At 59.5% G+C, this 230,686-nt stretch carries 212 protein-coding genes, 3 tRNA genes and 1 pseudogene (2 of these 216 only partly in view); 104 read left to right on the top strand and 112 right to left on the bottom strand.

The window, feature by feature from the left end; all coding sequences use genetic code 11:
- The 15 genes from ndhC to KF814_09405 all read left to right on the top strand — a co-directional run.
- On the top strand, positions 1-143 hold the end of the coding sequence (ndhC, locus tag KF814_09475; protein MBX3236371.1) for an NADH-quinone oxidoreductase subunit A. Its footprint begins 229 nt before the window's first position; only the last 143 of its 372 coding nucleotides appear in the window; its start codon lies beyond the left edge, outside the window; the stop codon is at positions 141-143.
- 104 nt (positions 144-247) lie between these two features.
- A complete protein-coding gene (locus KF814_09470) occupies positions 248-727 on the top strand; it encodes an NADH-quinone oxidoreductase subunit B (GenBank protein MBX3236370.1) in 480 nt (159 codons plus the stop codon).
- A 33-nt stretch (positions 728-760) separates the two neighbouring features.
- The gene (gene nuoD, locus KF814_09465) at positions 761-2,512 is read left to right on the top strand and encodes an NADH dehydrogenase (quinone) subunit D (protein ID MBX3236369.1); all 1,752 of its coding nucleotides are present in this window, start codon (positions 761-763) and stop codon (positions 2,510-2,512) included.
- A gap of 26 nt (positions 2,513-2,538) precedes the next feature.
- A complete protein-coding gene (gene nuoE / locus KF814_09460; GenBank protein ID MBX3236368.1) occupies positions 2,539-3,069 on the top strand; it encodes an NADH-quinone oxidoreductase subunit NuoE in 531 nt (176 codons plus the stop codon).
- A gap of 91 nt (positions 3,070-3,160) precedes the next feature.
- Complete coding sequence (gene nuoF, locus KF814_09455) at positions 3,161-4,468, top strand: NADH-quinone oxidoreductase subunit NuoF (GenBank protein MBX3236367.1); 1,308 nt, start codon at positions 3,161-3,163, stop codon at positions 4,466-4,468.
- Positions 4,469-4,561: 93 nt separating this feature from the next.
- A complete protein-coding gene (nuoG, locus tag KF814_09450; protein MBX3236366.1) occupies positions 4,562-7,228 on the top strand; it encodes an NADH-quinone oxidoreductase subunit NuoG in 2,667 nt (888 codons plus the stop codon).
- 24 nt (positions 7,229-7,252) lie between these two features.
- Positions 7,253-8,320: an NADH-quinone oxidoreductase subunit NuoH gene (gene nuoH / locus KF814_09445; GenBank protein ID MBX3236365.1), complete on the top strand. Its 1,068-nt coding sequence runs from the start codon at positions 7,253-7,255 to the stop codon at positions 8,318-8,320.
- Between the two features lie 9 nt (positions 8,321-8,329).
- Positions 8,330-8,905 (top strand): NADH-quinone oxidoreductase subunit NuoI, encoded by a 576-nt coding sequence (nuoI, locus tag KF814_09440; GenBank protein ID MBX3236364.1) that lies wholly within the window; start codon positions 8,330-8,332, stop codon positions 8,903-8,905.
- A 134-nt stretch (positions 8,906-9,039) separates the two neighbouring features.
- Positions 9,040-9,513 carry an NADH-quinone oxidoreductase subunit J gene (locus KF814_09435; GenBank protein MBX3236363.1) on the top strand — a complete coding sequence of 158 codons (474 nt, stop codon included), beginning with the start codon at positions 9,040-9,042 and terminating at the stop codon, positions 9,511-9,513.
- Between the two features lie 25 nt (positions 9,514-9,538).
- Positions 9,539-9,844 carry an NADH-quinone oxidoreductase subunit NuoK gene (gene nuoK / locus KF814_09430; GenBank protein ID MBX3236362.1) on the top strand — a complete coding sequence of 102 codons (306 nt, stop codon included), beginning with the start codon at positions 9,539-9,541 and terminating at the stop codon, positions 9,842-9,844.
- 93 nt (positions 9,845-9,937) lie between these two features.
- Complete coding sequence (gene nuoL / locus KF814_09425) at positions 9,938-11,836, top strand: NADH-quinone oxidoreductase subunit L (GenBank protein ID MBX3236361.1); 1,899 nt, start codon at positions 9,938-9,940, stop codon at positions 11,834-11,836.
- Between the two features lie 35 nt (positions 11,837-11,871).
- Positions 11,872-13,431, top strand: a complete 1,560-nt coding sequence (locus KF814_09420) for an NADH-quinone oxidoreductase subunit M (GenBank protein ID MBX3236360.1) — start codon at positions 11,872-11,874, stop codon at positions 13,429-13,431.
- Positions 13,428-14,903 carry an NADH-quinone oxidoreductase subunit N gene (locus KF814_09415; GenBank protein ID MBX3236359.1) on the top strand — a complete coding sequence of 492 codons (1,476 nt, stop codon included), beginning with the start codon at positions 13,428-13,430 and terminating at the stop codon, positions 14,901-14,903. Before KF814_09420 ends, KF814_09415 begins: the two co-directional genes overlap by 4 nt.
- Before the next feature lie 97 nt (positions 14,904-15,000).
- A complete protein-coding gene (locus KF814_09410; GenBank protein MBX3236358.1) occupies positions 15,001-15,852 on the top strand; it encodes a YihY/virulence factor BrkB family protein in 852 nt (283 codons plus the stop codon).
- Positions 15,853-15,976: 124 nt separating this feature from the next.
- A complete protein-coding gene (locus KF814_09405; protein ID MBX3236357.1) occupies positions 15,977-17,335 on the top strand; it encodes a hypothetical protein in 1,359 nt (452 codons plus the stop codon).
- A 102-nt stretch (positions 17,336-17,437) separates the two neighbouring features.
- Here the strand turns inward: KF814_09405 and KF814_09400 are convergent, their stop codons facing one another.
- Positions 17,438-18,595 carry a site-2 protease family protein gene (locus tag KF814_09400; protein ID MBX3236356.1) on the bottom strand — a complete coding sequence of 386 codons (1,158 nt, stop codon included), beginning with the start codon at positions 18,593-18,595 and terminating at the stop codon, positions 17,438-17,440.
- Between the two features lie 72 nt (positions 18,596-18,667).
- On the opposite strand from KF814_09400, the gene KF814_09395 reads away from it, so the two are divergent.
- The 16 genes from KF814_09395 to KF814_09320 all read left to right on the top strand — a co-directional run bounded on the left by KF814_09395 (position 18,668) and on the right by KF814_09320 (position 35,081).
- A complete protein-coding gene (locus KF814_09395) occupies positions 18,668-19,384 on the top strand; it encodes a polysaccharide deacetylase family protein (protein MBX3236355.1) in 717 nt (238 codons plus the stop codon).
- Positions 19,357-19,875, top strand: a complete 519-nt coding sequence (locus KF814_09390) for a GNAT family N-acetyltransferase (GenBank protein MBX3236354.1) — start codon at positions 19,357-19,359, stop codon at positions 19,873-19,875. The genes KF814_09395 and KF814_09390 overlap by 28 nt, the downstream gene beginning before the upstream one ends.
- A 36-nt stretch (positions 19,876-19,911) precedes the next feature.
- Positions 19,912-20,310 carry a VOC family protein gene (locus KF814_09385; GenBank protein MBX3236353.1) on the top strand — a complete coding sequence of 133 codons (399 nt, stop codon included), beginning with the start codon at positions 19,912-19,914 and terminating at the stop codon, positions 20,308-20,310.
- Positions 20,311-20,488: 178 nt separating this feature from the next.
- The gene (locus tag KF814_09380; GenBank protein MBX3236352.1) at positions 20,489-21,358 is read left to right on the top strand and encodes a diaminopimelate epimerase; all 870 of its coding nucleotides are present in this window, start codon (positions 20,489-20,491) and stop codon (positions 21,356-21,358) included.
- Between the two features lie 83 nt (positions 21,359-21,441).
- Entirely contained in the window at positions 21,442-23,271 is a 1,830-nt protein-coding gene (gene uvrC / locus KF814_09375; protein ID MBX3236351.1) for an excinuclease ABC subunit UvrC, read from the top strand.
- 111 nt (positions 23,272-23,382) lie between these two features.
- On the top strand, positions 23,383-25,407 hold the full coding sequence (locus tag KF814_09370; GenBank protein ID MBX3236350.1) for a PAS domain S-box protein: 2,025 nt from the start codon (positions 23,383-23,385) through the stop codon (positions 25,405-25,407).
- A 1-nt stretch (position 25,408) separates the two neighbouring features.
- Positions 25,409-26,119 (top strand): response regulator transcription factor, encoded by a 711-nt coding sequence (locus tag KF814_09365; GenBank protein MBX3236349.1) that lies wholly within the window; start codon positions 25,409-25,411, stop codon positions 26,117-26,119.
- Between the two features lie 221 nt (positions 26,120-26,340).
- Positions 26,341-26,970: a hypothetical protein gene (locus tag KF814_09360; GenBank protein MBX3236348.1), complete on the top strand. Its 630-nt coding sequence runs from the start codon at positions 26,341-26,343 to the stop codon at positions 26,968-26,970.
- Between the two features lie 8 nt (positions 26,971-26,978).
- Positions 26,979-27,713: a hypothetical protein gene (locus tag KF814_09355; protein MBX3236347.1), complete on the top strand. Its 735-nt coding sequence runs from the start codon at positions 26,979-26,981 to the stop codon at positions 27,711-27,713.
- Positions 27,714-27,724: 11 nt separating this feature from the next.
- Positions 27,725-28,246 carry a hypothetical protein gene (locus tag KF814_09350; GenBank protein ID MBX3236346.1) on the top strand — a complete coding sequence of 174 codons (522 nt, stop codon included), beginning with the start codon at positions 27,725-27,727 and terminating at the stop codon, positions 28,244-28,246.
- Between the two features lie 11 nt (positions 28,247-28,257).
- Entirely contained in the window at positions 28,258-29,034 is a 777-nt protein-coding gene (locus KF814_09345; protein ID MBX3236345.1) for a hypothetical protein, read from the top strand.
- 11 nt (positions 29,035-29,045) lie between these two features.
- On the top strand, positions 29,046-30,023 hold the full coding sequence (locus KF814_09340; protein ID MBX3236344.1) for a hypothetical protein: 978 nt from the start codon (positions 29,046-29,048) through the stop codon (positions 30,021-30,023).
- Positions 30,024-30,122: 99 nt separating this feature from the next.
- Positions 30,123-31,073: an autoinducer binding domain-containing protein gene (locus KF814_09335; protein ID MBX3236343.1), complete on the top strand. Its 951-nt coding sequence runs from the start codon at positions 30,123-30,125 to the stop codon at positions 31,071-31,073.
- Between the two features lie 308 nt (positions 31,074-31,381).
- Complete coding sequence (locus KF814_09330) at positions 31,382-32,653, top strand: hypothetical protein (GenBank protein ID MBX3236342.1); 1,272 nt, start codon at positions 31,382-31,384, stop codon at positions 32,651-32,653.
- Between the two features lie 39 nt (positions 32,654-32,692).
- Positions 32,693-34,021 (top strand): beta-ketoacyl-[acyl-carrier-protein] synthase family protein, encoded by a 1,329-nt coding sequence (locus tag KF814_09325; GenBank protein MBX3236341.1) that lies wholly within the window; start codon positions 32,693-32,695, stop codon positions 34,019-34,021.
- A 178-nt stretch (positions 34,022-34,199) separates the two neighbouring features.
- Positions 34,200-35,081 carry an autoinducer binding domain-containing protein gene (locus KF814_09320; protein MBX3236340.1) on the top strand — a complete coding sequence of 294 codons (882 nt, stop codon included), beginning with the start codon at positions 34,200-34,202 and terminating at the stop codon, positions 35,079-35,081.
- Between the two features lie 23 nt (positions 35,082-35,104).
- Here the strand turns inward: KF814_09320 and KF814_09315 are convergent, their stop codons facing one another.
- Complete coding sequence (locus KF814_09315) at positions 35,105-35,863, bottom strand: GNAT family N-acetyltransferase (protein ID MBX3236339.1); 759 nt, start codon at positions 35,861-35,863, stop codon at positions 35,105-35,107.
- 209 nt (positions 35,864-36,072) lie between these two features.
- Here KF814_09315 and KF814_09310 point away from each other — a divergent pair, with 209 nt between their 5' ends.
- The 5 genes from KF814_09310 (at position 36,073) to KF814_09290 (ending at position 46,136) form a co-directional block, all read left to right on the top strand.
- Positions 36,073-36,891, top strand: a complete 819-nt coding sequence (locus KF814_09310) for a hypothetical protein (GenBank protein MBX3236338.1) — start codon at positions 36,073-36,075, stop codon at positions 36,889-36,891.
- Between the two features lie 94 nt (positions 36,892-36,985).
- Positions 36,986-37,642 (top strand): response regulator transcription factor, encoded by a 657-nt coding sequence (locus KF814_09305; protein ID MBX3236337.1) that lies wholly within the window; start codon positions 36,986-36,988, stop codon positions 37,640-37,642.
- Between the two features lie 102 nt (positions 37,643-37,744).
- Positions 37,745-42,658, top strand: coding sequence for a PAS domain S-box protein (locus KF814_09300; GenBank protein ID MBX3236336.1), 4,914 nt, complete (start codon positions 37,745-37,747; stop codon positions 42,656-42,658).
- 15 nt (positions 42,659-42,673) lie between these two features.
- Entirely contained in the window at positions 42,674-45,517 is a 2,844-nt protein-coding gene (locus KF814_09295; protein ID MBX3236335.1) for a PAS domain S-box protein, read from the top strand.
- A 55-nt stretch (positions 45,518-45,572) separates the two neighbouring features.
- Positions 45,573-46,136, top strand: a complete 564-nt coding sequence (locus tag KF814_09290) for a TIGR00645 family protein (GenBank protein MBX3236334.1) — start codon at positions 45,573-45,575, stop codon at positions 46,134-46,136.
- Here the strand turns inward: KF814_09290 and KF814_09285 are convergent.
- From KF814_09285 to KF814_09265, 5 genes are all read right to left on the bottom strand, one after another.
- Positions 46,133-46,909 carry a response regulator transcription factor gene (locus tag KF814_09285; protein ID MBX3236333.1) on the bottom strand — a complete coding sequence of 259 codons (777 nt, stop codon included), beginning with the start codon at positions 46,907-46,909 and terminating at the stop codon, positions 46,133-46,135. The genes KF814_09290 and KF814_09285 overlap by 4 nt on opposite strands.
- A 196-nt stretch (positions 46,910-47,105) precedes the next feature.
- The gene (locus tag KF814_09280; GenBank protein ID MBX3236332.1) at positions 47,106-47,744 is read right to left on the bottom strand and encodes a response regulator transcription factor; all 639 of its coding nucleotides are present in this window, start codon (positions 47,742-47,744) and stop codon (positions 47,106-47,108) included.
- A complete protein-coding gene (locus KF814_09275; GenBank protein MBX3236331.1) occupies positions 47,737-51,999 on the bottom strand; it encodes a PAS domain S-box protein in 4,263 nt (1,420 codons plus the stop codon). Before KF814_09275 ends, KF814_09280 begins: the two co-directional genes overlap by 8 nt.
- Entirely contained in the window at positions 51,981-53,291 is a 1,311-nt protein-coding gene (locus tag KF814_09270; GenBank protein MBX3236330.1) for a PAS domain S-box protein, read from the bottom strand. The genes KF814_09275 and KF814_09270 overlap by 19 nt, the downstream gene beginning before the upstream one ends.
- Positions 53,292-53,476: 185 nt before the next feature.
- Positions 53,477-55,969, bottom strand: coding sequence for an ATP-binding protein (locus KF814_09265; protein MBX3236329.1), 2,493 nt, complete (start codon positions 55,967-55,969; stop codon positions 53,477-53,479).
- Between the two features lie 207 nt (positions 55,970-56,176).
- On the opposite strand from KF814_09265, the gene KF814_09260 reads away from it, so the two are divergent.
- Positions 56,177-57,103 (top strand): hypothetical protein, encoded by a 927-nt coding sequence (locus KF814_09260; GenBank protein MBX3236328.1) that lies wholly within the window; start codon positions 56,177-56,179, stop codon positions 57,101-57,103.
- A 1-nt stretch (position 57,104) separates the two neighbouring features.
- Here the strand turns inward: KF814_09260 and KF814_09255 are convergent, their stop codons facing one another.
- Both KF814_09255 and uvrA read right to left on the bottom strand, forming a co-directional pair.
- The gene (locus tag KF814_09255) at positions 57,105-57,434 is read right to left on the bottom strand and encodes a DMT family protein (GenBank protein MBX3236327.1); all 330 of its coding nucleotides are present in this window, start codon (positions 57,432-57,434) and stop codon (positions 57,105-57,107) included.
- A gap of 441 nt (positions 57,435-57,875) precedes the next feature.
- The gene (gene uvrA, locus KF814_09250) at positions 57,876-60,383 is read right to left on the bottom strand and encodes an excinuclease ABC subunit UvrA (GenBank protein MBX3236326.1); all 2,508 of its coding nucleotides are present in this window, start codon (positions 60,381-60,383) and stop codon (positions 57,876-57,878) included.
- 170 nt (positions 60,384-60,553) lie between these two features.
- Here uvrA and KF814_09245 point away from each other — a divergent pair, with 170 nt between their 5' ends.
- The 19 genes from KF814_09245 to KF814_09155 all read left to right on the top strand — a co-directional run bounded on the left by KF814_09245 (position 60,554) and on the right by KF814_09155 (position 90,441).
- Positions 60,554-61,345: a hypothetical protein gene (locus KF814_09245; GenBank protein ID MBX3236325.1), complete on the top strand. Its 792-nt coding sequence runs from the start codon at positions 60,554-60,556 to the stop codon at positions 61,343-61,345.
- Complete coding sequence (locus tag KF814_09240; protein MBX3236324.1) at positions 61,335-62,114, top strand: MBL fold metallo-hydrolase; 780 nt, start codon at positions 61,335-61,337, stop codon at positions 62,112-62,114. The genes KF814_09245 and KF814_09240 overlap by 11 nt, the downstream gene beginning before the upstream one ends.
- A 78-nt stretch (positions 62,115-62,192) precedes the next feature.
- Complete coding sequence (locus KF814_09235) at positions 62,193-62,969, top strand: class I SAM-dependent methyltransferase (GenBank protein MBX3236323.1); 777 nt, start codon at positions 62,193-62,195, stop codon at positions 62,967-62,969.
- A gap of 92 nt (positions 62,970-63,061) precedes the next feature.
- Positions 63,062-64,708, top strand: a complete 1,647-nt coding sequence (locus KF814_09230; GenBank protein MBX3236322.1) for a radical SAM protein — start codon at positions 63,062-63,064, stop codon at positions 64,706-64,708.
- 169 nt (positions 64,709-64,877) lie between these two features.
- On the top strand, positions 64,878-66,980 hold the full coding sequence (locus KF814_09225; protein MBX3236321.1) for a universal stress protein: 2,103 nt from the start codon (positions 64,878-64,880) through the stop codon (positions 66,978-66,980).
- Entirely contained in the window at positions 66,980-68,365 is a 1,386-nt protein-coding gene (locus tag KF814_09220; protein MBX3236320.1) for a radical SAM protein, read from the top strand. The genes KF814_09225 and KF814_09220 overlap by 1 nt, the downstream gene beginning before the upstream one ends.
- A gap of 85 nt (positions 68,366-68,450) precedes the next feature.
- Positions 68,451-68,969 (top strand): hypothetical protein, encoded by a 519-nt coding sequence (locus tag KF814_09215; GenBank protein MBX3236319.1) that lies wholly within the window; start codon positions 68,451-68,453, stop codon positions 68,967-68,969.
- A gap of 316 nt (positions 68,970-69,285) precedes the next feature.
- Positions 69,286-70,344 carry a hypothetical protein gene (locus tag KF814_09210; protein MBX3236318.1) on the top strand — a complete coding sequence of 353 codons (1,059 nt, stop codon included), beginning with the start codon at positions 69,286-69,288 and terminating at the stop codon, positions 70,342-70,344.
- Positions 70,345-70,411: 67 nt separating this feature from the next.
- A complete protein-coding gene (locus tag KF814_09205; GenBank protein MBX3236317.1) occupies positions 70,412-72,298 on the top strand; it encodes a hypothetical protein in 1,887 nt (628 codons plus the stop codon).
- Between the two features lie 117 nt (positions 72,299-72,415).
- Positions 72,416-75,106 (top strand): response regulator, encoded by a 2,691-nt coding sequence (locus KF814_09200; protein ID MBX3236316.1) that lies wholly within the window; start codon positions 72,416-72,418, stop codon positions 75,104-75,106.
- A gap of 42 nt (positions 75,107-75,148) precedes the next feature.
- The gene (locus KF814_09195; GenBank protein ID MBX3236315.1) at positions 75,149-76,537 is read left to right on the top strand and encodes an outer membrane protein transport protein; all 1,389 of its coding nucleotides are present in this window, start codon (positions 75,149-75,151) and stop codon (positions 76,535-76,537) included.
- 586 nt (positions 76,538-77,123) lie between these two features.
- Positions 77,124-77,417 carry a hypothetical protein gene (locus tag KF814_09190; protein ID MBX3236314.1) on the top strand — a complete coding sequence of 98 codons (294 nt, stop codon included), beginning with the start codon at positions 77,124-77,126 and terminating at the stop codon, positions 77,415-77,417.
- Positions 77,418-77,656: 239 nt separating this feature from the next.
- Positions 77,657-79,654, top strand: coding sequence for a TonB-dependent receptor (locus tag KF814_09185; protein ID MBX3236313.1), 1,998 nt, complete (start codon positions 77,657-77,659; stop codon positions 79,652-79,654).
- Positions 79,655-79,679: 25 nt separating this feature from the next.
- Positions 79,680-81,701, top strand: a complete 2,022-nt coding sequence (locus KF814_09180) for a TonB-dependent receptor (protein ID MBX3236312.1) — start codon at positions 79,680-79,682, stop codon at positions 81,699-81,701.
- Positions 81,702-81,733: 32 nt separating this feature from the next.
- Entirely contained in the window at positions 81,734-83,692 is a 1,959-nt protein-coding gene (locus tag KF814_09175) for a PAS domain S-box protein (GenBank protein MBX3236311.1), read from the top strand.
- A 59-nt stretch (positions 83,693-83,751) separates the two neighbouring features.
- Positions 83,752-84,720 (top strand): ABC transporter substrate-binding protein, encoded by a 969-nt coding sequence (locus KF814_09170; protein ID MBX3236310.1) that lies wholly within the window; start codon positions 83,752-83,754, stop codon positions 84,718-84,720.
- The gene (locus tag KF814_09165) at positions 84,707-87,037 is read left to right on the top strand and encodes a GAF domain-containing protein (GenBank protein MBX3236309.1); all 2,331 of its coding nucleotides are present in this window, start codon (positions 84,707-84,709) and stop codon (positions 87,035-87,037) included. Before KF814_09170 ends, KF814_09165 begins: the two co-directional genes overlap by 14 nt.
- A 219-nt stretch (positions 87,038-87,256) precedes the next feature.
- Entirely contained in the window at positions 87,257-90,007 is a 2,751-nt protein-coding gene (locus KF814_09160; GenBank protein ID MBX3236308.1) for a PAS domain S-box protein, read from the top strand.
- Entirely contained in the window at positions 90,004-90,441 is a 438-nt protein-coding gene (locus KF814_09155; protein ID MBX3236307.1) for a response regulator, read from the top strand. Before KF814_09160 ends, KF814_09155 begins: the two co-directional genes overlap by 4 nt.
- 15 nt (positions 90,442-90,456) lie before the next feature.
- Here the strand turns inward: KF814_09155 and KF814_09150 are convergent, their stop codons facing one another.
- The 10 genes from KF814_09150 to KF814_09105 all read right to left on the bottom strand — a co-directional run bounded on the left by KF814_09150 (position 90,457) and on the right by KF814_09105 (position 100,107).
- Positions 90,457-91,218: a 2OG-Fe(II) oxygenase gene (locus KF814_09150; GenBank protein ID MBX3236306.1), complete on the bottom strand. Its 762-nt coding sequence runs from the start codon at positions 91,216-91,218 to the stop codon at positions 90,457-90,459.
- 66 nt (positions 91,219-91,284) lie between these two features.
- Positions 91,285-91,992 carry an outer membrane lipoprotein carrier protein LolA gene (locus tag KF814_09145; protein MBX3236305.1) on the bottom strand — a complete coding sequence of 236 codons (708 nt, stop codon included), beginning with the start codon at positions 91,990-91,992 and terminating at the stop codon, positions 91,285-91,287.
- A gap of 8 nt (positions 91,993-92,000) precedes the next feature.
- Positions 92,001-94,436 (bottom strand): DNA translocase FtsK, encoded by a 2,436-nt coding sequence (locus tag KF814_09140; GenBank protein MBX3236304.1) that lies wholly within the window; start codon positions 94,434-94,436, stop codon positions 92,001-92,003.
- Between the two features lie 142 nt (positions 94,437-94,578).
- The gene (locus KF814_09135; GenBank protein MBX3236303.1) at positions 94,579-95,556 is read right to left on the bottom strand and encodes a hypothetical protein; all 978 of its coding nucleotides are present in this window, start codon (positions 95,554-95,556) and stop codon (positions 94,579-94,581) included.
- 58 nt (positions 95,557-95,614) lie between these two features.
- Positions 95,615-95,968: a PilZ domain-containing protein gene (locus KF814_09130; GenBank protein ID MBX3236302.1), complete on the bottom strand. Its 354-nt coding sequence runs from the start codon at positions 95,966-95,968 to the stop codon at positions 95,615-95,617.
- Positions 95,969-96,060: 92 nt separating this feature from the next.
- Positions 96,061-96,525 carry a DUF420 domain-containing protein gene (locus KF814_09125; protein MBX3236301.1) on the bottom strand — a complete coding sequence of 155 codons (465 nt, stop codon included), beginning with the start codon at positions 96,523-96,525 and terminating at the stop codon, positions 96,061-96,063.
- A gap of 33 nt (positions 96,526-96,558) precedes the next feature.
- Complete coding sequence (locus tag KF814_09120) at positions 96,559-98,106, bottom strand: metallophosphoesterase (GenBank protein MBX3236300.1); 1,548 nt, start codon at positions 98,104-98,106, stop codon at positions 96,559-96,561.
- 134 nt (positions 98,107-98,240) lie between these two features.
- Positions 98,241-98,648 carry a hypothetical protein gene (locus tag KF814_09115; protein MBX3236299.1) on the bottom strand — a complete coding sequence of 136 codons (408 nt, stop codon included), beginning with the start codon at positions 98,646-98,648 and terminating at the stop codon, positions 98,241-98,243.
- Between the two features lie 90 nt (positions 98,649-98,738).
- The gene (locus KF814_09110; protein MBX3236298.1) at positions 98,739-99,128 is read right to left on the bottom strand and encodes a roadblock/LC7 domain-containing protein; all 390 of its coding nucleotides are present in this window, start codon (positions 99,126-99,128) and stop codon (positions 98,739-98,741) included.
- Between the two features lie 7 nt (positions 99,129-99,135).
- Positions 99,136-100,107 (bottom strand): hypothetical protein, encoded by a 972-nt coding sequence (locus KF814_09105; GenBank protein MBX3236297.1) that lies wholly within the window; start codon positions 100,105-100,107, stop codon positions 99,136-99,138.
- Positions 100,108-100,868: 761 nt separating this feature from the next.
- Between KF814_09105 and KF814_09100 the strand changes: the two genes are divergently transcribed.
- Complete coding sequence (locus KF814_09100) at positions 100,869-101,468, top strand: Crp/Fnr family transcriptional regulator (protein ID MBX3236296.1); 600 nt, start codon at positions 100,869-100,871, stop codon at positions 101,466-101,468.
- Between the two features lie 19 nt (positions 101,469-101,487).
- On the opposite strand, the gene rsmA is transcribed toward KF814_09100, so the two are convergent.
- The 5 genes from rsmA to larC all read right to left on the bottom strand — a co-directional run bounded on the left by rsmA (position 101,488) and on the right by larC (position 106,067).
- The gene (gene rsmA, locus KF814_09095) at positions 101,488-102,321 is read right to left on the bottom strand and encodes a ribosomal RNA small subunit methyltransferase A (GenBank protein ID MBX3236295.1); all 834 of its coding nucleotides are present in this window, start codon (positions 102,319-102,321) and stop codon (positions 101,488-101,490) included.
- 6 nt (positions 102,322-102,327) lie between these two features.
- Complete coding sequence (locus KF814_09090; protein ID MBX3236294.1) at positions 102,328-102,639, bottom strand: hypothetical protein; 312 nt, start codon at positions 102,637-102,639, stop codon at positions 102,328-102,330.
- Positions 102,640-102,660: 21 nt separating this feature from the next.
- On the bottom strand, positions 102,661-103,761 hold the full coding sequence (gene pdxA / locus KF814_09085; protein ID MBX3236293.1) for a 4-hydroxythreonine-4-phosphate dehydrogenase PdxA: 1,101 nt from the start codon (positions 103,759-103,761) through the stop codon (positions 102,661-102,663).
- Positions 103,751-104,773, bottom strand: coding sequence for a sodium:calcium antiporter (locus KF814_09080; GenBank protein MBX3236292.1), 1,023 nt, complete (start codon positions 104,771-104,773; stop codon positions 103,751-103,753). The genes pdxA and KF814_09080 overlap by 11 nt, the downstream gene beginning before the upstream one ends.
- 88 nt (positions 104,774-104,861) lie before the next feature.
- Entirely contained in the window at positions 104,862-106,067 is a 1,206-nt protein-coding gene (larC, locus tag KF814_09075) for a nickel pincer cofactor biosynthesis protein LarC (GenBank protein MBX3236291.1), read from the bottom strand.
- 176 nt (positions 106,068-106,243) lie between these two features.
- Here larC and KF814_09070 point away from each other — a divergent pair, with 176 nt between their 5' ends.
- Positions 106,244-106,813 carry a hypothetical protein gene (locus KF814_09070; protein ID MBX3236290.1) on the top strand — a complete coding sequence of 190 codons (570 nt, stop codon included), beginning with the start codon at positions 106,244-106,246 and terminating at the stop codon, positions 106,811-106,813.
- Between the two features lie 46 nt (positions 106,814-106,859).
- Here KF814_09070 and larB read toward each other — a convergent pair whose 3' ends face one another.
- Together larB and KF814_09060 are read right to left on the bottom strand one after the other, a co-directional pair.
- Entirely contained in the window at positions 106,860-107,702 is an 843-nt protein-coding gene (gene larB / locus KF814_09065; GenBank protein ID MBX3236289.1) for a nickel pincer cofactor biosynthesis protein LarB, read from the bottom strand.
- Positions 107,699-108,709: an NAD(P)-dependent glycerol-3-phosphate dehydrogenase gene (locus KF814_09060; protein ID MBX3236288.1), complete on the bottom strand. Its 1,011-nt coding sequence runs from the start codon at positions 108,707-108,709 to the stop codon at positions 107,699-107,701. The genes larB and KF814_09060 overlap by 4 nt, the downstream gene beginning before the upstream one ends.
- A 186-nt stretch (positions 108,710-108,895) precedes the next feature.
- Between KF814_09060 and KF814_09055 the strand changes: the two genes are divergently transcribed.
- Positions 108,896-109,255 (top strand): zinc-ribbon domain-containing protein, encoded by a 360-nt coding sequence (locus tag KF814_09055; protein ID MBX3236287.1) that lies wholly within the window; start codon positions 108,896-108,898, stop codon positions 109,253-109,255.
- 141 nt (positions 109,256-109,396) lie between these two features.
- Here the strand turns inward: KF814_09055 and KF814_09050 are convergent, their stop codons facing one another.
- The 3 genes from KF814_09050 to KF814_09040 form a co-directional block, all read right to left on the bottom strand.
- Entirely contained in the window at positions 109,397-110,197 is an 801-nt protein-coding gene (locus tag KF814_09050) for a hypothetical protein (GenBank protein ID MBX3236286.1), read from the bottom strand.
- On the bottom strand, positions 110,194-111,438 hold the full coding sequence (locus tag KF814_09045) for a TIGR00300 family protein (GenBank protein ID MBX3236285.1): 1,245 nt from the start codon (positions 111,436-111,438) through the stop codon (positions 110,194-110,196). The genes KF814_09050 and KF814_09045 overlap by 4 nt, the downstream gene beginning before the upstream one ends.
- Positions 111,439-111,510: 72 nt before the next feature.
- A complete protein-coding gene (locus KF814_09040) occupies positions 111,511-112,563 on the bottom strand; it encodes a tRNA pseudouridine(13) synthase TruD (GenBank protein ID MBX3236284.1) in 1,053 nt (350 codons plus the stop codon).
- Positions 112,564-112,684: 121 nt separating this feature from the next.
- Between KF814_09040 and KF814_09035 the strand changes: the two genes are divergently transcribed.
- Both KF814_09035 and KF814_09030 read left to right on the top strand, forming a co-directional pair.
- Positions 112,685-113,347, top strand: a complete 663-nt coding sequence (locus KF814_09035; GenBank protein ID MBX3236283.1) for a hypothetical protein — start codon at positions 112,685-112,687, stop codon at positions 113,345-113,347.
- Positions 113,344-114,177, top strand: a complete 834-nt coding sequence (locus KF814_09030) for a metallophosphoesterase (protein ID MBX3236282.1) — start codon at positions 113,344-113,346, stop codon at positions 114,175-114,177. Before KF814_09035 ends, KF814_09030 begins: the two co-directional genes overlap by 4 nt.
- 6 nt (positions 114,178-114,183) lie before the next feature.
- Here the strand turns inward: KF814_09030 and KF814_09025 are convergent, their stop codons facing one another.
- Entirely contained in the window at positions 114,184-114,828 is a 645-nt protein-coding gene (locus KF814_09025; GenBank protein ID MBX3236281.1) for a HEAT repeat domain-containing protein, read from the bottom strand.
- 81 nt (positions 114,829-114,909) lie between these two features.
- Between KF814_09025 and KF814_09020 the strand changes: the two genes are divergently transcribed.
- Positions 114,910-115,368 carry a MarR family transcriptional regulator gene (locus tag KF814_09020; protein ID MBX3236280.1) on the top strand — a complete coding sequence of 153 codons (459 nt, stop codon included), beginning with the start codon at positions 114,910-114,912 and terminating at the stop codon, positions 115,366-115,368.
- Positions 115,365-116,123 (top strand): MBL fold metallo-hydrolase, encoded by a 759-nt coding sequence (locus KF814_09015; protein ID MBX3236279.1) that lies wholly within the window; start codon positions 115,365-115,367, stop codon positions 116,121-116,123. Before KF814_09020 ends, KF814_09015 begins: the two co-directional genes overlap by 4 nt.
- A gap of 3 nt (positions 116,124-116,126) precedes the next feature.
- On the opposite strand, the gene KF814_09010 is transcribed toward KF814_09015, so the two are convergent.
- The 4 genes from KF814_09010 to KF814_08995 all read right to left on the bottom strand — a co-directional run bounded on the left by KF814_09010 (position 116,127) and on the right by KF814_08995 (position 119,497).
- Positions 116,127-116,987, bottom strand: coding sequence for a transglutaminase family protein (locus tag KF814_09010; GenBank protein ID MBX3236278.1), 861 nt, complete (start codon positions 116,985-116,987; stop codon positions 116,127-116,129).
- A 70-nt stretch (positions 116,988-117,057) separates the two neighbouring features.
- Positions 117,058-117,837, bottom strand: coding sequence for an ABC transporter permease (locus KF814_09005; GenBank protein MBX3236277.1), 780 nt, complete (start codon positions 117,835-117,837; stop codon positions 117,058-117,060).
- Positions 117,834-118,811 (bottom strand): ATP-binding cassette domain-containing protein, encoded by a 978-nt coding sequence (locus KF814_09000; GenBank protein ID MBX3236276.1) that lies wholly within the window; start codon positions 118,809-118,811, stop codon positions 117,834-117,836. Before KF814_09000 ends, KF814_09005 begins: the two co-directional genes overlap by 4 nt.
- Positions 118,808-119,497 carry an LON peptidase substrate-binding domain-containing protein gene (locus KF814_08995; protein ID MBX3236275.1) on the bottom strand — a complete coding sequence of 230 codons (690 nt, stop codon included), beginning with the start codon at positions 119,495-119,497 and terminating at the stop codon, positions 118,808-118,810. The genes KF814_09000 and KF814_08995 overlap by 4 nt, the downstream gene beginning before the upstream one ends.
- Positions 119,498-119,578: 81 nt before the next feature.
- Between KF814_08995 and KF814_08990 the strand changes: the two genes are divergently transcribed.
- The 3 genes from KF814_08990 to KF814_08980 are packed head-to-tail and all read left to right on the top strand — an operon-like array spanning position 119,579 to position 122,486.
- On the top strand, positions 119,579-120,739 hold the full coding sequence (locus KF814_08990; protein MBX3236274.1) for a carotenoid 1,2-hydratase: 1,161 nt from the start codon (positions 119,579-119,581) through the stop codon (positions 120,737-120,739).
- 28 nt (positions 120,740-120,767) lie between these two features.
- The gene (locus KF814_08985) at positions 120,768-121,841 is read left to right on the top strand and encodes a hypothetical protein (protein ID MBX3236273.1); all 1,074 of its coding nucleotides are present in this window, start codon (positions 120,768-120,770) and stop codon (positions 121,839-121,841) included.
- A gap of 21 nt (positions 121,842-121,862) precedes the next feature.
- A complete protein-coding gene (locus tag KF814_08980) occupies positions 121,863-122,486 on the top strand; it encodes a histidine phosphatase family protein (GenBank protein ID MBX3236272.1) in 624 nt (207 codons plus the stop codon).
- Positions 122,487-122,489: 3 nt separating this feature from the next.
- On the opposite strand, the gene KF814_08975 is transcribed toward KF814_08980, so the two are convergent.
- Positions 122,490-122,972 (bottom strand): hypothetical protein, encoded by a 483-nt coding sequence (locus tag KF814_08975; GenBank protein MBX3236271.1) that lies wholly within the window; start codon positions 122,970-122,972, stop codon positions 122,490-122,492.
- Positions 122,973-123,103: 131 nt separating this feature from the next.
- Here KF814_08975 and KF814_08970 point away from each other — a divergent pair, with 131 nt between their 5' ends.
- Positions 123,104-123,460 carry a hypothetical protein gene (locus KF814_08970; protein ID MBX3236270.1) on the top strand — a complete coding sequence of 119 codons (357 nt, stop codon included), beginning with the start codon at positions 123,104-123,106 and terminating at the stop codon, positions 123,458-123,460.
- Positions 123,461-123,475: 15 nt separating this feature from the next.
- On the opposite strand, the gene KF814_08965 is transcribed toward KF814_08970, so the two are convergent.
- On the bottom strand, positions 123,476-124,132 hold the full coding sequence (locus tag KF814_08965; GenBank protein MBX3236269.1) for a hypothetical protein: 657 nt from the start codon (positions 124,130-124,132) through the stop codon (positions 123,476-123,478).
- 254 nt (positions 124,133-124,386) lie between these two features.
- Between KF814_08965 and KF814_08960 the strand changes: the two genes are divergently transcribed.
- Entirely contained in the window at positions 124,387-125,067 is a 681-nt protein-coding gene (locus KF814_08960; protein ID MBX3236268.1) for a methyltransferase domain-containing protein, read from the top strand.
- 25 nt (positions 125,068-125,092) lie between these two features.
- On the opposite strand, the gene KF814_08955 is transcribed toward KF814_08960, so the two are convergent.
- The 5 genes from KF814_08955 to KF814_08935 form a co-directional block, all read right to left on the bottom strand.
- The gene (locus tag KF814_08955; GenBank protein MBX3236267.1) at positions 125,093-125,902 is read right to left on the bottom strand and encodes a hypothetical protein; all 810 of its coding nucleotides are present in this window, start codon (positions 125,900-125,902) and stop codon (positions 125,093-125,095) included.
- Between the two features lie 63 nt (positions 125,903-125,965).
- Entirely contained in the window at positions 125,966-126,169 is a 204-nt protein-coding gene (locus tag KF814_08950; GenBank protein MBX3236266.1) for a hypothetical protein, read from the bottom strand.
- 244 nt (positions 126,170-126,413) lie between these two features.
- A complete protein-coding gene (locus KF814_08945) occupies positions 126,414-127,676 on the bottom strand; it encodes an ABC transporter ATP-binding protein (GenBank protein MBX3236265.1) in 1,263 nt (420 codons plus the stop codon).
- Between the two features lie 9 nt (positions 127,677-127,685).
- Positions 127,686-128,504 carry an ABC transporter permease gene (locus tag KF814_08940; GenBank protein MBX3236264.1) on the bottom strand — a complete coding sequence of 273 codons (819 nt, stop codon included), beginning with the start codon at positions 128,502-128,504 and terminating at the stop codon, positions 127,686-127,688.
- A gap of 567 nt (positions 128,505-129,071) precedes the next feature.
- Positions 129,072-129,593, bottom strand: a complete 522-nt coding sequence (locus KF814_08935; GenBank protein ID MBX3236263.1) for a hypothetical protein — start codon at positions 129,591-129,593, stop codon at positions 129,072-129,074.
- A 318-nt stretch (positions 129,594-129,911) separates the two neighbouring features.
- On the opposite strand from KF814_08935, the gene KF814_08930 reads away from it, so the two are divergent.
- From KF814_08930 to panC, 4 genes are all read left to right on the top strand, one after another.
- A complete protein-coding gene (locus KF814_08930) occupies positions 129,912-130,595 on the top strand; it encodes a type 1 glutamine amidotransferase (GenBank protein MBX3236262.1) in 684 nt (227 codons plus the stop codon).
- A gap of 158 nt (positions 130,596-130,753) precedes the next feature.
- Positions 130,754-131,914 (top strand): LL-diaminopimelate aminotransferase, encoded by a 1,161-nt coding sequence (locus KF814_08925; protein MBX3236261.1) that lies wholly within the window; start codon positions 130,754-130,756, stop codon positions 131,912-131,914.
- A 106-nt stretch (positions 131,915-132,020) separates the two neighbouring features.
- The gene (gene folK / locus KF814_08920) at positions 132,021-132,584 is read left to right on the top strand and encodes a 2-amino-4-hydroxy-6-hydroxymethyldihydropteridine diphosphokinase (GenBank protein MBX3236260.1); all 564 of its coding nucleotides are present in this window, start codon (positions 132,021-132,023) and stop codon (positions 132,582-132,584) included.
- On the top strand, positions 132,581-133,441 hold the full coding sequence (panC, locus tag KF814_08915) for a pantoate--beta-alanine ligase (GenBank protein MBX3236259.1): 861 nt from the start codon (positions 132,581-132,583) through the stop codon (positions 133,439-133,441). Before folK ends, panC begins: the two co-directional genes overlap by 4 nt.
- Positions 133,442-133,487: 46 nt before the next feature.
- Here panC and KF814_08910 read toward each other — a convergent pair whose 3' ends face one another.
- The 6 genes from KF814_08910 to KF814_08885 form a co-directional block, all read right to left on the bottom strand.
- Positions 133,488-133,997, bottom strand: a complete 510-nt coding sequence (locus tag KF814_08910) for a PilZ domain-containing protein (GenBank protein ID MBX3236258.1) — start codon at positions 133,995-133,997, stop codon at positions 133,488-133,490.
- Positions 133,994-134,416 carry a hypothetical protein gene (locus KF814_08905; protein MBX3236257.1) on the bottom strand — a complete coding sequence of 141 codons (423 nt, stop codon included), beginning with the start codon at positions 134,414-134,416 and terminating at the stop codon, positions 133,994-133,996. Before KF814_08905 ends, KF814_08910 begins: the two co-directional genes overlap by 4 nt.
- Complete coding sequence (rmuC, locus tag KF814_08900) at positions 134,416-135,828, bottom strand: DNA recombination protein RmuC (GenBank protein ID MBX3236256.1); 1,413 nt, start codon at positions 135,826-135,828, stop codon at positions 134,416-134,418. Before rmuC ends, KF814_08905 begins: the two co-directional genes overlap by 1 nt.
- A 66-nt stretch (positions 135,829-135,894) precedes the next feature.
- The gene (locus KF814_08895) at positions 135,895-138,531 is read right to left on the bottom strand and encodes a hypothetical protein (GenBank protein ID MBX3236255.1); all 2,637 of its coding nucleotides are present in this window, start codon (positions 138,529-138,531) and stop codon (positions 135,895-135,897) included.
- 27 nt (positions 138,532-138,558) lie between these two features.
- A complete protein-coding gene (locus KF814_08890; GenBank protein MBX3236254.1) occupies positions 138,559-139,896 on the bottom strand; it encodes a glycerate kinase in 1,338 nt (445 codons plus the stop codon).
- A gap of 8 nt (positions 139,897-139,904) precedes the next feature.
- Complete coding sequence (locus KF814_08885; protein MBX3236253.1) at positions 139,905-140,984, bottom strand: lytic transglycosylase domain-containing protein; 1,080 nt, start codon at positions 140,982-140,984, stop codon at positions 139,905-139,907.
- A gap of 95 nt (positions 140,985-141,079) precedes the next feature.
- Here KF814_08885 and KF814_08880 point away from each other — a divergent pair, with 95 nt between their 5' ends.
- Positions 141,080-141,769 (top strand): uracil-DNA glycosylase, encoded by a 690-nt coding sequence (locus tag KF814_08880; GenBank protein ID MBX3236252.1) that lies wholly within the window; start codon positions 141,080-141,082, stop codon positions 141,767-141,769.
- A 27-nt stretch (positions 141,770-141,796) separates the two neighbouring features.
- Here the strand turns inward: KF814_08880 and fsa are convergent, their stop codons facing one another.
- The gene (gene fsa / locus KF814_08875) at positions 141,797-142,444 is read right to left on the bottom strand and encodes a fructose-6-phosphate aldolase (protein MBX3236251.1); all 648 of its coding nucleotides are present in this window, start codon (positions 142,442-142,444) and stop codon (positions 141,797-141,799) included.
- 210 nt (positions 142,445-142,654) lie between these two features.
- On the opposite strand from fsa, the gene KF814_08870 reads away from it, so the two are divergent.
- Positions 142,655-142,957 carry a hypothetical protein gene (locus tag KF814_08870; GenBank protein ID MBX3236250.1) on the top strand — a complete coding sequence of 101 codons (303 nt, stop codon included), beginning with the start codon at positions 142,655-142,657 and terminating at the stop codon, positions 142,955-142,957.
- Here KF814_08870 and KF814_08865 read toward each other — a convergent pair.
- The 10 genes from KF814_08865 to KF814_08820 form a co-directional block, all read right to left on the bottom strand.
- Complete coding sequence (locus KF814_08865; protein MBX3236249.1) at positions 142,954-143,214, bottom strand: YHS domain-containing protein; 261 nt, start codon at positions 143,212-143,214, stop codon at positions 142,954-142,956. The two genes, KF814_08870 and KF814_08865, sit on opposite strands and share 4 nt — an antisense overlap.
- Before the next feature lie 705 nt (positions 143,215-143,919).
- Positions 143,920-144,723: a 4-hydroxy-tetrahydrodipicolinate reductase gene (gene dapB / locus KF814_08860; protein MBX3236248.1), complete on the bottom strand. Its 804-nt coding sequence runs from the start codon at positions 144,721-144,723 to the stop codon at positions 143,920-143,922.
- A 27-nt stretch (positions 144,724-144,750) separates the two neighbouring features.
- Positions 144,751-145,623, bottom strand: coding sequence for a 4-hydroxy-tetrahydrodipicolinate synthase (gene dapA, locus KF814_08855; GenBank protein MBX3236247.1), 873 nt, complete (start codon positions 145,621-145,623; stop codon positions 144,751-144,753).
- Positions 145,624-145,660: 37 nt separating this feature from the next.
- Positions 145,661-146,923, bottom strand: coding sequence for a diaminopimelate decarboxylase (lysA, locus tag KF814_08850; protein MBX3236246.1), 1,263 nt, complete (start codon positions 146,921-146,923; stop codon positions 145,661-145,663).
- On the bottom strand, positions 146,916-148,826 hold the full coding sequence (locus KF814_08845) for a cobalamin-dependent protein (protein ID MBX3236245.1): 1,911 nt from the start codon (positions 148,824-148,826) through the stop codon (positions 146,916-146,918). The genes lysA and KF814_08845 overlap by 8 nt, the downstream gene beginning before the upstream one ends.
- Positions 148,827-148,918: 92 nt before the next feature.
- Positions 148,919-149,230, bottom strand: coding sequence for a hypothetical protein (locus tag KF814_08840; GenBank protein ID MBX3236244.1), 312 nt, complete (start codon positions 149,228-149,230; stop codon positions 148,919-148,921).
- Positions 149,227-150,678, bottom strand: a complete 1,452-nt coding sequence (gene argH / locus KF814_08835; protein ID MBX3236243.1) for an argininosuccinate lyase — start codon at positions 150,676-150,678, stop codon at positions 149,227-149,229. Before argH ends, KF814_08840 begins: the two co-directional genes overlap by 4 nt.
- A gap of 3 nt (positions 150,679-150,681) precedes the next feature.
- Entirely contained in the window at positions 150,682-151,899 is a 1,218-nt protein-coding gene (locus KF814_08830; GenBank protein MBX3236242.1) for an argininosuccinate synthase, read from the bottom strand.
- A gap of 4 nt (positions 151,900-151,903) precedes the next feature.
- Positions 151,904-152,896: an ornithine carbamoyltransferase gene (argF, locus tag KF814_08825; protein MBX3236241.1), complete on the bottom strand. Its 993-nt coding sequence runs from the start codon at positions 152,894-152,896 to the stop codon at positions 151,904-151,906.
- A gap of 17 nt (positions 152,897-152,913) precedes the next feature.
- On the bottom strand, positions 152,914-154,122 hold the full coding sequence (locus tag KF814_08820; protein MBX3236240.1) for an acetylornithine transaminase: 1,209 nt from the start codon (positions 154,120-154,122) through the stop codon (positions 152,914-152,916).
- A gap of 162 nt (positions 154,123-154,284) precedes the next feature.
- Between KF814_08820 and KF814_08815 the strand changes: the two genes are divergently transcribed.
- Positions 154,285-154,929 carry a DUF2628 domain-containing protein gene (locus KF814_08815; protein MBX3236239.1) on the top strand — a complete coding sequence of 215 codons (645 nt, stop codon included), beginning with the start codon at positions 154,285-154,287 and terminating at the stop codon, positions 154,927-154,929.
- Between the two features lie 93 nt (positions 154,930-155,022).
- On the opposite strand, the gene KF814_08810 is transcribed toward KF814_08815, so the two are convergent.
- Complete coding sequence (locus tag KF814_08810; protein MBX3236238.1) at positions 155,023-155,844, bottom strand: hypothetical protein; 822 nt, start codon at positions 155,842-155,844, stop codon at positions 155,023-155,025.
- 182 nt (positions 155,845-156,026) lie between these two features.
- On the opposite strand from KF814_08810, the gene KF814_08805 reads away from it, so the two are divergent.
- Entirely contained in the window at positions 156,027-156,632 is a 606-nt protein-coding gene (locus KF814_08805) for a 2,3-bisphosphoglycerate-dependent phosphoglycerate mutase (GenBank protein ID MBX3236237.1), read from the top strand.
- Positions 156,633-156,735: 103 nt separating this feature from the next.
- Here the strand turns inward: KF814_08805 and KF814_08800 are convergent, their stop codons facing one another.
- On the bottom strand, positions 156,736-157,230 hold the full coding sequence (locus KF814_08800; protein ID MBX3236236.1) for a hypothetical protein: 495 nt from the start codon (positions 157,228-157,230) through the stop codon (positions 156,736-156,738).
- A 141-nt stretch (positions 157,231-157,371) separates the two neighbouring features.
- On the opposite strand from KF814_08800, the gene KF814_08795 reads away from it, so the two are divergent.
- Positions 157,372-157,923: a hypothetical protein gene (locus tag KF814_08795; protein ID MBX3236235.1), complete on the top strand. Its 552-nt coding sequence runs from the start codon at positions 157,372-157,374 to the stop codon at positions 157,921-157,923.
- 127 nt (positions 157,924-158,050) lie between these two features.
- The gene (locus KF814_08790; protein MBX3236234.1) at positions 158,051-158,413 is read left to right on the top strand and encodes a hypothetical protein; all 363 of its coding nucleotides are present in this window, start codon (positions 158,051-158,053) and stop codon (positions 158,411-158,413) included.
- Between the two features lie 203 nt (positions 158,414-158,616).
- Here the strand turns inward: KF814_08790 and KF814_08785 are convergent, their stop codons facing one another.
- From KF814_08785 to KF814_08775, 3 genes are all read right to left on the bottom strand, one after another.
- Positions 158,617-159,639: an ATP-grasp domain-containing protein gene (locus KF814_08785; protein MBX3236233.1), complete on the bottom strand. Its 1,023-nt coding sequence runs from the start codon at positions 159,637-159,639 to the stop codon at positions 158,617-158,619.
- Entirely contained in the window at positions 159,636-160,697 is a 1,062-nt protein-coding gene (locus tag KF814_08780) for a putative zinc-binding metallopeptidase (GenBank protein MBX3236232.1), read from the bottom strand. Before KF814_08780 ends, KF814_08785 begins: the two co-directional genes overlap by 4 nt.
- A gap of 184 nt (positions 160,698-160,881) precedes the next feature.
- Positions 160,882-161,349 carry a hypothetical protein gene (locus KF814_08775; GenBank protein ID MBX3236231.1) on the bottom strand — a complete coding sequence of 156 codons (468 nt, stop codon included), beginning with the start codon at positions 161,347-161,349 and terminating at the stop codon, positions 160,882-160,884.
- 101 nt (positions 161,350-161,450) lie between these two features.
- On the opposite strand from KF814_08775, the gene ttcA reads away from it, so the two are divergent.
- The 3 genes from ttcA to KF814_08760 all read left to right on the top strand — a co-directional run bounded on the left by ttcA (position 161,451) and on the right by KF814_08760 (position 164,112).
- Complete coding sequence (gene ttcA, locus KF814_08770) at positions 161,451-162,311, top strand: tRNA 2-thiocytidine(32) synthetase TtcA (protein MBX3236230.1); 861 nt, start codon at positions 161,451-161,453, stop codon at positions 162,309-162,311.
- A gap of 4 nt (positions 162,312-162,315) precedes the next feature.
- Complete coding sequence (locus tag KF814_08765; GenBank protein ID MBX3236229.1) at positions 162,316-163,047, top strand: hypothetical protein; 732 nt, start codon at positions 162,316-162,318, stop codon at positions 163,045-163,047.
- A 633-nt stretch (positions 163,048-163,680) separates the two neighbouring features.
- Positions 163,681-164,112 (top strand): hypothetical protein, encoded by a 432-nt coding sequence (locus tag KF814_08760; protein MBX3236228.1) that lies wholly within the window; start codon positions 163,681-163,683, stop codon positions 164,110-164,112.
- 93 nt (positions 164,113-164,205) lie between these two features.
- Here KF814_08760 and msrA read toward each other — a convergent pair whose 3' ends face one another.
- Together msrA and KF814_08750 are read right to left on the bottom strand one after the other, a co-directional pair.
- Positions 164,206-164,751, bottom strand: coding sequence for a peptide-methionine (S)-S-oxide reductase MsrA (gene msrA / locus KF814_08755; GenBank protein ID MBX3236227.1), 546 nt, complete (start codon positions 164,749-164,751; stop codon positions 164,206-164,208).
- Between the two features lie 76 nt (positions 164,752-164,827).
- The gene (locus tag KF814_08750; GenBank protein ID MBX3236226.1) at positions 164,828-166,357 is read right to left on the bottom strand and encodes a glucose-6-phosphate dehydrogenase; all 1,530 of its coding nucleotides are present in this window, start codon (positions 166,355-166,357) and stop codon (positions 164,828-164,830) included.
- Between the two features lie 165 nt (positions 166,358-166,522).
- Between KF814_08750 and KF814_08745 the strand changes: the two genes are divergently transcribed.
- Positions 166,523-167,455: a cell envelope integrity protein TolA gene (locus tag KF814_08745; protein ID MBX3236225.1), complete on the top strand. Its 933-nt coding sequence runs from the start codon at positions 166,523-166,525 to the stop codon at positions 167,453-167,455.
- Between the two features lie 14 nt (positions 167,456-167,469).
- Here the strand turns inward: KF814_08745 and KF814_08740 are convergent, their stop codons facing one another.
- Complete coding sequence (locus tag KF814_08740; protein MBX3236224.1) at positions 167,470-167,790, bottom strand: PilZ domain-containing protein; 321 nt, start codon at positions 167,788-167,790, stop codon at positions 167,470-167,472.
- Positions 167,791-168,535: 745 nt separating this feature from the next.
- On the opposite strand from KF814_08740, the gene KF814_08735 reads away from it, so the two are divergent.
- Complete coding sequence (locus KF814_08735; GenBank protein MBX3236223.1) at positions 168,536-168,889, top strand: PilZ domain-containing protein; 354 nt, start codon at positions 168,536-168,538, stop codon at positions 168,887-168,889.
- A gap of 102 nt (positions 168,890-168,991) precedes the next feature.
- Here the strand turns inward: KF814_08735 and KF814_08730 are convergent, their stop codons facing one another.
- The 9 genes from KF814_08730 to KF814_08690 form a co-directional block, all read right to left on the bottom strand.
- A complete protein-coding gene (locus tag KF814_08730) occupies positions 168,992-170,383 on the bottom strand; it encodes a DUF3422 family protein (GenBank protein ID MBX3236222.1) in 1,392 nt (463 codons plus the stop codon).
- A 74-nt stretch (positions 170,384-170,457) separates the two neighbouring features.
- Positions 170,458-170,625, bottom strand: a complete 168-nt coding sequence (locus KF814_08725) for a hypothetical protein (GenBank protein ID MBX3236221.1) — start codon at positions 170,623-170,625, stop codon at positions 170,458-170,460.
- A 276-nt stretch (positions 170,626-170,901) separates the two neighbouring features.
- The gene (locus KF814_08720) at positions 170,902-171,642 is read right to left on the bottom strand and encodes an OmpA family protein (GenBank protein MBX3236220.1); all 741 of its coding nucleotides are present in this window, start codon (positions 171,640-171,642) and stop codon (positions 170,902-170,904) included.
- Between the two features lie 328 nt (positions 171,643-171,970).
- A tRNA-Arg gene (locus KF814_08715) sits at positions 171,971-172,047 on the bottom strand.
- Between the two features lie 52 nt (positions 172,048-172,099).
- A complete protein-coding gene (locus KF814_08710) occupies positions 172,100-172,423 on the bottom strand; it encodes an RNA-binding protein (protein MBX3236219.1) in 324 nt (107 codons plus the stop codon).
- Between the two features lie 217 nt (positions 172,424-172,640).
- Positions 172,641-173,171: a shikimate kinase gene (locus tag KF814_08705; GenBank protein MBX3236218.1), complete on the bottom strand. Its 531-nt coding sequence runs from the start codon at positions 173,169-173,171 to the stop codon at positions 172,641-172,643.
- Positions 173,172-173,193: 22 nt separating this feature from the next.
- Positions 173,194-174,048 carry a shikimate dehydrogenase gene (locus tag KF814_08700; GenBank protein ID MBX3236217.1) on the bottom strand — a complete coding sequence of 285 codons (855 nt, stop codon included), beginning with the start codon at positions 174,046-174,048 and terminating at the stop codon, positions 173,194-173,196.
- Positions 174,049-174,088: 40 nt separating this feature from the next.
- On the bottom strand, positions 174,089-174,850 hold the full coding sequence (locus tag KF814_08695) for an SDR family oxidoreductase (GenBank protein ID MBX3236216.1): 762 nt from the start codon (positions 174,848-174,850) through the stop codon (positions 174,089-174,091).
- Positions 174,847-175,728, bottom strand: coding sequence for a tRNA (adenine-N1)-methyltransferase (locus KF814_08690; GenBank protein ID MBX3236215.1), 882 nt, complete (start codon positions 175,726-175,728; stop codon positions 174,847-174,849). The genes KF814_08695 and KF814_08690 overlap by 4 nt, the downstream gene beginning before the upstream one ends.
- 168 nt (positions 175,729-175,896) lie before the next feature.
- Between KF814_08690 and KF814_08685 the strand changes: the two genes are divergently transcribed.
- The 8 genes from KF814_08685 to KF814_08650 all read left to right on the top strand — a co-directional run bounded on the left by KF814_08685 (position 175,897) and on the right by KF814_08650 (position 183,452).
- Positions 175,897-177,237: a nodulation protein NfeD gene (locus tag KF814_08685; protein ID MBX3236214.1), complete on the top strand. Its 1,341-nt coding sequence runs from the start codon at positions 175,897-175,899 to the stop codon at positions 177,235-177,237.
- Positions 177,234-178,007, top strand: a complete 774-nt coding sequence (locus KF814_08680; protein MBX3236213.1) for a slipin family protein — start codon at positions 177,234-177,236, stop codon at positions 178,005-178,007. The genes KF814_08685 and KF814_08680 overlap by 4 nt, the downstream gene beginning before the upstream one ends.
- A 269-nt stretch (positions 178,008-178,276) precedes the next feature.
- Complete coding sequence (locus KF814_08675) at positions 178,277-179,530, top strand: sigma-70 family RNA polymerase sigma factor (GenBank protein MBX3236212.1); 1,254 nt, start codon at positions 178,277-178,279, stop codon at positions 179,528-179,530.
- Between the two features lie 112 nt (positions 179,531-179,642).
- Positions 179,643-180,695: a trypsin-like peptidase domain-containing protein gene (locus KF814_08670; GenBank protein MBX3236211.1), complete on the top strand. Its 1,053-nt coding sequence runs from the start codon at positions 179,643-179,645 to the stop codon at positions 180,693-180,695.
- 3 nt (positions 180,696-180,698) lie between these two features.
- The gene (lipB, locus tag KF814_08665) at positions 180,699-181,478 is read left to right on the top strand and encodes a lipoyl(octanoyl) transferase LipB (protein MBX3236210.1); all 780 of its coding nucleotides are present in this window, start codon (positions 180,699-180,701) and stop codon (positions 181,476-181,478) included.
- Positions 181,471-182,727, top strand: coding sequence for a Glu/Leu/Phe/Val dehydrogenase (locus KF814_08660; protein MBX3236209.1), 1,257 nt, complete (start codon positions 181,471-181,473; stop codon positions 182,725-182,727). Before lipB ends, KF814_08660 begins: the two co-directional genes overlap by 8 nt.
- Positions 182,728-182,763: 36 nt before the next feature.
- Positions 182,764-183,162: a hypothetical protein gene (locus KF814_08655; GenBank protein MBX3236208.1), complete on the top strand. Its 399-nt coding sequence runs from the start codon at positions 182,764-182,766 to the stop codon at positions 183,160-183,162.
- Positions 183,159-183,452, top strand: coding sequence for a hypothetical protein (locus KF814_08650; GenBank protein MBX3236207.1), 294 nt, complete (start codon positions 183,159-183,161; stop codon positions 183,450-183,452). The genes KF814_08655 and KF814_08650 overlap by 4 nt, the downstream gene beginning before the upstream one ends.
- A gap of 140 nt (positions 183,453-183,592) precedes the next feature.
- Here KF814_08650 and KF814_08645 read toward each other — a convergent pair whose 3' ends face one another.
- On the bottom strand, positions 183,593-184,060 hold the full coding sequence (locus KF814_08645; protein ID MBX3236206.1) for a group 1 truncated hemoglobin: 468 nt from the start codon (positions 184,058-184,060) through the stop codon (positions 183,593-183,595).
- Positions 184,061-184,221: 161 nt separating this feature from the next.
- Between KF814_08645 and KF814_08640 the strand changes: the two genes are divergently transcribed.
- Both KF814_08640 and KF814_08635 read left to right on the top strand, forming a co-directional pair.
- Complete coding sequence (locus tag KF814_08640; GenBank protein ID MBX3236205.1) at positions 184,222-185,157, top strand: LysR family transcriptional regulator; 936 nt, start codon at positions 184,222-184,224, stop codon at positions 185,155-185,157.
- Positions 185,158-185,321: 164 nt separating this feature from the next.
- On the top strand, positions 185,322-185,852 hold the full coding sequence (locus KF814_08635) for a hypothetical protein (GenBank protein MBX3236204.1): 531 nt from the start codon (positions 185,322-185,324) through the stop codon (positions 185,850-185,852).
- A gap of 118 nt (positions 185,853-185,970) precedes the next feature.
- Here KF814_08635 and KF814_08630 read toward each other — a convergent pair whose 3' ends face one another.
- From KF814_08630 to KF814_08615, 4 genes are all read right to left on the bottom strand, one after another.
- A complete protein-coding gene (locus tag KF814_08630; protein MBX3236203.1) occupies positions 185,971-186,900 on the bottom strand; it encodes a D-alanyl-D-alanine carboxypeptidase in 930 nt (309 codons plus the stop codon).
- Between the two features lie 37 nt (positions 186,901-186,937).
- Positions 186,938-187,126 (bottom strand): hypothetical protein, encoded by a 189-nt coding sequence (locus KF814_08625; protein MBX3236202.1) that lies wholly within the window; start codon positions 187,124-187,126, stop codon positions 186,938-186,940.
- Between the two features lie 88 nt (positions 187,127-187,214).
- Positions 187,215-187,379, bottom strand: a complete 165-nt coding sequence (locus KF814_08620) for a hypothetical protein (GenBank protein ID MBX3236201.1) — start codon at positions 187,377-187,379, stop codon at positions 187,215-187,217.
- Positions 187,380-187,560: 181 nt separating this feature from the next.
- A complete protein-coding gene (locus KF814_08615; GenBank protein MBX3236200.1) occupies positions 187,561-188,757 on the bottom strand; it encodes a VCBS repeat-containing protein in 1,197 nt (398 codons plus the stop codon).
- Between the two features lie 239 nt (positions 188,758-188,996).
- Between KF814_08615 and KF814_08610 the strand changes: the two genes are divergently transcribed.
- Positions 188,997-189,320: a hypothetical protein gene (locus KF814_08610; protein ID MBX3236199.1), complete on the top strand. Its 324-nt coding sequence runs from the start codon at positions 188,997-188,999 to the stop codon at positions 189,318-189,320.
- A gap of 865 nt (positions 189,321-190,185) precedes the next feature.
- On the opposite strand, the gene KF814_08605 is transcribed toward KF814_08610, so the two are convergent.
- From KF814_08605 to KF814_08490, 24 genes are all read right to left on the bottom strand, one after another.
- The gene (locus tag KF814_08605) at positions 190,186-191,181 is read right to left on the bottom strand and encodes a PCP reductase family protein (protein MBX3236198.1); all 996 of its coding nucleotides are present in this window, start codon (positions 191,179-191,181) and stop codon (positions 190,186-190,188) included.
- 13 nt (positions 191,182-191,194) lie between these two features.
- Positions 191,195-191,530, bottom strand: a complete 336-nt coding sequence (locus KF814_08600) for an integration host factor subunit beta (protein ID MBX3236197.1) — start codon at positions 191,528-191,530, stop codon at positions 191,195-191,197.
- A gap of 17 nt (positions 191,531-191,547) precedes the next feature.
- Positions 191,548-192,447: a signal peptide peptidase SppA gene (sppA, locus tag KF814_08595; protein ID MBX3236196.1), complete on the bottom strand. Its 900-nt coding sequence runs from the start codon at positions 192,445-192,447 to the stop codon at positions 191,548-191,550.
- 13 nt (positions 192,448-192,460) lie between these two features.
- The gene (locus KF814_08590; GenBank protein MBX3236195.1) at positions 192,461-194,176 is read right to left on the bottom strand and encodes a 30S ribosomal protein S1; all 1,716 of its coding nucleotides are present in this window, start codon (positions 194,174-194,176) and stop codon (positions 192,461-192,463) included.
- A gap of 57 nt (positions 194,177-194,233) precedes the next feature.
- Positions 194,234-194,932: a 1-acyl-sn-glycerol-3-phosphate acyltransferase gene (locus KF814_08585; GenBank protein ID MBX3236194.1), complete on the bottom strand. Its 699-nt coding sequence runs from the start codon at positions 194,930-194,932 to the stop codon at positions 194,234-194,236.
- Positions 194,929-195,606, bottom strand: a complete 678-nt coding sequence (gene cmk / locus KF814_08580) for a (d)CMP kinase (protein MBX3236193.1) — start codon at positions 195,604-195,606, stop codon at positions 194,929-194,931. Before cmk ends, KF814_08585 begins: the two co-directional genes overlap by 4 nt.
- A gap of 33 nt (positions 195,607-195,639) precedes the next feature.
- The gene (aroA, locus tag KF814_08575; GenBank protein ID MBX3236192.1) at positions 195,640-196,971 is read right to left on the bottom strand and encodes a 3-phosphoshikimate 1-carboxyvinyltransferase; all 1,332 of its coding nucleotides are present in this window, start codon (positions 196,969-196,971) and stop codon (positions 195,640-195,642) included.
- 2 nt (positions 196,972-196,973) lie between these two features.
- Complete coding sequence (locus tag KF814_08570; protein ID MBX3236191.1) at positions 196,974-197,867, bottom strand: prephenate dehydrogenase/arogenate dehydrogenase family protein; 894 nt, start codon at positions 197,865-197,867, stop codon at positions 196,974-196,976.
- 19 nt (positions 197,868-197,886) lie between these two features.
- Entirely contained in the window at positions 197,887-198,900 is a 1,014-nt protein-coding gene (gene aroF / locus KF814_08565) for a 3-deoxy-7-phosphoheptulonate synthase (GenBank protein ID MBX3236190.1), read from the bottom strand.
- Positions 198,901-198,921: 21 nt separating this feature from the next.
- A complete protein-coding gene (locus KF814_08560) occupies positions 198,922-200,004 on the bottom strand; it encodes a histidinol-phosphate transaminase (protein MBX3236189.1) in 1,083 nt (360 codons plus the stop codon).
- A gap of 109 nt (positions 200,005-200,113) precedes the next feature.
- Entirely contained in the window at positions 200,114-201,190 is a 1,077-nt protein-coding gene (gene pheA / locus KF814_08555) for a prephenate dehydratase (GenBank protein MBX3236188.1), read from the bottom strand.
- A 162-nt stretch (positions 201,191-201,352) separates the two neighbouring features.
- Positions 201,353-202,366, bottom strand: coding sequence for a Holliday junction branch migration DNA helicase RuvB (gene ruvB, locus KF814_08550; protein ID MBX3236187.1), 1,014 nt, complete (start codon positions 202,364-202,366; stop codon positions 201,353-201,355).
- Between the two features lie 29 nt (positions 202,367-202,395).
- Positions 202,396-202,875, bottom strand: coding sequence for a hypothetical protein (locus tag KF814_08545; protein ID MBX3236186.1), 480 nt, complete (start codon positions 202,873-202,875; stop codon positions 202,396-202,398).
- A gap of 14 nt (positions 202,876-202,889) precedes the next feature.
- On the bottom strand, positions 202,890-203,498 hold the full coding sequence (ruvA, locus tag KF814_08540) for a Holliday junction branch migration protein RuvA (GenBank protein MBX3236185.1): 609 nt from the start codon (positions 203,496-203,498) through the stop codon (positions 202,890-202,892).
- 72 nt (positions 203,499-203,570) lie between these two features.
- The gene (locus tag KF814_08535) at positions 203,571-204,326 is read right to left on the bottom strand and encodes a YebC/PmpR family DNA-binding transcriptional regulator (GenBank protein ID MBX3236184.1); all 756 of its coding nucleotides are present in this window, start codon (positions 204,324-204,326) and stop codon (positions 203,571-203,573) included.
- Positions 204,327-204,515: 189 nt separating this feature from the next.
- Positions 204,516-205,349: a hypothetical protein gene (locus KF814_08530; GenBank protein ID MBX3236183.1), complete on the bottom strand. Its 834-nt coding sequence runs from the start codon at positions 205,347-205,349 to the stop codon at positions 204,516-204,518.
- Positions 205,350-205,374: 25 nt separating this feature from the next.
- Entirely contained in the window at positions 205,375-206,124 is a 750-nt protein-coding gene (locus tag KF814_08525; GenBank protein ID MBX3236182.1) for a PCP reductase family protein, read from the bottom strand.
- A gap of 27 nt (positions 206,125-206,151) precedes the next feature.
- A complete protein-coding gene (locus KF814_08520) occupies positions 206,152-207,078 on the bottom strand; it encodes an Mrp/NBP35 family ATP-binding protein (protein ID MBX3236181.1) in 927 nt (308 codons plus the stop codon).
- A 100-nt stretch (positions 207,079-207,178) separates the two neighbouring features.
- A complete protein-coding gene (locus KF814_08515; GenBank protein ID MBX3236180.1) occupies positions 207,179-209,044 on the bottom strand; it encodes an adenylyl-sulfate kinase in 1,866 nt (621 codons plus the stop codon).
- The gene (locus KF814_08510; protein MBX3236179.1) at positions 209,044-209,841 is read right to left on the bottom strand and encodes a sulfate adenylyltransferase subunit 2; all 798 of its coding nucleotides are present in this window, start codon (positions 209,839-209,841) and stop codon (positions 209,044-209,046) included. The genes KF814_08515 and KF814_08510 overlap by 1 nt, the downstream gene beginning before the upstream one ends.
- A 20-nt stretch (positions 209,842-209,861) precedes the next feature.
- Positions 209,862-210,929 (bottom strand): anthranilate phosphoribosyltransferase, encoded by a 1,068-nt coding sequence (trpD, locus tag KF814_08505; protein MBX3236178.1) that lies wholly within the window; start codon positions 210,927-210,929, stop codon positions 209,862-209,864.
- A gap of 36 nt (positions 210,930-210,965) precedes the next feature.
- On the bottom strand, positions 210,966-211,685 hold the full coding sequence (locus tag KF814_08500; GenBank protein ID MBX3236177.1) for a phosphoadenylyl-sulfate reductase: 720 nt from the start codon (positions 211,683-211,685) through the stop codon (positions 210,966-210,968).
- A 27-nt stretch (positions 211,686-211,712) separates the two neighbouring features.
- Positions 211,713-214,220, bottom strand: coding sequence for a sulfurtransferase TusA family protein (locus KF814_08495; protein ID MBX3236176.1), 2,508 nt, complete (start codon positions 214,218-214,220; stop codon positions 211,713-211,715).
- A 56-nt stretch (positions 214,221-214,276) separates the two neighbouring features.
- Positions 214,277-214,720 carry an Rrf2 family transcriptional regulator gene (locus KF814_08490; GenBank protein MBX3236175.1) on the bottom strand — a complete coding sequence of 148 codons (444 nt, stop codon included), beginning with the start codon at positions 214,718-214,720 and terminating at the stop codon, positions 214,277-214,279.
- 171 nt (positions 214,721-214,891) lie between these two features.
- On the opposite strand from KF814_08490, the gene KF814_08485 reads away from it, so the two are divergent.
- The 7 genes from KF814_08485 (at position 214,892) to rplT (ending at position 219,386) form a co-directional block, all read left to right on the top strand.
- Positions 214,892-215,599 (top strand): hypothetical protein, encoded by a 708-nt coding sequence (locus KF814_08485; protein ID MBX3236174.1) that lies wholly within the window; start codon positions 214,892-214,894, stop codon positions 215,597-215,599.
- 106 nt (positions 215,600-215,705) lie between these two features.
- Positions 215,706-215,978 (top strand): HU family DNA-binding protein, encoded by a 273-nt coding sequence (locus KF814_08480; protein ID MBX3236173.1) that lies wholly within the window; start codon positions 215,706-215,708, stop codon positions 215,976-215,978.
- A 127-nt stretch (positions 215,979-216,105) separates the two neighbouring features.
- Positions 216,106-216,180 (top strand) — tRNA-Val (locus KF814_08475).
- Positions 216,181-216,265: 85 nt separating this feature from the next.
- Positions 216,266-218,200, top strand: coding sequence for a threonine--tRNA ligase (gene thrS, locus KF814_08470; protein MBX3236172.1), 1,935 nt, complete (start codon positions 216,266-216,268; stop codon positions 218,198-218,200).
- 23 nt (positions 218,201-218,223) lie between these two features.
- Positions 218,224-218,730: a translation initiation factor IF-3 gene (gene infC / locus KF814_08465; GenBank protein MBX3236171.1), complete on the top strand. Its 507-nt coding sequence runs from the start codon at positions 218,224-218,226 to the stop codon at positions 218,728-218,730.
- 40 nt (positions 218,731-218,770) lie between these two features.
- On the top strand, positions 218,771-218,959 hold the full coding sequence (rpmI, locus tag KF814_08460) for a 50S ribosomal protein L35 (protein ID MBX3236170.1): 189 nt from the start codon (positions 218,771-218,773) through the stop codon (positions 218,957-218,959).
- Between the two features lie 61 nt (positions 218,960-219,020).
- Positions 219,021-219,386, top strand: a complete 366-nt coding sequence (gene rplT, locus KF814_08455) for a 50S ribosomal protein L20 (GenBank protein MBX3236169.1) — start codon at positions 219,021-219,023, stop codon at positions 219,384-219,386.
- Positions 219,387-219,467: 81 nt separating this feature from the next.
- On the opposite strand, the gene pheT is transcribed toward rplT, so the two are convergent.
- The 5 genes from pheT to fmt all read right to left on the bottom strand — a co-directional run bounded on the left by pheT (position 219,468) and on the right by fmt (position 226,021).
- Positions 219,468-221,186 carry a phenylalanine--tRNA ligase subunit beta gene (gene pheT / locus KF814_08450; GenBank protein ID MBX3236168.1) on the bottom strand — a complete coding sequence of 573 codons (1,719 nt, stop codon included), beginning with the start codon at positions 221,184-221,186 and terminating at the stop codon, positions 219,468-219,470.
- 129 nt (positions 221,187-221,315) lie between these two features.
- Positions 221,316-222,860, bottom strand: a complete 1,545-nt coding sequence (locus tag KF814_08445; protein MBX3236167.1) for a phenylalanine--tRNA ligase subunit alpha — start codon at positions 222,858-222,860, stop codon at positions 221,316-221,318.
- 27 nt (positions 222,861-222,887) lie between these two features.
- The gene (locus KF814_08440) at positions 222,888-223,592 is read right to left on the bottom strand and encodes a ribulose-phosphate 3-epimerase (protein MBX3236166.1); all 705 of its coding nucleotides are present in this window, start codon (positions 223,590-223,592) and stop codon (positions 222,888-222,890) included.
- On the bottom strand, positions 223,592-225,001 hold the full coding sequence (gene rsmB, locus KF814_08435; protein ID MBX3236165.1) for a 16S rRNA (cytosine(967)-C(5))-methyltransferase RsmB: 1,410 nt from the start codon (positions 224,999-225,001) through the stop codon (positions 223,592-223,594). The genes KF814_08440 and rsmB overlap by 1 nt, the downstream gene beginning before the upstream one ends.
- A gap of 69 nt (positions 225,002-225,070) precedes the next feature.
- A complete protein-coding gene (gene fmt, locus KF814_08430) occupies positions 225,071-226,021 on the bottom strand; it encodes a methionyl-tRNA formyltransferase (GenBank protein MBX3236164.1) in 951 nt (316 codons plus the stop codon).
- Positions 226,022-226,107: 86 nt separating this feature from the next.
- Here fmt and KF814_08425 point away from each other — a divergent pair.
- Positions 226,108-226,184 (top strand) — tRNA-Met (locus tag KF814_08425).
- 413 nt (positions 226,185-226,597) lie between these two features.
- Here KF814_08425 and KF814_08420 read toward each other — a convergent pair.
- A pseudogene (locus KF814_08420) lies at positions 226,598-226,906 on the bottom strand (MEDS domain-containing protein).
- Between the two features lie 451 nt (positions 226,907-227,357).
- A complete protein-coding gene (locus tag KF814_08415) occupies positions 227,358-228,140 on the bottom strand; it encodes a lytic transglycosylase domain-containing protein (protein MBX3236163.1) in 783 nt (260 codons plus the stop codon).
- A gap of 397 nt (positions 228,141-228,537) precedes the next feature.
- On the opposite strand from KF814_08415, the gene KF814_08410 reads away from it, so the two are divergent.
- Together KF814_08410 and KF814_08405 are read left to right on the top strand one after the other, a co-directional pair.
- Positions 228,538-228,738, top strand: a complete 201-nt coding sequence (locus KF814_08410) for a hypothetical protein (GenBank protein ID MBX3236162.1) — start codon at positions 228,538-228,540, stop codon at positions 228,736-228,738.
- A gap of 154 nt (positions 228,739-228,892) precedes the next feature.
- Entirely contained in the window at positions 228,893-229,822 is a 930-nt protein-coding gene (locus KF814_08405) for a GGDEF domain-containing response regulator (GenBank protein MBX3236161.1), read from the top strand.
- 289 nt (positions 229,823-230,111) lie between these two features.
- Here KF814_08405 and KF814_08400 read toward each other — a convergent pair whose 3' ends face one another.
- Positions 230,112-230,686, bottom strand: partial view of a right-handed parallel beta-helix repeat-containing protein gene (locus KF814_08400; GenBank protein MBX3236160.1) — the 3' portion only. The gene runs 259 nt beyond the window's last position; the window shows 575 of its 834 coding nt (coding positions 260-834); its start codon lies off the right edge, out of view — the gene reads right to left on this strand; its stop codon occupies positions 230,112-230,114.

Raw genomic sequence — 230,686 nt, 5'->3', positions numbered from 1 at the left:
TCGAGATCGTATTCATGTTTCCCTGGGCCGTTGCCTTCAAGAAACTGGGGTTAGTGGGCTTGGTTGAGATGGCCCTGTTCATCGCCATTTTGGTGGTGGGATTCTGGTACGCATGGAAAAAGGGAGCGTTGGAATGGGATTGACCAACAATCCACCAGTGTCTCCTGTGGCACCTGAAAGATAAGAAACGTGGAGGTCTACCCCCGCTTGTAGCGGACGATACTTCACGAACGACGAGATATGCCCTATGAGCTTTTTGGAAAGACAGCTTGACGCGAATGTGTTGACGACGAACTTGGATGCGTTCGTCTGCTGGGCTCGCAAATCGTCCTTGTGGCCGATGACGTTCGGACTCGCCTGCTGCGCCATCGAAATGATCGCCAGCGTGTCGTCCCGGTACGACATCGACCGCTTCGGCGCCGGCGTGTTTCGCGCCTCACCCCGGCAATCCGATTTGATGATCGTCGCCGGCACCGTGACCCGCAAGATGGCGCCGGTCATCCGTCGCATTTACGACCAGATGGCGGAGCCGCGCTACGTGATTTCGATGGGATCCTGCGCGACCTCCGGCAACCACTACAACAGTTATGCGGTGGTCCAGGGCGTCGATCAGATCGTGCCGGTAGATGTGTACATCCCCGGTTGTCCGCCGCGGCCGGAGGCTCTGCTGGACGGGCTGTTGAAGTTGCAGGAAAAGATCCAGCGCGAAAAGGTTTTCGTCCGGTAACACCGTGACGGGTCACGAGATTCACCGCTGACAATGAAGTCCCTGATCGAACGATTGATGACCACCTTCCCCGACGCGATTCGAGACGCCGAGGTGGATGCGGCGCGCAACGAGGTATCGGTGCGTGTTGCGGCCCCACGGATCGTCGAGATTGCGCGGTGGCTGCACGATACGCCGGAGGCGGCCTTCGATCACATCACGGACATCTGCTCGGTCGACTACCCGGATCATCCGGAACGGTTTGAAGTGGTCTATCAACTTCTGTCACTTCCTCACCGCCGGCGGATCCGCCTGAAGGCCCGCGTCACCGAGGATGCCCCCGCAATCGCCTCAGTCACCGGCATCTGGAAGGGCGCCGAGTTCATGGAGCGCGAGGTTTACGACCTCATGGGCATCACCTTCACCGGCCACCCGGACCTCCGCCGGATTCTGTTGCCGGAAGACTACGAAGAGGGCCATCCGCTCCGGAAGGACTTTCCCACCGAAGGTCGAGGCTGGCGAAGTACATTCCCCTTCATTCCCCGGCTGGACGAGCCGCCGGCCGAGCACGCGGAAGAAGGCGAGATCTCCGACAAGGACAAGCAGGCATTCTTAGCCCCCACGACCGGCGAAAACCGTCGGCGGGAAGAATTGCTGCTGAACATGGGGCCGCAACATCCGAGCACGCACGGCGTCTTGCGCGTGGTCCTCGAACTGGACGGCGAACGGATCGTGAAGGCGACGCCTGACCTGGGCTATCTGCATCGCGGCGTCGAAAAGCTCGCCGAAGGCCTCCACTACATGCAGGTCATCCCCCACACCGACCGGCTCGACTACGTCTGCGCGATGGCCAACAACTACGCCTATGTGCGGGCGGTCGAAAAGCTGCTCGATATCAAGGTCCCGGAGCGGGCGGAGTACGTGAGAACGATCGTCGCCGAGATGCAGCGCATCATCGGACACCTGTTCTGGCTGGGCACCCAGGCGCTCGATATCGGCGCCATGACGGTCTTCTTCTGGACCTTCCGCGAACGGGAGATCTTGCTCGACATGTTCGAGAAACTCTGCGGCGCCCGCCTCACCCTGAACTATTACCGCATCGGCGGCGTCGACAGCGATTTCACGCCCGACTTAGTTGCGCGCCTGAAAGCGTTTCTCCAGACGTTCCCGGACAAGGTATGCGAGTACGACCAGTTGCTCATGTCCAACCGCATCTGGGTGGGACGCACCAAAGACGTAGCGGTGATCTCCGCCGAAGACGCCATCAACTTCGGCTTGACCGGCCCAACTCTGCGCGGTTCGGGTGTGGACTACGACGTTCGCAAGTACGAACCCTACGGTGTCTATGACAAGGTGGACTGGGAAGTCCCGGTCGGCAAGCGCGGCGACACCTATGACCGGTACTGGGTGCGGATGGAGGAAATGCGGCAGAGCGCCCGTATTATCCGCCAGTGTCTGGATCAGCTTCCCGAAGGTCCGATCATGGCCGACGTCCCGCAAGTGATCCCGCCCCCGAAGGCGAAGGTTATGCGTGACATGGAGAGCTTGATCCACCACTTCATCATCTTCACCCAGGGATTCAAGCCGCCGAAAGCCGAGACCTACTGTGGCACGGAGGCGCCGAAAGGAGAGTTGGGATTTTTTCTGGTCAGCGACGGCAGTCCAAGACCTTATCGCTTGAAAATCCGTGCCCCGTCGTTCATTCATATGGGCGCCTTCGATCACATGGCGCGAGGCTACCTGATTTCGGATATCATCACGATCTTCGGAACCTATGACATCGTGATGGGAGAGTGTGATAGGTGAGTCGCTGAAAGGGCGGAGTTGAAGAGATGTTGAGGGAACAGCATCGGGCTGAAATCGACGAGATTCTGAGCCGCTATCCGGTGAAGCGGTCGGCGCTGCTGCCGCTCCTCTACCTGGCGCAGCGCGAGGAAGGATACATAACGGAAGCGGCCATGCGAGAAATCGCCGGCATCCTGCGCCTGACCCCGCCGCAGGTGTACGAGACGGTCACGTTCTATACGATGCTGAACCTGAAGCCGGTGGGGAAATTCCACATTCAGGTCTGCAAGTCGCTCATGTGCGCACTGGTGGGCTCGGATACCCTGATCGGCTGGTTGGGGCAAAAATTGGGGATCAAGCCAGGTGAGACCACTGCGGACAGGCTCTTTACGTTGAGTGCCGTGGAATGTTTGGCCGCCTGCGGCACCGGGCCGATGATGCAGATCAACGACGATTACTACGAGCAACTGACGGAAGAAAAAGTCGATCGGATTCTGGCGGACTTGAGACAAACGGGCACGTCCTCGCTCAAGACCGGCCCATTTATGTGGCCTGAACCCAACAGAGCCAATGGCTAATGGCTTATAGCCTATGGCCGGAGAGCCGACTTCTGCTTGAGCTCATACCATAAGCGATACGTTATCAGCCATGCGCCGTTAGAAGAATACTATGCCTAATTACGAACCAGTTCTGTTGAAGAACATGCTGCAGCCAGGGTATGGCGGCTCGCTCGCCGACTATGAACAGGCCGGCGGTTACCAAGCGATCCGCAAAGCCCTGGGGAAAATCTCCCCGGCCGACGTGACGGCCACCGTGATGAAGTCGGGCCTCCGCGGACGCGGCGGGGCGGGATTCCCAACCGGCGTGAAGTGGGGCTTCTTGCCCAAGGACTATCAGGGGCCCAAGTATCTCTGCTGCAATGCCGACGAGAGCGAACCGGGCACCTTCAAAGATCGTCAGTTGATCGAACGCGATCCGCATCAGTTGATCGAAGGCATCTTGATCGCCTGTTACGCGATCGGCGCAGCCAGCTCCTACATTTATATTCGAGGTGAGTTCACGCTCGGAGCGAAGGTTCTGGAGAAGGCCATTGCCGAGGCACGAGCCGCCGGCTATGTGGGCAAAAACATTTTCGGGACCGGCACGACGATCGATGTCTGGGTTCACCGCGGGGCCGGCGCATACATCTGCGGAGAAGAAACCGCGTTGCTCGAGTCGCTCGAAGGCAAACGCGGCCTGCCGCGCGTGAAGCCGCCGTTCCCGGCGACCCACGGCCTGTACAACAAGCCGACGGTCGTCAACAACGTCGAAACGCTGGCCAACCTGCCGCATATCATGACGCGCGGACCTGAATGGTTTGCGTCAATCGGCTCCCCGCCCAAAAGCACCGGAACCCGAGTCTTCTGCGTCAGCGGCCATGTCCAGCGACCGGGCAACTATGAAGTCCCCATGGGTATTACCTTCCGCGAGCTCATCTACGAACACGCGGGGGGCATGCGAGGCAATAAAAAGCTGAAGGCTTTCATTCCCGGCGGCGCATCGGCGCCGTTCCTGACCGCCGACTCTCTTGACGTGAAAATGGACTTTGAATCGGTGGCCCAGGCGGGATCGATGTTGGGGTCGGGCGGCGTGACGGTGATGGAAGAAGGCACCAATATGGTATGGGCCGCCTTGCGGCTGATGGAATTTTTTTACCACGAGTCCTGCGGCAAGTGCAGTCCCTGCCGAGAGGGCAGTTCGTGGCTGGTCCAAACGCTCCGACGGATCATGAACAACCGCGGCCAGATGTCGGACCTCGATAACCTGACCGACCTTTGCAAGAACATCGCGGGGCGCACGGTCTGCGCGTTCGGCGACGCCGAAGTGTCGCCGATCATGAGCACGTTGAAGCATTGGCGGCACGAGTACGAGGAATTGATCCGCGCCGCCGAATCGGCGAATCTCCTGCGGCCGGAACCGGTAGGCGGAAGAAAGTAGGATCTGGCGAGTTGGTGAGTTGATGAATTTGGCAGCCCCCCTGACGGCGGTCTGTTCATTCACCAAATCACAAAATCACCAGATGGTTAAATAATGCCTGATTCGACACAAAACGTACGCCTGACCATCGACGGAGTGCCGGTAACGGTTCCGAAGGGAACGCTCGTCATCGAGGCGGCCCGCCGCGTCGGCGTCATGATTCCGCATTTCTGCTACCACCCCAAGCTGAAGCCGGACGCCAACTGCCGGATGTGCTTGGTGGAAGTGGAGAAGATGCCGAAACTCCAGACCGCCTGCAGCACCCCCGTGGCGGAAGGCATGGCCGTGCGCACCGCGACGACCGTCGTCAACGATGCCCACAAGTCGGTCTTGGAATTCATTCTGGCAAACCATCCGCTCGATTGTCCGGTCTGCGACCAAGGCGGCCGCTGCGACCTGCAGGATTTCTCCCACGAGTACACGCCGACCACCAGTCGCTTTATCGAGACCAAGCGCATCTTCCAGAAGGAATACTTCAGTCCGCTGATCGAAACGCAGATGAACCGCTGCGTCCAATGCCTGCGCTGCGTGCGCTATTGCGACGAGGTCATGGACGTGAAGGCCCTGGCCCCAGTCGGGCGAGGCACCATGACCGAGATCAAACATTTCGGTCCTCACGAATTGGACTGCGAGTTCTGCGGCGGTTGCGTGCAGATTTGCCCGGTCGGGGCGATCACCAGCCGGTTGTCGATGTATGAATTCCGCCCCTGGATGCTCAAGCGGGCCGATACGATTTGTACCTTCTGCGGGGACGGGTGTCGGATCACGGTCCAGACCAAGAACAACCAACTGATCGAGGTGAACTCCTCGCACGGAGCCGGCCGTAACAACGGCGATCTTTGCGCCCGCGGCTTTTTCGGCTTCCATGCCACGAGTCACGCCGATCGCCTGACCCAACCCCTTATCAGACGCGACGGTGCCCTGGTCCCGGCCACCTGGGAAGACGCCCTGGAATATGTCGCGGAACAGACGATCCGCCTCAAACAGGCCCACGGCCCGGACGCCTTCGGTGGTCTCATTTCATCCCGCTGCACCAACGAAGACCTCTATGTCTTTCAGAAGTTTATGCGTCAGGTGTTGGGCAGCAATCGCCTCGACAGCAGCGCCCGTTATGGGCATCTCAACGGCGTGCAGGCACTTCGACGGGTTCAGGGTACGCACCGCTGGACGATCGCCTTCGAGGACATCGTCGCAGCCAATGCCGTCCTGCTGGTCGGCACGAACCTCAACGAGACCAGCCCGATTACCGGGTTGAAGGTGAAAGAGGCCGTGAAGAAGAAGCAGGCGGAGTTGGTGACCATCGAGACGCTTCAGCCGGCGATCGATAAGCAGAGCAATATCACCAATCTGGCCGCGCACCACTTTACGACCCATCCCAACGGATTCGTTCACGCGATTGTTGCCCTGCTCAAGGCTGTGATGGACGCCAACCTCGTGGATCAGGACGTGGCTCAGCAGTCTGCCGCCTACGTGACGGCCATCACGACCGCTTTGCAGGCTCAGCCATGGGAACGATTGGAAGCTGCCACAGGCCGGACGAAGGCAGACTGGACGGCGGCAGCCCAAGCCCTTGCCCGCGCCCCCCGGCTCGTCGTCCTGGCAGGCCCCGGGGTGCTGCGTCACGCAGGCGGCAGCGGCATGATCGCCAGTTTATTGGACCTGCTCATTCTTCTCGGCAAGCTGAACAAGCCGGGCTGCGGAGTGGGACCGTTGGCGGAAGAAAACAACGATCAAGGCGCAGTCGAGATGGGTGCGGTAGCGGAGTTCCTCCCAGGCCCGGCCCCGCTCAACGATCAGGCCGCGCGTGAACGGATCGCTGGAGTCTGGCGTGAAGAGTTGCCGCGTCATGCAGGCGCGTCACTCACCGAACTGCTGGCTGCAGCGGGCAAGGGGCAACTGAAGGCCCTGTTCGTAGTCGGCGAGAATCCGGTCGGCACGCTGCCGGCGCAGGCCCAAGCGCGCGAAGCCTTGGCCAAGCTCGATTTGCTCGTCTGTCAGGAATTGTTCCTCACGGACACCGCGGCCATGGCCCATGTAGTGTTGCCGGCCGCCGCGTATGTGGAAAAGGACGGCACGTTCACGAATTCCGAGGGGCACGTTCAGGCGGTGCGCCAGGCCGTCAACCCGGTCGGCGACAGCCGCCCGGATTGGGAAATCCTCTCGGCCCTCTCGGTACTGATGGGCGCCCCGATCGAGTACGGCGATGCGCGGGAGATTCTCAAGGAAATCCGCAGCCTGATTCCCGGCTATGGCCTGCTTGGCCCGACACCGATGCCGCCGAAGATCGACCAGACAGTCCTCGGCCAGTATCTGAAGGAAGGGTTTGCCGAAGATCTATCCGAACGGTACAACCCGGCCCCGCCTGCGCCCGCGGCGTCCGGCACCCTCACGATGTACTTCGGACAGACCCTCTTCCACTCCGGCAAACTGTCCACGCGCTCGAAGGGGCTGCTGCAGATGCAACAGGACTCGTTTGTGACCCTCAACTCGGCCGACGCAACCCGCCTTGGTCTAGCCGAGTCGGACCGGGTCAAGATTTCCAACAGCCGCGGCGCCGTGACCACCGTGGTCAAGATCCGCGACCGGGTTCCCCAGGGGGTGGTCTGGTTCCCGGAGCATTTCGACGGGGAAGCCAAACAATTGGCGGAATGGGCGATTGATCCCCGGACTCAAATCCCCTATTTTAAGCTCGCGCAGGTGACCCTCGCGAAGGTCTCGTAGGACGAGACGAGGAGTATTGTCGTCATGGAAATCGGATTGCGACTGGCCGTCTCACTGGCTCAAATCGCTGCGGTCATGGGCGTGGTGATGTTGACCGTCATGCTCCTGACCCTAGCCGAACGGAAAGTGCTCGGCTGGATGCAAGATCGCATGGGCCCGATGGAAGTCGGCCCCTACGGGGTGCTGCAGCCGATCGCCGACGGCCTGAAGCTCTTCTTCAAAGAAGACATCGTTCCTGCCGGCGCCAATAAATTCCTGTTCACGCTGGCGCCGATCCTGGCGCTCGTCCCGGCCATGATCGGATTCGCGGTCATCCCCTTCGGACCGAGCGAAACGATCGAACTGTTCGGGATGCAGATCAAGCCCTTCGTGATCAGCGATATCAACATCGGCATCCTCTATATCCTGGCGTTCGCCTCGATCGGCGCCTACGGCATCATCTTGGGCGGTTGGGCTTCCAACAGCAAATACTCGCTGCTCGGTGGCCTGAGATCGGCGGCCCAGGTCATCAGCTACGAACTGTGCGTGGGATTGGCCATCGTCGGCGTCCTACTCCTGTCCGGCTCGCTGAGCCTGGTGAAAATCACGGAGGCGCAAGCCGGAGGATTTTGGAACTGGTACGCGCTGGCCTTGCCGTTCCCGCAAATTTTCGCCTTCGTCGTCTATGTGATTTCGTCCGTCGCGGAAACGAATCGCGTGCCTTTCGACTTGCCGGAAGCGGAAAGCGAACTGGTGGCCGGCTTCTTTACCGAGTACAGCGGCATGCGCTTCGCATTCTTCTTCATCGCGGAATACGCGAACATGATCCTGGTCTCCTGCGTCGCCGCGGCGCTGTTTCTTGGGGGCTGGAACGCGCCCTACCCCGGGACGTTGCTGGGTATGGTCGGTTTGGGGAGTGTGGCCTGGGTCGAGAACGTCTTCTGGTTCGCCGCCAAGGTCTACTTCTTCCTATTCTTGTTCTTCTGGCTGCGTGCCACGCTGCCCCGGTTGCGGTACGACCAATTGATGCGGTTCGGATGGAAAGTGATGCTCCCGATCGCGTTGGGCAACATCGTGTTGACCTCGATCGCCGCCTATCTCTTTCCGCGGTAACGAAACGGTATGAGCACGGCCGTCGCCACACCAGCCAAGCGGAAAATGTCGTTCAGCGAGTGGCTGAAGACGCTGACCTTCTACGAGCTCCTCGTGGGCATGAAGGCCACGCTGAAACACTTGCTTAACTACAAGCCGATCACGCTGCAGTATCCGCATGAAAAGCGCACGCTGCCCGACAATTACCGCGGCATGCTCGCCTTGCTGCGCTACGACGACGGTACGGAAAAGTGCGTCGGCTGCGACCTGTGCGAAGCCGCCTGCCCGTCCCGCGTGATTCGAGTATTCAGCGCCGAAGTTCCGGGAGAACCCACCAAGCGGTACTCCAAAGAATATTACATGGACATGACCCGCTGTCTGTTCTGCGGGCTCTGCGTGGACGCCTGCCCCGTCGATGCCCTTGCCATGACTCGAGAGTTCGAGTGGTCCGTGTACGACAAGCGCCAGCTCCATCTCAACAAGCAGCAGCTGCTCGCCATCGGCGACCGGTCGTTTCCCGTCCGGGAAAAGCGGCTTGAGCTCCAACACCCGAACGTGGCCTTTTTCAACGTCACGTTCAAGCATCTCCCGCAAAAGGAGAGCTAGGTCGGCGGCTGCAGGACGGCCGACCTGATTCCCGGGCCACCGAAACGCCCGGACCTGCGACGTGTAGCAACTGAGGGTACAAAGAGGGCATCACCGTGTCGCAACTGTTTTTCGGATATTTCGCCATCGTCATCATGGCCACGTCCGTCCTGGTCGTGGCCCTGCGCAATCCGGTCTACAGCGCCCTTTCCCTGCTCATCATGTTCTTTCACGTCGCCGGCCTCTACGTGACCTTGCACGCCGAGTTCCTGGCGGCAGTCCAAGTCATCGTCTATGCGGGCGCCATTCTGGTGCTGTATTTGTTCGTGGTCATGTTGCTCAATGTGAAGCGCGAAGAGCGCTATCATTCCCAGCTGCCCGTGGCCGGATTGCTCGGCGTCACCCTCGTGACCGAGATGATTCTCCTCGCCATTCGGCAGCACACGGTTGAAGCCCCGTCCGCAGCAACCGCCGATGCCGCGGCCGCTACGGGCAACACCGAGCTCTTGGGCGAAGTGCTCTACTCGATCTATCTGTTTCCGTTCGAGGTGGCCTCGCTGATCCTCCTGGTGGCGATGATCGGCGCGATCATTCTCGCAAAGAAGGACATTCTAGAGGAGCAGAATTAGCCGTGCAGGGAGACTTGGCGAGATCATGAGCGTTCCCTTGTCCTACTATTTGATCCTGAGCGGGTTTGTATTTCTCACCGGCGTGGTGGGGGTACTGATCCGCCGCAACATCATCATTATTTTGCTGTCGGTCGAGCTGATGCTGAATGCCACCAACATCAACTTCGTGGCCTTCTCCGAGTATTACCACCACGTCGCGGGTCAGGTGTTCGTGTTCTTTGCGCTGACGGTGGCGGCGGCGGAGGTCGCGGTGGGGTTGGCCATTATCATCGCGCTCCATCGATCGAGGTCCACGATCAACGTGGACGAGTTCAGTCTGTTGAAATGGTAGAGGATCGGCACATGGCGCATAGAGTAGGGCACGGAAGACCGGCCGACCCCGTGTTCTCTGCCGTCAGCCGCCTGCTGTACGCTCGTTGACTTTATGATTTATTCCCTCATCCCATTTCTCCCGCTTCTGGCATTCCTGATCGTCGGCATCGGCGAACAGTGGATCAAGGATCGGGCACACCTCATCGCGGTCCCGGCCGTGATCGGTTCCTTCGTGTTGTCGCTCATGGCCCTCACGGAAGTGGCCTCGGGCCAGCCCATCTCCATCGTGCTCTATACGTGGCTGACCTCGGGACAGCTCGACATCCACATCGGCATCTCCATCGATCGTCTGACCGCGGTCATGCTGGTGCTGGTAACGACCGTCAGTTCCCTGGTTCACATCTATACGATCGGCTACATGCATGGGGAACCCGGCTACGCGCGGTTCTTCTCCTATATCGCCCTGTTCACCTTCTCCATGCTCATGCTCGTCCTCTCGGACAACCTCCTGCAGCTTTTCGTCTTCTGGGAGGCGGTCGGCCTGTGCTCCTATCTGCTGATCAGCCACTGGTATGAACGGCCCAGCGCCTGCAACGCGGCGACGAAAGCCTTCATCGTCAACCGAGTCGGCGACTTCGGCTTCATCCTCGGCCTGTTCATGGTCTGGTACTACTTCGGTTCGCTCGACTTCGCGCTGATCTTCCCGAAAGTCGCAGACGTAGCCCAGGAAACGATGAACGTGCTCGGCCCATTCGGCGGGACCTGGAATGTCTCCGTGATGACGCTGCTGTGCCTGCTCCTGTTCACCGGCGCCGTCGGAAAATCGGCGCAGGTGCCGTTGCATGTCTGGCTGCCCGACGCGATGGAAGGTCCGACCCCGATTTCCGCCCTCATCCATGCGGCCACGATGGTCACGGCCGGCGTTTTCATGGTTGCGCGGCTGGCTCCTCTTTATAACGCCAGTCCCACAGCCATGACGGTGGTCGCGCTGGTCGGTGGCATCACCATGATGATGGGCGCCACGATCGCCTTGACCCAAACGGACATTAAACGAGTCGTCGCCTACTCCACCATGAGCCAGCTGGGCTACATGGTCATGGCCTGCGGCCTCGGGGCCTATACGGCCGGCATGTACCATCTGTTGACCCACGGCGCCTTCAAAGCCCTGCTCTTCCTCGGTTGCGGCTCCGTGATCGTGGCCCTTCACCACGAACAGGATATGCGCCGGATGGGTGGACTCAAAAACAAGCTGCCGATCACCTATTGGACCTTCGTCATCGGCTCTCTGGCCCTGGCAGGCTTTCCGCTGACGGCGGGCTTCTTCAGCAAAGACGACCTCCTCGTGTCCGCCTGGTCCTCGGGTCCGCTTGGACAGGTGCTCACGATCTGCGGCCTGATCACCGCGGGTCTCACAGCCTTCTATAGCTTCCGGCTGGTGTTCGTGACTTTTTGGGGCCCTTCCCGCATCGACCCGCACCATGCGGGACACATTCACGAGCCATCCGCCACGATCACGACGCCGCTGCTCGTGCTGGCAGTGCTCAGCATTCTTTCCGGGTACATCGGCATCCCCGGTTTCCTCGAACCGGTGTTCCACGGCGAAGGGAGCGGAGGACACCACGAAGGGGGCTCCGCCTATGTCATCATGACCGCCGCAACCCTTGTGGGGCTGTTGGGCATCGGAGCCGCCTACTATGTGTACGTCTTGAACCCAGGGTTGCCCGACCGGTTGGCCCAACGGTGGCGAGCGGCCTACGAGTTGTCGCTGAACAAATGGTACGTGGACGAGGCCTACGATCGTTCGTTTGTCCAGCCCACAATGTCTGCAGCACACGGCCTCTGGAGACATGTCGACGTGAAGGTCATCGATGGCGCCGTCAATGGGATCGCACGGGCGATTGCCTGGGGCGGTTGGTTCATGCGGCTGACCCAGAGCGGTGAAACTCAGCACTATGCCATGGGCATGGCCTTGGGCGCGGTGGTCATCTTAACCGTATATCTGCTGCTGTGAGTAAGAAGCAGCAGTAAAGGGCGGAGCATAGCAACGTGAGTTCGTTTCCCTGGCTGACATTCGTGATCTTTCTCCCGCTCGTCGGAGCGGCCCTCTGCTTCGCGGTGAAGGAGCAGTCCGCCCGCTGGGTGGCGTTGGGAGTCACGGTCGCTGATTTCTTGCTCTCATTGCCGCTTTGGTGGCTGTTTGATTCGAGCAACGGGCAGATGCAGTTCGTAGAGCGCGCGACCTGGATCGTTTCTCCGCCGATTTACTACAGCCTCGGCTTAGACGGAATCAGCCTCCCGTTGGTCATCATGACCACGTTCCTGATGCCGCTCTGCGTCACCGTCTCCTGGACCGCCGTCGACAAACGAGTGCAGACCTTCATGGCGATGTTGTTGGTCATGGAAACGGCCATGTTGGGTGTCTTTGCCGCCTTGGATTTCGTCCTGTTTTACGTGTTCTGGGAAGCAATGCTGATCCCGATGTACTTGCTCATCGGGGTGTGGGGCGGACCCAACCGGCTGTATGCAGCCATCAAGTTCTTCCTCTATACCCTGGCCGGCAGCGTGCTGCTGCTGGTCGCGATCCTCGTCCTGTACTTCCAGGGCGGACAGACGTTCGACATCCTGGCGCTCGCCAAGGCGACCTACAGCCCCACGCTTCAGATGTGGCTGTTCCTGGCGTTCTTCGCGGCCTTCGCCGTCAAGGTCCCGATGTTCCCATTCCACACCTGGTTACCGGACGCTCACGTGGAAGCCCCGACGGCAGGCAGCGTCATCCTGGCCAGCGTCTTGTTGAAAATGGGGACCTACGGCTTTCTGAGATTTTCCCTGCCGATGCTTCCCGACGCGTCGGTCGCCTTTACCAAACCCATGATCGCGCTGTCCGTGATTGCGATCATCTATGGGGCCTATATGGCCCTGGCGCAGTCCGACATCAAGAAACTGATCGCCTATTCGAGCGTCAGCCATATGGGATTCGTGACGCTGGGAATCTTCGTGCTCAATGTCCAGGGCATCGAAGGGGCCATCATGCAGATGGTCAACCACGGAATCACGACGGGAGGCCTGTTCCTCTGCGTCGGCATCATCTACGAACGGACACATAGCCGGCAGATCGCCGACAACACGGGCCTGGCCGGTCCCATGCCCCGCTACGCCACATTCTTGATGATCTTTGCCCTGTCCTCATTGGGTCTGCCCGGCACCAACAGCTTCGTCGGAGAATTTCTCGTTCTGGCCGGAACGTTCCTGTGGAGCAAGGTCGCAACGGCCTTGGCGGCGCTCGGCGTGATTTTGGCCGCGGCCTATATCCTTTGGCTCATGCAACGGGTGGCCTTCGGCAAGCCGGCCGAGGCACATCGGTCTCACTTGCTCGATCTCAATCCTCGCGAATACGCGACCCTCATTCCCTTGTTGGTGCTCGTCTTCGCGATCGGCATATTCCCGAATCCGTTGTTGACCCGCATGCATGCCAGCGTGGCATATCTTCTTGAAACACCCGCGGCAAAGGCATCGGCCACGACGCACGACAAGAAGCCGGCGGCACAGGCCGCAGCGCATCCTGACCAAGCCCCTGCACCGTTGATGGCGGAGCGCTCAAACCCATGACGATTCCACTGAACGATTTGCTGGCCATCCTTCCTGAATTGGTCGTCATTACGGCGGCCTGTATCGTATTGGCCCTCGACCCGGTCCTCTCGGCGGCCAAGAAGGAATTGTTGGGGTGGCTGACGCTGGGATCTCTGGCCATTTGCCTGGGCCTGACCGCATCGCACATGACTGATCGAATCACGGCCTTTAGCGGGTTGGTCGTCATCGATCCTTACGCTTCATTCTGGAAGCTGCTCTTGTATCTGGTAACGGGGCTGACGGTCTTGCTCTCGTTGGCCTATCTCAAGGCGGAACGGCTCAACTACGGAGAATATTACGGCTTCGTGCTGCTGGCCTTGGCCGGCATGATGGTGATGGTCTCGGGCGCCGATCTCCTGACCATTTATCTGGGGACGGAACTGATGTCCCTGTCACTCTACGTCATGGCAGGTTTGAAACGGACCGAGCCTCGATCTCTCGAAGCCTCAGCCAAATACTTCGTCTTGGGGGCCTTCTCCTCAGGCATCCTCCTGTACGGCATTTCGTTGCTCTATGGATTAGCCGGGAGCACCAAACTCTCGGTCATCGCCGGCGCGGTCGCCGCCCAGGGATCGGGCAACCTTCTTCTGAGCGTGGCGGTCGTCCTGCTGGCCGTGGGATTCGGCTTCAAACTGGCCGCAGTCCCGTTCCATATGTGGACGCCGGATGTCTATCAAGGAGCCCCAACCTCCGTGACTGCCTTCATGGCGGTGGCCTCCAAGGCCGCAAGCTTCGGTGCATTTCTCCGGGTCTTCGTCGAAGGCCTCGGCGGCACCGCGGCCAATTGGTCGATGCTGTTTCTGATCATTTGTATCGTCACCCTTGCGCTCGGCAATCTGGTGGCCATCGTCCAAACCAATATCAAGCGCATGCTCGCCTACTCCAGCATCGCCCACGCGGGATACGCCTTGATCGGCGTCGTCGTGGCGGGGCAGCAGGGCGGAACAGCCGGGAACTCCGGCCTGGCCAGCGTGCTGCTTTACATCGCCATCTATGCGTTCATGACTATCGGGGCCTTCGCCCTGGTCGGCATGCTGCGGAAGAGCGGCCAGGAAAGCGACAACATCGAAGACTTCGCGGGGCTTGCCAAACGGGAGCCGCTCGCTGCGTTCTTCATGCTCGTCTTTCTCGTGTCCCTGGCGGGCATTCCGCCGACGGCGGGATTCATCGGCAAGTTTTACGTCTTCATGGCGGCAGTTAAGGCCGGCATGGCCTGGCTGGCCGTCATTGCAGTCATCTTTGCCGCGATCTCGGCGTTCTACTACCTGCGCGTGGTGATGGTGATGTACATGCGGGATGCCGAGGGACCGGCCGAGGACGCCGCGCATTTGGAAACCTCGCCGGCACTGTCGTTCGTGCTGGCCTGTGCCCTCGCGGGCGTCGTGCTGCTGGGCCTGTTCCCCAACTCGCTCGTCTCGTTGGCCACGCAGGCGATCCCGCTGTTGAAGTAACGAGCCTCTTCTCCCTCCCGTTCAGCCGAAAATGAGCTTGACGCAGGGCTGCCGATCAGGCAGGGTCGGAATGGGCCGCGTTGGGAGCCGGTGGTGCATGAGCGCCTGGTATTTTCTCTCAAAGGTCCTTCATACCTTCAGGCAGCGCGGCTGCCCCAGTCTCGCCGCATCGCTCGCGTTTTATTCCCTCCTGTCCCTGTTCCCGATGGTTTTTCTGCTTCTGTACGGCGTGAGTTTCATCGTCAGCCAAGACGTGCTCGGCTATCAGTTTCTGCTCGGCTTCCTGAAAGGTTTTTTGCCCAGCATGGGCGAGCGACTAGCCGTGGACATTCGGCGGGTTGCGGAATTGGACGAAGTCCGTTGGATCGTGTGGATGAGCTTCGGCTGGTTTGGGGCCCTGGTCTTCTATGAACTCGACTACGCCATGAATGCCGTGTTTGGGACCACCGCGCATCGGCATCCGCTGATCTCCACCCTGGTCGCGGTCGCCTTGCTATGGCTGACCGGACTGCTCCTGATCGTTTCCTTCGTGGCGACCCAGGCCATCGAGTTGGTCACGAAAAGCATGCCGCGACTTTGGGGGAGGGACCTGCTGGCCATAGCCGCACATGATTTTCTTTTGACCTTTACGCTCCCCTTGATCCTTGCCTTCATTGCCGTCACCTGCCTCTACCGCTACCTGCCGCATCGCCGGCCAACTTGGCGTGAGGCCACCATCGGAGGAGCCGTCTTCAGCATTCTGTGGGTGGCAGCGAAGGCGGTCTTCGTTACCTATCTGGAAGACGCCGCCGTCTATAGCCGGCTTTACGGCTCCCTGCTGGAAGTGGTGCTCCTTCTGCTCTGGGTTTATTACTCCTCGACGCTATTTTTGATCGGAGCCGTGGTGACACACGAGGTGCATGAGTTCCAGAGCCAATCGGTGGCTGAGCCGGAACCAGAGCCGGTCTAGGCACACCTTCGGATCGCTCGCGGCCCCCTGAGCCGAGCTTGCCCGTTTTCCGCCTTTTCCTCGCCCCACTGGCCCTTCCCGGATACAATCGTGGAATCCCAAAGCCTCAAACCACGGACCTGCCATGTCCGACGGATCAGAAAAAGACCTGCTCATGCTGGGCGGCACCATTGCGGGCTTCCTGGCCGCCATTCTCTCGATCCTTGAGAAGGTACTCGACCTCCACAAGCGGCTGGTGCCGGACAAGGACCGTAAACAGGCCGCGGTCGAGGAGCGGACCGTATCCGCAAGCCCCCGCAGCACCGACCTCTTCGACACGAAAGTCTTTCAAAAGACCTCATATCTCCTGCTGTATGAGACCGGCGTGATCGTAGCGGCCGGCCTTCTACTGAACTACCTGGGCCTGACCCTGAGCCGACACCTTCAGAGCATCCTCTTTCTCGATATGACCGGAACTGCCCTCGCCGCCTTCCTCCTCGGTCCTTGGTGGGGAGCCATCGTAGCCCTGCTTTCCAACTCCGTGGTGAACTGGCTGCTGTATCCGGAAACCGGTGCGGACGTCGTGATTTTTCCCTGGTCGTTGGTCAACATTACCGGCGGATTCTTCTGGGGCCTGATGGCGCGACGCAGCGGCTTTCGCAAATACCTTCGCAGCGGCCGAAACTCCCTCTTCACCCACGCCTGGTTCCTCTTCTCATTCGGCGTCCTCGGCGCCGTCGTCATGAGCGTGCCCGGCACGGTGGTGCAGGCGGCCCTGGGGGAGAAATCGGTGCTGGCGTTGAATCCGGAAGTGGCGGCGACGCTACGAATGACCGTCGGCCAGTGGGAAGATGCAGTCCGGCTGTACCTCGAGTCGATCGTGGGTCTCACATGGAGCGAAAATCTGGGATGGAGTCTCGTCAATTGGTTCCAGAACTGCATTCGTTATATTCCGGATAAAACTTTCAGTGCCGCGATCGCGCTCGTGGTGCTGAAATACGCCTATCCGCTCTTTGAGCGCGAACTGATCCACGGTGGTCCGGATGGAGAATTCCCGCGTGATGAGCGCGTAGTGCCGTTGGTGTTGGGGCTGCTCTATGCGCCGTCGTTCGGCACGCTGGTCTTCTCGGAACAATATGCGGGAAGCTCATACTGGCCGCTGTGGGCCGCTCCGTGGATCGCGATTGTCCTGGGCTATTTCGCCCTGCATCGATGGGGAGCCGGCGCGTCGATCCTCCAGGAACTCCGTGCCCATCGCGCCGCGCGTTATGCCAAGGCCTTGAAGATTGCCGGGCGGGAACCGTCGTACGAGTTTTGCCGGAGACTGACGTTTGTGACGCTGATTGCGAGCTTGATCTTCGCCCTCTCCCTACCCATCATCCTGGCAGACTTCTACCGGGTCGCCTTCAATTTCTTCTGCGTCGTCTATGGGTTCCTGCTCGCCGTGCACCTCGTGCGCATCGCGATCCTTCAAAACCTCTCCGTCGCCAGGGCGGACGACTAGCCGAGCAAGCCGCTCGCGTATCTCGTGGTTCGTGATGCGCTGTTCGCAAGGGGTCGAGTGTGATTTTGTCGAAATCGAGGACGCTTCACGACGACGCGTCAATCACCGCCCCGATTGATGGAGTTCGATGAATTGCCCGATGGAGGCGCGGGTTAAGAGTCCGAGCACGAGCCCGTCCTGGACGACCACCAATCGTTCCGCTCCCTGCAGAACCATTTGTTCCATCGCCTGCATGGCCGACGCGTCCGGAGACACGATCAGGTTATCCACCCCGCGCTGCATGACGTCGGCCACTCGATGGGAGAACCACTGGATGTTGGGCACGGACTGAACCTCCCGCACCGTCACAATCCCCACGAGCCGCCCATCCTCCACGACCGGAAACCCGCCATAGCCATAGGGCAGAAAAAATTGGTTCACCGCCTCGTCGAGGGTCAGTGCGGGTGACAGAGCGATGACGTTCTTCGCCATCAGGTCCCGCACAGGGACGACGGCGAGGGACGCCCGCAGCGCGGCCTGCTTCCGGCTGCCCCGCGCTGCCGCAAAGAGAAAGGCCCCGAGCAACACGATCCAACCGCCGCTTCCGGCGACAGAACTGGGCACGGTTCCCGACAGGGCGCCGACCAGCAGCAGGGCGCCGAAGAGCCCGAAGCTGAGACCGAAGAGGAGACCGATGAGCGCCGCGTGGCTCGTGGCCCGATAGAAGTCCTTCGTCCAGGCCCAGAGGCCCGCCCGCAAGGCGCGGCCGCCATCCAGCGGAAAACCCGGAATCAAGTTGAAGAGGCCCAGTTGCGTATTGACCATGCCGAGCAAGGCGCCCAATGCCGCCAGTCCGCGAAACACGCCTCCGGATGGATAGGCCTCCACCAGCGCCACGAATCCCAAGCAGAAGCCGGCCAGCACAAAGCTGACGACCGGGCCCGCGATCGCGATCAAAAACTCCGCCCGAGGGCTGGGAGGTTCCCTGCGCATCTGCGCCACACCACCGAAGATGAACAGCGTGATCTGGCCGATCGGAATCCGATATTGCAACGCCACGTAAGAATGACCGAGCTCATGGAGTAGGACCGAAGCAAATAAAAGGATGGCGGCAACGCCGCCCATGGCCCAATAGCGGGGTTGGGAAAGACCCGGCAGCATGTCTGGAAGATACCCGGTCGCCAAGGACCAGGTCACGAATGTGAAGACCAGAAGCCAGGAGGCATGGACACGAATCGGGATCCCAAAGACCTTGCCGATTTCCCAGTCTGGGCCTTGCATGATTCCACCGTAGCAGGCGATCCGCGGAAGCGTCAACTATCGCCGCCCGCGCCCATCGGGTATACTGCCTGCATGCCCGTTCGTCCGTTGCTCGTCAGACTGCTCTTGCTCTCGGTGATCGTCCTTGCCGTCGACACCATTCCCCTTCGTGCGCAAGTCATCAAGACCGGTTCCCCCGGTTGTCCCGCGGTCGCCCTCACTTATGATCTTTGCCCGGTGCGAACGGCCTCGGGATTCGACGTCGAGTTGATCGACTTCCTCATCGAACACAAAATCCCGGCGACCTTCTTCATGTCGGGCCGGTGGATGGCCAAACATGAAGCCGAAGTCCGCAAACTCCTGGCCGTGCCTTTTTTCGAAATCGGCACGCATGGCGACGTGCATGCCCACCTGCCGATGCATGAGGCTGAGGAACAGCGGCAGGAAATCCTCGGTCCGGTCCGAATACTGAAAGGCACGTACCGCCATGAGGCCACCCTGTTTCGACCGCCTTATGGGGAATTCAATGACGTCACAGTGGACGTCGTGAACCAGTTGGGGCTTCGGTTCATCCTATGGAACATCGAGTCCGGCGATCCGGACCCTACCCTCAGCGCGGAGGCCATCCTCGGGCGAGTCCAGAAGCGGCTCAAGCCGGCGAGCGTGATCGTGCTTCACGCCAATGGAAAGGGCAAACACACCCGCGAAGTCACGGAGGCCTTGGTCACCACCATCATGCCGGCGAAGGGGCTTCGGCCCGCGACCGTGTCGGAGCTCCTCTCATGCAATCTCACCCCGGCGACACCCTAATCCGCCCTATGCAGTCGGACGACCGCGACGCCGTCATCGGTCTGCTCGCCGGATCGGAACCCTGGACCACGTTGGGATTTTCCTCCTCGGATTGGGAGAAAATCTTCGCGCCGATTCCCCAAAGCCGCGATTGTTTCGTCGTGACCTGCCGTGGACGAATCGCGGGCGTGGGGATCGTACGGCCGAAGTTTCTGTTCGGAGACTACCTGGAACTACTCGGCATTGCGCCGGACCGGAAGGGGCAAGGACTGGGGCGGCAACTCCTGGCCCATATCGAACAGGTCGCCTTCGCACGGGGGAAAAACCTCTTCGCCTGTGTGACCGACTTCAATCAAGCAGCCCGCGTGTTCTATGCCAAGCATGGCTTTCTGGAGGTTGGCCGTCTGGACAATCTGCTCATAGGCGGCTCGGCGGAGATTCTCTTGCGCAAGACGATCGGTCCGGCCCGGGCAGGTGACATCTCACAAACCCATAGAGCCAAGCAAGATTGAGCGTCATCGTCGGAAGCCAATACAGGTGAGTGCATCATGCGCGTAACCAAACTACTCCATACCCGCATGCGGGTCAGCAACATGGATGAGACCGTCCGATTCTACACCCAGGTCCTCGGCCTCGAAGTGCTCGAGCGCAAGGTCTCTCCGAGGGGATCCCACCTGGCATTCCTCAAGGTTCCAAACAGCGAAGAGTTGATCGAGCTCGCCAGCTTTCCCCCGAGCGGTCCAGTGAAAGTCCAGGAAGACCTCGTGCACCTGGCCTTCGAAGTCGAGAATCTTGACCAAACCCTGCAGGCCTTGGCCGCCAAGGGGGTCAAGGTGACGGATGGCCCCACCCAAACCTCGTCCGGAAGCCGCTTCATTTTTATCGACGCCCCGGACGGCTATGAAATCGAACTGATCGAACGGCCTCCGGGAACGGCGCTGGTCTAGGGGCGTCATTCGTCTCTTGTGAGGCATCCGACGTCTGCAGTCCCTGCCTGCCCTGCACCGCACCTCGCCCCGCTGCGACCCGGCGGCTCCGGCGCATATTGACGGCTCCGCGTGAATCCAAGTATTGTTCCGGCGCTTCACGCGTTACGAACGACGAGCGACGAAAGGAAACGACAGGATGAAGAACGGCTTCTTTCGCGGGCATGGACTGGGCAACGATTATCTCGTCATGGATCCGAAGGAGCTGAGCTTCAAACTCACGCCCAAAGCCATTCGGGCCATCTGCGACCGAAACTGGGGCGTGGGCAGCGATGGGATTCTGGCCTTGGTCCCCTCCAAGAAAGCCGACTTCGGCTTGCGCATCTACAATCCGGACGGAAGCGAGGCGGAGAAGTCCGGCAACGGGCTTCGCATCTTCGCCCGCTATCTGCACGCGACCGGAAAAACCAAGAAAAAGCAATTCACGGTCGATACGAAAGGCGGCTTGGTGTCGATTTCGCTGCAGGTCGATCGCCACGGCGACGCCGCCGCGGCCACGGTCGAAATGGGGCGGGCCACCTTCCAGCCGGCGGCGCTTCCTTGCACGTTGGCCGTAGAGGAGTTGATCGAGCAACCGATTCAGGTCGCCGGGCAGGAACTGCGGTTCACCGGCGTGAGCGTCGGGAATCCCCACTGCGTCGTCTTTAAGCCCAAAGGCTCGGGCTGGAGTAAGGAAGAGCTCCGCCTCCTCGGCCCGGAGTTGGAAAATCATCCACTGTTCCCCAAACGCACCAACGTGCAACTCGCCGTCCCTACCGGCCCCAAAGAGATTTATATTCTGATTTGGGAGCGGGGCGCGGGCGAAACGCAGGCCTCCGGCTCATCCTCCTGCGCGGCAGCGAGCGCCGCCGTACGGCTCGGCCTGGTCACCAGCCCTGTCACGGTCAAGATGCCGGGCGGGACGTTGACGATCAAGGTCGCCGACGACTTCGCCCTTACGATGAAAGGGCCCGTGGCGGAAGTGGCCCGTGGCACCTTGAGCCCTCCGTTCCTGCGTTCGATCAAATAACTCGCTCCGTCCCGGCGAAGGTCTCGCGTGGAGAAACGGGAATGCCGTTCTTGGTATCCTGTGTCTCGATTCTCGTGTGACCCATGACGAACGACACACTCCAGTCCAAACTCGAGCACCTCCCGGCTCAACCGGGCGTCTACCTATTCAAAGACGGGGACCATCACATCCTGTACGTCGGCAAGGCCGCGTCGCTGTCGGACCGCGTCCGCTCCTATTTTCAACGGGGCGCCGACCACAGTCCGAAGACGGCATTGCTCGTTACCCACATCCATGACCTCGAAACCATCGTCACCCGCTCCGAACTGGAAGCCCTGATTCTCGAAAGCAACCTGATCAAACGTCATCGCCCGCGATTCAACGTCGTGCTGCGGGACGACAAGCAATATCCCTATCTCCGGTTGCCCATCAAAGAAAACTTTCCCCGGCTCTCCATCGTCCGCCGCGTACAAAAGGATGGAGCCCTGTATTACGGTCCCTATACGCCGGCCGGCGCGTTGCGTGACACGCTGAAGGTCATCCGCAAAGTGTTTCCGCTGGCGACCTGCGAAATCGACATCGACGGCACCGCCGATCGAGCTTGCCTGGAATTCGAAATCAAGCGCTGCATGGCCCCCTGCATCGGGAACCAAAGCCGCGAGGAATACCATCAGATCGTCAAACAGGTCCGCCAATTCCTGGAAGGGCGGGACAACGAACTAGTGGACAGCCTCAGGAGCGAGATGGAGGCGGCGGCGGAACGGGAAGAATATGAAGAAGCGGCGCGCCTACGAGATCGGCTCTTCAACATCGAGCGCACGCTGGAAAAACAACGGATCACCCAGGTCAGCCATTGCGACCAAGACGTGATCGGGCTCGCCCGCCAAGGCAGCGCCGTCGACCTTCAGCTGCTGTTTGTCCGCGGCGGTCTGCTGATCGGGCGAAAGGACTATTTCTGGCCGGAATCAGCAGATTCGTCCGACGAGGAATTGGTCCGGGCCGCCGTCGAGCAGTTTTATAACAAGGAGGGGCAACCTCCCAAGGAGTTGCTGGTACCGACGCCTTTAAGCGACGCGACGGTGATGGAGCAATGGCTGTCCGAGAAAAAGGGGGAGGCGGTCCGGATCGTCGCTCCCGAACGGGGAGCCAAACACCAGCTAGTCCTGCTGGCTGAGGAAAACGCCGGGGCCGCGGCCGCGGAACATTTGCGAAACGAAGCACTGGACCGCCAAGCCGGTGCGGAACTCAAACGATTGCTGCGACTCGACTCGGCGCCGAACCGCATCGAAGGATTCGACATTTCCAACATTCAGGGCAATCAATCGGTAGCCTCGATGGTAGTGTGGGAAGATGGCCAGGCCAAGAAATCAGACTATCGCAAATTCCGCATCCAAACCGTTGAGGGTGCGAATGATTTCGCCAGCATGAAAGAGGCGGTCATCCGGCGGTACGGTCACGTGGAGAATCTGCCTCGGCCTGATCTGATTCTGATCGACGGCGGCCTCGGTCAACTGAGCGCCGCGATGGAAGGCCTGAAAGAGGTGGGAGCGGATCGTATCCCGATCATCGGTCTAGCCAAAGCACGCGGCGAGAAGGAGGAACGCATCTTCCTGCCGGGACGCAAGAACCCGATACCGTTGCGAGCCAATGCGCCGGCCACCCATTTGGTTCAACGGGTCAGGGACGAAGCCCATCGTTTTGCCCTCACCTACCATCGGAAACTCCGAGGCAAAGCGCTTCTGTCGTCTGAACTGGACCGCATTGCGGGGGTCGGCCCCCTCAGGCGCAAGCGACTGCTCAAGCGCTTCGGAAGCCTCGAAGCCATCGCTGCGGCCACAGACGAACAACTTCGAGAGGCCGGCCTGGATGGATCCACGGTCTCAGCGCTCCGGCAGGCCTTGGCTGGGCCACAAGTAGATCCGGTGATGCCTTAGTCCGCAGTCCCCGCACTGGACTTTTCTCTTCTATGTATGGGAAAGTTTATCGTCTCGTCGAGGGCAGCTTCGCAGTAGCTGCACGTACATCGCGTGGAAGGTCTCACGCCTATGTCTCCCAGCACGGAATCCCCTCCTCCGCCTACCCGCGAAGAATTGCTTCACTACGTGGCGGAGCTTGAGCGTCGCCTCGGAGTAAACCGCAACGAATTCACTCACCCTCTGCCGCCGTCGTTTCCCGCACACCCGGCCATCGAGGACCGCTATCGCCGTCTCTACGACGAAAGCCCTACGATGTATTTCACGTTGAATGCCGACGGCACGGTCGTTTCCGTGAATCCCTATGGGGCCGCCTTTCTAGGTTACTCGGTGGAGGACTTGGTCGGGCGGCCGGTGTTCCTCGTCATCCATGAGGAAGATCGTGCCGCTTTCCGGGCACAGCTGGAATCCTGTGTGAGCGCGCCGGATACCATCGGCCATTGGGAATTGCGGAAAAGGAGAAAGGACGGGGGAATCCTCTGGGTCAAAGAAAACACCCGCGTCCTCCGGTGGGAGAACGAGCCACCGCTGCTGCTCGTGGTGTGCGAAGATATCAGCACGCAGAAGCGAACCGAAGACGCGCTCAGGCAAAGCGAAGAGCGATACCAGCTCAGCTTCCTCAATACACAACTCGGGATTTGCTACGTCGACCCGCAGGGATATTTCATGCGGGTCAATCCCCGATTCTCCGAAATCCTGGGCTATGAGGAGTCGGAACTCCTTCGCCTGAACATCCGCGACGTGACCCACCCCGACGATCTCGGCACCAATCTGCGCCTGCTCAAGGAAGCGATCGGCGGGTCACGCATGACCTATTCCTTCGAAAAGCGATACATTCGCAAGAACGGCGGCATCGCCTGGGTTCAACTCAATGCCACGCTTCTCCATGACGGAGACGGTCGTCCGGAATCCTTCTTTGCCGTCATCGATGACATCACGGAACAGAAGGCCGCGCAGGAAGCCCTCGCAGCAAGCGAACAGGCCATTCGCGCCCTTTATGAGATCACGTCGGTGCCGAACCAAGCGTTCGAGGACCAGCTCCACGCCTTGCTCGATCTGGGTCGACGCCGGTTCGGCTTACCCGTCGGCATGCTCACCAGCGTACGGAGCGACAAACTGGAAATCACGGCCGTCCGCAACCCGGAAGGCGCCGTTCCGGCCCTCCGCATGATTCCGCTCAAGGACAGCCTGTGCGCCGTCACCCTGTTGCGGCAGGGTCCGCTGAACCTGCCGAATCTCGGACTGTCTCCGTTCGACCGGCATCCGGCCAGACAACAGCTCGGGATCGAGGCCTATCTCGGGACGACGATCTCCGTAGACCACCAACCGGTCGGGACACTTTGCTTCATCGACACCCAACCGCGGGCGGATGCGTTTAGTCCGGCCGATCAGGACTTTCTGCTTCTCATGGCGCGTTGGGTTGCCCGTGAGATCGAGCGGCGACAGGCAGAAGATGCGCTTCGCCAGAGTGAGCACCGGTTACGGCAAGCCTTCGACGACCGAACCAGAATTTCCCAGGATCTGCACGACAGCCTGTTGCAGTCGCTCTACGCCGTCGGAATGGAATTCGAGGCCACAAAACTGCTGTTGCCGAAAACCGCCAAGCGCGCCGGCGGGCAGCTCAGTCGCGGCATCGACCGACTGAACGAGTGCATGCACGAGGTGCGGGGCTTCATCCAATCACTCAATAGCCATCTGGGCTCCAGCAAAACGCTCAGGGAGGCGCTGCAGGATCTCATCGGCTCCTTTACTGCAGGCCGCCCGAACCTCTTTCACCTGGAATGCGACGCGGACGCGCTTGAGCAGATTCCGGTCGCGTTCCACAGCGACGTGTTGAATATTCTCCGTGAGGGAGTCAGCAATAGCGTGCGGCATGCCCGCGCGACGGAAGCGTCGATCACCGTGAAGCGCGACATCGACGGGATCCGCATCGATATCGCCGACAACGGCATCGGATTTGATCCGGAGGTGCTCCGCAAAGGGTGTGGGCTCGGCAATATGGAGGCGAGAGCAGCCAAATTGGGAGCCCGTTACGCCTTGCGTAGCGCTCCGGGTAAGGGAACGGTCATTTCACTGCAGGTACCGAGGGAGGACTGATATGTCGGCTACAGTAGGACATTTTCCTTCGACCATAGACTTATACCTAGTCGACGACCACGAGGTCGTCCGCGTCGGTTTACAGCGGGTCTTTTCCCTGACCAAGGGAATCCGCGTGGTCGGCGAAGCCGCGACCATCGCCGCAGCCTTGGCCGGTATCCAGCGGCTGCAACCGGACATCGTGCTCATGGATATCCGGATGCCCGATGGCAACGGAGTAGATGCGGCCCGGCAGGTCTCGGAACTGTCCCCACGAACCCAGGTGCTGTTTCTGACCAGCTACCTGGAACACAATACGGTGCTCGACGCCGTCGTATCAGGCGCACGCGGCTATGTGTTGAAAGATATCGGCTCAGACGCATTGGTCAATGCCATCCGCACCGTCGCAGCCGGGGAGCCGCTGTTGGATCCCCGTGTCACCCAGCACACCCTGCGGTGGATCAAGCATCTCTCCGAACATTCCCGTCCACGGAACCACGATCTGCTCTCAGCCCAAGAACAGCGGATGCTCCCGCTGCTTGCAAGAGGGCATACCAACAAAGAGATTGCCCAGGCGTTGGGACTCAGTGAAAAGACCGTCAAGAACTACCTGGCAAACATCTACTCCAAATTAGGCATCACCCGCCGCTCCCAAGCCGCCGCTTATTACGCCAGCGTCAATCCGCTCTCGGGCGCAGGCGCCGGACCAGAAAACTTTATCGACCAAGACTGACCCGCTCGATCCGACTGTATTGCTCCGGATACAGCCGTATCGAATTGGGTACGGCTCGTTCGTTCCCTACGCGCTGTTGCATCCTGATACAGCACAACCTTCCATTCATCTGATCTGAATTCGACAAACGATTCTCCATTCCGTCCTCCGACCCATCATCAGGTACGCCGCTTGCCTTGAGTCTGGAGCAGGAACTCTGCTGAAGACGAGGAGGCTTCCTCATGAAGTGCGTTCACATCGTACTCCTGCTCGTTCTGCTCTCGCCCGGTTGTGCCACCCCGCCCGAGGTCAAGCAGGCCTTAGCCGCCAAGGACCAAGCCTATACGGAAAACGAGCGATTGATGCAGCAATACAGGGACCTGGTCTCCAACGTCACGGCCCGGCATCGACTCTGGTATCGATATGTCCAAACACGCCTCACCTTGAACCTCGCCCTCCAATGGGCCACGACCGATCCCAAGCTGACCGACGTTGCGGATGGGGATATCGCCCGCGACGACGCTGAACTACTCGGCCCCGATGTCATGGCGGTGGTGAACGACATCCGGCTCAAGAACCTTCCTGATCGAAAGGGACCAGACGGAAAAACCCTGTTCGAGGCCGGCACAGGAGATATGAGCAACCTCCTGCAGAAGCTCCCGGGGTTGATAGCACGCATTGAGCAGCAGATCGCATCGAAGCCGAGCAGCGCCTCTCCGCTCGACCTGACTGCATTCGATCAATATCGAAACAATGTCGAAGCCCTCCGCCGCATCAACAGCGTGGTGCAACAATACCTGAACGTGGATGTCACGGTGCCTCGCAGCGACATTCAGGACCTGGCCGACGCCCTCCGGGCGGTGCGCCGATGAGGAGACTCATGAAGACCGCCAAGGAGATGTGGCCGCTTGCGCGAACTGCGCAGACCCTCCTACTGAGCATCTGCCTGCTCACCCTGGTGGGGTGCCATTCGATCCACAGCAGCGCGGTTCGCGATTTGATTCAGCTCGAGGGCACCAAGATCGACGCCGCGCAAACGAACATCGATCTCTTCCAAAAGGAAACGGAAGCGCGGATCGCCTTCCTGGAAAAGGCCCGCGCCGAACTCCACGAGAGCCTCAAATCGCTTCAGATGATCGAGGCGAAACATCAGTTCGTGCTGTCCTCTTTCCGAAACATCGCCACCAAGAAGGGCGACTCCGCTTACGCGGCAGCCTATCTCGTCGGCCAAATCTACATGGCGGACTACCAAGGGCTCGAGAAGACGGTGTGGAACCAGTTCGATGAGGATTTCTGCGGCCTTCGTGACACCGCGAGCGCATTGAATCAGTCGTGGAAACAGACCGCGACTCTGCATGCTCAGCTGAAAACTTTCGCCAATAAGACGGCGCTGGCTTCCGTGGACCCTGATTTCGTCGCTGCGCTATTGGCTCAGGCGCCGAGGCAGTCCGAGCGAATGTTGGAGCTTCTCAACAACTCGCGCACCGTGAACGATGCCCTCGAAGAAGTCTCCGGAGCCCGCATCCTGCGTTCACAGGCAGTCGGCCGTGCCCATCTTTTCACGGCCGACTTGGTTGATCTCTTGGATCGGCTCAAGAAGGAAGACGGACCATAAGGGAGGCTCTGATGGATACGAGCATCGAAGGGGTCGTCACCTACCTGGAAGACAACGACACCCTCATCAAACAGCTCATGGAGACCGCCGAAACCGCAACCGACGACATCTCGCAGTTGGCCAACCAGGTCGACCTGGCCAGAGATGAGGCGACGACCCTCATCGATCAGCTCGGAACGGTCCAATTTTCCATTGCCAAACAGGACGAGACGAGGGTGCGGCAAAAGGCACTGCTCGAAGCCGTAGCGGCCCTGCGCAAGAAGTTCGAAACCTACAAGAACGATCCGCTCCGCCGCGGAATCTACTCGGCGGAGATTTCCAATCTCTACGTGCAGATCTCAAACACCTTCAACAACGACACCGTGGCGCAGGTGGTTCCATTCGATCCGGATGAGCTGTCCGGCTACAAGGACCTGCTCAAGAACGCGATCCTCGACACCGCGTCGCGGAAGAAACGCGCGGCCGTCATCAAGGCGGCCGCGCAACTGTCCCGACTGGCCATCGGCGTGGCCGGAAAGTTGGCTCTGGTATGAGTTCGATCGGCATGCGGCCAAGCCCCGTCGCTCTGCTGGCCTTAGTGACAATCTGGACGGGGTGCAGCCTGGACGCCACATCACGCGGCCCCTTCGGCCCGAATGATCCTGAAACCGCCCTTACCAAAGCTACGCTGCCGCCAACGGTCCCGACGCCGCACCGCCTCGAATTCGTGTCGGACGATGCAGCCGGTCACGTCAAACCCAACATGGCCGGAACCGTCGCGGCGGGACTTCCTGTACGAACACCGAACACCGGCGTAGTGCTCAGCACGCAGCAGATTCAATCCCTGCGCCGGGCAGCGGAATCCGATCCGCGTGTGGCCGCGTTGCTCGGCCCGCGCTGGGGATTTGTCGAGGCGTACCGCGTGCCGCCGGACGGGAAAGTTTCCTTCGGCTGCTGTCGGAAGGAAGCCTCGGTGACTCGACTGCTCTACTACAGCTATAGCCACAATACCGCCGTGGACGTCCGCATGACGGAGAGCGGCGTTCTTAGCGTCGAGCGGGCGGACGGCTATCTTCCACCGGAAGGCCCGCAAGACATCCAACGCGGGATTGAGTTGGCACGAACCGATTCACGCTTGGCGGGTAAGGTGCAGCAACTTGAAGGGCACGGGCTGCTGATGCAGCCGGACCGCGGGTTTTTCCGGAACGATCCCGGCTTTGCCCACCGCGTGATCTGGATCACATTTTCCCAGGGCCAGGACGGCGACCCAAAATACTGGGCCGTCGTCGACCTCACCGAAGACCGGGTCCTGGACGCAGGCGAAGAACCGGCGCGCTCATGAACGGAGGTCTCATGTATCGCTTGGCACGTACCGCCATTCTCCTCCTCCTGCTCTTCTATGGACAGCCTGCACTGGCTGATACGCAATCCGAGCACATCGACTGGGGACGATGGAGTTTCGATTGGGAGGTCCGAGACAATACCGGTCTGGCGTTGCGGGATGTGCGCTACGCCGGCGAACTCGTCCTGTCCAAAGCCAGTTTGCCGGTCATTCGCGTGAAGTATGTGAAGGAACGGGTCTGGTGGAACCCGTTCACCTGGTTCGGCTCTCGCGCTGAAAGCGGCCGTTGTGGGCCTTTCCAGGACCGCTTGCGATGGCAGGACCTCGTCCCAATCGTCAACTGCGGGAATCAGAAGATTTGCATTGAGACTACCGAACAAGGCGGCGTCAAATGGTTGGAGTTGGGTGTCTATGCACGCATCGGCGAATACCATCTCTATCAATCCTGGCACCTCTCCGACGATGGGGAGATTCGGCCGGTGCTGCAAAGTCGGGGGCTCTCCTGCAATACCAACCACCATCACCATCCCTATTGGCGTATTGATTTCGATATCGACGGCAACGGCATGGATCAGGTGTTCCTCCATGACGACGGCGGCCCGGATGAGGGCTGGGGGCCTGGCTGGCGCAAGTACACGAACGAGCGAAACGACGTAAAGAACCCCTCCACGCACCGTGTGTGGTTCGTACGTGACCATCCGACCGGACACGGAGTCTGGATATTCCCGGGATCCGGCTACCCACCCCTGGCCGGGGACGGAGAGCGTGACCGTTTTGCCGATCACGATATCGCCGTCCGGCGGGCCACCGCCGCAGAGGACGGCCCTTGGATCTTCGGCGCGCGCGGTCAACTCGGCTACGACGAAGACAATCAGAGCGTTCAGGAGCAGGACATAGTCCTCTGGTACGTCGGTCACCTGCCCCACATGGCAGCCCTGGGTCCCACCAAGTGGCTGACGCTCGGACCGATCCTTCGCATTCAACGGTAACGATCGGCAGAGTATTGCGGTGGGCCTGCATGAGCCGCTCTGCCACGACCGCTACTAGGGACTAATGGCTCTAGATGCAGAAGTTTTGCGGAGGCTACAATGACAGCGCTGGAGATCGGCCATGTGTCGCCCGAGAGGACAGGCCGCCGTACACGACCGGCCTTCTCCTCCATCCGATTTACGCTCACAGACGATCGAGCACAGGCGTCTCCGTTCGCCAACGCCACCCAAGTACCTCGAGGGATCGGCATGAATCGGCCCGAGTTCTCCTCCAAAGAGTTCCAGCGACTCGGGGAGATCATGTACGAAGCGCGCGCACTGGCTAGACCGGATGGCGTGTGGCAACTGGTTTCAGCGGTACAACGGGTCGTCCCGTATGAATTCTCCGGCTGCGGTGCCGTCAACCTGGTCCGCGGTGTCGATCCCTCAATTGGACATTCCACATACCCACAGGAATTCTGCCAACTGTACATGGGCCAAGGTCTGGCCAGCGACCCGGCGGTCCACCGGCTCCTGACATCCGGACAGACCGTAACGTCCAGCGCCGATGTGCCGCAGCATTACGAGCCCAAGGAAGTGACCTCCCTCAAGCTCGATTTCAACATCAAGACCTGTCTATCTGCCGGAGTCCGCGGCGCCAACGGCAGCTGCTCCTATTTCGCCTTCAGCAATTTCGACCCAAAGCAAACCCAAAAGCTGCGCTTGCTCCTAGATATCCTGACGCCCCATTTTCACCTCAGTTATCTGCGCTGCAACACAGTACGGCAACCGCAGCAACCGCCGGGGCCCTCATTGCTGCTGAGCAAACGTGAGGAAGAAATCCTCCGCTGGGTCGCCGCGGGCAAAACGAACTGGGAAATTTCCGTCATCCTGAAGGTCAGCCTCAACACGATCAAGTTTCACCTCAAGAACATCTTCCAAAAGATTGGAGTCGAAAACCGCTGGAGCGCGATTGCCTACTGGCAAAATGGGGAGCAGCATCGACTGATTCCCTCATCGCCACCCAGCGATGACCGTTCGCCGCGCCCTCCGCACGACCAGTCCAAGTAATCTCGGCGTCAGGGGCTTCCGTGACGCCGGCTCACCATGAGCCGCAGCGGCACGCGTCCAAGCCCGCAGACCATCACACTCATCCCTTGGCAAGACGGTTGAGGAGCGATTCCTTCGCTGCCGTAGCACAACGCATTCCCCCCTTCTACCTAATGAAATACGCAGCGTCACCTACCCCGGTGGGTAGGTGACGCTACCACCACGCTCCCGTAGAGTCTCCTCACGCTGTTTCCGTAACACCCGTACCATCACAGCACGGCAAGCCCGGGCCGGCCGCGAGGACCGACGAACCCCGGAAGGAGGACCCCATGAAACAGACTGCCGCTCATCCCGCGACAATGGAGGCCACGTTCACCCTACTGGACCTGTTGCAACAACGGAAGACGCGTCGCTTCGGCCGTGGCATGACGCTGCCCACCGGACCCTTGACCTATGAAAGCCGACACGAGCCGGTCCCGCTGAGCCGCGAGGAAGAACGCTACTTGATCTATGCCGCCGTCGGCCAATCGGGGCGCAACCTCGGCGACATGCAGTTTGTCAGCCACCCCGGCCACAGCGACGGCCAAGGCCAAGCCCTCATGAATTTCCAGAGCCGGACTGTCCCGAGTCCTTGCGCAGCCCACACCACGCATCTCTTCTATACGAACGATGACGGCGTCTTCTTCGTCCGCGGTGCGGCAGGGCCGGAACACCCGTGGGACCTTCAGGTCGTCCAACTGCAGAACTTGCGCATGGAGATCCCGCGTGAAGCCCCGTTCATGCTGCCGTTCAACCAATGGTACACAAACCGCCCCGGCACGACCCTGTTCATTCCTGTCACCAACATCGCCCAGCTGTATCTGAATCTTCTGCTGATGCTGTTCAGCGAGGAGACCGGCTACTTCGTCGTCGACACCGACAACGGCAACGCCGGCTGCGGCCTGGACGCATTCCGCAAGAGCCGCGGCGGGCATCTCCATGACGACCTCGCAAAACGGCGCATGTTCAGCCTGCGGGAGCTGGATGCCGGCATTTGCGAAACCGCCATCCAAGAGCAAGGCATCATCTGCGAACACATCGCCCTCATGCAGCAAGCACTCGGCCTCGGCGGCGGTATCCAGAGCGTCGGCAGCGGCCGTCACCTGCTCGGCATGGAACCGCACATCTATCCCGGGCTGGGTTTCCATTTCGTCGTGCCGCCGGGCAAGCCGCTGCGCGCCAACCCGGTCGGACTCCCGCAGGTCTGGGAAGGGCCGACTCCGCCCTTTGTGCCTTCCATGCGGGCTGCGGTGGAGGGTCTGGTCGCGAGCAAATTCGGCTCCGAGGGCGTCTATCGTAAGCATGGAAGTGCCACCTGGGGGCGGGCGGCATCGGAGACTCAGGTTCCCCGGCATTCCGAACGCGCCGTTGAGGCGACCATCGCCTTTGCTGAGTACATCCTCGCCACCTATGGACGATTCCCGGCTCATGCGGATGCCTGTAAGTCGATCGTCGCCTGTCAAACTCACCATGTGGACGAGGACTTCTACGCGACGTTCTATCCCGAGTCGGCCCTTACGGACGCCCATCGGGACCATATGCACACGTGGCATGGCCATTGACGGTAATTTTTCACAATGCCTCAGAAACAGGAGGGCACTATGGCACAGCACACAGCACGTCGAGTCGTCATTACCGGTATGGGAGTCATCTCCCCCTTAGGCAGCACGGTCGATTTGTTTTGGCATCTCCTCAGCCGGGGCGAATCCGCCGTGAAGCCGCTCCGATCCTTTGATACCACGCCGTTTCAAGCCTGTCTGGCGGCCGAAGTGGAAGACTTCGATCCCGAAGATTTCCTGCATCGCAAGCAAGTGCGCCGCATGGGACGCGCCACCCAGTTCGCTGTCGCCTCGGCCATGATGGCCTCGCGCGATGCCGGCCTCGACCTCGAACAGGAGGATCGGGCTTGCATCGGCGTCTCGTTCGGCACGTCAATCGGAGGGATGAAGGAAGCGTTCGAATACCACGACGCCGCGACACGCACGGCCTACGAGCGGGTCAACCCATTCACGATGAGCATGACCTTTCCCAATGCCATTTCCTCTGAAGTCGCGATCGTGCTGGGCATCCACGGTCCCTGCGAAACCTACTCCATCGGCTGCTCCTCCACGGCCAACGCCGTCGGTCGCGCCTATGAATGGATCAAGTCCGGCCAGTCCTCCATTGTCGTAGCGGGAGGCAGCGAAGCACCTCTGCACCCGAGCGTGTATGCGGCGATGAACGCCGGCCGCGCACTCGCACCGGATGAACGGGGCTCCATCCGCAATCTCCCCAGACCGTTCGACAAAACACGATGCGGCATGGTGTTGGGTGAGGGCGCCGGCAGCTTCATTCTGGAAGACTACGAACACGCGCGGGCGCGCGGGGCCAAGATGTATGCGGAATTGGAAGGTTGGGGGTTCACATGCGATGCGCATTCGATGGTGAAACCCGCCGTTACCGGATCGGATCAGCAACGTGCGGCGCAATTGGCGCTGAGCCACGCGCACTGGTTCCCGGAAGAAGTCGATTACGTCAACGCCTGCGGGCTCGGCACCGTCGAGTTGGACGCGATGGAGACCCAGACGATCAAGTCCGTTCTCGGTCGCCACGCCTACCAGATTCCGGTCAGTTCCTTCAAAGCGGCCTTGGGCCACGCCTTTGCCGCCAGCGGCGCATTCCAGATCATCGGCACGGCCAAGGCGATGGAACACCAATTCATTCCACCGACATTGAACTTGAGCACACCGGATCCGGCCTGCGATCTGGACTACGTCGCCGGTGAAGGCCGTCCGGCGCATCTGCGTCGCGCGCTCGTGAACAGTTTCGGATTCGGCGGGAAGAACATCGTGTTGGCCTTATCCCGCGTCGACACCGCCGTCGCAACCCACGACCGCTGCGAGCACCGGTATGGTGACGCTCGGTCCGGTGAGCTGACTGGTGTGTCGTAACCATGCACCTGTACCCACGGGCCTTGTTTCTCCCGGCGCCGGTTGCGTACGCCGCGGCCGGTGCCGGCCGAAATCGGGCCCGCAGAGCGATTCGGAGAACGGTTCTGCGTCGAACTCGCATTCCAGTCACACATGTCGCTGCCTCGAACGCGCACGACGCCGAGGCGGGAGGGTAATCATGCGAAAAGGGTCGCCCACACCCACATCATCGAGCTCCTCACCAAACGCACCCCGACTTCCGCAGGCCAACTCCGCCTGGACGGAGCCGCAGAACGAAACAGATGCGCCCCGGTTTCCCCTGCAGGCCTTCACCGACTTTTCCAAGACGGAGCTTCTGAATTTCATGGAGGTCTTTCACTACGCCTTCCATGCGAAGACGGAATCTGAAGTCACCACGCTGCTGCAACTCACTCAGCGCCATATACCCTGCAGAGCAATGATCGCTGGAATCCTGACGGTCGATCCCGCCATGCCATCGCCTGGATTCCATAAGATCGTCAATGTGAGCTATCCCACCGACTGGATCATGCTATACCTGAAAAACCGCTATGCCGGCGTGGATCCGGTGTTACGCCAGCATATCCGTTCAGGCGGGAAAACCCAGGCCTGGACCAATACGTACCAACGCAACCCCTCGCTCAAAGGCCAAGAATTCGTCGAGGAAGCACGGGCGTTCGGCCTATCCACGGGCGTGACCATCGGAGAGGCCGACTCCGCACAGGGCCTTACCAGTTTCGTTTCCTTCGCGGACGACAAGGAACCCGTACCGACTCGGTATCACGCCGCCCTGTCCTATTTGTCGAGATATCTCCACGGAGCCATCATGCGGATCACGCCGCCCGTGATCGCGCCAGCCGGCTCAGATCTTTCCCCGCGTGAACAGACAGTCCTCGACTGGATGCGCCACGGAAAGACCAATTGGGAAATCTCCCGCATCCTCGGGGTGAGCGAACGCACGATTCGGTTTCACGCGGAAAGCATTTTTCACAAGCTTGACGTCAGTTCGAGGACGCAGGCCGTCGCCTATGCGGTGGAGAAGGGCCTCCTGGCGAGACGCTGATCCGCCGGAGTGCCGATGACCAGCTATCCGATTGGGCCGCCTAACGCTGATACCACCAACTCCGCCGATGTCGCCTGACAGGCGACATGAAGGGCCTGTCGCCCCGCCCCGGACCGCACGTTGAGCGGCCTCGCGATCGGCGCAGCCCCTTCAGACATCCACTCGAGGAACCACGGCCGCAGCCGCGCATTTTGCTCTCGAAACTCGTTCCAGTCCAAGACCGCCGCAACCGTCAATGCATGGGCAGGGGGAAAGGCGATCGCCGGCCCCAGCGGCCGACCGGGGAATCCCATGGTTCGCAGCATGCGAAGCACTCGTTTCTCCACCACCATGTATGAATAGCGTACGGACTGTTCCGTCAACCAGCGATACATTCCCCGAAGCAACGCGAGCAAGATTTTCGACTTCTCGCCTTGACGCCGCTCGCCGGGATCAATCGCCAGCCTCGTGATCTCGTTCGCGATCGGTTCCCGGATCAAGTTGTAGCTTCCCTCGAACAGCCCGGCGAATTCATGTTCGATCATCATGGGGCCATAGGACGGCAGCAGGCGCACGACACCCAGCAACCGATCTTCCTCCCCGAAGACTCCGAGCGACGTCGCCCATCCGTCGTATTGATCAATTTCCCGCCCATCGGGCGAAGCCGGCACCCAGCCCAATGAGTCAACGTAGATCCGATGGCGCAGGCGGAAAGAAGCATCGAGTTCTTCCGCAGAAGACAAGACAGTCACGCGGTAACGTTCTCCGGACGGCAGCGGCACATCAGCATCGATCCCATACATGACAGACCTCCTTGAATACGTGGGCCTACCGTATGGTTCTCCCTACACAGGGTCAATTTCACCTGGCGGCTACGCCAGGTGCGCGACGACACCGGAACCGGAGACAATCACCTTAGGTGCTACTGCTAGGGCATGAATCGAGATGGACTGCCGCAAGGTGCCGTAGGACGAGTGAGCGAGATGCCAGACCACCGTTATGAAGGGTTCTGATGAAGCCTCGTGAACCACGGGAGAAACTCGCCGCAGTTGTTCGGCTGCCGAGCCTTCCTCAACGCCACAAACCTGTGCCGGCCTCCGAGCTTGCGCAGGATCAGCATCGGCTGCTCACCGAGGCATTGCGTGCCAAGGATGCCCGGCTTCAGGAACTGCTTCAGGATCGAGACCGATTCACCCATGTACTGCAAAATGAGGTGCTTGAGCCCTTGTACCAACTGGAAGCGACCTTCTCCCCGGGAAAGACCAGGGATCGGCAGGCGGCCGGCCACCCCGGCAAGCAGATGCGCAGAATCATTCAGGGCGTCCGGGAACGCATTCTTTCGCTGGAAGCGGACGTGATCACGGGATTCGAATTTGAATCGGAACTCCACCAGTTGGCGGCCGCAGCACGGCACTTCGGTAATCTCGGAGTCACCATCTCGGTCGACCCCCGCAGTGTAGCGCTCCTCACACAAGAGGAAAGCCGGCGGTTGCTGTGCGTCGCGCGCTCCTTGCTGGCCAGCACGTTGCGCTGTTCGGGCATGCGCAACTTGGACATGATGTTGATTTCAGCCAAGCAACATATCCGCTTCGTCTTGCTCGAAGACGGCACCCACAGGACAACCGCCGGGCCTCGCATCAACATCGACGAAATCGACGCTCATGTGGCAGGGATCGGCGGACGCGTGATGCTCAGACGGCGGCCCCGGTTTGAGTTGACCGTCGTCTTGAGTACGGCGACCCCGGTTCACCTCCATGGGACTCAGGACACAGACATGCAACCAGAGGCATCCCCCACGCATCCTCAACCGGGAATACCACGCCATGCATGATCGATCGCCAAGGGAAGGTCTTACCGACCCCGACGGTGAGCGCGGGCGGATCATACGACTGAACCGGGAAGACTCTCGAGAGCGGAATTCATCCATGAGCCATACGTCAAAGAAGCAGTCAGAGGTCTACATTCTCAATCCGGAGGAACTCGTACGCGTGGGCTTGCGTACGCTGCTCGAGCCCGAACCAGACTTTGTGGTTGTCGGAGAAGCGACCGCCAAGTCCGAGGCGCTCTCGGGCATTGCGCGGCTGCGTCCCGATATCGTCATTCTCGACCTCCGATTGGAGGACGGCAGCGGCATCGAGGCCGCCAGGGAGATCATGGAGCAATGCCCCAAGTCCCGGCTCCTCTTCCTCTCGGACAGGCTTGACGATGAGACGCTCCTGTCGGCCGTGGCCACTGGCGCGCACGGCTACGTGCTCCGCGATGCAGGCGCGGAGACTTTACTCCAAGCGTTGCGGACCATCATGCGAGGCCAGTCGTTTCTCGACCCCCGTGTCACACACCATACCTTCGCCTACCTGCGACGCCTGGCAACTAGACCGCCGGAACGCACGAACCTCCCCCTCTCGCCTCAGGAGCAGCGGCTCCTCCCCCTGGTTGCTCAGGGAAAAACCAATAAGGAAATCGCCGCAGAACTGGGGTTGAGCGACAAGACGGTCAAGAATTACCTCGCGAGCGTGTACACAAAATTGCACATCAGCAGGCGATCACAAGCGGCGGCCTTCTACTCCAAGCACTTCTCCTGACCTCCATTCCAGGATGGTCGGTACGCCTTAAGTTTTCACCGCAATCACCCGAAACAACATCCGGCAGGTTCCCCCCTTCACCTCTGCAGGTGTGTCTACGCCATGTATCGACTGACCTCGTTCTCGCTCCGGGACATGACCGCCTGTGGTGCCGCGCTTCGCCGACTCGGTGCGGGGGCCACAGGAATCGAACAAGTCGCTCAACGGCTCGTTCAATATTTATTCAATTCCCTCATCCGGGATGAGGGCCGAGACCCAGCCTGCGCGCTGGTGCGGCTATTCAAGACCCATCCCCACAGTCATCTCTCGTCTGAGTTGCAGTCCCTGGTCGCCAAACGTCTGGGAAAGGCGCCGGACCGCCCCGACACGAAATGCCTCACATTGCTGGGCAGCGCCGGCATCGTGTCGGGATGGAATGAACCGGCCTTGTCCAGCCGGTTTCGGGTGATCCCGCTTGAGAACCCCGAGGCCGTCGACAAGCTGCCCATGTTCAGCCGCCTCTTCAGACAATTCGGCCTGTCGGTTCCGGAAATCACGATGGGCGATGCGGGCGTCCTGCTGGATTCCAGCGAGCACGCATATAGCGTGTTCCATGTGCTGAAAGCCGAGGGCAGTCCCTTCGTACCTGCTCAGGACGAATTCGTCCGTCGCTACGGAATCAAATCAGTCCTTGGGTTCGGAGCCCCGCTCCCGAGCGGCGAGATGTTCGCGGTGATCTTGTTCAGCCGAGATGCCGTGACCAGCCAAACCGCCGAACTCTTCAGAACCCTGGCCCTCTGCGCCAAAATTGCCCTGCTCCCGTTCGATCACCCGGAACAGATACTCCCGGCCTCGGCAAACCTCCAGACAGGGTCGCAAGGTCTCGAGCCGCGCAATACCGCCGCGACGCTCATGAACCAGATCGCCTTGCTCGAGAAGCTTCTGACCGTGCAGGAGCAGACGGCAGAATCACAGGCCGACCGCCTTCAGATCGCCCTGACCGGTGGAGGATTGGGAACCTGGGATTGGGACATTCCGTCGGGAAAAGTCTCCTTCAACCAACGATGGGCTGAAATGCTCGGCTATCGGGTCGAGGAGATCGAACCCCATGTGCGAGCATGGGAGCTCCTTGTACACCCCGATGACAAAAACCGGGTCATGGCCGCCCTCACTGCTCACCTCGAAGGCCACACGACATCCTATTCCACGGAACACCGGCTCAGAACGAAACAGGGAGAATGGAAATGGGTGCTCGACACCGGTCGGGTACTGGTTCGTGATGAGTCCGGCACGCCCGTGCGCGCGGCCGGTATCCACATGGACATCAGCGTGCGGAAGCGTCTCGAAGAGGCGCAAGCCAGAACCGAAGACGAGCTCCGGCGGCAACGGCAGGCACTGGAGGACGCCCAGGGTCTGGCCCATGTGGGATCATGGGAATGGGACATCGATACCGGAGCCCTGCGATGGTCGGAAGAACAGTTCCGAATCTTTGGCCTCTCATCTGAATCGGTAACGCCCACCTACGACTTGTTCATCAGCGCGCTCCACGAAGACGACAAGGACCGGGTGCTGAAGGCGATCGAGCAGGCATTCGACGGCACCGCCCCCTACGACGTCGAGTGCCGAATCATCCGCCCCACCGGGGAAGTGCGGCAGGTGCACTGCCGAGGGATCGTGCATCGGAACGACGGCGGCGCCCCCGTCGGGGTGACCGGGACCATCCAAGACGTCACCGAACACAGGACGACCCAAGCGGCGCTGAAAGAAACCTCGGAATCCCTCCGCGCCAACGAGGATTTCCTCCGGCAACAGATCGTCGAACTTCCCCTCGGGCACATACTCTGGGATCGTGATTTCAGAGTTCGTTCCTGGAACCCAGCCGCAGAACGAATCTTCGGATACACCGCGGCGGAGATCATGGGGCGCTCCGCCGCCTGTCTCATCCCTGCTGATGTCCGGCCTCCTGTCGATGCAATCTGGGCCCGGCTACTGGCGGGCGACAGGACCGCTCACAGCACCAATGAGAATGTCACGAAGTCCGGAAAACGCATCATCTGCGAATGGTCGAATACTCCACTGCGTGATGCCGCGGGAAACGTCGTCAACGTACTCTCGATGGTCAGCGACGTGAGCGATCGCCAGGGGATGACAGAAGAGGTTCTCCAGAGCGAGGAACGATTCCGGCAACTTGCCGAGCATATCGATGCCGCCTTTTGGCTCGTACCGGCGGACAAGAAGAAATTGATCTACCTCAGTCCCGCCTTCGAATCCATCTGGGGTCGCAACCGCACTGAGCTCTATGCCAACCCTGGGCTCTGGCTCCAATACGTACATCCGGATGACCGTGAGCGGGTCGAAATTGCCGCCGCCTGTCAAGCGGAACTGCCCTACGACGAGGAATATCGAATCGTGCGCCCCGATGGAGACGTCCGATGGATCCGCGACCGCTGCTTTCCCATCAAGGATGAGCACGGCCAGGCCTACCGTCTCGCAGGCATTGCTCAGGATATCACCGCCGCGAAACAGATGGAGGAAGCGGTGCGGGCCAGCGAGACGCGTTATCGCTCGCTCGTTGAGCAGTCTCCCAACGCCGTGCTGGTCACCTGCGACGGCCGCATCGTGTACGCCAACCGCGCCTGTCTCCATCTCGTCGGCGCTGCGACCCAATCCCAACTGCTGAAACGGGACTTTTTTTCTCTTATCCCGCCGGAATCCCGCGAGCGCTTTCAGGCTCGCATCGAGGAAATCGCCATCACCGGGAAGGCGCTTTCACCGATGGAGGATCGCTTCATCCGGCTCGATGGGACCACGATCGACATCGAGATCTCGGCCGCCCCGATCACCTTCGAAGGCCGGCCCGCCATTCAACGCATCGTCACGGACGTCACGACGAGAAAACGGCTGGAGCGTGCGCTGGTGTCGGCCAACCTTCAACTGCAGGGCATTTTGGATGCCGCCGCCCACATTGCCATCATCGCCACGGACACCTCCGGGCGAATCACCACCTTCAACCGCGGTGCGGTCAACCTTCTCGGGTATTCCGCGGAAGAAATGGTCGGGAAACAAACGCCGCTCATACTCCACGACATGGCTGAGATCGATCGGCGGGCCAACGAACTGACGGTCCAATTCGGGCGCCAGATCAAAGGCTTCGACGTCTTTGTAGAAAATGCTCGTCAGGGCGGCTACGACGAAAGGGAATGGACGTACATCCGTAAGGATGGCCGGCGGCTCATCGTGCTGCTCACCATCACCGCGCTCCGGAATCCGGCCGGCGTCATCACCGGAATCTTGGCCGTCGCCAAAGACATCACCCAGCGAAAAGAGTCGGAAGCGGCGCTGGCTCAAGCGTCCCAGGACCTTGAATTCAAGAATACCGAATTGGCCCACGCGCGAGATGAAGCCCTGGCGGCGGCGAAACTCAAGGCCGACTTCCTGGCTACAATGAGCCACGAAATCCGCACCCCGATGAACGCCATCATCGGCATGACCGGCCTCTTGCTCGAAACCGCGCTGAGCGATGAGCAGCGGGACTTTGCGGATACGGTGCGACGCTCGAGCGATGCGCTGCTCACGCTCGTCAATGACATCCTGGACTTCTCCAAGATCGAGTCGGGAAAGTTGGCCTTCGAGAACATTGCCTTCGACCTGCGGTCTACGATCGACGACACCCTCGAACTACTGGCCGAGCAGGCTCAGGGCAAGGGACTGGAACTGGTCGGTCTGGTCGACGCCTCCTTGCCCCACGCGGTGTTTGGCGATCCGGGACGCCTGCGACAGGTGCTCGTAAACCTGGTCGGCAACAGTATCAAATTCACATCGGCCGGAGAAGTTTTCGTCCAAGTCCTCCGCGTGCCGGGCGAGGGCCCCCTGAAGCTACGGTTTTCGGTCACGGACACGGGGATCGGCATTGCCCCGGACGTTCAAAAGCGATTGTTCCAAGCCTTCACCCAGGCGGACAGTTCCACCACGCGACGCTTCGGCGGAACAGGGCTGGGGCTGGCTATCTGCAAACGACTCGTCGCCCAGATGCAGGGCGAAATCGGTGTGGAGAGCGCACCCGGCACAGGCAGCACATTTTGGTTTACCGCACAACTGCCGGAGGCCTCACTTCCGAACTCGGTCCAGCCGCTCTCATGGCAGCAATTGAGGGGACGGCGGGTCTTGCTGGTTGACCCCAACCAGTCCGCCCGTCGAGCCGTCGAACAACTCCTTCGGACCAACGGCATTTATAGTTTCAGCGCCGGCACCGAGCAAGAGGCCCTCGCGATGGCTCGTGCCGCAGCAGAGAAGGAACCCTTCGACGCCGCCTTGATCGAATTGCATTTGCTCGATAGAGACGGCTTTGAACTCGCAAAGATCTTGAAGTCCGACCCGGCGACCGCAACGATTCGGACCGTCATCCTCACCACGGTTGGTCGACGTGGGGACGGAATCATCGCCCAGGAATTCGGTATCGCGGCCTACTTGACCAAACCCCTGCGCCAAGGCCAACTCCTGGATTGCCTCAGCCTGATTCTCTCCGATCGCGCCGCGCAGTCGAAATCCACCGATAGCACTGCCGCTCCGCTCATTACCAAACATAGCCTCTCCGAGTCCCAGGGTCCTTGCCACGTCCGGCTGTTGCTCGTGGAGGATAACCCCATCAACCAAAAGGTAGCGACCAAGATGCTGGAGAAGTTTGGGTATCGGGCCGATGTGGCGGCGAATGGTCAAGAAGCCGTAGCCGCCTATCAACGATCCCGTTATCCGCTCATTCTGATGGACTGTCAGATGCCCGAAATGGATGGCTTCGAAGCCACGCGTCTGATCAGGCAGCGGGAATCTGAAAGCTTGTCGCAACACGACCCTGCGCCCGGTCGGAATCGCGTCCCCATTGTTGCCATGACCGCTAATGCCATGAAAGGAGATCGGGAACGGTGCCTCGAGGCCGGAATGGATGACTACATTGCCAAACCGATCCGCGCCAAGGATCTCCAGGCCATAATCGAGAATTGGCTGGGAAATCAACCGGCAAAAACCGGCACGACGGGCTAATCAAGGACGCATTGTATGTCACTCCCATCTCGGCATCCCGAATCGTCCCGCGACCTCCTATCGGGGACCTCCGCCCATGTCGCCCTTCTTGACTCGGACGGCACCATCGTCTCGATCAACAAGGCCTGGGCGCGACTCGCCACAGTCGACGGGTTTGCAGGCGCCCACATCGGACTGAACTATCTGCAGATCTGCGATGCGGCCAAGAACCAAATGAACGGTCGACGTCTCGCGGACGGGGTCCGAAAGGTTCTTGCCGGAACGCAGCAGATCTTCTCGCACGAATATGCCTCTTCCGGTACGGCACATTCCCAACAGCGGTATCGCATCGTGGTCACGGCGCTTCAGGGGGCACCGAAGGCGCGCGCTATCGTCTTGCATCTCGACGTGTCCGACATCAAACGGGCGGAGGCCGCCTTTCGACGAAGCGAAGCCGAGTTGAAGGCCATCGTGTACACAGCAGTGGACGGCATCGTCGTCATCGACGAACGGGGCACCATTGAATCGGTGAATCCCTCGGTCACGCGATTGTTCGGATACGAGCCCGTGGAGTTGATCGGCAAGAATGTGAAGATGCTCATGCCTTCCCCGTACGATTCGGAACACGACCAATATCTTCGGAACTACCTGACCACCGGGGAAAGGAAAGTCATCGGTATCGGACGTGAGGTGGTGGGGAAACGCCGCGACGGGTTCACGTTTCCGATCAGCCTGGGCGTCAGCGAAATGATAGTCGAGGGGGTCCGGAAATTCACCGGCATCATCCACGATCTTTCTTCGCGCAAACAGGCGGAGGCTTTGTTTCGGCAGGTCGTCGAATCCGCCCCCAACGGCATGTTGATGATCAACCCGCTCGGCGTGATCACCCTCGTCAACAAGCAAATCGAACTGATGTTCGGCTACAGCCGCGAGGAGATGATCGGCCAATCGGTAGAGCTCCTCATTCCCGAACGATTCCGCGCCGGGCACCCGGCCCACCGTATCGCCTACTTCGCCGCCCCCTCGTCCCGCGCCATGGGCGCCGGCCGCGAACTCTACGGCTTACGCAAGGACGGCAGTGAGTTTCCCGCCGAGCTGGGCCTGAATCCCATCGACACCGCCGCCGGGCCCCTCGCCCTCGCCTCGGTCGTCGACATCACCCCCCGCCGGCAGGCGGAAGCGGCCCTCGCCAAGGCCACCCATGACTTGGAAGCCAAGAACCGAGAGCTTCTGGATGCCCGCGACCAGGCTATCCGGGCCGGACAGGCCAAATCCGACTTCCTGGCTACCATGAGTCACGAAATCCGTACCCCGATGAACGGGGTGATCGGCATGACCAACCTGCTGCTCGATACGCAATTGACTTCGGAGCAGAAGGAGTTTTTGCATACGCTCAAGCACTCGGGCGAGTCCTTGCTGCGGATCATCAACGACATTTTGGACTTTTCGAAGATCGAAGCGGGCAAGTTTGCGATCGAAGCCATCCCGTTCGATCTGCGGCTCACGATCGAGGATACGCTGGATCTTCTTGCCCCCACCGCGCAGGGACGGCAGCTGGAACTGGTCGGTCTCATCGATGCGCAGACTCCGCGGACGGTGGTCGGCGATCCCGGGCGTGTCCGTCAGATCCTGACCAACCTGGTCGGCAACGCCGTCAAATTCACCGAGAAGGGGGAAGTGCTGATCCAGGTATTGCAGATCGAGGAAAGTTCGAGTTCCATCTTGCTCCGTTTTGAGGTGATCGACACGGGAATCGGGCTGACGCCCGAAGCACAGGAAAAGATGTTCCAGGCCTTCACCCAAGCCGATAGCTCAACGGCCCGCAAGTATGGGGGAACCGGGCTGGGCCTGACGATCTGCAAACGGCTGGTCGAGTTGATGGGTGGGCAGATCGGGCTTCACTCGATATCGGGCTTGGGAACCTGTATCTGGTTCACCATTCGATTCGGCACCCAGAGTGCTCCGGTTTCCACCGCCCAGCCTCCGGTACTGCTCAAAGACTTGAGCGGACTTCGAGTGTGCTTGATTGACGACAACGCCACGAATCGGAGTCTGCTGCAGTACCACGTTTCGGCGTGGAAGATGGAACACCAAAGCGCAGTCGACGGTCCCTCGGCCCTTTCGCTCCTCCGAAACGCAGCTAAGGATGGCACGCCCTTCGACTTGGCCATCATCGACGTGCACATGCCTGAAATGGACGGGTTACAGCTTTGCCGCTTGATCAAGCAGGACCCCGCCATCCAGCATACCCAGCTGATTTTGCTGACGGCCTGCGGCCAGCGCGGCGACAGTGCCGCGGCGAAGGAAGTCGGAGCCGCCGCCTATTTGACCAAACCAATCCGTGAACGCCATCTCGCAGACTGTATCCGTTTGATCTTCGGCCGCGAACCTGGCGAGCACCAGGCTCCCCCGCTCATTACTCGGCACTCCATGTCGGAGGTTCAGAATCGTCCCGTGCATAGGGTCTTGGTCGTGGACGACAACCCTGTCAATCAACGAGTGGCGGTCAAGATGCTGGAAAAGTTGGGATGCCGGGTGGATGTGGCGAGTAATGGGATGGAAGCACTGGCTGCCATCTGTCGGCATGAGTACCCTCTCGTCTTCATGGATTGTCAGATGCCGGAGCTCGACGGCTTTGAAACCACACGGCTGATCCGCTCACAGGAATTGTCCGGGCACCATCTGCCGATCGTCGCGATGACCGCCAATGCGATGGAAGGGGACCGCAACGCTTGCTTGAAATCAGGCATGGACGACTTCATCAGCAAGCCGATCATGCCCGCGCAGCTTAAGGCAGTCGTGAATCGCTGGCTTTCTCAACCAAACAAGGACGGCACCGACTCCCCAGAAACGGATTCATCATCAGGATTGGAACGTTGACAGAAGCCCGCGCGCCGACTAGGATACGACCGTTGCAAGGAGGTTCGACGTTCGCGTGAGTCACCCGTCCCCGTCCGATTCCCCACAACCAGCCGTTTCACCCGAATCGATCAATCGCGTCGAGCAGGTTTTCGAAACGATCGTCTTTGCGAGCCGGTGGATCCAGGCCCCCCTCTATGGCGGGCTGATCATCGCCGAGCTCCTCTACGCGTACAAGTTTTTGGTCGAACTGTGGGAGATGATCTACCATATTCAGGACCACAGCGAGACTATCTTCATGCTCGGGGTCCTCTCGTTGATCGACATCACCATGGTGGCGAATCTGTTGACCATGGTCATCATCGGCGGCTACGCCACCTTCGTCAGCAAACTGGATCTGGAGGGCCACCGCGACCGACCGGACTGGTTGACCCACGTCGATCCCGGCACGATTAAGATCAAGTTGGCGGCGTCCTTGATCGGCATCTCGAGCATCCACTTGCTCAAGGCCTTCGTCAACATCGCCAACGTCCAGCCTGAACATATGAAATGGCAGATCTACATTCACATGACCTTCCTGGGATCCGCCATTCTCCTGGCCTACACCGACAAGCTGATGCAGCGCGAGCGCAAGCACTAACCCCCGATCACGCTCGAGTCCCATCCCCGTGTCTCGCCCACCGTCACGGCACCCTGCACATACAGCGCAGCGACTTGGGAGCGTCGTCTGACACCGAGTTTGCTAAATACGTTCGCCAAATAATTCTTCACCGTCTTGTCGGATAAGCCGAGCGTTCTGGCGATTTCCTTGTTGGTCTTGCCTTCAGCCACCATGGGGAGCATCCGCTTCTCCTGGTGAGACAACCGCTGCACATGCTCCACGGTCCCTTCCGACCAGGTCGCTGAATCCCATGCCCGACGTGCCCCGCCGCTCGCTGGCGAGGGCAGAGGCTGGCCGGTCTTGTAGACCACCGAACGAACGGCCTCCAGGAGTTGCCCACGCCCAAGCGTCTTCGAGATCCACCCAGGGGCGCCCACAGCCGCCGCCTTCGTCCGATCGAGTTCGCTGCCCGATTGCGTCAACAGAAAAATACGGACTTCCGGAACCGCATCCAGGAGTTTTCGGCAGGCCTCGCCCCCCAGGTCGCCGGCCAATCGACCATCGAGCAGGATCACGTCCGGCTTTAGCCGACCAGCCTCCCCTAGGGTCTCGTCGATCGTCGTCGTCTCACCGACCACTCGCAAGTCTCGCTCACCCCTCAGGAAGGTTCGCAAACCGATTCGCACCACTTCTTGCGCATCGGCGATCAATACACGAATGGCTCGCTCCTCACCGCTTCCATCTCGCAGCTCACGCCAGATCGCCGGCTCCCGTAGACGCCCTGTCCCGGTGCCAGTGCAATGTGATCCCATACCACTGCCTCCCTTCAATGTTGCGACCAAGCCGCCGGTCATCGCGGCAGATGCGCACCAGTAGGGTACCGCATCCAGTACGGCAGTACCTATCAGTGGGAACCTATTTCTATGATCGGATGAAGTCCTACAGTGGCCGGCGTGGAAGCGAGTCGGCAACCGATCGCGGCGTGCCCAGCGGGCACGGCAGATGCGGTCAGACCGACAGTTGGTGATCGATGGCGTACTTCACGAGCTCGCCGGTGGAGCGCAATTCCAGTTTCTCCAATAGCCGCGAACGGTAGGTACTGACCGTCTTCACGCTCAACGACATGTGGGCCGCAATCGCGGAGATGGATTGCCCCTTTCCCAACAATCGCAAAACCTGCATTTCCCGGTCAGACAGACGCTCGTGTAGCTGCCCGGACTCCCCGGTCTCCAGAATCGATGCAATTTGGTCGGCGAGCGCGTCCGTAATGTACCGGCCGCCCTGGAGGATGCGCCTCACCGCCGCCATGAGCTCAGACGGAGCCCGATCTTTGGTCAGATACCCGGACGCCCCCGCCTTGAATGCCCGCCAGGCAAATTCCCGTTCCGGGTAGAGGCTCAGCATCAGCACGGGCAATTTCGGCTGAAGCAACTTGGCTTCCTTGAGCACATCCAATCCGTGTTTATCCGGCAGCGCGATATCGAGAATCATGAGGTCCCAGGGCCGGCGCCGAACCGCTTCCAACGCCTCCTCTCCGGTCTTGGCTTCGCAGATCTCGGAACAGAGCTCCTCATCTTCCAGCAAGTCGCGCACCCCCCGTCGGACAACGGGATGATCGTCAGCAATGAGACAACGATACTTAGTCATGGGCTTGGCTCCTCCGTCGGCGACGCGGTGTCGTCGCCCCTGTCACGCGCTTTTCACTTGGTCGTGAGGGCAACGGGGCCGGGATCCGCACCTGAACGGTGGTCCCGGCGCCGGGAGCGGAGAGAATGTCCACCTGTCCGGCCAGGATCTCAACCCGCTCCCTGATTCCACGCAATCCGAACCCTCCGGTAGGGGACAGCGCCGCGACATCAAATCCGATCCCATCATCCTTCACCGTCAGCCTCCACTCTCGGCGACTTTCATGAACCACCACGGCAACCTGCGTGGCTTGCGCATGGCGGATCACATTAGTCAGCAACTCCTGAACAACCCGATAGATGGCCGTCTCGACCGTCGGGGACCGAGCCGCACGACGTTCGCGCCGTTCAAATTCCAGCGAGCAGCGCAATCCCGTCCTCGCTTGGACATCCGCAATCAAGGCTTCTAGGCCGGCCTTCAATCCCAATTCTTCCAGCACCGGCGGCCGCAGAGCCCGTACGATTTGGCGGAGCCGGGTGAACAAAAGATCCGTCGTCTCAAGCGCACGCGCCAGCCGCTCGTAGCTGGCCCCCCCGGCGGACTTGAGTCGCCCCGCGAGGCTCCGCTTGACCGAGGTGAGGTCGAACTTGAGGGAGGCAAGCAATTGCCCAACCTCATCGTGCAATTCACGAGAGAGCCGGCGACGCTCGTTGGACTCGACTGTCTGCAATTCCTGCGACATAGCTTGCAGGCGCTGATAGGCAGCCTCCAAGGAGGCATAGGCTCGCTTCGATCCGGTGACGTCGATCATGGCCCCGATCAGACGGACCGCAACCCCTGCCTCGTTCCGCACGATGTGGGCACGGTCCAAAAAATGGCCGTACGTGCCGTCGGCAAGGCGAAATCGGTATTCGGCGGAAAATGATCGCAGGTCTGATTGGACGGCGCTCTCCGCAAGGGTCAGGATCCGTTCCTTGTCATCGGGATGCAGTCGGCTGATCCAAGCCTCGACGCTCGGCTCATTCTGCGGGTCATAGGCGAACCGCTCGCACGCGTTGGGGCTCCACCAGTGGTCGTTTGTGGTCAAATCCCAATCCCACAAAATATCATTGGTGGCCTCCGCAACCAGCCTGAATCGCTCCTCACTGTCCCGAAGCGACCGCTCCGTCCGATACCGCTCGATGGCAATGCCTCCAAGATGCCCTCCGGTCTGTACCAACTTCAGCTCTCTCTCCGACGGCCGGTGCGGCTCACGGCTATAGACGGCGAACGTCCCCAATACGGCCCCATCGCGGCCACAAATCGGGGTCGACCAACAGGCTCGTAACCCATACTGCAAGGCGAGGTCACGGTATCCATCCCAACGCGGTTCGGTCGAGATATCGTCCGTCACGACGGTTTCACCGGTAAACGCTGCCGTGCCGCAGGAACCAGCCGTCGGGCCGATCCTGATGTCGCCGATGGAGGCATGGTACTCGGACGGCAGGCTGGGACCCGCAGCAAACCGGAGTCGGTCGCCATCCCGGAGAAGAATGGTACAGAAGAGACCATCCGCCTGGCCTTCGATCACACGACACAGCATTGTCAACGTATCGGACAATGCCGAGCCTTTTTCGATCGATTCCAGAATGGCTCGTTGCCCTTCGCCCAATCGTTCGATACGCTTGCGCTCGGTGATATCGACCACCGAAGCCAAGACCGCCATGCCCTGGATGGTATCTATCGGCGACAGGCCGATTTCGACAAAGACCATTCTTCCGTCCTTGCATCGGCCTCTCAGATCGCGGCCTGCCCCCATCGTCCGCGCCGCCGGATTCCTAAAAAACGAGCGGACTGCCTCCCCATGGTTTCGGCGTACATCGTCGGGCAGTAACAGGTCGACCGTTTTGCCGAGAAGTTCTTCCCGGCTATACCCGAAAATCTTCTCCAGCGCGGCGTTCACGAGGATGATGCGTTCCTCTGAATCCAGCACGATCATCCCGGCGGGGGCCATTTCAACCACGTTGCGGAATCGCGCTTCGCTCTGTTGCAGCGCCTGCTCCGCCTGTATCCTATCCGTGATTACTTCAGAAAAGATGATCAGGCCCTTGACGGTTCCCGTCGCAGGCCAAGGACGGACTTCCCATCGGATCCATTCGATCCGCCCATCCGCACGTTTCCATTCGTCGGCATCGCAACCTTCAATCGCCCCCGCAAGCCCACGCCGATGGGCCTCTTTCCACCGTTCAGGGAGGTCCGGCAGCAGATCGTAATGACTCCGTCCCAAGAGTCCCTCTTTGCTAACCCCGAACCCATTACACCAACGATTGCTGGCAGCGAGATAGCGCATCTCTCGATCGAACATTGCGATTGCAGCCGGTGCATGCTCGACGAAAAGGCTTAGCTTCTGTTCACTTTCTCGAAGCGCCTCCTCAAATCCTTTTCGTTCCGTTACATCCTCTGCGATGCCGGCGATTCGATAGATACGCCCGGTCTTGTCCCGCACGGGAAACGCTCGATCGAAGATCCACCGCACGGACCCGTCCGGCCGGACAATGCGGTATTCCTCCCGATACTCGCCCGTCACCTGTTTGGTGAGGGCCGCCTCGAGAACGCGACTTCGATCATCGGGGTGTACCGTATACAACCAGGAGCGGGGATCGACTTCCAGGCTTTCGCATTTCCGTCGCCAGATTTCCTCGTAGCTCGGGCTGACGTAGATGACGCGATCCTTATCGACGGTCGTCAACCAGAACACTTCCTTGATATTCTCCGCCAATTGCCGAAACCGCTCCTGACTCTCGTGAAGCTCCGCTTCAGCTACGATCCGCTCCGTGACGTCGAATGCCAGTACCAAGTCGGCCCGCCGCCCGTCGAATTGAAGCCTGTGCGAGGTGATCTCGACATCGATTGGAGTGCCGTTCTTTTTCAGGTGACGCGAGATTCCCGTCCGCTCCACGCCCGATTCGACGTCTTCCGCCGGCTGAATGTCTTTAATGGTCCTCTGCAAAAATTCGTCGCGACTGTACCCGTAGTGAGCCACCGCTGCATCATTCACCGCCAGGAAGGCCAGCGTCTCAAGGTCATACACCCACATGGGATGGGGGCTCGCCATGAACAAATGTCGGTAGCGTTCTTCACTCGCCAGCAAGGCCCGTTCAGCCAGCTTGCGTTCGGTGATATCGAGCAGCACGCCGAGCGCCCGCTCAAGTTCCCCTGCCTGGTCATAAACCCCGCGCCCCTTCGCGAAGATCCATTTGACCTCTCCGTTCGGCAACTCCACCCGATATTCCGCCTGGTACTCGGTCTTTTCGCGCATACATTGAGCGAACCACTCGCTGACCCTCGGCCGATCGTCATGGTGGACACGGGAGATGCAATCGTCGTAGGTAGCTCGATCCTGCGGCCCAAAACCGAACATCGCCAAGGCCTTCTCCGAAAAGATCGTGCGGTCCTCTCGGACATTGTAGTCGAACGTACCTTCCTCGGCCGCCTCGAGCGCCATCCGCAACTCCGCCTCGCGATCGATCAGCGCCCGTTCGGCACGCTTCCCCTCCGTGATATCCTTGGCGTAGGCCACCCGCGAGATCGGTTGTCCCCGTTCGTCCCGAATCACCGTGACTTCAATCCAGACCGGAAAGATTGTTCCATCCTTGCGCTGGTAAATGCTTTCGTAAGACAGATGGCCGCCTCGGTCGGCCGCCTCAAGCCGCCCCTTGATCAACGCGCGGGCTTCTGGCGCATAGATGTTGAGAATCGGCTGGCCGACCAACTCGTCGATTCGATATCCTAGTTGCCTGGCAAATGCTTGATTGACCGATAAAATGGTATTGGTCCGAACATCACCATAGGCCAACCCAAATTCGGCCTGCTCGAACACCTGCTTCCATCGCTGCGCATCGAGTTCCAGGATTTTTCGTTCGGTGATATCCGAAATCGTCCCGACCATCCGATAGACTTCCCCGGCTTCGTTTCGCAGGGCCTTTGCACGGCTGCGTACCCAACGATAACTCCCGTCCCTATGAAGCAGACGACATTCCACATCGTAGGGCACCCCATGCCCAAGGTGCTCCCTTACCGCAAGACCCACCGCCTGGGCATCGTCCGGATGGATTCTCGAGAAAAAGGCGGACTCGTTATTCGGCAATTCGCTTTCGGCAAAACCGAGGAGTTCCTTCCATCGGCGTGACAGATAAAGTTCCCCGGTGATCGGGTTCCAATCCCAAATTCCGTCCGAGGTGCCCTCCAACGCCAACGCGTACCGTTCTTCGCTGTCTCTCAGCCGCTGCTGTGCCATCTCGCGGGCAAGCTCACTCCCCGCTCGGCCCGCAGCAGTGATTCCGCCCACACTGCGTCGCGCAGCGGCGCTCGTCCGAGCAGGGCGATCCAGCCGATCGGCTCGCCGGTCTTGGAGGGGACAATCAGGGCCATGTAGGAAGTGATGGCGAGACGGCGCAGCATATGGTCCTGCGGAAAGGCAACCTGGACATCGGTGGGATAGTGACAGAAGGCCCGATGCACCACGGTCTCGCATGGTGTCCCGGCCAAATCGTACTCGAACGACTTCATCGGGCCGTCAGGTCCGCAGCCGGCCAACGCCTGCGCTCGATGCAAACCCGGCAGCTGCCGCGAACAGAATGCATATTCCACCCCGGTCGCCCGTGCGAGTGTTTCGACGAGTTCCTGCAAAAACGCCATGCCGGTCGACTGTCTCGTTCCGGCAATCAGCCGCAGGACTTCCTCCTTCCGCTTCTGGAGCGTGATGTCCCTGACCGTCAGGAAGTGGCCCACACACTGCTCACCTTGAGACAAGGGCCCAATGGTCCAGCTGACATGAGCGATCGAGCCGTCTTTTTTGACAAATCTATCGTCACTACACCGTCGGGCCAAATCTCCGGCACAGGCGTCCTTGAGTTCACAGGAGGAATCCGAACGGCGACGATCATCCACCTCGTGACGGTGCACGGCTTCGTGCAGGGATTGTCCCACGAGTTCCGATGCGGCGATGCCCAGAAGTCGCTCCGCCTCCTGATTCATGTAGGAGACCTGTCCGTCCCGCGTGGTCACAATGACCGCGTCCACCATCTGGTCGGCGATGTTCCGAACGGCTGCGCCAGCGACGGCGGTCGGGTCCCGCCGCAATCGGCGCAGCTCCAACTGTGCGGCCACTTGCCCCGCCAATCGTCCCAGGGCCAGGACTGCTTCCTGCAGAAGCGTGCGAGGGACCCGATCCATGACAGCGATAGCTCCTATCGCATAGCCATCCTCCGTCACCACCGGCACGCCGCAATAAAACCGCACGTGAGGGTCCCCTACCACGAGTTCATGCGAAGAAAAACGGGGATCGGCCTGGGCATCCGGAACGAGGAAGGGAGCTCGAGTCGTAACGGCGTGGGAGGAGAATCCGGCAGAGCGGCTTGTCCCGCCGGTGGTCAGTCCAACCGTGGCCTTGAACCATTCGCGCTCACGGTCGACAAACGCGATGACGGAAAAGGGAGTATTGCAGAGAGACGCCGCCAACTGCGCAAGGTCGTCGAAGGCGGCCTCGGGAGAGGTATCAAGAATCCCGAAGCGTGCGAGAGCGCTCACGCGAGCGGTCTCATGAGATGGCAGGGTGTGCGTCACCATTCAGCACTCCCAAGCGGCGAACTCGATGAAGCTTACGTACGTATAGGAATCTCGTTTTGTACCATACCTCCCCAGGCAGCGACCAGGGCCGAACGGGATTGGCATAGGACCGTTTGGCCCCCGTTCAGACACTTAGCCGGCTGAGGCTAGGACCAAGCCGCGACGAGCGTCCCGTCGCCGCCACGCCAATGAGGCGTCCATGCCAAGGCAACAAGTGTTACCGCGATATTCGATTTGGTGGGCTTGATGGTGACCGATTCGAGTTTTTCGGCCAACGGATCGGTGGCCGCAGCCAAGGCATCGCTCTCGGCCCTGAATTGGGATTCGAGTTCGGCCAACTGCTGTTGGATCGCCGCCGCATTTTCTTCGGCGTGGCCGACGTCCTGCGATTCCTTCAACACCCTGCCCGCGCTTCGAATGGCGGTGGTGGCGCGGCCGATGTTGGTCGCGCTGATGGCCTTGCGCCCGAGGAACGCGCCGAGGATCGATGCCCCCACGGACAACGCAGCCTGCACCTGGCTGGTTCGCGATTCGCTTTGCTGCTTCGCTTTGGCCTGCTCCGCCCGTCGGACCCGGTCCTGGAGTGCGGCGATCTTCGGGGCGTATTTTTGCCGGAGCAGCTCGGCTGCGCGATCGCGCTGTTCGCGCCCGGCCTGCTGCAGTCGAACCCGGAAATCCCGCTCAGGCTCTCCCGGCATCGACAACATCTTGCTGCTCGGGCTCCGGAACACATCGATCTTCTGCGTGCGAAACAGCCAGCCGGCGAGATCTCGATTCCAGTCCGCATAGTTCTTCGACTTGGCGGCGCTCCCAGGCAACGGAACGAACTGCGCGTTTTTCTCAGGAGACGGCTCGAGATCCCCCGGGACGACCTCCGCCGCGACGGCCCGGCTCCAATCAACCGGCACCGCCCCGTCTGTGATCGGGGCGAGCATGGTGACGGTCTGCAGCTGGTCGATGCTGTTTTTCGCATCGGCGAATCGGATCTGTGCGGAACCCAACACCATCGGCAGGTACAACAGGCCGGCATTCGCCGGAACGGACCCGCGTACCGGAATGAACTGCTGCGGGACGTCTGGGGGGACGACCGGACGCGAAGCGGAGGACGGGAGAATAGAGACGGTCGCATCGGAAACCGTGACGCCGGCCGCATCACGATTCACATCCCCCCTGTTGCGTCTGACCGGCTCCATCAAGGTTTTGATCTGGGTTCGCGTCAACGGTCCCCGCAGATAGGAGAGGCACCAGCGGGTTTCAAACACCACCGGTTCATCTTCATGGACATTGTTCATCAAAAAGATACGGTTGCCGAGGCCCGCAAGGATTTGCTCCATGCGCCCCTTGTCGAATTTCTTTCCTGCACCCGCAGACGCCCCCTCCAAACCTTCGAGCACGCGGGCCTTATCCCGTTCGGTCTGCAGCCGCCCAATGAACCACGTGCCGGTATTTGCCAAGCCCTTGTAGTCAAGGTCGACCGGGTTCTGCGTCGCCAGCACCACCCCCAAGCCGAAGGCCCGCGCTTGCTTGAGCAAAGTCATGAGGGGTAGCTTCGACGGGGGGTTGGCCACGGGAGGGAAGTATCCAAAGATTTCGTCCATGTACAAAAGGGCCCGAAGGCTGGTGGTGCCGGACTGTGCCCGCATCCACCCGACCATCTGACTCAAGAGGAGGGTGACGAAAAACATCCGCTCCGCATCGTTCAAATGCGCGATCGAGAAAATGGTGATGCGCGGTTTGCCCGAAGCCGTATACAGCAACGATTGCACGTCGAGCGCCTCTCCCTCCAGCCAGGCTTGAAAGCCCGGGGCGGCGAGCAGATTATTGAGCCGCATCGCCAGCGCGAATCGCTCCTTTGACGGAAAGAACGAATCCACGTCGAGCACGCCGATCTTTGTCAGGGGAGGTGCTTGAATGGCCTGGATCAACGCCGCCAGATCGAGGTCCTTCCCCTCTCTCCAGGTCCGATCCAGAATGGTCGACAGTAAGATATGCTCGCGGCTCTGAATCGGATCGGCCTCGATCCCGAGCAACCCCAACAAACTTGTAACGGTGGTGCTGATCCGTTCCCGCAGCAGTTCAGCGTCATCGAGCACATCCTGTCCCGGTGCGGCAAAGGACTTGAGGATGGAAATCGGCAACCCAGCGGTGCTCCCGGGTGTGTAGATACTGAACTCAGCGGCGTCTCGTAGCCGCTGAATCCGCGCGCCGTCCTGCTGCCAGGAGGCCAGCCCCTTGGTCCAGAGTTCCGCCTGCGCCTTGGCATAATCGGCCGGCGACAGTCCTTTCTTCCTCGCGTCATCCTCATTGATCCAAGGTTGAAAGTCCTCGCCCTTCAAACCGGGGAACGTCAGCAGCAGATTGCCGAGATCGCCCTTGGGGTCGATGATGATCGCGGGGATATTGTCGATCGCAGCTTCCTCGAGCAGCGCCAGGCAGAGCCCGGTCTTTCCGCTGCCGGTCATTCCGACACAGACCGCATGTGTCACCAGATCCTTAGAGTCGTACAGCAGCCAGCCAGGTCGCCCCTGCTTGGTCGCCAGGTCGTACGGCCGACCCAGATAAAACACACCGAGCTTTTCAAAATCCTCGGCAGACTGGGCGCCGGCTTGTTCGGGCGCGGCAGACTTGGTCGCCTTCATGGCCGATTTCGCTTTTTGATCGGTTTTCTTCGGAGGCATGGATTGAGACTCCGGGCTATGGGTTGGAGCGCAGAAACAGGGATCGACCGGGGCATTCTAGTAACGGTCGGCCGAGACTGCAAGCGTCCCAACCACGTAAAACTTTCAGGGAGAAGCCTACGTAGATCGACGGTTGCCAAATGAGATCGATGTAGGCAGGATGGCCGAATGCTACGACGCTGCCTTGGATTACTCATACTGTCGCTGACTGGAGCGCTCCTCGCCGTGGACACCCCCGTGCAGGCCGAACCTCCGCCTCAAAGCATTCACTGGGGAGCCATTGCGTTTCCCGACCACGACCGCACTCTGACCTTGGGTATACCCGTCATGGACCGATTCACCGAATTCGACGGAGCACGGCGGCGCTACAACGACATCCGAGAAACAATGGGATTCAATTTCTTTACCCTCAGCTGGACGGAGCCGCTTGCGTCGCTTCCTGGTTGGAATCTCAATCTGACGGCGGGCGGCGGCCCTACTAGAGACGGCCCCAGTCGATTCCTCCAGAACGACGTCATCCACAAGCTGCGCAACTTTGATCCGGTACCAGTCGGCAACAAACGCGATGCCGACGATTTCATGCTGAGCGGGTCCCTGACGCGGTGGTTCGGCCTCCTCGGGACGAAGGACGTGTTTTTCGCGGGAATCGGAACGGCGGGCGGCTCGCTCTACTACGAACCCTATGCGCAAGCCGGGTTCCGCAGACTCTCCCTGCTCGATCCGTTGCCTCTGCTCGGGGACTATCTGCGCTTTTCAGCGATGGCGCGATACGGCCGCCCTTACAGCGGCGCCGCCTTTCACCAAGCCGCGCCGCAATCCTACCTGGGGCAGGCATCGGTGGGCCTCGGCAACTATCGGAATTGGGAGGACTGCACTCCCTGGGAAATCGAGTTGGCCGTGACCTTCGACTCAGGGCTCTTTGTGGACCACCGGGGGGATTCGTTGGAAGAACGATTCGTGTCGTTGGCGTTCCGCTATTCGGCCTTCAGTTTTGAAACGTGGAACGACCTCATCAATCAGAAAGACTATGGCCCGACCTTCGGCGCCCGGCTGACGCTCGACCTGCTGTACATGTATGAGCGGTGGTGGCGGTAACTCACCACTCCTTGAAGACAAAGAAGACCGCTCCCACCATCATCCCGAAGCCCACCAGATAATTCCACTTCAGCGGTTCTTTGAGGTACCACACCGAAAACGCACAAAAGACGACTAATGTGATGACCTCTTGGATCGTCTTCAACTGCGCCGCCGTAAACGAATAGTGCCCGATGCGGTTGGCCGGAACCTGAAAGCAGTATTCGACGAAGGCGATCCCCCAACTGACCACGATCGCCTGCCACAGCGGCACATCCTTGTACTTCAAATGGCCGTACCACGCGAAGGTCATGAAGATGTTGGAGATCGTCAGCAAGACAATGGTGTGCATGGAGACTCCGATCGCCTAGTCCGTCAGGGGCCCACTCAAAAAGGCAGACCACATCGCCTCTCTACTTCCATACTAGGGAGAGAGGACGAGTTGGGCAAACATTTCGACAGTTCTTTGAAGAACAGGCACGGTGACGTCGGTCCTGGCGAGCAGTGATGTTGAGAAGACAACGCCTGCAGGCGGCTCACGGCGATCGCCGCGCCCAGCCGTAGCGTTTCTTTCCTTGCTGGGAAGAGTGGGACTTCGTCGACCCGCTATAGGGGGGACGGGCAGGAATACGAGCCGAGAGCAGACAGCCGTGCGCCGACGAGCCGCATCCGGTCGCGCTCTAGAGGAGCACACGGCCAAGCCGGGCGGCACACAAGCAAACCCTATCCAAGACATTACGACGGATAAGAGAAGAGTCAACCTTCCTCCGCCGTTCCTTGTCGCTGACGAGCTTCACAGCCCCGCCTCTTTCAACACCTGGCCCGTGTACGAACGCTTTGCCTTGGCAATCTCGCCCGGTGGCCCTTCGGCCACAATCTCGCCACCACGGTCTCCACCTTCCGGCCCGAGATCAATGAGCCAGTCGGCGTTCTTGATGACGTCGAGATTGTGTTCGATGATCACGATGGTATTGCCCGCTTCAACCAATCGGTTGAGCACGTCGAGCAGGCGCTGGGTGTCCGCGAAGTGCAGGCCGGTCGTCGGCTCATCGAGGATGTACATCGTGCGGCCGGTCGGTCTCTTGGACAATTCGCGCGAAAGCTTGACCCGCTGTGCTTCCCCTCCCGAGAGGGTCGTGGCTGACTGGCCCAGCCTGACGTAATGCAGCCCGACGTCATGCAGCGTCTGAAGCTTGGCCTTGATGTGGGGGATGTGCTCGAAGAATTCCAGCGCGTCATCGACGGTCATATTCAAGATATCGGCGATACTGCGCCCCTTGTACTGGATGTCCAGCGTCTCTCGGTTGTACCGCTGGCCCTTGCAGACCTCGCAGGTCACGTAGACGTCTGGCAGGAAATGCATTTCGATCTTGATGAGGCCGTCCCCTTGGCAAGCCTCGCAGCGTCCGCCTTTGACGTTGAAGCTATAACGCCCCGGCTTGTAGCCGCGCACGCGAGATTCGGGCAGGTTGGAAAACAGATCGCGAATGAACGTGAACAGGCCGGTATAGGTCGCAGGATTGGAACGCGGCGTCCGACCGATCGGCGACTGGTCGATGTCGATGACCTTGTCCAACGCATCAACACCCGATAAATTCTTGCACCCGTCGATCTTGGGCTTCTTGTGATACAGCAACTGCGAGAGCGAATGGAACAGTACCTCGAGCACCAAGGTGCTCTTACCGGAACCCGAGACACCGGTCACGCAGGTCATCAGCCCCAGCGGAATCTTGACCGTCACGCCCTTGAGGTTATGTTTCTTTGCGCCGACAACCGTGAGATAGCCTTTCGGCTTGCGGCTCCGCTGCGGAAGGGACACGGCCATCTGCCCCTTGAGATACTGCCCCGTCAATGAATCGGGGTTGGCCTTGATTTGAGCCGGTGTGCCTTGGGCGACGATCTTGCCCCCTTGAGTCCCTGCGCCTGGCCCCAGGTCGAGGATGTGGTCTGCCGCATCCATCGTTTCGGCATCGTGCTCGACTACGACCACCGTGTTGCCCAGGTCACGCAGGCGCAGCAGGGTCTGCAGCAACCGCCGGTTGTCCCGCTGATGAAGCCCAATGGAGGGCTCGTCCAGGATGTAGAGGACCCCGACGAGTCCGGAGCCGATCTGTGTCGCCAGGCGAATCCGCTGCCCTTCGCCGCCGGAAAGCGTAGCGGCCGGCCGATCCAGCGTCAGATAATCCAACCCCACATTGACCAGAAATCCCAGGCGCTCGCGGATTTCCTTGAGGATCCGATGGGCAATGACCAGTTCGCGTTCGCTAAACTTGAGGCCGCCGAAAAAATCCGCGGCCGCCCGGACGGACAACCGCGTGACTTCGGCGATCGAGCGCTTATTAATTTTGATCGAGAGACTTTCGGGTTTCAGCCTGGCGCCCTGGCAGGTCTGGCAGAGTTCAAGCAGCGTGAAGTCTTCGTCTTCTGGACAGCCCGGCGTCACCGCATACCCGATGCCGTCGCAGGCCGGGCAGGCTCCGTGGGGACTGTTGAACGAAAACACTCGCGGGGTCACTTCAGGGTAACTCACGCCGCAGCTGATGCAGGCCAGTTGCTCGCTATACAGTTGCGCCTTCCCCTGCTCCGGCAGCACACCAACCAAGCCCCCGGCCAGTTTCAGGGAGTTTTCCACCGAATCAGCGAGCCTGCGGGCCAGGGCTTCCCCCGGCTTCATAACCAATCGGTCGACGACGATCTCGATTGTATGTTTTTTCTGCTTGTCCAGCGTGATGTCATCGCCCAAGTCGACCATCTCGCCGTCGATGCGCGCCCGCACATAACCGGCGCGCCGCATCTCGAGCAGTTCCTTCCGGTATTCTCCCTTTCGACCACGCACGATCGGCGCGAGAATCTGGAACTTTGCCCCTTCCGGCAACTCCCGAATAGCATCGACCATCTGCTGAACGGTTTGGGCGGTGATCTCATTTCCACACTGAAAGCAGTAGGGCCGCCCGACCCGGGCGAACAGAAGCCGCAGGTAGTCATAGATCTCGGTGACCGTCCCGACCGTAGAGCGGGGATTGTGGCTGGTGCTCTTCTGCTCGATGGAGATCGCCGGCGACAGGCCCTCGATGGAATCCACATCGGGCTTACCCATCTGTTCTAGGAACTGGCGGGCATAGGCGGACAGGGACTCGACATATCGCCGTTGCCCTTCGGCATAGATGGTGTCGAACGCCAGCGAGGACTTGCCTGAGCCGCTGAGGCCCGTGATGACGACCAGCTTGTCGCGGGGGATCTCGACGTCGAGGTTCTTGAGATTGTGCTCGCGCGCGCCCTTGATGACGATGGAATTGCTCATGGGAGGCGGGATTATAACATGGGCTCATCTGCAGCCTCGACGTTCCGGCCTTCTTGCCCTTCCCTTACGGAGTGCCCCTTCCCCGCAAGCTACAGTTTCTTCGTCGTTCGGCCGATATAGTCCTGGATCAAGGTACCACCCCAAACCCACACATTGGGTCACTACTCATCATGCAGAACGGTCTGGAACAATACAAACGCAATATCAATCAGTTGTTTGGGACCTGCGTCGAAATTTTGAACGTCGGCCGCTCCCTGCAGCAGCTCTCGCTCTCGATGCAAATCCTTGCCAACAATGGCGTGGTCCAGGCTGCCCGCATCAGCGGCGGCAAAGGACGTCCCATGCTGGCCCTGGTCGAAATTCTGAGCAATACCCCTAAGGAAATCAGACCAGAAGTCAAACACATCGAGGAGTTATGCGCCACGCTGGCCCGCCTCACCGCAAGCAGTTCCAGCATCGTGTGGCGGTATCATCAGTTGATTGCCAGCCTCCTCTTCGCGGTCTCAGTCCATGCGCCGCAGACGACGAGAACCGACACCCCTGATTTGTCCCTACTCCACTTCACCAGTCAGGACGATCTGGCCGTCCTCGTCCGACACCCTTCACTGGTCGCGGCGGAGGGCTTGGAGCGGCACAATTACGCCTACATCGCCGAACTCTGCGGCTCGGATCTGACGCACCTGCAGGCCGAACTGACGGCTGCGCTTCGTTGTTTGGAAGAGACCCATCAGGCCTTAAACGGGCTGAAAACTATCGGATCGACGGTGCGCTATATGGCTTTTTGTATCGCATCGGAAGCCGCGGGCTTGGCCGAGGCCGAAGCCAGCTTTAAGACATTGGCCACGGAAATCAACGAGGTCGTCGATGACCTCGATGCCAAGATGAAAGCGATGCGAGGAGCCATCGACCACGGATGCGAGGTGTTGACCTCGCTGCTGAAAGGACAGGTCTATGCAGAGTAAGGTGCTCTTCAACAATGACGGCCATCAGTGGATCGTCTTGGGGCGCGACCCGGCCAAGGACAGCCACGTGATCGACACGAACGAATATGCCATTATCCACAAGGGCAAAGCGATGCTGCTCGATCCGGGTGGCGTCCAGATTTTTCCTCATGTCCTCGCCGAGTTGGCCAAATACGTTCGAATGCAGGACATCGAGGTGATTTTTGCCAGTCACCAGGACCCGGACATCGTCTCCTCACTGGCCATGTGGATCGATCTGAATCCCAAGATCGAGACCTATTGCTCGCGTCTCTGGACGAGCTTCGTGAGCCATTTCAGCGCCGGCACGGTGATTAAACTGAGCGGCATTCCGGATGAAGGTATGCGGATCAGGATCGGCGAGCGGGGCCCCGAGATGCAGGCGGTCCCGGCTCACTATTGCCATTCGTCTGGCAACTTTTCACTGTATGATCCGATCGCGGGCATTCTCTTCTCCGGCGACATTGGATCCGCCCTGGTACCGAGCCATGAATCCAGCCTAGTGGTAGCGGATTTCCAGCAACACATCCAGTACATGCGCGGCTTCCACCTTCGGTGGATGCCGTCGTCCGAAGCCTTGCGCGGATGGGTGCAGCGTGTGCGAGCCATCAACCCACGTATGATCTGCCCGCAACATGGATCGATTTTCGAAGGTGAGATGGTCGTCCAACTCCTGAACTGGCTGGAAAGCCTCGAGGTCGGCCAGTGGAAGAATGAACCGCCTCAAGCTGCCACTCGCGCCGCGGCCTAGGCCGCGGCGTCACGTGGGCTCCCTCCGTTTCGTTCTCGAACCTTGACAAAGCTTGAAACTGGGTGCTACCACGCTGGCATGCTGCGTGTTGAGGACCCCTCTATCCCCCAGCAATCGTCGGCCGCGCCTCAGGCGGTCTCCACCTGGTCTGGCCAGGCTCGGGAACAGGCCGTTCAGCGGATGTTCACCGCGATTGCGGGCGTTTATGACCTCAACAATACCCTGCTGAGTTTTGGGCTTCATTATCACTGGAAGCGACTCACGGCCTCGTATGTACCTGAGGTCAATCAAGGCCGTGCGCTGGATATCGGTGCCGGTACGGCAGACCTGGCATTGCTGATTGAGCCCAAGATGGGACAAGGCGGACATGTGGTCGCCTCGGACTTAAATTATGCGATGCTGGCGGAAGGCTGGCGGAAGGTGTCAAGCCGCGGGCTGCAATCCCGCATCACCTGCCTCCAGGCTAATGCGGAACGCCTGGGTTTTCCGGACGATACCTTCCATGCGGTCACGACCGGGTTCTGCATGAGAAACGTGGGTAATTTGATGCAGGCGTTTATGGAAATCCGGCGCGTCCTCCGCCCCGGCGGCCGGTTCGTCTGCTTGGAGTTTTCGCGACCGGTCTATGGGTGGCTCAGGAACCTCTATGATTGGTACTCGTTCCGCCTCTTGCCCTGGGTCGGCACCAAAGTGGCCGGGGACCAAACCGGTGTCTATGAATATCTTCCTGCCTCGATCCGCACCTTCCCTGACCAGGAGCGGCTTGCCGCCCTGCTGAAGGAAGCCGGATTCCGCACCGTGGAATACCGAAACCTGACAGGCGGAATCGTGGCGATCCACGTGGCAACAAAATAGCAACGAGCCTGTCGCGCATGGGTGATAGCCTGAGCTTGAAGAGAGTGGTCTGGTTTCTGCCATAAGCTAGGCGCCATTAGCGATCACCTTCTATGAATTCCATTCTCTACATCTTTCTCCCCTGCAAGAAGGTCTACCCGATCGGGGTGACGTACCTGGCCGACTTTATCCACCGCCGAAGGCCCGATGTCCGCCAACGGATCCTCGATCTGTCGCTTTTTTCGGAATCCCAGCGGACCCAGGCGGTTCGGGATACGGCCCTCGAGTTCAAACCGGACCTGGTGTGTTTCTCCTGGCGCGACATCCAGATTTTCTCTCCCCACGAAGGGGACGCCTCGCTGGAACACGCCTTCAATTTCTATTTCGCCAGCAACCCGATGAAGCGGGTCATGGCTTCCTTCGCTGGTTTGAAGCAGCTCTACCGGTACTACAGCCATATTCGGGCCAACCTGTCCTACCCCTGGCTCATTCGCAAAGAGTTCCCCAAGAGCCAGATCATGGTCGGAGGGGGCGCGTTCACGGCCTTTGCCGAACAGCTGATCGAGAAGCTGCCGGAAGGCACGATCGGCATCCTCGGTGAAGGAGAAGATGCCATCCTCAAGGTGGTCAACGGCGAATCCCTTGAAGGTGAGCGGTATATCGTTCGCGAAGGCAAGCACATCCGCAAAGGCGAGCAGCGGGCTCCGGCCTTATTGGATACCCTGACCGTCGACCTGCCCTATCTCACGTCGATTTTCCCGCAACATGCGGCATATCAGGACGAGTCGATCGGGGTACAAACCAAGCGCGGCTGTCCTTATGACTGCGCCTTCTGTCTGTATCCCTATATTGAAGGCAAACGTGTGCGGTATCGGCCCCCGGAGATGGTGGTCCGTGACATTGCCCAACATTATCATCAGTGGGGAGCGCGCCGGTTCTGGTTTACCGACGCCCAATTCATCACGGGCAAAGAGGCTTATCCACAGTGCACTGAGATCCTGGAACGAATCCTCAGCGAAAAGCTGGAGATCGAATGGTCGGGGTATATCCGAACCTCTTTGATCACGCCCGAGCTGGCCAGGCTGATGGTGCGATCAGGCGTCGGAGATTTGGAAGTGGCCATCACGTCCGGATCACAGGAGGTCCTGAACAACCTCCATATGGGGTTCAAGCTCGAGCGCCTCTATGATGGATGTCGCTATCTGGCCGAAGCCGGCTTCAAGGGCAAGGTCATCCTGAACTATTCGCTCAACTCCCCAAAGGAAACCGAAGAGAGCCTGCTTCAGAGCGTCGAGTCTTACAAGAAGGTTGCCTCGATCCTTGGCGAAGAGCGAGTGTTCCCCTTGATGTTCTTCCTGGGCATCCAGCCCAACACCGATCTTGAACATCGCCTGCTGGAGGAAGGGTACCTCTCGGCCGGGTATAACCCCTTGATGCTGACCCCGACCAGCATCAGAAAGCTGCTCTACAATCCTGCCCCTCTGAACAAACTGATCGCCAAGGCTTGCCTCACAGCCTGGCAACGTAAGGAAGGCAGCCGTGACCCGCGCGCCTGGACCGGATCACTTTCTCAAACCGGCCCCGACCAGGCTCAGGCCCAGCCCACGAGCCAGTACGCCGACGGCAATCTGATTCGCGGGGTGCAGAATAACTCGGGGCGTGAAGCGTTGCTGACCTTGGAAGAGATTTTGCGGTCGCGAAGACCTTCCCAATCGCCTTCCACTCCAACCGAAAAGTCTGCTGTTGGTTCAGTGAGTTAGCGCAGCCCTCTCCCCCTCGACCACGGTCTCGGTTTGCTTGCAATCCGAAAGAAGGCGGTGCTATCATGCCCCCTCATTTTGGGGTGGAGTCTCGTTCAACCGATTGAATTTCCGATCGGTTGCAGGGTTTCGTTCACCCCTATGATGCGTTTGCCCAGGAGGCATCTCGATGTACAAGACGATCTATATCCCCGTCGATAACTCCGACCATTCCAACCAAGCGGTCGACGTGGGAATCGAGCTCGCGAAGATGTTCGGCTCCAAAATCGTTGGGAGCCACGTCTACGCGGCCAAAATGCACGATAAACGGTTCAAGCAGATGGAAGCGGGCCTTCCCGAGGAATATCATGACGAGAAGGAACTCGACCGCCAGCGCCAGATTCACGACTCGCTGATCACCCGCGGGCTCCAGATCATCACCGACTCCTATCTCGACTACGTCGACAAGAAATGCACGGAGGCGAACCTGCCGGTGGAGCGCCGCTCGCTGGAAGGTCGGAACTGGAAAGTTCTGGCCGAAGATATCGCCGCCAATGCCTATGACCTAGTGATCATGGGCGCGCTTGGCGTCGGCGCAGTCAAAGACAGTGTGATCGGCAGTAATACCGAACGGGTCCTTCGCCGCATCCGCAATTCGGACATGCTCATCATCAAGCAGACCCAGCCGATGGGCAACGGTAAGATTGTCGTCGCGGTGGACGGCAGCCCCTATTCATTCGGCGGACTCATGACGGCCCTTGCCTTGGGCAAGGCGTTCAACCGTCCGGTCGAAGCCATTTCCGCCTTTGACCCCTACTTCCATTACGCGGCATTCCACAGCATCTCCGGGGTGCTCAACGAGGAGGCCGGAAAGGTCTTCCGTTTCAAGGAACAAGAGAAGCTGCATGAAGAGGTCATCGACAGCGGGCTGGCCAAGATCTATCAGTCACACCTCGACATCTCCCGCGAAATCGCGCAGGCCGAAGAAACCGACATCAAGACCACTTTGCTGGACGGAAAGGCCTTCGAGAAGATCATTCAATACGTGCGGAAGGAAAACCCGGCGCTGTTGATCGTCGGCCGCATCGGCGTCCACAGCGACGAGGACATGGACATCGGCAGCAACACCGAGAACCTGTTGCGCGCTGCTCCCTGCAATATCTTGATCTCCAACCGCAAGTACGTGCCGCCCATCGACACGCAGGCCGAGTACACGATTGCCTGGACGGAAGAAGCCTTGCGTCGAATGGAGAAGATTCCCGTCTTCGCCCGAGGCGTAGCCAAGACTGCCATTCACCGTTATGCGATCGAGAAGGGCCATACTATCATCAGCAACACCGTGGTCGACTCGGCCGTGGGCCATATCCTGCCGAAGGGCGCTATGGATGCCATGCGCGCGTTGGGCGGAAACCTCGACGCCTCCGGCATCGACCGTGACAGAATGCAGGCGGATGACGCGGTTGCGCAGGATCTCATGGGGTCTACGCTCAGCGGTATGATGACGAAGGTGGTCGAAGAGAAGCCGGCCCCCACTTCCACGACTCAGGCGTATCTGGATCGTATGAGCCAGAATTATTTCGTCTGCGACGGCTGCGGTTACATCGGCAAGGGCGATACTCCGGTGAAGTGTCCCGTCTGCTCCGCCGAAGGCAATCGGTTTAAGCAGGTCGACAAGTCGATTTTCGAATCCGCCGCGAAAACCGAAGGCGGCTTGGAAATGGATGTGGCCTACGACGACATTCCGATGCAATGGACCAAGGATGCCAAGGAAGCGATCAGGGCCGTCCCTGCCGGCTTCCAGCGTCGTCGCGCCAAGGCCAAGATCGAGAAGAGCGCTCGCAAACTGGGCATGACGACAATTACGCTCGAATATGCCGGCCCGATGATCCAAGAAGCGGCAGCCGAAGACTACCAGCCGATTTTCGCCAACAAGGGAACTGGAACCGCGCCTGAAGCGGCAGCCATGCTGGACCAGGCCAATGGCAACGGCACCACGGCCAACGGAAATGGTGCGGAGGAGGGTACCACCGCTGAAGCCCCCGCCTCTTCCTACACTTGGACCGCAGATGCGCAGGCACGCCTCGATCGAGCTCCCGAGGGATTCATGCGGGAATGTACGCGCGCGTTGATCGAAAAACATGCAGAAAAGATCGGCGCCACCATCATCACGCTGGAAGTCGCCACCGAAGGAATCGATCAGGCCAAGGGCTACATGGCGGAAGCGATGAAGACGGGCAATCTGAAAGACATGATTGCCAACCTGACCGGTCCGAAGACCGGGGCCGGGCGCTGATGGGTAAGTCATTGCCGATCATCAACGTTCCTCCGATGGGAGGAATGCTGGGATCACTTCAACAGCAGATCACACAGTTCTTTTCGCCAGATTCGCCGTCGCCTGCACCGAACGATGGACGCACCGTCGATGATTTCAAGCCCTACCTGGTCGCCCTCAACCTGACCAAGCGTTGCAACCTCAAGTGCGACCACTGCTATTTGGATGCGACGACCAAGGCAGGGGGAGGCTCAGATGAACTCACCACGGAAGAGTGCTTCCGGCTCATCAACCAGATCGCCGAGGTGAATAAAGGCTGCCTGCTCGTCATCACGGGCGGCGAGCCACTGGTTCGCCCTGACATTCTCGACATCGCGAAGCACGCGGTTGAACTCGGCTTCATGGTCGTGTTCGGCACCAATGGCATGCTGATCAACGATCGCATGGCCAAGACGCTCGTCGAGATGGGCGTGATGGGCGTCGGGATCAGCATCGATTCACTCGACGCGGCCACCCATGACCGGTTCCGCGGCGTTTCCGGGGCCTTTGCCAGCGCGGTGGCCGGTATCGAGGCGGCCAAACGGAACGGCCTGCAGTTCCAAATCCATTTCAGCGCTCAGCCGATGAATTACAAGGAGTTGCCTGCGGTCGTGGATTGGGCCCACAACCTTGGCGCCCGCGTTCTGAATGTCTTCTTCATGGTCTGTACAGGACGAGGCGAAGAACTCACCGACATTACGCCTGAACAGTATGAGGAAGTGCTTGGTTACCTGGTTGACTGCCAGGATAAATACAAGGACATGTTGGTGCGGGCCCGTTGCGCCCCGCATTTCAAACGTCTCGCTTACGAGAAAGACCCCAATTCCCCGCTGACCAAAGCGACCGGATACATGGGGGGCGGCTGTTTGGCCGGGACCAACTATGCGAGGGTCACGCCGAACGGCGAGCTCACGCCCTGCCCCTACATGCCCCTGTCTGCGGGAAATGTCCGGGAAGCCAGTTTCGTCGATCTCTGGGAACGCTCTGACATCTTCAATTCATTTCGCTACCCGCAACTGAAGGGCAAGTGCGGCGACTGCGAATACACGGACATCTGCGGCGGCTGCCGTGCCCGCCCCTATGTGGACCACGGTGACTGGTTGGATGAAGACCAGTGGTGCCTTTATACACCAAAGGGCGGCGAGAAAATCCGTGTCGCGTTCAACACCCCGGAAGAGACGGAAGTGGCCTGGGACGAGGCCTCGCAGCTCCGCCTCAGCCGGATTCCCTACTTCCTCCGCGCCATGGTGAAGAAAGGGGTCGAACGGCACGCACGCGAAAACGGTGTGGCCCTCATTACGGTCGAATTGATGGAAGAATTGCGGAAGAAACGTTTCGGCAATGAAGCGCCCGTCTTCAAATTCTGAAATGTGCGCCTCCGACTGCCGATAATGCACCACTTGAGCCATTCACGCGCGTTGCGCTTCACGATTTACCAGTAGCGACTCCCGTATGGATTCTCTTCAGAGTATCTTTTTCGACTTCAACCAGTTGATCCCCATCATCAACCATTGGTTTCATCTGGTCTCCGCGGTCATCTGGATTGGCGGGCTGGCATTTTTGGCCATGGCTGTCAAACCGGCGATGCAGGAAGGCGGGGTGCCCAAGGAACATATCCGCCCCATCATCGATGCATTTTACCGGCACTATAAGCGGGTAGCCGGTATGTTGCTGGTCGTGCTGCTCTTTACCGGTGGCATCAACGTTCACTACGTAAACCAGGTCCTGACATCCCAGACCGGTCAGGGCATGCAGCACCATGGCAAATATCTCTGGATTTTCTGCATCAAGCTCTTGCTCGTGCTCTGTCTCCTCACGCTCTTCCTCTACACCGTCATCTTCAAATCCGAGGAGGACGATGAGCAGGACGAGTCGGAAGCCTACGAAGCCGTACCGTTTCAGCGCGCCGCCTTATGGATGGGATTCTTCATCATCCTTTGTGCTGCGGCTATGAAACACCTCCATCAGTAATCAACCGTCTCATCGCACCCGTGACCTTGGCCCCTTTCCGCGTATCCTTCCGGATACCTGCCACGTATGTAATCCGATACGTCCATCTTCATCGCCACTGATTCAGTAAAACATTTGGCGCGCCCCAGCATCGCATCCCTGATGTACTTTCAATAGGTTGGCATTATCTTTCACGACCTGTTCCATCAGCCAATGTTGGTATGTGAGTTGCTTCCGCATTGTCCGGTAAAATCTGCGCGGCTCAATGGACCGACCACGTTTCGTGTACTGTGACACCACCTCCTCATGTCCCGTATGACGTTGGATTTCGATCGCCATGATAACTCCCGCACCAACTCCCACCCACGGCAGCACTAACACAACCTGCCGTCCTCGTGCCCCTAAGTCGACGGTCCGGAACGACATCCCCTACAAGCAGCAATCTCCCGTCACCTCGGTGCCCCACTGTATCTTGTTGATTCACGGAGTGGGGGTCGAGCGGCATGGATTCAATCGCGGGCTCGGTAAGCGCATTCGTAAAACCTTTGCAAAGACCGTCCGAGGCCTTGGCCAGAAGCATCCCTACGGCGGGCTTCTGGTTCGCGAAGTCGTCTGGTCCGGCATCACGCAGCACGATCAACACCATTTATGGCATCGGTTGTTCCCGGATCGGTCATCCTCATCCGGCGATGGGCCCTCTACGCATTGGGGATCCTGGCTGCGACGTCTGAGCTATTGGTCTTCCTTCAGAAAGTTGATTCTCAGTTATGTCGGCGACCCCATTTCGTACGTCCCTGGCTGGAGCAAGTACCAACGCATTCACGATGAAGTGTTGACCGCGATCGAAGGGTTCCAAAACCCGGCTGCACCCGAGCCGGTATTGCTCACCATCGTGGCGCATAGCCTTGGATCGGTGATCGCCTCCGACTTGATGGCGAGCCTGACGGCCCCGGATGCGCGGCGTCGCTGGCCTGCGGGAATCGTGCTGGCCAACTTCATTACGGTCGGCTCGCCGCTGGCCTTGTATGTGTTGCGCCATGAACTGCGGCAAACCAGCGCCCCGCCGCCGGTTCAACTGCACGATCCTCACGGCGTGTGGGTCAACGTCTACGATCCGCAAGATATCCTGGCCTATCCCCTCAAACAGCTGAACCGTACCTACGACGAATGTATCCTGGCGGACATGGAGATCAACGCCGGACAACGATGGAACCCGCTCCATCGGTTGATGCAAATGACGCCGTTGAGCCATTTTCTCTATTGGTTCGACCACACGGTCGCCGATTTGGTCGGAAGGAAAACTGCCTTGGACTGGCTCCGGAGCAACAATCGTATTCCCTTTCCCGAGCTAAGTCGGCATTATGAGGCGTACAAGACGTGGGTCCGAGCACAATGAGCCCTCTGCTGGCTGCCGGCATGATCGAACCGTGATGCTCGGGCCAAGGATCGTGGGAGGTGGAGTGATGCCGCGCAGGTTCTTGTGTATGGTGGGAAGCATCGTACTGGCTCAGATCCTTTTCGTTGGCCCAGTCCTCGCCATGGAGACCTGCCCCGTCCGGCAGGTCGTTCCCGTTTCGGCTCAAACGACACACTATCTCAACCGGATCGGATCATCACCGGAGGATCAGTCCCGGTACTATCATCTCTCCGGCGGAACTCAACTCCTCCCCTATGAATGGCTCCTGGCCTTGCCCCGCAGCCATGGACCAGGGTTCTTCCTCGATCCCGATCATCTCACAAGCCTCCGGCTGCTTCCGGACCGACCGAACGCAACACACAATCCCGATCAACTTCCTGTGGGATTCGCTAAGACCACCTACCCTCAAGACCCCCGGCAGATCCGGGAATACGCCGGAGTCACTTGCGCCTTCTGCCATACGACGCATTTGACATACAAAACCCCTGACAGTCGTGAGCACCATCTCTACATCGAGGGGGCCTCGTCATTTCAGGACAACTTCGTCTTCATGAAGGGCCTCCTGGAGTCGCTCCAACGAACGGCGGCCGATGATGCTGCGTTCGACTGTTTCGCCAGCCAGGTTTTGAAAACCCAGGATGGACAGGAGGCCCGAGCCGCGCTTCGAATCGGCGTCCGTCGTGCCGCAGAGGGGCTCCGGAGCCGGGCTCGTCCGGACGTCGCAACCTGGGGACTCGGACGGATCGACGCATTGGGACGGGCCGGGAATAGCCTCTATTCCAATCTAGACCACGATAACTATCGCTACGTGAATGCCCCGGTTAGTATTCCTCCATTGTGGAATATTCAGCACTATGACTGGGTGCAATGGAGCGGTTCGATACAGAACCCTCTGGCACGAAACATCGCCCAAATCATCGGTATCGGCGCGGGCCTTTTCGAAAGTCCGACCAACCTAGCGCAGCCTGGAAAGGAGTTTACCTCCTCCCTCGATCTCAAGGGGCTCGCGGAACTGGAATCCCTGACGGAAACGATTAGGCCGCCCGCTTGGCCGGAAGCCGTGTTCGGCGCCATCGACGTGAAGTCCGCGACCCTCGGCAAGGCCCTATACAAGGATCGCTGTAAACATTGCCACGTTCCGGAACCGCTGGAGCACCCGACCTCGTTCGGTCAACGATTTCGAATGACGATGGTCTATCTGGAGGAAGTGGGTACTGATTCGACTTACTTGAAAAATTTTGCCAGCCGCACCATCGGCACGGGACCCTTGAGTGCCTATTTCGGCACGGAACGGATCGCCATGGGCACGGCAACGCAGCGGGTCACATCGACCTTGATGGAAGCCGCCGGCCGGTATGAGCCAAACACCTGGATAGCATGGCCCGGATTCATGGCCCGTCCTCACGCCGGGCTCTGGGCGACTCCGCCGTTTCTCCATAACGGCTCCGTCCCAAACCTCTACCAGCTCCTGAGTCCCAAGGAAGACCGAGACGACTGCTTTCTGTTGGGCGATATAAGCTTCGATCCCGTTCTGATTGGGTTCACGCGGCACACCTGTTCGGAAACAGCGCGTCTGACCCAACAGCCCCCTGACTCCCGATTCGACACCAGTCTCGTGGGCAATTCCAATCAAGGACACGAATTTCGGCAGACTGTTCGGCTGACCAAACCAGACGGCCAGGTTGACTCTGCCACGCTGCATGAACTCACAGCGGACGAATGCCATCTCTTGGAGGGAAAGGGACACGAGGGCTGGTCGGAGCTGAAACGACGCGGGTATGACATGACCGGCGTGATCGGATGCTCTCTGAGCCATCAAGAACGTTTGCAGATCATCGAATATCTCAAAACCTGTGACTTGGATGAAATCGCCTGGCCTGAGGCGCCTCAGCCGAAAGTGTGCAGGTCCTTTGTGGCCCAAAGCCGCGACTAACCGGAGAGGGGCTACCGCATTGCGTTGGGACTGGTGAGTCAGAAGCCATGGCGCAACCCACATCAGGACATCGACTCGACGCCAACACTCAGGAACACGCACCCGCTCGGCCCAGGCATGACTGAACTACTGACCAAGGACCACTCCATTCTCGAACGGCCCTCCATGGAGTACCGCCCGTTCGGCATCGACGACCGGGGGGAGAAGATCTGCGATGTGAGCGGGGTCGTGGTCCAGTCGAACATTGACTACCTGCGAGACTATCTCAGCCGCACAGCCGGGCCTGTTGTCGCCGACCAAGCCGTCCCTCGCCTGTGCCAGATGTTGAACGAGCGTATTACCGACCACACCTACCATGTAACCCCCGAGTCACTGGTCAATCCCTGGAATAGCTACTCCTACGAATTTGTGTGCTACCTTCGCGAATTCTGCGAACGTCTTGCCGGCGACCCCAACTTCCATGTGAACGTCGGGACACAACGCAAGGTGCCTCCGCTCATCCAAATCTTAGGTCGTCCTTTTTCAACCCAGCAGCTGTACAAGATGTGGCCGTATTTCGGCAGCAAGTACGTGAAGGGCGTGCTCGAATTCGAGGTGGGTGAGGTCACCAGCCGTTCGGCCATCCTCCGCATGAAATTCACCGAGCGAGCGCTGGCGCAATTCGGCGCCTATCGCAAGCGCTGCGTCGACGTCATTTGTCTGTCGTGCAAGAGCAGCATCGCGCGTGTCCAGCAACAGGTCCATGGCACACCCGCCGCGACGGTTCGGGACCTCGCCTGCACGGCCAAAGGCGATCCTTACTGTGAATGGGAATTTACCTGGACCCCGCAGGTTCGAGACTGGGTACCGTTCGCCATGTGGGCCCTGGTCGCAGGCGGCATGCTGTCCTATCTGCACGTTCAGCATCCGGAGTTTCCCACGCTGGAGACGCTCGGCCTGGCCTTGGTCCCGCCGGCACTGCTGTGGTGGATGATCAGCACCCATACACGCCAGGCCGCCAAACCGCTCCAGCGGCTGATTCGCGACCAAGAGCAGGCCGTCGATGCCCGTCATGAGGAACTGCGCGAAGCCTACCTCGAGCAGCAAGGCACCGCGGTGACATTGCGGCGCAAGGTCAACGAGCTGACGGCGCTCCATCGCGCCGGGCTCTTGTTCAGCTCAACGTTCGATCGGGAGCAGCTATTGACGCAGGTCTTGGACGCAATTGTTCGCGACCTGCATTACGATCGAGCCATGATCACGCAGTTCGACCGTACCAGACAGGTCTCCTACGACTTTCGCGTCCGCGGCGTGCCGGCCAACGTTGCCGAGTTGCTGCGAACGCAGGAGGTGGCCGTGACCGATCCCAGCACGGTCGAGGGCACGGTCTTGCTGAAAGGCGAAGCGTTCCTCACCAATGATATTCATGGGATCTGGGACCGTCTCCATCCGGTCGACCAACACTTGATCTCACTGTTGCAAGTGAAGTCGTTCATTGCTGTCCCGCTGAAAGTACAGGACCTCGTCATCGGCTCGCTCTCCGTCGACCGTGCCCACGACCGTGCACTGACTCAGGAAGACCTCGACATCCTGACCACACTGGCAAGCCAGGTCGCCATCGCTTTGGACAACGCCCGCGCTTACCGGGAGATTGAGTCCCTGAACGCCGGTCTTGAAGCGCGGGTCCGCGAGCGAACCAGCGAATTGGAGTCCGCCAACGCTCGACTGAAGCAAATGGATCGGCTGAAATCTCAATTCCTGGCCCACGTTTCCCACGAATTGCGCACACCGCTGACGAGCATCGTCGGCTTTGCCGACAATATGATCGAAGGGCTGGTCGGCTCGCTGAACGCAAAACAAGAACAATACCTGTCCCGCATCAAAGCGAACGGCACCAGATTGGCCCGCATGATCACGGACCTTTTGGATCTGTCCCGAGTGGAAGCGGGCAAGCTCGTTTTATCGTTCGACCTCCTGCCCCTCCCGACCATCGTCGCGGACGTCATCGAGCAACTTCGCCCCCTCGCCGCCGGCAAAAGCCTGCAGCTGGCCATGCAGTCGTCGCAACCGACGATCCAGGTGTGGGCTGACCCCGACCGGCTCAGCCAAATTTTGACGAACCTGCTCGATAATGCTATCAAGTACACGCCGGAAGGGGGTCAAATCCTTGTCGAACTGTCGATGGACCTTCACCGAATGGCCCACATCATCGTGCGTGACACCGGGCTGGGAATACCGGAAGAAGCCATCCCGAAGCTATTCGACCCGTTCTTTCGTGTGCAGCAGCATCAAGAACGGAACCAGGTGAAGGGTCTGGGTCTCGGTCTGGCCATCGTCAAGGACTTGGTCGAGCTCCATGGCGGCACGATTTCGGTGCGAAGCGAAGTGGGACGGGGTACGCAATTTGAGTTTACGCTGCCGCTTCGTGCTCCGGAGGATGCGGCCCAAGGCCGGTCGGCACCATCATGCCGACGCCTCCTCGTGGTGGATGATGATCGGGATATCGGCGTGCTCCTCAAGGATCGTCTCGAAGCAGAAGGATATGACGTCTTCGTCGCAGAGACGGGACCGGCGGCTCTCCGCACGATTTCGGCCGGAGCAACCGATGGGGTCCTCCTCGACATCGCCCTGCCCGGCACAGACGGTATGGACCTTCTCCGTGACCTCCGGAAGACCGAGCCGGAAGTTCCGGTCGTGATGATGACTGCCGTGGAGGGTCTTGATCGCGCTATGGCCGCCGTTGAAGCCGGCGCCCAAGGCTACCTGCTCAAGCCGTTCGATGCCGGGCAGTTGAGACAGGTTGTGGATCGTTGGTTCAAACAGACCTGAGACACCACCGCAGGATCTCAGGCCCCAAGGCCCATTGACCGCATGACCACTTGGATCCTTCGGTTGTTTCAGTTTTTCCTCTGGCTTGGCTTCGCGGGAATCCTGTTTGTCTTGCCCGCTGGACCCGTCTCCGCCCAGACTCCTCGACTTCAAGGCCAGGGCGCCGCGGCGGCGGCCATGGGAAATGCCTTTGCCGCCCAAGCCGACGATCCTTCGGCGCTGCATTACAATCCAGCGGGCCTGACTCAGCTGCACGGGTTCCAGTCGCTCTTTGGCACCTCGTTGATCGGCGGTACGACACAATTCACGAGTCCGACGGGAACTCAGGTGACCGGAGATCGCAACGGGAGTGTGGCATGGCCGCCTCCCGGTCACGTCTATCTCGTCGCCAATCTAAAGGACCTCGGCCTAACGGCTTTGGGCGATCTCAGTGCCGGTGTAGGGTTCAACAATCCGTTCGGGTCCCTCACGCGCTATCCAAACGACGGCCCATTTCGTACCGCAGTCACCTTCACCACACTGCCGTTGCTCGATATCAAACCCACACTCGCCTACAAACTCAACGATCAGCTGTCGCTCGGACTCGGAGCAGACATTTACACATTTTCGGGACTTTTCGGCGAAGGACATGTCGAACAGCGGTCGGTCTGGCCAGGCGGGCTGGGTATCTCCTCCGGCTCACTGGTCGAATTGAACGGGTCTGACACTACGGCAGGATTCAACGTCAGCCTCCTTTACACTCCGTTTAGAAATCAGGATGGGAAACCCCTCGCCAATATCGGCCTGGTCTACCGGAGCCAAGCCACCCTTCACCTCACCGGAAACCTGCTGGCCAACGGTTCGCTCGTCTCGCCGACTACGGCAACGTTAGTGTTGCCGCAAGTCTTTTCCAGCGGGTTGGCCATCTGGCCTATTAGAAACCGTGAGCGCGAATGGAAACTCGAATTGGACGTTGACTACGTCGGCTGGAAGTCGAACCGAAACCTGGACGTTCACCTGACCAACGGCACCGTCATTCCATTCCCGCAAAACTGGCAAGGCGCCTATACGGTCATGCTTGGGACGGAATATCGTTGGCTTCATTTGGCATCTCTCCCGGACTGGGAGGTGGCGCTTCGAGCCGGTTATATGAATCAGCAAACCCAAGTACCGGACAGAACGTTCAATCCAGGTGTCCCCTCCGCAAATTCCCACGTTCCCTCGATCGGTCTCGGGCTCGCCTGCAATGCATCTGGATCGATGTTCGGCCTATTCAAATGCGGCGACATGGGCCTCGGTCCGTTGAAACCCAAACTGTTTGCTATCGACCTCTCCTACCAACTCGCGCTGTACGAAGTCCGCACCGTGGCGGGCAACCAGAACCCAACGGTCAACGGCCGATATGATACGCAGGTCCATGTTGGCTCAGTCTCTCTACGATTCAACTACTAAGCAGCCCCCTCCCGCAGTGTCGTCAGTGCGGCAGTGATTCGTAAACACTCTCTCCCAATACCTGTTCCACCGCAGAGCCGTCAGAACGCAGGCCACCCTTGATCATTTCATTCCGTTATCCGATTCGATACGCCATGAATCGTTTCCGATACAACTCACATCTGTCCATCCAGGAAGCTTCCGCTTCGTCTCGATCTTCCCCATGAATGGTTCCATACAAACCAGCGAAAATACGATCTCGCCGCATGGGCCTCCTTCCTGACTCGGCAATCGGCATGACTGTTGCTGTTACCTAAGGCGTGTCGTGCAGGGTCCGAGGATGACTAGCGATCCGTTGGCCGAATGGTTCAATGGCCTAGGAGCCCGACATGGAACTGATCATCGGAGGATTATTATTTGGGATGGCAGGGATGCTTGTCCTACTCGTGATGGCCGTCAGGCAGGAACACACAACCTGACTTTCACCATCCCTCAACAACCAGGACAACGATATCCTTGGAATCCCCCGGCCCAGCCTGTACCGCTGCATGGCAACCAACCGGTATAGGTTCCTTGCATTGATGGGTGCATCAAGAGGAGTCGCATCATGAAGCAATTCGTGTATTTGCGGAGCCAGAAGCGCCAACGGATGACCGTCAGCCTGCCCGCTGAGCTTGTCGAGCGGATGCGCGATGCCGCCTACTGGACTCAAGGACAAACCATGGCAGGACTGATCTCCAATGCCTTGGAAGACTTTCTTCATTCGTTGGAGGCACAGAACGGCCGTCCGTTCCTTCCCCGTCTCGGCGATCTCAAGCCAGGCCGCCCGCGCGCACACATCGGTCCCCACAGTTCTGTATCCGAAGGAATACAGGCTGTATCCTCTCAGATACCGGCCTAACTATGGGAGCGGTCGTGATCATCGGCCGACCGCTCTCACCCATCGCGCCGACAGCCTGATTTCGAAGCTATCGCTCGCTCGTTCACCCCTCGACATTCAGGCAGCATAAGCATACATTTTGCGACGCTTAAGATCGGCAGCTGATCTGTGTACTTCTGCCCCAAACTACATCCATTGCGCCGCATATCAAGGAAAACTGAATGGCCGCATCCCACAACGTCCGATCCAATGTGCCTCGCATGCGAGTGAGTTCCTTCCCGCCGCTCATCCTTGGGCTGTTCCTAGTCGTTTGCCGGTTGCACCAAGCCCATGCCGAGATCGCCCCCGAGGTCGACACTGCCCTCGGGCATGATCGAGTGGTCAGCGAAGAACTCAAACTGCTCAAGGAAGAGGAAACAGTCAGCATCGCCACTCGGTACGAGCAACCGATTTCGCAGGCCCCCTCCAACGTCTACGTCATTACGGATGAGGATATCCGTCACTCTGGTGCCACCGATATCCCGAGCGTGCTCAGGCGCGTCCCGGGGCTCGATATCATGCAAGTGACCGGAGCGGACTTCAACGTGAGCGCGCGAGGCGATAACCAGCTGTTTGCCAATAAGATGCTGGTGATGGTGGATGGCCGCTCGATATACATCGACGGCCAAGGGCTCGTCTTCTGGAAGGCGCTGCCTGTCACGCTTCCCGAAATCAAACGCATTGAGATCTTGAAGGGTCCGGCCTCGGTGATTTACGGTTTCAACGCCTTTGACGGCGTCATCAACATCATCACCAAGTCTTCCCAGGAACTCAAGGGCACCACCCTTCAGTTTGGCGGGGGCGAGTACGGAACCATCTCCAGCGCAGCCGTCCATGCCGGGACCGCCGGTCGTCTCGATTACCGGCTTTCGCTCGGCCGAGACCAGAATCAGCAATTTCGCAATCGTGATGCGCTCGCCTTCCGGTCGCAAAAATTCAACGTCCAGACGCAATATGCCTTCTCCGGCGATTCCGTGTTGCGGGTGGCCGGAGGGTTCATTGATACAAACCGTTTTGACGGCCCGGTGTCCAATGTCTTGGTTCCGATGAGCCAGGTCAACCAGGGCTATGCCGATGTGCACTATCAGTTTCACGGGCTCACGGTGCGCGGCTGGTGGCAGGGCAACGACCTGCCAGTCGACTCGGTCACCCACCCGCTGCTCGCGCCGTTTCTGCGTCAGACGAACGCCGCCGGAACGAATAACCTGTCGTTCGTCACGAACACCTACAATCTCGAACTCCAGCACGGCATTGACCTCGGTACCACGAATCGGTTGAGTTACGGCATCAATTATCGCTACAACTCGGTCGACGGAAGCGCCGTCTCCCAGCTCGGACGCGAAGATCGTTTGGGTTTTCACCTGCAGGATGAGTGGAAATTGCTCCCGGCCCTGACGGCGGTCGCCGGAGTGCGCTATGACATGCACACCCGCATCGCGGGGACGTGGAGCCCGCGCATCGCCCTGGTTTATAGCATGACCCCCGATCATACATTCCGACTGAGTGGATCCGTGGCCTACCGTCCCCCGACCCTGTTCGAAGCAAATCTGGATCTCCGTTTTGTCCCGACGATCCCGCCGCTCTTCTCCCCTTTTCCGCTGGTGGGTTCCCAGAAGCTTGGACCGGAGCAGATCATCTCCTATGAAGCCGGATACCAGGGCTGGTGGCTCAAGCATCGCCTCCGAACGAGGGTCGACCTATTCTTCAATCATCTGTCGGAGTTGATCAACTTCCAAACCGTCGGAAACACCCGCACGCTGGTGAACGGCAACGACGCCGATATTTATGGCACGGAGGCGGGAGTAGAATTTCTCGCCACCCAGGCCTTGAGCGGATTTGCCAACGTGTCCTACCAGAAAGTCGGACAGACCTTTACGGGTGTCTCCCGCCGCGGCGCCCCGGACTGGAAAGCCAATGTCGGGGTCCGCGGTGAATGGGATTCCGGATTCAACGGGGAAGCGGCCGTCCATTACGTCTCCGGCGCCACTTACCCGCTGATTGAATTCTTTGCTTCCCTGGCGCCCGTACTTCCCGCACCGGTAAGCACCACAGTCGATAGCTATACCTTGTTGAACCTTCGAGGCGGCTACCGGTTTTGGCACGACAAGGCGGAAGTGGCGATCGCGGTCTACAATGCCCTCAACGACCAGCATAAGGAGCACCCACTTGGCGATACGCTGGGTAGTCGGGTCATGGGCTGGCTTACCCTCAAACTATGAGTGCCGAATGGTGACGCTGAGCCGAATGCTTTGCAAACTTCTTATCTGTGCCTTCCTCGTGGCCGTTGGTTTCCCCGGTCCGACCTTGGCGCTTGAGCCTTCCGTTGAGGTCGCCCGTCACCCGCCGGAAGGAAACGCGAGCGCCGACCTGGAACTCTTGAAGGAGGAGGAAACGGTCAGCGTCGCCTCCCGCTACGAGCAACCCATCTCTCAGGCACCGTCCAACGTCTACGTCATTACCGATGAAGACATCCGACATTCCGGAGCCACAGACATCCCGACCATCCTGCGCCGCGTCCCAGGCCTTGAGGTCATGCAAATGAACGGAGCGGATTTCAACGTAAGCGTCCGCGGTAACAACCAGACGGGAGCCAACAAGATCCTTGTCATGGTAGACGGGCGCTCGATCTATAACGACGTACAAGGCACCGTCAATTGGAAGCTGTTACCGGTCACCCTGCCGGAGATCAAACGGATCGAGGTCTTGAAGGGTCCTGCCTCCGCGGTGTGGGGATTCAATGCCTTCGACGGCGTGATCAACATCATCACCAAGTCGCCGGAGGAAATGCGCGGCACCACGCTACAGGTTGGTGGCGGAAATTTCGGCACTCTCACCACATCAGCCGTCCAGGCCGGCACCATCGACAAGTTTGGCTACCGTTTGTCCATCGGTCACAACCAGAATGCCGACTGGACCAACCGGAACGCACTCGGATTCCGCGATAGTCTCGTCAACGTGCTCACCACCTACGCACTGTCTGGCAATGCCAAACTCAGCCTCGCCGGTGGCGTGGTCGATTCGAACGCGTTCAACTCGATTCTCAACCAGGACGTGACCAACCCCTCTCGTCCGACCCAGGCGTATGGGAGTGCGACCTATGAACGGCCGAACTTTTTCATCCGCGCCTTCTGGAATCTATACGACAGCAACTCCCTGGTCCGCTTCAATCCGGCGCTGGCCCCATTCTTGTCTTATCAGCCTCGCGACGGCGCCCAGGAGGGGTTTCACATCGGCAACACCTACAATCTCGACATACAGCATGCGTTCGAACTATCGCCGAGCAACCGGCTCACATATGGCGCGAATTATCGCTACAACACCCTGTCCAGTAACTCGACCTCGGAATACAGCACGGAACATCGATTCGGCCTGTTCCTGCAGGATGAGTGGAACCTCGCGCGCTCACTGACCATGATCGCCGGAGTCCGTTACGACCTGGACAGCTTCATCCATCCAACGGTCAGTCCCCGCATCGCACTTGTCTACAATATTTCCCCGGAACATACCCTGCGGATTTCCGCATCGGTCGCCTATCGCCCGCCTACACTGCTCGAAAGGCGGTCTGACGTACTCGTGCTCAGCAACGCGCCGTTGCCCCCAACGACAACCTCGATCCTGGGCGGCCCCAATCTATCTCCGGAACAGATTATTTCGTACGAGGCGGGGTATCAGGGTTGGTACCTGAAACACCGATTGCGTCTCCGTACCGATGTCTTTCTTAACCACGTCTCTGATCTCATCAGTGTGACCAATCAATCAGACACCCTGGCAATCTATACGAACGACCATGGATCAGCCGATATCTATGGAGCGGAAGCCGGCATCGAATGGCTCGCCACCAGCTGGCTGAGCGGCTTTGCCAACTATTCCTACCAGGACATTCGACAGGATTCGTCCGGACGCACCAGACGCGGTGGCCCACACAACAAGTTCAATCTGGGCATGAGGGGAGAGTGGGACAACGGCGTCAGCGCTGAAGCCGTGTACCATTACTACGGCTCCGCCATGTATCCGCCGGGGCCGTCGTTCAGCACACTGTCTCAAGCCGGTCTCGCCACCCTCCCCGATCCGTTCGTCGGATCCTACAATCGATTGAACATGCGGGCGGCGTACCGCTTCTGGACCCAAAAGGCTGCGGCTGGGTACCAGCGCGAGGCTGAAGTTGCGGCAACTGTCTTCAACGCCCTCGACGACAAGGCCAAGGAATATCCATTGGGGCAGGAGATCGGACGACGGATCATGGGCTGGCTCACGTTGAGATTTTGACGGCACCATCTGAACGAATGCGGGAGGGCGCGATGACAACCACAACCGCAGAACATTCCGTCCTGGTCGTCGATGACGACCCGGACATCGTGCTGGGACTCGAAGATTTTCTGCAGCATGACGGCTACCAAGTCAGCGTGGCCGCCACCTGCGCCGAGGCGATCGCCAGCGCCCGCGCCCATCATTTCAATGCGGTCTTGTTGGATCTCGGCCTGCCCGACGGGGACGGCTGGTCAGTGCTCCGAAGTTTGCAGGACTTCGATCCTTCAGTCCCGGTCATCATTCTGACCGCCTACACGAGCGCCGACCGCACGGTGGGATCCTTGACTCAAGGGGCCTTCGCCTGCTTGACCAAGCCCTACAACCGCGACGAACTCCGGGCAGTCCTTCAACGCGCCGTCGGCGTCCAAGCCCTCGCCGCAAAGGCCGAATACGCCGAGCATGCACTGACCGAAAGCGAAGAACGCTTCCGCTCCCTGGTCGATTCTGCGACCGATGCGATCATCGTCGCCAACCAGCAAGGCCGCGTCGTCTCTTGGAATCAAGCTGCCACCAGGCTGTTCGGTTACGCCTTTGAGGAAATCCTGGGCCATCCCTTGACCATGCTGATGCCTGAACGATTCCGCGAGGCCCATCTACAGGGCATGGCGCGATTTCAGGCCACTGGTCGAGCCCACTTGATCGGCAAGCCAGTTGAGCTCTATGGCCTCCATAAAAACGGCACTGAAATTCCGCTGGAGCTCTCCCTCGCCACCTGGAACACCAAACGGGGTACCTTCTTTAGCGGCATCTTGCGAGACACCTCGGAGCGCAAACGGGCCGAAGCCGCCCTCCGAGCCAGCGAGCAACGGCTCGAGCACGTGATCCGTGGTTCCAACGACGGGTTTTGGGACGCACGGATCTTGGAAGGACGCCCCTGGCATTATCACTCGACCCCCGTGTGGTACTCCGCTCGATTCAAAGAATTATTGGGCTATACCGATGAAGAATTCCCCGATGAACTCGGCAGCTGGGCCTCCAGACTTCATCCCGACGACGCCGGGCGAGTGTTCGCCGCGCTGACCGACCATATCGAGGGGCGCCGTCCGTCCTATGATGTCGAATACCGACTCCTGACCAAATGCGAGGGCTACCGCTGGTTCCATGCCCGCGCACAGTTGGTCGAACAAGACGATCGAGGCAATCCGGTCCGCATGGCCGGGTCGCTGCAATGCATCAACGATCGGAAGCGGGCAGAAGAAGCGCTGCAACGCAGCGAAGCACTGCTGCGCTCCATCGTCAACAACTCGACCGCCGTAATCTATGCCAAAGAGGCCGACGGCACCTATCTGCTGGTGAACCGACGTTTCGAACAACTATTCGGCGTCATGGCTTCCACGATCCGCGGTAAGACAGACCACGACATCTTCCCCAAGAGCATTGCCGACGCCTTTCGCGTCAACGACGAGATTGTCCTCACCAGCGGCCGCGCGCTGGAATCCGAAGAATGCGCGCCGCATTCCGACGGGCTCCATACCTATCTCTCAATCAAGGTGCCGATCACGGACCAGACCGGCCGCCCTTATGCCATGTGCGGCATCTCCACCGACATCACCGAACGGAAACGCAGCGAGGATCAACTCCGTGCCAGTGAAGAACGGCTGCGAATGGCGCTCTCCGCATCCCATGTCGGCATCTGGGACTGGGACGTCGAATCGGGACGGCTGTATTGGTCCGCCGGCGTAGAGGCCCTGTTCGGGTTAGCTTCGGGATCATTTCCAGGAAACTACAGCGCCTACCTCGATTTGATTTATTGGGAAGACCGCAGCTCGGTGCTCGCCTCCGTCGCGCAAAGCCTCCAGGAACACGCTTCCGTTCGGGTCAGTCACCGCGTCGTGTGGCCGGACGGTTCGCTGCATTGGCTGGTTTGGTCCGGGCGGATTTGCAGAAACGCATCCGGAGTGCCGACCCGCGTGCTGGGGACGGTACACGATACGAGCGGCCCCCGGTGATCACATGCAGCGGCAGTCGACGCTTCCAGTGACATGTCGGAAGGGAATTTGAGTTCACGGTGACCAACTCAGCGACTTCATACTCGCCTGTTCGGGATCAGGGACGCCCATTCCTACAGCATGCAGCCGCATGGGTGGTGTTGTGCTGGTGCTGGTTAACCCTTTCGACAACGGCCTTTGCCGCCGAGGTCGTCATTCTCAAATCGTCCGACATTGCGGCCTATGATCAGGCGATCGCCGGCTTCAAGTCCTCTCTTGGAGGCTCCGTCACCCTCTCCGAATATGATCTGGAGGGCGATTTGGAGAAAGGACGGAAACTAGCGCGCAAGATCCGCGCTTCAGATCCGGCACTGGTCCTCGCCATCGGGCTGAAGGCCGCAAAGGCGGCGCAACTGGAAATCGTCGACATTCCGGTCGTGTATGCCATGGTGCTCGACCCGGCCAAGTATGGCCTGACCACGCGCAACATGACCGGGGTGCTGCTTGAGGTACCGCTGGAACGGCAACTGGCCCTTATCCGTTCAGTCCTGCCCAACGTCAAACGGATCGGTACGTTGTACGATCCGTCCAAGACGGCCGGAACCATCGACGAGGTCAGACGCCTGGTGAAACCCAACGGGACGGACCTGCTGTCCAGCCAAATCGGCAGCGAACGCGAGGTACCCTCGGCGCTTCGCAACTTACTCCCCTCCGTGGGGGCCCTCTGGCTGATGCCTGATTCCACGGTATTATCGGAAGAATCGCTACGATTCATTCTCAACACCTCGCTGGAAGAGCATGTTCCGGTCATCGGGTTTTCCAAGGAGTTTGCACGGAGCGGGGCACTGCTCTGTCTGTCCGTCAATTACACGGAGATCGGTCGGCAGGCCGGGCAAATCACCCAGCGACTCTTGGACGGCCACCTGGCGCTCCCGCTCAAGCCGGCTCCACCCGACCGCCTGGAACTGAGCATCAATCTGAAAACGGCCAAGTATCTCGGAATCGATATTCCCAAGGAGATCGAGAGCAAAGCAGATGAGCTCTACTGACCGCACCACCCCATCCCGGATCCAGGATTCACCCGCGCTGGGAACCGCCCGGACCCTGGTCCACGGACGATTCATCAGTCTCCGGACCAAATTCGTGGTCTTCTTCAGTCTCATCATCATCGTTGCCTGCTCGACACTCAGCTGGTACTTCGTCGAAAGCAAGGAGACGGCGATGCATAAGCGCCTGCGGGATCTGGGCACGGTCCTGGTTAAGAATCTCGCGCACAATGTCCGCTACGGGATCATCATCGAAGAACGTGTCATCCTCGACCAATTCATCGATGGGGTCATGGGCGTGGATGAAGTGGTGTACGTGATGATCACCGGGGCGAAAGGGCAGGTCTTGGCCGCCAAGAGCAAGGGCAAACTTGAGAGTCTGTCGAGCCCCGTCCGGTCCCCCGAGCGGCCATACTTCCCTCGACCGGATATCGCGGAAGGGATGATCAAGGCCCCACCCGCAGAACCGCTGCTGACGCGCCTTCGATTAAGCGGCTCAGGCTCCGTTCCGGTCCCTGAACACGAAGGGCTGTGGTCCCTCTTTTCCACGGCAGCCCGAGACGAAACCTTTTACGATGTGGCCGTTCCAGTGGTGCGGCGCAGCGAGTCTCGACTCGAGTCTCTGGCATTGCAGGACGAAACCACTTCGAAAGCCGTTGCCCCGCGCAGTCTCCCTCAAGCCTATGGCGTCGTACAGATCGGCTTGACGGAGGTCCCGCTCCAACGTGAGCTCTCCTCGGCAATTTGGAACTTCATCCTGCTCACGCTTGCCATTATTACGACGGGAATCATCCTCACGATCCTCCTCGCTCGCCGCATCATCACACCCTTGCGTAACCTCGCTGCAGGGGCACGAAAAGTCGGGGAGGGCGACCTGTCGACCTTTGTGCTCCCGACCACCCAAGACGAGGTCGGTCAACTTACGAGCCTGTTCAATCTAATGACCAAATCACTCCAGGAACGGGACCATGCCATTTCCAGCAACCTGGAAACCATCCGCCGTCACGTCACCCAGCTCACCACACTGAATCAATCCAGCGCCGCCATCACCTCCACCTTGGACTTGGACCGGCTCCTCTCCAGCGTACTCCAACTCTTGATCGACAATCTTGGATTCACGCGGATGGTGCTGATCCTCTGGGATCGGGAACACGGCCTTGCCACAGTCGGGCAAATCGCCGGCGTTCCCCCGGCCGTTGAGCAAGCCGCTCGCCGGTTGGAAATCCCCGTGCGGGACGACGGTGGGATTCTCGCGGAGATGCTGATCCACGGCAAGCCCGTTCTCGTATCGGACGTCAACCAGGTGGCCCAGCGCATTTCGGCGGTCGCCCTTCCGCTAGTTCGACAAGTCGGAATGCGTTCCTTCGTCGGCGTTCCCCTGCGCAGTCAGCAACGAATCCTTGGCTACCTGGGCGCAGACCGAGGGGAACAGGTCTGCAGCCAGGAGGATCTGGACCTCCTGATGACCATCGGGAGCCACGTTGCCGTCGCTATCGACAACGCCAGCGCGTACACCGAATTGGAAGGACTGACCCAGAACCTCGAGCAACGCGTTCTGGGGAGGACCCAGGAGTTGCAATCGGCCAATGAGCGCCTCCAGGAACATGATCGCCGGCGCTCCAAATTCGTGTCGGTCGCTTCGCATGAACTGCGCACGCCGATGACCTCCATCAAAGGGTTCGTCGAGAACATGTTGGACGGGCTGACCGGCAACCTCTCCGATCGCCAGGTGCACTACCTCCACAGAATCCGCCACAATGTCGATCGATTGACCCGCATCATCAACCAACTGCTGGACTGGTCCCGTCTCGATGTGGGCCGCATCGAGATCAAACCCGAACCCCTGCGCTTGGGAGAATTTGCAAAAGACGTCGTGGAAAGCTTTCAAACCATGGCGGATGAGAAGTCGATTCAGCTGGAGGTCATGCCCTGCGACCATTCGGTCGTCGTCCAGGCCGATCGCGATAAGCTGGAACAAATCCTCTGGAACCTCGTCGGCAATGCCATCAAGTTCACCGCCAAGGGTGGACGTGTAACCGTGCACTGCCAAGCTCGCGATAGCCGTTTTGCGCAACTCACCATTGCTGATACCGGATGCGGCATTGCCGCGCATGAGCTGCCCAAAATATTCAATGAATTCTCCAAAGTCGAATCCTCTCTTCCCACCTCACAAGGTGCGCAGCTGGGCCTATTCATCACGAAAAGCCTGGTCCGCTTACACGGCGGCCAGATTTGGGTGGAGAGCACCGTAGGCACCGGTACTGCCTTTACATTCACGCTTCCGCTCGTCTCCGTAGAGTCATCCCCCAAGGGTTTGTAGCCGGCCTCTAACCCGCCCGGCTGTATCTCATCCGATAATGCACGCATTGTTTTGAGCACCACTTGGCCGCTATGACCGATGGTCTCAACGAGCGCATTGAAGAAAGTCCAGCATTTGAACCTCCCCGCAGATGCTTGCTGACACGTACGTGTCGGCACGAGATTTGCGCGCATCCGTTGAGGGGGCACACCGTGCCGTCTCAGTGCAAGGAAGGTCCCCATGCATGCCGCACCCATCCTCGTCATCGACGACGACCCGGATATCAGAGAGTCCCTAGGGGACATGCTCTCGCACGAGGGCTATGACGTCCAGACCGCCCAATCCGGTTCCACTGCGCTGGAACTAGCCAAGGCCGAACACTACGCCGCGGTCTTGCTCGACATTCAATTGCCGGATATCGACGGCCTCTCCGTCCTCAAGGTTCTGATGGAATTGGACCCCGATCTCCCCATCATTATCGTGACCGGCAACGCCACGACGGAAAATACGGTTGGTTCCCTGAGCAAGGGGGCATTCGCCTACCTGACCAAACCCTACAATTCGCAAGAGCTGAAGGCGGTGGTCCGTCGAGCTGTATCGATGAAGGGGTTGGTCGACCGCGCAGAACAGGTCGAGCACGCGCTCTACGCGAGTGAAGCTCGTTTCCGCGCCCTCGTCGAATCCGCGACCGATGCCATCATCCTGGCGGATCAGAGCGGACACATGATCTGGTGGAATGGAGCCGCCGAACGCATGTTTGGGTACGCCAAACATGATGCCCTCGGGCACAGTCTCGGTCTCATCATGCCCGAGCGCTACCGCATACCACATGAGTCTGGGCTGAAACGCATTACCGAAGGTGAACCGGGGAAACTATTGGGACGGACGGCCGAACTTGTCGGCAGGAACAAAGACGGACGCGAGTTTCCCATCGAACTGTCGCTGGCCTCCTGGCGTACCGCAGAGGGAACCTTTTTCAGCGGGATGATTCGGGATATCAGCCAGCGGAAGCAAGCCGAAGAAGCCATCCTTCGGCTGAGCCATCGGAATGCCCTCATCCTGGACAGCGCCGCAGAAGGTATCTTCGGTATGGACCAGGCCGGTAAGATCACCTTTATCAACCTAACCGGTGCCAGACTGCTGGGTGCTTCGGCAGAGGAATTAATCGGCTGCCAGGTGTGGCCCTTTGTCCGGAGTGCCGGACCTCCGAACGAATCCGGCGAACTACCCGCCCTCCCTCTCTACTCCGCCCTCCGTGATGGGACCGTCCATCGCATTCAGAATGATGAATTTCTCAGGCTCGATGGACAGACACTTCCGGTTGAATACGTCACCAGCCCTATTCGAGAACAGGGTCGCGTAGTGGGAGCGGTGGTCGTATTCCAAGATATCTCCGAACGCAAACGTGCGGAAGAACGGCAGCATGCGCAGTTGGCCGTGAGTCACATCCTGGCCCAGTCGGATCACCTGGAGGCTGCGCTCCCGGCCTTGCTTCCCGTCATCGCTGAACTCGGCGCGTGGGACCTCGTCCTATTCTGGCAGCGAGCCTCCTCCCAGTCTCCGCTGTCCTGCATCGCGACTTGGACCCGCCCCACTCATGACTTGGCCGATTTTGTTTCGCTATGCCGTCGCACTACGTTTCCATCAGGACTCGATCTGCCTGGAAGTGCGATCCGCGGCGGCCTCCCCTTGTGGATATCGGATGTACTGTCTGCTCCCCAGTTTACGCGCACACCTACCGCCTCTCGTCTCGGGCTCCACACGGCCTGCGCGATTCCCATCGTGACGGTAGAGGGGCCCGATGCAGTCCTCGAGCTGTTCGCCGAAGACGCTCGGAAAGCCGATGGTGCTGTCCTTCAGACCCTGATCGACACAGGCATGAAACTGGGACAGTTCCTGAATCGCGCCAAAGCCGGGCAGGCGGTTCGCGCGTCCCATGAAATGATTCAGGGTCTGCTGACGAACCTGCCCATTGCCATGCTCCTGTGTGACCGGCATCAACGCATCCAGTATGCAAACGCACTGGCCCACGAGTACTTTTCTTCCTCATGCGGCACCCTTTCGGGTCGTATGATCAAGGACGCACTCGATTTCAGACAGGAAACTCGACAGCAGTTGACGGAGGTGTGGAGCAGCCTGTGCGCAGAGGACAAGGCCACGTCGCCAGAACAGGAATGCAAACTTGGAACGCGCGTCTTTCGATACCGCCTGTTCGCGGTGCCTGCCTCGCCCGACGTCGATCCGCAAGTGGGCATTCTGCTCTGGGACATCACCGAACACCAACAGCTCCAAGAGCAGCTTGCCCAGGCAGAGAAACTCTCCAGTTTAGGAACGCTGGTCTCAGGAATGGCTCATGAAATCAACAATCCTGCGCAAGCCATTTTGAGCATGGCGGAACTCATTCAGGACGAAAACGATCCCGCTGCGATCCGGGAGTTTGCCACCGATATCGTCCAGTATGCCCGCCACGTCTCGACGGTAGTGCGAGATTTTGCCAGTTACGCTCGGTCTTCGTCCCGCGACGCCGATACGGAAGTTGATCTTGCGGAGCGTTTGCTGGAAGCCGTGAAAATGGTTCGTCGCGCTCCCTATTTCGGATATATCGACGTCGTCACAGAGTTCAAGAACCCGGCCTTGCTCCTTGCGCGCAAAGGGGAAATCGACCAAGTGTTCGTCAACCTCATCGGCAATGCCGCGCAGGCGATGAACGGAGCCGGGCGCCTGACTCTGTCCACGTGTCTGGTGGATTCGCGGATTGAAGTCAGCATTGCGGATACCGGATCGGGAATACCCACACAGATTCTTCCAAGAATCTTCGACCCCTTTTTCACCACGAAGGAACCGGGCAAGGGCACCGGCCTCGGCTTGAGCATCGTCCACAAGATCGTCACCAAATACGAAGGCCGTATCACCGTGGAATCGGAAGAGGGGCGAGGCACCACGTTCCGTCTGCAATTTCCCTCACTGCCGGAGACCGGAGGAGCATCATGAGTTGTGAAATCCATGTGCCCCGGGGGCAACGGGAAGGGCGAATTCTCCTCGCAGATGACGAGGATGCCATTCGCAAATCAGTCAGGCTGGCCCTTCTCCAAGCGGGCTATGAAGTCGTCGAAGCTTCGGACGGTCGGCAGGCGGCGTCAGCCCTCAGGGAAGGCGACAACCCCTTGATGGTCGATGCGATTGTCTGCGACATCCGCATGCCTCACATCGACGGCGTCGATGCGATTGTCTTCTTTCGCTCGGAGTTTCCATCGATTCCCATCGTGGTCCTGACGGGCTATCCGGATTTCGAGCTGGCTATCTCGTTGATGAAACTGGGGGTGCGGGATTATCTGGTCAAACCAGTGCTGAAGCGGGACTTGTTGCGGGTGCTGAAGAATGCCGTCGAAGACCACGTCCTGTTCAAGGATCAGTTCGTGGCGTGAGAACGACCGGGCAATTCAGGATTTCACGCCCGGGGTATAGGCCCGCTTGAAGACCGCGCGAAGGCCGAAATACGCGAAGGAGTCTTTGAGGTTCGAATACAACCGCTTGAACGCGCCCATATCCGGGTTCGTAACATACTCCATGGTCAGGACGATTCGCTCTTCCTGTTCGCCGAGCGGCGTCACCGCGTGCCAGAGTTTGTCGCCGTTGAAAATCACCAAGTCCCCCGGCGCGGTGGCGAACTCCATGTGAATCGGCTGCTTGCCGGGCACATCCTTGTACAGATCGGCCACCAGGCGGCACTGTTTCGAATGGTCGAGCAATCCCATCAGGATCGTATAGCGCGCCCCTTTATAGTAGGACGTGTCATAGTGGTACCCGATGTGGTCACCCGCCTCCGTGTAATAGTACAAGGCGCAACTGTGGGGATCGTTGTCCGGACACAGGAGCAGAGTGACCTTCGTAAGCCGATTCAAAAAATTCCGAAAGGCGCCCGATCGATAGATCTCGAGGAATTGGGGGGCCTTTTCAATGACGGTGTAGTAGCTGACGCTCCCGCCCTTTTTGTGACCGGGAATGTAGTTGCGGTTCAGATCGGTCTTCACCGCATGCGCGTCCGGCACGAGCACTGAGTCCACGAGATCCCGAGGCAAGAATTCCTTGATGTACAAGAATTCGTTCTGGTCCCAATACTCCCGCTGAAGACGCTCGACGTCGAGAGCTGCAATCGCCCGGTCCACCGCTTCCGCTACCGTTCCCGCCACCGCCCGGCTCATGATCCCCTCACAATCTCGGCCTGTCTTGGTCCAACACTCATCGGACACAACTCCACGGGATACCGGTCAGGGTCGACTCATCACCGGTGCCCTCACGATTTCTACATCGGCGGGCACCTTGAAATCAAACAGCTCGTCTTTCAGGCCGGTATTCGGCTTGATGTCGGCGAACTCGAACGTGGCCACGTTTCCACTGACCTCATGGAGCGCGATCGTCTTCAGAAAATAGGTCTTCGGTTGCACTTCGATGACGATCCGCTGCACCGCCCGCTCAGGCTCCGATCGACCCTGCTTCGGGGTCAAGGACAGCAGGGGAATGCCTCCCGCACCACGCTCCTTCGCCGCCGTCGGTTCGATATCGAATTCCTCATTCAATTTGCCGACGCCCTGCAGCAGTTGTAACGGGGCCTGCGAGGCCGCCATGTTGGTCAGTTTTCCGACCAGCACCTGCTTGTGCTCCGGCACATACATGCGCACGTCGTCCTTATCGACGTAGATTTCCTCGGTTGAGGGTTCGGCATAATCCCACCGCAGCCGTCCCGGCTTCTTGACATAGAATCGCCCGCTCGACACGACCGGCTTGGAAAATCCCTCGATCTTCGTTTTCTGCGTAAAGGTTGCCTGCAGATCTTTGGTCTTTTCGTAGCGGGCCTGGATCTTCGTCACGACTTCCTGCAGTTCCTGCAACGCTTTCTCATCGACGGTGTCCTGAGCCGGCAATAGGCTCGGCACCGCCAGGAGGCCATAGAGAACCAGCACCGACAACCGCGTCACGAATCCGCTCATACCTCATCACCCCCGACGGGACCCCGTCGCCCTAACACTTCCCTGCGGCCATCGCGCCCGGCGGCCCCCACGAGGCCTTCCGCTTCCATCTGTTCGATCATCCGGGCGGCGCGCGGATAGCCGACCCGCAGCCGACGCTGAATCAACGACGCCGAAGCCTGGCCCGTAGATAGCACCAGGTCCTTCGCCTGCTCGTACACTTCGTCCTTGGCTTCCTCTTCCGCCGCCTCTTCCTGCTTGAGCGACTGCAGTTCCTGGTTATAGGACGGCAGCGCCTGCTTCTTGACGAACTCGACCACCAGCCGCACGTCGTCGTCCGACACGAAGGAGCCATGCAAGCGGGTCAGGCGCCCGGTTCCGGATGCGAGATAGAGCATGTCTCCGCGCCCAAGCAACGCCTCCGCGCCGTTGGCATCGAGGATCGTCCGCGAGTCGGTTTTCGACGAGACTTGGAACGCGATGCGGGCCGGAAAATTCGCCTTGATCAAACCGGTCAAGACGTCGACCGACGGTCGCTGCGTCGCCAGCACCAAGTGAATGCCGGATGCCCGCGCCATCTGCGCCAAGCGTGCGATCTTGTCCTCGACATCTTTGGGAGCCACCATCATCAGGTCGGCCAGCTCGTCGATCATGACGACGATATAGGGCAACGGTTCCGGCGGCGTCGGCGTTGCGACCGAATCGGTGGGGCCGTTCTCTCCGGCCGGCTCGGCGGTCTCGCCTTGAGACAGCCGCGCTTCCTCCGACATGAACTGCAGTTCCGCTTGCTCCGGCTTGCTCGTCTGCCAGGCATCCGTCACCACGCCTTGAATCTCGGCCACCTTACGGTTGTAGGCATCGATGTTCCGCACGCCGGCCTCGGCCAGCAGCTTGTACCGGCGTTCCATTTCCTGGACCACCCAGGCCAGCCCCCGCGAGGCTGATTTTGGATCGGTAATGACGGGCCGGAGGAGATGCGGGATACCATCGTAGCTTTGAAACTCCAACATCTTCGGGTCGATGAGCAATAACTTCACCTCGTCGGGCTTAGCCGCGAAGAGGAGACTCAAGAGCATCGTGTTCAAGCTGACGCTTTTTCCGGCGCCGGTGGCACCCGCCACCAGGAGATGGGGCATCGTCTTGAGATCCGCCGTCACGGGATTGCCGAAGATGTCTTTCCCGAGCGCCATACCGAGCTTGGACCGACAGCGCGTGAACGAGTCGCTCATCACGACTTCTTTCATAGACACGGTTTCGCGGGACGGATTCGGCACTTCTATCCCGACGACCGATTTTCCCGGCAGAGGCGCGACAATCCGGAGGCTGATGGCCTTGAGCGCCAGTGCCAAATCGTCCGCCAAATTGACGATCCGCGCCACTTTGGTGCCGGCGGCGGGTTCGAATTCGTACATCGTCACCACCGGCCCTGGCCGCACTTCGGTCACACGCCCCTCGATCGCAAAACTCCGCAGCGCCTTGGTGAGGACTTCCGACTGAGCCTTGAGCTCGTCGTCGCTCAAGCGGGAGAGCGGGCCGGACGGATCGCTCAGCAGCTCCTGCGGATCCGGCAACTGGTAGCCGCTACCGACCGACTGCCCCGTCACGACTTCACGTTCCGGTCGCTCCGCCGGTACCGACCGCTTCTCGGCCCGAATCGTCGGCTGAATCCTCGGCGGCTCCACCACAGGCGCCGCGGCTTCCACGGACTCGGCGATGAATCGAGCTTCGAGATCCTCAGCATCTTCAATGGGTTCGCGTGAGACTCGTTGGGCCTTGGGCTTCGCCCGTTTGGGAGCCGGCTCGCTGGACGCAGGCCATTCCGGCATCATAGCCAGTCCCCACTCACGCGCAGTTTCCCACCATTCCGGCACCCGTTGCAGCAACACGGACAGCGAAAGAGGAACGGTCAGCAGCAGCGAAACCACCAATCCGGCAAGAATCAAAATGTGCGCGCCGGTATTGGCGAAGTAGCCCCTGAGCCCTTCAGCGAACACCTGCCCAATGATCCCGCCGGCCAGGCCCCGGTTGACCATACCGCTCGAAATCGTCGGTACGGCAGTCATCTCGAGATGGAGGAACGCGCTAAGCAGCAGCACCGCGGCGACCGAACTGCCGGCGTTCCGGATACGAACCGTCAGCGGAGTCTGCGTGAAGCACCGCGCGCCAAGGAGTCCCAGTAACAGCGGGAACAAATACGCCGCCCCGCCGATGAGAAAGAAACACCCGGCCGCCACGACGGCTCCGACGGATCCGATCATATTTTTGGGTTGAGTCGAGATGTTCCCGGCAGACGTGAGGATCTTGGCGTCGCCGGGCACAAAAGACACGAGGCTGAGCAAAATCAGCAGCCCGGCTGCGATCAGGAGAACCCCGATCACTTCACGTTTGACGTGTGACGAACGAGGAGGAGCTGAGCGGGCGTCACCGCGCTTCGCCGTGGTGGATACACCCATATCGGCGGATCGTAACATAGGGGGGCAGTCAATTCAAACAAACGACGGAAGTCGTCCGGCGATGCGAAGATACTGCAGGCCTGAGCCGGAAGACAGTGCGGTTGGATCGAACGGGACTGACGACGGGTAGGAAGACGTGGGGTCAGGCCGCATCCTCCTGATTCGTCGGCTTGGGAAGCGTAGGGTCTTCGTAGCCGGCGGGCTTCACCGCGACGATCGGCGACTGCCCCATGGTGGTGACGGTGCAGTCCTCCACCGAGCTCTTCACGACGGTGGGTCTGAACAATCGATCGACCGCAAGCCACCGGTCTGCAATCTCTTCGCTGAGCCCTTGCGAGAGGATCGCGCGTCTCAGAAACCGCTCTCGAAGATCACTGAGTTCGTCGGTAATGAGCATATGCATGTGCACCACGGCCGGAGTGGCCCCCTGATACCGGTGCGGCCCGCCGAATGCGCTGACCATGAATTCGGTTTGCTTGTCCACCAGGAGGGACTTGGGCTTGCCGAAGAAGAATTGCCCAATCCAAGGATCATCGAATATCGCGTCATAAAACACTTGGTGCACCCGGCGAACCATTGATTCCCCACCGATCGCCTCCAGCAGGCCATTGTCCCATCGCACATTGCCCCAAGGTCCCTTTCTCTCGGACCCATTCCAGGGCCCATTTCCCACCACACGACGCTCCGGCTCCTCCAATGAGCCGGCCTCCCGCATGATCAGCGTGAGATCATGGTAGACCCGTTCCCACGCGCGGGACATTTCCGGCGTAAATTCCGCGCCGAGCGTTTCCCGCAGAGTCTCCAACAAAGCCTGCCTCATGGAGGGCAAGAACAGCCGGAATTGGCGGTGATACCCACGGTGGCGCTCGCCCATGTCCCGCAGGACAGGCTCCATCCTTTCCAAATATTTGAGGCTGCGAAACGTCATGAAGAGGTTGGCGAATTTCCGTTGGCGAAAGGCCGCACTTCCCTTCAACGCAGCATTAGCCTCCGGATCGATCTCCGTCAGGTGATCGTAGAAGCGCTGGCTCAGCGTCGGAATGTCCCCTTCCAATCGGCTTACGCAGGCGATCACCTGCAGACGATCGGCTCGCTCGCTGATATATGGCCCAGTGGTCATCGCTCCATCTCCTCGCGCGTGGATGGCTGATCGCGCCTGCTGATTCTCCATCCGTTCGTCATCGGGACTCGGGCTCGGCCAACGTGTTGAGAAAGCGCTCAATGCGAACGAAATCGGCACTCTTGGCGGCAATGAACTCGAGACCGAACCGGTCGTCCTGTATCCAACGAACTCGGGCAGGGTTCACCCGAATCGTCGTCGACTCACCCGGGAGTTTCATCCAGACGATCACAAAGCTTTTGCCCGCAGTCAGCCCTCGTGTCCCGTTGCGGCTGACGACACAACACCCCTTCGCCGACACGTTGACCAGATGCCCCGTTCTCTCTTGGGCCAGGCAAGAGAACCGAATGGCCATGGATACCGGATACCTCACCCCAGACCGTCGGTTGTCGTGTCCCAATTGTGTCGACATGCGACCTTCTCTCCTCGTTCGTCCGGCCTATCTCAACCGAATCGCCAACTCGTCGGCCGGTTGCTAAGGGAGCTCCCTCTACGATCACCCTGCTAGGCTGGGAACCAGACGAATAGCATCAAATAGATCAGATACGCCGTCGCCATCGTGCCGCTGAAACTCCACACGATCCAACGACCCAACCGCCGGTGTAACGAGACACCGGCCACCATCGCGCCGACGCCCGTTCCCATGTACAACCGGGTAAACCCCATGTAGAGATTGTAGGATCCCATCGCGATCGTCAGGCAGGCGCAGAGCATGTGCAATGAAAACACCGGCACATAGAGCCCCCAGTACTCCGCTCGACTTCCGCCGAACTGCTCACGCCCGAATAGAACTTGCTTCGTGACATAGGCGATCAGCCACAAGCCCACGATCACGCTCGCCGTCAGCATCCGCCGGCTGTGATGACTGACATCATGGTGCTTGGCAGCTCGAATTCCGGCCAAGGCCACGACGTACGCAACCGTGATTGTCGCAACCACCCCGTACCAGAGCCATGATTTAGGATCCATCGCTTCCTCCCCCGCACCTGACCGGCCGCGAAGCTAGTAGCCGGTCAACAACCGCGATATCAGGGTCTCGGGAAAATCATTCGCGCGCATGTCCTGCACGGTCTGTTGGACGTCATAGGCGATCTGGTGAAAGCTGAGGGTTTTTCCCGCAACCTCGTAGAGCGCCACTTGAGCCCCCTGCTGCCCCTGCCTGGGCTGCCCGACTGACCCGGGGCAAACAAGGCAGTGCGCATAGGCTCCCAAGGTTTGTTCGGTCTCTACCACATGACGGTCCCGCGACTTCGGGATACGGGCGTACACGCCGGGCACATGCGTATGCCCGTGAAAGCAGACATGCAGTTGCCGTCGTTCAAGCAGATTGAGATTGTCCTCAAACGTCATTTCGTACACGTAGGCGTTCAGGTAGGACGGATCCAGCGGGGAACCATGGACGGCGAGCCAGCCTTCCCCCTGCAGGACCGGAGGAAGTTCCTCGAGCCAATGCCGGGACTCTTCGGACAACTTCGGTATCGTCCACTCCATGGCCCAACGGGCATAGCGGGAGAAACCTTCCCCGGCCCGCCCCACGGCAGCGGCAAGGTCATGATTTCCCTTCAAGACGGTGTAGGCCGATTTCTGGAGGCGAGCGATGCATTCATTGGGATGAGGGCCATAGCCCACCACATCGCCCAATACGATGCCTTTATCGACACCCCGTTGTTGCAAGAATCCGATCACAGCATCGAGGGCCGGCAAATTGGCATGGACGTCGGCCATGACCGCGATGATTTCCTTATCCGGCAGCAGCACAGCCTGACGTCGGGCACGCCGCTGATCGACCATCGTCTGCTTGAACGCCTCGAGCGCTGCCTGTCTCGGCGGGGCGGGAATACAGAGATCTCCGAGCAGGCTTCCGATGAAATACAAGCGGTGAGGATCTTCGAAGTATTCGAGGAACACCTGCCGGAGCTGCATGCCGAATTGGGCCGCCCATTCGGCTGACAGCCATTCCAGAGAACGAAAATAGACCCCGAGCATCTGGACGAAGCCCGACAGGTCATCGGCTTCGTACACATCGTCGTCCAGGTAATACAACCGTTGATGCTCGTCGAGCCCGAAATTCGACAGACCTTCGTCGAGTCTGGACTGATGGTCACGGAAGACTCGAAAGTAAAGCCTGAAGAGCTCCAGCAAATATCCGATCCGCCGCTCCGCGCCGTCCCGCTGGCATTCTTTGGGACGCATCAAGGTATGCAGCGGGGTCAGGAGCGGACAAATACTTCCGATCGTCGGGCTATCCTGGTTCGCATGATGGATCAGGAACCAGGTCTTTCCCGGATGATGCACCTGAAGCTTCCGTTCCCGCTCCAGCGTTTGCATGGCCCATCGCCTGGCATTCAACTGGTCGAGCCGAACCTCGGCTCGAAGCTTTACGATATCCTGCCGCCCGGCATACAGCAGAGTCGCAGGCCGCCCGGTGAACTGTTCGCCGTGCGTCAGGGCCGCTTGAGGCAAGGCCCGCAGTCGCTGAACGTCCTCAGGCCGATAGGCCGTCTCGCCACCCACCGCGCCCAGAAATTCGATGGTACCTTCCGAACTCATCGCCGCCTGTGTCATCTCCTTTGAGAGGATCTGCCGCCGCACTCATGCCCCTGCATTCCATTTCGCAGGTTCGAACCTGACCCGGACTCGGCCGGGTCAGGCTCCGAAAGTCGGCGTTAACCGCCGACGGCCGACTACGGGCACAAGGGCGCGAACTTGTCCATGCTGCCGCGGACACCGGCCCAGCCCATACCCATGTTGGTCTTTCTGCTGGTAATCAGGACCACCAGGCAATTCGGCTTCTGCGGAAGAGTGGCCATGAAGTGATAGGTGGCCTCCGTCGTCATCTGAATTTCCTTGATGCTGTTCTCCACCTTCTTGCCTCGCTGAGTGGACAGGAGGCTTTCGACTGCCCGCACGGTCTTGCCCCGCACCATGTCCGTTGCCGCGGCTGCGACGGCGTCCAGGTACGACTGGGTGAAATAGGGCACGTTGTGCGACACCCCGAGCAGAAGACCGGTATTGACGTCCACGACGCCGCAGGCCAACGCTCCATCCACATTGGTGATCACTTCCTTACACAGATCATTCAACGATGCCATAGCTGCTGTCTCCTTATGAGTTGGTTGATAAACGGGCTCCTCGCCCCCGACACTGACTCCCTTGTTGAGTCATGAATGCCCGCGCATTCGTCACTGCTGGACGGCCCTCAGGTATGAGGCCGTATCCGCCGCCGTCTTTTTTGCCCAGCTCAGCAACGTTCCCAGGCCGCTTTTACTCTGCGTCAGGCTCACCAAGACCACGTCTTCGTTGATGTGATTGAAGACGACGATCCCCTCTTTGTTTTCCGCGATCACGACTTCACACGTGCCGAGTTTCAGCTCGTTTGCCATCGCATCGCCCAACGCCATCAGCGAGCTTCCGATCGCCGCGGCCCGCTCGACCGCGTAAGTCCCGCGTTGGTGCGTGGCCAGCATGCGTCCGTCCAGCGAGGCGACCAAGACCGCATCGAGCACGTCGCAATGCTCGCTCATCGAATCGACCGCCATTTGAAACACCCGATTTTCGAGATCGTTGTACATGCTCCCCCTATGCCGCAGCCTCGAGCCTATTCACCAATTCTTCGATCAACATCAGCACGTCCGACTTGTTTCGTGCATCCACCGCATGGACCGGCGCTGAAAACCCTCGATTTCTGAGGTGGTCTCGATACCGTTCCAAGGGTGGATCGGCCGACAAGTCCATGTGGGTTACCCCGACCACCAGAGCGCTTTCGCGTATCAGATCAGTGAAGAGGTCGAGGTAATAGTCCAGTTCCGGGAAAGGATCGACCGACACATTGTCGATCAGCAGAATCAGCCCCAAGGCGCCTTGGCTGAGTACCCGGGACATGAAGTCGTACCGGCCCTGCCCCGGCGCGCCATACAACCGCACGCGTCGGTCCGCGCCGAGCATCATTTCCCCATAGTCCATGGCAACCGTCGTCAATTCTTTCTTCCTGGCCACCTCGTCCGTCGCACGCGCCTCTGTCCTGATAGGTCTGATGTCGCTGATCGCGCCGATCGCCGTCGATTTCCCCGCCCCGGTGGTTCCCGCAAAAATAAGCTTGATGTCGCGTTTCATATGCCCCAATGCCTGACGCCGTTCGACCACCGTGGTTAAGCGGTGGAGCAACGGAGATTCAGCCTGTTTGGTGGGAGCGACTCCCGTCGCGATCACCGGGGCGGAAGTCGTCGAAATACTCCCGAGCTGAGCCGCAATTCCGTTCAACACTTCGATCAATTGATCGGCCCGCAGGGGTTTCTGCAAAAACCACCCAGCATCGATCGGCTGTTGCTCCGCTAAGGCGACCGGTACGGGAACACGGTCCTGCTGTGCACGACTCCAGTCCACGAAGGACTCCGCATCCCCCAAATCGTAGATCACGGCCTGGGGCGCCTCCGCTCCCACCACCCGCCACGCCGGGTTCAAGCGGAGTTGAGCGTTCAGCGACAGCATAGCCAGAATGAATCCTTCGTCCAGAGCGGATAGACCCCGCAGTTTCAGATTGCATGTCTTCATCAAGGTTCCCCTACCGTCATTGCTTCGTTGATTCCCGATCCTCCGCAACGCGCGGGTGTACCTAGGCAAGCCCTATGCCCATAACGACCTTGGCCCTGGCTCTCCTGATCGAATTCCAAAGGACGGTCGGGACGACACGCCCTAAGTCTCTGAAAAATCACAAAATACTTAGGATATCTCCGACAAGGGGATTACACATCGTGTGATGTCTGGCGACAACAGGCAGGTGAAATCATGGATCGCGTGATCTGCATCACGCTCACCGTGACCGGAATCACTGGCTGGAACTGCCAGGTGCGGATTTGGTCATGTCATTGACGTTATTCGTCACACTCTGTCTTCAGGTTTGACAACCGAGGCAACGAATCGACCGGCCCGAGGTGGTTCATCGTACGAACCTGCCCCCGATCAAACACGGGACCTTTATGCGACGCTTATGGGGAATTCGGCGGGAAGAGGAAAAGTGCTTTTCGATCGAAGAAACCCATGGCATGATGATGAAATACCACACGGTATTTACGTATTTCTCACTGCCCTTTGAGGACCGCATGCCAGGCTGTTTTGACCCCCTTACGATGGTTCAGCGCATCTCAAATTCTGCCCATCCAGGATGCGAGCAATGTCTTGTGAGGGAGCGGTGTTCGGCGGATGAGTTGTTTGCCGAGTGCAGAAAACTTTCGCCGGACGAGTGTGTTGCAACCACCCACCCGGCGAACAAGGCTCTCTTAATCCAAAGCGGTATCTCTACGGGTGTCCACGTCGTGTGTCAGGGGCTGGTGCTCGAATCGCGGTGGGACCACGGCAGGCAGGAACCGGTCGGCCAGCTGACTGGGCCAGGCGGACTCATCGATCCGGCGGCCGCACTCCAACAACCAAGTCGAGGAGCCGTCACCGCTACGACCTTGACGGAGACGACGCTGATCTTCTTGCCCCAACCGCTGGTCAATCGTTGTCTTCAGCATTCGCCGCAGATCATGCGCAAGTTGCTCGGCTACCTGTGCGCGCAACTTCACCTGCTCGAGGTCCGATATTATCTGCGGAGTTCCTGCGACGTGTATGCGCGGGTTGCGCATACCTTACTATGGATGGCAGACCAAATCGGCCGGGTGTCGGCAGACTCAGTCACAATCCCCTTGAAGTGCGATCGCCGGGTCTTGGCTCAACTGGTGGGAGCATCGCCCGAAACGGTGAGCCGTATGATCAGCAGGCTACGTGAAGAAAATCTTGTCGAGTGTCGCGACAACAGTATCGACATTCTTAACCCCGCCCAACTATCCCAGGGACTGGTCGATGCCGTAATGCCTGGATCCGGCAAAGCCTCAACCCCTCCCGTGACATTTCCTCCCTGCACCGCGCCATAGGGCAGTCTTCTGCCCCTCCTCATTGCCTCTCAGCCGCACAGGGTCGTGGGGTTGGGGCCGGAAGGAGTCGGGCCAATTCCACAAACTGAGCTACCGACAGCGTTTCGGCCCGCACCGTAGCCTGGAGGTCCATCTCTGCAAGTGCCTCGACGACTGTTCCCTGACTGTAACCTTCATTCCGCAGCGAGTTCACCAGCGTCTTCCGGCGATGGGCGAACCCAGCCTTCACCAACGCGTTGAAGTCGGCGTAGTTGCCGCAGTCGAGACTCCCCGCTTCCTTCACCCGCAAAGACACCACCGCCGAGCCCACATCGGGACGGGGTCGGAAACAGTTGGCTGAGACACGGAACGCCTTCGTGATCTCGGCCGCATACTGAGCCATCACGGAAAGAACGCCATAGGCCTCCTCACCCGGCTTTGCGGCCAATCGATCGGCGACTTCTTCCTGTACCATCAGAACCAACCGCGGAAAGCGGTTTCGCTGCGCCAACAACATGAACAACAACGGCGTGGAGATATAGTAGGGGAGATTCGCCACCACGATGGTCCCGACCGGCAGCGTCGCCGTCGGATATTCCAAGGCATCGGCACAAATCAACTCGACGTTGGGCCACTCGGCCTGCCGCGCCATGAGATATTGATGCAGAAGCGGATCGATTTCGATCGCCACGACCCGGGCGGCCGCTGCCGCCAATGCCTCGGTCAGCGCCCCACGGCCTGGGCCGATTTCCAACACGTTGTCTTGCGGAGTCACGCCGGCTAAGGCCACGATCTTGCGGACGATGTTGGGATCGATAAGGAAATTCTGACCGAGCCGTTTCAGCGGAGGAGGCAAGGGAGAGGGGTTCGGCATCGATGCCTATCCGGCCGGCGCGGGAGGTGTCGCGCGCAACCGCTTGGCCAGGGCATTGAGGTACGTGCGGAAGCAGTCGACATCGTCATTGAACTCTTCGACGAGATCGTTCGTGAAGGAGGGGCCGGTCTGTTTGCGCGCGAACTCTTCCGCTTCCTTCTGCCCCACATGCTGCGTGAGTAACGCGACGGTTCGGGTTTTCCACTTCGACATCCGCTCGGTGCCCGCCACGGTGTTCAAATCCTGATTCGTTTGCTTTGCGATGGCATCCAATTCTTTCACTTGCTGTTCGACGATCGACACACCAACCGTGCTCATGTGACATTCCCCCATCATGGATCAGACCCCGGCATGGGCGCCTGTCGGCGGCTGCCACGACCGGGCCAGCCGCGCCGCCACTTTGACGGCCTCCAGCAGACTGCCGTGCTCCGCAATACCTTTACCGGCAATATCATAGGCTGTGCCGTGATCGACGGAGGTCCGAATAATCGGCAGCCCGACCGTCAGATTCACGCATGTCCCAAAGGCCACGAGTTTCAGCGGAATCAGGCCCTGGTCGTGGTACATGGCTACGATCCCATCATACAATCCGCGCGCGGCTTTCCCGAACAGCGTATCGGCGGGCTGCGGATCGCTGGCATCGATACCGGCCGCCCGGGCCTGTTGCACCGCCGGTGCAACACGCGTCGATTCTTCATCTCCGAACAACCCATGTTCACCAGCATGGGGATTCAGGGCCGCCACGCCGATTTTTGGCGTCGCAATGCCGAAATACCTGGTCAAGCCCAGATGGGCCAACCGAATCGCCTTGGCGATCCGCTCGGTGGTCAGCATCGGCGACAGATCACGGATCGCCACATGGGTCGTGGTGAACATGATCTTGAGGGGACCGCCCACGATCATCATGCCCATTTCCGGGCTCCGCGTCAGGTCCCCCAGAAACTCCGTATGGCCGGGATAGTGATATCCGGCCATATTCATCGCTTCCTTGTTGATCGGCGCAGTGACGATGCCGCCGATGCGTCCAGTCATGGCCAGTTCCACACCCTTCTTGATGAAGGCCACGGAGGCCGCGCCTGTCTCAGCCGCCGCCACTCCCATGGCGAAATCCTGAAGTGGAGTCTCAAGCGGATCCAGCACCGCCACTTGGCCGGGACCGAGCATCGAGGTCAAGGCGCGCTCGCCGTCGACTACCCGCAGCCGTAATTTGAGTGAGGTGATCGTCCGCTCCATGACCGACCGAGAGCCGATCACGACGGGCCGGCAGAGCCGGCCGAGTGCCCTATCGGCCAAAGCCTTGGCAATGACTTCCGGGCCAATGCCGGCGGGATCGCCCATCGTCAACCCCAAGAGAGGGAGCGGACTTTTCGCGGGCGTTCGGCGCTTGGCCGGACGGACGACCCGCTTTGTTCGGATTGTGTTCACAGACTTAGGAGCCATGCGTGTACAGAAACAATGTATAGCCAAGGTACAGCAGCGCGCTGCCACTCAGCAACCACGGCCGCCATTGCCCCGACAGCATCACTTGGATAAGACTCATACCCATTGCGGCTACCGCCAAGACCATCGTCGCTAAAGCCGTCGTACCAAGCGTCCATCCGGTTCCAAGCAGTCCGACCGAGACCGGAATCGTGCCCTGGAAGACCATGGCGCCGGTGACATTTCCCACGGCCAGCCGATCCTTCTTGCGGTACAGCCAGAGAAAGCTGTTCGACATCTCGGGCAACTCTGTCGCCAACGGCGCAATCAACAGAGACAGGATCAACGGCGACACGTGCAACTCGGCCGAGATGGAATTGGCCGCGGTGACGAACAGGTGGGCGCCCCCGACCAGCCCCATCAATCCCACGGCTCCTTGTGCGGCAATGAGCACATACGATGGGTGTTGGGATTGGCGGGAGAACAGCAAGGGCTCCAAATCCCCGCCTCCTTCGCCGTCATCCTCATCCTCCGCCGAAAACTTCAGCTTCATATAATAAACGTACAGGCTCAGCAGGCCGACTGCGGCCACCATATGAACCGGTTTGCTCGGAACGAACACGCAGGCGAGGGCCACGAGGTATCCGGTGAGGAAAAACTGGATGTCGGTGCGCACCTCGGCATAGTCCAGCTTGAACGTCGCCGTGCGTTTGCCCAACCTGGCATAGAGCACCAACAACCCGGCCAATATCGGCAACACCAACGTGCTCAGCATGAACGGAGCGCCGAGAATGGCGCCCAGACCAACCTCGGTTTGCTCGGGACTGTGGCCGAAGAAAATCGCGATGATGGGGATGGAGGTTTCAGGAAGCGTGGTGCCGACTGCGGCAAAGATACTGCCGACTGCGCCCTCGGAAATCTTCATCCGCTTGCCCAGCCATTCAATCCCGTTCGTAAAGAGATGGCATCCCGCCAGGGTCACCACTACCGAGACGATAAACAGCGCGGCGTAGAGAAGGATCGTCAAGACCATCCTCGCCCGTCACTCGCACGAATCATGACTCGTCCCATGTCGTTCGCATTGCTCCCGAAATTAGCCTCGCCTTTTGCGCACGGCACTGCTACTTTGTCCTTCGTACTTTTGCCTTCTCGGAGACTCCCTGCCGATAGGCCACGACGGCCTCCTCGAGGATGTCTTTCACCGGACGCCCAGTCCGTTCCGCGATTCGTCGGCAGTCTTCATACTCCGGCGCGGCCTTGGTTCGGCCGGCCTTGGCCATTCCCAGTTTGATCCGCACCAATCCCCCGCGCAGGGACACCGTTTCGAACCGGCGGGGCAGGATCCGACGCCGGACATCCGCCAGGCGGATGCCGAGGGCCGTCGTCTCCGCGAACACAATACCCAGCACCGGCTCCACCTTCTCCCGCGGCACAAGGACCGACAGGACGATACCCGGACGTCCCTTTTTCATCGTCACCGGAGTCAGGGTCGCATCCAGGGCGCCGGCGGCAAACACTTGCTCGAAGACCGACTCATAGACCTGCGGATTCAAGTCGTCGATGTTCGTCTGCAGTTCAACGATCGTATCGCTCGATGCCTGAGAGTCCGGCTCCTCGTCGCCGACGAAGACTCGAAGAACATTGGGCCAATGGTGGGGATCGGCGGTACCGGCACCATACCCAACGTTCCGCACTTGCATCGGCGGCAACCCGCGGAACTCCTGCGCCATCGTCTTCAGGAGCGCGACCCCGGTCGGCGTCGCCAGTTCACGCGCCGGGCCATCGACATAGATCGGCAGTCCGGCAGCCAGAGCCGCCACAGCCGGGCCGGGCACGGGCAAGGAACCGTGGGCGGATTGCACGGTCCCCGACCCGACATTGATCGGGGACGCTGTGATGCGGTCCGCGCCCAAGAGATGAAGTCCCAAGACGCCGCCGACGACGTCCACGAAGGAGTCGATGACCCCGACCTCATGGAAATGGACATGGTGCGGATCCACTCGGTGAGCCTTCCCCTCGGCTTGGGCCAACAGATCGAAAACCGCCTGACTTTTTTCCTTCACCGGAGTCGGGAGCGTGCTCTTGTTCAGAATCCGTCTGATCTGCGCTACGGTCAAAGGCGTGCCGAATCCCTTGGTGATATCGACATCCACTTTGGTCGCGGCCAGCGCTCCGCGCATCACGGCACTCCGTCGCAGGCGGAACCCTTCGACGGGCAACGCCTTCAATCCTCGGACCAGGCGATTGAAGGGCAATCCGACATCCACGAGCGAGCCGAGAATCATGTCTCCGCTGACCCCGGAGAAGCAGTCAAAATGCAATCGCACAGAGATAGGCTCCCGCTTCAGATTCCCTAAAAGCGAGTCGGCATCTTACCGGACCCGTTTCCGGACGGCAATCATTCCGCTCATTCGTTGACAGCGTGCGAACGCTATGTTATCCCCGATCAATACGTGACACCTATCGCCTCAGCCAAGCGATCTACGAGCAAACAGCGACCCGCATGACCAACTCAAAGACCGCCGGCATCGACTCAATCCCGATCCCAGCAGGCCGCTGGCTTCCCCTGCTTATCCTGGTGGCCGGGATTCTGACGGTCCTGTTCGCACCAGGCCAGGATGCCCTCGCGAAGACCAAGCAGAAAACCGTGCCGAGACCGGAGCCCGAGCTCAAGATCCTGGAACTGCACGCCTCCCCGATTCCGTACCATCCCAATTCAGGGCCTTTTCATTTTTCCGCCAGAATTCAGTTGCCGAAGGAAGTCGATGAGACCCTGATGCTCGAAGTGTCCGCACTCCTCACCTCCCCCTCCATGACCTCGTTGCGGTTCCTCTCAGACCGCCAACCGATCCACGCCCACCAGTCGGTCGGGCACAACAGCGGGTCGGCAGATGCCCTGCCGAAGCAGGTGCAGATCGAGTTGGTCTGGGATGGGTTGGATCACAACAAACTGCCCGCGCCGCCAGGCCCCTATGAATATGAAGTGCGGGCCAAACTGCTGAGCAACGGAGACAAGGGCCAGCGTACGCAGATGCTGTCCTGGCCGAAGCGCGGGACCTTCGCGGTGAAATGACGGTCGGGCCTGCCGACTCTTGAGGAGGGCCCCCAATCATCAGGGCTCAGCGCTGAGATTTTCCGAGCCGCCTCTTGGCACCCGCTCGGCCGGCTGATCGCCGAACGCCGACGGCTTCTTCGCTCCCCGGGCCGACAGTCTCCTCTCCCACCATGTTGATCCGGTGGGCCAAACACCCCGCACCGAACCCGTTGTCGATGTTCATCACCGCGACGCCGGCCGCACAGGAATTCAGCATGGTCAAGAGAGCAGCCAGCCCGCCGAAATGGGCTCCATACCCTCGACTGGTCGGAACCGCCACAACCGGCTGACGGACCAAGCCCCCGACGACACTCGGCAAGACCCCGTCCATCCCGGCGGCCACGACCAACACGCGTGCGTCATGCAGACGATCCTGCTGGCCAAGCAGGCGATGGAGACCGGCCACACCGACGTCATACAGGGTTTCGGTGTAGCTGCCCATCGTTTCCGCGGTCACCCTCGCCTCTTCCGCCACAGGAATATCGGCGGTGCCTGCCGTCACGATCAGCACCGACCCCTTTCGCACTTGTTTCGGCGATGCGATCGACACCACGCGTGCCGACTCGTGGTAGACAGCCTGCTTCTCCAGCCGAAGCAGCGCCTTCGCGACCGATCGATCGACTCTGGTCGCCAACAACGAGTCATTCTTGCTCAGCAGCGTTCGGGCGATCGCCACCACCTGCCGTTCAGTCTTCCCTTCGCAAAAGATGACTTCCGGGAAACCCTGCCGCAAGACGCGATGGTGGTCCAGCGAGGCAAACCCCAAATTCTCATAGGGCAGCGTGCGCAACCGCCGCAGGGCATCCGAAATATCCAGCGATCCCTCGCGAACTTGCTCCAGCAATGACGTCAGTTGTTCCTGGTTCACGCGATTCCCTTTTCTCCCTTGGCTTCCCGCTCCATGAGGTCCCCGACCGCTTGGCGGCAGGATTTCCCTTCGAAAAGCACTGCATTAATCTCCTGCGCGATCGGCATCTCCACGCCGTGACGCCTCGCCAAGCCGAGCGCGGCCTTTGCAGTGCGTACCCCTTCGGCCACGGCATGCATGCTGGCTAGAATCGCTTCCAACCGCTCGCCCTGTCCAAGCCGCACCCCGACCGAATGGTTGCGGCTGAGCGCCCCCGTGCAAGTCAGGATCAGATCCCCGACACCGGACAGTCCGTAGAACGTCCGCGGGTCCGCGCCCATCGCCGACCCCAACCTGATCATTTCCGCCAGTCCGCGCGTGATCAAGGCGGCGCGAGCATTGTGGCCTAACCCCAGACCGTCCACGACCCCGGCCGCCACTGCCATCACGTTCTTCAATGCCCCGCCGAGTTGCACGCCGATGAGATCGTCATCCGCGTAGACGCGAAACGTCGGCGTCATGAATAGACCCTGGATCTGCTTCACGGCCTCTGCATTGCCGCCGGCGAGGCAAACGACCGTGGGCTTACGCGCGCTCACTTCTGCCGCGAAACTGGGGCCCGAGAGCACCATGAGAAAAGGATGGATCGACGGCGGAAGTTCCTCGGTCATCACCTGTGTCATCAGGGCGAGGGTGTCCTCTTCGATCCCCTTGGTGGCGCTGATGAACGGCATCGGCTCGGTCATGACGGACGCCAGCTGGCGCAGTACCCGACGCGCGACGTGAGATGGCACGGCAAACACCAAGGCATCGGCCCCGGTCACCGCGTCGTGCAAGGAGCCGGTGGCGGACAATGTCTCCGGTAACGGCACCCCTGATAAAAACATCCGGTTTTCGCGGTCGCGCGTGATCGACTCCACGACTTCCTTCTCATACGCCCAGAGGCGGACCGCCACGGGCTTTGCAGCCAGGTGGGCGGCCAGGGCAGTTCCCCAAGCTCCCGCACCAATCACCGCGACCGTCGGCATTGATCTGCTCACGTCACCCACCCCTCAGGGCCGTATGGCCGGTTGTTCGCTGCGACCCCGCAGCGATCTCGTTGCGGCGAATTATAGAAACGCCTTTTCGGATGTGTCAACGAAGCGGCCCCACAGAGCCCACTGGAAATCCGACTCACCACAGGATAGGCTAATGCCCTCAATCAAAGGACCACTATGAAGCCCTGTCCTTCCTGCGGACACGACCTCCCCGAGATCAACCGATTCTGCACGCAATGCGGCCGGGCGCTCGATGGCTCACCGCCGCAGGCCGCCCTGAGACCCGGAACAGGGAAGGAGAAGGAGCAGCTCAACATCAACATCCTTTATGGAATGGTCGGCCTTCTACTGGTTGCTCTAGTCTTTCCCCCCTGGGAGAGCCCTCCCTCGCAGCCGGCCGCCTTTCTCGGTTTTCGGTTCATCCTGTCTCCTCCACAACCGGATGCCATCGTCAGCCGCATGCTCCTCACGATCGAACTCACGACGACCGCCATCGCCGGCTTGTATCTGTCGTTTCTCTTTCGAACCAAAGCATAGTCCTACCCAACACTTCGAGCCACCGCCGGCGGCGATGCTCGAGGAGCGCCGCCTATTCTGCAGGCCCTCTTGCGCTCATGATGAGAAAGTTCTGAAAGGTGTTCTCCAGCACAGAAACGTTGTGGAGGCGAGGGGTTTGGCCTAATCGAGTGCGAGGGTGAGGCACTTGGCGGAACCACCGGACTTCATGAACTCATCCAGCGGCGTGGGGTGAGGCATATACCCGGCACGATCCAAGAGGTCCATCGTACGAGGGCATCCGGCAGGAAGGACGACATGCTTGCCGACGCAGACTGCGTTGCAGGCAAACCGCAAGGCTTCTTCCTCCGGCACCGCCAAGCGACGGCGGTCCGGAATCTGTTCCATGATCGCCTTCTGCGCATAGGGATCGAACGCCGATGGAAAATACAGAAGTTCTCCTCCGCTCAAGGGACAGAAGCACGTGTCGAGATGGTAGAAGCGCCCGTCCACCAATTCGAGCGGAATGATTTCTTTCTTGAACAGCTCGCCGATGTGGGGAAAGGCTCGAATGTCGGACCGCTGACGATAGCCGCCGAACCACCGGTCGGGAAAACCGAGTAAATCTCCAGCACCTTCGAAATAGAACTGCGGATCCAGCGTGAGCACCTCATACCCGTGCTGCGTGAACCATGCGGCAAAATGGGTTTCTTCGCGCCGACGCTCCGGGTGACGAAATCGACTGATCACGGCCTTACGCCCGACAACGACACCGGCATTTGCCGTGAAGACCAAATCCGGCAGGCCTTGGACAGGAGCCATCCGCTCAACGGCAGCGCCCACCACCCCTTCCAGCACTTCCATCAAACCATGCCACTGCCGCACGGCCTCCTCCGGATTGACGGCGTTGGCCCGACGCATCCAAGGATTGATCTCATAGTCGATACTGAAATAATCGGGAGGGCACACCAGCAGACGACTCATGGACGCCACCCCAATTCACGCGCCAACTCAGTCAAAAACGACGCGGCGTCCATCACCAAACCGACGGCCTGAAAGCTGCCTCGGTCTGCAAGCTTGGTCGGAACGGCGGGATTCACGTCAACGCACACAGTCGGCACGGTCGCCGGCAACAGATTGCCCGTTGCTACGGCATGGAGGGTGGATGCGATCAGCAGCGCCAATCCGATTCCCGGCACGGCCGCTCGCATCGCACGCTGTGCCTCCACGGAGTCGGTGATCACTCCCGGCAACGGGCCATCGTCGCGGATCGTGCCCGCCATCACCACATCCACATCGTGCCGCACGCAGGCCGCCATGATTCCATGCTTGATGAGGCCCGTGGTGACCGCCTCCCGGATACCGCCGATCGCACGGATACGATTGATCGTCCGCAAGTGATGTTCGTGGCCATGAGGCACCGAGCGGCCTGCCGAAAGGCCGTAGCCCAGCGACGTCCCATACACATCCGCCTCCATGTCATGCGCCGCCAACGCGTTACCGCAAAACAACACTTGCACAAACCCCTGCTCAATCAGCCAGGTGAGCGACTCCCGCCCGCCGCCGTGGACGATCGCCGGCCCCCCCGCCACCAACACCTTCCCTCCCCGCTGCCCGGCTCGGTGCCGCTCTCGCAGGTCCTGCATTCTTCGCGCAATGTCCGCCACCACCGGCTGATGCGGTCGTTCCGCCGATACCACCGACTGCATGAAGCTGAAGACATCCCGTTCCCTGGGGCGCTCAAGCGGGACGACCCTGATCCCTTCACGACCGGTCACGATGAGGTCTCCTGCCTTCACCTCCCCCATCGGCACCGTTCGGGCGCGGCTCCTGGCAGGATCGATACAAATACCGAGGTCCATTTCCATGGCCTCCACTTCGACCCATTCGCCCTCGAGCCGTATCTGCGTCGGCAAATGTGTCGTCGCATAGAACTGCTCGGGAAATACCCCCGCGGCGGGAGCCGGTTCGAAACGGCAATCCCCTTCACCTTCCACCGTCGCGCCGTGGGGCTGGATGGCGCGGAGAATATCGGAGAGCAGCCGTCCGGATGGGGCGCGCACGGTAATCCGGGCTTCCGAAGGAGCTTCCCTCGTGGCGCCGATCGTCACGTGATTGAGATCGAATGAGCCGCCCATCATCAGGATCGTGTCCAGAACTTTGGCCAGGATCAACGAATCGATGATGTGGCCCTCCAGGAGGACCATTTCTTGTGATTGGGACATGAGAGCTCCTTTCTTCAGGTAACTCTCGACTCAACAGGGGGAACGTGAATAGATTCTACCACGCAGCGCGCACTATGGGCCGGTTTTGATCACTTCCCTCAACACGCTGGTCGCATAGGATCCCGGTTGGAGCCAAAATGAGAGCGTCAGGTCGCTGCCTTTCAGCTCCCATTCCAACTCGTTCAAAGCCACCCGGAGGGCGCGTCGCTCGCCCCGGAATCCACATTCTGCACCGGCTTGAGATAACTGTTCCATCGTAGTGCCCAAGTCCGTCACCACCGCCCGTTCGATTTCGCCCGGCACGCCCGTGGCCCAGGGAGCACGCGATCCGAACAACGGGCCCGTCGGGCTGATTTCAAAACGATCGGCCCGAAGTTGTTCCACCTCCGGCTGTTCCACCGGGAAGCAGGCGCCGTTATCCGTCTTCATCGCCCAATCGCCCAAGAAGACTCGGTCGAGGCTATCGATGCGCTTGGCCAATATATGATTGAAGACAAAGGATTGGTAGGAGTTCATGAACCACATGCGTTTCGACCGGCTCATGCGCTTCCGCCGCTCAGGGTCCGTCAGCAATTCGGCGCCGAGGCGGAAGTTGTCCCCCCCCCGCCCTTGCCGTTGCGGACCAAAATAGTTCGGCACACCGCGCCGCACCAATGCCTCCAGAATCTCCCGGACCGCCTCTTCGCACGACTCCCGTACGCCCCGAATGACCAGCCGGAAATGGTTGCCGGCATGGTGTCCTTTCCGTAAGCGATTCCGATGACGACCGAGCACCTCCACGGCAAGCAGCCGCTCGTCCGGCTGCAGGCGCGCCACGGCCTCGTCCTTCACACCGTGCAGCGAAACCATTTGTGAGGTCACCGCCTGCGCGTCCTTGAGCCCGGCTACCCCGATCCCCTGGGCCTTGATCCCCAGACGCGACGAGAGCATCGACACAAGATCCGGCGTGGACAGACCCCGTTTCCGGATACGAAGGTACAAATGCTCACCCGTTCCGCAGGGCAAATACAGCGGACGTTCTTCCACGCAAAAATCTTCCGGCGCCGAGCGAATACGTCCCCCGACCCCCGGAACCTCGGACGTCAGGTATGGAACCGTGTCATCCAACATGGACTGCGTCGCCACCACTCGGCACCACCTTTCTCGGCACGACGGAACCTCGAGAGAAATTGCTCGGCCGGCCCGAAGCCCGTGCTATACTTATCGACAGTTGCTCAACGCCGCATACCAATCCCCGACCATGACGATGCACCAACGAGCCCTTCACACCCTCGTCATGCTGCTGTCCCTGACCGCCGTTGCAGCGGCGGGTTGGGGAGTGGCACCGGCGTCGGCCGCCCCCTTCGAAGTCGTGGATGTGTTCGCTCAATTTACCCGACATATCCAGCGCCAGACGACCACGGATAAGCAAGCCTTCAGTGTCGCCAGCCGCTGCCTGAGTTATTTCTACCAGCAGGAACGGAAAAAGGCTCCCCCGCCCATCGTGCAAGGTATCGCGTGGTCGCCCGATCGTGAGACCATCTACGACGCCTGGTTGACGCAGGACGAGCCGGCGGAATGCCGAGCCGCCTATCCCGGCGGCGTGGAGGCGGTGCGCACGGACTTCCAACGTACGCAGTCGCTCCTCTCCTTGAGCCTGACGTTCTATGAGTTCGCGCTCGTCGGAGACGGCGACGACAATAATCGCTACAGCCCGCGCGAACTACACGACGTTCTGGCGGCGCTGAAACTTCCCTCAGACCCTTCCACCGGCAATGCCACACACCTGCGTTCCCTCACCGCCGTCTTCGACCGGCTGCATGAATCCAGGGGAATGGAAGCCTTGATGGAGGGAATGAGCCAGCTGTATGAACAGGGTTACCGATTGACCCCGGCCGACCGCGCCAGCCTGAATCAGGTGATGGAATGATCGGTCGCCTGATTCGGTTTCAGGAACTTGCACGGGTCTGGCTCGGCCACTGGCTCAGTCGGCCCTTTCACCATTTTTTCAACCTGCTGCCGGGGTTCGAGTTCGGGCTGGAACCGGCAGAGGTGACGAAGCTGTCGATCACCTGCCCGGCCCTGGCCGGCCGACGCGCCGTGCATATCACCGATCTTCACCTGGACCGATATTTGCCGCGTCACCGCACCCTCGTTGACACCCTCGCGGACTTGAAACCGGATTGGATCTTCATCACCGGCGACCTGCTCAACGTTCGGGACGGCCTCCCGCACCTGATGACTTTTTTATCTGGTCTGCGCCGCATTGCGCCGGTGTTCGTCACCCTTGGGAACCATGACCATTACAGCGGCTTGCGAGTCGACGAATTCACGGACGCCTTCGATCGCCACAAGATCGTGCTGCTGCAAAACCAAGTCACGTACATTCCCGTCGAGAGAGCGGAGCTGGCGATTGTGGGGGTCGACGATCCTTCGCTTCACCGAGCCGACCTCCGTTGCATCCCCTCGCGACGGCCGGAACGGTTCACGCTGCTCCTCGCCCATGCGCCGAACATTTTGGACCAGCTGTCCCCTCGGCACCAGGTCGATCTGGCGCTCTGCGGTCACAGCCATGCGGGACAGTGGCGATTCCGGTTTTTGCCGACCTTTTGGCTTCCACCCGGTTGCGACGGGCGGACGAACGGCTTTTACAGCAAGAACGGCCACCGTCTCTACGTAAATCGCGGACTCGGATGGTCGGGGCTGCCGGCCCGCATCAACTGCCCTCCGGAAATCGTCTTGCTCGAATGGGCCGCCTAGGCCTCATCACCTGATCCGCTCCAGCGCCTCCCTTGCCCGACTCCGAACCGTTTGATCCCAGTCTTCCTTGCTCATCTCCGCCAACTTGTCCTTGGCTTCCTCCGCCCGCAACCGCCCTAGTCCCAAGGCTGCGCAGCCCCGGACGTAAGCATGGTCGTCTTCCAACGCCGCCAACAACGTTGCCACCGCGGTCTTGTCCCCGATCACGCCCAAATGGCTGGCCGCCATGCCGCGCACGCGATGCTGTTTGTCGCCGAGCGCGCGTTTCAGCGTCGTGGTAAATAATTCCTGGAGCCGCGGGGCCACGGCTTCGAGCCCGGTTCGTTGATACTCATTCGTTTCGATCAGGGCGAAGGCCAATTCCAATCGCTTTTCTCCGGCCGGTTCCTTTTCCAGCCGTGCGATCAATCGATCCCGGACGAGGCGCCGATTTCGTGTTGCCTGGATCTTCCGAACCAGCCACCACGTCGCGACGCCAACGGCCAGCAGCAGGGCGGCCAGCGGAATGGCCTGGTCGATAATCGTTTCTTGAACGTCGGGAGTCAGGCGCTTCCAGATCCATACTCCTGAGACGACGAGTGCGAGGAGCAAGAAAATCGCCGTGAGGTTGGCCTGACCGGCCTGAGAATAGCGAGGCATGACGGGCTGCATGATAGGGGGCCCGTCCTTGCGGCGTCAACGCGGTCCTATACTCTTGACAGATGCTGGCACAATGACTAGGCTGCGCGGGCCGTGGAACTCCCCGATCTCAAATCCGACCCCTACTTGAAGGTGCTCCGTCCGCTCGTCGAGACCTATTTGGCCTTCTCTCGCGCGGACAACCGCCACATCCGGTCGCTTCGTCTGACCCAATCCCAGTTCGATGTGATCGCCACCTTGGGAGACACCGACGGCCTGACCTGCGCCGAACTGTCGGAGGCGACGCTGGTTACCAAGGGCACGCTCACCGGTGTATTGGATAGGCTGGCCGCGAAGGGCTTGATTCGCCGCACCCCCGTCAAAGACGATCGGCGAAGCATCCGGATCAAGCTCACCGACAAGGGGGACGCGCTGTTCCGGAAGACATTCTCCGCCCATATCGCGTTTCTGCTGCCGTTTTTCAAGCGGGCCTTGACCCAGAAGGAGGCCGACCAGTTGCGAACCCTCCTGCTGCGCCTGCAGCAAAGCTTTCAGACCTCGCCCCGGCCATGATGCGGGTCACCGTCCTCGGCTCGGGCACCAACGTCCATCCGGACAGAGCAGCCGCGGGGTACCTCGTCCAAACCGATCACCTGTTTCTGCTGGACTTCGGACCCCGCACGCTGACGAATCTGATCAAATCCGGCACCGATCGCCACCGCATCACCCATATCCTGTTCTCACATTTCCACGCCGACCACTTTGCCGATTTCATTCCCTTCTTCTTCGACGCGATCATCTACTGCAAGTATCAGGGCGGGACCAGACCGCCGCTCACGCTGATCGGTCCCCGCGGCACCAAGAAATTGATGGCCGCCATGATGAGCAACTTCCCCAGCTTCAACCGCGCCCCGTTTCGCGTCACCGTTCGCGAGGCCTCGGACCGGAGCTTCCGGCTGGGTGACACGTCCATTCGACCCGGCACCGTGACGCACGCTCCTCGCCTCCACTGCCTTGGTTACCGGATCGAGTATGAGGGCTGCGCCGTCGTCTATTCAGGGGATTCCGTGAAATGCGAATCGTTGGTGCGGCTCTGCGAGAATGCGGACCTCGCCATCCTCGATTGCTCGTTTCCCGAGAACCGCCCGGGCCCCGCCCACCTGCATGCGGGAGAATGCGGCCAAGTGGCGCAGCAGGCCGGCGTCGACCAACTCCTTCTTTCTCATTTTTATCCGATTGCGGAACGCTACGATGTGCGAGGCCAAGCGGGGCAGTATTTCGGGGGACGGATCAGGATGGCGAAGGATCTGTTCCGGTGGCGAAGCTGAGAGCTAGAGTCCGCCCTCTCGCTGCTCGCACCCCAGAATCTCAACGAACCGCAAGAGTCGAGACTTCTTGAGCGGATCGTCCAGCTTGCTGTAGATCGCCAGCAAATTCTTGATCATGCGGGTGAGGATGGCGCGGGTCGGACTTCGCTGAAGGAAGCGCTCCTCGAAGCCGTAGCCGGCCTCGGTCAGGAATCGGGCACAGTTCTTTTCCGTCAGCAGCGCGCCCCCGTTGAAACAATCGATGAAGACTTTGTACTTGTCGGAATCGAACTTCACCAAAAAATGCCCGGGCATTCCGATCCCATGCACGGGCAATTGAAGCCGCTTCCCGATCAGGAGATAGACGGTGGAGAGACTGATGGGAATGCCGGTCCGGCGGTCGATCACGCGGTTCAGGTAGCTGTTTTCGACTTCGTAATAGTTCTTCGTGTTGCCCTTGAATCCGCATTCGGTGAACAGGTAGCGGTTCAAGGCCTTGACTGTTTCTTCCCCCGAGACGCGGTTCCCGATCTGCTCGCGTACCTCCCGCGCCATTCGATCCAACAGCGACGCGTAGGCCGGCACGTCCAGCATGGGATACGCATACCGCGCCAAGACGAAGGCTCCGGTTTCCAGGTCCATGTCTTCTCCCGGCGCATCGACGAGTTCGCGCAGTTCCTCCTCGAGCCTGGCGCCGCGAATTTCCTCGAGCACCGTCGCAATGCGATCGGACATATCGGGCTGCTCGATTTCGGCTTCCTGCAACAGGGGGACGGCGCAATCCCCGTAATCGATGAGTTTCCCCCGAATCGTGCGAACGATCCGTTCATCCTCGTCGCCCAAGAGACGAATCAAGGCGCGGATCTGATTTTCATTCGCCAGCATGGTTGGTCCAAACTTCACTCGGTCTGACTTGCTCCCCGCCGCGTGGGACGCGGCATGACTCCCACGAACCCTACCCCATCGCGCGACGGAACGCCTTGGCGCCTCCGTAGAGACACAGGGCGTCGAACAACAGCATGACGACGATGACCGCGCCCACATGCGGCAGCGCTTCCGTCCAGCCTTGGAGAATCAAAGGCCGCACGGCATCGATTGCCCAGGTCATCGGGTTGAACTTCGCCAGAAATCCCATCCAGCCCGGCATCGCAGCCAGAGGCACCAATGCGGAGCTGAGGAAGATCATCGGCAAGGACAGGAAACCCAGCACGGAGAAGAAATCGCCGTGGCTCTTGACCGAGAAGGCCATCGCCATGGAGATCGCGGTGAGGCCGACCCCGAAGAGCATGCCGATCAGCAGAATCATCGCCACGCCGAGCAGCCCTGTCGCAGGCTGGACACCGAACAAGAACGCGACACCGAGAATCACCAGCACTTGCATCGAGGTAATGGTCATCACGAAAATGAACCGGCTGAGGATGACCGAGGTGCGGTGGATCGGTGTCGACATCAATCGCTCGAGAAAGCCATTCTCCTTATCGAACAGGAGATCGACCCCGCCGGCTAATCCGTTGTTCAACACGGTCATCACCACGACCCCGGCTGCAAGAAAACTGATGTAATTGGGAGCCTGGGTCACCTGTGTGTCGGCGGCCCGCTGAAACAGATTGCCGAAGAAGATCAGCCAAAACAGCATCGGCTGGACCAGCGTGAAGAGCATGCTGAACTTTTCACGGCTGAGGCGACGCACCCAGCGCATCGTCAAGGCTTTGATTTCCTGCCAATATTCCTTCATGACCCTTCGCTTTCCTTGGGAGTGTCGTCCTTGATCGAGCGGCCCGTGTGGGCAATGAACACATCATCGAGTCGGGGGCGGTGATAGTCGATAAACTCGATTTGGCAGGTCAGGCGATTGGCCGCCTCCAAGATGGCCGGCAGCGCCTTCTCCGGAGAATCCACGCGGATATCCAGGCCCGTCGGCTTCACCGTGACCGCACGAATGACGGGGAGCGCCTTCAGCGCAGCCGCCAGGGCCTCCAGGCGCGACTGCTCGCGGATGGTCAACGAAACGATGTCGCCACCCAAGCCGGCCTTGAGTTCCGTCGGCGATCCGATGGCTTTGATCTTGCCGGTGTCGATGATGGCGATGCGGTCGCAGAGTTGGTCGGCCTCATCCAGGTAGTTGGTCGTCATCACGACCGTGATCCCACGCTCCCGCATGGCCCGGACATGGTCCCAGATGCGGAGCCGGCTCTGTACGTCCAATCCCAATGTCGGCTCATCGAGGAACAGGATCTTCGGATCCGGAAGCAGGCCGCAGGCGATATCCAATTTACGTTTCATACCGCCGGAATAGGTTTTGGCCGGACGGTCCGCATGGGCTTCCAACTCCACCAGCTTCAACAGGTGGGCGATTCGTTTCGTCGCCTCGTCCGCAGGCAGGTGATACAAGTTGGCCAGCAACTCCAAATGCTCGCGGCCGGTCAAGAACCGGTCGATGGCCCGCTCCTGCGGCACATATCCGATCGTCTGCCGCACCCGGTCGGCATCCACCACGCTGTCCAGGCCGAAAATCTTCGCGGATCCGGACGTCGGATTCAGCAATGTGATGAGAATCCGGAGCGTCGTGCTCTTTCCGGCCCCATTCGGCCCGAGCAGCCCAAAGATCTCGCCGGTTTGAACCTGGAACGAGAGATCATCGACGGCGCGAACCTTATCGTAGACCTTCGCCAGATGGGACACTTCGATTGCAACTTGACGGGACATCATCCCCACCCCCTGGCGCCGCGCCGTTCGTCCAGCTTGAAATGAATCAAGTCGCTCAAGCGTCGCGCATGTTGCGAGAGGCTGTCGGCCTCCAGCAAGAACTGTTTTTCGAGCGGCGTGCATTCCAGATAGGTCGACAACTGATGGACGAATACGACGTCGCTGACATCAGGCCGAACCAGACTCTGAAGCGCTGCCGCCTCTTCATCGACATGGAGATATTGCTGCAATACACCCGTGAGATACGCGCGAAGCCCTGCGTCGAGAGCGACGTCCGCTTCCCGAGGCCGCAGCGTGATACGAGCCTCTCGATAGGGCTTATCGAAGAACTCCTCCCGAACCTCGTAGCGCTCGATCCCCTGTAGAAGAATGTTCGACCGACCGTCCGGTAACTTCTGCACGCTCACCAGCCGACCGACGCAGCCCATCGAAAAGATCGGGGGATTCTTGTAATACTGGTCCTCCCATCCTTCCTTCAAGAGCGCCATCCCGATGCATTGCCCTTGCGTCGCCGCATCCGCTACCATTTGCCGATAGCGTGGTTCAAAGACATGAAGCGGCAGATAGGTTTTCGGGAAGAAGACCACGTTTGGAAGGGGAAAGAGGGGAATCCGTTCCGGGACCGGAAATGGCTGCGGTTTTCCCGCAGGTTCACGGCCAAGTTGATCGCGTTCAGGCTCCAAAAACATGGCTCACGATAGCTGATGCTCCGCAAAATTGTCAACGGCACGGCATGCTCACGTAAGGAGAGGAAAACCACGAAAACCCTCATGAATACTGGCGTTCGTCGACATGCCCCAAACGGCTTCCGCTGTCGCCTGCTCACTCTTGTGGTGTGGCTGCTCTCGCTCGTCGGAATCCCTGCCGTCGCGCCGGCCAATCTTCCACAGGAATTTTTGTCCGCCAAGCCGGGCTATCAGTACCGCTTTCCGCAGGACCACGGCGCGCACGAAGGGTTTCGGACCGAATGGTGGTATTACACGGGACATCTGACCGCCGGAGACGACCGCCGCTTCGGATTTGAATTGACCTTCTTCCGCCGGGGAATTCCGCCGGACTCGATCAAAACCATACCCTCCGAATGGTCGATCCGTCACCTCTATCTCGCACATTTCGCCCTGACCGATCTTGGGCAAGGACGATTCTCGATGTCCGAGAAGGTCAGCCGGGCCGGACTTGGAAAGGCTGGGGCTGCCGGCGACGGCCTGCGTGTCTGGATCGATCAGTGGTCTGCCGTGGAAGACTCTGACGGAACCGGCCGGCAACGCTTACAAGCGAATACCGACGATTTTGCCATCGACCTGACCGTCACCCCCAGTAAATCTCCGATCGTCCACGGAGGGGACGGCATCAGCCGGAAAGGCGCCGACCCAAGCCAGGCCTCACATTATTATTCACTCACCAGGCTCGCGACGGAGGGCCGGATTCGGGTCGGCAGCGAATGGCTGTCCGTGACCGGTTTGAGTTGGATGGATCATGAGTTCGGCTCGTCGGGTTTGGGAGCTGACATCGTGGGCTGGGACTGGTTTAGCCTGCAACTGTCCGACAATACCGAAGTGATGTGGTACCGGCTACGCCATGGGGACGGGTCCGACGACCCAGCCTCAAGCGGCACCGTTATCCTGACGGATGGATCCGTTCACCCGCTCGCCGTACGGGACGTGACTATCGAAGCCCGCTCCTACTGGACCAGCCCGAAATCCGGCGCGCGCTACCCGCAGCAATGGAAGATGACCGCCCCATCAATCGGCCTCGATCTGGACATCTCGTCTCTGCTCCCGGAGCAGGAATTGCAGACACCCATCAGCACACAGGTCACCTACTGGGAAGGAGCCGTGAAGGCCACGGGCCGTTCGCGCGGGACCACGGTGTCAGGGGATGGCTATGTGGAATTGACCGGCTATGCTTCCCGTTTCGGAAAGAAGCTGTGATAGCCCGACTTGACTCCCCACCCTCGCTGTGATTACGTCACTCGCCATCGCCATGCGCCGAGTTCGCCCCTACTCACAATTCGTCTCCGGCCTTCTGTTGTCGTTCCTGTGCCTGTTGGCCGCCTGCGGCAAGCAAGAAGCTGCGGTGGTCTCCATCGCGGTGCATCCGTCCAACCCGAACATACTCTACGTCGCCACGAACGACGGTGTCCTCAAAACGCGGGATGGCGGAAACACCTGGGAGCAATTTCCCAGTTTTACCGCCCGCCGGGTGACGACCTTGGCCATCGATCCCAAACTCCCCGCCACCATCTATGCCGGCACGATGGGCGATGCCGTCTACAAAAGCCCCGACGGCGGCCAACATTGGCTGCCCCATAACGTTGGATTGAAGGAACACGTCTCCTTCGTCAGCGAATTCGTCTTCGACCCGAATAATACCGACATCATTTATCTGGCCACGACCATCGGCGCCTTCGCGACCAAGGACGGAGGCCGCTCCTGGGACGAGCGCATGGCCGGCATGAAGGAAGTCCACATCGTCACCTGCATGACCATCGACCGGAAGAACCCGCGCGTGCTCTATGCCGGCACTACCGGCGGCACCTACCGAAGCGAGGATGGAAGCAGCAGTTGGGTACGGGTCAACAATGGACTGATCCCCGAAGATGTGTTGAACGCCTCGATGGCTCTGGGCGTCAACGTCTTGGCCGTGGACCCGACCAATTCCAATTTCGTGTATGCCGGTACGACCAGGGGCTTGTTCCGCTCGGCGAACAGGGCGGAGAAGTGGGAGGAGGTCGGACAAGGACTCCCCGATCAATTCGTGAGCACCCTCGTCCTCCATCCCACGGATCCCCGCGTACTCTACGTAGGCGGACGAGCCGGCGTGTTGAAGTCCATGGACGGCGGGAAAACCTGGCAGGCCAAAAACCAAGGCCTCGAAACGCTCAACGTCCGTACCATCTCTATGAGCGCGAGTAACCCACAGTTGATCTATGCTGGAACCAACGGTAGTGGACTCTATCGCTCTTCCGACGGCGGCGACACCTGGACGCCCCTCCCTCTCGACAGACGCCCGACAGCCCAGCCCTCGCCATAACCGACAGTGATGAGGGGGTCCATGGCTATCGTGTTCCTGATCCGACACGGCGAAACCGATTGGAACCGCGAAGGCCGGGTCATGGGCGATCAGCCCATTCCCCTCAATGCCGAAGGAGAGCGTCGAGCCCACGAAGTCGCGCAGGTCTTGGCCCGCTCCGGGATCGGCAGTCTGTTTGCCAGTCCCGTCCTGCGAGCCGTGCAAACGGCCGCTATCCTCGGGGCCGCCGCCGCCGTCGACGTCGAGACACTTTCGGGCTTGAGCGAAATCGGTGTCGGACGATGGATCAATCGCTACTGGCGGGACTTCGCCGATGATCCGGCGAAACGAGACTGGTACCGTAAGCCGGATGAGGCCAGACCCGAGGGAGGCGAAACACTGCGGGAGGTGCAACGGCGGGCTGTCGCCGCTGTGGAGCAAGGACTTCGATCAGGCAAGACCGGGCCCCACGTATTCGTCTCGCACGGTGACGTCATCCGCGCCATCCTCGCCCACTACCTACACATGAACCTCTCAGATTTGCGACGGGCCCGCATCGACCATGTGTCGGTGAGCGGGTTGGACCTCTCGGAACAACCCGCCCACCTGCTTTTCCTCAATCATCAACCGGGCCTGAGTCACTTCCCGGGGCTCTCGTCTCCGTAGCGGTTACGAGGCGCCGTGGGCACCCTCCGGGGACTTCCCGTAATAGCGGCTCCCGTAACTCTTCATCTCATCCGACAAGGCTTTCCACTCCTCCGCAGAGAGCAGGTTCTTCATCTTGAATCGCAACCCGAGAATCTTCGCGGCCGACCGCATCCGGCTGTTGTTCAACTCGTCCAATATTTTGGTGAACTCCTCCGGCGCCGCATCGTACTGCGCATTCAGCTCATAAAGTCTACGGTGGTACTGGCGATTCTGCTCTCGTGACGTCTTGATCTCCACGATGATCTCGCCCATCACCGCATTCACCTGCTTGACCTTTTCAGGATCCTTGACGTGCTTCTCCACCAAAGACCCGACATCCTTGCCGGCTTTGTCCCAATAGTAGTCGCCTTTACCGCCACCATAGGCTCCATGATGGTGACCGGAACATCCGGTCAGGCCCATCAGCAACAATCCGATCACTATCGTCACCATACGCATCCCCATGACCACCTCCACATATATAAAGAGAAAAACACGACACGAATAGGACTGCACGTTTCAAATCAAACGCATTGCGCCATCACCCGCTCCTGCCGTAAGCTGCCGTCACCGAGGATCGGCTGGGAGCACACAGGGTGGGACAGACATCCGGACAACAGAAGAGCGCGGGGACCGTCGAGCAGCTGCGGGACGAATTCCGTGAACGTCTCGAGGTATTCTACCGCGGGCTGAAACTCGCCCCACCGTATGACAGTGTGGAAAAAGCGCTCGCACGGCTGACCGCCAAACTCAAATCGTTAAGCCCGGAAGACCTGCAGCGCCTCAGCTCCGACTCCACGTTGCGCTGGGTCGAGTATCGGGCGGCCTTCGTCGAATCGGGGCTCAGCCAAAAACATCGCGGCATCATCGCCGGACTCGCACGCTCCCGCCAAAACCTCGACCTGCCCTCGGACTTCGATCAGCTCCTCGAGATTTACCTCTCCCGCCCCTAGGGATCAACGCCGTAGCTATCGGCCGGCCTTCTCAGCGGGCGGCGAGCCGGGGGGCGTCCCCGCGCCTAAAGTCGCTTCGCGGAATTCGTCGTATACCAACAGCAGTCTGGTATTCTCCAGGCGATAGGCCACCGCCAGCGTCAAGAGCCCGAAGGCCAAGACGATCAACCCCACTCCCGTCACACCAACGCCCAGGAGCACACCACCCAGGGAAGAGAGGCCGCCTTCCCTCACGAAGCTGATCAGAAACCCCAAAGTTCCAAAGCCCACCAGCCCGAACCACGACAGCGTCAACAGGGCCGACGACCACGGCACGCGTTTCACGCAGGTCAAGTCGACACCGGCGCCTTCGGCAGCTGCCGTCCACTCGACCGAACCTTTGATCGGCCAAGCCGTGCGAAAGCGCATCGACAGTAATCGATACGTCGGGCGAACCAGAATTCGTTTTGCTTCGGGGAAGATCCGAGCCACGCCGTGCGGAAGCGACAAGACACCGTTGCCGTCGAAGCGTTGCAATAGTGCCGATTCGGTTAAGGCCGTGCAGCGCTCATGAGTCCGCCCCAGCGCATACCCGTACCGACTGGCATCCGAGGTGAGGCGGATGAAATACGCCCAATCCCCGATGATGAGCCCGATGAAGAGTACGATCGCAAAAGCACCCGCCAACACCATAGCGCGCAACTTCCCACAGCGTCTCTTGGAGAATCAAGTCCAAGGGCACCGAGCGGGCGGAAAAACCGGAGGAACCAGTTGACTCCCCGTAGAGCTTTGGCTACATTAGGCTCGTTTCTATCCGGGCAGTTGCCTTCGCTGTATCGGGCCACATTCCCGGCTTCATAGATTTTTTTCCACTGCCACACCTCAAACCATCACACTCCCCTACTGTGGAGTGTGCTTCTTGAGGCGTGTGAATTTGCGGAGGGACGATGGATCTCGCGAAAGTTGAACGTGTGTACACCAGCTACTCCGGAGTTTACGACCACATCTTCGGAAAGATTTTCCACGAATCGCGAGAAGCCGCAGTCCGGAACCTCAAGATCCGCCCTGCCGAAAAGATCCTTGAAGTCGGCGTCGGCACTGGTATCGCCTTATCCTATTACCCCCGCAACTGCGAGGTGACGGGCATCGACCTCTCGGCCGGAATGCTCGCGAAAGCCCGGGAGCGCCAGTCGCATTATCACCTCGACCATGTTCGGTTGATGTTGATGGATGCCGGCAAGATGGAATTCGCAGATGACACCTTCGACACCGTCATGGCGGCCTATGTCGTCACGGCCGTTCCGGACTACCGGAAGGTGGTCAACGAGATGATCCGCGTCTGCAAACCAGGCGGCCGCATCATCATGCTCAATCATTTCAGCAACGGCAACAAGCTGATTGCCGCAGTGGAAAAGGTCATCTCGCCGCTGTGCAAGCACATCGGATTCCGCACCGACCTCTCCCTCAATACCGTCCTTGAAGGCACGACCTTAAAGGTGGCCCGCAAGGAAAAGGTGAACCCGCTGAAGTTCTGGCATCTCGTGGAGTGCGTCAACGGCAAGAACGGGATGAACGGACACATGAACGGGAATGGCAAGAGCTACGCGAGGAACGGGCACGTCAATTAGCCAGTCTGCGGCAAAGACAGCGCCGTCAGCCCCGCCCTCCGCTCCCCAATGACTTCCAGTTCGCCCACTCCTCATGAGAGAGGAGGGTCTGCCCGACCAGGCAAGTCCCTGAGAAATGTCGCGTGACGATATCCGCCACGACGGCGAGCAATTGTCCGCTCTGCCGGCCGGCGTCTTCGTTCGTGCGTAGGCGGATGCCGAACCCCGCGCCATCCAGCGGCCCGTAGGCCTGGATTGACACCGACGCGGCCCGCCCTTCATCCGCCGCAGGTGCAGTGAGATCGCCCTCCCAGCGCACCACCGCCGGCCGCTTCCTCTCCTGCCCCACCGGCTTCCATACAGAAGGCAACCCCGCCTCGTCCAGTGCGTCGAGGAGCCACTCGACGGTCGGCGCATCCGCCTCATCCGCCTGAAATACCCATTGCGCCATGCTCGCCTCCATCCCCAATTCGCTTCGCGGGCTGGACACTTCCTCCAGAAAGGCTTCCTCGCATACGACGTACAACTTACCTTGCGGATCGAACCAGAATCGCAAGTGCCCCTCACTGAACTCCGCCTGAATCACGCCGAGGACGGAACAATCGGCCCCCTCTTGCTCTAAGACCGAAATGTCACTCACGCCGCTGAACGTCAACTTCGCCACGCGCAGTACTCCGGATGTATGGTAGCGAATGACGAGTGTGACCACCGTCCCGACCAGCACCTCTCGGCCGGATACTTCGTCGAACAGTCTGCGCTTAGACAGATGGAGATCGGTCACATACCCGCCACGGAAGCCTTGGGTGTGGGCCAGGAACCAACGCAGATCTTCGATTGTTTGGATCGGATACTTCATTGTCCTACCACGGAGAGAAGCAGTAGGAAGGGGGTCGGAAAGGAGCCGCGCGCACAGCCTGCGCTAAAAGAGCGGTTGCTGCTGCCGCAACTCGGCCAGCCGGCGTTCGAGGTCGTCGACGCGGTCTTGGAGGCGCTGGTTTTCGAGCCGGAGAATATCGAGTCGATCCAGGAGTTGTTCCCGCTGGATCTCCGTCCATTGCAGCGAGCGCTTCAGTCCCGCTAGTTCGAGTTGCGCTAGTTCGTGCCCCTCGGGCCTCGCCTGCATTCACCACTCCGTCCGCACGCCTACCGACATTATATGTCGAGTTCGTGTGGACGCCTATGGAAGAGCGAGTTTTCGCAGCAGGAACTGCGCGAGGCCAGCGAGACACGTTACCTCCGACGAGACAACGCCGAATGGCATCCACGCAACTGATCGGACTTGATCCAGGCGGGTCCCTCGAAGCACGAACGAGCGCGGAGTATCGATTCGACAACCACGGCATGATGCCGTCGTGCGATGACCATGATCACGGCTGCACAAGGTTCCAGCGATATTTGACGAGGACGCCACAGGCTTCCCACCCGGGAGGACACAGTTTTCCGGTCCCATAATAGTCGGCGTCCATCACCGTCAAGGGCGCCACGTTCCTAATCCAATCTTGTGCGTGGCCGTTTGACTCGATGTAGGACTGGAAAAAGTAGGCCCCCCCGGTCAGGGGCAATTCGGGGAGCACAAAATCCACATACCCCTCACCCTTCAAGGTGAGCGGCGTCGGATCGACGATATCCGTCGATAAGACGAACAAGTCGTGCCCTTTTCGGCCATTCACCGAGATACTCACGCGGCAGTTCAAAAACTCCTGATTCTTCAGACACCGATAGTGCATACGGATGACCAGATCACGTCCCGTCATGCCCGCCACGACCTGCTTCCCTGCCGCATCGTACAGTTCAATTTGGGTCAGTTGAATCTCACCCAGCCCCACACGATCAGGCCGCTCGTCAATCGGCGAACTGGCCAATCCGGCAATCCCGTCGGCATAGCCCTCGACAACCTCCCGAGCAGGCCCGGCCTTAACCACCCGGCCCTTTTCCAACAGAAGGGCACGCTGACACAATCCCTCGATGACGGTCATATTGTGGCTCACGATCAAGATCGTGCGACCGCTTCGACTCACTTCTTCCATCTTTCCCAAGCATTTTTGCTGGAAGCTGGCGTCACCGACGGCGAGCACTTCGTCGACGATCAAAATTTCCGGCTCCAGATGCGCGGCCACCGCGAATGCCAGCCTGACATACATGCCGCTTGAGTAACGCTTCACCGGCGTATCGATGAATGCCTCGACGCCCGAAAACGCCACGATCTCGTCGAACTTACGCTGCACCTCCCAACGCCGCATACCCAACATGGCGGCGTTGAGAAAGATATTCTCCCGCCCGGTCAATTCCGAATGGAAGCCGGTTCCCACTTCCAGAAGTGAACTCACGCGACCATAGACGTCGGCGGCGCCGGACGTGGGATGAGTAATACGCGACAAAACTTTCAGCAGCGTGCTCTTGCCCGCCCCATTGTGGCCGATCACTCCGAGCACCTCACCGTGAGGCACCTCGAAACTCACATCCTTTAGGGCCCAGAACGCGGAATCATTCTGACCGTATCCCCTCCCCCAGCGTGCGATCGTCCTTAGCCCCGACATCAGATGGTCACGGAGCGTGTTGTGTCGAACTCGGGCTGCGCCCAGCCGATATTGCTTCGACAGACGATCGACGGTGATGGCGAGATTTCCCATGCGCAGTACTCAGATGATATCGGCGAAGGTCCGTTCCATGGACCGGAAATAAATCAATCCGCCAACCAACAAGAACAGCACAATCCCGACGCTCGGCAAGAAGACCGGAAAATCCACCCGATAACCAGGAAGCAACGCCCACCGAAAACCCTCGATGACGCACACCAGTGGATTCAGGGCATAGATCCCCCGCCACGCTTCGGGGACCTTGCTCACCGGATAGAGAACGGGTGACAGAAACATCCAGAGCTGAATGAAAATCGGCAGAATGTGCCCGACGTCGCGATACCGGACATTCATCGCCGACGTCCACAACCCCAATGACAGGGTCGTCAGGAACGCCAACCCCAACAGAAATGGAAGGAACAACATCTTGGCGCCGGGAATGATGCCGAACCACAGCATCAGCCCCAGAAATGCGACGAAGCCAAACAGAAAATCCACGAGCGGGGAACAGGTAGCGGCAAGGGGAAGGATCGTGCGGGGAAAGTAGACTTTGCTGATCAGGGGCGCATCCCCGATCAGACTTGTTCCGCTTCGACTCAATGCCTGCGCGACATAAAACCAAGGCAAGAGGCCGGCGTACAGGAACAGCGAATAAGGCGCACCGTCCGAAGGAACCTTCCCGATATAGTGGAAAACGGCCGTGAAGACGAGCATGGTGGCAACAGGCTGAAACATGGCCCAACCGATGCCGAGCACGGCTTGCTTATAGCGTACCTTCACATCGCGCCAGACCAGGGTATAGATGAGCTCGCGATACTCCCACAGAGCAGAAAGATCCAGATCGAGGAGACCCCGTGAAGGACGAATACGAACATGGGGCATAGCCCGTCTGACAGTCGAGTTGAAGGGTGCGGTACCGGCCGTATTGTGTCGCATGTCAACAGGCTCCCCAGACCCCTTCCGGTCATTCACCGAAATCGTTCAATGAGAAAGTCTATCCCCTTCAGGTTCGCCGTCTGAAGGCGCTACCCTGCCGATGACGATGATGTTTCGGATCGATGGGGCAGCATCGCAGAGCTATATTGCACTGCCCAGCACGCGTACGATTTAATACTAAGCGAAACTAGACACTCAAGTCCACACAAAACGCCTGTCGCATGCGCGCAAAATACGTAGATGCTTTTCCCGGCAATGTGTTCATAACACGAACGCTATCGCGTGCCATTCTGCGACAGTCGGTCGTTGCTAGAATCGCTCCCTCCTGTGAACCGAGGGCGCGGCATACTCTTCAGAGGTAATACGCTCATCGCACAAGAGAGCGCAACCGATCCCTCCCGAACAATTTTGCGACGCAGGATTCCCGACACGGCGCTGCAAGCATGTTCCGCCGGATACCGCCAACTTCACTTGAACAACTCGGCGGTAGCGGTTCCCTGAATCAGGAAGCGGCTAGGGTTTGGAGGGGGCCTTCTGAGACAGGGCACGCCACTCTTCTTCCGTGACGTACCGGATCGCTAGGCCGGACATGTGCAACATCCACGTTTGGCCGCCTCCAGCTCCCTGGGAAAACGTCCATGCATCGGCCCGAAAGGGGTTCCAGTAGCTGCTGCGGTAGGAATTGTTCGTGACCGCACCAGGAACACCGGATGCCATCGTGGATTGATAGACGGGGCCGCGGTCCGAAGAGCGGCGCACATCAGCCTGCCCCAACACCACCGCATCGGCCCCCAAATCCTTCGCGCGAGAAATGATCTTGTCACGGAGGCTGTCTTCGCTGGCCTGTTCGCTCGTGGCGACGATTCGCGCAATCTGCACGAAACGGCGGTTGGGTTCTCGTTCCAAGGTTGCCATTTCCTGCTTGCCTTCGCGAGGCTCGAACGTCACCGGCGTCAGCGGATCAACTTGGACAGAAACGCAGGCACTCAGAAGGGAGAACCATACAGGCAGCAACCCTCGGGACAGGACTCGCATGGTGAACCTCAAGCGTGGATGACGATGATGGCCCGAATCGGACCATCATTTTCATATTGCCCGACTCGCCCGGCCAATTCAACTGTGAAGGTCGTCGACCGCCAGCAAGACACTACCGGCTGACCCTCGCACATATTTGCCGAAATGGGAGATTCGTTGCTTCGGCCTTCACAGTTCACACTGGACCTGGTTGGGCAAACAGTGTACACCACGTTCGATGTTCTTTCGTGGACGTGTCCGAACACGCACCCTCAATTTTCCGGGTTAGCCGGGTTGACGCTCTGCATGGCCAAGACGAATCTGGCTTAGAACCGCACCATGCGCGCCGTTTGCCTCCAACATGTCCCGTTCGAAGGCCCCGGAGCCTTTGCCGTTTCCCTCAGCCAACGCGGCGTCCTATTGCAGCAACACCTCGTCCCGCAGCAGGGTTTGCCACCGGACCCCGGCGATCTGCTCATCGTCATGGGTGGCCCCATGTCCGTAAATGATCCAGATAGCTGGATTGCCGAAGAGACGGCCTTCATTCGCGCCGCGCTTTATTCCGGTCAGCCCATGATCGGTGTCTGTCTCGGAAGTCAGCTCATGGCCAAGGCGCTGGGGGCGACGATCCGGCCAGGACAGGCACCGGAGATCGGCATGACGCCGATCCGACTTACTCCCGAAGCGGCAAGTGATCCGGTCTTTCAGGCACTACCCACATCATTCGACGTCTTCGAATGGCATGGGGAAATTTTCGACTTACCGATGAATTGCATCCCGCTTGCCGGTTCGAGCGTCGCGCCGCTTCAGGCGTTCCGGTACGGGGCCCGCGCGTACGGTCTGCTGTTTCACCTTGAGATGGAATCGGCCGGTATCGAAAGCCTCTGCCGTGAATGCGCTCCGGACCTGACCAAGGCAGGGAAGGCGGCGCAGGACGTACGAGCAGCAGCGGTGCCCCAACTCCCCACCCTCCATCGATTCGCCGATCGCCTGATCGGGCACCTTCTCGCCTCGCCACGTTGATTGGAAACCGGTCTCTGCAGTAACCTAGGCAACCTGACTAAATCGAGCAACTGTTGACAGACGGCTGACAGCAGTATGTTCGCTCGGCGAAGCACGAATCGCCAACGTGTGAGTGTTATTCACGAAAAGGAGCGAGAGAAGACATGGCAGGTTTTCCTATTGAAACAGCTAACCGGATCAAAACATTGCCGCCCTACCTGTTCGCGGCGATCGACAAGATGAAACAAGAGGCTATCTCCCGCGGGGTGGACATCATCAATTTGGGCATCGGCGACCCCGACCTTCCGACCCCGACTCCGATCATCGAAAGCCTAGCCCAGGCTGCCAAGAACCCGAAGCACCATCAATATCCTTCGTATGAAGGCATGCTGAGTTTCAGGAAAGCGGTGGCTGACTGGTATAAACGTCGTTTCAATGTCGCCCTGGATCCAAACAATGAAGTGCTGACCTTGATCGGCTCGAAGGAGGGCATCGGACATATTCACCTTGCCTTCGTCGATCCCGGCGACATCGTGCTGGTCCCCAGCCCCGGCTACCCGGTATATCCCGTCGGCACCAGCTTCTGCGGCGGTGTATCGCATATCATGCCGCTGACCAAGGCCAACGGCTTTCTCCCTGATCTGAAAGCAATCCCGAAGGACGTGGCCAAGAAGGCGAAGTTGATGTGGCTGAACTCGCCCAACAACCCGACCTCGGTTATTATGAGCAAAGACTATTTCAAGCGCGTCATCGAGTTCGCGCAAGAAAACCACGTGATCGTCTGCCACGACGCGGCCTATTCGGAAATCTATTACGACGGCAAGCGCCCAGCCAGCTTCATGGAAGTCGAGGGGGCCAAGGACGTGGGCGTCGAATTCCACTCGTTGTCGAAAACGTACAATATGACCGGCTGGCGCCTCGGCTTTGTCGTCGGCAACAAAGACGTGCTGGCGGGTCTCGGCAAGGTCAAGAGCAACTTGGACTCCGGCGTATTCGAGGCAGTCCAAGCGGCGGGGATCACGGCACTGGGATTGGACGATTCGGTGACCGACGGCATTCGCAAGATTTATCAGGAGCGCCGCGATACGCTGGTGCCCGGCCTGAAAAAGCTTGGACTGGAAGTCGATGCGCCGCCCGCGGCCTTTTACATTTGGGTCACGGTGCCGAAGGGATATACCTCTGCCTCTTTCACGGCACATCTCCTGGAGAAAGCGGGCATCGTGACGACGCCCGGCAACGGATTCGGGGCCCCAGGCGAAGGGTACATCCGAATGACGGTCTGCACGACCAAGGAACGCTTGGCGGAAGCGGTTGAACGAATCAAGAAAATCGGTTTCTAACATCGTGAATCGTCAGGCGCCAGGCCTAAGCGAGCCGACCGAACAGACCTTATCGGACCTGTTCTGCGTCGCGCGTCTTTCGCCCAACGTCTGACGATATCTTCAAATGGCCACTGCCTTCATCGGCTTCGGTTCGAACTTGGGTGACCGCGTGGATTTCTGCAATCGCGCGGTCACCTTGCTCAGTCTGCTGCCGCATTCACGACTCGAGGCCGTCTCTTCGCTGTACGAAACGGAGCCGGTCGACGACGGTGCCGCCCCGGGACCGGGTTGGTTCCTGAACGGTGCCGCACAAGTCGCGACCGATATTACGCCGCAGAGCCTACTGGAAGTGTGTCGTGAAATCGAACGGGCCCTCGGGCGTGATCCCGAGAACCGATCCGGCCCCCGTACCTTGGATCTGGATCTGCTGCTGTACGAGGATCGCATCCTTAACGAACCGGGCCTGACCATTCCCCATCCGCGTCTTCACCTGCGCCGATTCGTGCTGGAGCCCCTCGTCGAACTGGCGCCCGATGTGCGTCATCCGTTGATCGGTCGGACCATGCGCGAGTTGCTCCGCGACCTCATTGATCCCGCACTCGTCCGCCGCATGGACCCCCAGCCCAACTCCCGCTACGCTTCGCGTCCTGCCTGCGGCCAAGGCCCAACCGTGGGGCAGAGCTCGTGAACATCATCCGCTCGGCTGCAACCCTGACGGCCTGGAGCCGGTCGCTGCATCGTGAAGGCGTGGCAATCGGGTTCGTTCCCACGATGGGCGCCCTCCATGCAGGCCACGCAGCACTGATCCGATCTGCACGTCTCGGCTGTGATGCCGTCGTAGTCAGCATCTTCGTCAACCCGACGCAGTTCGGTCCCAAGGAAGATCTCTCGAAATATCCCCGTCCGCTCAAGCGAGACCTGGCGCTGTGCCGGGCGCACGACGTCGATGCCGTGTTCCTTCCCGACGTCCCGACCATGTATCCGCCCGGAAGCCAAACCGCCGTCACGGTGCCTGCGCTGGCATCCCGCTGGGAAGGCGCGGTGCGCCCCCATCACTTCCAGGGTGTCGCGACCGTGGTCACAAAGCTCCTGTCGCTGGTGCAACCGGACATCGCATGGTTCGGCCAAAAGGATTACCAACAGGCGGCCCTGGTGACACGGTTGGTATCCGATCTGAACCTGCCGGGGAAGATCATCGTCCACCCCACGATCCGGGAATCAGACGGGCTGGCACTAAGCTCAAGGAATGTCTACCTGTCCCCTGAACAGCGTCGAGCGGCGCCGGTGCTCTACCGCGCGCTTTCGGCAGGCGCGGCCGCCATCCGCTCGGGTCAATGCCGTGGCCGAGCGATCGAACAGGCCATGACCTTGGTCGCACGCCGGGAGCCGCTCGCAACCATCGACTACCTTGCCTGCTGCGATCCGGCCACGCTTGAGCCCCTCACCACCGTTACGGGCAAGGTTGTGCTCCTCGGGGCCCTCCGCATCGGCACGGTCCGGCTGATCGACAATGTCGTGGTCAGAAGCGTGAAGCGTCATTCGTGACGTGTGTTTCGACGCCGCACGATGAGGGAAACGCCCCTGGCCTGAGTTAGGCGGAGACGCTGGGAGGGATGTTTTGGTTGGCGAGCAGTTCGAGGACGAGTTGTCCCATCCGCTGCTTGTGGTCGGGCTGGAACTCTAGGAACTTGACGCCGATCGATTCGGGCCTGATCGAACAAATCATCGCCGCCTCAACTTTGATGTCCGGCAATCCGGCCGGCGAACGAAGCAGCACCTCGACAAAAGTTCCGCGAGGCAACGCCGTCGTCGCGAGCATGGTGCAGCCGCCCATCGAGACGTCCGTAACCAGCCCTTCCACGCCAGGTTGCTCCATCGTCAACGCGACAGCGATATTCGCACGCAACCGTCGATACTGTCGCCGATCGAATTCCTGCGACGTTTGACGCTTGCCGGGGCGGTGGGCGCGAAATTGTCTCGTGCAGAGCTGGCAGCGGAACTTGAACAAGTGAAATCGGTTCAGGACCTTCTCCATCAGGCCCGATTCCGAAGTCACTCGCACAAACGGCGTCCCGCACGCCGGACAATGAAGTTCCTTCATCTCACGTTCCCGCTATCCGCGGCCGCCGTAGATGCAGACCGGGCTTCCACCTTCTGCCGTTCCAGAATCGGTTCCAACTGCGCCGGCGAATAGGTCGGCGGCTTCACCCATTTTCCGTCGGCCCGCTTGTACCCGCCCACCTTGCTCAGATTCGAGCGATGCACTTCTCGAAACACCGGGTCCATGTCCAAGCCATATGAGACTGCAGTGCCGTAGACCACATACAGGAGATCGGCCAACTCTTTGGCGATCCCGGCCATTTCCTTTTTCGCCATCGCCTCTTTGAGCTCGTCGAACTCTTCCTGAATCAACTTCTCTCGCAAGGTCCGCGTAGCCTCATCCGGCACGGCCGGCGTTGCGCTCACGGCGATGTCGAACTTACGGTGAAACTCCTCTACCATCGATTGCTGCTCGATCATCAACGCTTTCTCGCTTCCTCAACCTCAAACGGCAAGGTGGTTCTCGGCATCAGCTCGGAGGATTGCAGCAAGGCGATCTCCTTGTCAGAAGACACCCCAAGATCCTTGAATTTTCGCGCCGCCGGGAGAATGCGCGATTCCATGGATCCCACTGCTTTGTTGTAGGCATTGACGCTCTTGCCCAAGGCCTGCCCCACGTCGTTGAGATGGTCGGCCAACACGGCCATGCGTTCGTACAATTCTTTGCCCAACCGTCCGGCCTGTTCGGCATGTTCGGTCAGCTGTTCCTGCCGCCACCCATAGGCTACCGCGCGCAGCAAGGCGATCAGCGTCGTAGGTGTCGCCAACACGACCCCCTGCGCAAATCCATCTTCGATCAGCGTGGGATCCTGTTCAAGAGCTGCGCCCAAAAATTGTTCACCGGGAAGAAACAACACCACGAATTCCGGCGTCTGGGCGAACTGCGTCCAATAGGCCTTGAGGCTCAGCACATCCATCCTCGTGCGGACCTGATTCGCATGTCGCAGTAAATGTGCCTGACGCTGTTGATCATCCTGCGCCTCGTAGGCATCCAGATACGCTGCCAGAACCGTTTTGGCATCCACCACGATCTGGCGGCCACCCGGAAGATGCACGACCATGTCCGGACGGAGGAGGCCGTCCATTGATCCCACGGAATCCTGCTCGACGAAATCGCAGTGGGGCGCCATACCTGCGAGCTCCGCCACCCGCCGCAGGGTCATTTCGCCCCACCGCCCACGCACCGACGGCGCCCGGAGCGCCTTCACAAGATTGGTCGTTTCCTGCTGCAGGCGCTGATGCGACTCCGCCATGAACTTCAGATGCAAGTCCAGACTGCCGTACTCCCGCTGCCTGATCTGCTCGGCCTGGCGCAACTGTTCCTCGTAACGACGCAACGATTCTTCCAACGGCTTGACGAGATCGTCGATGGCTTGGTGTCGCTGCGCCAAATCGCCCTTCGCCTCCGCTTGGAGCGTCGCGAACGACGAGCGAGCCAGATCTAGGAAGGCTTCGTTATTGTGCTTCAGTGCTTCGCCGGAGAGGGCGTGGAAGGAGTCCTGCAACTCTTTGCGCGCCTGCGTAAGCAAGGCCTTTTGTTCTTCCGTATGGCGCAGGGTTTCTTCCCAGCGAGTTTCGGCCTTCGCTCGCGCCTGCAACGCCTCCGTCAATTCTTGCCGCAATGCCGCCGAATCCGTCTGCTGCAAATCCAGCCGCTTTTGCAATTCGACGGCTTGAACTTCGGCCCGCTGCGTCCGCTCGGTATGGTCGAGAACCGTTGCCTGCAATTTTGCTTGCGCCCGTGCGGTAGCCCACCAGCCGACCAACAAACCTCCTAGCGCAAAACCGAGGCCTGCGCCGGTGAGAAACGTCGTCGAATCGAGGTCCAACATGCAAAGTTTTCCCGCAGCATGAGCGCCGCGCAGACGAACGCCACTCTACCACGAAGCAATGTGGGGTTAATATTGGAAGGTATGAAAGAAACAGGGCCAAACGATAAGGACGAGCCGGCGAATGATACCGCTCGATGCATCGAGACGGACACGCTCACCGTCAGAGAAGAGACCGGTCGCATAGGGCACATTGACTAGAGCCGGAAGGCCGTATTCCCTGGCGATGATCGCGCCGTGCGAAAGCGTTCCTCCCATCTCCGCAATCAGCCCCACTGCAACGCCAAATACCGCCGCCATCCCGGGGTCGATGACTGAGGTCACCAGGATGTCACCTGGCTGCACCAGTTCCAAATCCTCCACCGTTCGTATGTGACGCACCGGCCCTTCCACACAGCCAGTACTGATCGCAAGTCCATAAACGGTGGAGGGATCGTCATGGTTGACCGAGGTTGAGGCACCGACTGCTCGATCACCGACGACAAAATCGGAGACTGTCCGCGAAAGGTGTTTGGCCCGCTCTGCCTGCCTCGTCGACACGAGAGGCCGCCAGTCCTTGGCAAAATGATCTTTGAGGCCTCTCACTTCATCGGTCGTCAGGAAAAAGATGTCGGACGCTCTACTCAGTCGATCCTCTCGACGGAGGAGTTCCCCGGCCTGGAGCAACAATCGGCGAGAAGCCGTTGCGAAGTACATCAATGCATGGCGATTACCTTCCCGCAAGGCCAGCGAGCGGCAGAGCCGACTATGCCAATACCGGAAGGCCCACCAAACATCGAGGCGCTTGCCCAAACGCCGGCGTATTTCAGCCAGGGCATCGTTCGCATTCCCCGAGGGGCCCTCGCGCTTGTCTACGCCTAGCGGCACGGGACTCGACAATTGGGCGCGGATCACGTTCAAGAGGTATCCGGGCGCTTCGGCAAATCGGGGGGTCATGAGATCGGATTCACCCACCGCTCGATGGCCGTAGTCGCACAGAAATTCCTCGAAGAGACTAAGACAGCGAGTGCTTGCCAACCGCTCGCGAAAGGTCGAAGGATTCCAAGGCTCCTCGAGAAAATACTCCAGCGACCGGGGCTCGGATCGTGCCGCATCGGTCACGGCCGCGAGCCGCCGAATCTGCGCCGCACTGATGACCGTGCCCTGCCCCTGTAGCGCCCCATTCAACAACCGCCGCCAGTCTTCTCCCAATAGAGGCGGCAACAGCCAACCCAACACCTGGAAACCCTGGGCGACGCCGGCGACGATCGCAAAGGTCATTTCACCTTTCTGCAGCACCGTCCCGAGGCGCTCCAGTCGATCCAAGATTGCCGGCAGAGACTCGTGAGCCACATCCTCCCGCACCGCTTCCTCACTTTGCCTCCGCAGGACCCCGAACCATCCTGGCGCCAGCCGCGCCGCCCGCCTAATTTGCCATTCCATCATCAGACCGGCCTTGATCCTGGTCCATGCCGGAAGGAGCTCGATGGAGAAATCAATCGCACCTGACCTCCCGCCCATCTGTTCCACTACCGTTCGGGGATCCCCACCGAGTTGGCCGACCACGTTCTTCAGCAAGGTCACGTTGATGAACGGACGCCCCTCGATCACCCGCACGGATGACGATTCTGCAGGGACGCGACAACCCAAGCTCCGGTAACACCGGATAATGTGGTCCTCCATGAATTCCTTGAGAAAGGCAATCCCCAAAGGACTTGGGACATCGGGCAGCGTTTCTTTGAAATTGGCACGCGACCACTCACATCCGTCATCACCGGTCGGAGAAGCCCCGACTTCTGCCGCCGGCCGCGCTTGTACAAGCCACAGACGCCCACCCTCGTAGGCCCATTCCACATCCATGGCCCTGCCGAACCGACGCTCCGCACGCTTCACGATGCTGGCCAATTCCAGAGCCTCAGACTCAGTCAGGGTTCCATGGTGTCTTGCTTGCCCCACCAAAGGGACCGTGGCCACCCCTTCCGCCGTAAGCCGGAGGGCGCTGTCCTTCCGGGCTGAAACCGCCTGCTCGAGCTTTCCACCTCGCCCCTCCGACCATTCCACGACATAGCGATCGGGACTGACTCGGCCGGAGACCAGTGGCTCCCCTAACCCGGGGACTGCATCAATCACCACTTGATTGCGTGCTCCGGTCACGGGGTTATGCGAGAAGGCAACCCCTGCGGCCCTTGCATCGAGCATAGGCTGAATCACGACCGCCATCTCGGGAAAGCGATCCGTCCCTCCCTTCTCCCTGACATACGCGACCACGCGCTCATCCCACACGGAGGCCCAGCAGGAGGCAATGGCGGTCGGCAACTCATCGAACGCCTGTCCAAGACAGGTGCGGTAAAGCCCCGCCGCGCTGGCCTCGACGACATCCTCATTCGTGGCTGACGAACGTACTGCCCAGCGTTGCGTGGGGTCGCATGGCAGCCCCCCAAGAAAGCTCATCCACGCTCCAGTCAACTCAGCTGGCCACTGGTGTTGATTGAACACGCCACGCAATTCTCCACAACGACGGCGACACTCCGCAGGTGTCGCGGCAAGCAGCTGGTGCCAGATCGCCTGCGCATCGATCCCAGCCGCATCCAGATAGTGCCTGTAGGCCGAGACCGTGAGACACCAACCGGAGGGTACGAGAAAGCCTGCCGCCAGCAATCGTGCCAACCCTACAGCCTTGCCGCCGACCAGGCATGGATCGCCGCAGTCCCCTATGGGAACAATCATCGCGAGTCTCATGTTGCGGAATAGTAGCTAGAGGAGCAGAAGGAGGTAAAGGTCGTTGACATTGGTGCCGGTTGGACCGGTTCGAATGTGGCCCCGCAACTGTCGGAACAGAGGATAGGCGTTGTTCTCTTGCAATGCCTGCGTCACGCTGACCCCAGCCCGTTCGGCTCGCGCCATGGTTTGCCCATCGACAACGGCACCGGCCACGTCGGTGGGACCGTCAGTGCCGTCGGTTGCAAATCCGGCTACCCAACCGTTCCTGATTCCCATGATTTCGCTCGCCGCAGCTAACGCGAATTCCTGAGCTCGCCCACCTGTGCCTTGACCACGAACCGTCACCGTGAGTTCACCACCGGCCACCACGAGACACGGACGCCTGAGCGGCCGCTTTCTGACATCAATCTCACGGGCAAGCGCGCCGAAACATTTGGCCGCGTCCCTCGCCTCCCCCGTCAGAGTCGTGCCGAGAACAAGCGTCTTCAGTTTTTCACGGCGGGCCGCCAGAAGCACTGCATCGACTGCCGCTTCGTTGTCGCCGATCAAGCAATTGTGAACACGGCGGAACAAGGCTGCACCTGGTTTCGGCGTCTCCGGCACCAGCTGCCCAATACCGTCGGTGATGCGTTTGCGAACCGCTGCCGGAACGGTATGGAAGACATCGTAGTGATCGAGAATCTCCTTCGCTTGCCGAAAAGTAGTGGGATCCGGCGTGGTCGGCCCGGACCCGATCGTGGCAAGATCGTTGCCGATCACGTCGGACAGGATCAGTGACAAGACTCGTGCGGACGTTATTCCGGCAAGTTGGCCGCCTTTGACCGCCGACAGGTGCTTGCGGACGGCATTCATTTCCTGGATCGTCGCCCCGGATCTCAGCAGAAGCTTCGTTGTCGTTTGTTTGTCCGCCAGACTGATTCCAGGTACCGGCGACGGCAACAGACTGGATGCGCCACCGGACAGCAGAACGATGAGGACATCGTCTTTGCCAAGGGATCGGCACAGGTTGAGGATGTCCTGCGCTGCAGCAAGGCCCGGTGCATCCGGCACCGGATGACCGGCCTCGACGACTCGAATGGTCTTGGTCGGCAAGGTATGGCCGTATTTCACGACCACCACGCCCGCGGCGATCCTGGACCCAAGCCGACCTTCGAGGGCTTGTGCCATTCTCGCAGAGGCCTTACCCGCCCCGACAACTACGACACGACTCCTGGGCTTCAGGGCAAATGCGCGAGGCCCCACGCGAAGGATGCGGCTGGTAAGGGAAACATGCCGCGAGACGGCACCGTAGGGATCGACGGCCTGCAACGCCTCTCGCACGAGCTTGGTGATTATGGCTCGCGCTCTGGGTTGCGGGACACCGATGTCCATTGCGTAGGCTAGGGAAGCTTGTCCTGTTTGAAACAGCGATTCGGGCAGGTCTGTCTCGGCACTTTAACTTGGTAGGTGCCCTTTGGCAAGTAGTCCTTGGTGAACTCAGGGTTGAGCATTTTGAGCTCGAGGAAATAGGTGCCGTATTCTTCGGCGATCGACGTCAAATGCCGCTGGGTGTCCTTGATGGTCACAGTCACCGTTTCGGTTTCAAGCGGCGCATACAGGTCTTTCTTCGTGAGACCGAGATACTTCTCCGGCTGAGAATAGATTTCTTTGGCAGCGATGATGCGAGGGACGTAGCGCATCGTTTCCCGCGGCCCGTGCATGCGCCAATAGTCGTGCACCTTCTGTTCCTTCATCAGTTTCTTCACCCGGTCTTCGCCGGCGTTGTAGGACGCCATCGCGACGAACCAATCGCCCTGCTGATACTCTCTGAGGTAGCGAAGATATTTGATCGCCGCTTCCGTAGACATCTCAAGATTCCGCCGTTCATCCAGCCATCGATCGCTGTGCAGTTTGTATCGACGCCCCGTCGAGTTGATGAACTGCCAGGGCCCAGAGGCCTTCGCTTTGGAATATGCAGCGGCAATGCATTTGCTTTCGACCAGCAGCATATATTTGAGATCGTCAGGAAGCCCGGCCTCCGCCAATTGCTTTTCGGCGGGAGCGAAACATCTTCCGGTCCGCTTCGCGAGAATGATGCTCTCGCCTTGATCTTCCAGGAACTGGTAGAACTCGTATTCGACTCGCTCGCGCACCTGCCAGTTATCAAGCGGCACTTCCTGACCGGCAAAGGTCAGCTTTTCCGGCAGCTTGAATGAGCTCAGAAAAAACCGTTCGCCCTCTCTTTTGATCTCCGGAAGGATGACGAGCCGATCCTCCAACTCTGTCCCCGCTTCCGGCTCTGCTGTCTGCGCGTTGCCCTCGCGGGTTGCATCTCCGGACTGTGGTCCCGCGTCAGGTTTCGTGGGTGCAGTCACGGACGGTTTCGCATCACTCGGCGTCTCGGCCCGCGAGGTGATCCAACCCGCCGCAAGCACGGCACAAACCAGTGCCAAGAACGTCACCTTACACCATCGGTGCATCGCGCCACTTTCCTTTCGTCCGGATTGACTCGATCATGCTATCAGCGAAGCGAGCAAGGGACAAGGAACTCCTGGGTTTGGTACAGTGAAGCGCCATGTCGAATATGCGCATCCTTGAGACGGATATTGCCGCATGCCGCGCGTGTGCCCGGCTCGTCGAGTACCGGGAATCCGTGGCACGCGAAAAGCGACGCCAGTATCGGGAGTGGACCTACTGGGGCAAACCGATACCCGGCTTCGGTGATTCCCGTGGGCGCTTGTATGTACTGGGTTTGGCCCCCGCAGCTCACGGAGGCAATCGAACCGGTCGTGTGTTTACCGGTGATCGCAGCGGGGATTGGTTGTACGAGGCTCTGCACCGATTTGGTTTTGCGAATCAAGCGACGTCGACCCACGCGGAGGATGGCCTTGCACTCACCGATTGTTACATCGGTGCGACGGTTCGCTGCGCGCCACCCGACAATAAACCCACCCCGGACGAATTCGCCGCGTGCCAGGGTTTTCTCCTCAGAGAGATTACCCTAATGAAGCAAGCTCGCGTCGTGATTGTGCTCGGAAAAATCGCCTTTGATCACTATTTGAAAGCATGCCGACAACTGGGGCTCGGAGATCCGCGGCCTCGGCCGAAGTTTGCCCACGGCCTGAGCATAACACTCCCTTCCGGTATCATCCTGCTTGGCTCCTATCACCCAAGTCAGCAAAACACCTTCACAGGAAAACTGACTCGCCCAATGTTCCACCACGTCTTCGCAGAGGCTCGTCGACAGATCAACCGGAACGCCTGAACGCTCAGACGGTTTCGCCCGCGCCGATTACTTCTTTCCGGCCGATTCCCAGTCGGCCAAAAACTTCTTGAGGCCGATATCGGTCAGCGGATGCTTCACCAGCTGCTGGAATACGCTATACGGCATGGTGCAGATATGCCCGCCTGCCAGAGCCGCTTCGACGACATGCTGCGGATGCCGCACGCTTGCCACCAGCACCTGGGTTTTAAAGTCATAGTTCGTATAAATGGCAATGATCTGACGGATCAACTCCATTCCATCCGAACTCACATCGTCGAGTCGACCGATAAACGGTGATACGCACCAGGCTCCGGCTTTTGCCGCAAGAAGGGCCTGCGTCGGGGAGAAACAGAGTGTCACATTCACCCGGATCCCTTCGGCGGCCAGCTTCTTTGTTGCCTTGAGCCCTTCCGGAATCAGGGGCACTTTCACAACAACGTTCTTGTGGACCTTTGCAAGGTCGCGCCCTTCGCGCACCATCGCTTCAGCTTCAAGCGACACCACCTCGGCACTGATCGGACCATCGACCAGGTTACAGATCTCAAGCAGTACCTCTCTGAAATTGCGGCCTTCCTTGACTACCAAGGAAGGATTGGTCGTCACGCCGTCTACGAGCCCCAAATTCACGCCTTCTTGAATTTCCTTCACATTCGCTGTATCGAGGTACAGTTTCATGATCTCATTTCCTTTCGTCGTATGTAGTCACAAGCCTCGCAAGGTAACGGTGATTCCGTTGCACTCATTCTAGGATGATCATCACAACAAGGCAATTGGTCAACCTGCGAGATCGACAATCGTTTGACAGTCTAAGGGGTGAGGGCTAGAATTTTCTCCACCGTCATCGCGGTGAGAGTCTCTGCACTGCGTCCAAGGAGGAGGTTGACTATGCGGCGTTTTCTCTCGGTTCTAGTACTTGGCGTTGTGGCTTCGGCCTGCAGCCATAACCCCTATCTCGAACAGTCTCTCACGCGCTATCAGGGCAAGGATAAGACTTGGATTGAAAAGGAACTCGGTGCGCCAGACGTAAAGGCTTCGCGGTTTTTCGGAGGCGAAAAGTGGATCTACAATCGCATCGCAGGCGGTTCGGCTGGCCCGCCTCTCTTCAACTTCAAACCCAACGAGTGCCAGACGATTCTATATTTCGACAAGGACGATCGCGTTTCGGACACCAGTTACTCAGGTTGTTAATCAGATAGCTGTTTCTGGAATGCCTTGGCACAGTTGCGGCTGCAGAAAAAGTAGGTCTGCCCACCCACCTCTTCGCGTACGGCCTCAGCCCTTGGAACAAATACGCGGCAAACAGGGTCTTGGACCATCTGCTTCCCATCACCACCCCCTGCAGAAGGCTCTATATTCTTCCCAGCACCACGAAGTTCTCGAATAGCTCTCCGAAGGAGAAAGTAGAGAACCGTCAACAAGCCTGCAATCAAAAGAAGTCTATACATAGTAGGATCTTCGACCTTATACCCCAATCCTAGGGAACGGTCGAAAGACCTGTCAATGAACCTAGACAATCACCTAGTTAATTGCCCAGTCCAACCTTCCCGTAATATCCAATTGCTGGGGCCAAATGGCCCAGAGCAATGTACCTAAATAAGGGACCTTTTCCCGGTTGCTCCAGTACTTCAGGTGGATGGTTTGTCCTACATTGCAATGCTATGAAGACATCCATGCATAAATGTGACAAATGCCGCGGAACAATGTTGCCTGAGCGGGCGGTTGATCTCGATGCCGGGTTGGCGATCACAGTGCTGGCTTGCCTGAACTGTGGACGCCGGAAGGCAGCCGATGCTGAACCGAGACCGATCACGTCACGACATTAACCCGTTGCAATGACAACAGCACCGAGACCGCTCACATGCGATGAGCAAAAGGCCGCAGAAGCGGCCTTTCTTGGCCTACCGTTTGATTCAAGATGGACGGCAGCCGGTCAGGCGGTTTTCCTTGGGCTCCGCGCAGCCATCACGGCGCGGGCATCGTCACGCCTCACCCCAGACCGAGTCGATGATCTAGAATCGACTCCTGTCTAACTCATTAAAATATTTTAGAAGATAGCTTTTCGAGGGTGTGCATTGAGAGGGCACACCGATACTCAATACCCGTGGGCAGAGGCCAGGACCCGCCGCACAGATAAGCGTTATAAGCGCGAGCTACTTCAGCCCCAAAACATCGAGCATGTCGTAGAGCCCTGGAGGTTGCTTCACCAACCATCGGGCTGCTCGAAGCGCCCCTCGAGCAAAAGTATCGCGACTACTGGCTCGATGGGTCACCTCGATCCGCTCCCCCATGGTGCCGAAAAGGACCGTATGGTCCCCCACAATGTCACCGGCTCGGATCGTTTGAATGCCGATCTCGCCTCGAGTCCGCTCTCCGATCAACCCTTTACGAGCATAGACCCCAACTTGTCCCAAATCGCGATTCACCGCCCTGGCCAAAACCTCCGCCATCTTCAGCGCGGTACCGCTGGGTGCGTCTTTCTTCAGTCGATGATGCGCTTCAATGACCTCGATGTCGTAATCCTCTCCCAATGTCTTAGCCATTTCTCCAATGACTTTATAGATCACGTTGATACCAACACTCATATTGGGCGAAAACACGCAGGGAGTGACTTTCGCGGCGGCTCGAAGCTCATCCAATTCGGCGGAAGAAAACCCTGTAGTCCCGATGACGATTCCCCGGCGATATTGTGACACTATTTTCAAATGGCCGAGCGTCGCTGGCGGCGTGGTAAAGTCGACTACCACATCCGAACGATCCATCAATCCTGAAAGATCGTCAGAAATCGGCACGCCAATGCGGCCGCAACCTGCCACCTCCCCAGCGTCTTCTCCCACAGCATGGTGCCCTTTGCTCTCCACAGCACCGGCCAGGGTCAAAAACGCGGAATCCTTCACCAGCGAGATAAGACGCGAGCCCATGCGTCCTGCAGCTCCTGTCACTACCACCTTAATCATCAACAGTATCCTTCTCCCTCAGGCGGGCTAGATCAGCCCGGCTTCTTTCATCACTCGTGCAAGTCGATCCTTATTGTCGGTGCCCATCGGGCACAGCGGCAAACGGAGCTCCGCGTCCATCTTCCCCATCATTTGCAGCGCCTCTTTGACGGGTATCGGATTTGTCTCATAGAACAGCGCAGTAAACAGCGGATAAAGGCGGTAATGCAGTGCACGCGCCTCATCAAGACGACCGTCCAGAAATGTGCTCACCAATCTGGACATCTCGGCGGGCATGAGATTCGCTGTCACGGTGATCACGCCCTTGCCGCCAACGGCCATCATCGGCAACGTCAGCGCATCATCACCCGCCAGCACCGTCATCCGATCTCCGCAAAGCTGAATGATCTCGGAGGCTTGCTGCACATTGCCGCTTCCTTCCTTGATCGCAACGACTGTCGGACAAGCAGTGAGTCGCGCTACGGTAGCCGGAGCCATATTCACGCCGGTTCGCCCCGGAATGTTGTAGAGCACGAGCGGCAAATCGACGGACTCGGCGATGGCTTTATAGTGGCGGTAGAGCCCTTCCTGCGTCGGCTTGTTGTAGTAGGGAGTGATCAGTAGCGCCCCGTCGACCCCGGCCTGCTTCGCATGTTTCGTCAGCACGATCGCTTCTTCCGTGCTGTTGGAGCCCGTGCCGGCGACCACCGGGACTCGCTTCTTGGCAACCTCGACGGTGAACGCCACTACCCGATCATGTTCCGCATGGGTCAGGGTCGCGGACTCTCCCGTGGTTCCACAGGGGACGATACCATTCGTCCCGCTGGTAATTTGCCACTCGATAAGGTCGCCCAATGCGCGCTCATCGATCCTACCGTTCTTAAACGGGGTCACAATCGCAACCAACGAACCGCTAAACATCCGATGCTCCTCTTAAGGTGGCTACCAGCCCGCGGACCTACTCCAGAAACGAGGGAATGCGCTCACCCTTGACCAAATCCTCGTACGTTTCACGCGAACGGATCACGTGTATCTGCCCTTCATTGACCAACACTTCGGGAACTCGAGGCCTCGAGTTGTAATTGGAAGACATCACAAATCCATAGGCGCCTGCACTCATCACCGCCATCAATTCGCCGGCCTTCATTTCCGGCAGCTGCCGGTCTTTCGCTAGGAAGTCACCGGACTCGCAGACCGGCCCAACGACATCCACCATATGTTTCGGGTTATGAATGCTGTTCTCATGGAGCGGCCGAATGTCGTGATACGCCCCGTAGAGACTGGGCCGGATGAGGTCGTTCATCGCCGCATCCACGATCAGGAACCGCTTGGCCTCACCGTCCTTCGTATACAAAACCTTGGTGATCAGGACGCCCGCATTTCCAACAATTACCCGGCCAGGCTCCATAATGAGTACGCACTTCAAGTCGCGCACCAAGGGCGAAATTGCCTCAGCCAAATCTTTCGGTTGTGGCGGGGTTTCGTCCGAATAGGTGATCCCCAACCCGCCCCCGATATTGATGTACCGGATGTTGATGCCCTGCTCTTTCAGGGTCTGCACCAAGCCCAGCACCTTCTTGAGCGCCTCAACGAACGGCGTGACCTCGGTCAATTGTGATCCGATGTGCTTATGAACCCCCACCACCTCGATGTGGCTGAGGGCCGAAGCCGCCTTAAACTCTTCGATGGCACGATCCGCCGCGATCCCGAACTTGCTCTTCTTCAGACCGGTCGAGATATAGGGATGCGTCTTGGGATCGATGTCCGGATTGATGCGCAAGGCCACCCGAGCCTTGAGGCCCATCGATGCCGCAACGTCGTTGATCGCCTGCAACTCAGCCGGCGACTCGACATTGAACATCAGGATGTCGGCTTTCAGCGCATCGCGGATTTCCTCCGGGCTCTTGCCTACGCCGGCAAATACGATTTTCTGGGCCGGCACACCGGCTTTCATCGCGCGATAGAGCTCCCCTCCCGACACAATATCCACACCGCTGCCCTCTTTGGCCATGAGCCGAAGGATGGCGAGGTTCGAATTCGATTTCATCGCAAACGCAACGATGTGGGGAATGTTCTTGAACGCCCCGTCATACGCGCGGAAATGCCGCACCAGCGTGCGATGGCTATAGACATAGCAAGGGCTCCCGACTTCCTTGGCGATACGGGACAGTGGGACATCCTCGCAGTACAGTTCTCCTTGGCGATACTCAAAGTCATGCATCTTGAAGATCCTCGATCAAAAATTCAGCTCCGTTTAATGACAACCCCTCGAGTGCCCCCTGGAAGGCGGCGGTAAATTTTTGATACCGCACCTTGGCGTAGGGAAGTACTGATTTTACCGCCTCACGGTCCAGCAGCGCCTTCAGCGCCTCCGGCGTGGCATGTTTCAGATGTTCGAAATTTACAATGACGTCCAAGCGCGCCTTCTCGGCCGCCTCACGAATACGCTTCAGTAACTCTTTCGCCCCGACAGAGTCGAGGGTGCCCTCCAGCGTGACCACGACGGCTGCTTTTTGGTCGTGCCGCTTCGCTTTGATATTCAACCAGAGACTGTGGGCCGGGGCCGCGGTTTGGTCGATCCGCTGCTTGATGGCGTACATCGCATTTGGAATTAATTGGGCCGTATCGACGATCGGCAGTTTCGCCTGAAGATTCTTCAGCACCTTGGCAACCGGTGACAATGTCCCCTTCGGACAGGACCGCTTGACGAGCTTGCGAAATTCCCGATTCATTTCCCATCGGGCGACCAAACGCTGCTGGGTACCGGAGAGGCGCTTCCAAATCGACGACAGCGAGTAAAACTGGTGGTTGGCCCAGTTGAATCCCTCTTGCAGTTGCTCCGGTGTCATTCGACTCGGCCGAAACACCACGTGCTTCCCATCATACTTAGACCAGTCACGGTCGAAAATACGGCCTTCCTTGTTGTACCGGTCATACAAGGCCGTGCCTGGTAACGGCGTCAACACGTTGAAGTAAGCCAATTCCACCTTCGTGGCAGTAAGGAAATCCACAGCCCGCTCGAACACCGATTCATCGTCGTTGTCGAAGCCGAAGACGATGCCGGGATTCACCATGATTCCGTACTTGTGAAACATGTCGATTTCCTGCGCGAACTTTTGGACCCGATTAAAGGGCTTATTGGTCTCTTCGAGGCAATCCTCGTCGAGGGATTCCATCCCGACGAACACCGACACGCACCCGCTCTCGGCCGCCAGCTTCACCATTTCTTCGTCATCGGCCAAGAACAGAGTCGACTGACAGCCCCACTTGATGTTCAGCGGCTTCAATGCCGTCCAGAGTTCGCGGCAATAGGCGCGGTTGCTGTTGTGCAGGTCATCGACGAACGCCACGATGCTGCCGTCCTCAATGCCCACCCTCATACGGAATCCGGTCTTGAGCGCCTGCCAGAGGGAATCCGTGCACATGCGCTCGACGATCTCGCTTCGAATCCAGTGCTTCACACGCAGGATCTCGCGAATGACTTCTAGCACCGGCCGCCGCCGCGTCGTCTTTCCATTGAACGGCGAGACGCTGCAAAACTCGCAATCGAAATGGCAGCCCCTCGTCGTAAAACTGCACTGCCGAGTCATGTACGCGTCCGGACTCAGCAACTCAACTCGCGGACTCAGGTAGTTTTCCAGCGAGGGGAAGGCGCGCATCTCATACTTGCGCTTCATATGCCCGGCCTCGAAGTCGGATACGACCTCCGGCCACAGATCTTCGGCCTCGCCGCACACTACGGTGTCCACATGTTGCAATGCTTCGTCGGGACAGTAGGTCGCGTGGACACCACCCATCACGACCTTGACCCCACGCTTTCGGAACTCCGCGGCGATCTCATAGGCCCTCGGTGCATAACAGGTCATGACCGACAGACCCACCAAGTCACAGGGGTGGTCAAAATCGATGTCCCGAACCGCCTCATCAACCAAGTCCACCTGCCAATGTTCCGGCGTGTACGCAGCAATGGTCGGCAGGCTCAGCTTGGGAAACCATACGGCCCGACGTTCTGCAGCAGTCAAATGGTACTGACTGTTGCGGGGATACGGATCGAGTAGCAGCAGTCGGCGTTTCGGCGCATTGGTCGGCGAGACGAAGGTGCGGGATGGTTGAATGAGTTCCATGTTCACTAGTCCTCCCGGGCGGCTGCTTCCCAGTGTGAAGCCCCCACCCCATGACAAACCGCGAACACTCCTTCCGTACCAGCTACGATACGTTACCGACTACCCATTGATCGAGTCGGCGGAACGGGTAACGGCTCTCCGGTCGGTACCATGGAGTTATCGATAAACTCTTCGATGGTTACCTGGCCCGGTGCACTCGGACGCGTAGCCGTCCCTCGCACAGCCTCCCCCGGCGCCAGCAGTCCCTCCCGCCTCAACTGCCGTTCGATCACGGGATTGACGCCGACATCTTCCGGCGGCACCGGCGGTCCGAGTACGCCACAACCGGAGAGACCGATGAGCGCGAAGACCCAACCGCTCAAGTCGCCCCGGCGACACCAGCCCCCGCTGCCCCACGGCCTCATGCCCGCAGCGCCTTTTCCCACTCCTTGATCCGCTGTTCGACGCGTCGCCGCGCCGTCCCTCCCAATTGCCCCTTTCTGTCAATCGCCCCCTGTACAGTCAAACAATCGAGTACGTCCTTTTCGAATCGGTCGGAAAATGAGGTCAGGTCCGTCAAGCTAAGACCTTGAAGCGCTTGACCTTTTTCAATACAGGATCGCACAATTCGACCGGTAATGGAATGGGCCTCCCGGAAGGGCACCCCCCTGGTGACCAGATAGTCGGCGATTTCCGTCGCCAACATCCCCCCCCCTTCGGCAGCCTGCTGCATAACCGATTCGTTGAAGCGAGCCCGACGCATCAATTCCGTGCACAACACCACCGACTGCCCGGTCGTGTCCACCGCATCGAAGAGCGCCTCTTTATCTTCTTGCAGATCCCGGTTGTAGCTCAAGGGTAACCCCTTGATGAGGGTGAGCATCCCCATGAGATGCCCGTACACCCGCCCGGTCTTCCCCCGAACAAGTTCAGGCACGTCGGGATTTTTCTTTTGAGGCATCATACTGCTGCCGGTGCAGAACGTATCCGGCAAATCCACGAACCGAAACTCCTGTGACGCCCAGAGGATCAATTCCTCGCTCAGCCGCGACAAGTGCATCATGATCAGCGACAGAGCCCCCAGCGTTTCGACGACGCTGTCCCGATCCGACACGGCGTCCAGACTGTTTCGCGTCACCGCAGGAAACCCCAGCAGCTTGGCCGTGTACTCGCGATCGACGGGATAGTTGGACCCGGCAAGTGCGCCGGAACCGAGCGGCATGACGTTCAATCTGTTGCGATCATCGTGCAGCCGCCCGCGGTCTCGATCGAACATTTCTACATAGGCCAGCAGATGGTGCGCCAAGAGCACTGGCTGCGCCCGCTGCAGATGCGTATAGCCCGGCATGACGACGTGCAGGTGCGCACGAGCCTGAGCGACCAACACTCGCTGAAACTCTTGCAGTTGGCTCCCCAACCGCTGTAACGCATCCCGCAGGAACAACCGCAGGTCTAATGCGACCTGATCGTTGCGGCTCCGCCCGGTATGGAGCTTTCCGCCCAACGGACCGATCAGCTCGGTCAGGCGACGTTCGATCGCCATATGGATGTCCTCATCCTGCGGCAGAAACGGGAAACGGCCCTCGTCCAGCTCGGCCTTGACGAGCTCCAGCCCTCGAACCAATTCAGCGGCTTCCCGCGAGGTCAACACCCCGGCTCGTTCCAGCGTCCGACAGTGCGCAACGCTGCCCTGGATGTCGTAGGAATAGAGCCGCTGATCCACCGAAAGCGACGAGGTGAACTGCTCCACCAGCCGATCGGTTTGCTCAGCGAACCGTCCCCCCCAAGCCTTCCCTTGGGGAAGAGCTTTTGCCGTCCGGCCTGATGCGGCAGGTCGACGGGTGGTAGATTTGGTCGACTTCGGTTTCGCCATGGGTTACTTGCGCGATCCCTTCTTACGCTGGGCGCGGATCGCCAATCGCAACGCATTGAGCCGGATGAAACCTTCCGCATCCTTCTGCCGATAGACTTCATCTTCTTCGAAAGTCGCCATGTCCAACCGGTAGAGCGAGCGCGGCGACTTGCGGCCGACCACGGTGCAAGTCCCCTTGTACAACTTCACCCGCACGGTCCCGGTCACATCACGCTGCGCTTCATCGAGCGCGGTCTGAATCATCTCCCGCTCGGGCGCATACCAATATCCGTAATAGATCAGCTCCGCATAGCGCGGGATGAGGCTGTCGCGCAGGTGCAGCACCTCGCGATCCATGGTCAGCGACTCCAATCCACGATGCGCCGCATGGAGAATGGTTCCGCCCGGCGTCTCGTAGACTCCCCGGGATTTCATGCCCACGTACCGATTTTCCACCAGATCGACGCGGCCGACCCCGTGCTCGCCGCCGAGTTTGTTCAGATGGGCCAACAGTGCGGCCGGTCCCATCTTCTTTCCGTCGACCGCGACCGGATCGCCCGACACATATTCGATTTCGATTTCGCGCGGCTTGTTCGGCGCCCGTTCCGGCGAGACCGACATGACGAAGATTTCCTCCGGCGGTGCAGCCCAGGGATCTTCAAGGATGCCGCCTTCATAGCTGGTATGAAACAGGTTCATATCCATGCTGTAGGGCTTCGCCTTGGTCGCCGTCACCGGAATCCCGTGCTTTTCGGCATACTCGATCAACTCACGCCGTGAGCGCATCGTCCATTCGCGCCAGGGAGCGATGATCTTGATCTGCGGATGGAGCGCCATGTAGGTCAACTCGAACCGAACCTGGTCGTTGCCTTTCCCGGTGGCGCCGTGACACACCGCTTCGGCCCCTTCTTCCGCGGCGATTTCGATTTGCCGCTTGGCGATCAGGGGGCGGGCAATCGAGGTGCCCAGCAGATAGCTGCCTTCATAGACGGCATTGCCACGCAGCATCGGAAAGACATGGTCCTTCACGAAGGTCTCGCGCAAGTCCTCCATAAAGACCTTCCGGACGCCCAACGCCTGCGCCTTCTTCTTGATTCCCTTCAAGTCCTCGCCTTGCCCCAAATCAGCGCAGAACGCGATGACCTCACAGCCGTAGACTTCCTCGAGCCACTTGAGAATGACGGACGTATCCAATCCGCCCGAATATGCCAACACAACCTTCTTGTACGTTGACTTGCTCATAGCCTTACTTTTTCCTCTTTCCGTTTTCCTTGCGGCCGCGCGCCAGCAGGCGCACCAGAATCGCTTTTTGCATGTGTAGACGATTTTCGGCCTGGTCGAGCACGACCGATTGCGGGCCGTCCAAGACATCGGCACTGATTTCTTCACCGCGATGGGCCGGCAGGCAGTGCATCACGAGCGCGTCCGGCTTGGCCCGCTTGAGCAGCCGCTCGTTTAATTGATAGGGGGCCAAGATCTTCAGACGCCGAGCCTGCTCCCGTTCCCGCCCCATACTGATCCACACATCCGTATACAGGACGTCCGCATCCTTCACCGCCACCAGCGGATCGGAGCCAATCTCGATCGTGGCGCCGGTCTCCACTGCTTCCTCCCGCGCGCGATCGACGATGTGCTGGTCGGGTTGGTAACCGGGCGGACAGCCGACGGCGATCGTCATTCCCATCTTGGCGGCCGCCTCGATCAGAGAATTCGTGACGTTGTTCCCGTCGCCGACATAGGCCATCTTCAGCCCGGCCAAACGCCCCTTCTTTTCTTGAATCGTAAGCAGATCCGATAGCGCCTGGCAGGGATGATTCAGATCCGTGAGTCCATTGATGACCGGGATGGTGGACTCCCTCGCCCATTCCTCGACGATGGCATGATCGAACGTGCGCACGACGATGGCGTCGAGATAGCGGGAGAGGACTCGAGCCGTATCGGCCACCGTCTCGCCACGCGACAGCTGAATGTCGCCCATCGGCAGCACCATGGCCTGGCCGCCGAGTTGATTCATGCCCGCCTCGAAGGACACCCTGGTACGGGTCGAGGGCTTCTGGAAGACCAGCCCCAGCATTTTCCCGGGCAGCAGCGGATGCGGAATTCCGCGCGCCTGCTTGGCCTTCAATTGGGCCGCCAGCCGCAACAATCCGTCGAGTTCCGCTCGTGGGATCGAAAGGAGATCGAGAAAATCTTTACCGAGGCCGGTCTGAGAGGTCGATCGACCAGGACGCCGAGCCATAATGCGCCCCTACAGGGTTAGTGAGCGGAGACCGCTGTTCGCTGGCCGAGCACCTGCGGAAGCGCATGCAGCAAGCGATCGATCTCGCTCTGGGTGATCACGAGTGGGGGGACAAACCGCAGCACCCGATCGCCGGTGCAGTTGATCAACAACCCGCGAGCCTGACAATCGGCGACCACAGCTTTCCCGTCCGTGTCCAATTCCATGCCTTGCAAGAGACCGAGGCCCCGCACTTCCTTGATGACCCGATGCCGTTCCTTGCAGGCGGCCAATCCCTTGGCCAGGTAATCGCCCATTCGGCGGGCATGGTCCAAAACCTTTCCCTCGAGCAGTGTGCGCAAGACCGCCAGCCCCGCAGCGCAAGCCAAGGGATTCCCGCCGAATGTGGAGGCGTGAGTCCCTGGCGTAAACGCCTTCGCCACTGCGTCGGTCGCGAGACAGGCGCCGATCGGCACTCCGCCGCCCAGCCCCTTCGCCAGCGTCATGATGTCGGGCTGAATACCGAAATGCTCATAGCAGAACAACGGACCGGTCCGTCCCATACCCGTCTGGACTTCGTCGAAGATCAGCAGCACATCACGTTCGCGGCACAGCTCCCGAAGGCTCTGCATGTAGGCGCGATCGGCGACGTGCACCCCGCCCTCCGCTTGGATCGGTTCTAACATGACCGCCGCGGTTTTCTCGGTCATCGCCCGCTCGACCTCTGAGAGATCATTGAACGTGACATAGGAGAACCCCGGCATCAGCGGATCGAAGCCCTTCTGCACCTTCTCCTGTCCGGTCGCGGTCAACGTCGCCAGCGTCCGTCCATGGAAGGAGTTTTTCATCGTAACGATTTCGAACCGCCCGGCTCCATACTTGTCGTGGGCATACTTCCGGGCCAGCTTGATGGCGGCTTCGTTGGCTTCCGCCCCGCTGTTGCAGAAAAACACTTTCTGCGCGAACGAATGCTCCACCAACATTTTTGCCAACTGCACTTGGGGTTCGGTGTAATACAAATTGGACGTATGGATGAGCTGCTGCACCTGCTTCTGGATGGCAAGCACCAGGTCCGGATGGCCATGCCCCAGCAGGTTGACCGCAATGCCGGCCACGAAGTCGACATACTCCCGCCCCTCCAGGTCGTAGACCCGGCTGCCCCGCCCCCGCACGATGGAGATGGGGAGACGCGCATAGGTATTCATCAAGTACTGTTCCGCGTCTTGGCGTAGTTCTCCGGTCGGCATGATAGAGCCCCCCTTGTGGATCGGCGAACCTATCATAGGGTGGGCTCGTAGAGCAACCGACCGACAGCCCGCTCAGCCTCTCCCACCGCGCCGATCCGTCGCGCAACCGGCACATGACCCCGCTTGACGGGAGCCGACGGCGGATGGGATAAGGTGGGGCTCATGAAACCGTGCCGACAGTGCCAACAACTCAATCCAGACGACGCCCGTTTTTGCCATCAGTGCGGGACCTCGTTTGCCACTGAACCGGAGGCCACCACAGAGCCACCTGCGACTGCCCCGTTACCCCAGACCGATGAGGATCTCATGCGAGCCTTCATCGGCCCGAACGCGGACCGTTACCTCCAGACGTTCAAGAAATTTACCGGCTCGGCCGGCCCCCGCTTCGCCTTGACCTGGCATTGGCCCGCCTTCGTGTTCGAACCGTTCCTCTGGTTCCTGTACCGCAAGATGTACCTCTATGCGCTGATCTATGCGATCGGTCCGGCCCTCGCGTTTTATATGACGCAGGATCTCTCGGCGGATATCGTCTGGCGGTTGATGGCCGGTGTCAGCGCGAACTACATCTACTACTGGCATGTGAAGGAACAGCTGTCGACGATCAAGCAGGAGCGGGCAGCCGACGGGACACAGCGGGCGACCATGCTCGGCGAATTGGGGGGAGTCCAACCCTATGTCGTGTGGGTCGGCGTGGGCCTGTTGGTCCTCAAGATCGGGCTGGTGGTCGCGATGCTGAAAGAAGGGATTCCTGACGGGCCGAAAGGCCCGCCTGCCAAAACCCGCCCGGCAGGACTGACAAACGTCTAGCAGCAACGAGCCTACGGCCTATAGCTGCTGGCTCGGAAATCGCGGAGTTCCTATCTCACCCTACGCCGTACGCTATTTGCTATACGCGGCGTACTACCGTGATCGCTGCCACTCGACCCAGCCCACGAACCAATCAAAATCCTGCTGGTACGCCGCCCCGCTGACCTCCGAAGCCGACTGCGTCTGCTCCAGCTGGGTATAGGTGCGAGGCCAATTCTTCTGCCACCAGGACTTGAGTTCGTCAGCCTGGTACGCTTGCCCGTTCGGATTCACGATCCCGGCTGCCGCGCAAACCCCGGCCACCAGCGGCCAATAGCGGTCCTTCCCCAACCCCAGGCTGCGAAAGTGTTCGCGCAAGAGAAACACGACCCACAGTTCGGCGCTGTTCTTCTTGTTGTGCTTGAACGGCTGGGTCTGCCGCAGTGGAACCGGATCAAACTGTTTGATGACGGAGGTATAGTCGGGACCGCCGTAACTGCCGGCAACCTCTGCAATTCCCTGCAGCATGTTGGCCAGCTCCACCTCGACCACCGGCGAGGCGCCTCGAGACCGGTCTCCCTGGCCAGACCCCACCGGGTTGGCTGATGTGAGCAATTCGATCAAAGGCTTCAACTCGCGCAATCGTTCCACCGCCGCCTTGAGCAGTTGCTCCGACTCCAACCAGTAGTCGGGATCGCCTTTGGTGACCCGCTCGCGTCCGGCCGGCGGCAACACGACGGGAATCCAATAGCGCAGCAGGACGAACAAGATATACTCGGGCTGCGCCCCCATCTGCGCCGCACGTGGCAGGGCCTGCTCCGCCCCCAGGGCCCGGTCGAAAAACGCCTGGACTCGGTCCTCCACCTGCAGCCGACTGCCCATACCGAGCCACCAGGCTTGCAACCGCGACCAGTCTGCTGGGGAAATAGTCGTCATGCGATGGGATTCCCGGACTCAGAGAGTTGGCGCATCGTACTGAGCAGTGTAAATGAATGCAACCGATCACTGCCGTCCCCGTCGGACGGCCCCGCGCACGAGCCGATGCTTGACAGCGCCTGCGTGAAATCGCATATCTTGGAGTAGGCACAAGCCACCGTGTAACGAGGGGAGCACCCACGATGAGCAAATTGGTCCTGATTCGGCATGGCGAGTCGCAGTGGAATCTCGAGAACCGCTTCACCGGCTGGGTGGATGTCCCCCTCTCCCCGAAAGGCGTGGAGGAAGCCAAAGCCGCCGCACAGAAACTTTCGGGCTATCGATTCGACCGCGCATTTTCCTCCGTGCTCGCGCGCGCCAATGAAACGATGCGTTTGATCTTGGAATCGCTCGGCCAAACCACGATTCCCATCGAGAAGGACAAGGCGCTGAACGAACGGATGTATGGGGAACTACAAGGATTGAACAAGGCTGAAACGGCCAAGAAATACGGCGACGAGCAAGTCAAGATTTGGCGCCGGAGTTACGATGTCCGTCCCCCGGGGGGCGAGAGCCTAAAGGATACGGCCGAGCGGGTGTTGCCCTACTATGAAAGCCGGATCAAGCCCTACGTGTTAAAGGGGGAGACCATCCTGATCGCAGCGCACGGGAACAGCCTTCGCGCGCTCGTCATGCAACTGGATCAGCTGACGCGTGAGCAGGTGTTGGAGCTCAACATTCCCACCGGCGCGCCCCTATTGTATGAGATCGACAACAGCGGCAAGGTGCTGTCGCATCGCTACTTGTGAGACCGCGTGAAGCGTCGCACGTGAAGGGTATCTCGTCTCAAGGAGGCTCTCCTCCCGGCCTGCCGAGATACGAGCGCCGCTTCACGGGCGGCTGAGCCCCGAGTTAAGAGGCCTCATCCAGCAGCGCTTGGTACTTATCGAGCGGCACGACGTCAGGTAGGAGCACCATCAATTTCGGCCTGTCGCAGCTTTGGATCGCACCGGCGTCCTCCAAGATGTCGGCAAGCTGTTCGGACGTCGCCTCTGCGCCCCCTTCAAAATTCCCCACCGGCGCATAGAGCTCGCGGCGTTCTCCCGCCTCGGTCAAAAAATCCTTCCATTCCACGTCCTGTGACTTGAAGGCACTGCCCCACTCCGCCTGGATCAGTTCGAGCACGCGGTTGAAGAGCACCTCGCGATATTGACGGGGAATGTGGGCGTTGATCGCAGCCGACACCCAATAGAGGTTAAACGAGAGCACCTCTCTGGTGATATCCCCCGCCTGACTCTCACTGACATCCAGGCCATAGTCACTCAAAAATTCAGGGGACAGATAACGGGGCAGCAATTTGTACAGCGCGGAGGCCGCCTCCGCAGGGGTCATAGGCTGGGTCGCCATCGTTTACTCCTTCTCAGATTTCGCCAGAGAATACTGCAGCCGCCCTTGAGGAGACAACGGGGCCGGCCACTCCATCGCGCGACTGCTCTTGTCCGAGCATCAGCCCTATGATAGAGTCCGCGCCGCATCGGGCCTCACGCTATGCACATCCTGACTTTTCTCCGCCAATTTGCCTGCCTCTCGCTGGTCGCCGGGGCCCTATGCTTGCTCGCCCCCTCGCTGTCGAGCGCAGATGAGAACCACTGGGGGTTTGCCACCGATCTTGGTCTATGGACCGACACCACCAACAACACGACCTTCGCGTTGGGGTTCGGGCTTGACTACTACATGGATCAGAATTTTTCGTTCGGCGGGTTGGCGCTCTTCACGCCGATCGGCGACCTAACCCAGGTGGCGGTCGCGGGGGTCGCCAAGTATCACCTGCGGCTGACCAGCGGCATCAATATCGTCCCGTTTGCCGGACTCGGGCTGGTGCACGCCGACCTCAACAAAGGCAGCGGCCCTACGAAGATCGACCGCAACGACACCAGCCATTTCATCCCCCTGGGACTCTCGCTGGAATATCAGGTCGGCCCCAAGATCGCCTTCGCCAGCACTCTGATGGTGAACCTTCACCACCTCACACTCTCGGCTCCCGTCCCTGACGACAACACCAGCGTCGCCCTTCTGTTCGGCATTCGCTGGGGACCATAGGTCTTAGCCATCAGTATCAGCCGTCTGCATTGAGCACCGTTTCTCGCCCCACAGCGACAGATCCAGCCAGCCTATTCCTCCGTAAGAAATGGTGAGGGTTATCCACACACTCACCAAGGAGGAGATCATGACGAAAGCCATCACTGTTATCGCCGCAGCTTCACTGTTGGTTGCAACCTCGGCCTGGGCCGGCATGGAGAAGGAAGCCCAGCCGCTGAAGGCCGGCACGGGCTCGAAGGCTGAATCCCATCTCAACGAAGGGATTGAACATTTTGGGATGGGCCACTGGGACTTGGCCAAGAAGCACTTCGCGGCAGGCGAACAGGCAGATCCCCAGTCGGCAGAAGCGCACTATGATCTGGCGCTGGTGCTGGACAAGAACGGCGACCACGCAGGCGCCACTGCGCACTTCCAAAATGCCCATGACCTCGGCAAGAGCAACACGGCAATCTACCACTCGGAGATTTTAAAGAAACATCTGAAGATGTAGTGGAAGGAAGACCGGCAATTCTGGGAGGTGGGAGGGCTCTCACCCTAGAGCTCCTCCCCCAAATATTCCAGATACGCGCGGAACTTCAAAAAGGTCTTGTGGCGAGGCAGCAGCGAACGAGAGGGCAAGGCGTACACTGAGCCGTACGTCGAGTCCTTGAGTGCGGCGACAACGACGCCAGAAGCCTTTTTCAAGCTCCGCGCCTAGGCGGCTTGGGCGGGGCGCCATCGAAGCCCCACATTCAGCAACTCTTGCAAGAGATCCTTGTAGGCAAGTTCGGCCTTTCCCGCGCTGTCGGCAAAGTCCTCGCCGCAGGCAATCTGAGGATTGGGGTTGGCCTCGATGACGTAAACGTTGCCGTCCCTGTCCATTCGCATGTCGATGCGGGCATAGCCGCTCAGTCCCAGCGCACGGTATACGCGCTTGGCCAGGTGTTGGATCTGATCGGCCGTCCCCTCAGGTAAATTCTTCGCCTCGCACGAACGGATGCCGTACTTGGTCTGGTACTTGCGGCTCCACTTTACCCGCTCGGTCGCGATGCGCTTCGCCTCATCCGGCATCTTGTCCATGATGAGTTCCCACACGGGAAACACTTGAAGGTGCGCATTGCCCATAACCCCGACGTAGAGTTCGCGCCCTTCGATGTAGCGCTCCACGATGGCACCAGTGCCGACGCTGTCATGGATGAACGCCACGCGCTCGCGCAGCTTCTCATCGTCTTCGACAATCGAAGCCTGCGAGATCCCGAGAGACGCTTCTTCGCTGACCGACTTCACGATCAAGGGAAATGTCAGGTACTTCGGCCGACGCACCATGCGATGCAGCGGTACCACCATGAATTCCGGATAGGGAATGCGATGGTACGACATCACCTGTTTGGCGAGCGCCTTGTCGCGCGCCAACATCAGGCCGCGCGGATTGCATCCCGTGTAGGGAACGTGCATGAGCTCCAAATAGGAGACGACATTCTGATCGTACACCGCCACGCCGTCGAATTCTTCCAAGAGATTGAACGCAATATGCGGCTTCCAGTCTTCGACCGCCGCGCGAATGACTTCGAGGTCGCTCTTCACGCCGAGCGCACGCACCTCATGCCCGAGCTTCCTCAGCGTCGATACCACGTCGTACTCGGTCTTCCACCCGACGGCATCCAGATCCTGCCCGTTCACCTGATCCGGCGGAACCAGGTCTTTGTGCATGAGCACGAGTATGCGCAGTCGCCTCATAGTGCCACCTTATGTCGTCCGCTCTGGAGATAGTTCATCGTCTGCACGGTCAGCAAAATCGCGAAGTCCAGCTTGGCCTGTTCCTTGGATACGGTCAGGCGCAGCCGCAACGCTTGGCACCGATCGATCATGCCCTCGAGGACTTGGTCGATCGTATACTGATATTCGCCGGTCCACTCGGCCACGCGCCGGCGAATGTCTTTCCTCGTACGGTGGAGAAACGCCGCGGCGCTGGGGTTCTTCGTATACACCGGTTCATCGGAAAACAGCTTTTTGAGATCCGCGTCGTACGACGGCTTGCGGTCGACGCCATAATGCCTACGCTTCGCCTCGTAGTGATCACGCAGTGTCGTATAGATGCGCCGCAGCGGATCGACTTGTTGACGGTCGGTGACTGCAGGGGCGACTCCGGCCAGCTCTGCCATCAACCGCTCGACGTAGTCCAGTTTTTTGAGCACCGGCCACCCACGATACCGTTCCCGCCATTGCGACTGCGGGTCGAGCCACACTGCGAAGGTCTCGGCAAAGTCCTCGTCGGGATGGCTCTGCGCATACGAGACGTCCAGGTGGCGGACAAAACTCCGACTGTATGGGCGAGGCGTGTAATAGTTGGGATAGGGCTGCGAGGACCGGCCGAAGAGTTGTTGCCGTCGGCGCCGCCGCCGCAGCAGATAGGCATTCTCAATCGCATGGCCGGCTTCGTGTCGCAGAATGCGCATGCACCATTCATGTGTACCGCCCTCGACTTCCAACATTTGGCTGGATTCCAGTTTTGCCAGTCGCGGATGGGCCAAATAGAAAGGCAGAGCGATCCCGGGCACTTCGTCCGGCGTGAACCACTCATCCGACAGCCAGAAAAATGGCCGGAAGGAAAGTTGGCGCGCCCCGAGCTCGTGGGATAACTGTTCGATCGGCGCCTCATAGAAACTACCCTCGATCCGGAGATGCAGGTCGCACATCCGCACATCGAGCAGCTTCTCGTCGCTCCACTCCACCCATTCGGGCGTTCGTTCGACGGTCCGGGACCGCCGGTTGTGCTCCGTTCCTGTGCGCCCCATGAGTCGCTCACTCAAAAAGCCCCGTGAGTCGCCGATTTGCTCTTTGACAAATATAGCAGTTGATTAGAAATTTGCCGGACGATCGCCCCTCAAACCGACGGAAATACCCGCAAGGGTAAGACCGGGGGCATGGGTGGCACCGAACGGAAGGCGGGCAACACCGCCCAGGGACCAGGGCCGAGGGCTACCGCGGGGGCAGTCGTTCCAATAGCCGGGGGACTCCGGCCCAGATATGGTCGATGACGTGATGCAGATAGTCGCGGGATTGCTCGAGATTGTCCTGCCAGTTCGGAACAGCCTCATGCACATCTAAGATCGGTTCGTCGGTTCCGAAGCAAAGCTGGTTGAACAGCGGCACGTCCCGCCCGAACTCCTGCCGGATGAACGCTCGATGGTTCTCGCCCATCGCGACGACGATGGTGGCCGCCTCCAACAGATCGCGGTTGAGCTTCCGTTGGACATGGCGCAGGGGGTCCGCCCCCTTCTCGATCAGGCGAAGCCGCACCAACGGGTGAATCGGCTGGGGCGAGGCCTCGATGCCGGCGGAACCGACCAGGAGATCGCGCTCAGAGTCCAGGTGCCATTTCACGGCATATTCAGCCACCAAGCTGCGAAAGATGTTCCCCGAGCAGACGAACAAGAGGGATTCCATAGAGGGGGCTACCATACCCGATTTGCGGACAGGACTCACGCGCCTATGCCATTCCAGAAAGCCCTTGAGGTAGAATGCCCGTCATGGCCGACCATCCGCTCATCGTCCCTACAGCACCGGTGCCGCCGCCTCGCCTCGCCGACGAGGCCGAGAAGATCCACACCAGGCTCTCTCGTCTAGTCGGGCAGGCGATCGCCGACTATCGCATGATCGAAGACGGCGACCGCGTCATGGTCTGCTTATCGGGAGGCAAAGACAGCTACGGAATGCTGGAAGTCTTGCTGTCCCTGCAACGGCGAGCCCCCGTCCGATTCGAGCTCATTGCCGTCAATCTCGATCAAAAGCAACCTGGCTTCCCTGCCCACGTGTTGCCGGAGTATCTGACGAGCCGCGGCGTGCCGTTCCACATTGAAACCCGCGATACCTATTCGGTCGTCAAACGGCTGATCCCCGAAGGGGATACGATGTGCTCGCTTTGCTCCCGCCTTCGCCGCGGCCACCTCTACCGCCTGGCCGGCGAGTTAGGGGCGACGAAGATTGCCCTGGGCCACCATCGGGACGATATCGTTGAAACATTGCTGTTGAATCTGTTGTTTACAGGCAAGATGAAGGCCATGCCGGCCAAACTCCGCTCTAAAGACGGCCGCCATCTCGTCATCCGTCCGTTGGCCTATGTGAAGGAAGTCGACCTCGCGCGCTACGCCGAGCTGCTGAAATTCCCTATCATTCCCTGCGATCTCTGCGGCTCTCAAACCGACTTGAAACGCCAGCAGGTCAAGGCGCTCCTTCAGGATTGGGAAGCGCGATTCCCCGGATCGGGTGACAGCCTCTTTGCCTCCCTCTCCAACGTTGCACCGGCTCTGCTCTTGGATCGGCGGCTCTTCGACTTCGCCTCGCTCAGGGCGACGGAAGCCGACCCGCCGGCCGAGCCGTTCGACGCGGAGGATGATGGGATCCTCTAGCGCAATGGACCGACCATGCACGTTAGACCGTGTGCGACTCTGCGCCCTCCTCCTCCTGACCTCTTGTATCCTCCCCGTTCTGTCAGCCGCCGGACAACCCATTCGCATCATGCCGCTGGGAGACTCCATTACCGAGTCCGGACCAGGAGAAGCCAGTTACCGATATTATCTCTGGCAATTCCTTCACGAACGCGGCATTGCCGCCGACTTCGTGGGCTCCATGACCGGAGTTCGCGGCGGAGTTCCTCGCTACGGCGACTTCGATCAGCAACACGAAGGACACAGCGGGTGGCGAGCCGACCAGATACGCGACCGTATCGTGCCCTGGGCTACTGCGGCGCGTCCCGACCTCGTGCTCGTCCATCTCGGGACCAACGATCTCTGGCAAGGCCGGTCCGTACCCGAGACTGCTCAGGCCATCGGCGAGGTCATCGAGAGACTCCGCAGCGTGAACCCGCATATTCATATCCTGTTGGCCCAGATCATTCCCTCAACCCTCAAACCCTTGCAGGCGATTGCCGGATTCAATCAGGCCTTGGCAGCAGTGGCCAAAGACCGATCGACCACGGAGTCACCCATCGTCTTGGTCGACCTAGCCACCGGTTTCGACCCAGCCACTATGACTTCGGACGGAGTCCATCCCAATGCTCAAGGAGAGCGGATGATGGCCCAGCGATGGGGCACCGCCCTCCAGTCGCTCCTGATTTCGATGAGCAAGCCAGGAACAGCTCAGTAGCTAGGGCCGGATGTATCGGGGACAGGACAAGCGGAAAGGGAAACGGGGCTCAGGCCCGCTGACGGAGATGAAATCGCCTCGTGCAACGCAGGCACCGGTAGGGATAGTACCCTACCAGGTAGAACAGGAAATCAATGAACCCATGGCGGCTTGATCGCCGCGTATAGCCGGAGCATTTGTCACAGAAGAACATGTGATCGGACTTCCTTGAACCCAGCCTCGGTCCCAATGCAGGAATTGACAGGGACTTTCACTAGTGGGGAGCCTAGTGGAATCCACAGAGGCAAATCAAGGGGCCCAATCCGATACGCGTGTCGTGGTTGGTTCGACGCACTGGAGGCTTGACGGGAACGGCCAGGACGCCCAAGACAGCCTTGAGCCTGTCCGCTCAGGTTCTTCGGCGGAGACGGAACCGGTGAAGGCAGATCGTGCAGCGAAAGGGATAATACCCGATCAGGTGCAGGAAAAAATCCTGCCATCCGTGACGGGCGACTCGTTTTGCCCCGGCAGAGCACATGGGACAGTAGACCATTGACGCACAGACCTCGTGTGGTGGAGACAATACAAGACTGTATAGTGTGAAGACAATCGCCGAGTTCCACAAGGGCCGTCAGGGCCGGAACGTAAAGAAACATGGATCGAGCTGAATCCAACGGACAGCGGGGCGCCGAGCCACCGCTCTGGTCCATCGGCCTCGCAGCCGCAGTCATCTTGATTGCGCCGCTGGTGCTCTACTCCGTGGCGCCCTCCGGCCCGATCCGCGAAGGCGACACGATTTTCTCCAACGGGGCACACAAGGTGAATCTGTTTCAACCGGACCGCTACCAACAAGCGGGATTCGAATCCACCTGCGTGCTCGACCCCAAAGATCCGCTGATCGTGTTGCAGACCCCCTCGGAAGGTCCGGACAGCGTCATCCTTGCCCAGGTTCAGGGCAAGAGCCGTGTGGAATGGCCCTTTTGCCCGCCCCAAGCCGAATTACTGATCAAACCTTCGCAGGTCATGCAAAAGGTCAATGTGCTGCAGGATGCTGCGGACAGTGTGCGGAGAATCTGGCCGAAGTAGAGCGTGCGGCTTATAGTCTATGGCCGGATTGGTTCTTTCACTTGCCCATGCCATACGCCATTAGCCATAAGCGATGGGCCCCTACGAGCCTTCTCACGCCTTCAGTCTGGACGCAAACGCATTGCGAAACTTGGCGACCTTGGGCCCGACGACATAGGTGCAGTAGCCCTGGAAGGGATTTCGAACGAAGTACTCCTGATGGTACCCCTCCGCCTCGTACCACCGCCCGGCGGGAACCACCTCGGTCACGACGGGATTCGCATACAGCTTGCTCTGAGTGACCGCCGCAATCGCGTCCTCTGCGATCTGTTTCTGTTCGGGGGAGTGGTAAAAAATGCCTGACCGATATTGGGTTCCCGTATCGTTGCCTTGACGATTGAGCGTGGTGGGATCGTGACTAACGAGGAACATATCCAAGAGTTCCCGGTAGGTGATCCGCGCCGGATCGAATGTGATCCGCACGGCTTCTGCATGACCGGACCGGCCTGAACAGACCTGTTCGTAGGTAGGGTTCTCCGTTTGGCCGCCGATATAGCCCGACTCGACCGATTCCACACCCACCACCTGGTCGAATAGGGCCTCCAAACACCAAAAACAGCCGCCGGCCAGCGTGGCCACTTCCATCTTCGCTCCTGACATAGCTGCTTCTCCCTCGCTCACTCTGTCGCCGCCGGCACACACGATCTCTTACAAAACCGGCCAATTGCGGCCCTGCTCATGCCCGCCCGCCGTTCCACCATTCCCGCCCATCCCGCTTCAGCAACGCCTCTGCTTCGGTCGGCCCCCAGGTCCCGCTCGCGTAGTTCGGGAAGGCGGCGGTCGGCAGCGACTTCCAGACATCGAGCACCATTTGCACGACTTGCCAACCCAATTCGATGCTGTCGGCCCGCTGAAACAACGTCGCATCGCCGGCCAAGGCGTCGTGCAACAAGGTTTCATAGCCCGTGTTGGGCGCGTTGCCGAAATAGTCCGCGTACTGAAAATCCATGTCCACCGTGCCGATCCGAACGGTCGGACCCGGCACCTTCGCATCGAACCGGAGCGAAATCCCTTCATCCGGCTGGATGCGGATCACCAGGAGGTTGGGGGCGAGCCGATCCACCTTGGTCTTGCTGAACAACATGAACGGCGCGCATTTGAACTGTACAACGATCTCCGTCAACCGCCTAGCCATGCGCTTGCCGGTTCGCAGATAGAACGGGACGCCGGCCCATCGCCAATTGTCGATGAACAGTTTCATGGCTACGAAGGTTTCGGTGAGCGACTCGGGAGCCACGAGCGGTTCCCCCCGATACCCCACCACGGGCTTGCCATCGATCGTGCCTTCACCGTATTGACCAAAGGCCACGAACCGAAGGACATCCAGCGAACTCATCGGCACCACTCCGCGCAAGACCTTGGCCTTCTCGTCGCGCACGGCATCGGCGGCGAAAGAATTGGGCGGCTCCATGGCGAGGTAACAGAGGAGCTGGAGCAAATGGTTCGGCACCATGTCCCGTAGCGCCCCGGCCTGTTCGTAGTAGCGCCCACGATGCTCGACCCCGAGACTCTCCGCCACCGTGATCTGCACATGATCGATGTATTGCCGGTTCCAGACCGGCTCGAAGATGCCATTGGCGAAGCGGAACACCAAAATGTTCTGGACCGTCTCTTTGCCCAAATAATGGTCGATGCGGTAGATCTGCTGTTCGCGCAGCGCCCGTTGCAATTCGTAGTTAAGCGCCTTGGCCGAATCCACGTCGTGTCCGAAGGGCTTTTCGATCACCACGCGACGCCAGAGACCATCCCGTTCGACCACCAACCCGTACTCGCCCAGATGCCGCACGATCTCGCCGAACAGCCCCGGCACGGTGGCCAGGTAAAAGAGATAGTTGCCCTTGGTGCCTTCCGACCGGTCGATCTCCTGCAGGATTTCGTTGAGTCTCCGGTACGTCGTCCCTTCTTGGAAATCTCCCGGCAGGTAGTGAATGCGCCGAAGCAGCGCGTGCCATACGGTTCGGTCGAATCCGCGCGGGAGGTAATCACCGATCACCCGATCGAGCTTGGCTCGGTACTCTTCAGTCGAATGCTCCAGCCTATCCGTTCCTATTACCGCGAAGGATTCGGGAAGCAGATGCCCTGCCATGAGGTTGTAAAGGGCAGGGATGAGCTTGCGCTTGGTCAGGTCGCCGTCGGCCCCGAAAATGACCATAACACAGGGAGTCTTGAGCTGCGGAAGGTCCGGAAATGTCGACGAGGTCGTCATGGCACCTACCTTTCACCGATGCTGTCATCCTGCCTGAACCGCCGTATGCTGCGCAACCGGCAGAACGAACGCATGACATGATTGTGCATTTGGTTAGGCCAGGCCCGCCCCCCGTGATACTCATGATGTGTCTTCATCGTCCAGAAACTACCCCAAGGTGCCACGATGTCACGGTTAGCCCAGCCTTCGTTTGTACCCTTTTCCAGACTCGTCCTGTTGCGGATCGCCGGATGGACCGGACCCTTCATCATCGGCGGACTCATCGCCTTGATGCTGAGCGCCACCTGGGCTGGTAGCAATCAACCGCGCGTCACGGCTCACGATATCCAAATCGACCTTCCAGCCGACAGTCTCTACGGAGCGCTACCCCCGAACCGCGGCCTGACCGTCACGGTACAAGTGCCGGAACAACCGACCCGGCAGGGAGAAACCCTCGTGGCCTCGTTCGAAGGGGAAGGCCTTCCGCGCTATACGGTACCGTTGGAACCACGTCCTGATGCCCACCGGCTGTCGGTAACGGTCGACTTGGGCCGCCTCTCTTCGACCATCGGCTCGCCGCCGAAGGCCACCGTGCTCCATGTTTCGCTCGCCCGGCAGCAGGGTCTGCATCTGGAGGAGATCGCCAGGCGGTCGGTCGTGGTCACCATCGCCACTCCTGGCTACATGGATCGGAGCCTGCGCTCGGAAGCGGCTGCCGGCGCCATACGGCTTCAGGATCTGGCCGGACGGGACTCGGTCTCACCCGGAGGGCTAGCCATGCTCGATGGCGGTTTGCAGGAAGAGGACTTGATCGACAATGCCGCCCAGGGACGACAAAACGGCTACTGGCGACACCTGCAGGGGCTGATCCAACAACGGCTGCGCGAGGAGCTGTCGCAGCGACGGCATGCCGTGCGGCGGATGCCGGTGATCCAATTCCGCCTGTATGCCAACGGAGAAGCCCAACTGATCGAGGTAGAGCGCAGCTCAGGCAATGCGGAATTGGACCAGGCGGCGCTGATGACCGTCGTCAACGCCCATCCGTTTCCTCCATTCCCAACCGGGAGACAAGACTCCCCGATCGACGTGCATGTCGACCTCCCGATCATCACGCGGTAAGGCACGAACAACCCTCAGTTGTTCTGTGTCCGGCGCAGCCAGGAAATGAAGCGGCCAAGCCGCTGCACTTCCTCCGCGTGCAAATGCACGAAGGACAGCCCAAACCCTGTGGCATTTGCCCACCGCACCTCCGCGACCTCGATCTTGAGTGGTTCGTGCGGGTCGGGCAACTGCAGACGAAGCGCCAAGTAGGCGTGAGACGGCATGGATTCCTCGCTCAGGACATGACAGCCTTCCTTCGAAAGGCTCGTCACCATCCCTCCCCCGGCGATTTCATTGCCGGAGAACGTCAGCGGGACCTCAACCTCATAACGCGGCGTATCTCGTCGTTCCACGGACACCTCCGTCCGACCGAGACCAAATCCGTAAATTTCGCGGGATGGGCAGATGGATACCCTTTTCCCCTGACGAAATCAACAGAGCCGGCCGGCGGTGGCTGTCCGGCGTAATCCTGGAGGGCATTATCGGAACGGATACAGTCGCGTATCCGTTCCCAATAGTTCCACAATCACCGGAGCCAGCCCGCTACCCACTTCCCAACAACGAATGATGGAATTTCAAGGATTTGGCCTGGCACCGGCTGCAGGGTTCGCGCATGGCATGTCGGTTGCTCATTTGGAGTTCCAGTAAGAGTCGACAGGGTCTAACCCCCAGGAGAATCTCGATGGACGCCAGTGGATTGCTGCTCACGGTCATTGTGTTTGGGCTTGTATGGGCACGTTGGATCGCCGATGTCATGCGTCTGGTCGGTACGGCACCCCGTCGCTCATCCCGGATCTGAGGCCCCAGAATATTTCACCTTCGCGGTAGGCTTTGCCATGTTTCGCCTGACTTTTCGACCTCCATTCCCTTCACTCGCTCCAAGGCAGTTGGCGCTATGGATCCTGATCCTCCTCCCCTTTCCCATCGCCCTCCCATTGGCCTTTTGGGTGACGCACAGCAAGGCTCGGCCGGAGTAGGTTCCCCTTTCCCCCAAACGGCTCCTTAGGCAACAGCCCTTCCGGTCGATTCTGCTACTCGCACTCAAGTTCCGCGCCACTCCCTCCGAAAGAGGCAGGAGCAAGGCAAGGAGGCCTTACCATGGAAAGGGAACTTCGTTCTGCAGTACGTGTCACCGTGAACTACCCAGTGCGCTTTTCCGGAGATTCGATGATCGGCCACGGCACGGTCATCAACCTGTCGGCTCCGGGATGCGCGATTCGGACCTCCCAGTCCGTCCAGCCGGGAGATTACCTAGAACTCCGGATGATGACGCCGGATCAAGCCCGACCCGTGAGCGTGGGGTTGGCCAAGGTGCGTTGGACCTTGGGCGAGATCGCCGGAATTGAGTTCATCCGCGTACGACGTGACGACCAAAGCCGGATTCACCGATTAATCGACCACCAGCTCCAGCCCGCTGCCGACGCCTACGTCGACGAACTGGCCATAGCCTGATCCCCCGCACCGGGCTTCCCAGGATGGGGAGCAGCGCGCACGGGGATCGGTGAAGCACAAAACGAACGTGGGTGTGTCAGGAAAAGCGAAAGACGGCCGGGACTAGTGCCCGGCCCCGGCCTTGGTCGGATCCGACATGCGTTTGATGATGATCCGTCGCCCGACGGTCATCAAGGTAAAAGACGTCGCGAAGGCGATCGGGACGAAGATTGCCGTCGCAATCGTGTAGTTCTTCAACCAGCCCATCTCATAACACGCCTTTAGGACGTAACTGCCCAAGCCCGTGAGGTAGTAGGTGATCACGATCACCGACAGGCTTTCGACCGTCCGCTGCAGAATGGCCTGCCCGCGAGTCGTCGTGTCCACGCTCGCCAACAGTTTCATATTCTGATCCTGCAGAGCCAGATTCTGTTCCTGCAGTCGAAGTTCGATGTGCGTCCGCAGGACCGCCACCGTGGCCTCGAAATCCTTTTCCATCGCGTCGATCCGCCGTACCAACTGTAGATACCCATCCGTCACGCCGGTAATCTTCCACGAGATGTACTCCGACAACTGACGCAACGGCGGATAGGGCCGCTCCTGAAGTGACACCAGGTTGCTCTGCACGATCCGGTCATAGGGCACTGACGCCGAGAGCCTATACCGCATCGATTCTGCCAGGCGGCTGACTTGGAGCAGGTCCTGCGTCAGCACCGTCAACCACTTCTGCATCGTTTCCGGCGTGGACGCCCCCAACTGTTCGATCAGCACCGCTCGCTGATACAAATGTCGTTGCTCGAAATCGTGGATCTGGTCGACGGCCCGGGAAAAGGCCTGAAACGGGAGCATGACGAGGTGGTAGTAGTTCTCGATCGAGACCAGCGTGTCCACGATCTTCGACACCTGCTGCTCCAGGGCCTCTTGCGAGTCCGAGCAAATCAGGTAACGTTCCCGCTCGAATTCATCGGGCGTGAAGCTGGTCACAGCCACGATGTCCTCGCTGAAGATGTGGCTTCCGTACACAATCGCGCCCGGCAACCGACCACGCAACGCATCCTGCAGCGGAGGCTCTTCCGGCAGGATGAGAATATCCAGCGCATTGACCTTGATCCCCAGCGGGCAAATCGGCATCGCGTAGCCGGGAAACGTAATCGGCCCGAAATCGAGCCGCGCCGAGGGGTCTTTCAGCACATGCCAGACTTGGTAGCTGTAATATTCAGTATGCGCTTCCCAGACCACAACCAGCCGATCCCCGTTCGGTGCGGTCTTGAATCCATAGCCGAACTTTTCCTCGAGCGCCCCCTCGGTAATCTCCAACGCCTGCAGCAAATGTTGGAATTCACGGCGGCTGTTGGGCCGCTCCATCGGAGGATTCGCCATCCGATGCGCCACGTGGTGAATGTGCGCGGGCACGCCCAGCCACTGGGGCAAATAATGTTTGCTGGACTGGTGGATGCGATTCAAAAATCCGGGCGGGCGAGTCGGTTGCCCGTCGGTGGTCGCTGGTTCGGTCATGCTCGAGGTCTCACGGGTGGCGCAGTAGACAGGTTGTGCGGTCGCGGCCGATCATGCCGGCAGTGCCGGCGTAATCAGTCCTCGTCTTCCTCTTCGATATCCTCGATACCTTCGTAACTGACGTCGCCTTCACTGACGGAGGACGCCATCTTTTCACAGGCCGACTCGATAATCTCTTCCGCTTCCTCGGGAGAATCGGCGGAAATCAGAAACTTAACGGTAATCCCGAAACGTTGGTTCACAATCCCACTCCTTGGTACGAAGTAATCGGCCTAGGGGCATCCCCGCGCCATGGCTCAGATACCATAAGCTCTTACTGATTGTCACCCAGGACACACAGGGGTCAACACCGGACCCGCGCAGGCAATCGCCTGTGACCGGTCTCAGAGTATTCAATGTGCCGGACGCTGGGAGGAAACACCGTCTGGAGGAGGAGAGGACCAGGGAGGTGGCCTCGGAAAGGAACCGAGGCGCTTTTCCCCGGCACCCCCTCACGGGAAGGCGCCGGGGCGGGTCGCCTATTTGCGCAACAACATATGGCCACGCCGATTCTGCTGATGGCAGGTCTCATCGTGCTCTGCACAGAACGGGCGTTCCTTCCCGTATGACACAATGGCTACCTGCTTAGGGCTCACCCCCATGTCGACGAGATAGGCCTTCGCCGTCTTCGCACGCTTCTCGCCCAACACCAGGTTGTAATCATGGGTCCCGCGTTCGTCGCAATGACCGGAGATCTTCAATAAGGCTTTGGGATTGTCTTTCAACCATTCCGCATTGTGGCTGAGCGCCGTCATCCCGTCATCCGAAAGGTTCCAGCGATCATACCCGTAGTACACATCGTTCAAGCCGGCCTCGATCGCCGCCGCTTCTTCCCGGCGAAGCTCTGCATATCGCTTGGCGTCGCGATCGACCGGCAACATCATCTGCCCATAGTCGCTCCGGCTAAGCCGTTCTTCACCGGCGATCTGGCCGTTCACCAACGGCGAGAATCCTCGCAGCGCACCGCCCTCGGGATCACTCATGGCATCCTGGCGACCGATGGAGGGATATCGACCGTCACGGCCAGCTTGCCTATCTGCCCCGTCGCCACTGCCCAATCGCGCCGAGCGCGAGTCCTTGGCCGATCCCATTTCCGATTCGGCCATATCGTCGGAACCTGAGTGAAACCATTTCATGCTGCTGCAACCGGGACTTCCCAATAGAGCCAGCGTCAGGCCGGTCAGGATAAGCTGTGAAGGTCCGAGATGTTTCATAACCATGCTCCTTGCTCCTTGCGTCGAGGTGTTACCGTAAACGTCGTAACAACTATAGCACCGCGGTTTCTGGCCTCGAGCCGACCGACGCGGCGGAAACTTTCCTTCAACGAATCAAGGAGTTACGGTGCGGGCTTGACAGATTGGGACTCTGGCCTCTGGGATGTGGAGGGCTAAACATCGCGCCCAGAGCGGGTTTGCTGACCGTCACTGAGTGGCATGGTTGAACGGCACCGATGAGGAGGCACCAGCCGGGAGCTTCCGGCACAGAGCTGACACCGCGGCATTGGGCGCGAGAACCCACTGACGCTTCGCGGCCAGAGTAAAAACCGAGTGGTGCGCCCGGAGGGACTTGAACCCCCAACCCTCGGATCCGAAGTCCGATGCTCTATCCAATTGAGCTACGGGCGCAGACGGGCTATAAGAACCACGTCGGGCCCAGGTTGTCAAGGAAGGTCGTCCGTTACCAACGGTCTGTGCGCCCGCCGCCGCCGGCACCGGGCCCACCCATCCCGCGATCGCCACCAAAACCACGCTTTTCCTGTGGTCGAGCCTCGTTGACGACCAGGTTCCGCCCGCCAAAAGGAGTACCATTCAGCGCCGTAATCGCTCGTTGTGCATCTTCCCCCGTCGCCATCTCGACAAATCCGAACCCGCGCGACTGCCCGGTAAATTTATCGGTGATGACCTTGGCGGATTGCACCGCGCCGTGCTGTTTGAAGAGGTCGGCGAGTTGATCGTCCGTGGTCGAATACGGCAGGCTACCGACGTAGAGCTTGCTCCCCATGACGCACCTCCATCAGAACGGTTGGAAAAGACCGGAGGCGCCACAAGGGAAGAGGGGTCAGATCAGCACGGAATCATCATGAGCCGGTATTCACAGGAGCAGCAACCGGCCCACCTTCGCAGCAGACGACCGCACCGTCGAAACCGATGCTTCTCTCCATGCGCGTTCCCGCCGGCACACAATGAGAGGTGGAGCGTAGCACGGGCTGGAGGACAGATCAACGGGGCGCTTGCGTTCCGAACTGTTGGAGGATGCGTTCGGCCACGTCCGACGTCGACAGACCTTCGGTCGAGACGACATGGTCCGCCGCCGCCTGATACTTCGGCGTGCGTTCGCGTAGAACTTCACGGATTTCGTCCGTGAAGGACTTGGTACCAGTGAGGGATGGTCGTTGAGTATCGCCGCCAATCCGCTTGGTGATGGTCTCCACCTCGGCGGTCAGCCAAAAGAGCGCGCCGTTCTGCCGCAGTACGCTGACGTTCTCCGGCCTGAGGATGGCTCCCCCGCCGGTGTCAATGATCAGATGGTCCCGGCCGGCAAGATCGCGGCAGACCGCCGACTCCAGATCACGAAAATGGTCCCAGCCGAATTGCTTCACGATGTCGGGAATCGATTGTCGCGCTTGCTTCACGACTTCCGCATCCGTTGAAACCAGTTCCCGGCCGAGTCGACGTGCGAGTATGCGTCCCACGCTGCTCTTACCCGTTCCCCGATACCCGATCAACACGAGATTCATCGGCGCCGGCACCCTGTCAGTTCCCCCCTATCCATTATTGGAAGCGCGACTCCAACACCTGCCGCATGACATCCACCGGCGCCTGGCTGCCGGTCCAGAGCTCGAACTGCATCACGGCTTGGTTGAGGAACATCTCCAGCCCTGAAATCGTCCGGCATCCCGCCGCCTTCGCATCCTGCAGCAACTTCGTCTCCCTCGGGTTGTAAACGATGTCCATCACGGTCAACTCCGGCCGCAAGAGGTTGGTCGGCACACAACTGTCATCGACCTTCGGCGACATTCCGACCGGAGTGCAATGGACCAGGGTCCGCACGTGGGGGATCCAATAACGCAACATATCCAAACTGAGCGGTCCGTCTTCGACTGGAATGGAGCACTTGGCCCGCAGATCCTTCACGAGCTTTTGCCGCTCCGCTTCCTCGATTCCAAGGATCGTCAAACCAGGGATATTGGAACCGGTCGCGAGCGCGAAAGCGATCGCTCGAGCTGCGCCGCCCGACCCCAGAATCAGCACGCGCTGCCCGTCGAGCAACGCGCCGCCTTCTCTCAGGGCCCGCAACGCGCCAGAAGCATCGGTGTTGTAGCCCTTGAGCTTGCCCTGCTCGACCACAATCGTATTGATGGCCCCGATCGACTTCGCCGTCGGCTCAACCTCATCGAGAAACGGGATGGCGGCCACTTTGTGGGGAATCGTCACGCTGAATCCGCGGGCGTTCCCCAACGTGCGCAGCCCCTTGATGGCATCCCCGATCGACTCGACGCGAAGAGCCAGGTACACCCCGTTGACGCCGGTCTTTTGAAAGGCGGCATTGTGAATAGCCGGCGACAACGAATGTTCGACCGGATTGCCGATGACTCCGAACCACTGTGTCTGGTTGTTGATTTCCATCGCTCGTCCTACGTCTCTTCCGGCAAGGCGACTCCGGCCCTCATCCCTTGGCGATCGTCATGCCGCCGTCGATCGGGAATGTCGCTCCCGTCACCCACATCGACTCGTCTGATGCCAAGTAGAGCGCCATCTTGGCCACTTCCTCCGGCTTTCCCGGACGCTTGATCGCATAGTGGGCCAGAATGGGCTCGAGGTCGGCCGGATTACTCATGAGGGGGGCCGCCATCGGCGTATCCACAAGGCCAGGGTTGATCACGTTGCATCGGATGTGGTCGCGAGCGTAGTCGACGGCCATCGCCCTGGTCAGGGCATCGAGCCCTCCCTTGGACGCTGCGTAGGCTGGCAGACCTGAAATCCCCACCAAGCTGGCCACAGAAGAAATATTGATGATCGACCCGCCACCGCTGCGCAGGATCTCCGGAATGGCGGCACGGCTGATGCGAAATACACCGGTCAGATTGATGTCGAGCACCTGCGCCCAGGTCGCATCATCGGTCTCGTGTACTCGCTTTCCGAAATCGCCGACGCCGGCATTGTTCACGAGAATGTGCAGTTTTCCAAACGTGCGCACCGTCTGCGCGACCACGTCTCGTACGTGCGCCTCGTCCGTGACCGATCCGGCCACCGCCAAAGCCCGTCCTCCGTTCACGCCGATCCCCTTCACGACCCGATCGAGCTCTTCCTTCCGCCGCCCCGTCACGACCACTGATGCGCCTTCTTCCGCAAACAGCTTGGCAATGGCCTCGCCGATGCCGGCATTTCCACCTGTGACGATCGCGACCTTCCCTTGCAGCCGATTCATGAACGCCCGTCCTCCATACCGTCCTGTTCGCCGATCCCCTGCTCGCTCGCCTCATCGACAGGCGCGGCAGTCGATGCCCCGGCCCACCAGCCGGCCTCCACCTTTCGCGCCACCGTAATGAACCCCGAATGCGCCACCATGCGATGGTCGGGACGGACGCTGCGGCCTTGAACGGCCCACGTCCGGAGCAGGGTTTCAAATGTATGAATCATGCCGAACACCGCCGCGCGCTCCAGCGCCTCCACCGTCTGCATGACCTGCGGGACCGTCGGCACGAAACTCAGGTAGATCCCACCGGACCGCAACACGTTCGCGGCATGCGGCACGACTTGCCACGGTTCGGGAAGGTCCAGCACTAGTCGATCGAACGGCTTGCCGTCCTCCAGCAGCTCGATGCCCTCATAGGCGTTCTTCCGGCAAGGCCTCAGGGTCGACACCGGACCGAGATACCGCTCGATGTTGGCCATCGCCGTGCGCGAAAAATCCTCGCGAGCCTCATAGGTGACCACGAGTCCGGTCGGTCCCACGGCCCGCAGCAGCGCCATTGTGAGCGCGCCAGACCCGGTACCAGCCTCGAATACCCGCGCACCCGGATACACGTCGGCCCACATGGGAATCAGCGCGAGGTCCTTAGGATAGAGCACCTGGGCCCCCCTCGGCATCTTGAGCACATATTCGCCGAATGTCGGACGCAGTGCGAGAAAGCGTTTGCCCCGGGAGAGGGTCACCACCGAGCCATCCGGCTTCCCAATCAGCTCGTCGTGGGCAATCGTTTGCCCACTGTATTGATAGGTCTCTCCGGCCTTCAATGTCAGGGCATATTGCCGGCCCTTCTTGTCGACCAGGTGAATGCGTTCGCTATTTTGCAATTGTGACATGGCTCGGCATTCTAGGAGACTGATGCCGTGTTTTCAACCGAAGGAGCGCTGGGCTTCCTTGACTGCCTTCCGAGCGGGCCGTATGATCCAAGAAGTTCGGACCGAGATGCCTTCACCGGCCATGGGCCGGGCTCGGCTGCTCATCGATCGCCACGTTGAGGACTCCTGATGCGTGGTTCGACTCACACAGTCTCTCCCGCACTCCTTCTCGCGTACAGCCTGCTTGTCTCGTCCTTCGTCTCGCTCGAATCACCCGCCGCGCTCGGCCAGGCCCGGGAGGTCTACGTCGCTACCTATGAGGGTGTCATCAACCCGGTCGCCGCCGAATACATTCATGAAGCGATCGACTCAGCCCAGGCGGCCCATGCCGAAGCACTGATATTGCGGCTCGACACGCCAGGCGGACTCGACACTTCGATGAGAGTCATCATCAAGGACATCACCAGCGCCAGCATCCCCGTCGTCGTCTATGTGGCGCCATCAGGAGGACGTGCCGCATCGGCCGGTGTATTCATTACATTGGCGGGCCATGTCGCAGCCATGGCCCCGGGCACGAACATCGGCGCCGCCCATCCAGTAGCCCTGGGAGGCGGCGACCTGGACAAAACGATGAAGGAAAAACTGGAGAATGACGCGGTCGCCTACATCAAATCGACCGCGGACCAACATGGGCGCAACGCGAGCTGGGCCGAGGACGCGGTCCTCAAAAGCCGGTCCGCCACGGAGAAGGAAGCACTCAAGCTGAAGGTCATCGAGCTAGTCGCGGAAGACGTCCCCACCTTGCTGGCACAACTCGACCATCGTTCCGTAAAACTGGGTAACGAGACTCGCGCCCTGAATACCGCCGGCGCCACCCAGCGGGAGTTCCCGATGGGGCTCAGGTTAGAGGCCCTGAAAGCCTTGAGCGACCCGAACATCGCCTACATTCTCATGACACTTGGGACGGTGGGGCTGATCGCCGAGCTCTACAGCCCCGGGGCAATTCTGCCCGGGATCGTTGGCGCGATCAGTCTCATCCTCGCCTTCTACTCGTTTCAATCCCTGCCGATCGATTATGCGGGTCTCCTCCTCTTGGTGCTCGGCGTGATCTTTTTCGTCCTCGAGGCCACGGTCACGAGCTACGGCCTGCTCGCCTTGGGCGGCGTGATCTCGATGCTGCTGGGCTCGCTGATGCTGATCAAAACCGACGCGCAGTTCCTGCAACTTTCCTGGAGTGTGATTTTCCCCGTGATCGGTCTGGCCGCCGTCGGGTCACTCCTCATGGTCGGCATGGGGCTGAGGGCTTTGCGTCGAATGCCCGCCACGGGACAAGAGGAATTGGTTGGGCTGGTCGGCATTGCCAAAACCGCGATCTCACCCCATGGACATCTGGCGATCCATGGCGAGCTCTGGGATGCCATCAGCGACAGCGCGCTGCAACCAGGCGACCATGCCCGCGTGACCCACGTGGAAGGACTCACCCTGCATGTCCAACCGGTTGCACGAAAGGATGGCGCCTCATGCTCTTGAGCCCTGTCGGACTGCTGCTTCTGTTGGTATTCGCTTTGATCCTCGGCAAACTCACATTCAACGTGTTGCCGGAATATGAGCGCGCAGTCATCTTTCGTCTCGGCCGCCTTTCACAGGGTCTCGTCGGCGGCAACGGTCCCGGCCTCGTGATCATACTCCCCTTCATCGACCGACTGATTCGAGTCAGCCTTCGCACAGTCGCGATGGACGTCCCTCCGCAGGACGTCATCACACGCGACAACGTCACGGTCAAGGTCAACGCGGTCATCTATTTTCGCGTGGTCGATGCGCAGCGAGCCGTGATCCAGGTGGAAGACTATCTGTACGCCACCTCCATGATGGCGCAGACCACCTTGCGAAGCGTCCTGGGGCAAATGCAGTTGGATGACCTGCTGTCGAAACGGGACGAAATCAATGCCGAACTCCAGCGGATCATCGATCAGCAGACAGAACCCTGGGGCGTGAAGGTATCGGCAGTAGAGGTGAAGAACGTGGACCTGCCGCAGGAAATGCAGCGGGCCATCGCCCGTCAGGCGGAGGCCGAGCGCGAGCGCCGCGCGAAGATCATTCATGCGCAGGGCGAGTTCGAGGCCTCGCAACGGCTGGCCGACGCCGCCGGCGTCATCAGTCAGAACCCGGCCGCCTTACAACTTCGGTACCTGCAGACCTTGGTCGAGATCGCCGCCGAAAAGAATTCGACGACGATCTTTCCCATTCCCATCGATACCATTGCCCCCTTCTTGAAGGCTCTTCAGGGTCCAAAGACCTAGTCACCGCGCATTCGGCCCGTGCCCCCCTTGGGCAATTGCCCAGGGGCCTCGCCCATTGACATGGCCAAGATCGGCCATATCTGGAACCACGCGAAATCCAAGGCTCTTCTATCCTCGTAGTACAGGGTAGCGGCACGCACATCCGGGGATTCCACTGGCGAATCCTTTTGGAGATGCCGGAGCTCTAAATAAGGGTAGGCAGAGGATAGCGGCCTCGCCGCCACCGATTAGGCATCGAACCGCCCCATCAAAGGGGAAAGGGGATACATATGAAAGAGTCCATGACAGCGGACGATGAAAAACCGACCGGGATCTCAACGGAAGTCGACCCGGATGCGGATGACGAAGAAGCCAGTGACCTGATTGAAACGATCGGTCAGGATGAGGAAGTCGAAGAGGAGCAGGAGGAGCAACCAGCCGAGGAACCGTCACGATCGTCCAATACTCCGTTCCTGCTGGAATCGCTGTACTTCCGTTCCTTCGGCGAACGCCCCTTGCTCGCTCGCGAGGAAGAAGTGTCGCTGGCCAAGCGGATCGACGTCGGCACCAGGCAAATCCGGTCGGCGCTCCAGGAGGCCGCCAAGGCCTGCACCCGGCTGAAGAAGACGGACCGCACGACGGAATTGATTCGCACCATCACGATGGTGCGGCGGTTGAGCGGACTTTCGGCCACGGCACTCGACCAAGCCCTGGCGGCACTCGAAGCCCTGTCGGCAGAAACCAAGCCGCAAGGCCGGATCGGTGCCTCGGTTCAGAAGCAGCTTGAAGCCAGTCTGGCACAGGTACGTACCAATCGGGTGATTCACGAAACCGCGAAGGACGAGTTGGTACGTTGCAACCTCCGTCTGGTCGTCGATGTCGCCAAGCACTACACCGGTCGAGGGCTGACACTGTTGGATCTGGTACAGGAAGGCAACATCGGTCTCATGAAGGCCGCAGAGCGCTACCAATACCGGAAAGGCTTCAAGTTCAGCACATACGCAACCTGGTGGATTCGTCAGGGTATTACTCGCTCGCTGGCGGACCAGTCCCGGACGATCCGAATCCCGGTGCACCAGACAGAGGCATCCAATCGCATTCTTCGGGTTTCGCGTCGATTAGTGCAGCAGCTCGGCCGTACGCCCAGGCTGGAGGAGATCGCACAAACCATGCGGATCCGGCCGGAGCGCTTGAACGAAACGATTCAGGCCTTTCAGGAACCGGTTGCCTTGGAGAATCGTGTTGGAGACGGCGAAACAGAGTTGGGCGAATTGCTGCCGGATCAGCAAGCTGTCCCGCCGGATGCCCATGTGAATCGAACCGAGTTGACTCGCGAGCTCGATCGGATCTTGGGCACGCTGACTCCGCGCGAGCAGACCGTCATCCGGCTTCGCTTCGGGATCGGTGAAGATCAAGCTCGGACACTGGAGCAGGTCGGACAACACCTCTCCGTGACGCGCGAGCGAATCCGGCAGATCGAGGCTAAAGCGCTCAAGAAGCTCAAAACCCCGCTGGTGAAAGAAATGTTCGCCGCCATTAAGTAACCGGTGGCATCTACCAGCGGCGTTGACACGGGCGAGGGTTAACCTCGCCCGTGCTATTTTGGGCGGCTTTCTCCCTGCACTTGTGAGAGAATGGCGGCGGAGGGATTTACGCATGCCATTGCGATCTCGCCCGGCGGGAAGAAACCTACGGATCGGTGCCATCCTCCTCGTGCTCTCAGCCTGTGCCGGAACACTATCGGCACAGGGAGCCCCCCAACCGGATCGGCCGCCAAGCAAGGAACTCTCAGTTCCGGCGGTGGTCGCCAAGGTCCGCCCCTCAGTCGTCACCATCCTGCAGCGCGGAGTTCCCCCGGGGCAGGCGCAACATGGCGCTCCGGCTGGGTCCGGGTCCGGGGTGATCATCGATGAGGGCGGCTACATCCTCACCAACAACCATCTGGTCCAAGGCGTCAAAAGCGTGGTCGTCGGCCTTGCGACCGGGCGCATGACGCCGGGACGCGTCGTGGCTCGCGATTTCTTTCTGGACTTAGCCTTGGTCAAGATCGTGGCACCGGACCTAGTGCCGGCACAGTTGAGCCGGCGAACCGCCTTCGAGATCGGTGAAGCCGTCATCGCCATCGGCAATCCCTTGGCGCTCAAGGGGGGCTCTACCGTCACAGTCGGGGTGCTCAGCGCACTGGACCGCTCCATCCTCACACCTGACGGCGAAACTCTCTACAATCTCCTGCAAACCGACGCGGCGATCAATCCCGGCAACAGCGGCGGTCCGCTGGTGGATCGTTTTGGAGAGGTCGTCGGGATCAATGTCGCGATCGCCCCGTCCGCTCAGGCCATCAGTTACGCTATCTCTATGGAAGCCATCTATCCCCATATCGAATCCATGATCGTACGCGGGTCGGTGTTGCGACCAGACCTGGGGTTCATTCCCATTACCATCACCCCCAGCATCATGGCCAGCTTCGATCTCGAAGAGGATCGCGGGATTCTGGCCTTGCAAGTGGATGGCGACAAGGCGGCGGGCCGGGCCGGCCTCCTGACCGGCGACGTCATCACCGGAGTCGACAACCACCCGATCTATAATGTCGGAGACTTCTGGCATGCAGTGGCGCGCGCAGGGGATGAGATCCAGTTGCAAACCACCATTCAGGGCAAAACAACACCGGCCACCAGAACCTTCTCACGACCTGGGCCACCGCGACCGTAACCCATGACTAGCTCCCATACGCATGACGGCTCACCACCGACGCAACCCGGCATGCTGTGCCTCCTGGGTTCGATGCCGTACCTCGACGCCTGGACGCTACAGAACTGGTATCGAACCGAGCGCGCCGCGCGGCGGTGTCCTGACCTTCTGCTTCTGCTGGAACATCCTCCGGTGTTCACGGCCGGACGCAGCACAAAAGATACCGATCTGCCGGCCGTTCCACCATCGCACGGTGGAATTCCACTGGTCCGAACCGAACGCGGCGGCTCCATCACCTATCACGGACCGGGACAACTCATCGGGTACCCGATCCTGAAACTCACCGACCACTGCGCCGGGCCTAAGGCGTATGTGCGGGGACTCGAAGCGATTCTCATTCGAAGCCTCGCAGGCTGGGGCATCACGGCTCACCGACGAGATGGGCTTCCAGGCGTCTGGGTCGGCGACAGCGAGCCCCGCAAAATCGCCTCGATCGGAGTTCGAATCGCACAGGGTATTACGACCCACGGGTTTGCCCTCAACATATCCGTCGACCTCGAGCCCTTTTCCTTGATTGTCCCCTGCGGGATCGCCGATTGCCGGGCCACCAGCATGGCCGAGTTGTTGGGAGCCGCCCCCTCATTCGACGTGGTGGCCGATCGGGTGGCGGCTGAATTCGCCGCCTACTTCTCGCTTCAGTGGACTGCTCGACTCGGCCCCGACCGGTTGCCTTCGGCTGCCGAACTATCCCGCATACGTTCAGCCGTTCCTTCACTCAGTCCCGAGGAGATTCTCCATGCTTGAGCTGGATACGCACACGTTTCGCCTGGCCGTCGCACAATTCAATGAAGCCGCGGAAGCCATGCACCTCGACCCTAACCTGCGCGAACGCCTGAAACTGCCGCAGCGAACCCTTACCGTCAGCATTCCTGTGATGATGGACGACGGCCACGTGGAAGTGTTCACCGGGTACCGCGTACAACATGACTCAGCGCGTGGCCCGTGCAAAGGCGGGATCCGCTACCATCCCGACGTGAACATGGGCGAGGTCGCGGCCCTTGCCATGTGGATGACCTGGAAGTGTGCGGTCGCGGACCTGCCCTACGGTGGTGCCAAGGGCGGTATTCGTATCGATCCGAAGAAACTCTCGCGAGGGGAACTGCAGCGCTTGACCCGCCGATACGCTGCGGAAATCTTCCCTTTGATCGGCCCCGATAAGGATGTACCGGCCCCAGACGTCGGCACCGACCAGCAAGTCATGGCCTGGATTATGGACACCTACAGCCAACAGGTGGGATACGCCGTTCAGGGCGTCGTGACCGGCAAGCCCCTCTCGATCGGGGGCTCGCTTGGCCGGGAGGAAGCGACCGGACGAGGGGTCTCCTATGTAACCCTGGAAGCCCTCAAACACCTCAAGCTTGATGTCTCCAACGCCACGGTTGCGGTGCAGGGGTTCGGCAATGTCGGATCCCATACGGCCCTGATCCTTCAGCAGGCTGGCGCGCGTGTCGTGGCGGTGAGCGACGTAGCCGGCGGGCTGCACAATTCCAAGGGCTTGGATATTGCCGAGGTGCTCCACCGCTACAAAGACAAGAAGGAACCCCTGCGAGACATCAAACTCGGCGATGCCATTACCAACGACCAACTTTTGGAAATGGACTGCACTGTGCTCGTACCCGCTGCTCTCTCCGAGCAAATTACGGAACGCAACGCAGCTCGGCTACGCTGCCGGATTTTGGCCGAAGGGGCCAATGGTCCCACAACCCTCGAGGCGGACCGTATTCTCACGGACAAGGGTGTCTTCATTATTCCGGACATCCTGGCCAATTCCGGCGGCGTGATCGTGTCCTATTTTGAATGGGTACAGGACGTACAACGGTTTTTCTGGAAGGCTAAGGATATCCAAGACCGCCTGCAGGATATCATTACGAATGCGTTTCATCGGACCCTTCACTTCTCCGTTGAGAAACGCACCACCATGCGGATGGCGGCATTGATTTCAGGCATTGATAAAGTGGCGCAAGCACATCTCCAACGAGGCCTCTACCCTTAGAGGAACGCCGGTCGTCCCCATGGTTCACGCAGCGCCATGATGCGATACTTGCTCGCAGCAATTGCAGGAATATGGCTCATCGATGGGCTGACGTTGATCCTATTTCCACTGGTGGTGATCCGGAAACTCCAGGAGACATTGGTCCAGACTCCCCGGTTACTGCGGTGGGAAGCCATTGGAATTTGGTTTGGCTTGATACTGATCCTGTTCACCTCCCATCTGCCGTACCAGCCCCTGTGGTGGACTGTCGGTTGCGTCATGGTTGCCAAGAGCTGGTTTCTGGCTTGGGGCCCCTCGAATTGGCGAGGACTGCTGCTCACCTGGTGCTTTCACCGCGAGGCGGTTGATTACCGCTTCCTTGGGCTCTGGCTCTGTACCCTTGCCGTCCTACTTCTGCATGGGTTAGGGTGGTTGGGAGGAGCGCCTCCGCCATGAACCGTGAAACCGTCGCATCGATGTGGGAAGCCCATTGCCAATCTGGGTGGCCGCAATTCAGCAGTCCGCACGAAGGTCAACTCATGACATTGGACACGGTCATCGGCGGATGTGCGGTGTTTTACCTGGATGGAATGGAGGGTCTGGACAGTCAGCGGGTTGCAATTCTCAAAGACTGCGTTTCCGATCTCGACGGAGTGATTGATGAGCTAAGCGATTCGACTCAAGACTACTTCCAGCATCTCCGCCGACTGGCTGAAACCCTCATTCAGACCGGACAGGCAGAATAATTGCTCTCATTGAGCCGACTGGTTCGGGCCTGCTCCCCGCCTCCGCCATTGCAAGCCTCACGCTATGCCCGGCAATTTTTCGAAGATTCAGCGATTGGATGGTGGAACGGAGCCTTTCAGCTCCGTTCCAGAATGTTCCGTTACGGAATCTCCACGATGTCCTTTTTCATCGGTCCGAGCAGCGCCAGCAGTTCGTTCTTCTCCGCCGCCGGCACGCTGAACTTATCGAGCGCCGCCACCAGGTTCTGAACCAAGGCATTGAAGTCCGCTCCGGTGATTTTCATCCCGTCATGGGTGGCCTTCATATCTCGTCCGGTATAGTTGCAGGGCCCACCCGTTGCACCGCACACCTGATTCACCAGATGGCCCTTCAGCTTTGGAATATCGGTCGTCGCAAACCTCCCATTGATCCGCTGATCCGCTGCCACATTCGCCACAAACTGGTCGACCACTGCCGTAATGGCAGGCTTCCCCCCCAACCGGTCATACAGTGACGCCGCTGGACGAGCCGTTCCCGCGGTCGGTCCTGTCTCCGCGCAACCGATGCCCACCAGTAACACCAACCCCGCCATGAGCCCCCCTACCTGTTTTGTTCTCTTCATGACCATCCCCCTTGTGAAAGTGATTGGCTGTTGCCTGCCCGCCTCGCTCGCCGATGCCACGCGAAGCCATCCCCGGTTGACGAGTAACTATAGCCACGCTATTATCCATAGGTCTAATATATAGTTGTGATACTGTTAATAGCTTTAGATTATAGATTGAGGCGTTCATGGAAATGCGTCAAATCCGTTACTTCCTGGCGGTAGCCCGGCATCAGAACTTTACCCGGGCTGCGGAGCACGTCCACGTCTCTCAGCCCTCCCTTTCCGTGCAGATCAGCGGGCTGGAGGAGGAGTTGGGGACCAAACTCTTCGACCGTCTCGGACGTAAGGTCGTATTGACTCAGGCAGGAGAATTGTTTCATGAGCATGCGGAGCGTGCGGTCCGGGAATTGGAACAGGCGGCTCACATTGTTCAGGAATTGCACGGCGCCAAGCGCGGACAATTGGTCGTGGGCGTTCTCTCCACCGTGAACTCCTACCTGATTGCCCCGCTGGTGACCCGATTCAAACAACGTTTTCCAGGTATTCATCTGCAGGTTCATGCGCAGCCCTCATCCGACATCGTGACAGGGTTACTTTCGCATCGCTTCGATCTCGGTATCTGTCTGCTGCCGCTCTCCCATCCGCAATTGACCACGGTGCCCTTGTTTGAAGAGCGTCTGGCCTTGGTGGCGCCGCGGCAGGCCAAACTGCAAAAGACTCGCATGCGCATGCAGGACTTGGGTGGACTCCCATTGGTCTTGATGCCGGTCGACTACTGCCTGAGGAAAATGGTCGAGGCCGAATGCGCCAAGGCCGGCGTGCATCCCCAAGTCGTGCTCGAAATGAGTTCGCCTGAAGGTATTCTTCAAGCCGTGGCTGATGGCGCAGGCGCCACGATCCTCCCCGAACTGTTCGTCCGGTCCCGCCGGACCGACGCACCGCTTCAAGTCATCCATCTCTACGACCCGACACCTCGACATTCGGTCGGATTGGCCTACCTCACCAAGCGCCACCATGGGGTGGCCGCGAAGGAATTCGGGCAACTCTGCCAAGCGACGATGAAGACACTTCTCTCATCCGCTAAACCCAGAATCGACGGAGCCGTCCTCGCCGGTGGGTAGCGGTTGGGTTCCAGCTGACCTTGAGGAATACCTTCCTCCGTTCTGTGGCCTTGCAAGTGAGCCGAGGGCTTGGCTAAAATGACCAATCGTCCGAATGAACCCGCCGATGATTGAACCCCCTCTCAGCTCGGTCGTCACATCTCGGCAGCCCTAAGGAGGCAGGAATGATGCGGAATAAGTGGGCGTGCTTAGCCTGGGTCGCAGTTGTAGTGCTGGCTTCACAATCGGGCCTGCTGCACGCGGAACCCTATGAACTGAGTAAGAACGACCTCATGGACCCGAAGACCATCGCCAGCCCGGATGTGTCGCTCTTCGGCGTGAAACTCGGCGATACCGAAGCGAAAGCCCTTGACGTGCTGGTGAACGAAAAACTTCCCGGCATTAAGGCCGAACAGGAGGCCACCTTCATTTTCTTGCTGGATCAACGGAAGCCGACCGGCCCCATGGCCGGCGTGCGGGTTCAGGACGGGAAAGTCGACCTCATCTTCATCAACAACCGATTTGCCTTCAAGGCACGCGGAATCTTCCGAAACGTACTGAACAGCGAAAGCCCGGAGGAAGTACGGAAGTTGTTAGGACAGGAAGACTACGGCGACGAGAACGTGATGGGAGCCGTCTTGGCCTATGACAAGCAGGGATTTCAGGTGAATTATCTGGGGAAAGACGTGAACGTCGAGTTTTCCACCCCACACTGACTCTTCCTCACAAGTCCTTCACGTCACGCTTCACCAGGTCTTACTACAACCCCACCATTCCCCTGACGGAGGCACACCTCCCCCCGTCGGGGTTGTCTTTGCTCTCAGTCGCGCTGGATTAGCGAAGGAATTCGGTGCGGCCCTGGCTCAGCCGGAGACCGTAGTTGATGAGGCTGGTGGCCGTGTTCCAACGGCGCTTGGAGTTCAGGATCACGATCAGCAAATCGCTGCCGTCCTGTGAGACTTTGGCAATCAGACATCGGCCGGCCCGTGAAGTGAACCCGGTCTTGACGCCTTCCACACCGGGGATGCGGCCGAGCAACCGATTTGTCGTCCGCAGCACATAGGCCCGATGCTCGTTGATCGGCATGATAATTTCGCGCTCTTCCCGTACCAGATCACGGAAAACGGGATCTCGCAAAGCGATCTCGCTGAGCTTGGCGAGATCTTCCGCCGTTGAATAGTGGTCGGGGGCATCAAAGCCGCATCCGTTATGGAAATGCGTGTTTGCCAACCCGAGCGCTGCCGCCTTTGCATTCATCAGATCCACGAAGCGGGGCTCATCCCCGCCCACGTGCTCGACAGCCGCCAAACAGGCATCATTCGCCGACACGATCAACATCGCCTTGAGCAGATCCTCCAGGCGGAAGATCTGTCCCGTGCGCAGCCGCAGATGGGTCTTGGGCGCGCGGGCCGCTTTTGGACTGACCGTCACTTCATCGTCCAGGTGGCCGTATTCGAGAATCACCAACGCGGACATGATCTTGGTCAGGCTGGCGGGCGCCACCTTCTTTTCACTTTCAAACTGATACAGCGTTTGCCCCGTGCGCAATTCTTTCAGCAGAATGCTGTGCGCGGGGACCTGGCGCCAGCGCAAGGCATGGTGCGCCTGACGCGCCGTCGGCGGCTCATAGGGAACCGTGATTACCTCGTCATCGACCTCTGACTCGATCGCCAATATCGGACTGGTCATGGCTGGCGAGAGGAGGAACCAACTTGTCAGGCAGGCGACGGACAACAGGGAGCGGAGCGACATCAGAGAGCGCATCTGCTGGATCTCCCGACTCGTTCGGCTGGACCGAGCGTCATAATGTGTAGGTTTCGCGAATTTTGGTGCCGCGCACGGAGCTGTCCAGCACCTTGTGGAAGAACCGCAGCAGATCGGCCAGGTCGATCCAAAACCCGCAGTTGAGGCAGCGGGCATAGAGACGACGATTCATGAGGGTATAGTGGCGCTCCACCATCATGAATCCTTTGCACTTGAGACAATGCATGGCGCGCTCGGCATTCCTTCCGACCGGCAGGATCCGTCCTTATCCGCATACGGCACAGGCCGAGCCGGCGACCATGGCATCCCTCGGATCAGCGGAGACGATTGAGGATGAGGGCAAGGCATCCGGCCAACAGCCCACCCCCGAAGATCGTGGTCCCAAATGAGAGGTACGCCCCGCTTCCCCCGCCCGTCGGGTTGGTCCCCGAGAGCAGGTCGCGCACCCCGCCTTGAACCATCAAGACTGCCAGCGTCATCAGGCAGCCCATCCAAAACCACCACAAGAACGATCGCACGAGACCCCACGGAGCGGCAGTCGAAATCGGCAGAATGCCTACTCCGGCAGCCTGTTCGAACTCTAGCCGAGCCCCGACGAGGTGTCAAGCAAAGGCGCCGTCTATGCGTGTCGGGCAACGCTTTTCTGAACACGTCTGACGCTCAATGGGCCGAGGAAGCATCTGCCGGACGAGCCTTGCGTCCACGATGCAAAAACACCGACACACTACCCGCGCCGTTATCGGCCGTCACCAGACCCGGCTCGTCATCGCTCTGCTCCGTCACCCGATAGCTGGCAACGGCAAAGGGACCGGGAAGCGTACGATAGTTTCGCGGCGGATAGTAGAAGGTTCCGTCCCCACGTCCGAACAATATGGAAATGTCATTGGACTGCAAGTTGACGATGGCCACATCGGCCCGATGGTCGCCATCGAAATCGTGCGCGAGTCCGAAGTTAGGACTCGCATCGGCGCCGGAATCCTGTCCCGACTGAAACGTTCCGTCCCCGTTCCCGAGAAAAGTGGTGAACGTGTCCCGGTCCCCGTTGATTACCAACAGGTCGAGCACCCGGTCGTTGTTGAAATCCGCGAAGCTGACCCCGAGCGGGCGCTTTCCCGTCTTATAGTCTTTCGGTTCGCGAAATGTTCCATCCCCGTTACCGATCCACACCGACACCGCGCTCGACATGGGCCCCCCGTTGGTGACGATCAGGTCGACTTTCCCGTCGCCATTTAGGTCCTTCAGGGCCACAGACGTGGGCGTATCACCGTACTCATATTGCACGCCAGGCCGAAACTCCCCGGTGCCAGTACCCAGGAACATCTTGATCTTGTCATTTCTCAACGCCACGGCCAGATCAGGATGACCGTCCCCGTTCAGGTCCTCGCTTGCCACGGAGATCGGTGCCCGGTGGACCGGATATTGCGCGCCCTCCTCAAATTTCCCGTTGGGACGGCCGAGCAGGATCGACACCTGGTCGCTCCCGGAACAGGCCAACACGAGATCGAGCTGTTGATCTCCGTTGAAGTCATTCACGGCCAGGGACCGAGGTTCCTGACAGACCCGAATCTGGACCTGTTCCTGAAAGGTCCCGTCCCCGTTGCCGAACAGAATTGAGAGGCTACTGCTGGAAATGTTGGTCGTGATGAGATCGATAATCTGGTCGCGGTTGAAATCGGCCGGCGTCACCGTCGTCGGATTCTTCCCGACGTTGTAGGACGCGAAATAATAAAACGGGTCAGGCGGAGTGAAGGGATCGGACTTTGAGCATGAGCCTAGGAAGATGGCGCAGGAAACCACCAACGCCGGACCTGCCCATCCGGGCAGTCGAAACCTGGTACCGCCCAGGCTGCGGATCATAGCCATCTCGAGGAGCAATATAGGACATCCCGGCCAAGTCCATGCTTCGCCGAATCGGATCCCTCGCAAGTGGCGGAGTATACAGACACCCATCAGGGTTCGCAACGAAGGTCCGGATCTTTCGAGACCTACGCGAGGGACCAGATCGCTCGAACGGGCCGCCTTCGCCTAGGCCTTTCGGCCCTTTGAAAAGTCGCGTAACCCTGAGCTACAATGCGCGCACGTTTGAGGAGGTACCCATGAGCAAGAAAGTCCACATCCCGTTGACCATGTACGGGATCGCTGAGGTCCTGAAGTGGTGCCATGATCGCAATAAGGGACGGGTTCCCGGTGTCGACACCGAGGGATTCAAAAAGATGCAAGCCTTGCTGGCCGAACGGCCGCAAACAAATGATTACCTGGCGTTGGACCAATTCTGGAAAAAAGAGATCGATCTGGAATTGACCGAAGAGGAAGTGGCCACCATCGACCGCTGCCTCTACGACGTCCCCAACTTCGATAACGAGCCGCTTCCGCAGATCCGGCACAAATTCTGGCCGGATGCCATCGGCACCGCGCACTAACACCGACCGTTCTGCTTTTCCGTTGCGATACACCAGCGTAACCACCCGCAGGCGACCGGCCATGCGGGTGGACGCGTCGCTTGCATCCTGCTTCTGGCTGATCTTTGAAATCAGCCGCGTCACCATAGGCTCCAATTCCTGCAACATCGTCGGCCTATAGACGATCTCTTTGACGTTCGAAGCCAGTGCGGCTTCATGGGCCATCGGAGTCAGGTACCCGGGCACGAGCACCACCGGAAGATCCGGATCCGATGATGGCGGTTCTCGATTGGCTGCGTGGCCGTTCATCCTCGTGAAGGTGACGAGGAGCAGCACACACATGAGGAGGCAGACGCAGCAAGGCCGCCCCGGGGCATGGAATACTCGGCCCGTATGGCATCCGGTACGGGAGGTTGATTCACAACCTCATGGAAAAGGACTTGCCGCCTGCCCACGCCGCAAGAGGTCACGTTGTCTGGAGCCATGGCAGCTTGCAATCACCTCAGCGCATCCACTCATCACACGCACACCCAGCCTCCTCGCTCACGTGAGACCGGATGGGAGTTTGTTACAGTAGAGACAGCGTGACGAATTCACCGGAGGGCGCAAGTATCTTCAGCCCGCACGGCCATGATTCCTTCATGGGCGCAGTCTGGTTGGTGGGTGCGCCCGATACTCAAAATGCGTGGTTCTGCCTACCTGAGTCGAATCAAGCGGACAAGAGAGGGAAACGGCTCTAGTTCCAGGTGAAACAGGGCAGCTCGGAGGGAGCGATCTGACTAAGCAGCCTTGGTACTGGCAGCAAAGATTGGAGGAGGTTGAGTGCGGTGCGGTGCCGGTTCGTTGCGAGCCGGCACCTGTCCGGCCTAGCAGTTGAGCATGGCGGCTACAATGAGCCTTCGCCTTTAAGAAACTTCCTGAATCGTCCCATCAATTCCGCGCCGAGCGTGCCGCCTTCCGGTTTCTTGGTATCCGGATCGGCGAAATGCGCGCGAATTTCTTTTAGGCGCATTTCAGCCTGGTCATTTCCTTGAAGGCGCTTGGTCTTTTGCAGGGCCGTGTCGAACGCATCGAAGGTCAACTCGTTGTAGCCGAAGGAGCGGATGCGTTTCACGGCCTTCATCATGGCCTGATTTCTAAAGGTAGTCAGGGAATCGGAGTCGATTTCCTTGAGACCCAGCTTGCGTGCGCGCCGCTCGGCCGCCTTGCGAATTCCGCTCCGGACAAAATCCGGCGAGGTTTGCAGCCGTTTCCAAGCCTCATCGCTCCATGCCACGCGTTCCTGGGGTGCATCCCACAACTCGCGGACGTTCGTTTCATCGATCCGAGTCAAACCCTTCTCGCGAGCAGCCTCTTCGGTATCGTGTTTGATCATGTCCGTCACGAATTCCAGCGCGATAGGCGGAGAGTCCTTGATTTTCTGCCGGAGCAGAGCCAGCGCACCGTCGGTCCATTCGAGTGGTTGGGCCGCCTGCTCCTGAAGTTCCCCCATGGATTCGACCCGCTCAAAGAGGTCGATGTTCACTTCCATATGGCCGCCCTTGCGCGCAATCTCCTCCGCGATCTGCCTGATCATGCCCCGCATGAACTCGGGCACACCGTTCAATCGCTCGCGCGCCGCCGCCGTCCAGGGCAGGTGCCCGGAAGCCATCTCCTCTGCGGCCGCCGCCATGCCGGCCTCGCCGCCCATTCCGCCCATCATCTGACTCTTGAAGCGGTCGAGAATCTCTTCGGTAATCTCACCGTAGCCCAACTCGCGTGCCTTCTTCTCGGCGAGGCGCCGGACCATGCCCCGCAAGAATATGGGCGCACGCTCCATGCGTTTGAGCGCGCCGTCGCTCCACCGAATATCTTGAGCTGTGGTGTCTGTTGATTCCGCCACGGTGGTACTCCTGTTACTTGTTCAGCAGTTCTTTGAGTTCCTTGCCCGCCTTAAAAAACGGCACACGCTTCGCCGGCACCGCCACGGTGGCGCCGGTCTTGGGGTTGCGGCCTTCCTTCATGCGTCTCGCCCTGAGGCGAAAGCTGCCGAATCCGCGAATCTCTGTCTTGTCCCCGTTGCGGAGCGAATCCCGGATGCAATCGAAGATGGTGTTGACCACGATTTCGGCCTGCCGCTTGGTCAACGTCGTCACTTGCTCGGATACCCGCTCGATAATCTGCGCTTTCGTCATAGTCCCTCTCTTGGTGGGTGGGGCCGGTGAACTGCCGCTGGTTTCCTGGTGATTCATGAGTTCGTCCTGATCAATCAGAACGCCATCAAGTATTTGAGATTCACACCGGTCGGGAGATCGAGTTTCGGAAAAAGGTTCGACCAGCGTGATTCCAACATGTCACGAACGGAAAAGCGTTTGCGGGGTTCCACCACCTTGGGCTCTCCTTCGATGCCGGCGACTTCCGCCGCAATGCGGATGGCATCTTCCAGATCGCCCAGCTCATCCACCAACCGGGCTTCCTTCGCCTGCCGCCCGGTGAAGATCCGCCCATCGGCCAAGGGCTCGACCTCGGAAAGTTCCAACGAACGTCCGTCGGCGACCGCCTGGATGAACTGATGATGCACGTCGTCCATGACCGACTGGAGCAGCTTCCGCTCCTCGTCGCTCATTTTGCGCAACGGCGAGCCGACATCCTTGAAGCGGCCGCTCTTGATCACGACCCCCTCGACGCCGACTTTCTTGAGCAAACCTTCGACGTTGGCGGTTTCCATGATCACCCCAATACTGCCGGTGAGGGTACCGGGGTTCGCGATGATACGGTCGGTCGCCGCGGCGATATAGTAGCCCCCGGAAGCGGCGACGGTGCCCATCGATGCGATGATTACCTTGTTGCTCTTGTTCTTGATGCGCTTCACCGCATCGTGAATCTCCTGGGATGGAACGACCCCCCCGCCGGGACTGTCAATCCTCAGCACAATCGCTTTGACCAAGGGATTTTCGCTGAAGTGTTTGAGATCCCCGACCGTGGATTGTGCATCCAAGATCACACCCTCGACCCGAATCACCGCCACCTTGTCCTGACCGGACAGGTCCAGTTCGGGAAAGAGCGCGTTGAACAGAATCAGGGCGCCGAACCCAAGTCCCAGCCACCACAGCACACGACGCAGTCGACTCCGCGTCGGTTTCGCTGTGGTGTCCGGGCTTGCGTCCATACGTCAAAAGACTCTAGTTATCTGAGTCGTTCTGATTCCGCTTCCGGCTTTGCTTCGCAGCCCGGCCAAGACTCTGGTCCAAACCGCCCTGCGAGGCATGGTACTCATCTACCTGCCGGCGTTCCGTATCGAGTTGGTGATCGCGGAGGCTCAAGGCGATCTTGCGTTCGTCCCGATCGACCTTGATGATCTTCGCAGTCACTTCGTCGCCGACTTTGTACTTCTCTTCCATACGGACGTTGGCTTCCAATCCCACCTCGCTGATGTGGATCAGGCCCTCGACGTCGCCGTCCAACTCCACGAAGAGTCCGAAATCGGCAATCTTGCTGACCTTGCCGGTAACGGTGTCGCCCACGCGGTAGCGGGCCGGGATCTGGTCTTCCCACGGATCACGGCTCAGCTGCTTATAGCCGAGAGACAACCGCTCCTTTTCCTTATCGATCCGAATGACGACCGCATCGACCTTTTGGCCCTTCTTGAACAGCTCAGACGGATGCTTGATGTGCTTCGTCCAAGACATGTCCGAGATGTGGATCAAGCCGTCGATACCTTCTTCCAGCCCGATAAAGGCGCCGAAATCGGTCAAGCTCTTCACCTTGCCTTCGATGCGAGTGCCGGCCGGATACTTCGCCTCAATCATGTCCCACGGATTCGGTGCGGTCTGCTTCATGCCGAGGGAGATCTTGCGATTGCCCGGATCGACATTGAGCACAGCGGCCTCGACTTGATCGCCCACGGAGACGACGCGCGACGGATGCCGCACTTCATGCGTCCATGACATTTCGGAGACGTGCACCAAACCTTCGACCCCAGGCTCCAATTCCACGAAGGCGCCGTAGTCCGTCAGGCTCACAACACGGCCGCGCACTCTGGTGCCGACCGGATACTTGCCCGCCACGCCGGTCCAAGGGTCCGCGCTCTTCTGCTTCAGGCCCAGCGAGATACGGCCCGTCTCCCGATCGTACTTGAGAACCGTGACTTCGACCTTGTCGCCGACCTGGAAGAGCTCGGACGGATGACCGACCCGACCCCACGACATGTCGGTGATATGCAACAGACCGTCGATGCCGCCCAAATCGATGAAGGCGCCGTAATCGGTGATGTTCTTGACCATGCCCTGGATGAGTTGGCCTTCCTTGAGCGTCGCCAACGTCGTCTGGCGGCGCCGATCCCTCGTCTCCTCGAGCAACACGCGGCGGGAAACCACCACGTTGCCGCGTCGATGGTTGATCTTGATGATCTTGAGGGGGAATGTTTTGCCCACGAGCGAATCGAGATCCCGAACCGGGTGCAGATCGATTTGCGAACCGGGGAGGAACGCCTTCACACCGATGTCGACCATCATACCGCCCTTGATGCGGGAGACGATCTTGCCCTCAATGCTCTTTTCTTCCTTGTGCAGCTTTTCGAGTTCTTCCCAAATCTTCATCTTGTCGGCTTTTTCTTTGGAAAGAACCAGATTGCCGTCGGCGTCCTCGCACTCTTCCAAATAGACCTGCAGGCGATCCCCGACCTTCAGCTTCTGCAATTCATCGGCGGAGAATTGGTCGGCGGGAATCATGCCTTCCGATTTGTAGCCGATGTCGACGACGACCTTGTCCTTGCCGACGGCGACAACCGCGCCTTCGGTGATGGTGCCTTCCTCGAAATTCCGGAAGGTCTCCTCGTACATGGCCGCCAATGCGTTACGATCGAGTTTGGGTTCGCTCTGCTGTGACACGGTACTCATGGGAACATCCTAGTCCTCCGGCTTGCGCCGGGTGCTGATTGTGAAATGCGCCAAGTCTTACTCAGCATTGCATGACTTGGCGGTCAAACCGGACCCAAGATCGCTGCTGCCCTCGGCTTGCGCCCCCCGGTGGTCTCCGGGCACCGGCACCTGGCCGAGTTCAGCGATCTTCGTCATCACGGTTCGACTGACATGGTGATAAAACGTCTTTCCTTCCATTCGGGCCGCATCTGCCGAAAAATCGAGCGGGGCGCCGAACGACACGGTTACCCGGCGAAACCTAGGCCACTTTGAACCGGGCGGCAGCACGTCGAACGTCCCCTTGATATGGGCCGGCACGACCTGGCACCCGGTTTGCGCGACGATGACTCCGATCCCGGGTTTGCCCGGCTTGAGGTGCCCTGTCATAGTCCGCCCCCCTTCAGGGAAAATCGCGACCGGCTTTCCTTCCTTGATTAGCGACACTGCCTTGCCGAAAGCGTCCCGATCGAGTCGACCGATTCGAAGAGGAATCCAGCCCAACCCCTGCAAGACCCCGTTGACCAACGGAATCGGAAAGAGATCGTGCCTCCCCATATACCAAACCCGTCGAGGTATACCGCATCCCAAGAGTGGAATGTCGAGATAGCTCGCATGGTTTGAGGCAATCAGGAACCCGCCCTGCCGAGGCACTTGCCCAATGGCCCGGTAGCGGAAGCAAACAGCCCCAACCCCTCGCGCCAATACCCAGAGCAATCCATAGAGCGCCGAGGTCACAGTCGCGCCGCAATCACGGCCATCATATGCTCGACCACTTCGTCGGCGGAGAGCAGCGACGTGTCGACGCGTTCGGCATCGGTAGCCGGCTTGAGCGGGGCCACTGCGCGGGATCGGTCGCGGTCATCGCGCCCCGTCAGATCGCGTTTCGTCTGGTCGAGGTGGACCGAATGGCCGGCAGCCACCAATTCTCGATGGCGACGCATGGCGCGCACCTCCGGGTCCGCCTCCAGGAAAAATTTCACGTCGGCGCCCGGAAACACTTTCGTACCAATGTCACGGCCCTCCGCCACCACGGAGCCTGCAGCTCCGATTTCTCTCTGCACCGGAAGAAGCCACTCACGGACGGCAGGAATGGCCGACACAACGGACGCCAGTGCTGAGACCTCCGGCACCCGAAGCTCACCGGTGACATCATGCCCGTCGACCAGGACCCGAGGCCGCTCAGGACCACATTCCATTTCCAATTTGGTTGCCGGAAGCATTCGGGCGATCGCCCCGCGATCATCGCAATCGATTCCTGACTTCAAGACCTTCCAGGCCACGGCTCGGTACAACGCGCCGGTATCCAAATAGAGATACCGGAGACGCGAGGCCAGCAGGCGCGCCACGGTGCTTTTTCCTGCCCCGGCCGGACCATCGATCGCAACAATGAGCCCGCGTTTCCGACCCATCTTCTCTGCGTCAAACGTCACGCCAACCCCGCATTATAGACTCTTGCCAGATTCAGTCAACAATTCCAACAGCTTAGCCTCGAACCTGGGGAAGGAGGTATCGATGCATGCCGTGTCTTGAATCACGGTCGACGTCGCCGCCGTTAATCCGCCAATCGCCACCGACATGGCCACACGATGATCACCATGACTCGAACTGGTCGTGCCCGTCAGCCGTCCATTCCGGCCGGCTTGCCCCAACCCATGGATCACCATGCCGTCAGGCCGCTCCTCGATGCGCGCGCCCATGGCACGTAACTCCGCCGCCATCGTGGCGATGCGATCACTTTCCTTCACGCGCAGTTCTTCCGCCCCTGTAATGGTGGTCGTTCCCTCTGCCACTGCCGCCGCCACGCAGAGAATCGGAAACTCGTCGATGGTTTGCGGAATTAATTCAGGCCCGATCGCGACGCCGTGCAGGGGCGTGGAACGAACCCGGAGATCCGCGACCGGTTCGCCGGCCTCTTCCCGAGGATTCAGGACCTCGATGTGGGCACCCATGCTACGCAACACGTCGAGGATTCCTGTCCGGGTCGGATTCATTCCCACGGTACGGACGGTGACATCGGAGCCCGGAACGATTGCCGCACCGACGATGAAGAAGGCCGCCGCCGACAAATCTCCCGGCACCAGCACCGGCTTGCCAGCCCAGCGCACAGCGGGACGGCCTTCGATCGACACCGAGCAGCCTTCGCGCCGAAAAGGAATCCCAAAATAAGAAAACATTCGTTCCGTGTGATCGCGCGAGAGCCGCGGCTCCGTAATTGTCGTCAGCCCGTCCGAAAAGAGCCCGGCCAGCAACAATGACGACTTCACTTGCGCGCTCGACACCGGCGACTGGTAGGCGATGCCCTTCAAGCGAGTACCGGTGATGGCCAGGGGAGCCAGTTCGCCGCCTTTGCGTCCCGCGATCGTGGCACCCATGGTCCTGAGTGGCTTCACCACCCGCCCCATCGGACGTCGACGGATGGAGTCATCACCGGTCAGCACCGAGAAGAAATCCTGTCCGGCCAGAACCCCGGTAATCAATCGAATGCCGGTGCCGGAATTCCCGCAATCGATCGGAGCAGTCGGTTCGGTCAGACCCCACATCCCCTTACCATAGACCTGCAGCACATCGGGTGATTCCTCGATGCGGACGCCCAGGGCCTGAAACGCGCGCATCGTATTGAGGCAGTCTTCCCCGCGGCAGTAGCTGCTGACCGTACTTACCCCTTCGGCCAATGCCGTGAGAATAATGGCGCGGTGGGTAACAGACTTGTCCCCGGGAACCGAGATCGTTCCCTTGAGCGGTCGTCCCGGCTGAATGGTCATCGATGCCGCCATCGTCATGCCTTGGCCGCTACCTTCGAATTGAGTTGTTCCCGTTCGTGCTTGGCTTTTTCCAACTGTTTCTCGATCCCGGCCGCGTCCTTCGCCTGGATGAGCCGTTTCATTTCCGACAGGTGCCGCTCGTAAGTCTCGATCAATGCCACAATATTGTCGGCGTTCCACAGGAAAATATCCCGCCACATCTCGGGAGAGCTCGCAGCGATACGCGTCGTATCGCGCAGCCCGCCTCCTGAATGGCCTGCAAGGTCGAGTTCGGGAAGCCCGCGGTCGCGTACGTCAGCCAGGGCGGTCATCAGTGCAAAGGCCGCCACATGGGGCAGGTGGCTGACGGCGCCCAGAATCTTGTCGTGAAGGAACGGATCCATGTCCAGCACGATCGACCCGGCCAACTCCCAGACGGCTCGCACGGTGCGGAGGGCTTCGGCGTCGGTCCCGGCCGTCGGCGTAAGAATGCAGCGAGCCCCATTAAACAAGGCCTCCGAGCCTGCCGCCACGCCGGTCTTTTCCTTCCCGGCGATCGGATGCGCGCCGACGAAACGTACTCCCCTCGGCATAAGCTGTTCCGCTCGCGTGACCAATTCACCTTTTACGCTGCCGACGTCGCTCACAATGGTGCCTGGACGCAGACAGCCGGCCCATTCCTTGAGATGCTGCTCGTAGGTGTCGACCGGCGTCGCCAGCAGGACGAAATCCGCGTTCTCCACCCCGGCACGTGGGTCCGACACATACCGATCGATGGCCCCGAGTTCGACGGCGGTCTTGAGATTTTCTACCCGCCGCCCGATGCCGACGATCGTATCCGCCATCTTGTGCCGGCGCATGACCAAGCCGAGGGAGCCGCCGATGAGACCGACGCCGATGATGGCAACTTGTTTGAAATGAGGAGTCATACCGGTCCGAGCTCCTCACTCAAAGTGTTCGACCAACAGCTTCGGCGATCTTCCTCATATCCGACATCAGTTCTTTGAACTTGGTCGGCTTGATGGACTCTTCGCCGTCGCACAGGGCGCACTCAGGATTGGAATGCACTTCGATCAGGAGGCCGTCTGCGCCGGCCGCAAGGGCCGCCTTGGACATCGGCGCAACGAGATTCCATTTGCCCGTGGCATGGCTCGGATCGACGATCACCGGCAAGTGGGACAGCTCCTTGAGCGTGGGAATAGCCGCCAGATCGAGGGTATTGCGGTATTGGGTTTCGAACGTGCGAATCCCGCGTTCGCACAACATGACGTTGCGATTGCCGCGAGACATGATGTATTCGGCGGACAGCAAAAATTCCTTGATCGTCGCGGAGAGCCCGCGCTTGAGCAACACCGGCTTATCGTAAGCGCCGACCTCTTTCAGCAATTCGAAGTTTTGCATATTGCGGGCGCCGATCTGAATGATGTCGGCCTTTTCAAGAAACAACTCAATGTCGCGGGTATCGAGGATCTCGCTGACGACGGGCAAGCCGGTCTGCTTTCTCGCCTCCGCCAGGTAATCCAGCCCTTCGCGCCCCAATCCCTGGAACGAATACGGAGAGGTCCGCGGCTTATAGGCACCGCCTCTCAGTACCGTCGCCCCGGCCGCCTTCACCTCGTGCGCGATACCGACCGTCAACTCGAGCCGCTCGACGGCGCAGGGTCCCGCCATGATGGCGACCTTCTTGTCACCGATCTTTACGCCGTTGACTTCGATGACGGTGTTGTCCTTCTTGAATTCACGACTCACCAGTTTCCAGGGAGCGAGGATCGGCAAGACGCTTTCCACACCTGGCAATGCAGTCAGCGGCTGATTCTGCAGAATCCGGTCGTCGCCGATCACTCCGATGATCGTTCGCTCCTGGCCGGTCGAAATATGGGATTTCAGTCCGAGCTCGCGGAGGCGATCGATGATATGGTCGACTTCCCGCTCGGATGCGTCAGGTCTCAACACGATAATCATGGTCTCGTCTCACTTTCCTCTTCAAAGCGCGCGCAAGACATGCCGGAGCGCGCTCAGGAACAGTTGATTCTCGTCCGGGAGGCCGATGGTGACACGGAGCATGCTCCCGTCGATGTGGCGGACGATGATGCCTTCTTTCAACAGCGCGTTGAAGACTTGGCGACCGTCTCGACCGACATCGAAGTACAAGAAATTCGTTTCGCTGGGCAGCGGGGCAAACCCCATGGCCTGCAACCCCGCCCGCACGATATCCATTTCACTATGGTTCAATGAGCGGCTCTTCGCCAGGTGTTCCTCGTCGTCCAGTGCCGCCAGCGCCGCGCGCTGCGCCATGCTGTTGGCATTGAACGGCGGCCGGAGACGGTTCAGGAAATTCGTAATTTCGGGAGTCGTGATTCCATACCCGATGCGCAACCCCGCCAGCCCGTAGATCTTGGAAAAGGTCCGCAGCACGATGGCATTGCGGCCCGCCTTCACGTACCCGAGTGAGTCCGGATAAGACGGGTGTCGGACATATTCATAATAGGCTTCGTCGAAGACCACCACCACGTGATCCGGTACCCGCGCCATGAGCGCAGCCACTTCATCCCTCGTCGACATCGTCCCGGTCGGATTGTTCGGATTGCAGACGAAGAGCAGCCGGGTCTTGGCGGTAATCGCATCCGCCATCGCCGGGAGATCGTGGTGCCAGCGCTTCTGCGGCACTTCTAACGCCACTCCGTGTGCCGCCGTCACTTCCATTCTATAGATGACGAACGTGTGCTGTGCCATCACCGCTTCGTCCCCGGGAGACAGGAAGGTACGGGCGAGGAGCCCGAGGATTTCATCCGACCCATTACCGAGGATGATGTGGTCCGGCGTCACCTTCCACCGTTCGGCCAGGGCCCCCCGCAGCCGGAATGCGCCACCATCGGGATAGCGATGCAGGGTCGGCGCAACCTCAGCCAAGGCAGCGACCGCCTTGGGCGAAGGGCCGATCGGATTTTCATTCGACGCCAATTTGACTGCCCGCGGCAATCCTAACTCCCGCTGCAACTCTTCGATCGGCTTGCCGGGAACGTACGGAACCAGGGAGGCAATGTCGGGATGGACTTTCAGCGACATAGGTTCACACAACCACGAGCGGGGACCGGGCTGAAACGGCCGGCCTCACACAGGCGGTCGAATTGATGACGATCGGCGACTTCTCTTGTTCCACGTCCTTCGCCTTTTCCTAGGAGTGGGCGGGATAGGACCCGAGTATCTTCATGAAGAGACAGCGACTCTTCACCTCTTCGGCCGCCTTTCGCACCTTTTCTTCGTCGATATGTCCTTCGACATCCACGAAAAAGATGTACTCCCAGGCTTTTCGCCGCGACGGTCGGGATTCGATCTTGGTCATATTGATGCCGCACGAAGCAAAGGGCCGCAGCAGATCATACAGCGCCCCCACCTTATCTTTGATCGACAACATCAAGGAGGTCTTGTCACGGCCCGTCCGCTCCGGAGACTTTTGAGACAGAATGAGGAACCGGGTAACGTTGTTGATGTTGTCTTCGATTCGCGCGGTAATTACTTTGAGTCCGTAGAGCTGAGACGCGAGTTCTGATGCGATGGCCGCGGCAGACGGGTCATCCACACAGAGTTCGGCGGCGCGCGCCGTGCTGGCCACCTCTGACACCGGCACGTGTGGCATGTTGGTTTCCAGCCAGTTCCGACATTGCGCGATTGCGTGCGGATGCGAGTAAATGCGCTTGACCTCCCCCGCGTTGCCCGACTTGGACATCAGATGATGTGCTACTTCCTGCAGAATCTCCCCATAGATGAAGAGATTGGAATCAATGAACATGTCCAGCGTGTGGTTGACCACGCCCTCCGTGGTGTTCTCAATCGGTACGACACCGAAATGGGCGCGTCCTCGCTCTACCTCGCTGAAGACATCCTTGATGCTGTTGACAGGAATATACTGGGCCGATGCCCCGAACTTCTGCGTGCATGCCATATGCGTGAAGGTCGCACGAGGACCGAGATAGGCCACCTTCTGGGGGCCCTCCAGGGACAACGAGGCCGACATGATTTCACGGTAGACCGCCCGAATGGCTTCGGTGGGAAAGGGGCCGGTATTTTGCCGTCCCAGACGCTCAATGATGGCGGCTTCCCGAGCCGGCGTGTGAAGGTGAGCCTCCGCGTCTTTCTGTTTTTTCAGTTTTCCGATTTCGATGACGGACTTGGAGCGCTCGTTCAGCAATCGAAGGATCTGGTCATCGATCCGGTCGATTTCTGCCCGATGCCCTTGCAAATCGTTTGACATAACGGGGGGATTCCCTCCTCGCGGAGCCTGCCTTTGGAAAGGGGGTCCGTGATACCGGTCCAGGCTTTTTAAAGGAGCCAGGCCAAGAGGGTATCCTACAGGAACCTACAAGACCATTGCAAGGATAGACGAGGCGATTCAAGGAGTTGCGCGTGCGAAGCGTCAATCGGAGAGCGAGAGGAGGTCCTTTTGCTTTTTGAAATGCTCGAACGTCAAACGGGTCGCCTGACGGCCCCTTCCCGTCCGCTCAATGAAGCCGGCTTGGATCAAGTACGGTTCGTAGACATCTTCCAAGGTCCCTTTATCTTCCTGAACGGCCGCGGCCAGCGATTCCACCCCGACCGGCCCGCCGTTGAACTTCTCCACGATCGTGAGGAGGATCTTGCGATCCATGTCGTCCAGACCGGCAGCATCGACAGACAGCCACAGCAACGCCGCTTCAGCGACGTCCTTGGTAATCCGTCCCTGCGCCTTGATCTCTGCGTAGTCTCTGATCCGCTTGATCAGGCGATTGACGATGCGCGGCGTTCCCCTGGCTCGGCGCGCGATTTCGGCTGCTCCCTCCGGATCGGTCGGCACCTGCAGCAGCGTCGCGGAGCGCATCACAATCGCAGCCAAATCCTCCGGGGAATAAAACTCCAAACGATGCACTAACCCGAATCGATCGCGGAGCGGCGAGGTCAAGGCACCGGCTCTGGTCGTGGCCCCAATCAACGTGAAGCGTGGCAAATCCAGCTTCACGGTTCTGGTGGAGGGGCCTTGGCCTACAACCAGATCCAACTGATAGTCCTCCATCGCCGGATACAGCGCTTCCTCGACCGAGGCCGGTAGCCGGTGAATTTCATCGATGAAAAGCACATCATGTTCCTGCAAGTTCGTCAGAATCGCAGCCAGGTCTCCGGCGTGGTTCAATACCAGCCCTGACGTGGACCGGATCGACGATCCCATTTCCCGCGCGATGATGTGAGCAATCGTTGTCTTGCCCAATCCCGGTGGGCCATAAAAAATCGCATGGTCGAGCGCTTCTCCACGCCGCTTGGCCGCTTCGATGCAAATCCGTAGGGCCTCTTTCATGCGCCGCTGCCCGACATAGTCTTCCAGGCTCTGCGGGCGCAGGGCAGCCTCGATGCCACGCTCGTCGTCGGTCAGTTGGTTGGACACCATACGGTCCGGCATATTGACGTGTTCGTCTTCCCAATTACCCGCTACGGAGCGGGCCTGAACTTTGGGGGCGGTGCGACGGCCCCCTGGCCTGGAGCAGCAGTATTCCCGCAATCGGGCGGGCACTTGACCCCACCCTGTGTCGGATCTGGAAGACTTGAGTCCATGTGCTGGGACTGGCATTGGGACATGAGGCCGCCGTCCTTCGACCCGCACCGGGCCGGCACATTCGAATGCCCCACCTCGCTGTAGCCGTCGGGACAGGCGCCGCAGACCGACAACATGTTTCCGCCGAGCGGAACGCACTGCACCAGCGTCGGCTCCCCATCCTTGCAGAACTCCGGAGCGTTCGTAATGGCCGTGGTCGCGTAGCCCTCAGGGCAGGCCCCGCACATTTTCCGAATGGACTTCTGGTCTTCCTGGCCTTCAGAGGCGTGGAGCACGGCCGTGGGCGTAAGGGCGAGCCACATTCCAATCGCCACTACTCCCCGTAGCTTCCACCATCCCTGTTTCGGTCCGCTCATCCCGCTTGTCATAGTCACCCCCCGGCTAGATGCTTCAAGGCTTCGCGTATGACTTCTTGAAGATTCTGGCCTGGGGCCCCCATTTTCGACAAGCGTTTCAGCACTTCCTTCACATCCGGCGCCCTATATCCAAGGTTTACCAGAGCGGACAATGCATCGTCCAAAAGCGGATCGCTTGGCCCCTCGCCTGCAGGCAGCGGTTGCCCCATCGTCGGATGCAACTTCTGCACTTTGTCCTTGAGCTCCAACGCCAGGCGCGCAGCCGACTTTTTCCCGATACCAGGAACCGTGGCAAGTTTTTCCACATCGCCTGCCTGGATCGCCGAGAAGAGATCGGTAACGGAGAGGGCCGACAAGATACTAAGACCGAGTTTGGGACCGATCCCCGAAACTCCCGTCAGAAGCAGGAATGCATCCTTTTCCAACGGACTCAGAAAACCGTACAGCTGGATGGCATCCTCACGCAAATGCGTGTGGATGTGGAGCGTCGCGACGTCATTGGGATTGGGGAGGCTATAAAAGGTGCTGAGTGGGATGAAAACTTCGTACCCGACGCCGTGCACGTCGAGTGTCACCTGGGCAGGCGCCTTGAAGGCCACGCGGCCTGTCAGTAAGGCGATCATCGCTTCGCAAGACGGAAATCCTCCGGCGACTGGGAGCGGCCGAAGTCCGGTCCTTTGTCCACTGTCCTTTCGCTAGGCGGTGGCGGCGGCGATTTTCTCCATCACCGCATCGGAGATATCGAAATTGGCGTGGACCTTCTGGACATCGTCATGTTCATCCAGGATTTCCACCAACTTCAGCATCTGCTCGGCGGCCTTCTCATCCAACGTCACGGTATTTTGGGCAATGAACGTCAGTTCGGCTAACGTGGTTTCGATCTTGGCATCGCTGATGGCCTTCTTGACCGCTTCGAAATCATGGGGGCTCGTAATGACCTCAAAGGCCTTATCGGTCACCTTCACGTCCTCGGCCCCAGCATCCAATGCGATGGTGAGCAGTTGGTCTTCCTCGACCTTGCCCTTCTCAATGACCAACATCCCCTTCTTCTGGAACTGCCACGCAACAGCTCCGGCCTCCGCCATGTTTCCTGCATTCTTGGTCAGGAGACTCCGAATTTCGGCAACGGTGCGGTTACGGTTGTCGGAGGTGATTTCCAGGAGCAAGGCGGTGCCGCCTGGTCCATAACCTTCCAGAGAGAACTCTTCATACGTGACGCCAGGCAATTCCCCGGTACCGCGCTGGACGGCCTTCTTCATCGTGTCGCCGGGCATGTTGGCTTCTTTGGCCTTGGCAATCGCCAGGCGCAACCGCGGATTCCCATCGGGGTCCCCGCCCTGTCGCGCTGCGATGGTCAATTCCCGAATGATGCGGGTGAAAATCTTGCCCCGCTTGGCATCCTGCGCCGATTTGTGCCGCTTGATTGTTGCCCAATGACTATGGCCACCCATGACGATACCTCTTCTTCCGGCCCGTCCCAGTTGCTGGCCGAGCCTCGTGGCGATCTTGAATCTGATTCAACCGGTTAGAGCTAACACAGTCCCGACAGGCGAGTCAACGCGCGCCGGGAAGAGAACGGGCAGGTCTGTGAGCTCCGAGGTTGCAACAGACTCGACGGGAAAAGAATGGGAGTTGCGGGGCTATTCGGAATAAATCAACAGCTGCAGTCCGATCACGAGAATCAGCGCTGCCCAAATCAACTCCCAATAGGAGCGATCGTCCGTAAGTTCGGCTGCCCGCCATCCCGACAGCAACCGGGAAGAGCCGGCCGTAATGGCTAAGGTTCCCATTACAGCGTGGTGGAGGGCAATCTTGTGCGCCGACGGATGGTCGCCGTGGGAATGCCCGAACAACATCAGACCGCCGACAATGGCAAAGAGCGGTAAGGGCACGGTCCAGGCTGCGTGCTGAAATCGTCCCACCCGCTTGAGGCATTCAACCGTGCCCACAAACAGGCACAGCCATCCATACGTCTTGTGCTGGATGATTTCGGGATCTGCTCCGGAAAAGGTCTGGGCGAAAGTCATCGAGCCGATGGGCCAGGCTTCATGATCGCTCCAGATCAGAAGGAAGATACCGCCCGTGAGCATGGCACCGGGGAGGAGGAAGCGGCTCCAGGCGAATGCCTGCAACCGCAAGGCTTGCCGCAGTTCAGACAGGCCGATCAGAAGAACGAGGAATCCAGCCAGGTGGTGATTGAATTCCGAATAGGCGATCCCTTGCGCGGAGCCTTCCCAGCCTGACTCACCGCCCCCCGCTCCATGATGATCATGGTGGGCATCCGCATGGCCATGAGTGGCTGCACCGTCAGGCGACGCATGGCCGGAATCGGCCCACAGCCCTTCCGCTGGCAGCAGACAGAGCAGGAGCGCCAGCGTAACGCCGTAGAGCCGATTGAGAGACAACCATCGGAGGAAACACAGATCTGAAAGCGAAAAGGCCCATCCGGCAGTCCGGACAGGCCTTACACTCATTTCACTCATGCATGGCGCGCGCCGATTACATGAACTTCATGAATTTGTCTTTGGCCTCGTCCATCACCTGCGCGGTGATCTGTGCCAAGCCGCGTTCCTTTGCGATCCGCTCGATCTCCCGTCGAGCCATCGGCCGGATGAAATCGGGAATATTGTCCAGCCGCTGTTCGGCATCCTTGGTCCACGCAATGCCGTTCGGCGAATCATTCTTCGAATCGTCCATCACTTGGAGCGTGATGCTCTTGAAGCCGTGCTTACGGGCGTAGGCTTCCACGCTGCTCTGCACCATCGGCTTCACGAACGAAGGGAGTCGCTCCAATTTTTCCTTCGCGTCGGGAGTCCAGGTGAATTCGCCGGTCCCGTTGCCATTCTGCGGCTTCCCACTCGAGGTCAACCCCATCTCCGCCACCATGGCTGAGAAGGGACACCCGCCGGAAGTTTTCTCACCGCTAGCCGCAGGTGCGGCCGGCTTCGGCGAGGCCGGCTGTCCGCCCTGGATCTTCTCGTTGAGATAAGCCGCCATCTGTCCTGCGCCGGCCTGGGCTTCTTCCTTGAGCGTCCCGCGCGTCATCTCGAACGGCTCCGCCGCCTCCGAACGACCGCCGAGCTTGACGCCCAGCGACGCCACCATCTGCGTCTCTCCGGGATTCGTGACCATTGAAAATTTGGCCCCGCAAGATGGGCAGCCGAAAAAGACCCCGAGCGAACCCTCGCCCGGCTTTTCGACCTTCTGGAAATTCATGTAGGTTTCACAGTTCAAACACACAAATTTCATAGCAACCCCCTCTAGGGCCGATGGCGGTTAAAGCTTCTCGGCTAACACTCTTTTATAGTCCAGCAACGCTTGGATCCGGCCCACAATCTCCTGGTACTTCTGGATCGTCGGATATTCCGGATCGAGCAGTGGCTCGCCTTTGTCGAAGGTCTTAGCAAACTTTCGATCGAACGGGATCCGGCCCAACAACGGAAGATCCAGCGCTTCGCACATAGCTTCCGTGTTGCCCTCGAACAATTCATGCTCGGCACCACAGGAGGGACACCGGTACTCGCTCATATTTTCCACAATGCCCAGCACACGGATTCCCATATCGCGTGCATAGGTGACAGATTTCTGAACAACGTCGGAGGCCACTTCCGATGGAGTCGTGACGACGATGGCGCCTGCAAGATCAGGGATAAACCCGGCAATCACCGGAGGTTTGTCAGCAGCGGCACCGGGCGGCAGGTCCGCCAGCAGATAATCCAGCTCACCCCAGATCACGTCCGAGAGAAACTCTCGAATGACGTTCATTTCCATCAGACCCAGCCACACAGGGCTCAGGTCCATCGGGCCTTTCCAACGCACCGGGGAAGCATCGCCGAGGAAAAAATCCATGGATGCCACCTTGATCCCCAGTGGCCCGACCGGCGGCAGCGCACCTTCCGGCGTGATCGTTAACGCCTGACCGTGCACTCCCAACATACGCGGCACACAGGGTCCGTTTAGATCGACATCGAGCAGACCGACCTTTGCGCCTTGACGTGCAAACGCCAAAGCCAGGTTCACCGTCGTCATACTCTTTCCGACCCCGCCCTTGCCGCTCATGACGACCAGCTTCCGCTTGATGCCCGCCATGCGAGCCTGCACCTGCTTCATCTGCGCAGTAATTTGCTGGACGACTTTCGCGTCGTCGGAATACTGCAGCTTGGTGAGGATCGACTTCAGATCCTTGTCGGCAGCCATGGTCATGCGGCCCTCCGAAAAATCAGAAAAGTAACGGTATCACAGCGATTTCCGTCCAGTCAAACGAGGCGGCGCCCCTCCCAGGGGATACCATTTCGAGCTCGAACTAGATCGAAAATTGAATGTTGCCCCGGTCTCTCGCCTGCCCCAACACTCCACGCCGTTTCAGTTCCTCGATGATCTGACGCGCAGCTTCATCGAAATCCCGTGGTCCGGCGAAGTGAAGATCGGTGTTGGGTGGGGCGTCTTCTCCGGCCTTACTCATGTGGACGGCAATCACCGGCGCCGGCTGAACCAACGTGCGGATCATATCGGCCATGCGTTGATAATTGATCCCGAATGTCTTGCTCGTGGAGACCACGATCATCCCGGCATCGATCAACAACCGAGCCACCTCGCCATATCGACGCACCCGCTCTGCGCCAAAAGTCGGATCCGCAGCCGACAGGTCCGCGTCCAAGCCCTGCAACAGGTTCGCCCCCTCGAGCAAATACGCCAGCCGTCCGTCCGCAACGAGTAACGATTCCACCCGCCGTGCGAGGAAAGTCTTGCCGTTCTGCGCCGCACCGGTGAAAAGGACGATCGCCGCCCGGTGTCCAAACTGCTTGGCCCGCTCTTCCGACCCGACGTCACCCCGCAACCAGGCGAACTCCCGCTGCCGCGCCTCTTCCCGCAAGCCTTCCTGCTCGTCATGGACAAGCTCGGTGATGATTCCGCCACCCGCAATGTCGTAGTCGTCGACCAGCACGAATCGTCCCGTAGACTCGAAGGACGAGGACAGGTCGAAAGCAATGGGAGCTTTCACACGCAAGGTTAGTTCCGCCACCTGATTCTTATTCACGGCCTGGCTGGCCTGGGGCTGCGCAAGGTCGGTGGTGTCGATGATGCGGTGGATCGCCCCGACTTCACAGGCAACCTCTCTGGTCGCCAGCCGAAGCAGATACCGTCGTCCCTTCTCCAGGGGACGCTTGCCCAACCAAAACAAGTTCGCACGAAACGCCGTCGACACCATGGGAATGGCATCGCGATGGGAGGCGATTTCTCCTCGCTCGACAAAAATCTGTTCATCCAGCGTGATCCCGACCGACTGGCCGGCTTCCGCCTCGGTGGGCAATGGCTCGACATTGAAGCCTTCGATCGACTGAACGGTCGCCGTTTTGTTGGAGGGAGAGAAGACGAGTTGATCCCCCACCTTCAGCCGCCCTGCGGTAATCCGTCCGGTGAGGATGCGCCTCGCGTCGAACTTGTAGACATCCTGCAGCGGCAGCCGCAAGGGTTGTTCACCGCGCGCCCGCTCCTTCTTGAACAGCGCCAACGTATTGAGCACCGTCGGTCCCTTGTACCAAGGCATGTGCTGGCTGGGAGTGACGATATTGTCCCCCATTTTCGCGCTGACGGGAATCATTTGCTGCGGCACGGCCTTGAACTGTCCAAGAAACTCCCGGTATTCTTTTTCAATCCCTTCGAAAACGTCCTGCCGATACCCGACCAAATCCATCTTGTTGACGACCACCGCAAACTGCCTGACACCGAGCAACGACAGCAGGTAGCCGTGCTTCTTCGACTGCTCCTTCACCCCTTCCAGCGCGTCGATCAACAGCAGCGCAGCTTCGGCCCGCGCGGCGCCGGAAATCATATTCTTGAGAAACTCTTTGTGCCCCGGCGCATCGATGATGATGTATTGCCGCTCGTTCCAATTGAAAAACGTGCGCGCCGTATCGATCGTGATGCCCTGCTCCTGTTCTTCCAAAAAGGCGTCGAACAGGAACGCGTATTCGAACTCCTTCCCCTGCTGACGACAGATGGCCTGCACCTTTTCGAGTTTTCCCTCGGGTAAGGAGCCGCTGTCGGCGTAGAGACGACCGACCAGCGTGGACTTTCCATGGTCCACATGGCCGACGATGACGATGTTCAGGTTTTCCTTCGGTTGCGTAACGGCCTTAACCGGGGCCGTCGTGATTGTCGTACTCATCACATGTAACCCTTTTTCCGGAGCATCTCCATGCCGCGGCCTGCGTCCTGAGCCCGTCCGGCCCGCTCGGCCACGTTGGTGCCGCGCAATTCTTCGATGATTTCATCCACGTTTTTTGCCGTCGATTTGATCGGCGTCGTGCAAGGAGCACAGCCGAGACTTCGGTAGCGGGTCCCGTCCCCCTTGTCGAGATACAGATCCATGAAAGGAATATTCTCGTACTTGATGTACTCCCAGATATTGATTTCCGTCCAATCCAGCAACGGATGGATTCGGATGTGGGTACCGGGAGGAAAACTCGTCTTGAACTGGTCCCAGAGCTCGGGAGGCTGATCGCGAAAGTCCCAGTCTCCGTGCTTGTCGCGGGGAGAGAAATACCGCTCTTTGGCCCTCGTGCTGTCTTCGTCGGCTCGTACGCCCAGGATGATGCCGGTATAGCCCTTCTCTTCCACCAAGTTCTTCATAGCCGTGGTCTTTAAGGCGGTACAGCAGACATCGCGCCCCAGCGTATGGTTCATACCCTGCGCCAACGCTTCCTTGTTCTGCCCCACCACCAAATTCAAACGCCACTCTCGTGCCAGGCGATCACGGTACTCGATCATGGCCGGAATCTTGTAACTGGTATCGACGTGCAGGAGCGGAAACGGGACATGGCCGAAAAAAGCCTTTCGGGCCAACCACAGCAGAACCGTGGAATCCTTGCCCATCGACCAGAGCATCGCCAGGTGGTCGAAGTGTTTGTAGGCTTCCCGCAGAATGTATACGCTTTGATCTTCCAACTGACGCAGATGGTTCATGATCAGATACTCGTCCGTGGTTAAGCAGGAATTTTGTCTGTTTGTGCGAGACCGCCGCCGGATGCGCCGGCAGCAGTGAGTTCAGCGAATTTTGCCGCTGCCTGCCCGGATTCGATGATTCGGCGGGCCGTTGCGACACCGCCGGCGATTGAGGTCCCCTTACCGGCGGCATACAGCAACATGGCGGCGTTCAGTAGCACCCAATCCCGCGGCCCGCCCTGGATCTGGTTCGACAGGAGCCGCTTGATCAAATCGACCTCCTTGGCACGGTGCTCCGCCGGGAAGCCCGCCATCTCCTTGAAGGTCGTCATCGTGAGCCCGGCATCCTTGGGATGGAAGGATCCCGGCGTGATCCGCTCACCTTGAAGTTCGAGGTACCGGGTCACACTGCCGATCGACAGTTCAGGATCGCCCTCCACGCCGCGAATCACCAGCGCCCGCGGACAGCTCAACATTCGCAACGCCTCCACCGTCTTTTCAAAGTACGGCGGATGTGACAGACCGATGACCTGGGAGGTTGCCCGAGCCGGGTTCAACATTCGAGCGATCGGGTGAAAGACGTTTCTCACCCCCAGCTCTTGCCGCATTTCGAGAAAGCGGTTGACCGGCGGATGGTAGAGCGCGAGGTCGAGGTACGCAAACCCCCTTTGTTCCAAATCCGCGCCCACTTGTTTGGCCGCCCGATCGGTCGGAATTCCAAGGGGTGTGAGGACCGACGACACGCCGCGACGATCCACCGGTCCATCGACCCCGTGCATCAGGATCACGGCACCGGCCGCCGCGGCCACGATGGCCGCGGGCACGATCGCATGAAAGGTCTCGCGCTTTCCCCCGTAGACCGGCAGATCCACGACGCCAAGCCCCGCCCGAACGGGGACAGGGGCAACATACTGTCGAGCGGTGGCCGTGAAGGCCGCCAACTCCGTCACCGATTCCGACTTGTACCGCATGGCTACCAGAAACGCGCCGACCTGGACAGGCGTGGCCGTGCCTTCGATCATGAGTCGCATCGCCTGCTTGGCCTCCTCCCACGTCAGGTCCTTGGAGGTCTTTTGGCCCTTGGCAATCTTGGAAAGCAGACGTTGCATGAACAGTGGTTCCTTCTTGGTTTCAGGGAAATAGGATTACTTGTGCAGTCCGCACTCAGTCTTGGTGAAATTCTTCCACCGACCCGAGCGTGGGTCTTCGCCCGGCGCCACCGGCGCTGTGCAATGGGTACAACCGATACTGGGATAGTTGCGGTCGTGGAGCACGTTGTAGGGCACTTCGTGAAGCTGAATGTAGGTCCAGACTTGCTCACTGGTCCAGCGCGCCAGGGGATTCACCTTGACCAGGTTGAACTTCTTGTCCCACTCGATGATACCGGCATTGGCGCGTGTCGGAGCCTGGTCGCGCCGGATACCCGTGATCCACGCCGCATAGTTCGAGAGAACACGCCCCAGCGGCTCAATCTTCCTCAACTGACAACATTGATCGGGGTTTCGCTGCCACAGCCCGGCCCCATACTGAGCAGTCTGTTGATCCGGCGTGAGCAACGACATCATCCGGATTACCTGGTGCGGGGTGAGCCCATACCGTTCTACGATTCGATCCCGAACCTCGATCGTTTCGGGAAACAAAAAACCGGTATCCAAATAGAACAGCGGCGCCTGGGGGTCGATGCGGTGCATCATATCCACCAGCGCCACGTCCTCCGCACCGAAACTGCAGGCCAATACGATGCTTCCTTTGAACATCGTAAGCGCCTGCTCCATCACTTCCCAGGGCTGACGCGACTCGAACGAGTCGCTGAGTGCTTTCAATTCCTGGTCCGACGGCCTGTTCTGAGCATTGGCTGTGGTCATCGACAAACTCATGTGCGAGGACTCGGTTCAGCCCTCGACCTTTTCGACGAGAATTTTGAAATGCTTCGACTCCGCATCCAATGGGCTCTCGGTCAAAATCTTATGCCCGTCGTTTCGCAAACTCATCGGCACGTTGCGGATCGGTTCCCCCGCATCCAGCCACACCTCGAGTTGTTCACCGTGGTCCATCATCTCGAGTTTCAGCTTCGTCTTGACGTAGTTCATCGGGCAGGCCACGCCACGGAGGTCGTAGACCGGCGCCTGTACCGCAGGGGCAGCCGGCGTAACTGGGGCTTGAGGCGCGGTCGGCAACGATTCTTCCTCCACTTTCGCCAGTTTCAAATCCTTCCCGAGTTGATCCGTCGCTGCACGGCAGACGGCGATGAAGCTCTTGGCAAATGCCATCTTCGCGGTCGCCACGTCTACCGTCGTGTCCTTCGGCCCTAAATCACCGATCTGACTGCCCAGATCGCGATAGGACGCAGGCACGATGCCCTTGGCCGCCAAACGGGCATCGAACTCCTGAAACGTTTCCGAATCGGTTGCTGGGTCCACGCCTTCGGTCACCAGCAGAGCTTTTGCCGCGGCCAGCACCGCCCGATAGGACTTGTTCACCGACACGGCGAATTGATGTTTGTCGACGAGCAGCTTCGCCTGGTACAGCTCCTGGTCGGCCTCCAACATGCGATCGTCGATCATCTCCAGCGCGCCGCCGGCACATTCGCCAGGCCCGAGATCCTCCAACACGAATTCGGCCTCGCCTTCCCAGTCATAGTAGTAGGTCGAATCCTGATCAAACGCCGGAACGATCGTATAGGGAATCAGTTCATCCTTAAGTACGCCTTTTCCGACACGGCCCAGGAAGTTCTGCAGGGATTCACCAGTCTTCCTGTCCCGCCGATAGACATCCACCAGGTGACGGACCGCCGCGGGCACGCTCTTCGCCGGCAACTTCACGGTCAACTGGCCGATCTTCGGCGTCCCATCCACGTGGCCACCCAAATGCAATTCGTAGTGAGGCGCCGTATGTTCTCCGATACGCTTGCCCACCCCGTGCAGACCGATGGTCGCAATATGGTGCTGCGCGCATGAATTATGGCACCCGCTGATCTTCACGCTGACGTCGCGCAAATCCTCCGGAACTTGCCCTGCGGGAAACACCTCAGCCAGCGCGCGAGCCATGCCTTTCGAAGAGGTAATGCCCAATCCGCAGGTATCGGTTCCAGGGCAAGCGATGATGTCCTCGACGAGCTCCGCGCCGGGATCGGCCAAACTGTGCTGGGCCAGTTCCAGATAGAACGATTCCAGGCGATCTTCCGGAATCCAGCGAATGACCATGTTCTGGTTGATCGTCGTGCGGATATTTCCGTTGGAATAGCGTTCGGCCAAATCGGCAACGCCCCACATTTGCTCAGCGGTGAGATCGCCCATGGGTAATTTGATGGCAGCCGTCACGAATCCCGACTGCCGCTGCGCCACCACATTGGTCCGCTTCCACGCTTGGAACGCGGAAACAGCGCCGTTTAACGAGTGGGAACCGTTTCCGTTTCCATTTCCCTGCGCCATATGGCCATTGCCACTCCCGTTCGTGGTCGCCCCAACTTTGGTCGGCATCACGAGCGGAGGGGTGTCTGCGTAGGTCAACAATTTAATCGGCTCATGCGTCGGGACCGCATAGCCCATGGCTGCGTAGGTCGCCTCCCAGCGTCGCTTGAATTCTTCAAAGCCGAGTTTTTCGATTACGAACTTCATTCGAGCCTTATTCCGGTTCTTACGGTTTCCGAGGGTGTCAAAAACTTTGATGACCGCTTCGATACTCGGAATCAGCTCCTCCATCGGAGTGAATTCGCGTAACACCTGCGCCATGCGGGGCAACGACCCGAGTCCTCCCCCGGCGACCATGCGGAATCCAATCGTCCCGTCGGCACGCTTCGCCGCCAACAGGCCGATGTCGTGGATAGGGGTCAACGCGCAGTCCTGACGGCAACCGGAAAAGGCGATCTTGAACTTCCGCGGCATGCTCTGGTTCAGCGGATTGCGCAAGAGGTGATACGCGACCGTCTTGGCGTAAGGGGTGACGTCGAACACTTCCCCCTGGCACACCCCGGCCAAGTGACAGGCCGTCACGTTACGGACGGTATTGGCGCAGGCCTCGCGTGTCGTCAGACCGACTTCCGCCAGTAGGCGCATCATGGTCGGCACACTTTTTAACTCCACGAAGTGCAACTGAATATCCTGTCGGGTCGTGACGTGCCCAACTCCCGTGGCATACTGATCGGCCAGTTCGGCCACGCGACGCACCTGGTTCGCGGTCAAACCACCGAACGGGATCTTAATCCGGAACATCTGCACGCCCTGCTGGCGTTGGCCGTAAATGCCATACTGAAGCCGGAAGGGCTTGAAAATATCCGTGGAGAGATCCCCGGCTAGTACCCGCCGGGCCTCCACCTCAAATGTTTCGATCTCTTCCTGGATATGGGCCGGAATCGGCTCCGTCTTGATCGCGGGACGAAGGCCGACTGTGTTGGGCGTCATGATAAAAACCTCGTTGGTTGAGGGTCGTTCTGTTGGTACATGAGGGTGATCGTGGTTCAGATGTGATACATCAACGACTGGCGCTCTTCGAGTGACCGTTGCCGTTCGGCCAACTCCTCGACGGTCACGTCGGAGAGGACACTGAGCTCGGCCTGCTTGACCCGGTCCCAGAGATGCGACAGCAGAGCGTCTCGCTTTGCCCCGCGAGAGCGCTTCACCTGGCTTCCGTTGGCCGCCATGAGCGGCCCATCGAGGGCACTGAGAATATCCGCTACCGAGAGCTCAGATGCTTTTCGACTCAAGACATAGCCGCCCTGTGCGCCTCGCTGACTCGTGACCACCCCTGCTTTTTTCATGGCATGCAGCACCTGCTCGAGAAACCTTGCGGGAATCCCCTGCCGGTGGGCGATAGACTTTGCGCAGACCGGTTGATTCGCGTCGTGCAAGGCCAAATCCACCGCCGCAATGATGCCGTAAGTCGCTCGAAGACTGACTTTCATTTCTGATTATTCCGATAGGAATTAGAAGTGATATATACCGGCCACTCTGGTCGCCTGTCAAGCGAAGCTCCGACATCCTGAAGTCGTCGCTCACTACGTAGTTTCTTGTGTCTCACGCCGGCCCGTTCGATCACTGCACCGGTCAGATTGAAGTAAGGAGCGCTGCCGGATATGCGTGTCAGACCCTCCACGGACCTGCCCGGGGCGCCGCCCAGGCCGGATCTTGCGACGGTTTTCCCGATTGACATCATCTCAATGCTGCGCAATAATCCCGCCCTCTTCTTCGTCGGTGCCTTCATGTCGCTTCATTCATCTTCATTCAGCGTACTGTTGTTCAGCGGGGATAGCAGCATCCAGACCCACTACCGGAACATCTTCGGAGAACAGGGCCTGACCATCGTTCGCGAAGGATTCTCGGTTCCCAAGCAAGCCGGCAAACGGACCTTCGACGCAATCATCGTCGAATCCAAAGGACCTGGCGCCGCCTTGGAAATTGGGAGAATACTCGCGAACATCGACCCGACCAGAACCTTGGTGCTCTGTGGATCTCGAACCGTCCTCAAACGGACTGCGACCCTGCTCGCAGGGCGAAAGATGGAGCAAGCTCCATCTGACAACGGTGCCGGTGAACCACCCGGTCTGGAATCCTTTCTGGAACATAAGGTCGGGGATTTCGTGAAGGGTATGCGCAATGGATCGGGCCGCAATCTTCATCCGATGCTGATCGCGGCAGTCGAACGCCCGTTGATCGCCATGACCCTGCGCGAAACCAAAGGGAATCAGATTCAGGCCGCGGAGCTCCTCGGTTTGAATCGCAATACCCTGCGGAAGAAGATTCTCGACCTCCACATTCCGGTCAAACGGGCCCGAATTAGTTGATTCGTGCCTCTCGATATCCGTCCCTGTGCCGCTTCACCCCTCGAGGATTCTCCCGAGGGATTCGTCCACGCATCCGCTGGTCGTTTAACTACCAAAGGAGGGAGCAATGACCAAGGAAGAGTTGATTGCGAAGATGGCCAACAGCGCTGGAATCACAAAGGTCGCCGCTACCACGGCCTTGGAAGCGTTTACCGGAGCCGTGACCACCTCGCTCAAGAAGGGTCAGCGCGTCACGCTGGTTAATTTCGGGACCTTTACGATTTCAAAACGGAAGGCGCGGATGGGCCGCAATCCCCGCACAGGCGAATCCTTGAAGATTCCGGCTGCCCGCATTCCGAAGTTCTCAGCAGGGAAGGAACTGAAGGCCGCGGTCAAGTAGTTCGCCTCCGGCCCACCCTGTTCGAATACTCCAGGGGGCTCCCCCCTGCCTGACCGGCACCGGGGAGTCCCTACGATCTCGTTTTCTTGACACTTTCAGTGAGGCTGTATTAGCATCGCCAGGCGATGGGCGCGTAGCTCAGGGGGAGAGCGCTACCTTGACACGGTAGAGGTCGACGGTTCAAGACCGTCCGCGCCTACCATTTTTTCGCTGAACAGGCCTGATCCGGTCGACGGCAATCCGCGACGGTCGGACAGGCAATGTATTTTCTGGTAGGACAGACCTGCGTGGCTTCACAGGCAATTCAGATTACCCTTCCTGACGGAACTCGAAAACAAGTACCAGCAGGATCCACGATCCATGACGCGCTGACCCAAGCAGGAGTTCGCCTCGGGCCAGATGTCCTGGCAGCAACGGTTGACGGAAGGGCCGCAGATTTGTCGCGCCCCTTGCTGCAGGATGCGACGATTGCTCCGCTGACATTTTCCTCCAGCGAAGGTCGAGAGGTCTACCGCCACAGCAGCACCCACATCATGGCGCAGGCGGTGAAGGAAGTTTTTCCTACCGCGCAGATGACCATCGGCCCGGCTCTGGAAGACAGTTTCTTCTATGACTTCGCATTTGAGCGACCGTTCACTCCTGAGGACCTGGAGAAAATAGAGGCCCGTGCTCGCGACATCATCAAACGTAATCTGCCTGTCACCCGCCGCGAATTGTCGAAGCAGGAAGCGATTGAATTTTTCCAATCCCGCGGCGAGCAGTACAAAGTCGAATTGATCCAGGGTCTTCCCGATAACGAACCCATTACGGCCTACAGTCAGGGCGATTTCGTCGACCTGTGCCGGGGACCACACCTGCCGGCAACCGGCTTTATCGGAGCGTTCAAGCTGCTCACGACCGCCGGAGCCTATTGGCGCGGCGACGAACGAAATCCCATGCTCCAGCGGATCTACGGCACCTCCTTTCCTACCCAAACCGAGTTGGATGCCCACCTCGCCAGGCTGGAGGAAATCAAGCGCCGCGACCACCGAAAGGTCGGCAAGGAACTGGACCTGATCACCATTCAAGACGAGATCGGCCCCGGGCTGGTCCTCTGGCACCCAAAGGGCGCGCTCGTGCGATTGCTGATCGAGAACTTCTGGCGCGAGCAGCATCTGAAGGATGGCTACGATTTGGTGTACTCGCCTCACGTGGCTAGGCTCGACCTCTGGAAGACCAGCGGGCACGTGGACTATTACCGCGAGAACATGTTCACGTCGATGAAGGTCGAGGGCAGTGAATACCAGCTCAAACCGATGAATTGCCCATACCACATCATGATCTACAAGTCGCACCTGCGCAGTTACCGAGACCTCCCGATTCGCTACGGCGAACTCGGCACGGTCTACCGCTATGAGCGCACCGGCGTGCTACATGGGCTCCTGCGCGTGCGCGGCTTCACGCAGGACGATGCACATTTGTTTTGCCGACCCGACCAAATTCAGGCGGAAGTCAGCCGGGTCCTTGATTTCACATTTTTCGTCCTCAAGGCCTTCGGTTTTGCCGAGTTCGAGATTTTCCTTTCGACCCGGCCCGAGAAGTCGGTGGGGTCCGATGAAAAGTGGACGCTCGCGACCAGCTCGCTCGAGGCAGCCCTCAAGGGGCAGAATATTGCCTACAACCTCGACGAGGGCGGCGGCGCGTTTTACGGCCCGAAGATCGACATCAAGATCAAGGATGCGCTCGGCCGCTCCTGGCAGTGTTCCACTATTCAAGTCGATTTCAACAATCCCGAGCGGTTTGAATTGAGCTACATCGGGGAAGACGGCAAGTCCCACCAACCGATCATGATCCATCGCGCCTTAATGGGCTCGATCGAACGGTTCTTCGGAATTTTGGTTGAACACTACGGCGGAGCGTTCCCGACCTGGTTGGCACCCGTGCAGGCCGTCGTCCTGACAATCACAGACAAGCAGCACGAGTTCGCAGCCAAGATCGTGGCCGATCTCAAGGCTCAGGGCTTCCGCGTTGAACCCGATCTTCGCAACGAAAAGATCGGCTTCAAGATTCGCGAAGCAGAGAAGAGCAAAGTCCCTTACATGCTCGTCGTCGGGGACAAAGAAGTACAGAGCGGTACCGTGTCGGTCCGCGGTCGAAGCGGTGCCAACCACGGCAGCATGCCGGTGGAGCGTGTCGCCGAGTTGCTGCGCGCCGATCACACGACCATGCGACGGGCATCGTAACCTACTCACGAAAGAGGTGACCTATCGTCCCTAAATTACGCGTCAACCGGGAAATCAGAATCCGTGAAGTTCGCGTGATCGGTCCCGAAGGCGAACAACTGGGAATTTTGCCCACCGCCGAGGCCTTGAGCAAAGCGCAAGAGCAAGGCTACGACCTCGTCGAGGTGGCGCCCACTTCCCAGCCCCCGGTGTGCCGTATCATGGACTATGGGAAGTACAAATACGAGCTCAGCAAAAAGGATCACCAGAGCCGCCGGCATCAAAAATCGACGCAAGTCAAGGAGATCAAGCTGAGGCCCCGGACCGACAAACACGATCTAGAGATCAAGATTCGACAGATCAAGGGTTTCCTGGCCGACGGCAACAAGACCAAAGTTACCTTGACCTATCGTGGTCGCGAGATGGCCAATCAGGAAATGGGCCGTACCGTCATGACCTCGGTGATTGAACAGTGCGGAGAAGCGGGCACCGTGGAATTCGCCCCTCGCATGGAAGGTCGGAGCCTCATCATGATTCTGGCTCCGAAGTAGCGCACGACACCAGCATATAGGAAGGACTGAAGAGACTACTATGAAACTGAAGACGCACAGCGGAGCCAAGAAGCGATTCAAACGGACCGGAACGGGCAAACTGGTCAGGAAAAAAGCCGGTCGCCGGCATTTGCTCACGGGAAAGGGACGCGATCGGAAGCGGCGGTTGAAGGGTTCCGCGCCGGTGTCGCCGACGTTTACCCTCGCAGTCAACCGCATTCTCCCCTAGTCAAATGGGGGTTCGATCGACCGCGTCGATCGGAGAACGGGCTCGAAAGGAGTAGTGACGTATGCCTCGCGCAAAAGGTGGATCAAAGACTCGGCAGCGGCGGAAGAAGCGGCTTAAACTGGCGAAAGGCCAGTACGGCGCAAAAAGCCGGCTATTCAGAACCGCAACCGAATCCGTCGACAAGGGACAGGCCTATGCCTACGTCGGACGGAAGAGCAGAAAACGGGATTTTCGCCAGCTCTGGATCGCGCGAATCAGCGCAGCGACGCGTTTGCACGGCATGGCCTACAACCGTTTCATGAATGCGTTGAAGAAGGCGAATATCTTGCTGGACCGGAAGGTGCTGTCGGATATGGCCATCAAGGATATGGCCGGATTCGAGAAACTGGTCGGTCTCGCCAAGCAGCAGCTCGCGACCGCGAAGTAAGCCCATCGCGCCGAGGCAGGATAACCACCTCGCCATCACTCATCGGAACGGGGACCGTTCTCCAGCGCGAGGACGTCCCCGTCACGACTCTTCCAGCAACCGATCGACAACGAGTTCGAGGGCCACGGCAGGAACTCCGATCTGCCAGTGCTCCAGCACTTCTGGGTGCAGCTCGCCAAGAAAACCGATCTGCCGTCCGTCAGAAATGATTTGCCCCGCGCGCCCGTCCAGAAATGACGGATGGGCCAATGGCTCGAGCTTGAACGGTCGATTCAAGTAGTAACACAGCAGATCCAGGCAAGAATGAATTTCCGAGAAGTGCGCCCCCGCATGGGCGATCACCGCACCCAACACGGTCAGCGTACGAGATCCGACATCACTCTGCTCGTCAGGCACCGCCACTTCCCCCACCTCGAACATACGATGCGGATAGAAGGCCCGGCTCGAGTTGGCTTCCACCTGTAAGAGCGACGGGACGACCCATTGCCGTAGACAGGAGTAGCTCAGCGACATGACGTTGGCGACCTCGACCACTTTGGCCCAGGGAGTGCCGTCGATACGCATTTTCGTGCAAAAATCCTGATGCGATCCCATGATGTTGGAGATGACTTCCTGGAACTCCATTCCGACCATGAGGTCTCGAACGCGATCAGCCAGTTGCTCGTGACGCGATAGCCCCCCGACGGTGAATTCCGAAGGCATCACCGGCGCGAATCGGTGGTAGCCCTGGCTAATGGCCACATCCTCGACCACATCCACGGTGTGCATCAGATCATTGCGGTACGGGGGCAGCTGCACCGAGAGGGATTTTCCTGACGGTTTCACTTGGTAGCCATAGGATCGGAGGGCCGCAGCCACCTCTTTGCTCCCTAAGGACTCGCCCAAGGCTGACTCGATCGCGGGCAACGGAATCGTCCGAGGAGAACCGAAATCGATCGGCGTCGTCACCTTGGTACCGAGCGCAGTTTTGTGGGGATAGCGAATGTCGATCGGAGCGATGGCGGCGCCGCGGTCCGCCAAATTGGCGGCGAAGATGTTCAACGTCAGCGCGACCATGTAGGGATCGGTCCCGGTCACTTCAACGAAGAGATCGGTATCTCCCACCTGCACTTCGCCGATCTCACGGCTGTTGATGATCGGGGGAAAGGACAGCACCTGGCCTTTCGCATCCCGGAGCACCGGAAGTCGGTCTTGCCCAGCCAGGATGGGTCCATACTCGACCCCCTTTGGATGGACCATGAGAATTTCCCGAAGGGTCATGACCGTATCCATGCCGAGCGGGGTGAACCGGACATCGTCGGGTTTCACAAGATCGTAGCTGACGGGAAAGACGATTTTGGGCAGACGATAGAGCCCGATTGAAACCGACCGCCGTTTGCGGCCAAAAATGTCTGCCAACTTTTCCTGTGTCTGGATCAGCTGTGTGAGACCTTCTTGGGTCACCTGATAGCCGACCGCCGTGCAGGCAGCCACAAACGGGCGAACCTTTTCCAGACCGGGAGCCACAGTCAGCCGACCGGCTGCGGATTTACCCTTCTTGAAGAATGGATAGGCAATCGGTTTGCCCTCTTGTTTGATCCGGATCTGCCGCGCGATCCCCTCGCAACACCAGAGATCAGGCCGATTGCTGTCCTGAAGCTCGATCCGTAACTCACCGGTCTCCGGGTTCTGCCCCTTGAGCTCGCCCTTCACCAGCATCAACGATTGTTCGAGCTCTTCCAAGGCGAGGCGTGTAGCCTTCCCGCCGGGACCGGCGATCAAGGCTTCGAGGTCTTCACGCTGTACGGAGATAGTGGGCATCGATCACTCGGTCCTATGGTCGTTCGTGAAGCGTGGTTCGTCGTTCGCAATCTATACTGCACGTCACTGGCGCGCAATGGAGGTGTGTCTGCGCGAGATACACTTCACGCATCACGAAGGGCGATCCCGCTAGAAATTCCCTCTCATGCTGCGAATGAAATCCAAGTCCGCCGAGAACAGGTCGCGAATATCGTGGATGCCGAGGGCCACCATCGCCATTCGATCGAGTCCCAGCCCCCACGCAATCACCGGAACCGAAACGCCGAGAGGAAGAGTCACCTCCGGGCGGAACAGCCCGGCCCCGCCCAGCTCCATCCATCCGAGACGAGGATGCCGAACATGCATCTCCACCGACGGTTCCGTAAACGGGAAATAGGCCGGAAGAAATTTGACTTCCTTGGCGTGGGCGACTTCCCGGGCGAACAAGTTGAGCAGTCCCAGGAGCGTGCGGAAGTTGATGCCGTTCCCCAGCACGATCCCTTCGACTTGGAAGAAGTCGGTGGCATGGGTGGCGTCCACCTGGTCGTACCGAAAACACCGCGCTATCGAGAAATACTTTCCAGGCACGGAGGGCTTTCCGGCCAACGTGTGTGCGGACACGGCGGTGCCCTGACTCCTCAAGACTAATCGTTTGGCGCGCGCGATATTGAACTCGTACCCCCAGCCGGTGGAACCTGTGCCGGTTCCCCGTTCGTGGGCTTCGGTTACGCGAGTCGCAAACGGCTCGGCAATCGACCGGGCATGCGTCGGCGACTTCACGAAATACACATCGTGAATGTCACGGGCCGGGTGGAACTGCGGCATGAACAGGGCGTCCATGTTCCAGAATTCCGTCTCCACCAACAATCCACGCATTTCCTGAAAACCCATACTGACCAGCTTGCCCTTGACCAGGTCCAAGAACTCACGATACGCATGCCGCTTCCCCGATGCGATCCGAGGAGCCCGGAGGCTGATGGTATACTTCCGGAACCGCTTACTCCGCCAGGCCCCCTCCTTCAATAGCTCCGGCGTCAGCCGAGAGACCTCTTCCGCCACACCCTCACGCGCCAACCGCTGTGCGGCCTCCTGACCCATCGCCGTCAACGCGAACATGCGCGTGACACGTTCGTCGATTCGGAAGGGCTCATGCGCATTGCCGCGCTTCACCGAATACTGCTGCAGCACCTGCCGCATCGGTTCCGCAAAACTCTGCAACTCGCGCGCGCCGCCGCGCAATTCCTGCAAAAGGCTCCGCATGGTTTCGGCGGTCGGACTCGGCCGTCCGGTGCCTTCGATACAGCCTCCCTGGACAATAAGGATGGCGCCTTCCTTCTTCAGGGTGCCGACGGCCTTGCTGACTTCGGAAGGTTCGAGACCGGCTTGGCCCTGAATGTCCTGAATCGTGAGGCGCCTGCCCGTTTGACCTGCTTCGCGGGCGGCGGACAATACCCGTTCGATCGGCGAGTGCTGGTCGAAGTATACCTCCCCGACCTTCGTCAACGAGGCGATCGGCGTCACCGTCTCCTTCTGGACGACGATCAGAGACTTAGCCAGCAACCATTCGATGGCCATGCTGAGCTGAGACGGCTCCAGTCCGGTCGATTCGGCAAGCTGATCCAGCGTCGGAGCGGATCCGGCGGATGAGACCAGAGAGAGAAGGACTTTGCTTTCGAGAGGATGAAAATTATCCATGCACCACAGGGCTGTCGTCAGGCTCGTCTATCGGCGGGCACCTATCGTGGAAGAAGTTGGCGCTGCCGTCTCCCTCCCGGAACGAAGGGCGGCGATCGCGGCGGCATAATCGGGGCTGCAAAATACTGCCGAGCCGGAGACTATGACATCCGCCCCGGCGGAAATGACTTCAGCGGCATTCTCCGGTTTGACGCCGCCGTCGACTTCAAGCAAGGTCCGGCTCTGGGTCCGATCGATGAGTTCACGCACTCGTCGGATCTTGTCCAATACCGAGGGAATGAATTTCTGCCCGCCGAACCCGGGATTCACCGACATCACAAGCACCAGATCCGCATCCCTGATGATTTCCGATAGCGACGCGACCGGAGTGGCCGGATTGAGGCTCACGCCGGCCTTCACGTTCCGTTCTTTGATCGATTGGAGCGTGCGATGAAGGTGCGTGCACGCTTCGACATGCACGGTCAGATAGTTGGCTCCTGCCTGCGCGAATGCTTCGATGTACTCATCAGGATTCGTCATCATCAGGTGCACGTCCAACGGCAGCGTCGTCACCCTGCGCAATGCTTCCACGATTGGAGGACCGACAGTCAGGTTCGGGACAAAGTGTCCATCCATGACATCGATGTGCAACCAATCGGCACCACCTCGTTCAACACGCCCGACTTCCTCGGCCAGGCGGACGAAGTCGGCGGACAGAATAGACGGCGCGATCAGAGTCTGACGGCCCGACATTAACTACTCCTCCGTAAACGAGCAGCGTAGAAGGCATCCATGTGAAACGGGTTGACCATGGTGGAGAGGCCCCCCCGAGAGGTCACGAGGGATACACCGACCTCCGGTAGATACGGCACCAGCGGCTCCGGCTGAACATCGCGATGTAATTGACAAAAATTCTCGACGACCGATTCCGTTTCTTCCGGCTCAGCCGAGCAGGTACTATAGACTAACGCCCCACCAGGCCGCAATAGACGGTAGGCCACGCTCAGGAGTTCACTCTGAAGCACGGCATGTTGAGCGATGGTCGCTTCGCTCTTGAACCACTTGCCCTCCGGATGCCGACGTAACACTCCCAACCCACTGCAGGGTGCATCCAAAAGAATGCGATCGAAGGGTGCCTTGAACTCGCCTGTCTTGTGACGGTCGCCTCCGAGTTGGCGGAGGTCGGCGACCACGGGCCTTACGACTGACACGCCCAACCGCCGACAATTTTCCATGACCTTGTCCAGACGCGGCGCTGCGCGGTCGACCGCGACTATCGTACCTTGATTTTCCATCAGCGCAGCCAGATGGGTTGCCTTCCCTCCCGGCGCGGCGCAGGCATCGAGCACTCGTTCTCCGGGTCTCACGTCAAGTAAGGGAGGAACAAGTTGAGCCGCTTCATCCTCGACATAGAACCAGCCCTCAGCATAGCCCGGCAGCTCCGTGACCGCGCAGGGACTCGCCAGTCGAACACCCACAGGACTCACGGCCGTGGCAACCGCGTCGATCTGATGTTCTGCCAGCCGATCGAGCAGCGCCTGCCTCGTGCAGCGCAATGTATTGGCTCGGAGCGTCAGCGGCGGACTCTCCACACTCGCACGACAGAGTGCCTCCGCCCGCTCTCGCCCCCCGTGCGATATCCACCGCTCGACCACCCAAGCAGGACAGGAATAGCGTACGGACCAGGCAGCAACAGGGTCCTGATCGGCTGACGGCCATGATACAGCCGGCGTCCTGATCAACGCCCGTAACACGGCATTCACAAATCCACTCCAGTCCCTCCCGACTCGCTTGGCTTGCATCTTCACAAGACGGACCGATTCGTTCACGGCCGCCGATTCGGGGATCTTGTCGAGATGGAGAATCTGATAGGCGCCGAGACGCAACGCCGTTTGCACAACGAGCGGCAGTTTCCTAATCGGCCGGTCTGCGACCAGTCCCAACCGCCAATCCAATGTCCCGCGGTGGCGAAAGACCCCTCGAACCAGTTCCACCATGAGGCTTCGCTCCCGGGCATCAAGCTGATCTCGCGCTGCCGTGCGGTCGAACGCGTCGTCGACGAGCTCCCCCCCCTTCTCCGCGGAAAGGAGCAGCCGAAATGCGGATGACCGTCCTGAAGGATTCTGTCGGGATGGGCGCCCAGGAGCTTGGTCGGCAGTCATAGGAGGGAATTGAACGTCTGATATCTGATCGATAGGACTGGAATGGGCACCATTGCTCGAGCCGGTCGACTAGCCTTTCGGTTTGAGCGCATTGCCGAGGATCGTGCCGAGCACAAGACGATGGCCTGCCAGGTATTGGGCCATCGTCATGCGGCGACTATTCGCCGGCTGAATCTCCACCAAGCGAATGGTTCCCCCACCGGTCGCGACATCGACCGCCTCTTTGGTCACACCCGTGACTGTGCCGGGCGGCCCACCGGCCGCCTCCGACCGAACGGCCACGCGCCACAGGCTCCATCGCTCGCCGTTGCAATCCGTATAGGCCCCAGGCCATGGAGAAAGTCCTCGAATGCGATTGCCGATGTCAACGGCGCTTAAGGTCCAATCCACCGCGCCGTCTTCTTTTTTCAAGATCGGCGCCATTGTAGCCTGGGCATGGTCCTGCTGCCGCGGTATCAACGTGCCGGCTTCCAATTGCCGCAAGGTTTCAACCAATAGCCGTCCGCCGATCTTCGCCAGCCTGGGGGCTAATGTCCCGGCTGTGTCATCCGGTTCGATAGGGATGGCCTCCTGCAACAACATCGCACCGGTATCCATGCCTTCGTCCATAAGCATGGTTGTGATCCCGGTTTCCTGCTCGCCGCGAATGATGGCCCATTGAACCGGACCGGCTCCCCGGTATTTCGGGAGCAACGATCCATGAACGTTCACACAGCCATTGGGCGGAAGGTTCAACACCGCCGGAGGCAAAATGCGACCGAACGCGGTCACCGTAATGATGTCCGGCTGCCACGCGCGCAACGCCTCCAGAAATGCGGGGTCTTTCATTTTCGTCGGCTGGAGAAACGGGATGTGCTCTCTGAGACAGATCTGCTTGATGGGTGAATCGACAACGTCCTGCCCGCGCCCCTTGGGACGGTCGGGCTGTGTGACGACGCCGACCACCTGATGTGGTGAGGCAAGCAGCGCCTCAAGGGACGGAACGGCGAACTCAGGTGTGCCCATGAAAACGATTCGCATGCGGAGGCTTTAGCATTCCGCTCCGCCGAATTCAATGGGCCATCGGCTTCCTTGACTCTCGTTTCATGTGCCTGCTAGTATCCGACCGCGGGGTGGAGCAGCCTGGTAGCTCGTTGGGCTCATAACCCAAAGGTCGTCGGTTCAAATCCGGCCCCCGCAACCAACCTTCTCCCCTTCTTCCTCAACCACTTAGAACCGATTCACTCCCAGGCCGCGGAGTCGCATGAGTAGGCGACTGTGCTAAAACTGTGCTCACTTCCACGAGAATACGATCCAAGATCTCCACGCGAGCACGCAAACTCTCCGAATGATGGTGGGCGTACCGCACATCACCGTCAAAATGGTCTTGCTCCGTCCAAGCTCCTACACGGTCTAAATATCGACTGCTGCTGGCACATCAGGAATGGGAAGGCGGCGTTCCGGAAATTGGAACTCAGAAGGGGTGAAAAACGGGGAGCCTAACTGCGGGTGCCGCAGGCGCCACGTCGAGCTTTCGGGACGCTGGCCTGAAAATCCTAAGCTAGCCGGCGGGGACGTAGCGAGGATTTTCTTGAGAGGGGCGCTCATGACAAATATCTACTGTGCGTCATCAGGCCGTGCTGACACCTCGCGCCTCAACGTATCCGCATGATACTGGCACAGCGCACGAAGTGCGGGCTGCTCCTGCAAGACCTCTTCAAGCCGTCGTTGATTTTCAAGAAGTCTTGAAAAGTCCTGCTGCGGACCATACTCCCGGCTCGAGTCCACCGTCGCCCACAGGCCGGCATAGCCGTCGGCCAATGCCTGCTTCACGGCATCTCGCGGAAGTTTCAACATGCGATCGATATCAAAGTCGCCGTTGGTGAGATGCGCCTGCTCGGAGGAAAGAACGAGGCTCCCCCCTCGCTTCTCTCTGCACGTTTACGCCCGCGGCGTAGAGATAAGAGGGTATGCCGATCACCATGCGAGGATATTTAGATACAGATAGTTGTTGTCGAGTTGTCGGCGAATCATGGCGGTCAGCGCCGGAAGATGCACGGCACAGGAGCCTTCGTACACCAAACACTGAGGTCTCAGATTCTGTGCATGGCTTAATAGGATTCCATCCTAAAATACGCACGCATGCCAAGCCCCCGCCGTGACGAATGGCGGCATGAGTCGCTCGTAGACCTTATCTTTCCATTTGAGCCGAGGATCGCAACAACTAAAAAGATTTTCCTTAGCATTGGCAGCGCCCCGCGCCGTGATGCCGTGCCCTGCGCACAGACCCGATGCACGAGATTGTCGTAGCGTCGCTTCAAACGCTTTTGCAGAATCCTCCCGTTCCCATTCTCCCCGGAGATTGGGTGAATTCTCCTTACTTTCCTACGGCCCCTCGGTTGGGACGGGATACATCGGCCATGACGAGCGATTGCAGCTGAAGCGGTTGGTGCTGAATCGCCAGCACGACAGCACGGCCGGGATTAGCTTGATAATGCCCCCGGAAACTCTTGTAGTAGATCATGACTTTCCTAACATAGTCGCGGGTCTCCCGGTAGGGAGGAATCGCATGATAGCGTTCCACCCGCCGCTCCCCCGCATTGTAGGCCGCGACAGCCAACCGCACGTTCCCGTTGAATCGGTCGAGTAAGTAGCGCAGGTGCCGTGCCCCGCCACGAATGTTGTCGTCGGTGTCGTAAAGATTCCGCACGCCGTGCCGGATCGCGGTCTCCGGAATCAACTGCATCAACCCAATGGCTCCCGACGGTGAAATTACGGTCGGATTGAAATCGGATTCGGCCTTAATTACCGCCAAGAGTAGTGCGGGATGCAGCTTGAATTGCCACGCATGGCGTTCTACCGCCAATTCCACCTCCTCGGCAGAGGCTCGGGCGCGCAATCGGCGGACCTTTGGCATAGCCGGTTCAAAACGATCGTCTACCGGGACATTCGTCATTTCCAATGTCCCGCCGGGCCCAAGGGATTCGTAGATCTCGTTCCCGGCCTGAGCCGGGTCGGCAAGAGCCATCATCCCCAACATTGCCAACGGCGCGGCCCACACAACTGGTTGGCGGTCAGTCCGACCTTGATCCGCGTGGCCCTCCACTTCTCGCATAGGGTCGATTTCATGAGATCCTTGTCCCGCTCGAACAGTCATCATAAGGCCTCCACACAACTGGTTGGCTTGGTCTTATGCTGCGCTTTCGGGTTGCATTCGGCATGGGCTCTTAGCGCAGAATCCATGCCATGCCCATTGGTGAACAAGATTGCGCAATGCCTGAGAGGTCGAGCACTTGCAATTCCGAATCCTCCCCCACCTTCGTGGGGGCTCTCTGAGCTCAGCCGCTTTTCGACAATCAACAGCCGCAGATTGTCGCCCTGCCGGTTTGTGGCCGTTGTTCCATGAGGTGGTTGGCAGGGCAACTCCCAAACAGAGCGACGGCAGTGGCACGCAGAAGACAGGGAGAAGAACGTGACTATTCCTTTACCTCTGAGGGCGAGCTGCTAGAATCATACCGAGACACCTGCAGGCCGGATTCTTCTCAAGGAGGCGCCCCGTGCATTACGTGAGGGTTGGGAATCGTGCATTGAACCTGGACGCGGTGACCCATTGCGAGTGCCAGGTGTGGGGCGACAGCACGACCGTGAAGGTCTATTTCAGCGGAGCCGCCAACAATACCCCCGTCGTCCTCAGCGAAGAGGAGGCCAAACAACTCTGGAAGTATATGGAGTACATTGCGGAAAAGCCTGTGAATTAGCCTCCGACCCGGGCTGCATCCCCTCCCCCATTCGACGACTCCCCTCGTGCCTTTCAGGATTTAGGTCAATTTCTTTGTGAGCGTCCCCAATTCCGCTATACTCCTGGCCAAGGCCCTGCTGTGCCTTCGATGCAATGAATTGAACCGAGGTACGATGACGCAGCCTTCGCGCCCCACGATCAAAGTCCTGCTCGTGGAAGACAATCCCGTCGATGCGCAATTGACCCAAGATTTGTTGGAGGAGTGGGCGGCCGACCACTTTGCGGTCACCCACGCACCGGTCCTCGCCGAAGGTTTGGCGCTGCTGGGACGTGACCGCTTCGACGTCGTCCTCCTCGACCTGTCGTTGCCCGACACGCATGGTCTCGGCACCGTGACGCAGGTGTTGGCGACGGGACCAGGCGTTCCGGTCGTCGTGCTGAGCGGCCACGACGATCATCCGCTCGCCTTGCAGGCCGTTCAGCGTGGGGCGCAGGACTACTTAGTGAAGGGCCAGGGCGGTGGCGATGTGCTCGCCCGATCGATTCTTTACGCCATTGAACGCAAACGCGCGCAAGAGCGATTGACCTATCTGGCTCAATACGACCAACTGACCGGCTTGGTCAACCGCACCCTGTTCCGAGACCGTCTGATCCATGCTATGGCCCGCAGCAAACGCAAGGATCAGCCACTGGCCATCCTCCTGCTGGACCTCGATCGGTTCAAAGCTGTCAATGACACGCTGGGGCACGACGTCGGAGATCAGCTGCTCACGATGGTATCGGAACGCCTGAAGACTTGTGTGCGCGAGGTCGACACGGTCGCTCGCATGGGCGGCGATGAGTTCACGGCAATCCTGGAAGGTGTGTCGGGAGAATCGGATGTGACGGTGGTCGCAAAGCGGATCGTCGATTCCTTGTCGACCCCCTTCGAACTCGGGCCCCATCGCGTGTCGATCGGAGTCAGCATCGGCATTACGCTCTACCCGCTGGACGACCAGAACATCGATGGATTGCTCAAGCACGCGGATGCCGCCATGTATGGGGCCAAGCAGCGGGGAGGAAGCGGCTTCCAGTTCCACAGCATCGCGGGTGCGCAACACTAGCTTATCCCCTCCTTTCCCTGATTGGGTCGTACACTCTCAGCCTACCGACCTCCGCTTTGGCCTGCCTAGGGTTTCATGCTGCATCATGAGCCTTAGCAGGTTGTTGAAAAACAATTTCGACAGCTCGAAACTCAACCCTGCTTGAGATCGCAGAGACAATCAGAAACGCTCGCAGGGTGGTCAAAAAGGCCGTCGCAAGGCCGCGGCGAGCGAAGAAATCGTATTCTGCCCGTACGTTGAGCCTCTGAGCGATGCGAGAACGCTGCTGGCGGACTTCTGCAACACCCTGCTAGCGCCCGATGTCGACCAGAGGCTGCTCGGTCACAATGATCGGGCCACGAGGATTCGGGGTCAATTCGTTCGCACCGGCGAGATCTTCTCTTGGCGGGGTGGGACGGCACTCCGGGGTCATCACTATGCCCCAATGTTGATTGTTCCGGCAGACGTTGTTCAGTAGCAGCGCTTCCGCATGATGGAACAGCAACATGCCACTCAGCATATTGTCGAGACAGTGGTTGCGAACGAACTCGGGGTGACTCCCCGGATCGCGGACCGCCATGCCGAAGTGGTGGTTGCCGAAACACGCATTCTGCGCAACGCGCGGCTGTGCGCCGGCAAAGACAAAGATCCCGGATTCCCGGTTGTAGCACACCTCATTATCGATGAAGGTCCCGCGTGCCTCGGGTCCATAGATCACCACTCCTGAGAGCAGCCCCTCCATCGCCCGGCATTCCGTCACGATGCATTGCGAATCCAGAAGATTCATTGCCGAATGTTGGTCGCTGCCCACATACCGAAACGTGATGCCGCTGATGAGTCCCGAAGGCACCCGCTGGAGATACAACGGTCCGCTCCGGCGGCAGA

It is taken from the genome of Nitrospiraceae bacterium, from assembly GCA_019637075.1.
GTDB lineage: Bacteria > Nitrospirota > Nitrospiria > Nitrospirales > Nitrospiraceae > JAHBWI01.
This window is presented reverse-complemented; position numbering and strand designations above follow the sequence as displayed.

Excerpts from the sequence above, each read along its gene's own strand:
- KF814_09470 (MBX3236370.1), top strand. The coding sequence starts at position 248 with ATGAGCTTTTTGGAAAGACAGCTTGACGCGAATGTGTTGACGACGAAC.
- nuoD (MBX3236369.1), top strand. The coding sequence starts at position 761 with ATGAAGTCCCTGATCGAACGATTGATGACCACCTTCCCCGACGCGATT.
- nuoE (MBX3236368.1), top strand. The coding sequence starts at position 2,539 with ATGTTGAGGGAACAGCATCGGGCTGAAATCGACGAGATTCTGAGCCGC.
- nuoF (MBX3236367.1), top strand. The coding sequence starts at position 3,161 with ATGCCTAATTACGAACCAGTTCTGTTGAAGAACATGCTGCAGCCAGGG.
- nuoG (MBX3236366.1), top strand. The coding sequence starts at position 4,562 with ATGCCTGATTCGACACAAAACGTACGCCTGACCATCGACGGAGTGCCG.
- nuoH (MBX3236365.1), top strand. The coding sequence starts at position 7,253 with ATGGAAATCGGATTGCGACTGGCCGTCTCACTGGCTCAAATCGCTGCG.
- nuoI (MBX3236364.1), top strand. The coding sequence starts at position 8,330 with ATGAGCACGGCCGTCGCCACACCAGCCAAGCGGAAAATGTCGTTCAGC.
- KF814_09435 (MBX3236363.1), top strand. The coding sequence starts at position 9,040 with ATGGCCACGTCCGTCCTGGTCGTGGCCCTGCGCAATCCGGTCTACAGC.
- nuoK (MBX3236362.1), top strand. The coding sequence starts at position 9,539 with ATGAGCGTTCCCTTGTCCTACTATTTGATCCTGAGCGGGTTTGTATTT.
- nuoL (MBX3236361.1), top strand. The coding sequence starts at position 9,938 with ATGATTTATTCCCTCATCCCATTTCTCCCGCTTCTGGCATTCCTGATC.
- KF814_09415 (MBX3236359.1), top strand. The coding sequence starts at position 13,428 with ATGACGATTCCACTGAACGATTTGCTGGCCATCCTTCCTGAATTGGTC.
- KF814_09410 (MBX3236358.1), top strand. The coding sequence starts at position 15,001 with ATGAGCGCCTGGTATTTTCTCTCAAAGGTCCTTCATACCTTCAGGCAG.
- KF814_09405 (MBX3236357.1), top strand. The coding sequence starts at position 15,977 with ATGTCCGACGGATCAGAAAAAGACCTGCTCATGCTGGGCGGCACCATT.
- KF814_09400 (MBX3236356.1), bottom strand. The coding sequence starts at position 18,595 with ATGCAAGGCCCAGACTGGGAAATCGGCAAGGTCTTTGGGATCCCGATT.
- KF814_09395 (MBX3236355.1), top strand. The coding sequence starts at position 18,668 with ATGCCCGTTCGTCCGTTGCTCGTCAGACTGCTCTTGCTCTCGGTGATC.
- KF814_09390 (MBX3236354.1), top strand. The coding sequence starts at position 19,357 with ATGCAATCTCACCCCGGCGACACCCTAATCCGCCCTATGCAGTCGGAC.
- KF814_09385 (MBX3236353.1), top strand. The coding sequence starts at position 19,912 with ATGCGCGTAACCAAACTACTCCATACCCGCATGCGGGTCAGCAACATG.
- KF814_09380 (MBX3236352.1), top strand. The coding sequence starts at position 20,489 with ATGAAGAACGGCTTCTTTCGCGGGCATGGACTGGGCAACGATTATCTC.
- uvrC (MBX3236351.1), top strand. The coding sequence starts at position 21,442 with ATGACGAACGACACACTCCAGTCCAAACTCGAGCACCTCCCGGCTCAA.
- KF814_09370 (MBX3236350.1), top strand. The coding sequence starts at position 23,383 with ATGTCTCCCAGCACGGAATCCCCTCCTCCGCCTACCCGCGAAGAATTG.
- KF814_09365 (MBX3236349.1), top strand. The coding sequence starts at position 25,409 with ATGTCGGCTACAGTAGGACATTTTCCTTCGACCATAGACTTATACCTA.
- KF814_09360 (MBX3236348.1), top strand. The coding sequence starts at position 26,341 with ATGAAGTGCGTTCACATCGTACTCCTGCTCGTTCTGCTCTCGCCCGGT.
- KF814_09355 (MBX3236347.1), top strand. The coding sequence starts at position 26,979 with ATGAAGACCGCCAAGGAGATGTGGCCGCTTGCGCGAACTGCGCAGACC.
- KF814_09350 (MBX3236346.1), top strand. The coding sequence starts at position 27,725 with ATGGATACGAGCATCGAAGGGGTCGTCACCTACCTGGAAGACAACGAC.
- KF814_09345 (MBX3236345.1), top strand. The coding sequence starts at position 28,258 with ATGCGGCCAAGCCCCGTCGCTCTGCTGGCCTTAGTGACAATCTGGACG.
- KF814_09340 (MBX3236344.1), top strand. The coding sequence starts at position 29,046 with ATGTATCGCTTGGCACGTACCGCCATTCTCCTCCTCCTGCTCTTCTAT.
- KF814_09335 (MBX3236343.1), top strand. The coding sequence starts at position 30,123 with ATGACAGCGCTGGAGATCGGCCATGTGTCGCCCGAGAGGACAGGCCGC.
- KF814_09330 (MBX3236342.1), top strand. The coding sequence starts at position 31,382 with ATGAAACAGACTGCCGCTCATCCCGCGACAATGGAGGCCACGTTCACC.
- KF814_09325 (MBX3236341.1), top strand. The coding sequence starts at position 32,693 with ATGGCACAGCACACAGCACGTCGAGTCGTCATTACCGGTATGGGAGTC.
- KF814_09320 (MBX3236340.1), top strand. The coding sequence starts at position 34,200 with ATGCGAAAAGGGTCGCCCACACCCACATCATCGAGCTCCTCACCAAAC.
- KF814_09315 (MBX3236339.1), bottom strand. The coding sequence starts at position 35,863 with ATGTATGGGATCGATGCTGATGTGCCGCTGCCGTCCGGAGAACGTTAC.
- KF814_09310 (MBX3236338.1), top strand. The coding sequence starts at position 36,073 with ATGAAGCCTCGTGAACCACGGGAGAAACTCGCCGCAGTTGTTCGGCTG.
- KF814_09305 (MBX3236337.1), top strand. The coding sequence starts at position 36,986 with ATGAGCCATACGTCAAAGAAGCAGTCAGAGGTCTACATTCTCAATCCG.
- KF814_09300 (MBX3236336.1), top strand. The coding sequence starts at position 37,745 with ATGTATCGACTGACCTCGTTCTCGCTCCGGGACATGACCGCCTGTGGT.
- KF814_09295 (MBX3236335.1), top strand. The coding sequence starts at position 42,674 with ATGTCACTCCCATCTCGGCATCCCGAATCGTCCCGCGACCTCCTATCG.
- KF814_09285 (MBX3236333.1), bottom strand. The coding sequence starts at position 46,909 with ATGGGATCACATTGCACTGGCACCGGGACAGGGCGTCTACGGGAGCCG.
- KF814_09280 (MBX3236332.1), bottom strand. The coding sequence starts at position 47,744 with ATGACTAAGTATCGTTGTCTCATTGCTGACGATCATCCCGTTGTCCGA.
- KF814_09275 (MBX3236331.1), bottom strand. The coding sequence starts at position 51,999 with ATGGCACAGCAGCGGCTGAGAGACAGCGAAGAACGGTACGCGTTGGCG.
- KF814_09265 (MBX3236329.1), bottom strand. The coding sequence starts at position 55,969 with ATGAAGGCGACCAAGTCTGCCGCGCCCGAACAAGCCGGCGCCCAGTCT.
- KF814_09260 (MBX3236328.1), top strand. The coding sequence starts at position 56,177 with ATGCTACGACGCTGCCTTGGATTACTCATACTGTCGCTGACTGGAGCG.
- KF814_09255 (MBX3236327.1), bottom strand. The coding sequence starts at position 57,434 with ATGCACACCATTGTCTTGCTGACGATCTCCAACATCTTCATGACCTTC.
- uvrA (MBX3236326.1), bottom strand. The coding sequence starts at position 60,383 with ATGAGCAATTCCATCGTCATCAAGGGCGCGCGCGAGCACAATCTCAAG.
- KF814_09245 (MBX3236325.1), top strand. The coding sequence starts at position 60,554 with ATGCAGAACGGTCTGGAACAATACAAACGCAATATCAATCAGTTGTTT.
- KF814_09240 (MBX3236324.1), top strand. The coding sequence starts at position 61,335 with ATGCAGAGTAAGGTGCTCTTCAACAATGACGGCCATCAGTGGATCGTC.
- KF814_09235 (MBX3236323.1), top strand. The coding sequence starts at position 62,193 with ATGCTGCGTGTTGAGGACCCCTCTATCCCCCAGCAATCGTCGGCCGCG.
- KF814_09230 (MBX3236322.1), top strand. The coding sequence starts at position 63,062 with ATGAATTCCATTCTCTACATCTTTCTCCCCTGCAAGAAGGTCTACCCG.
- KF814_09225 (MBX3236321.1), top strand. The coding sequence starts at position 64,878 with ATGTACAAGACGATCTATATCCCCGTCGATAACTCCGACCATTCCAAC.
- KF814_09220 (MBX3236320.1), top strand. The coding sequence starts at position 66,980 with ATGGGTAAGTCATTGCCGATCATCAACGTTCCTCCGATGGGAGGAATG.
- KF814_09215 (MBX3236319.1), top strand. The coding sequence starts at position 68,451 with ATGGATTCTCTTCAGAGTATCTTTTTCGACTTCAACCAGTTGATCCCC.
- KF814_09210 (MBX3236318.1), top strand. The coding sequence starts at position 69,286 with ATGATAACTCCCGCACCAACTCCCACCCACGGCAGCACTAACACAACC.
- KF814_09205 (MBX3236317.1), top strand. The coding sequence starts at position 70,412 with ATGCCGCGCAGGTTCTTGTGTATGGTGGGAAGCATCGTACTGGCTCAG.
- KF814_09200 (MBX3236316.1), top strand. The coding sequence starts at position 72,416 with ATGACTGAACTACTGACCAAGGACCACTCCATTCTCGAACGGCCCTCC.
- KF814_09195 (MBX3236315.1), top strand. The coding sequence starts at position 75,149 with ATGACCACTTGGATCCTTCGGTTGTTTCAGTTTTTCCTCTGGCTTGGC.
- KF814_09190 (MBX3236314.1), top strand. The coding sequence starts at position 77,124 with ATGAAGCAATTCGTGTATTTGCGGAGCCAGAAGCGCCAACGGATGACC.
- KF814_09185 (MBX3236313.1), top strand. The coding sequence starts at position 77,657 with ATGCGAGTGAGTTCCTTCCCGCCGCTCATCCTTGGGCTGTTCCTAGTC.
- KF814_09180 (MBX3236312.1), top strand. The coding sequence starts at position 79,680 with ATGCTTTGCAAACTTCTTATCTGTGCCTTCCTCGTGGCCGTTGGTTTC.
- KF814_09175 (MBX3236311.1), top strand. The coding sequence starts at position 81,734 with ATGACAACCACAACCGCAGAACATTCCGTCCTGGTCGTCGATGACGAC.
- KF814_09165 (MBX3236309.1), top strand. The coding sequence starts at position 84,707 with ATGAGCTCTACTGACCGCACCACCCCATCCCGGATCCAGGATTCACCC.
- KF814_09160 (MBX3236308.1), top strand. The coding sequence starts at position 87,257 with ATGCATGCCGCACCCATCCTCGTCATCGACGACGACCCGGATATCAGA.
- KF814_09155 (MBX3236307.1), top strand. The coding sequence starts at position 90,004 with ATGAGTTGTGAAATCCATGTGCCCCGGGGGCAACGGGAAGGGCGAATT.
- KF814_09150 (MBX3236306.1), bottom strand. The coding sequence starts at position 91,218 with ATGAGCCGGGCGGTGGCGGGAACGGTAGCGGAAGCGGTGGACCGGGCG.
- KF814_09140 (MBX3236304.1), bottom strand. The coding sequence starts at position 94,436 with ATGGGTGTATCCACCACGGCGAAGCGCGGTGACGCCCGCTCAGCTCCT.
- KF814_09135 (MBX3236303.1), bottom strand. The coding sequence starts at position 95,556 with ATGACCACTGGGCCATATATCAGCGAGCGAGCCGATCGTCTGCAGGTG.
- KF814_09130 (MBX3236302.1), bottom strand. The coding sequence starts at position 95,968 with ATGTCGACACAATTGGGACACGACAACCGACGGTCTGGGGTGAGGTAT.
- KF814_09125 (MBX3236301.1), bottom strand. The coding sequence starts at position 96,525 with ATGGATCCTAAATCATGGCTCTGGTACGGGGTGGTTGCGACAATCACG.
- KF814_09120 (MBX3236300.1), bottom strand. The coding sequence starts at position 98,106 with ATGAGTTCGGAAGGTACCATCGAATTTCTGGGCGCGGTGGGTGGCGAG.
- KF814_09115 (MBX3236299.1), bottom strand. The coding sequence starts at position 98,648 with ATGGCATCGTTGAATGATCTGTGTAAGGAAGTGATCACCAATGTGGAT.
- KF814_09110 (MBX3236298.1), bottom strand. The coding sequence starts at position 99,128 with ATGTACAACGATCTCGAAAATCGGGTGTTTCAAATGGCGGTCGATTCG.
- KF814_09105 (MBX3236297.1), bottom strand. The coding sequence starts at position 100,107 with ATGAAGACATGCAATCTGAAACTGCGGGGTCTATCCGCTCTGGACGAA.
- rsmA (MBX3236295.1), bottom strand. The coding sequence starts at position 102,321 with ATGCCGAACCCCTCTCCCTTGCCTCCTCCGCTGAAACGGCTCGGTCAG.
- KF814_09090 (MBX3236294.1), bottom strand. The coding sequence starts at position 102,639 with ATGAGCACGGTTGGTGTGTCGATCGTCGAACAGCAAGTGAAAGAATTG.
- pdxA (MBX3236293.1), bottom strand. The coding sequence starts at position 103,761 with ATGGCTCCTAAGTCTGTGAACACAATCCGAACAAAGCGGGTCGTCCGT.
- KF814_09080 (MBX3236292.1), bottom strand. The coding sequence starts at position 104,773 with ATGGTCTTGACGATCCTTCTCTACGCCGCGCTGTTTATCGTCTCGGTA.
- KF814_09070 (MBX3236290.1), top strand. The coding sequence starts at position 106,244 with ATGACCAACTCAAAGACCGCCGGCATCGACTCAATCCCGATCCCAGCA.
- KF814_09060 (MBX3236288.1), bottom strand. The coding sequence starts at position 108,709 with ATGCCGACGGTCGCGGTGATTGGTGCGGGAGCTTGGGGAACTGCCCTG.
- KF814_09055 (MBX3236287.1), top strand. The coding sequence starts at position 108,896 with ATGAAGCCCTGTCCTTCCTGCGGACACGACCTCCCCGAGATCAACCGA.
- KF814_09050 (MBX3236286.1), bottom strand. The coding sequence starts at position 110,197 with ATGAGTCGTCTGCTGGTGTGCCCTCCCGATTATTTCAGTATCGACTAT.
- KF814_09045 (MBX3236285.1), bottom strand. The coding sequence starts at position 111,438 with ATGTCCCAATCACAAGAAATGGTCCTCCTGGAGGGCCACATCATCGAT.
- KF814_09035 (MBX3236283.1), top strand. The coding sequence starts at position 112,685 with ATGCACCAACGAGCCCTTCACACCCTCGTCATGCTGCTGTCCCTGACC.
- KF814_09030 (MBX3236282.1), top strand. The coding sequence starts at position 113,344 with ATGATCGGTCGCCTGATTCGGTTTCAGGAACTTGCACGGGTCTGGCTC.
- KF814_09025 (MBX3236281.1), bottom strand. The coding sequence starts at position 114,828 with ATGCAGCCCGTCATGCCTCGCTATTCTCAGGCCGGTCAGGCCAACCTC.
- KF814_09015 (MBX3236279.1), top strand. The coding sequence starts at position 115,365 with ATGATGCGGGTCACCGTCCTCGGCTCGGGCACCAACGTCCATCCGGAC.
- KF814_09010 (MBX3236278.1), bottom strand. The coding sequence starts at position 116,987 with ATGCTGGCGAATGAAAATCAGATCCGCGCCTTGATTCGTCTCTTGGGC.
- KF814_09005 (MBX3236277.1), bottom strand. The coding sequence starts at position 117,837 with ATGAAGGAATATTGGCAGGAAATCAAAGCCTTGACGATGCGCTGGGTG.
- KF814_09000 (MBX3236276.1), bottom strand. The coding sequence starts at position 118,811 with ATGATGTCCCGTCAAGTTGCAATCGAAGTGTCCCATCTGGCGAAGGTC.
- KF814_08995 (MBX3236275.1), bottom strand. The coding sequence starts at position 119,497 with ATGTTTTTGGAGCCTGAACGCGATCAACTTGGCCGTGAACCTGCGGGA.
- KF814_08990 (MBX3236274.1), top strand. The coding sequence starts at position 119,579 with ATGAATACTGGCGTTCGTCGACATGCCCCAAACGGCTTCCGCTGTCGC.
- KF814_08980 (MBX3236272.1), top strand. The coding sequence starts at position 121,863 with ATGGCTATCGTGTTCCTGATCCGACACGGCGAAACCGATTGGAACCGC.
- KF814_08975 (MBX3236271.1), bottom strand. The coding sequence starts at position 122,972 with ATGGGGATGCGTATGGTGACGATAGTGATCGGATTGTTGCTGATGGGC.
- KF814_08965 (MBX3236269.1), bottom strand. The coding sequence starts at position 124,132 with ATGGTGTTGGCGGGTGCTTTTGCGATCGTACTCTTCATCGGGCTCATC.
- KF814_08960 (MBX3236268.1), top strand. The coding sequence starts at position 124,387 with ATGGATCTCGCGAAAGTTGAACGTGTGTACACCAGCTACTCCGGAGTT.
- KF814_08955 (MBX3236267.1), bottom strand. The coding sequence starts at position 125,902 with ATGAAGTATCCGATCCAAACAATCGAAGATCTGCGTTGGTTCCTGGCC.
- KF814_08950 (MBX3236266.1), bottom strand. The coding sequence starts at position 126,169 with ATGCAGGCGAGGCCCGAGGGGCACGAACTAGCGCAACTCGAACTAGCG.
- KF814_08945 (MBX3236265.1), bottom strand. The coding sequence starts at position 127,676 with ATGGGAAATCTCGCCATCACCGTCGATCGTCTGTCGAAGCAATATCGG.
- KF814_08940 (MBX3236264.1), bottom strand. The coding sequence starts at position 128,504 with ATGCCCCATGTTCGTATTCGTCCTTCACGGGGTCTCCTCGATCTGGAT.
- KF814_08935 (MBX3236263.1), bottom strand. The coding sequence starts at position 129,593 with ATGCGAGTCCTGTCCCGAGGGTTGCTGCCTGTATGGTTCTCCCTTCTG.
- KF814_08930 (MBX3236262.1), top strand. The coding sequence starts at position 129,912 with ATGCGCGCCGTTTGCCTCCAACATGTCCCGTTCGAAGGCCCCGGAGCC.
- folK (MBX3236260.1), top strand. The coding sequence starts at position 132,021 with ATGGCCACTGCCTTCATCGGCTTCGGTTCGAACTTGGGTGACCGCGTG.
- KF814_08910 (MBX3236258.1), bottom strand. The coding sequence starts at position 133,997 with ATGAAGGAACTTCATTGTCCGGCGTGCGGGACGCCGTTTGTGCGAGTG.
- KF814_08905 (MBX3236257.1), bottom strand. The coding sequence starts at position 134,416 with ATGATCGAGCAGCAATCGATGGTAGAGGAGTTTCACCGTAAGTTCGAC.
- rmuC (MBX3236256.1), bottom strand. The coding sequence starts at position 135,828 with ATGTTGGACCTCGATTCGACGACGTTTCTCACCGGCGCAGGCCTCGGT.
- KF814_08895 (MBX3236255.1), bottom strand. The coding sequence starts at position 138,531 with ATGATTGTTCCCATAGGGGACTGCGGCGATCCATGCCTGGTCGGCGGC.
- KF814_08890 (MBX3236254.1), bottom strand. The coding sequence starts at position 139,896 with ATGGACATCGGTGTCCCGCAACCCAGAGCGCGAGCCATAATCACCAAG.
- KF814_08885 (MBX3236253.1), bottom strand. The coding sequence starts at position 140,984 with ATGCACCGATGGTGTAAGGTGACGTTCTTGGCACTGGTTTGTGCCGTG.
- KF814_08880 (MBX3236252.1), top strand. The coding sequence starts at position 141,080 with ATGTCGAATATGCGCATCCTTGAGACGGATATTGCCGCATGCCGCGCG.
- fsa (MBX3236251.1), bottom strand. The coding sequence starts at position 142,444 with ATGAAACTGTACCTCGATACAGCGAATGTGAAGGAAATTCAAGAAGGC.
- KF814_08870 (MBX3236250.1), top strand. The coding sequence starts at position 142,655 with ATGCGGCGTTTTCTCTCGGTTCTAGTACTTGGCGTTGTGGCTTCGGCC.
- KF814_08865 (MBX3236249.1), bottom strand. The coding sequence starts at position 143,214 with ATGTATAGACTTCTTTTGATTGCAGGCTTGTTGACGGTTCTCTACTTT.
- dapB (MBX3236248.1), bottom strand. The coding sequence starts at position 144,723 with ATGATTAAGGTGGTAGTGACAGGAGCTGCAGGACGCATGGGCTCGCGT.
- dapA (MBX3236247.1), bottom strand. The coding sequence starts at position 145,623 with ATGTTTAGCGGTTCGTTGGTTGCGATTGTGACCCCGTTTAAGAACGGT.
- lysA (MBX3236246.1), bottom strand. The coding sequence starts at position 146,923 with ATGCATGACTTTGAGTATCGCCAAGGAGAACTGTACTGCGAGGATGTC.
- KF814_08845 (MBX3236245.1), bottom strand. The coding sequence starts at position 148,826 with ATGGAACTCATTCAACCATCCCGCACCTTCGTCTCGCCGACCAATGCG.
- KF814_08840 (MBX3236244.1), bottom strand. The coding sequence starts at position 149,230 with ATGAGGCCGTGGGGCAGCGGGGGCTGGTGTCGCCGGGGCGACTTGAGC.
- argH (MBX3236243.1), bottom strand. The coding sequence starts at position 150,678 with ATGGCGAAACCGAAGTCGACCAAATCTACCACCCGTCGACCTGCCGCA.
- KF814_08830 (MBX3236242.1), bottom strand. The coding sequence starts at position 151,899 with ATGAGCAAGTCAACGTACAAGAAGGTTGTGTTGGCATATTCGGGCGGA.
- argF (MBX3236241.1), bottom strand. The coding sequence starts at position 152,896 with ATGGCTCGGCGTCCTGGTCGATCGACCTCTCAGACCGGCCTCGGTAAA.
- KF814_08820 (MBX3236240.1), bottom strand. The coding sequence starts at position 154,122 with ATGCCGACCGGAGAACTACGCCAAGACGCGGAACAGTACTTGATGAAT.
- KF814_08815 (MBX3236239.1), top strand. The coding sequence starts at position 154,285 with ATGAAACCGTGCCGACAGTGCCAACAACTCAATCCAGACGACGCCCGT.
- KF814_08810 (MBX3236238.1), bottom strand. The coding sequence starts at position 155,844 with ATGACGACTATTTCCCCAGCAGACTGGTCGCGGTTGCAAGCCTGGTGG.
- KF814_08805 (MBX3236237.1), top strand. The coding sequence starts at position 156,027 with ATGAGCAAATTGGTCCTGATTCGGCATGGCGAGTCGCAGTGGAATCTC.
- KF814_08800 (MBX3236236.1), bottom strand. The coding sequence starts at position 157,230 with ATGGCGACCCAGCCTATGACCCCTGCGGAGGCGGCCTCCGCGCTGTAC.
- KF814_08795 (MBX3236235.1), top strand. The coding sequence starts at position 157,372 with ATGCACATCCTGACTTTTCTCCGCCAATTTGCCTGCCTCTCGCTGGTC.
- KF814_08790 (MBX3236234.1), top strand. The coding sequence starts at position 158,051 with ATGACGAAAGCCATCACTGTTATCGCCGCAGCTTCACTGTTGGTTGCA.
- KF814_08785 (MBX3236233.1), bottom strand. The coding sequence starts at position 159,639 with ATGAGGCGACTGCGCATACTCGTGCTCATGCACAAAGACCTGGTTCCG.
- KF814_08780 (MBX3236232.1), bottom strand. The coding sequence starts at position 160,697 with ATGGGGCGCACAGGAACGGAGCACAACCGGCGGTCCCGGACCGTCGAA.
- KF814_08775 (MBX3236231.1), bottom strand. The coding sequence starts at position 161,349 with ATGGAATCCCTCTTGTTCGTCTGCTCGGGGAACATCTTTCGCAGCTTG.
- KF814_08765 (MBX3236229.1), top strand. The coding sequence starts at position 162,316 with ATGGACCGACCATGCACGTTAGACCGTGTGCGACTCTGCGCCCTCCTC.
- KF814_08760 (MBX3236228.1), top strand. The coding sequence starts at position 163,681 with ATGGATCGAGCTGAATCCAACGGACAGCGGGGCGCCGAGCCACCGCTC.
- msrA (MBX3236227.1), bottom strand. The coding sequence starts at position 164,751 with ATGTCAGGAGCGAAGATGGAAGTGGCCACGCTGGCCGGCGGCTGTTTT.
- KF814_08750 (MBX3236226.1), bottom strand. The coding sequence starts at position 166,357 with ATGACGACCTCGTCGACATTTCCGGACCTTCCGCAGCTCAAGACTCCC.
- KF814_08745 (MBX3236225.1), top strand. The coding sequence starts at position 166,523 with ATGTCACGGTTAGCCCAGCCTTCGTTTGTACCCTTTTCCAGACTCGTC.
- KF814_08735 (MBX3236223.1), top strand. The coding sequence starts at position 168,536 with ATGGAAAGGGAACTTCGTTCTGCAGTACGTGTCACCGTGAACTACCCA.
- KF814_08730 (MBX3236222.1), bottom strand. The coding sequence starts at position 170,383 with ATGACCGAACCAGCGACCACCGACGGGCAACCGACTCGCCCGCCCGGA.
- KF814_08720 (MBX3236220.1), bottom strand. The coding sequence starts at position 171,642 with ATGGTTATGAAACATCTCGGACCTTCACAGCTTATCCTGACCGGCCTG.
- KF814_08710 (MBX3236219.1), bottom strand. The coding sequence starts at position 172,423 with ATGGGGAGCAAGCTCTACGTCGGTAGCCTGCCGTATTCGACCACGGAC.
- KF814_08700 (MBX3236217.1), bottom strand. The coding sequence starts at position 174,048 with ATGGAAATCAACAACCAGACACAGTGGTTCGGAGTCATCGGCAATCCG.
- KF814_08695 (MBX3236216.1), bottom strand. The coding sequence starts at position 174,850 with ATGAATCGGCTGCAAGGGAAGGTCGCGATCGTCACAGGTGGAAATGCC.
- KF814_08690 (MBX3236215.1), bottom strand. The coding sequence starts at position 175,728 with ATGTCACAATTGCAAAATAGCGAACGCATTCACCTGGTCGACAAGAAG.
- KF814_08685 (MBX3236214.1), top strand. The coding sequence starts at position 175,897 with ATGCGTGGTTCGACTCACACAGTCTCTCCCGCACTCCTTCTCGCGTAC.
- KF814_08675 (MBX3236212.1), top strand. The coding sequence starts at position 178,277 with ATGAAAGAGTCCATGACAGCGGACGATGAAAAACCGACCGGGATCTCA.
- KF814_08670 (MBX3236211.1), top strand. The coding sequence starts at position 179,643 with ATGCCATTGCGATCTCGCCCGGCGGGAAGAAACCTACGGATCGGTGCC.
- lipB (MBX3236210.1), top strand. The coding sequence starts at position 180,699 with ATGACTAGCTCCCATACGCATGACGGCTCACCACCGACGCAACCCGGC.
- KF814_08660 (MBX3236209.1), top strand. The coding sequence starts at position 181,471 with ATGCTTGAGCTGGATACGCACACGTTTCGCCTGGCCGTCGCACAATTC.
- KF814_08655 (MBX3236208.1), top strand. The coding sequence starts at position 182,764 with ATGATGCGATACTTGCTCGCAGCAATTGCAGGAATATGGCTCATCGAT.
- KF814_08650 (MBX3236207.1), top strand. The coding sequence starts at position 183,159 with ATGAACCGTGAAACCGTCGCATCGATGTGGGAAGCCCATTGCCAATCT.
- KF814_08645 (MBX3236206.1), bottom strand. The coding sequence starts at position 184,060 with ATGGTCATGAAGAGAACAAAACAGGTAGGGGGGCTCATGGCGGGGTTG.
- KF814_08640 (MBX3236205.1), top strand. The coding sequence starts at position 184,222 with ATGGAAATGCGTCAAATCCGTTACTTCCTGGCGGTAGCCCGGCATCAG.
- KF814_08635 (MBX3236204.1), top strand. The coding sequence starts at position 185,322 with ATGATGCGGAATAAGTGGGCGTGCTTAGCCTGGGTCGCAGTTGTAGTG.
- KF814_08630 (MBX3236203.1), bottom strand. The coding sequence starts at position 186,900 with ATGCGCTCTCTGATGTCGCTCCGCTCCCTGTTGTCCGTCGCCTGCCTG.
- KF814_08625 (MBX3236202.1), bottom strand. The coding sequence starts at position 187,126 with ATGCATTGTCTCAAGTGCAAAGGATTCATGATGGTGGAGCGCCACTAT.
- KF814_08620 (MBX3236201.1), bottom strand. The coding sequence starts at position 187,379 with ATGACGCTGGCAGTCTTGATGGTTCAAGGCGGGGTGCGCGACCTGCTC.
- KF814_08615 (MBX3236200.1), bottom strand. The coding sequence starts at position 188,757 with ATGATCCGCAGCCTGGGCGGTACCAGGTTTCGACTGCCCGGATGGGCA.
- KF814_08610 (MBX3236199.1), top strand. The coding sequence starts at position 188,997 with ATGAGCAAGAAAGTCCACATCCCGTTGACCATGTACGGGATCGCTGAG.
- KF814_08600 (MBX3236197.1), bottom strand. The coding sequence starts at position 191,530 with ATGAATCACCAGGAAACCAGCGGCAGTTCACCGGCCCCACCCACCAAG.
- sppA (MBX3236196.1), bottom strand. The coding sequence starts at position 192,447 with ATGGACGCAAGCCCGGACACCACAGCGAAACCGACGCGGAGTCGACTG.
- KF814_08590 (MBX3236195.1), bottom strand. The coding sequence starts at position 194,176 with ATGAGTACCGTGTCACAGCAGAGCGAACCCAAACTCGATCGTAACGCA.
- cmk (MBX3236193.1), bottom strand. The coding sequence starts at position 195,606 with ATGGGTCGGAAACGCGGGCTCATTGTTGCGATCGATGGTCCGGCCGGG.
- aroA (MBX3236192.1), bottom strand. The coding sequence starts at position 196,971 with ATGGCGGCATCGATGACCATTCAGCCGGGACGACCGCTCAAGGGAACG.
- KF814_08570 (MBX3236191.1), bottom strand. The coding sequence starts at position 197,867 with ATGACTCCTCATTTCAAACAAGTTGCCATCATCGGCGTCGGTCTCATC.
- aroF (MBX3236190.1), bottom strand. The coding sequence starts at position 198,900 with ATGATTATCGTGTTGAGACCTGACGCATCCGAGCGGGAAGTCGACCAT.
- KF814_08560 (MBX3236189.1), bottom strand. The coding sequence starts at position 200,004 with ATGTCGCTGAAAGTCCATCCCGACATTGCCTCCCTGGTTCCGTACGTT.
- pheA (MBX3236188.1), bottom strand. The coding sequence starts at position 201,190 with ATGTCAAACGATTTGCAAGGGCATCGGGCAGAAATCGACCGGATCGAT.
- ruvB (MBX3236187.1), bottom strand. The coding sequence starts at position 202,366 with ATGCCGGACCGTATGGTGTCCAACCAACTGACCGACGACGAGCGTGGC.
- KF814_08545 (MBX3236186.1), bottom strand. The coding sequence starts at position 202,875 with ATGAGCGGACCGAAACAGGGATGGTGGAAGCTACGGGGAGTAGTGGCG.
- ruvA (MBX3236185.1), bottom strand. The coding sequence starts at position 203,498 with ATGATCGCCTTACTGACAGGCCGCGTGGCCTTCAAGGCGCCTGCCCAG.
- KF814_08535 (MBX3236184.1), bottom strand. The coding sequence starts at position 204,326 with ATGGGTGGCCATAGTCATTGGGCAACAATCAAGCGGCACAAATCGGCG.
- KF814_08530 (MBX3236183.1), bottom strand. The coding sequence starts at position 205,349 with ATGAGTGTAAGGCCTGTCCGGACTGCCGGATGGGCCTTTTCGCTTTCA.
- KF814_08525 (MBX3236182.1), bottom strand. The coding sequence starts at position 206,124 with ATGAAATTTGTGTGTTTGAACTGTGAAACCTACATGAATTTCCAGAAG.
- KF814_08520 (MBX3236181.1), bottom strand. The coding sequence starts at position 207,078 with ATGACCATGGCTGCCGACAAGGATCTGAAGTCGATCCTCACCAAGCTG.
- KF814_08515 (MBX3236180.1), bottom strand. The coding sequence starts at position 209,044 with ATGAGTACGACAATCACGACGGCCCCGGTTAAGGCCGTTACGCAACCG.
- KF814_08510 (MBX3236179.1), bottom strand. The coding sequence starts at position 209,841 with ATGAACCATCTGCGTCAGTTGGAAGATCAAAGCGTATACATTCTGCGG.
- trpD (MBX3236178.1), bottom strand. The coding sequence starts at position 210,929 with ATGCAACGTCTGCTTTCCAAGATTGCCAAGGGCCAAAAGACCTCCAAG.
- KF814_08500 (MBX3236177.1), bottom strand. The coding sequence starts at position 211,685 with ATGACCACAGCCAATGCTCAGAACAGGCCGTCGGACCAGGAATTGAAA.
- KF814_08495 (MBX3236176.1), bottom strand. The coding sequence starts at position 214,220 with ATGACGCCCAACACAGTCGGCCTTCGTCCCGCGATCAAGACGGAGCCG.
- KF814_08490 (MBX3236175.1), bottom strand. The coding sequence starts at position 214,720 with ATGAAAGTCAGTCTTCGAGCGACTTACGGCATCATTGCGGCGGTGGAT.
- KF814_08485 (MBX3236174.1), top strand. The coding sequence starts at position 214,892 with ATGCGTGTCAGACCCTCCACGGACCTGCCCGGGGCGCCGCCCAGGCCG.
- KF814_08480 (MBX3236173.1), top strand. The coding sequence starts at position 215,706 with ATGACCAAGGAAGAGTTGATTGCGAAGATGGCCAACAGCGCTGGAATC.
- rpmI (MBX3236170.1), top strand. The coding sequence starts at position 218,771 with ATGAAACTGAAGACGCACAGCGGAGCCAAGAAGCGATTCAAACGGACC.
- rplT (MBX3236169.1), top strand. The coding sequence starts at position 219,021 with ATGCCTCGCGCAAAAGGTGGATCAAAGACTCGGCAGCGGCGGAAGAAG.
- pheT (MBX3236168.1), bottom strand. The coding sequence starts at position 221,186 with ATGCCCACTATCTCCGTACAGCGTGAAGACCTCGAAGCCTTGATCGCC.
- KF814_08445 (MBX3236167.1), bottom strand. The coding sequence starts at position 222,860 with ATGGATAATTTTCATCCTCTCGAAAGCAAAGTCCTTCTCTCTCTGGTC.
- KF814_08440 (MBX3236166.1), bottom strand. The coding sequence starts at position 223,592 with ATGTCGGGCCGTCAGACTCTGATCGCGCCGTCTATTCTGTCCGCCGAC.
- rsmB (MBX3236165.1), bottom strand. The coding sequence starts at position 225,001 with ATGACTGCCGACCAAGCTCCTGGGCGCCCATCCCGACAGAATCCTTCA.
- fmt (MBX3236164.1), bottom strand. The coding sequence starts at position 226,021 with ATGCGAATCGTTTTCATGGGCACACCTGAGTTCGCCGTTCCGTCCCTT.
- KF814_08415 (MBX3236163.1), bottom strand. The coding sequence starts at position 228,140 with ATGATGACTGTTCGAGCGGGACAAGGATCTCATGAAATCGACCCTATG.
- KF814_08405 (MBX3236161.1), top strand. The coding sequence starts at position 228,893 with ATGACGCAGCCTTCGCGCCCCACGATCAAAGTCCTGCTCGTGGAAGAC.